We start from the raw sequence: 229,871 nt of genomic DNA on the forward strand, positions 1-229,871 counted from the left end.
CTGGAGGACCGACTGGGCGTGCTGCTGTTTGACCGGATGACCACGGGCATGGCCCTGTCACCGGCGGGCGAAATGTTTGTTGTTCTGGCACGGCGCTGGAAGGCGGACGAGAACCAGATCCTGTCGGACGTCAAGCAGATGCAAGGCGTTGACATGGGACACATTCGCATCGTTGCCATGGACAGCCTCGTCAATGGGCTAATGCCCCGCTTTCTGATGCGCATGTCCGAAAGCTATCCCCGTGTGCGCGTTGATGTCGATGTCGCCACACCGGATGGGGCTGTCGCGCTCTTGGATGAGGGGCAGTGCGATATCGTCGTGGCCTTCAACCTGCGCCCGCAACGGGACGTGCATGTCCTGTGGTCGGCGGATCTGCCGCTGTATTGCATGGTGCGACCCGATCATCCTTTGGCACGCAACGCAGAGGTTGCTTTGAAAGATGTGCGCGATCATGCAATCGTAGTGCAAAGCCGGGCCTTGCCGATCCGCCGTATCCTTGAGGCGCGCCATTCCTGGATGTTTTCAGACGGCCCACCGCCGGTTGTCACCAACTCGCTGCAATTGCTGAAACATCTGGTGGTCGCAGGCAGTCACGTCGCGCTCACGTCGGAAATGGATGCCGCGCCCGAACTTCTGGACGGGCGAATGGTCGCGATTTCCGTGACCGGCATGAACATTCCGGCGCAAAGCATCAGCATCGCGATCAATTCCCGCCGTACCCTGCCACGAATATCAAAGGGCGTCAGCGATATCCTGTCGAGCGAGGCGCAATCGCTTCTGGAGTCTGTACGTCACCAAACCGCTTTGTACGACCATGGTGGATGATTGGAGAAATTCTCTCAGATTTCAGTAAGGCACTGATTGTTTTTGCTCTTTGGATTGAATGCTGCCAAGCCGAAATTTGACTGTTCAACACCAACAAGCCCCCCCCCTACCCGCTATGGACGATGAATGCAGCGTGGCAATTTCGCTGGTCAATTCCCGTGATCGTTGCCTCGAATCGCACCTGTAGAGTGAGCAGTGCGCTGTTCCCGCCTGATCTGAAAATCCTGTTCGATATCTGAAAGGCGGATGTCCCCGAACCGGGCGAGGATAGCTTGGGTCGCGTTCTCGACTGTTTCGCGAATCGTTGCATTGACCGATCGTTCGACCAGACACTGAGGATCGGGATTGGACAGACCAAAGGCGAACAGGTCCGGCGATCCAAGGCATTGGTAGACATCGCGCAGCGTGATCTCTGACGGTGTACGCGTCAGTGTCCAGCCGCCGCCGTGGCCGCGCTCAGCGGCGACATAGCCCGCCTCGCGCAGGCCGGCCATGATCCGGCGGACCACAACCGGGTTCGTGGCCAGCATGTCGGCGATCTGTTGCGACGTCATTGGCCCGTCATGTTCGGACATGTGCAGCAGTACATGCAGCAGGCGGGACAGGCGGGTGTCTTGGCGCACGCGATCCTCCATCATTGAGACCTATTGAGGTTACATGACATTGACGGCGGCGCACAATCAAGATACTTGATATGTTACTTGAAATTCGCAGCCACACCCAAGGAGATCGGCCCATGACAACAGAAACCCCCAAACAGCACTGGGACGAGATCTATCGCACCAAAAGAGCCACCTCATCTGGCACTCCAAGTGCGGTTCTGGTGCGCGTGGCTGAGGGGCTTACCCCCGGACGGTCCCTTGATCTGGGATCGTCCAATGGTGACGATGTGATCTGGCTGGCGCAGCGAGGCTGGCGGGCGCTTGGGTTGGATATTTCCCCGGTGGCCTGCGACCGGGCCAGCGCCCGGGCCGAAACGCTGGGGCTGGGCGAACTTGCGCGATTTCAGTCCCGCGATCTGGGGCTTGGGCTGCCGGATGGTGAATTTGATCTGATCACCGCATTGTATTTTCAATCGCATGTCGATTTGCCTCGCGCCGCGATTCTGCGTGCTGCGGCAGGGCAGGTCGCGCCCGACGGTCATCTGCTGGTCGTCTCTCACGCCGCACCGCCGCCCTGGGCCACGCCGGAAATGCTGGCCAACGCCGCCCCCTTCCCGACCGTCGCCAGCGAACTGGCCGATGTCGGTGCCGAAGATGGCGCGTGGCATAAAGTGCAGGCCGAAGTCGTGACCCGCCCGGGCAAAGGCCCGGATAACGCGTCCGCCGATTTGCAGGACAACGTGATCCTGCTGCGCAAGGCGTGACCCGGTCGACATCCCGCTGCTGATTGCGGACCCGTCAGCGGCGTCTACCGCTGACGGGGTTACGATCAGGCGGCCAGTGCTTCGGCGTCGCTGCCTGCTGGCAGGTGCAAGGGGCAATCCGGATCAGTCACAGCGCGCCAAATGGCCTGTACGACATCGCCCGGTCTGGTCGGCTCTTGCGCTGCGTTCTTCTGGAAATTGCCCATCACCTCGGCAACGAACGGTTTATACGCCTCGGGTGCCGCCGGTGCATCAGCCATCAACCCCCTTGCGTTACTGCCAAACTGTGTCCCCGGTGCCTGCCCGGGCAAGACAAGCCGCGTGCGGATTCCCAGCGGCGCCAATTCCAGCGCCAAACATTCCGTATAGGCGTTCACCGCCGCCTTGCTGGCGGTATAGACCGACAGCAGCGGCAGTGGCTTCATCGTCACGCTGGACGATACGTTGACGATGACACCCGCACCCCTGTCGCGCATCTGTGGAAGGACGGCGCGGATCATCGCGAATGTGCCAAAGGTGTTGGTTTCGAACAGCCTGCGGATCGTCTCGTCCGAGGTGCCCTCGAACACCGACAGCCAGCCGACGCCGGCATTGTTCACCAGCACGTCGATCGGTCCTGCGACCTGTACCGCCGCCGCAATGCTGTCAGGGGCAGTCACATCCAATGGCAACAGGCGCAACCTGTCCGACACCGGCAACAGCGTCGGGTCAGGCCTACGCATGGTCGCCACGACGGACCACCCCCGGCCCAGAAAATCGCGCGCGGAGTCAAGGCCAAAGCCCGAGGAACATCCAGTGATTAAAACGGTCTTCATATCGGTATCTCCTGTTATTGAGCACTGTAGATGTCGACATGGCTGACTGGATTTTCTACAATCTATACTCCTATTATGTTTATCGAAAGTCTCGATATGGCCGATCCTCTGTCTGACGTGATCTCACTTCTGCGCCCGCAGGCACCGTTTTCGAAGTTAGCCGAAGCCTCTGGCCCCTTTCGTGTGCGCCGCGAGGATATGGATGCTGTGTTCTATTGCCTGTTGCTGGGCGGGCGGATCTGTCTTGAGGTGGATGGAAAGCCGCCGCTGATGCTGAACGCCGGGGATTTCGTGCTGATCCCGAATGTCTCGGCTTTTACCATCGAGAGCGTCGACCCGCCCCCGCCGCCGGGCCTGCGCAGCATCCCCGTGCCGGGCGAGGATGGCATTTTCCGGTTAGGACCGAACACTGGCCCCGCCGAGGTGCAGCAGCTTGTCGGTCATTGCCATTTTGGCAGTCCTGATGCCGCGCTTCTGACATCCCTTTTGCCCGATATGGTCGTGGTGGGCGGCGACGACCGACTGGCGGCACTGGCCACCTTGCTGCGCGATGAAGCGCGCGCAAACCGCCCCGCCCGGGATGTTATCGTCGAACATCTATTGCAGGTCCTGCTGATCGAGGCTTTTCGCGCCACCCCACCGTCCGGGGCTGCATCCGGCCTGCTACGCGGCCTCGCCGATCCACGAATCGGCCCGGTGCTGCGCGCAATGCACGCCGCGCCCCACCGTGGCTGGACCGTTCCGTCGCTTGCGATCGAAGCGGGATTGTCACGATCCGCGCTGTTCACGCGATTTGTCCGGGTCGTCGGGGAACCGCCGATAAGCTATCTGCTGACCTGGCGCATGACGTTGGCCAAAAAAATGCTGCGCTCGGGCCAGCACGGTGTAGCAGACGTTTCCAACAAGATCGGCTATGGCTCGGTTAGCGCGTTCAGTACAGCATTCACGCGCCATGTCGGCGCGTCCCCAACAGGATACATGCGAATGACCGCCGCTGAGTGATCAAACCGCACGCAGTCAGCGTAGTGGCGGACGCGCCACCCACCCAGAGCAGCGGCGCGCCCGCTTGCCAAATGGTCGTGTCGTCGATGCTGTGGCCGAAATCTCTATTGAAGGGAAGACGCGGCTCTCCTCCAGTTCCACCTGTGACCGGACAAAAGTCAGGACCCTTCAACCATTTGAGGGTCTGGATTGCCATCGTCGCATAGCGACCGGCGACCTGAGCGCCCGACACGCCCCGTGCAGCATCTGCCACGCAAACCAAAGCAATCTAGTCCCTGTTGCCTATGCCGTTACCCAAAAGGCCGGTTGCATTGCCCCCGAAACCGGCCCTAATGCGACCTGACTCTCTGACTCAAGACTGTGATCGCGGTGCTGCTCTATCGTCTACTCAATTCGATTTATGTGCTGTGGCAGATGCTGCGGCTGTTGTGGCGGCGGGATTTCACCAGCCTGATCGCCCGTTTCGGAGGAGGCCCCATCGTCGTTGGCCCCCATCTCTGGCTGCACGGCGCCTCCAACGGCGAACTGGCATCTGCCCGCCCGATCCTCACCAAACTGTCGCAGCAGCGACCCTATCTTGGCCTGCTGGTGACAACCAACACGCGCACCGGCCTGGATCTCGCGCGCAGCTGGAACATTCCGCGACTTGATGCCCGCCTGGCGCCGTTTGATCTTGGCTGGCTGGTCCGACGACTGCATCGTCGCTGGCAGGTACAGTCGCATATCGTCATGGAATCCGACCTCTGGCCGCATCGAATCCTGTCCTGCCCGGGTCCGGTTGTGGTGCTGGGCGGACGCATGACTCGGGGATCGGCACGCGGATGGGGTTGGTTCGGCCCCTTGGGCGCACGCGCGCTGGGGCGGGTAAAGTATCTTTCGGCGCAGGACGGCGGGTCCCGCGACCGGTTTCTGGCCCTGGGGCTGGCGCAATCTGCATGTGGCCCTACCGTGGATCTCAAGGCACTTTATACGCCGCCACCGGACCAGCGCCCCGATGCCACACTTCGCGACGCCTATCCGCGCGAATTAACCTGGTTTGCCGCATCCACCCATCCGGGCGAGGAGACCATCGTCATCGCAGCGCACCTGCTGGCACGAGAGGCGCGCCCCGGCCTGCGGCTGATCCTTGCCCCGCGCCATCCCGATCGCGCGGCTGAGGTCGCGCAGTTGCTACAGCATGCAGGATTACCCTATGCAACCCGCACCGGCGGAGGTCAGGCCGAGGTCCTGCTTGCCGATACAATGGGGGAAATGGCGCTGTGGTATGCGCTGGCCGGAGCCGTATTCATCGGCGGCACGCTGACGGACCGGGGGGGGCACACGCCCTATGAACCCGCAACATTCGGCGCTGCGCTGATCCACGGCGACGACGTGCGCAACTTTGCCAAAAGTTTCGCGCAACTGATCAAAGCGCAAGCCTCGGAACAGGTACATGACGCGGCGACGCTTGCTCAGGCGCTGGTACGGCTAGGAGATGTTGAAACGCAGGTTGCTCGCGGTCAGGCGGCACAGACGGCGTTGCAACAGGACACCGATCTGAACGGGCTGATGCGCGATGTGCTCTTGATTGTGGCTCCGCCCTCAGACGTACCATAGGCGATGGTCGATGTGCAGAGCAGGCTAGGCATCGATCTATGACGATCCGACTGACCCCCTCCTTGACACCAGACGGGCCGCTCAAATTCGTATGGTTCGACAGGGCGCCGCGCGTACGCAAACTATGTCCGCTGTTTTGTGCCCCGCGCGCCACGTCCCAGACCCCTGATCGCAAAGGATTCTTGAACCTCACCCGCCGGGGGCTATCTTTTGCTGGATGATGTGACAGGATGACGGGATGATCCAATACACTTTGAAATGTGCTCAGGACCACCAATTTGACAGTTGGTTCCGGTCTGCTGACGCCTTTGAGACGCTACACCGAACCGGAATGCTAGCCTGTGCCGTCTGCGGCGACGGGGACGTCAGTAAGGCGTTGATGGCTCCGCGCGTATCCCATGCGACCCAGGCACCAAAGGCGCGCCCACTTTCAGCGCCGCGCAGTGCGGCCGAACAGGCTTTGGCAGACCTTCGGGCGCATGTCGAAAAAACCTCTGACTATGTTGGCGATACATTCGCTGATGAGGCCCGCGCCATTCACGACGGCACGGCGCCCGACCGCCCGATCTGGGGTGAAGCCCGCGCAGATGAGGCCAAGAAGCTGATCGAAGATGGCGTGCCCGTCGCACCGCTGCCCTTTCGCCCGACACGAAAAACCAATTGAACGGAAAGGAGGCACCATGCAGGTGCTGATCACAGGGGCCGGACGCGGCATTGGCGCGGCGCTGGCGGCAGGTTTTGCCGCGCGCGGGGATGACGTTCTGGGCACGACACGCGATGGTGAATGGCCGCTCGAGGTAACAGATCCCGCCTCACATGCCGCGCTGGCCGCGCGTTTGGGCGACATGCCGCTCGACACGCTGATTTGCAATGCAGGTGTCTATGACGACAAACGTCAGAGTATTGAGGGCGGTTATCCGTCCGAGATGTGGGCGCACAGCTTTGCCGTCAATGTCACCGGCGTCTTTCTGGGTATTCAGGCGCTGCTGCCCAACCTGCGCCGTTCAAACGCGCCGCGTGTTGCCATCATCAGTTCTCAGATGGCCTCGTCCGAACGGGCACCGGGTGGCAGCTATATCTATCGCGCCTCCAAGGCAGCGGCACTGAATTTAGGTCGGAACCTCGCGGTGGATCTGGCGTCGGATGGAATTGCCGTAGGGATCTATCACCCCGGATGGGTTCGCACCGATATGGGCGGCTCATCTGCGGATATTTCGGTAGGCGAGGCCGCCACAGGCCTGATACAACGGATCGATGCCCTAACCCCCGCAACCACCGGTGTATTCGAGACCTGGGATGGACGTCCGCACCCGTACTGACGCGCCGCGCCGTACTTTGTCTGAGCGCTTCTGGACACCGGGCACTGATGCCTGATCCCCTCTCAAGCACGACCTCGCCCTTGCGAATTTGCGGAACGCCGCGTAAACCCTCGCTGATTCTGGCCTCCGGGAGAGTTTGATGCCCGTTCTCGTGATGAAATTTGGCGGAACCTCCGTCGCAACGCTGGACCGGATTCGGCGGGCGGCGAAACGCGTTGGCGTAGAGGTCGCCAAGGGCAATGACGTCATCGTCATCGTCAGCGCCATGTCGGGCAAGACAAATGAACTTGTTGGTTGGGTCAACGAAACATCGCCGATGTTCGACGCCCGCGAATATGACGCTGTGGTCAGTTCGGGTGAAAACGTCACCGCCGGGCTGATGGCGCTGACCTTGCAGGAAATGGATATCCCGGCGCGCAGTTGGCAAGGCTGGCAAGTGCCGGTGAAAACCACTTCGGCGCACAGTTCCGCCCGGATCGAAGAAATTCCGAGCGACAACATCATGCGCAAATTCGGTGAAGGCATGCAGGTCGCCGTGGTTGCCGGCTTTCAAGGCATCAGCCCCGAAGGTCGCATCACCACATTGGGCCGCGGCGGCAGCGATACCACAGCCGTAGCCTTTGCCGCGGCGTTCGACGCGATACGCTGTGACATCTACACCGATGTCGACGGCGTCTATACCACCGACCCGCGCGTCTGCGACAAGGCGCGCAAGCTGGACCGCATCGCCTTTGAGGAAATGCTGGAACTGGCCAGCCTGGGGGCCAAGGTGCTACAAACCCGCTCGGTCGAGCTGGCAATGCGCTACAAGGTCAAACTGCGGGTGCTGTCGAGTTTCGAGGAACAGTCGGACGATGCGGGCACGCTCGTCTGCGACGAGGAGGACATCATGGAAAGCAATGTCGTGGCCGGTGTGGCCTTTTCCCGCGAAGAGGCCAAGATGACGCTGGTCAGCGTCGCCGACCGCCCCGGCATCGCCGCCGCGATCTTTGTCCCGCTGAGCGAGGCAGGCGTGAACGTAGACATGATCGTGCAGAACATCGCCGAAGAAGGCCGCACCGACATGACCTTTTCCTGCCCGGTCGAGCAGGTCAAGCGCGCCGAAAAAGCGCTGAACGACGCCCAGACCAAAGGCAGCATCAACTTCCACGAACTGGTGGCAGATACCGCCGTCGCCAAAATCTCGGTTGTGGGGATCGGCATGCGCAGCCACACTGGCGTCGCGGCCAAGATGTTTCAGGTTCTCTCGTCAGAGGGGATCAACATTAAGGTCATTGCAACCTCAGAGATCAAGATTTCGGTGCTGATCGACCGGAAATACATGGAACTTGCAGTGCAGGCCCTGCATGATGCCTTTGAGCTTGAAAAAACGGGCTAAGGTCATTCTGGCCAGAACAGGGGAATGATGGCGGAACGTGCAGAAAGCGAAAGCCGCAAACTTCTCGGGCGGCTGCGGGACACGATGGCAGAACAGGCGGCCGGCCAGGCACGCCTGGACAAGATCACACATCTGACAGCCGATTCAATGGGCACCGAAGTGTGTTCGATCTACCTGTTTCGCGATGCCGAAACGCTGGAACTTTGCGCCACCGAAGGACTGAAAGCCGAATCCGTCCACCAGACCCGGATGAAGCTGGGCGAAGGCCTTGTTGGTCGGGTTGCCCGAGCCGGCAAGGTGATCAACGCCGCTGATGCCCCGTCCGAGCGCGGCTTTCGTTACATGCCCGAAACCGGCGAAGAGATCTATTCCAGCTTCCTCGGGGTGCCGATCCAGCGACTTGGCGAAAAGCTGGGCGTGCTGGTGGTGCAGTCCAAAGAAGCCCGCGAATTCACCTCGGACGAGGTTTATGCGCTGGAAGTGGTCGCGATGGTGCTGGCCGAGATGGCCGAGTTGGGCGCGTTTGTCGGAGAAGGCGCAGCGCTCAAGGCGCGGCACACGCAATCGGTGGTTCTGCGTGGCACCAGCGGTCAGGAGGGCACAGCCGAGGGTCATGTCTGGCTGCATGAACCCCGAGTCGTGGTCACAAATCTGGTCAGCGACGATCCCGTACGCGAACGCGAACGCCTGAACGCGGCAATCGAATCTTTGCGCATCAGCGTCGATGAGCTTTTGGCCGACGCCTCGGGCAACGCCGAGCAGGTGCAGGTGCTTCAGGCCTATCGCATGTTCGCCAATTCCAAAGGCTGGCTGCGCCGCATGGAAGAGGATATCGGCCGTGGCCTCTCTGCCGAGGCCGCCGTGGAAAAAGAGCAATCCTCGGCCCGCGCGCGTCTGGGGCAAGTCACGGACGCCTACCTGCGCGAACGGCTTCAGGATCTGGATGATCTCAGCAACCGTCTGCTGCGCAACCTGACTGGTCAGGGCAAGGAAACCGGTGCCGACATGCCCGAAGATCCGATTCTGATCGCCCGCAACATCGGTCCCGGCGAAGTTCTGGAATATGGTCGCAAGCTTAAGGGGATCGTTCTCGAAGAGGGATCGGTCGGCTCACATGCGGCGATTGTGGCGCGGGCGCTGGCAATCCCGCTGGTGATCCACACCCCCGGCGTGACAAACGAGGCGCTGAATGGTGATCTGATCATGGTGGATGGTGATCAGGGTGTGGTGCATCTGCGGCCAGACGAAACCGTTGTCAGCGCGTTCCGCGACAAAATCGCCATGCAGGCCAAAGCGATGGAGCGTTTTGCTTCGATCCGTGACGTGCCCTGCGTGGCAGCCTGCGGCACCCGGGTCCAGATGCTGATGAATGCCGGGTTGATGGCGGACTTGCCCAGCCTCGCCTCGTCCGGGGCCGAGGGAGTTGGTCTGTTTCGCACCGAATTGCAGTTCCTGATCCGCAACCAGATGCCGCGACGGACCGAACTCGCTGCGCTCTATGAAAAGGTGATGACCTCAGCCGGCGACAAACGCGTGGTGTTCCGCACGCTTGATATCGGCTCGGACAAAGTTCTGCCCTACATGAAGCCCAATGATGAGCCAAACCCAGCCTTGGGCTGGCGCGCGATCCGGGTGGGTCTGGACAAACCGGGTGTGCTGCGCATGCAGTTGCAGGCGCTGCTACGCGCGGCCAAAGGCGGGCCGCTGACGGTGATGTTCCCGTTTGTCGCGCAATTCGAAGAATACCGGCAGGCGCGAGCCGAAATGGACAAAGCACTGGAACGCGAACGTATTTTGGGTCACCCGGTCCCATCGCAACTGGACGTTGGCGCCATGCTCGAAACGCCGTCTCTGGCTTTTGCTCCGCAGAAATTCTTTGAAGAGGTCGGATTTCTGTCCATCGGCGGCAATGACCTCAAGCAGTTCTTCTTTGCCGCTGATCGCGAAAACGAGCGGGTCCGGCGACGTTACGACACCCTGAACGTGAGTTTCCTGACTTTCCTCGAAGGCATTGTGGATCGCTGCGCCGCGACCGGAACGCGGTTATCGTTCTGCGGCGAAGATGCCGGGCGCCCAATTGAGGCCGTCTGCCTTGCCGCGATCGGGCTGCGCAACTTGTCGATGCGCCCTGCCTCTATCGGGCCGGTGAAGCACCTGATGATGCGGGTCAATCTGGAAGAGGTCTACGAGGTGATCTCAGAAGCACGCGAGCGCGGCGAACAGACGGTGCGCCCGGCGGTGATGGAGCATTTGCGCGGGCGGCTCTGAGCGCGGTTTTATACGCCGTTCAGAGCGAATTCCCGAGTATAGTCGCCTCTGGCCAGCAAACGCGACTGCGCTTGATAATTTTGGTGGGACACTACCACCCCCAAATGTGTACGTCCGACCGCACTGATATTTCACGCGGTCGGACATGATCCCTTTAGGTCATCGTTGGTCAGGCCCTTCTGGCACTGCCGCCCTTGCACCGCATATTTTACGCGGCAGGAGACCCGATTCAACCCATATTCCGGGCCGAACCCTCGACTTTGCCCCGTACACTGACGCCAAAATTGCGCCCGCGATACCGGACCCTGTCCTATCCGCAGCCGCCGTCCCCAGTGTCAACCGCAGGGAATAGATACTGCGTACAACCTTTATGCTCGGTTACTGAAATCGCCTACCCCAGAAAAAACTAGGTCAGCCGCGCCAAAGCGCCGCGCAGATCCGCCACCAGTGCCTCGCGCGGGCGACCGGTTCGGTCAGACAGCCGTTTCAGACCAAAATGCACATGCGCCATTTCCTGATAATAGCTTGTGTAGGCGTAATTTGTCGCCGCTCCAGCCGCCGCTCCAATGATCGGAATTGTCTGCGTGGCGAGTTTCTGCCCCATAACTGTTGCCAGTCGCGGTGCGATCCGTGCAATCAGCCCGTGCACGGTTGTTCCCGTCAGGGTCACGCGGGCCGATAGGAATGCCATATCGGCGCCGTCGTCACCCGCCAAAGGTCCGGCAGATCCAAAGACCAGCAGACATTCCTTTTGCACGTCGCTGTCATCGGGATCAAAGCCATATTCGGCAGCGACCCCCTGAATTGCACGCAACAGCACAGTTGTCGTCACCGGCAGTTCGGCCAACGCACCAGGCAAACCTCCCGCACCGCCTGCGGCCCCCATAGCTGTGGCGAGCAAGGTGTTCAGCCATCCCTTCTGATCCGGAACCACTCCACGCGACTGCGCAGCCGCGCGCAACGCCAGCTCTAGCGCGCGGGTTGTGGCATCTTCGAGCCGGGATTTGACCTTGTCGGGCAACCGCTCCAACAAGTTCTCGGCTTGCCCGCCAACAAAATTCAGCACTTGCAACCCGACCCCACCCGCCGCGCGATGCCGACGCGCAAGGGTGTCCAGTTCGCGGTCCAGATCCATTTCTACAAGCCCGGTGCCGATCATGTGTCCCCTCCTGATGCTGATTTCTAGATGGGTTTCCCCCGCAGGAAATCAAGCAAAGCGGGTTACGGGGCCGGTGACACCCACCCACCCGCCGGGAGTCAGCTCATAGCCCAGAACCCGATCCGGGTTGGTCGGTGATGGCATCTCGACCTGTGACAACAACCTGAACCCAAAGCGCTGATAGTAGGGCAGATCACCGACCAGCAGCACCCGATCCCACTGCCGCGCCGCATCGGCCAGCGAATCGCGGATCAGCGCCCCCCCTAACCCTTCGCCCTGCGCCGTCGGATGAACCGCAACCGGCCCCAGCAGCAGCGCCGGTGCGCCGCCGACCCGTACCGGCCAGTAGCGGATCGCACCGCCAAGGATACCCTGGTCGTCGCGCGCAATCACGCTGAGTCCGGGCACAGGCGGCACGTCATCGCGCAATCGATAGGACGACAGCGCCGTGCGACCCGGTGCAAAACACAGGTCATACAGCGCCTCTACGTCCCACCAATCCTTGGCAGTTTCTTTTTTCAGCGTGAACAAGGGGCTGACCTCGTGCATTCGGGTGCAAACCGGCCTATCACGGCGACTAGTGACGCGCAAACAAAGGAATTTCCCCGATGTTCTATCGCCCCGAGGATGGCCATGGCCTGCCCCACAACCCGTTCAACGCGATCGTAACACCCCGCCCTATCGGCTGGATTTCGACGCGCGGGCGGGATGGGTCGGACAATCTGGCACCCTATTCCTTTTTCAACGCAGTGGCTTACGTGCCGCCGCAAGTCATGTTCGCCTCAACCAGCGCCAAGCCAGATCGCGACGGGACCAAGGACAGCGTCGCAAATATTCGCGAAACCGGTGTCTTTTGCGTCAACATTGTGGAATATGCGATGCGCGACGCGATGAACCAAACCTCGGGACCGTGGCCGCGCGAAACCGATGAATTCGGCGTTGCCGGGCTGGAAAAGCTCGACTGTGAAACCATCGCTTGCAGCCGCGTGGCAGGCACCCCGGCGGCGCTGGAATGCAAACTGACCCAGATCTTGCAACTGCCCGGGGAAACTAACTTCGTCGTTTTTGGCGAAGTGACGGGTGTGCATATGCGCGACGATTGCCTTGTCGATGGGCAGCTGGATGTGACGCGTTTCCAGCCATTGACCCGGCTTGGCTACCGCGATTATGCCCGCATCACCGACGTGTTCAGTCTGGCGCGGCCCGGGGAAAAATGAACGCCGGACGCCCGTCCAGCCATCGCGCGACGCCAGATGGCTGGACGGGCGCCTCGGTGCGATATACTATCGGCAGGCCCGCAATATCGCGGCCAATGATGGAGGGTGTTGTGATCGGTCTCGTCTGAATCAAAACCTGTTTTGATCCACAGACCAAGGAGGCATTCATGCATCCGTCACTGCCTGACGCGCGGCGCGCGCATCCCATCACCCTGCCCAGCGGGACACCCCATCGCGGCACGGTTTTTCTGAACAATGTGATAAATCACCCCCGGATCAGTGTAGGGGATTACAGCTATGCCTCGGACTTTGACCCACCGCCACCCGACGGCTGGGCGGCGCGTTTGGCACCCTATCAGTTTGACTTTGCGCAGGATTACCTGCGAATCGGTGCATTCTGCCAGATTGCCCACGGCGCACGCTTTGTTGGCGCATCGGCCAATCACGACACCCGCAGCCTGACCACCTTTCCATTTCCGGTTTTTGATCCATCCACCATGCTTGGCTACCAGCCCGACACCCGTGATACGATCGTCGGCAACGATGTCTGGCTGGGATACAATGCATTGATAATGGCGGGGGCGCGAATCGGTAACGGAGTCATAGTTGGCGCCGGCTCAGTGGTGCGCGGCGTGATCCCGGACTATGCAGTGGTTGCCGGGAATCCCGCCCGCGTGGTGCGAATGCGCTTTTCCGACACGGAAATCGCCACGCTGAACCAGATCGCATGGTGGAACTGGCCCGCACACAGATTGTCCGACGCCATCGCTGCGTTGCAGAGCAATGATATCGACGCATTGACGGCCCTGGCCTAACGCGATCCTCATACGGCGTAGAAACGGGGGCCACCTGTCAAAGGCGGCGCCCGCGCGTAATCAATGTCCGCCCAGAATCCCGGTACGCACGCCATAATTGACGGCCAGTGCGTAATCCGGGTCATCGTCACTGTCGATCACAAGGTGCCCGGCCTTCTTTAACAGGCGGTGGCAATCGCGCGACAGATGACGCAACTGCACCCGTTTGCCCTGCGCCTCGTATTTTGTTGCCAGTGCTTCGATCGCTTGAAGTGCAGATTGATCCACCACCCGGCTGTCGGCAAAGTCGACAATCACTGTCTGCGGATCCTCTTCGGGATTAAAGAGTTCCGAAAAACCTTCGGCCGAGCCAAAGAACAGCGGTCCCTGGATCTGATAAACCTTGGCCCCTTCAGGCGTGGCATAGGTTTTGGCGTGGATGCGGCGGGCGTTGTTCCACGCATAAGCGAGCGCCGAGACGATGACGCCGACAACCACGGCAACGGCCAGGTCTTCGAGCACAGTCACAACCGTGACCAGAAGGATCACAAAGGCATCCATTTTGGGCACCCGCGCCAGAATGGTCAGCGAATTCCACGCGAATGTACCGATCACCACCATGAACATCACGCCGACCAATGCGGCCAGCGGGATCAGTTCGATCATTGGTGAGGCGAACAAGATAAAGGTCAGCAGAAACAGTGCCGCTGCGATGCCAGCCACCCGCGTCCGGCCGCCGGATTTCACGTTGATCATCGACTGCCCGATCATCGCGCAACCGCCCATACCGCCAAAAAACCCGGTGACGGTGTTCGCGATGCCCTGCGCCACACATTCCTGCGACGCGCCACCGCGCGTACCGGTCATTTCCCCCACCAGATTCAGCGTCAGCAGCGATTCAATCAGTCCGATCGCCGCAAGGATCACCGCATATGGCAGGACAATCTGGAAGGTCTCAAAATTGAGCGGCACCGTCGGGATGTGAAACGCCGGCAGTCCGCCCTGAATCGAAGCAAGATCGCCAACGCGCGGCACGTCGATGCCAAAGCCGATCACAATAGCCGCGACGATCCCGATACCCGCCAGCGGCGCAGGCACCACGCGGGTGAATTTCGGCAACGCCCAGATGATCGCCATGGTCAGCGCCACCAGCCCGAGCATAAGGGCAAGCGGCATCCCGGACAGCCATTCACCGCCGCCAACGCCATGGCCGGTCTCGACCATCGTCCCGGGCACCTTGAACTGCGACATCTGCGCCAGAAAAATCACAATCGCCAGTCCGTTGACAAAACCCAGCATCACCGGATGCGGCACCAGTCGGATAAATTTACCCCAGCCCAGCGCCCCTGCCGAGATCTGCAACAGCCCCATCAGCACCACCGTCGCAAACAGGTATTCCACCCCATGCTGCGCCACGAGTGCCACCATGACCACCGCCAGTGCCCCCGTCGCGCCCGAGATCATCCCCGGTCGCCCGCCGATCAGCGCTGTGATCAGCCCCACCAGAAACGCCGCATACAGACCGACCAGCGGATGCACCCCCGCGACAAAGGCAAATGCCACCGCTTCGGGCACCAGCGCGAGCGCCACAGTCAAGCCCGACAGCAGTTCGATCCGCAGGCGGGCGGGTGTCAACCGTTCAGTCGGAATCAGGTTCATTTCGGGCAATGTGAGGCGTTTGGCGAAATTCGCCAGGCTGGTCTTTGGCAAGATCGAAGATCCTTTTAAGGCTTTTGCGCATTTTGGCGTTTGCACGCTGATACTGCAGCGCAGCATAAATTGCCACCCTCGCAGACAAGGACGTAGGGTTGAGCCGCGCTCATAGCAGGTTCTGCGCGAAAGGCACGGGATTCCTGTGTAGCCTATCCGTTGCGCGATGTCGCCGTTGCGCGCACGGTCGCACCAGCGTTGCGCAATGCCTGCGCGCGGGGCACATTTGCTGCAACGCAACATAGGAGAACCCGATGGCAGACACAATTTTGGGCGTGATCGGCGGGTCAGGCGTCTACGAGATCGGCGGGCTGAAAGACGCGGAATGGATCACCGTCGACAGCCCCTGGGGTGCGCCTTCGGATCAGCTTCTTACCGGGACGCTGGACGGCGTAGCGATGGTGTTTCTGCCCCGACACGGACGCGGCCATGTACACAGCCCCAGCACCGTGCCGTACCGCGCAAATATTGACGCGCTGAAACGTCTGGGGGTGACGGACGTGATCTCAGTTTCTGCATGCGGGTCTTTCCGCGAAGACATGGCGCCGGGCGATTTCGTCGTGGTGGATCAGTTCATAGATCGAACCTTTGCACGCGATAAATCCTTTTTCGGTACTGGCTGCGTGGCGCATGTGTCGGTGGCACACCCCACCTGCCCGCGACTGGGGGCCGCCTGTCGGGATGCCGGGCGTGCAGTGGGAATCACGATGCATGATGGTGGCACGTATCTGGCGATGGAGGGGCCGCAGTTTTCAACCTTGGCAGAGTCGCGCATGTACCGCGACCAATGGCGCGCCGATGTGATCGGCATGACAAACATGCCCGAAGCCAAACTCGCCCGCGAGGCCGAGCTTTGTTACGCCAGCGTCGCAATGATCACCGATTATGATTGCTGGCACCCGGATCACGACGCGGTAGAAGTCTCTGATATCATCCGGGTCCTGACCGGAAACGCAGATAAGGCCAGGAACCTTGTGCGGCGTCTGCCCGCCTTGCTTGGCGGTGATCGCGCACCCTGCCCACAAGGCTGCGACCGGGCCCTGGACCACGCGCTTATCACTCACCCCGAAGCCCGCGACATGGCATTGCTGCGGCGGCTTGATGCGGTGGCCGGTCGGGTGCTGCACGAGACGTGACCGCGTCGGCCTCAAGTCTTGACCCATCCCAAGCAGGCGCTAACGTCACTGGCGGGTCAGGGGAGTATACCATGCAGCCACCGCGCAAAGAGGTACGGGATTACATTCGCACCATTGTCGATTTCCCGCACGAGGGGATTCTCTTTCGCGATGTCACCACGCTTTTCGCGGATCCGCGCGGGTTCAGGATGGCCATTGACCAGTTGCTGACCCCCTATGCCGGGCTGCGGTTCGACAAGGTTGTGGGACTTGAGGCGCGGGGATTTATCCTTGGCGGGGCAGTCGCACATCAGCTCAGCGTGGGGTTTGTCCCGATCCGCAAAAAGGGCAAGCTGCCCGGCGCGGTAATTTCAGAGGAATACACCTTGGAATACGGGGCTGCCGTGGTCGAGATCCACGATGACGCGATCCTGCCCGGCGAGAGGGTGTTGTTGGTTGACGATCTGCTTGCCACCGGCGGCACGGCTAAGGCAGGTATCCAGCTTGTCGAACGGCTGGGCGGTGTAATTATCGGCTGCGCCTTTATCGTCGACCTGCCCGATCTGGGCGGACGCAAGCGTCTCGAGGACATGGGAATGGAGGTGCATGCGCTTTGTGCTTTTGACGGCCAGCAATCTTTGGCGCAACGCCACCCTAATGCCGACATCGCCTGCCTGAGCGCTAGGGCGCGCGGATTACATCGCGCCAGCCGTCTTCGTCCACGGCGCGCAACCGTTCAAGCGCGGCTTCTGCATCGGCGCGGATCTCGACGCGACTGGCGGCTTTGACCTCGCGGACCCCGGCGACCAGTTCATCAATCTCTGGCAGCGGCGTATTGGTGGCGACAGACAGCGCCTGCAACGCCTCAAGGATTTTTCCAAGTTGCTTGCCGTAGCTTGCAACCTCGGTTTGCACCTTTAATTCGATTTCCGGAATGCCCTTGATATCCGGTGAAAAGAAACGCGGCACGATCTCTTGTGTCACATCGCCGGAAAATGGCGCGCGAAACATTGGGGCCCAAACATCAAATGGTGTGATCATTGCAAAACTCCCTGTTCTGAATACTGGGAAGTTTCGCTGCGACGCGGCATCCTGTCAAACGCGCCCGCCATAGTTGTGCGCAGACAATCGCGCCCGATCCCGTTCGACGGGGCCAATGCCTGAAAAACAAGCACAAAATGCCGGATCAGACCTGAAACACGTCCGCCCAATCCGGATGCCGTTTGCGCTGTGCATTGACAAACGGGCAAAGCGGCACGATCCGAAATCCTTCGGCGTGAGCATCCGCGACCAGCCTTTCGACCAGCCGCAGCCCGGCCCCGGTACCACGCATCGCGTCGGGTACGCCGGTATGATCCGCGATCACCAAGGTGGGCGAGGTGATAGAGTAGGTCAGCTCGGCCTCTGCCCCGCCCTCGCGCAGGACATAACGGCCATGACTTCCATCAACCTCACGCGTGATCTCAGACAATTGTCGCCTCGGTCGCAGCGCGCAATTCCTCTTCGCTCACACCGTCGGCGCATTCGACGATTTTCAACCCGCCTTCGACCACGTCCAGCACCCCCATATTGGTGATGATCCGGTCAACGACACCCGTTCCCGTCAGTGGCAGGGTACACGCCTTGAGCACCTTGGATTCACCGTGCTTATTGGCGTGGTCCATGACCACCACGACGCGCTGCACGCCGGCCACGAGGTCCATCGCGCCGCCCATGCCTTTGACCAGCTTGCCGGGGATCATCCAGTTCGCCAGATCGCCGTTTTCCGCCACTTCCATCGCGCCAAGAATCGCCATGGCGATCTTGCCGCCACGGATCATCCCGAACGAAGTCGCAGAGTCGAAATAGGCCGTGTGCGGCAGTTCGGTGATGGTCTGTTTGCCGGCGTTGATCAGGTCAGGGTCCTCGTCGCCCTCATAGGGAAACGGCCCCATGCCGAGCATACCGTTTTCCGATTGCAGCGTCACTTCGACGCCCTCGGGGATGTAGTTCGACACCAGCGTCGGAATGCCGATGCCAAGGTTCACATACGTTCCGTCCTGCAGTTCCTGTGCCGCGCGGGCGGCCATCTGGTTGCGGTCCCAAGCCATGATTCATGCCCTCCGTTATGCCGCGGGGCGCGGGCGCGTGGTGCGCTGTTCGATGCGTTTCTCGTGATCACCCTGGATGATGCGATGCACGTAGACGCCGGGAAGGTGAATATTGTCAGGGTCGAGTTGTCCGGGTTCGACGATTTCTTCGACCTCGACGACGCAGACCTTGCCGCACATAGCGGCAGGCGGGTTGAAGTTGCGGGCCGTCTTGCGGAACAGCAGGTTGCCGGTGGTGTCGGCCTTCCACGCCTTGACGATGGACACATCGGCAAAAAGGCCGGTTTCCATGATGAACGTCTCGCCGTTGAAATCCTTGTGTTCCTTGCCATCGGCGATCTGGGTGCCGACACCAGTCTTGGTGTAAAAGCCCGGAATGCCACAGCCGCCCGCACGCATCCGTTCGGCCAGCGTGCCCTGCGGATTGAACTCCAGTTCCAGTTCGCCCCCCAGATACTGACGCATGAATTCCTTGTTCTCGCCGACATAAGACGAGATCATCTTTTTCACCTGTTTGGTCTGCAACAGTATGCCGATGCCAAAATCGTCCACGCCCGCGTTGTTCGACGCAAAGGTCAAATCCTTGGTTCCGGCCTCTTTGATCGCCTGCAACAGCAATTCCGGTATCCCGCTGAGGCCAAAGCCGCCCGCCGCGATGAACATGCCGTCGAACAGCAGGCCATCCAGGGCCTCTGCCGCCGATCCGTAGACTTTCTTCATGGAAATCTCCTGACCTGATTGCACGATTTGTGGCGCGCAGCGGGCCAAGAGTCAACGCGACCTCCCGCCGTGAGCCCCGAAAATTCTGCGCAGCAGCATTTCCGGACGCTCCGGCGGAAAGCCCATTCGTTCGACTGGTCAGCGTCAGATCATCCGCACCTGGGTTCCGATCGGCGTGATCTGGAACAGCTCCTCGATCTTCGCATTGTAAAGCCCGATACACCCATCCGAGGACGGTCGGCCAATCTTGCGCGTGTCATGGGTGCCGTGGATCAGATAGGCGGGCCAGTCCAAATACATTGCATGAGTGCCCAGCGGATTGTCCGGCCCCGGCGGCATATATTTCCAATCAGGAAAGCGTTCGCGCTGTGACTGCGTCGGCGTCCAGTCCGGTCCGACCTTCTTGCGCACAATTTTTGTATACCCGCGACGGGTCAACTCATCGGTCTTGGGCACCGAGGTCGGGTAGATGCGATAATCGCTGCCATCTGCATTCCAGTAGTGCAGCGCACGGCTGGCGGTGTCGCAAACAATCGCGCCCTTGCCCAGACTGTCAAAGTGATCGCGCCAGTCCTGGCTGACAAAACTAGAAATATTGTGACGCGCAACGCCCGAATTTGCCATGGCCCAAGCCGGGATCAGCGATGCCGCAATCCCTGTAACCAGCGTGCGACGGGTAATATTTGAGGACATTTCTATGCCTGCCTTTCTGCTCGACTTGTCAGGTCGCAGACTGGCGCGTCCAAGATCGGGAGGCCAATCACATTCCATTTCCAAAATGTGATCGGCAGAAATATCACATATCTGACGCCCTAGCCGATGTCGTCGGCACTGGGCGTCTTGTCTGATGCCTTAGGCGCCTCTGGCTTTTTGGTCGCCGTCTTTGTTGCGGCTGCCTTGGTCGCCGCAGCTTTGGTCGCGGGCTTTTTCGCAGCGGGTTTCTTGGCAGCTGGCTTTTTCGCGGCGGCCTTTTTGGCCGGTGCTTTTTTGGCCGGGGCCTTCTTGCCAGATTTACTGGCCTTTTCGGCGATCAACGCCACCGCGACCTCCATTGTCACATCTTCGGGTTGGGTGTCCTTGGGCAGGGTCGCATTGACCTTTTCCCATTTGACATAGGCCCCATAGCGCCCCTCCATGATCGAGACCGCGCCACCGTCCGGGTGATCGCCCATCTCGCGCAACGCCTTGGCCGCTGTGCCGCGCCGCCCCGGGTTGGCCCGCTTTTCGGCCAGTAACTCCACGGCCCGGTTCATGCCGATGTCAAAAACATCCGCCGGATCCTTGAGATTGGCATAAACCGGTTTGGCGTCGTCAGGCAGTTGGTGCTGGAGGTACGGGCCGAACCGGCCAAAGTTCGACCGGATTTCCCCGCCTTCGGGATGCATCCCGACGGAGCGTGGCAGCGACAACAGCGTCACCGCCTTTTCCAACGTCATCTCTTCCTTGTTCCAACCGCGCGGCAGCGACGACCGTTTGGGTTTCTTGATCTCCGGTGTGACTTCGCCGCGCTGAACATAGGGGCCGAAACGCCCCGATTTCAGCCAGATCTCGTCTCCGGCATCCTCGCCCAGCAATTTCTCCTCACCGTCTGCCCCCTCACCCGCGATAGGACGGGTATATGTGCATTCCGGGTAGTTGCCGCAGCCGACAAACCCACCAGAGCGCGAGGTTTTGAGGTGCAACTGCCCCAGCCCGCATTTCGGGCAGACCCGCGGATCAGTGCCATCCTCGCGCGGCGGATACAGCTGTGGCGCAAGGGCTGCGTCGAGCACATCCAGCACTTCGGTAATGCGCAATTCGGAAGTTTCGGAAATTGCTACCGAAAAGTCCTTCCAGAAATTGGCAAGCACGTCCTTGTAATTCGCTTCGCCTGCACTGACGTGATCCAGATCATCCTCAAGTGCAGCGGTAAAATCGTATTCAATGTAGCGCTTGAAGAAGTTCAGCAGAAAGATCGTGACGATCCGACCCTTGTCCTCGGGGAATAGACGGTTCTTGTCCTTGCGGACATATTCGCGGTCCTGAATCGTCGTGATCACTGAGGCATAGGTCGACGGACGCCCGATGCCCAGCTCTTCCATCTTTTTGACCAGCGTCGCCTCGGTATAGCGCGGCGGCGGCTGGGTGAAACTTTGCAGCGCCAGAACGGCATTGTTGGTGGACAGCACCGCAGAGGGGCTCTTGTCTTGCTCGACCACATCGTCGTCCTTGGTGGTCGCCTTAGCGAACTGTTCTTTCAGTCCGGATTTGGCAAAGGCAGCAGGCTCACCCTGGCTGATCTGTGGCAGACGGTTTTCATCCTCATCGCCGACATCGTCGCGCCCTTCCTCATAAACCTTGAGGAAACCATCGAACAGCACAACCTGCCCTGTGGCGCGCAATTCAACCTGACCGTCGCGCGATCCAATGTCGACCGTGGTGCGTTCCAGACGCGCGCTCTCCATCTGACAGGCAAGGGTCCGCTTCCAGATCAGATCATACAGCTTGCGCTGATCAGCATCCGACAGTTTCAGCGCTGCCGCATCTTTGGTCATATCGGTCGGGCGGATACATTCATGCGCTTCCTGCGCGTTCTTCGCCTTATTCTTGTAGATCCGTGGGCTGGGCGGCACATATTCGGCGCCATACCGGTCCTTGATCGCGCCGCGCGCCTCTTGAACGGCCTCGGGGGCCATGTCGATGCCATCAGTCCGCATATAGGTGATGTGCCCGGCCTCGTAGAGCCGCTGCGCAGAGCCCATGCACATCTTGGCACCCATACCGAACTTGCGGCTCGCCTCTTGCTGGAGGGTCGAGGTCATAAATGGGGCAGACGGATTGCGCGACGCCGGTTTCGCCTCGACCGACTGGACGGTCAGATCGCGCGAGGTGACGGCCTGCACAGCAATTTCCGCCTGAGTCCGGTTCGCCAGATCGTAGCGGTCCAGCTTTTTACCCGCGAGCACCGTCAGACGCGCCTCGTATTCCTGACCGCGCGGCGTGGAAAACAGTGCCTTGACCGACCAGTATTCGCGGTTGTTGAACGCTTCAATCTCCATCTCGCGCTCGACGATCAAACGCAGACAGACGGACTGCACCCGCCCTGCAGAACGCGCGCCGGGCAACTTGCGCCACAGCACCGGTGACAGATTGAAACCGACGAGATAATCCAGAGCGCGGCGGGCGAGATAAGCCTCGACCAGCGGCGCGTCGATATCGCGCGGGTTTTTCATCGCCTCGGTCACAGCGGCCTTGGTGATCGCGTTAAACGTAACGCGGCTGACGGCGGTGTCTTTCTTGATCGAGCGGCGCTTTGTCAGTGCCTCTTGCAGATGCCAACTGATCGCCTCACCCTCACGATCGGGGTCAGTTGCAAGGATCAGGGCGTTGTCCTTGGCCAGCGCGTCAGCAATCGCTTTCATGTGCTTCTTGGAGTCGTTTCCGATCTCCCAGATCATCTCGAATCCGTTTTCGGTGTCGACCGATCCGTCCTTGGGCGGCAGGTCACGGACATGCCCGTATGACGCCAGAACGGTGTAATCAGAACCCAGATACTTGTTGATAGTCTTGGCTTTGGCCGGGGATTCGACAACAACAACTGGCATGAAAATAGCACCTTTCGGGGTTTCGTCTGGCTCGCGTATGGCGTTCCGGCATGTGGGGTGCAAGGGGGAATTGTCAATGCACAAGGCCGGAACGTCTGGTGCCGCCCCCTGCGTCGGGCTAGAATCCGGGCAGATCGGAATGGGGGGCAAAATGCGAATTCTTGCGATATTTCTAGGCGCTTGGATGCCGGTCGCGGCGCTGGCGTGGACTGAACCGGCGCGCGGCACTGACTTGCGCGCAGATTTGATGGACGCGCTGCGGCCACATGCGGAATGGCAATTGGGCGCGCCGCTGGTCTTTGTTGTCCACGATCTGCGTGTCGACGGTGACGTGGGATTCGCCAGCATGTCAGCCGTGCGTCCCGGCGGAGCCGAGATTGATCTGCGGCGCACGCCTGCTTATGCGCGCGGGATGCTGGACCCCGAATATATGGACGGTGCGTCATTTCAGGTGCTCTACCGCCGGTCGGGCCGGGTCTGGGTCGCAGAGCACTGGGTATTAGGGGCGACAGACGTTTGGTGGTCCGATCCCGCGTTTTGCCCCACCTGGCGCGCGGTGATCGCCGAGGTCTGCCGCTGAGCGATCAGGTCGCGTATCTTGCATCCATTCGTAGCGCGGGCATTGTTGGGTCGCTTGGCCAATTTGCCACCTCTCGGACTGAGCGTATCAGAAACGCCCCGCTGACACCTGCCTGAATAGAGCAGGCCACTATACTCAGCATTCGGAAACGCCATGGATACAACAATCTTATGCGTAGCCGAACGGCCATCCGCCAGATCATCAAGCGGTAAAAGCGGGCGTCTGTTGCCGATTGCACAACGGACTTGCAAGATGATGGCACCCTCACTGGAACGCCCTGTCTCATCAAGCCCATCCTCAATTCACCCGGCGAGCGAGATCATACCACCTGGCTGACGCCGGATACGGCCCTCGAGTTCAAGATCAATCAGGACGGGTGAGACGTCGCGCGACGAACCTCCCACATCGCGGATCAGCTGGTCCTCGGCCAAAGGCGATGGCCCCAACCGTGCGAGGATCTGACTGTGCAGCGCGGCGGTATCGCGTAACAACCGCCGCTCTGGTCGGCTGTCCGGCACATCGCCCAGCGCCAGTTGCGGCTGAACCGGGCCGGCCACGCGCAAGCTCAGCAATTCCAGTACATCCTCGGCCCCGCGCACCAGATGCGCCCCGTCGCGGATCAACATGTTACAGCCCGACGCACGGGCGTCAAAGGGATGGCCCGGCACGGCCAGCACCTCGCGACCCTGGTCAAGTGCATAGCGCGCAGTGATAAGAGAGCCGGATTTGGCGGCCGCCTCGACCACCACCACCGCCTGCGCGAGACCCGAGATAATGCGGTTGCGCGCGGGAAAATGCCGCGCCTGCGGTTGCAAGCCTACAGGCTGTTCTGACAGACGCACACCGCCACAGGCAACGATATCCTCGCCCAGCCTGGTATTTTCGGCTGGGTAAATCAGATCGACCCCGCCGCCCATCACTGCAACAGTTCCGGTGCTTAGGGTCGCCACATGTGCCGCGGTATCGACCCCGCGCGCAAGGCCCGAGACCACTGTAATCCCAGCTTCGCCGAGTCCAGATGCTAGCGCCCGTGCCATCCGGGTCCCAAGGGACGACGCGTTGCGCGCCCCCACGAGCGCCACCATCGGTCGCGTCAAACAGGCGATATCGCCCATGACCCAGAGAATTGGCGGTGGCTGGGCGATTTCGTTCAAACCAACAGGGTAGTCAGGCTCGCCCCGACAAATCATGCGGGCGCGGGCGTTGCGTGCCGCGCGCATTTCGCCACGAACAACGCCTTCGGGGCAAATGGCATAGTCAGTGACACCCGCCGCCGCCGCCACCTGGGGCAGCGCTGTCAGCGCCGCCCGCGCCGATCCGTGATCACACAACAGGCGGTAAAAGGTGCTGACGCCGACCCGGCGAGAGCGCAAGAGACGGAGCCAATCAAACCGTTCATCTTCCGAGGTGGGTGGGAGTAGGGGGTGATTGGAAGAGTGGGTATCCTCGGTCATCCTGGCTCCGTCGCTTGCAGGGGAATCTTTAGCGCACGGGTGGTTAATGGATGGTGAAGACAACCGCCTTCCCGTTCGGAAAAACCGCCGGGGCGGGCAAAGCCCTTAGCCCTGCGCGCCGCCGACTGTCAGTCCGCCGATCATCAGGGTCGGCTGCCCCACGCCGACTGGCACCCACTGGCCCTGCTTGCCGCAATTTCCCATCCCGGGATCGAGCGCCATGTCGTTGCCCAGCGCCCGGATCTGTTTGAGCGCCGTTGCACCATCACCGATCAGGGTCGCACCCTTGACTGGCGCGCCAACTTTGCCGTTCTGGACACGATATGCCTCGGTGCAGGAGAAAACGAATTTCCCATTGGTGATATCCACCTGCCCGCCGCCAAAGCCCACGGCATAGATCCCGTCCTTGAGGTCCGCGACGATGTCCTGCGGGTCTGACGTGCCGCCCAGCATATAGGTGTTGGTCATCCGGGGCATCGGCGTATGGGCATAGGATTCGCGCCGTCCGTTGCCGGTGGGCGTCACACCCATCAACCGCGCATTCTGACGGTCCTGCATGAAGCCGACCAGAATGCCGTCCTCGATCAGTACATTCTTACCCGAAGGCGTGCCTTCGTCATCGACCGTGATCGACCCGCGTCGGTCGGGAATTGTGCCATCGTCCAGCACAGTCACACCCCGCGCGGCGACTTGTTGCCCCATCAGCCCTGCAAAGGCGGAACTGCCCTTGCGGTTGAAATCCCCTTCCAGCCCGTGGCCCACTGCCTCGTGCAGCAGTATTCCTGGCCAGCCGGGGCCAAGCACGATGTCCATGACGCCCGCAGGCGCAGGTTCGGCCCGCAGATTCACGAGCGCAACGCGCAGCGCCTCGCGCGCCTTGGACTGCCAGTCCTGCGGATCCAGCAATCCATCAAGCGTCACCCGACCGCCACCGCCGCTGGTGCCGGATTCGCGGCGGCCCTGATCTTCGACAATCACCGACACGTTGACCCGTGTCATCGGGCGCACATCCGTCACCAGCGAATCGTCGGCGCGCAGAATCGCCACCTCTTGCAGCGACGCCGCGATGGTGGCTGTGACCTGAACGACACGGCTGTCCAGGTCGCGTGCAAAGGCATCGATCTCGCGCAGCGTCTCGACTTTGACCGGAAAGGCCGCGCCCGCAATCGGATCAGCATCAGTATAAAGCGTGCGGTTGGTGCGCACGGGTGCATCGGCCAATGTGCCGCCCCCCTCACCCACCGCCAGGCGCGCGGTCTCGGACGCGCGCTTGAGCGACGATTCGCTGATTTCTGTCGAATGCGCATAGCCTGCCACCTCGCCGCGCACAGCTCGCAGTCCGAATCCCTCTGAGGCATCGTAGCTTGCGGTTTTGATGCGGCCATCGTCGAACATCAGCACTTCGGAGCGACGACGCTCTAGAAACAGCTCACCATCATCGGCACCGGAAAGCGCAGTTTGCAGTTGCGACAGCGCGCGAACGCGGTCCAGCGTGGTGTCAAAGGGGCGGAAGGGGGCATCGCTCATCTGGGGTCCTGTCTGGTCGTCCGGGGGCCAAAGGCCGGGTCCGGAGGGGCTCGTGTCACATTTTTTGGCAAAAAGTCGCATCAAGCGTCTGTTTGCCGCAAGCAACTTTCTTTATCTGTCTCTCAGAATATGGTTTTAAGCGTCAGCAACACAATGGGGTACGCCTTTCGGCCAGTTGGCCAATCGGGTATTGCCTGACGCACAACAGATCAAACGCCACAACCGACCAGGGTGAAACATGAAACTCAAAACGATGCTGACGGGCCTTCTGAGCGCCCTCGCCGCCGGACCGGCTCTCGCTCAGGACGGGCTTGAGATTATCGGCCATCCCAAGGATGGGGCGACTGGGTTCCAGCCAGCGGCAACAGAACTGGCCCGCGACATTCACTGGCTCGACGGCATGGTGAACGTGATCATGATTGCGATCGTGATTTTTGTGACCGGACTGATGATCTATTGCATCGTGCGTTATAATCAAAAATCCAACGACAAGCCCGCGTCCTTTACCCACCACACTCCGATCGAGATTGCCTGGACCATCGTGCCCATCGTGATTCTGGTATTTATCGGCGCCTTCTCTCTGCCGGTGCTGTTCAAGCAGCAGGAAATCCCGACCGCCGACATCACCATCAAGGCAACCGGCTACCAGTGGTACTGGGGCTACGAATATGTCGATCACGAATTTGCCTTTGACAGCTACATGATCGGCTCTCCTGCAACTGGCGGTGAAAACCGCATCAGCCCCGAGGTCGAGAAAATGCTGACCGAGGCTGGCTATTCCAGGGATGAATGGCTGCTGGCAACAGATACCGCAGTTGTGGTGCCGGTGAATAAGACCATCGTGATGCAGGTGACCGGCGCGGACGTGATCCACAGCTGGACCATCCCGGCATTCGGCGTCAAACAGGATGCCGTCCCCGGGCGTCTGGCCGAACTGTGGTTCAAGGCCGAAAAAGAAGGTATCTACTTTGGCCAGTGTTCGGAACTTTGCGGCCAGTCGCACGCCTTCATGCCGATTACCGTCAAGGTCGTCAGCGAAGAGGCCTATCAACAATGGCTGGAGGACGCGATCGAGGAATATGCCGGCACGCCGCTCGGCTACGACGTAGCGTCAAAATAATGCTGCGGGGGTGCCATATGCGCACCCCACCTCCCGTCCGGGTCACACCTTCGGACTTAGCACATCGGACCAAATGACATGAGCGACACCAGCATCCAGACAACAGGCTATGAGGGCGAGGCGCAGTTTGGCGATTACTTTGCCCTGCTCAAGCCGCGGGTGATGACGCTTGTGGTCTTTACCGCCCTTGTTGGACTGCTGGCCGCTCCGGTGCCGGTACATCCCTTTGTCGGTTTTTGCGCGATCTTGTTCATCGCAGTCGGTGGTGGTGCCTCGGGCGCGTTGAACATGTGGTGGGACGCGGATATCGACGCTGTGATGACGCGCACCCTTCGGCGTCCGATCCCATCGGGCAAGGTCACGGGCGACGAAGCCCTGGCCATCGGGCTGGTGCTGTCGGTATTTGCAGTTGTGTTCCTTGGGCTGGCGACCAACTGGGTTGCGGCCGGGCTGCTTGCCTTTACCATCTTCTTTTACGTGGTGGTCTACACCATGTGGCTGAAACGCTGGACGCCGCAGAACATCGTGATCGGCGGCGCGGCTGGCGCGTTTCCTCCGATGATAGGCTGGGCGGCGGCAACAGGCGGCATTTCGCCAGAATCGATTCTGATGTTCTGCCTGACCTTCATGTGGACTCCACCGCATTTCTGGGCGCTAGCCCTGTTCATGCGCAAGGATTACGACCACGCTGGTGTGCCGATGCTGACCGTGACGCATGGCCGCCGGTCAACGCGCAATCATATCCTAGTCTACACGATCCTGCTGGCTGCGTTGACCATTGTGACCGCCTTTACCGGCGTCGGCGGCCCCGTTTATCTGGCCGTGGCGCTGGTGCTGAACGCATTGTTCCTTAAGGGGGCCTATGACATCTGGCGCCGGGACGAAAACGCATCCGAGGCCGATAACTTCAAGGTTGAAAGGGCGTTCTTCAAGCTGTCGCTGCTGTATCTTTTCGCCCATTTCGGCGCGATCCTGATCGAGGCCGGGTTGACTCGCTTTGGTCTGGGCGGTTGGGGCCTTGTGGGGATCGGCGCATGAGCTTGGGCAAACAACACGAAATTCACCGCCGCCGCTTTAGCCGCAATCTGGGCGTCGGCCTGACGCTGGGGGCGTTCATGTTGGTGATCTTTGGCCTGACCATCGTCAAAGTGTCGCGCGGCGATTATGAGCCAACCCGCGCCCCCGCCGCGCAGGAGCAGAATTGATGGCAATGGACCCCAACAAGAAGACCGCTGCCACCGCCGCCGGTGTTGTGCTTCTGATGGGTGGCCTCGCCTGGGCCTCGGTGCCTTTTTACAGCTGGTTCTGCCAGGTCACCGGCTTTGGTGGTGTCACGCAAGTGGCCGAGGGAACCAGCAACACCATCCTCGATCGTGAAATAACCATCCGGTTCGACGCCACAACCGACAGCGCCATGCCGTGGGAATTCAAACCGGTGCAACGCCAGATGACGCTGCGCATCGGCGAAGATGCGCTGGCCTTTTACGAGGCTTACAACCCCACTGATCACCCCATCGCGGGGCAGGCCACCTACAACGTCGCCCCCTACGAGGCCGGCGGGTTTTTCAACAAGATCCAGTGCTTTTGCTTTACCGAGCAGGTTCTCATGCCGGGCGAACGGGTGCAGATGCCTGTGAACTTCTTTGTCGATCCCGAGATGGTCAATGACCGCGACGCGAAATATATCAACCACATCACCCTGTCCTACACCTTTTATCAGATTGATCTGCCCCAAGAGACGCAGGCCGCTCTGGACAAGGCCGAGGACAACGAGACAGACGTAAATTAAACGCCTTCCAACGAGGGAACCTTACATGGCGCACGCAAAAAATCACGACTACCATATTCTGAGTCCCTCGGTCTGGCCGCTTCTGGGCGCCGTTGGCGGCTTTGTCATGCTCTTCGGAGCGACGTTGATGTTCCACGATCATGGCCCATGGATGTTTCTGATCGGCCTGGTTGCCGTTCTATACGTCATGTTCGGCTGGTGGTCAGAAGTGGTCACCGAAAGCCACGTCGGAGATCACACGCCGGTGGTGCAGATTGGCCTGAAATATGGCTTTATCCTGTTCATCATGTCTGAGGTGATGTTCTTTTTCGCCTGGTTCTGGACCTTCTTCAAACATGCCATGTACCCGATGGGCCCGCTGAGCCCGGCAATTGATGGCGTCTGGCCACCCGCCGGTATCGAAACCTTCGACCCGTGGCACCTGCCGCTGATCAACACCCTGATCCTGCTGTGCTCGGGCGCGGCGGCGACATGGGCACACCACGCGTTGGTGCATGAAAACAACCGCGAAGACATGAAATGGGGCTTGATCCTATCGATCGCGCTGGGGATCCTGTTCACTGTGTTTCAGGTCTACGAATATGGCCACGCGGCCTTTGGCTTTTCCGGTAACATCTATGGCGCAACGTTCTTCATGGCGACCGGGTTCCACGGCGTGCATGTGGTGATCGGAACGATCTTCCTGTTTGTCTGCCTGATGCGCCTGATGGCAGGTCATTTCACCCAAACCACCCATGTCGGGTTCGAGGCAGCAGCCTGGTACTGGCACTTTGTTGATGTCGTCTGGCTGTTCCTGTTCGCAGCCGTCTATGTCTGGGGTGGCTGACTCCAGTGTTTCGCGGTTGAATCCCAACAGCGCAAACCGTTAAAGCAAGGCGCGCCATACCCGGCGCGCCTTTGGCATGATGGGGCCCCCTTGTTGAAGCGAATGATAACACCCTTGCTGTTCGGCCTGATCGGCGCGGCGATTCTCGTCGCCCTGGGCGTCTGGCAACTACAGCGACTGGAGTGGAAGCAAGGCATCCTGAACCAGATCGAAAGCCGCATCATCGGTACAGCGGCACCTCTGCCCGCACGCCCCGATTCTGCGGTCGACCGCTATCAGCCGGTCGATCTGACCGGGACGATCCTACCCGGCGAAATCCACGTCCTGGTGTCCGTCAAACAGATCGGTCCCGGCTACCGGGTGATTTCCCCGTTCGAAACCGCAGGCCGGACGCTCCTGCTGGATCGCGGGTTTATCCCGGTCGAGGATGTGGGCCTTGAACGGCGCGGCGGTCCGGCAACGGTGCGCGGAAATCTGCATTGGCCGGATGATCGCAACTCATCCACCCCCGACAACGACGTAGCAGGCAACATTTGGTTTGCCCGCGACATTGACCAGATGGCACAAGTTCTGGGAGCCGAACCGCTGCTGATCATCTCGCGCGAGGTGTCGCCCGCAGACCTTGGCGTGACGCCCTTGCCGGTGGACACCGTCGGCATTCCCAACGATCACTTGCAATACGCCATCACATGGTTCTCGCTGGCCTTGGTGTGGCTGGTGATGACCGCCGCCTATTTGCGGCGCGCACGCAAACCGGAGTAAGAGGTTCAGAGACATGAAATACATCTCGACGCGGGGCCAGGCGCCCGAACTGACCTTTGAAGAGGCAATGCTGAGCGGACTGGCGCGCGACGGCGGCCTGTATGTCCCGGAATCAGTGCCGGTGATGTCCGCCGGGGATATCCGCGCCCTGCATGGCCTGCCGTATGAAGAAGTCGCGTTTCGGGTGATGCGCCCCTTTGTCGGCGACGGTTTCACGGACGAAGTCTTTGCCGACCTGATTGCCAAGGCCTATGCCGGGTTCGGTCACGCCGCGCGCGCGCCACTGGTGCAACTGGCACCAGGGCACTTCTTGCTGGAATTGTTCCACGGCCCGACGCTGGCGTTCAAAGATTTCGCCATGCAGTTGATCGGCCAGCTGTTCGAAGAGGCGCTGACGCGGCGCGGCGAGCGTGTGACCATCGTTGGCGCAACATCTGGCGACACAGGGTCGGCGGCGATCGAAGCGTTTCGCGGCCTGGACGCAGTTGATGTCTTTATCCTTTACCCGCATGGTCGGGTGTCCGAAGTGCAGCGTCGCCAGATGACCACCCCGGTAGAATCCAACGTGCACGCTATCGCGATGGACGGGCATTTCGACGATTGTCAGGCCCGGCTCAAGGATATGTTCAACGATTTCGACTTTCGCGACGGGGTTCGGCTGGCGGGTGTGAACAGCATCAACTGGGCGCGGGTACTGGCGCAGGTAGTCTATTACTTCTCCTCCGCTGTTTCACTGGGCGCTCCGGATCGCAAAGTCAGCTTTACCGTGCCCACCGGCAATTTCGGCGACATCTTTGCCGGCTACATCGCGAAAAAGATGGGCCTGCCCATCGACCGGCTGGTGGTGGCGACGAACCAGAACGACATCCTGCACCGGTGCCTGACCTCAGGCGCGTACCAGACCGACAGCGTCACGCCGTCGATCAGCCCGTCGATGGATATTCAGGTCAGTTCGAACTTTGAACGCGCGCTGTTCGATGCCTACAATCGCGACGGCCGGGCCGTGGGCCAGTTGATGGACGAGCTGAAAACCGGCGGCTTCAAGGTCAGTCAAGGCGCCTTACAGACCTTGCGCGAACATTTCGACAGCGGCCGTGTCAGCGAGGAAGAGACGCTCGCCACCATCCACGACGCGCAGGCCAGTATGGGCGAGCTTCTGTGCCCGCATTCAGCGGTCGGCGTCCGTGTCGCCCAATTGCAGCGCGATCCGAATGTTCCAATGATCACGCTGGCCACAGCACACCCGGCAAAATTCCCCGATGCCGTGGAAAAAGCCAGCGGCATCCGCCCCCCCTTCCCCAACGCATGGCGGACCTCTATGACAGGCCGGAACGGGTGACCCGCGCCACCAACGATCTGACGGCGCTGGAAACCCTCATCAAGGAGCGCATCCCCTCGTGACTGTACAACTGGCGACACTATCCAACGGCTTTCGCATTGTGACCGAACACATGCCCGGTCTGCAATCGGCCTCTATCGGGATCTGGGTCGGGGCTGGCGGACGGCACGAGCGTGTTGAACAGAACGGGATTGCGCATTTCCTTGAACATATGGCGTTCAAAGGCACCAAGACCCGTTCCGCGCTTCAGATCGCCGAAGCAATCGAAGATGTGGGCGGCTATATCAACGCCTATACCAGCCGCGAGGTGACCGCCTATTACGTCCGCGTGCTTGAGGCGGATGTGGGCCTCGGCCTTGATGTGATCGCCGATATCCTGCGCAATCCGGTGTTTGACCCGCGCGAGATCGAAACCGAACGCCACGTGATCCTGCAAGAGATCGGCCAAGCGCTGGACACCCCCGACGACGTGATTTTTGACTGGTTGCAGGAAAAGGCGTATCCGGACCAGTCAATTGGCCGCACCATTCTTGGTGAAGCGTCGAATGTGAACGGCTTTGGCCGCGACGATCTGGCCCGGTTTGTCAAAGAGCACTACGGCCCCAACCAGATGATCCTGTCGGCGGCCGGCGCGGTCGATCACGACGCATTGGTGGCGCAAGCCGAAGCGCTGTTTGGCGACATGGCGCGGCGCGATGCAGACAATGCCGACGATGCCCGCTTTGCCGGAGGCGAAAGCCGCAACGAAAAGGCGCTGGAGCAGGCGCACTTTGCCCTTGCCTTTGAAAGCCCGGGCTACCGCGATCCGCAATTCTACACCGCTCAGGTCTATTCCATTGCGCTGGGTGGCGGTATGTCGAGCCGCCTGTTCCAGGAAGTTCGTGAAAAGCGCGGGCTGTGCTATTCGATTTTCGCCACAACCGGGGCCTATGCCGACACAGGTATGACCACGATCTATGCCGGGACCAGCGGTGCAGAGCTGGGTGAGTTGGCCCATATCACCATCGACGAGATGAAACGCGCCGCGCAAGATATGTCGCCCGAAGAAGTGGCCCGCGCCCGCGCCCAGATGAAGGCCGGACTGCTGATGGGGCTGGAAAGCCCGTCCAGCCGCGCCGAACGACTGGCCCGTATGGTGCAGATCTGGGGCTCAGTGCCACCAGTCGAAGACACCGTGGCGCGGATCGATTCCGTCACCACCGGCGATGTCAAAGCGTTTGCCGAGCATTTGGCAGGCACGGCACCGGCGGCGTTGGCGCTGTATGGTCCCGTAGCGGGTGCGCCGGGTCTGGGGGAATTGCAGGCGCGTCGGGTCGCCTGATGCTTGCACTGCGGCGCAAGTTGAGGATTGAGACGGATCGTCTGACCCTGCGTCCGCCCCAGCACACAGATTTCAACGCCTGGACCTCGCTGCGCCGGGATTCCGAGTCGTTCCTGACGCCGTGGGAACCGACCTGGGCCGATGACCACCTCAGCCGCAAGGCGTTTACCAACCGCGTCTACTGGGCCAATCGGTCGGTGGCCGCAGGCACTGCCCTGCCGTTGTTCCTGATCCGACGCGAGGATGACATGCTGCTGGGGGCGATCACGCTGGACAATATCCGCCGTGGGCCGGCCCAGGCCGGGACACTGGGATATTGGACCGGGCTGCCCTTTGTCCGCCATGGCTATATGGCCGAGGCGATTGCCGCCGTCACCCACCACGCCTTTTCCCCGCTGGATCTGAGCCGGATCGAGGCCGCCTGCCTGCCGGAAAACGTCGCCTCACGCGGGTTGCTTGAACGGTCGGGCTTTAAATACGAAGGCGTTGCCCAGAGTTATTTGCAAATCAGCGGCCGCTGGCGCACGCATGTGCTCTATGCTGCGCTGCGACTGGACCGGCGCGGGCGGACCCTCGCCGGCTAAGCGTAAGCGAGGCCATTTTAGTACACGTCGAATCCCCCCAGAGACGGTGGTGTTGCAACTTTGCCTGCATAGTGACCCACGCGATTGTGGCCAGACGGCAGGACCGGCTGCGATAAGTTTTGTCAGGAGGTGCCACTGATGAACCGATTCGCCGCTTGCCTGCTGACCCTGAGTTTGCTGAACCCTGCCGCTGTCTTCGCACAAGAGACGCGCCGCCCCAGCCATTGCATCGCCATTGCCGACGCGGCGCCGGGTCTGGAATATCTGCACAGGGCAAGCTGGCAGGAGCCCGTGCCAGACTACAGCGTGCGGATCAGCTATATCGCCCATGCGTCATTCCTGATCCAGACGCCCGGCGGATTGAATGCAGTTACGGATTTCACCGGGTTTGTCGGCAATGCGACGCTGATCCCCGATGTCGTGACGATGAATCACGCCCATGACACCCACTGGACCGCCAATCCCGATCCGGCGATTGCCCACGCCCTGCCCGGCTGGGGTCCATTTGGCGAAGGCATCGAACATCATCTCGATCTGGGTGAAATGCTGGTGCGCAACGTCTCAACCGATATCCGGTCTCAATTCGGCGGGCGCGAGGACAACGGTAATTCGATCTTTGTATTCGAGGTCGAGGGCCTGTGCATCGGTCATCTCGGCCATCTGCATCAGGAACCCAACGACCAGCAATACGCAGCGCTGGGGCGGCTGGATGTGGTGATGGTGCCCGTGGATGGCGGCTATACCATGGATGTTGCGGCGATGATCCGGGTGATTGAGCGTCTGCGCTCCAGCATCGTTATCCCGATGCATTGGTTTTCGGGCAACGCATTGGACTATTTCCTGACCGGAGTCAGCGACGTCTTTGCCATTGATCGACGCGACAGCAATTCGCTTGAGGTGTCTTTGCGTGATCTGCCGTCACGACCCACTGTGGTGGTGCTGCGCCCCGCATGGTTGCGCGATCGCGAATAGTGCGCGCCCGCATCGGAAAATGGGGCTTTTGGTTCCCCGCCGCAACGGGCTAAGTGGCGCTTGGAAAAGCAGGAGACCCAGATGCCGCTGAACCCCGCCGATGACACATTCCTCGCCACAATCACTGCTGCGTTGCCCGACGGCCGCCTGCGCCGGGCCGAACCGCGCTATCTCGAAGAACCACGCGCCCGCTGGAGGAGCATCGCCACACATGTCGCCCTGCCACACAGCGCCGATGAGGTCGCAACCATTCTGCGGCTCTGCACAGCGGCGGGGGTCGGCGTGGTGCCATATGGCGGCGGCACCGGGCTTGTCGGCGGTCAGATTGCACCTGCTGGCATGGCGGCACCGCTGATCCTGTCACTGGAAAAAATGAACAATATCCGTTCGGTTCACCCGGATGAAAATGCCTTGGTCGCCGAGGCCGGTGTCGTCCTCGCCGATGTACAGGCAGCGGCACGGGATCAGGACCGCCTGTTTCCCTTGTCGCTCGCCTCGGAAGGGTCCGCGCGGATTGGCGGTCTGCTGTCCACCAACGCGGGCGGCGTCAACGTGCTGCGCTATGGCAACGCTCGCGATCTGGTTCTGGGACTCGAAGCCGTGCTGCCGGACGGGCAGATCTGGCACGGGCTCAAACGCCTGCGCAAGGACAACACCGGATACGACCTGCGGCATCTGCTGATCGGCGCCGAAGGGACATTGGGGGTGATCACGGCGGCCAGCCTCAAACTTGCGTCGATCCCTGCCGCCACGGGGACCGCCGTGATGGTGGTCGAAAGCCCCGCCGCAGCGCTGAAACTGCTGTCGCTCGCTCGGGGGCATATCGGCGAAGCACTCTCGGCGTTTGAGATCATGAACCGCGCCGGTCTCGACTTTCTGGCTGAGATGTTACCGGACATTCGCCAACCCTTTGCCAGCCCGCCCGAATGGATGGTCCTGATCGAAGTTGGCCTGCCACAGGCCATCGACCCGGCCGAGGCGCTAGAGACGCTGTTTGCCGAAGCGCTGGATCAGGGGTTGGTCAATGACGGCGTGATCGCCCAAAGCACGACGCAGGCCCAGGCCTTTTGGGCGGTGCGCGAACAAATCCCCGAGGCCAACCGCCGCATCGGCGCGATTGCGAGCCACGACATCTCGCTTCCGCTAGGGGCTATCGCGGATTTCATCACTCGCGCGCCGGCATTGATTGCTCCGCTGGGTGATTTCAGGATCAACTGTTTTGGACATCTGGGGGACGGCAACCTGCACTACAATATTTTCCCGACCCCCGGGCGCAGCAAAGGCGACTACGATGACCAGCGCGACGGGGTCAAACACGCCCTGCATGATCTGGTCCACGACATGGGCGGGTCGGTGAGCGCCGAACACGGCATCGGGCGACTCAAGATTGACGATCTGCAACGGTACGGCGATCCGGCAAAACTCACCGCCATGCGCGCGATCAAGGCAGCGCTAGATCCTGCCGGGATCATGAATCCCGGCGCGGTTTTACCGGCAGTCTGAGACTCAAGCCCGATTAATTCTGCGAAATCCGGAACACGCAGCCGTCCGAAATCAATTGCGGCTGCGTCAGGCACAGCCCCTTGGCGGTATCAAAGGCCGACAGAACCTTGGGCACATAATCACGGGTCTCGGCATAGGGCGGAACACCATTGTTCTGCCCGATCGAGTTTTCACCCGCGTTATACCCGGCCAACACAAGGATTGGATCGCCGTCGAACTTCTGCATCAGAAAATCGAGGAACCGAACCCCGCCGCCTATGTTCTGCACCGGATCAAGGCTGTTGCTGACGCCAAAACGCTCGGCTGTGGCTGGCATCAACTGCATCAATCCCTGCGCGCCCGCCTTGCTGACCGCATCGGCCCGCCCGCCCGATTCCACCGACATCACCGCCAGCACCAGCGCAGGCGACACGCGCGTACCAATGGTGGATGTCAGGATGTCCTTGCCATGCCGACCGGCGATATCCTGAAGCGCCTGCAAACGAGGTGCAGCGACCCCCCTGCCCGTTGGCGGCGTACGCAGCTTGACCAATGCCGGTTCCAACCGTCCCGGCCCCGTCGCCCCAAGATCGGGCGAGACCACATCCCAGAACCAGCCATAGCGACCCGGACCACCTGCGCGCCCCGATGATGGCGCCGCTGGTGTTGCGGGCAATGCTGCCGGACGCGGCAAATCAGGCTGTGGCGCGATCTGCACGGTGATCCGTTTTTTGGTGCCGGGCTTTGGAACCTTTACCCGTTTGGCAGAAAATTCGGGAAACGGTGCGGGCGCTTCGGCTGTCACAGGTCCGGAAATCGCCAAGAATACAGCCAAAAAGGCCGCAACAACGCGGTTGATGTTCATTCTGCTTTGTCCTGCCTCGACTGCTTTTCCTGGAAGTGTGACACAATTCACAGTTTTCACCAAGATCGTTGCCAATTTGTGTCTGGACTGTGCCTCAAATCCCATTCTATTTCGTGCAATTTCGCAGATATAAAAAGATAATTACTTTATTTATTATAAAAATCAATAAGTTAACTCATAAATTTCAAATTCTCGGTTTCACCGCAACAAGGTGCGAATCCGGCCAAATTGCTGCCCCAATCCACAGGCAAAAACTCCTCATACCGCAACGGACAGGGTCGTGAGAGAGACGCCCAACAATGTTCGAAGCGGTGAAAGCAAAGAGCAAACAAAACTACTTACCCGGAGAAACACCATGATCAACTTCATCAAAAACTTCCGCAACGACGAAGACGGCGCCGTAACAGTTGACTGGGTCGTCCTGACCGCAGCTGTCGTCGGCCTTGCCATTGCCGCCTATACGACCATCGAAGACAACGCGACCATCCTGATCACCTCGGCCGGCGGCGCCGTGCTTGCACAAGACGATTTCTAAATCACGCTGCGGGCAACCGCAGTGATTTGGCGACCCGGGCATAGTTCAATAAGTAGCCCGGCCACGGTCTAAATTCCACAACACCCCTCGCCCGTTTTGGGCATATTTGGAGACTACCATGATCAACTTCATCAAAAACTTCCGCAACGACGAAGACGGCGCCGTAACAGTTGACTGGGTCGTTCTGACCGCAGCTGTCGTCGGCCTTGCCATTGCCGCCTACACTGTGATCGAAGACAACGCGACCATCCTGATCACCTCCGCCGGCGGTGCCGTTCTTGCCCAGGATGACTTCTAAGAAGACGCTCGTCTGAGCATTTCTCTTCAGTCGGGCGCCGATCCCAATGGCGCCCGACTCTGGAAGGCCCAGAACATACAATCAGGAGGGTTTGAGGATGCTAGAATTTCTGAGCAGGTTTGGCCAAAGCGAAGATGGCGCTGTCAGCGTCGACTGGATCGTCATCACGGCGGCTGTGGTCGGCATGTCAGCCGTCGCGTTTTTCACGGTCGAAGACGCGTCATTTGCACTAATGGATTCGGCCGGCGGCGCGGTGCTTGCCCAGGACGACTTTTAGTCACCGGATCACATTCGCTATGGTCAAAGGCTGAGCCCAGAACGGGCCCGGCCTTTGGTTCGTTTTGGGCCCCTGTTTCTCCGGCCACATTCCCTTGGCCCGCCTCCCTCACAAACTGACGTTACGTAATAGCCCATAGAGTCCAACAACAACCAAGGATTGGACCAGATTTGGACACAATCACCGGGCATCAAGAGAGAATAGCGTCGGGTTTCCATCACTGGAACCTGCGGGAACTAAGACAAAACGCGATAAGCGCGTAAAGGAGAGACAATGCGATTGGTATTTGGACTGGTGTTGCTTGCCGGCATGGCGTTGGCCGGCTTCGCGGTCTTCATGGCCAAAGACTATATCGGGAAATATCAGAACGCCCTGGAACAAGAGCGCGCCCGAGCGGTCGAAGTCGTACCGACGCAGTCGATTTACGTGGCGACGCGAATGATCGCATATGGCGAACAGATCCTGACAGATGATGTGCGACTAGCCCCCTACCCCAAAGAGCTGCTGCCGGAAGTCTTCTTTGATGAGGCGAACCCGCTGACCGATGCTGACGGTCAACTGCGCGTGGCGGTCCGTCAAATCGAAACCAACGAACCGATCATGGGCCTCAAGGTTAGCGAGCCCGGCGGCGACGCAGGTCTGACCTCGCGGTTGGAACGCGGCCAGCGCGCCTTTACCATCAAGGTAGACGTGGCAAGCGGCGTATCCGGCTTTCTGCGTCCGGGCGACCGCGTGGACGTCTATTGGACCGGCCGTATTCCCGGCAATGATCCAAACCTGCCGCAGGGCGACGTGACAAAGCTGATCCAGACCGGTGTGCAACTGATCGCGATCGACCAATCCTCGAACCCGGATGGCAATGACGCGACCATCGCCCGAACTGTGACCGTTGCCGCTCAGCCGCAGCAAGTCGCCGCACTGGCACAGGCACAATCCTCGGGCCGACTGTCGCTGTCTCTGATGAACGCCCTGGACGACACCGTGGCCGAGGCCACCGAAGTCGATCAACGGTCACTATTGGGCATCACGCGCCGTGAACAGAAGGCAGAAGTCAAAGCATTGGAGGTCTGCACCATCCGCACACGCCGCGGTGCCGAAATGGTCGAAATCCCAATTCCCTGCACAAACTAACTCATTATCAATATGTTACCTTAAGGCGTGCCAATTCGGCGCGCCTTGCCATGAGTCGGCAAAAACGACTCTGTTGCCACTTATCCACATAAGAGCGGCCAGCGAACCCATTGATTCTTGCAATAAATCCGAAACTGCCGCACAGTCCGTGGAAATGCAGACGTAAAGATCTGCGAAAGAGGCGTGATCGGAAAGGCAGGTCACATGAAATATGACACGTTTATCAAGGCAGCCCTACTCGGGCTGACCCTTAGCGTCGCCCCGGCGGTGCACACGGCACAGGCAGAGACATTGCGCGTGGTGCAATCAGGGACGGAATCATCGCTAAGTGTGCCGATGAACCGCGCTGTGGTTGTGGAAAGCGAAACGCCCTTTGCAGAACTCAGTATCGCCAACCCGGCGATTGCGGACATCTCCTCGCTATCGGATCGCACGATCTATGTTCTGGGCAAAGCGCCCGGCACAACGACGCTGACGATCCTTGACGCCAACGGCCAGCTGATCACCAATGTGGATGTCAAGGTCGCGCCGGACGTCACTGAGTTCAAAGAGCGCCTACGTCAGATCCTTCCACAGGAACGCATCGAGGTGCGGACCGCGAATGACGGGATTGTCCTGTCAGGCACGATCAGTTCAGCGCAGAAATTGCAGCGCGCCCTGGATCTGGCCGAACGCTATGCACCCGAACGGGTGTCCAACCTGATGAGCGTCGGCGGCGTGCAGCAGGTTATGCTCAAGGTTCGGTTCGCCGAAATGCAACGATCGGTCTCCAAGGCGCTACGGTCATCCGTATCGCTGGGTGGTTCACTGTTGGGCGGCGATCTGGGCGTGGCGAGCGAAACGGGCACATGGCTTGACGGGGACAACGGCTTGGGCAGTCCAGTCGCTACGACGGCCGGCACCGAAGGCGCGGTTTTGTTTGGGTTCAATTCCGGCGGACTTGAAGTTGGCATTCTGCTTGAGGCGCTCGAGTCCAAGGGCGTGGTTCGTACCCTGGCTGAACCAAACCTCACCGCCCTTTCCGGGCAAGAGGCTAAATTCCTGGCCGGTGGCGAATATCCTGTGCCAGTCTCACAGGAAGGTGGGCAAATCACCATCGAATTCAAACCTTTCGGTGTTGAATTGAATTTTATTCCGCGCGTTGTCGACGGCGACCTGATCAACCTAGAATTGACCGCTGCGGTGTCGTCAATCGACGCCAGCAACGGTATCAATCTGGAATCGCTCCGGGTCAACGGCTTCAAACGGCGCGAAACTTCGACGACAGTCGAGTTAAGAGACGGCGAAAGCTTTGCTGTGGCCGGGCTGTTGCAGGACGATTTCACCGACCTTAACGGACAAGTGCCGTGGCTGGGGGATATCCCTGTGCTTGGCGCGCTGTTCCGCAGTGCAGATTACCAGCGCGAACAGTCGGAACTTGTCATAATCGTCACGCCGCATCTTGTGACGCCCACACGTGGCGAGGCACTGGCCCTTCCGACAGACCGGATCAAGCCGCCGTCGGAAAAGGATCTCTTTCTGTTTGGCCGGGTGGCGAACGACACACGCCCGACACGCGGTGCCGCGGGAGAGGTTGCCAAACAGGATTTCAACGGGTCCTATGGCTACGTGATGGATTGATGACGATGCGGGGGCTAAAAGACATGCGGTGTGCAGTAATTTTGGGATGCATGACGGCCCTTGCAGGCTGCTCCAGCGTCGGGAACGATCCGGTGTATACAGCTTTTTACAGCGAAGCCGGATCGCTTGTCGATACGGGCAACTTTGGCAACGCCACAATGAACAACTCGATGATCATGTCGGGTGACAAGCAATATACCTACGACCTGTCGCAGCGCTTTGCCAACGAGGTGCTGTCGACGGTCAACTTTGCCTTCAACAGCGCCGATCTGGATTCCGGGGCCCGTGACACACTGCGCGAACAGGCGCATTGGATCCGGCAATTCCCCGAAGTGCGTTTCCGGGTCTATGGTCACACTGATGCCGTGGGTTCAAACGGCTATAACAAGAGCCTAGGACTGCGCCGCGCCCGCGCTGTGGTCCAATACCTTTCAACGCAAGGTATCAGCACCTCACGACTCGAGGCGGTTGTCTCTTATGGTGAAACCCAGCCGTTGATCGTGACCCAGGGCCAGGAACGCCGCAATCGGCGCACCGTGACCGAAGTGTCAGGCTTTGTCTCTGGCCATCCTTCGGTGATGGACGGAAAATATGCTCAGATCGTCTATCGCGACTATGTTCGCAGTGCCGAGGCGATCTCGGGTCTGACCGGCGTGGATGGCTCGGGCGGTGGCGCGGCGTCTGAATAATCGCCCCCACGTCTGACGGGGCCTATGCCATCCTGCGGGACCAGATGGTCCCGCAAATTCGGCACCATCGCTAGAATGCGATCATCCATAATTACCGTACAATTACGATGTTTCGGCCCTAATGTTGCCTCCTTTTCCCGCCAAATTGCCCTTGTAAGAGCCGGTGTACGCGATCTGAGTCGCCGTATCGGTTTCGGGCATTGACGGTGGGGGTCGCAAGAATTCGTACCTCCTTCTGTCCGTGGCCCCAATGAAAAGGACGCGAGGCATATGACGAGTTCAGAATCGACAGCGGCAGAAGCAGGCACGATTGTGGCATGCACAGTCAGTCGTGAAGTACAGAATTTCGACCTTTTGATTGAAGATATGGAAACCGTTCTGGGCGAAAACTGGGGCGATCTCGGGTTTGACGAAGCATTGGCATTTCTAGGCCAGCATGATGCCCAAACCCTTGAGTTTATTGCCATGGCGATCGACGAAATGGACGAAGGCGATCTGAGTCAGCTGATCCAAGTCATCCAGGCCGCCAAAGCGCGCAGCGTAAAGGTCATTCTGATCGCCGAGGATGTGACCCCTGCATCGCTACATCAACTCCTGCGCTCGGGTGCCGACGAATTTGTCCCCTACCCGCTGCCCGATGGTGAATTGCAGGCCGCCGTGATCCGGTTGCGCACCCCTCCGCCCAGCCAGTCGCTTGTGCTGGCCAAAGCCGATCCCGAAGACAACACGCGTAGTACTGGCACCGGCGTAAAACTGCGCGGTGGTGGTGACGGCGTCCTTATCGCTGTGCAGGGGCTTGCTGGCGGTACGGGCGCGACCACCATGGCCGTCAACATGGCCTGGGAACTGGCCTCGATCAAAACGGATAATCCGCCGCGGGTCTGCCTGCTGGATCTGGGACTGCAATTCGGTTCGGTTTCAACGTATCTGGACCTCCCACGCCGTGATGCGGTGCTCGAACTGCTGTCGGATATCGACTCGATGGACGGCGACAGCTTTGGCCAGGCTCTAGTGACCTTTGACGAAAAGCTTCAGGTATTGACCTCGCCTGCGGATGTGCTGCCGCTCGATATGCTGGGGCCGGATGATGTGCGCAAGCTGATCAACGTCGCCCGCGAGCATTTCGATTATGTGGTCGTGGATATGCCGCCATCCTTTGTGCAATGGTCAGACACCGTTCTGAACCTGGCGCAAGTCTATTTCGCGATGATCGAGCTTGATATGCGGTCGGCGCAGAACGTGGTGCGAATTAAACGGGCGCTGCAATCCGAAGATCTGCCATTCGAAAAGCTGCGATTTATCCTCAATCGCGCGCCCAAGTTCACCGACCTGCAAGGCAAGAGCCGGGTTAAGCGTATGGCCGAAAGTCTGGGCATATCGATTGATCTGCAATTCCCGGATGGAGGCCGCGTCGTGACGCAGGCCTGTGATCATGGCCTGCCGTTGGCCAGCCAGGCGGCCAAAAACCCGCTGCGCAAAGAAATCGCCAAACTGGCGCAATCCCTGCATCAGATCGGCCTGTCCGACGTCGAAGCCGCCTGAAGGAGCTGAGCCATGTTTTCGCGCTATAAAAAGACCGAGTCGACCCCGGCCCCAGTACACGCTCCGACCACCACGCTGGAATCGGTCGAGGCCAGCGCCATTTCCATGCGCAAGCCAATGCCCAAACGCTCGGCCGAAGTTCCCGCACAGGACAAGGACAAGAAGCGCAAGGAGCGGCTGGGCGATATCAAGCTGGAACTGCACCGCGCGTTGCTCGACAACCTGAACCTCGCCGCCCTTGATCAGGCAACCGAGCAGGATCTGCGCGACGAAATCAATTCCATCGCCACCGAGACCCTTCAGGAAAAAGGTCTGGTGCTGAACCGCGATGAACGCAAAACCCTGAATCAAGAGCTGTATGACGAGGTCAAGGGCTTGGGCCCGCTCGAAACTCTGCTTCAAGACGATACGGTATCGGATATTCTGGTCAACGGCCCGCACCAGATCTTTATCGAACGCAATGGTAAGCTGACGATATCGGACGTTGTATTCAAAGACGAAAAGCACCTGATGCGGATCATCGACAAGATCGTGTCCGCCGTCGGTCGCCGCGTCGATGAAAGCAACCCCTATGTGGACGCCCGTCTTCAGGACGGATCGCGTTTCAACGCCATGGTACCGCCGATTGCGGTGGATGGGTCGCTGGTATCGATTCGTAAGTTCAAGAAAGACAAGCTCGGCATTGACGATCTGGTCAAATTCGGCGCCTTCACCGAAGAAATGGCGGTCTATCTTCAGGCTGCCGTTGCCTGCCGTCTGAATATCATCGTTTCGGGTGGTACGGGTTCGGGTAAGACGACAACGCTGAACGCACTTTCGTCGTTTATCGACGACAGCGAACGCATTCTGACGATCGAGGATACCGCCGAACTTCAACTGCAACAGTCCCATGTCGGCCGGATGGAAAGCCGCCCCGCGAACGTCGAAGGCAAGGGCGCGGTAACGCCCCGCGACTGTCTCAAAAACGCCCTGCGGATGCGTCCCGACCGGATCATCGTCGGCGAAACGCGCGGTGAGGAAGTCATCGACATGCTTCAAGCGATGAACACGGGCCACGACGGATCAATGACCACAATCCACGCCAACTCGGCGCGCGACGGTGTTTCGCGTCTGGAAAACATGATCGCTATGGCCGGGATTGAAATGCCGCTCAAGGCGATGCGCTCGCAGATTTCGTCGGCTGTGAACCTGATCGTGCAGGCCAGCCGCCTTCAGGATGGCTCTCGTCGCATGACCTCGATCACCGAAATCACCGGGATGGAGGGCGACGTCATCTCGATGCAAGAGATTTTCCGCTACCAGCGTGTCGGGCTGACGCCCGAGAACAAGATCATCGGCCATTTCACCGCCACCGGCGTGAGGAGCCACTTTTCGGAACGGTTCAAGATGTGGGGATATGACATCCCGGCCTCGATCTACGAGCCGATGGGCAAGGGATAACAGCCATGTTGACCGCAGAACCAATTATCTACGGGCTTATTTTCCTTGGCGTTTTGGGGATGGTCAACGGCATCTATCTGGTCGTCTTTGGCAAGTCGATCAGCCTGAACAGCAAGGTCAACCGCCGTCTTCAGATGCTCGAAAAGGGCAGCCACCGCGAGGCCGTGCTGGCCACACTCCGCAAGGAGATGGACCAGCATATGAAATCGCGGTCGATTCCGCTCTATTCACTGCTGGCGGACCGGGCGCAAAAGGCGGCGATCGCATTCACGCCCAAACAACTCATCATGATGATGGTTGCCGGCGGCGTCCTTGCGTTTCTGGGCCTGACCATCGGCACCGAGGCAACGCTGCCTGTGCGGGCGGTGATGTCAGTCGTGATGGGCGTGGGCGGCATCTATATGTGGGTCAACGGCAAAGCCAAGAAACGGCTGGCGATGATCGAAGAGCAATTGCCAGACGCTGTGGAATTGATGGTGCGCAGCCTGCGCGTCGGGCATCCGTTCTCATCCGCGATCTCAATCGTGTCCAAAGAGCTCAAGGATCCGCTGGCAACCGAATTTGGCGTCATCGCGGACGAAAGCACCTATGGCCGCGATATCGGCGAAGCGCTGAAACATATGGCCGAACGCCTGGACATGCAGGATCTACGCTTTCTTGCGGTCGCCGTGGCGATTCAGCAGCAATCAGGCGGTAACCTGGCCGAGATCCTCGAAGGATTGGCCAAGGTGATCCGCGCCCGTTTCCGTCTGTTTCGCCGGGTCAAGGCAATCACCGCCGAAGCGCAATGGTCGGGCAAGTTCCTGTCAGGCTTTCCGGTCGGCGCGCTGATCGTCATCCAGGTCACCGATCCGCATTACTATGACGACGTTCTGGACCACCCCTGGTTCATCCCCGCCTGCTTTATCGTCGGTATTTTTCTTGTCGCGAACCTTCTCGTGATGCGGGTTCTGGTCAACATCAAGGTCTAAGGTCGCTCCATGGAAACTTTGAACACAATAAACGCGATCATCATCGACGTGCTCGGCCCGGCTGGCCCCCTGATCGTTGTCGGCGGGCTCGCGCTGTTGCTGATCCTCGGTGCGATTCCGCTTTTGATGACGCAAAAGCCAGATCCGCTGGACAAGCTCAAGCAGAGCACCGGCCGCGAACGCCTGGATGCCGAGACCAAGGCGGTTTTGCGTGACACCAGACGCAACGAAAAACTGAACAAATACGCGCAATTCCTCGAACCGCAGGACAAACAGGAATATTCGGCAGTCAAAATGCGGCTGCTTCAGGCCGGCTATCGGACCAAAGACGCAGTGCGGTTTTTCTATTTTGCGCAATTCGCATTGGGGATTGGCGCGCTGGTCGCCGGGGTCAGCTATTTCCTGCTGTTCATCGGCAAGGATCAGGCGACAACGCAGCAGACGCTGATGTACTGCCTCGGGCCGGGCGCTGCGGGCTATATGTTCCCGAAATACTGGATCACCCGCCGGGTCGAGGCCCGCAAAGAAGAGATCGAATCCGGTTTTCCTGACGCGCTGGACATGATGCTGGTCTGCGTCGAGGCTGGCCAGTCGATGGACCAGGCGATTGTCCGGGTCGGTGGAGAGCTGAAGGCATCTTACCCCAGCCTTGCCGATGAATTCCAGATCGTCAGCCACGAGATGAAGGCCGGCAAGGACAAGGGACTGGTTCTGGGCGACATGTCAGAGCGTTGCGGCGTGCAGGATGTGTCATCGTTTGTGACCGTTCTGAGCCAGAGCCAGACCTTTGGTACCTCGATTTCCGACGCGCTTCGGGTTTATGCCGACGAAATGCGTGACAAACGTGTCATGCGTGCCGAAGAAAAGGCAAACAAGTTGCCGACAAAGATGACTTTGACCACTATGATGCTGACGGTACCGCCGCTGCTGATCATCCTCGTGGGTCCGTCAGCGGTGGGGATCACCGAGATGGGCAATATCGGAAAGTAACCAAATGCGCCTGACCCTGTTGGGAAGCGTAATCGCTGTAATCGGATTGGCCGCCTGTTCTTCGGGCGGCTTTTCCGCGTCAAAGGCGCCAACATATGCCCCCGCCATTGATCCGAGGGCAGAGGCCGTGGACGGGCTGGTGGTTGGCCACAGATTGATGGAGGCCGGGGAGTTCGAGCTTGCGCTTGACGCGTTTACCCGCGCCGCTGGAGAACATGGCCTGACAGCGGAATTGCTGAGCGCACTGGGCAGTGCCAATCTCGCCCTTGGTCGTCTAGGTCAGTCGGAAAAGCTGCTGCGCCGCGCGGTCAAGGAGGATCCGGAATGGCCCGAGGCCTGGAACAATCTTGGTGTGGTGCTGATTGAAAAAGGCGAAACAGCCGAGGCTTCGGAAATTTTCCGCAAGGCTTACGCGCTGGATGATGGCCAAAGTGACTCAATCCGTGACAATTTGCGCTTGGCTCTCGCAAAATTGGATAATTCACTTTATGATGTTGACCAAGAACAAGAATATAAATTGGTGCGGCGCGGCAGGGGAACTTTCCTGATCAGCCCGACATCGTGATGAGGCCCGAGCAGTAAAAGGACGCAAACATGCGCCACCCCATCCTTGTTTCCCTCTGCGTGGCGGGGGTTGCCGCGCTGTCCGCCTGCGACAAATCCGGCGGTGCCGAAGCCGCGAAAGCAATGAAAAACGTCAATGTGGTGGATGAAACCAACCTCAACGACGTGATGCTGACCGTTGCTGACCCGAACGAAGCAGTGACCTATTTCCAGCGCGCCAACGCCGAAGATCCAGACCGTATCGACCTGCAGCGCGGCATCGCCCTCTCGTTGATCCGGGCCAAGCGCACAACCGAAGGCGCGCTCGCCTGGGCCAAGGTGACCGAGCATGCCGACGCCACCGATGCAGACCGGGTGGAGTTGGCGGATGCGCTGATCCGGTCCAACGAATGGCCCCGCGCCGAAGCGGTACTGAACGCGATCCCACCGACGCATGAGACCTTCAAACGCTACCGGCTCGAAGCGATGGTGGCGGATTCCAAGAAGGATTGGAAAAAGGCCGACAGTTTTTATGAGACGGCCGTTGGTCTGACAACACAGCCAGCATCGGTACTCAACAACTGGGGCTATTCCAAACTGACGCGCGGCGATTATCCTGAGGCCGAGCGCCTGTTTGTGCAGGCGATCCGACAGGACAACAACCTCTTCACCGCCAAGAACAACTTGATTCTGGCGCGTGGCGCACAGGGAAACTATGTGCTGCCGGTGATCCCGATGACCCAGATCGAGCGGGCTGAACTGCTTCACACACTGGGCTTGTCCGCGATCAAACGTGGCGATATCGAGATTGGCAAAGGCCTGTTCCGCGACGCCATCGAAACCCATCCGCAACATTTCGAGGCTGCAGTGCGCAGCCTTCAGGCGCTGGAAAGCAGCATCTGATCAAGAGGTTATCCGATGGAACTTAGCGTCTGGGCCGCGATGATCTTTGTGCCATTTGTGGTGCCGGTCTGTCTCTATGTCTGTTACACGGACATGGCCGAAATGAAGATCCGCAACCATGCGGTTCTGGCGCTGTTCGTGATTTTTGCCGTGCTTGGCCTGATCGCCTTGCCCTTGCAGGATTATCTGTGGCGCTATGCACATCTTGTCGTGATCCTGTTGCTGGGCATCGTCGCCAATGCGGCTGGGATCATGGGGGCTGGCGATTCCAAATTCGCCGCCGCGGCCGCGCCCTTCATAGCGTTGGGTGATCTGCGGGTTATGATGGCGCTGTTTGCGGCAACCCTGCTTGCTGCGTTTGTTGTCCACCGTCTGGCACGGCGCACCGCCGCCCTGCGGCGGCTGGCACCAAATTGGAAAAGCTGGACCGCTGGTGCCAAGTTTCCGATGGGACTGGCGCTTGGGGGGACGCTGGCGATTTATCTCTGCCTCGGCCTGGCATTCGGCGCCTGATCACTCATGCCCGCCTGCCCCGCAAGGGTCCAGAGCTGGCCCCGGTGTTGCCACAAATCTGGTGTTTTCTCTGCGTGAATAACCACAGGTTTGCCCGATGAACATGAGTCCCACCGCCGTCATGGCTCCGCCGCCGCCCAAGCGTCTGGAAGATCTTCAACTGCCTATGGTCATGATGCGGGACATCATGCTCAAGACCCTGTTTCGCCGAAACACCAATGTAGTGACGGAACTGGCACATGCCCTCCGCCTGCCGATCCCGATCACGCAAGAGCTGATCGACCTGGCGCGCAGTCAACTGCTGGTCGAGGCGATGGGCACGCTGAATGCAAACAGCGGCGGCGAGATGTCGTATCAGCTGACCGACGCGGGCAAGGCCCGGGCGCTCGACGCGCTGGCGCAATCCGAATATTTCGGCGCCATGCCCGTGCGGCTGTGCATCTATGCGGAACAGGTCAAACGTCAGTCGATCAAGAACATTCACATCACCCGCGACCAACTGACCAATGCCATGGGCCACCTGATCCTGCCGCCGTCGCTGTTGTCCGATCTGGGTCCGGCGGTCGGCGCCGGTCGGTCGATCCTGATGTACGGCCCGCCAGGTAACGGTAAATCCTCGATCTCGAACGGCATCCGCGATGCCATGGGCGACAAGATATATGTCCCTTGGGCCATCGAATATTCCGGCCAGGTGATCACGGTCTATGACCCGATCGTGCATTCCAAGGCCGAGCAGGATGTACAGGACCCTACCAAACTGCGTCGCACAAACCGTTTCGACAGCCGCTATGTGATGTGTCAGCGCCCCACAGTCATCACCGGGGGCGAATTGTCGCTGTCGATGCTCGATCTGGTCTACAACCCCACCGCGCGGACCTATCAGGCGCCGCTGCAACTAAAATCCACCGGCGGCATCTTTATCGTCGATGACCTTGGGCGTCAGGCCGAACCGCCGCAAAAACTGGTCAACCGCTGGATTGTCCCGCTCGAAGAGAACAAGGATATCCTGTCGCTGCAATCGGGCGAAAAATTCGAGGTGCCGTTTGACACGCTGGTGATCTTTTCCACCAACTTCCACCCGAACGAGATTTTCGACAACGCGGCCCTGCGCCGGATCTTTTTCAAGATCAAGATCGACGGGCCGGGCCAAGAGGATTTCCTCAAGATCTTTGCCATGGTGGCGCGCAAGAAAAAAATGCATCTGGACGAGGCCAGCCTGGTGCATCTGCTCAAGTCGAAATACCCCACCATCGACAACGTCTATGCAAACTATCAGCCGGTATTCCTGATTGACCAGATGATCGCGATCTGCGATTTCGAAGGCATCCCCTACAAGATGACGCCGGAACTGGTTGACCGCGCCTGGGCAAATATGTTTGTGCGCGACGAAGTGATTGTAAAATGATTGCGACGCAGGGTCGCCCCGTGCGTGGCCCTGCACCTCGAATTTTCGCTTGACGGCACCCGTCAGCTTTCGTACCCAGCCGCACGGTACGGCGCGGTAGCTCAGTTGGTTAGAGCGATCGACTCATAATCGATAGGTCGGGAGTTCAAGTCTCCCCCACGCCACCACCTTTCCTTTCCCGTTTAATCAGCTAGTTCCGATACGTCACTCTAGCGGTTTTGATAAACCTTGCCTGACACTTGCAGCGTGAACCTGCTAAGGTCCAACAAACAGGCGGTACGCCGGTTGGCGGCGCGTGACGTGCCCCTCTGGCTGGGATTCGCCGGATACGAGAGGGGACAGATGACACCGATTATTTTCCGCCGGATACGGGCAGTCTGCCCCGCACAGTTCCGCGACAGTTTGATCGCACTGCTCACCGGAGCGGCACTGGCGTTTGGCCCCCTGCCCCTTGCCGCACAGGACTCGGACAGTGGGGCCGCAAATGCCCCCCGCGTAACAGTGACCCGTGCAGTACGCGATGAAATCGTGACGACAGTGCCAGTGTCAGGGTCATTGTTGCCCCGCAACGAGATCCTGATTTACCCGCAGGTCAGCGGATTCGTCGTCGACGAAATCCTCGCCGATGTCGGCGACATCGTGGCGGCGGGGGATGTACTTGCCCGGATCAATGCGCGAACCTTGCAAGCGCAGTTGGCCCAAGCCCAGGCGGAACAGGCGCGGGCCGAGGCCGGTGTGCGTCAGGCCCAAAGCCAGATCACCTCAGCCGAGGCATCGCAGGTTCAGGCCGAAGCCGCACTGGCGCGGGCGCGCGAACTTAATCGCACCGGCACGGTCAGTGGCGCGGGACTCGAAGATGCGGTCGCCGCCGCACAGACCGCACGCGCAGCCGCAGATTCTGCCCGCGACGGGCTCGCCGTGGCGCAGGCCGCTGTGCAGCAGGCGGCCGCACAAGCATCTGTTGCGGCGCTCGATCTGGATCACGCGACCATCGTCGCTCCGACGGGCGGGCTGATTTCTGCGCGCAATGGTCAGAGCGGATCGATCACCGCCATGTCCGGCGACCCGTTCTACCGCCTGATCGACGGCGGCGTGATCGAGGTCGAGGCCGAAGTCATCGAAACCGCTCTGGGCCAGATCAGCACCGGCGACCCTGTAACGCTGAGAATCGCCGGATTGGGTGAGGTTTCGGGCACAGTGCGGCTGATCTCGCCCACCGTTGATCCGGCCACCCGACTTGGCACGATACGTATCACCACCGGGGCACAGGACGGATTGCGCGCCGGCGTTTTTGCCAGCGGAGAGGTCATCGTTGACCGCCACGAGGGGCTCAGTGTTCTGTCATCGGCGGTTCAGAACACCGGCACAGAAAGCTATGTGCTGCGGGTTCGCGACGGCCATTTGCAGCACCAGCCGGTGATTGCCGGTGTGATCTGGCAGAACCGTCGCGAAATTCTGACCGGACTGGACGAAGGCGACGACGTGGTGGCGCGGGCGGCTGGCTTCTTTGGTGATGGCGATGCGGTGATCGCTGTGCCGGGGACAGCAGAATGAATATGAGCACTTGGGCAATCCGTTCGCCGATCCCGGCGCTGGCACTGTTTCTGGTGCTCTGCGTCGTGGGCATGGTCAGTTTCTTCCGCCTGCCAGTCACACAATTCCCCAACATCGACATTCCGATCATCACCGTCCAGGTCACGCAGGCTGGTGCGGCGCCGTCCGAAATCGCGACGCAGGTCGCCAAACCGATCGAAACCGCCGTCAGCGATGTGACCGGCGTCAGCCACGTCAGCACCACCGCGTCCGAAGGGGTGGCCAGTATCACCATCGAATTCGACCTCGAGGTCGATACCGACCGCGCCCTAAACGACATCAAAGATGCGGTGACCGCCGCGCGCAGCGAATTGCCTGATGACGTGACCGAACCGCAGGTCCGGCGGCTCGACGTCACGGGTCAGGCGATCCTGACCTATGCCGTCAGCGACCCCACCGTCTCAATCGAGGCGCTGTCAGCCTTTGTCGACGATGTGGTGATCCGCGAAATCACGTCGGCCAGCGGTGTCGGCAAGGTTGACCGCATCGGCGGCGCAGACCGGGCGATTGAGGTTGAATTGGACCCCGACCGCCTGCTGTCGCTTGGCTTGACGGCCTCCGATGTCAATACGCAGATCCGGTCAGTCAACATTGATCTAGGCGGCGGCAGCGGCACGTTGGGTGGCCAGGAATATGCCATCCGCGCACTTGGGTCCGCCGCCACTCTGGCGGATCTGGCGGCAACGCCCATCATCACACCGGGCGGTGCAACTGTGCGCCTGGACCAGATTGGCACCATCCGTGATGGCACCGAGGAAATCGCCACCTTTGCCCTGCTCGACGGTCAGCCAGTGGTGGCCATCGGGATTTACCGTTCCACCGGCGCCAGCGACCTGACAGCCGGCGACCGCGCCAAGGACAAGATCGCCGAACTGACCAAGGCGTATCCAAACGCCACTTTCACAATGATCGACGACGCCACGATCTATACCGAGGGCAATTACCATTCGGCCATGGATACCCTTTACGAAGGGGCGGCTCTGGCGATTATCGTGGTATTTCTGTTTCTCAAGAACTGGCGCGCCACCATCATCACGGCGGTGGCATTGCCGCTGTCGATCATCCCGACCTTTATCGTGATGCAATATCTCGGATTTTCGCTCAACACCGTGTCGTTGCTGGGCATCACGCTGGTCACTGGCATCCTCGTTGATGACGCGATTGTCGAGATCGAAAATATCGTGCGCCATATCCAAATGGGCCGCCCCGCCTATGAGGCGTCCGAAGAGGCGGCCTCGGAAATCGGACTGACGGTCATCGCGATCAGCTTTACCATCGTGGCGGTTTTTACGCCTGTCAGCTTTATGTCCGGCATTGCGGGGCAGTATTTCAAGCAATTCGGCCTTACCGTCGCTGTTGCGGTGCTGTTTTCCCTGCTGGTTGCGCGGCTCATCACGCCGATGATGGCGGCCTATTTCCTGCGCGACGGCGCAGCAAATCCCGAGGACGAGCGTGAAGGCCTGATCCTGCGCAGCTATTTGCGGGTCCTGCGCTGGACCCTGAACAACCGGGCAGTGACGCTGATTCTGGGGCTTGCCCTCTTTGCCGGGTCGATCTTTTCCGCGACGTTGCTGCCGACCGAATTTGTACCTGCAGCGGATACCGGGCGTACGATGGTGTCGGTCGAACTGCCGCCGGGGTCAAAGCTGGCCGATACCCGCGAAGTTGGCCGCGACATCAGCGCGATTGTCGCCGAAATTCCCGAGGTCAAAAATACCTTTGTCTACACCACCGGCACAGATACCGAAGCAACCATCGTGGTGAACTTTGGTCAGCGCACCGACCGCACCCGCGGTTTCGCTGAGATCGAGCAGGATATCCGCGCCCGCCTGAGCGGTGTGCCGGATGTTCGCCTGCACGTATCGGCGCAGGGACAGCGCGATGTGTCGATCAGCGTTTTGGGTGACGGTGAACGCGCGGCCGCCGAGGCGGCGCAGGACCTTGCCCGGCAGATTGAAACCGTGCCCGGCATTGCCGCCGCTGACACTGCCGCGGCCTTGGTGCGCCCCGAAATCAGGATCACACCACGCCCGGAACTGGCGGCGGACCTTGGGGTCACGGCCTCGTCCCTCGCCACGACCGTGCGCATTGCCACCATCGGCGACAGCGGGTCCAATGTGGCAAAATTCTCGGACGGAGAGACGCAGATCCCGATTGTCGTGCGCCTCAACGAGGCGTCGCGCAGTGATCTGTTGCTGATGCAGGGACAACGCATCCCCTCGACCCGTGGCGCGCCTGTGCCGCTGCTGGCCGTCGCGGATGTCACTCTGTCGAGCGGCCCGTCAGTGATCTCCCGGTATGATCGCAAATACCGCACTCTGGTCGAGGCGGATCTGGAACCTGGCACCCCCCTGGGCCCCGCCATCGCGGCAATTGACCTGCTGCCGATTGCGCTGGACATGCCACAAGGCACTCAGATTCAGGCATCCGGTGATGCCGAGGTCATGGGCGAAATCTTTACCCAGTTCGGACTGGCCATGGGCGCGGGAATTCTGCTGGTCTACCTTGTTCTGGTGCTGCTGTTTTCCAGCTTTATTACGCCCGTCACCATCCTGCTTTCGCTGCCGCTGGCCATCGGTGGCGCGGTCTTTGCATTGTTTCTGGGCAATTATGCCATCGGATTGTCGGTGGTGATCGGTTTTCTGATGCTGATGGGGATCGTGACCAAAAACGCGATCATGCTGGTGGAATTTGCGATCAAAGGGATCGAGGACGGATTGGACCGCAATGCCGCGATGATTGAGGCCGGGGCCAAGCGGGCACGCCCCATCGTGATGACCACCGTCGCGATGACTGCCGGTATGGTGCCCTCGGCGCTGGCCATTGGCACCGGGGGCGAATTCCGCGCCCCTATGGCAATCGCGGTGATCGGCGGGCTGCTGGTGTCGACGGTGCTGTCACTGCTGTTTGTGCCGTCATTGTTCAGCGCCATCGACGGGTTGAAAACCCGCGCACGTCGCGGGCTGGTCTCAACACTGGGCGCGAATCAGCCGCGCAATGCCGACGCGACAACCACAGGGGTGCAGTAACGCTACTCCGCCGCGCTGCGGGTCAGATCCAATCCGCCGATGTGGGCGATCAGATCGACAATTTCACCGACCCCCTCGCCGTGGCGGAGCGACGCAAAGACAAAGGGACGCCCCGCCCGCATTCTGGTGGCATCCCGGTTCATCACCTCAAGCGACGCGCCGACATACGGCGCAAGGTCGGTCTTGTTGATCACAAGGATGTCCGAGCGGGTGATCGCCGGACCGCCCTTGCGCGGGATTTCTTCGCCTGCTGCGACGTCGATCACATAGATCGTTACATCTGCCAGTTCCGGGCTGAATGTCGCTGACAAATTGTCGCCGCCCGATTCGATCAGCACCAGATCAAGGTCCGGGAAATCGCGGTTCAGATCAGCGATGGCAGCCAGATTGATCGACGCGTCCTCGCGAATTGCGGTGTGCGGGCAACCGCCGGTTTCGACGCCGCGAATGCGCTCAAGCGGCAGCACCTGTAGCCGCATCAGCGCCTCGGCATCCTCCTGCGTATAGATATCGTTTGTCACCACAGCCATCGACAGATGGTCGCGCAGTGCCAGACACAGGGCCGCTGTCAGCGTCGTCTTACCCGCCCCCACCGGCCCCCCAAGGCCCAGCCGCAAAGGTCCGTTTGGCGAAGTCATTCTGTGCCCTCCATCTGGCAATTTATTTGGATCACGTGCTTCTGTGCGCCCGTCACGACCGAAATATCCGGGAATATAGCGATTCGTGCCGTTGAGAGGCGATGTCGATCAGCGGCGCGAACCCACCGATATCGTCCAGATCGGCCTCCCATGCGCGCTCGGCCAGCTCTGTGCAACAGGGCGACAGGGCCTTGACGATGCGTTGGCCGTCGGTCTGGCCAAGCGGCACCAACCGCACAGCAGCGCCGGTGAGGTTCGACACCATCGCCTGAAGATATAGTGTCAGGGCGTCTTCGGCAGGCAGCGACAGCAACGACACAGCGCACCCCACCGCCACCGGGTAGGCGTATTCAGGCAGATCAATGCCCCATACTTGCGACACCGTTTGCGCAAAGGCGGCCCCTTGCAACACGGTCTCTTGCCGCCGCTCGGCAGACGGGGCAAGTGCGCAAGCCAGATCCGCCAGTTTTTGGCTGTCAGGGCCCACCGCGGCATGGACAAACAGGACTGCATCCGACCAGCCCGCACCCTGCGTCAGCACCGTATGAATCCAGTCCTGCGCCTGCGCCGCCGTGGCAACGCGCCCGGCCTGCACCTCGGTTTCCAGCCCATGAGAATACGCAAAGGCGCCGACGGGAAACGCGGGTGAAAACAGTTGGTGCAGCGTCAGGATAGGGTCAGTTTGAGTCATGAGTGTGGTCGTGCGTATGATCATCGTCTGGCCCGTGACTGTGGTCGTGACTGTGGCCATGATCGTGCCCATGGGTGCGCCCGTGGCCATAAGCCCCGCCTTCGGGTGTGAACGTATCAAACACCTCCACGACATGCGCCCCGATCCGTTGCAGCATATCGCGAATCACGTGGTCGCGCTGGATCAGCAGACGGTCGGACAGGATCTGACAGGGGGTATGACGGTTGCCGATATGCCAGGCGATGCGCGGCAGCACGTCACCAGTCACTTCAAGCAGGGGCTCTTTGGCGGCGACGATCGCGATCTCATCGCCAGTCTCGGTCACCAGGGCACCGCCGTGATTCAAAGAGGTGGTGTGAGGCAGGTCCGCCAACAGGCTGCGCCCGTCTTCGAGCGTGACAACCTTTCGGCGCAGGAAACGCGCCTCATACTCCAATACCGCGCGGCCAATGACACGTCCGGAATGGGTGTGGTCGTGGTAGGTCCGCGCAATCAGCCCGGCCGGAGTTGTGTGAAAGGGGGCGCTCATCCGCGTCCCCTCTCGATATCAGGTGTTTCGGACCTCAGCTGAAATGCGACCGAAAGACGTGCTGCACGATGTCTTCGCGCTTGATGTTGCGGGCGGCCAGTTCCGAATCGCTCATCGCTTGCAGGGCACGAACGCCGCGCATACGGGGATGGTTTTCGGCGTAAGCGTCCAGCCAGTTGGCAAATCCCTCGGCCATGCGGGTCAGCAGGGGGGTCTTGGCGTAGGCGGCGGTGTAGTTGATGGCATGTGCCATGATATATATTCCGTTTTGACTGTTTGTTCGTTTCGTTGCACATCAAATAGGCAGAATATGAACGCGCCAAAACCCCCGAAACAGCATCCCCGTGATGCGCGCGACGCATGGCTATTTTCGCATATGAGCGCAACGAATTGAACGGGTCCACACGCTGATAAACTACGGCGTCGGCGCTACGAGTTCGGGTCATTTTCAGTCTAACTTTCGATTTTTTACTGGTATCTCAGCCATGCGACATCCGAAGCAAATCGCGCATCGGATCGGGTGCCATCAGTCCGCCCTAGAACAAGAAGTAGCGCTGCGCCATCGGCAGTTCGGTTGCCGGTTCACAAGTCAACAACTCACCATCGGCCCGCACTTCATAAGTTTCAGGATTCACGTCGATCTGCGGCAGGGCATTGTTCAGGATCAGATCCTTTTTGCCGATGCCGCGGGTGTTGCGCACGGCAATCGTCTGTTTTGCCAGTCCCAGCGTGCCCCGAATGTCATGGCTCAAAGCCGCCTCCGAGACAAAAGTCACCGCCGAATGTTCGACCGAACGGCCGTAGGCGCCCCACATCGGCCGTGTGTAGACCGGCTGCGGCGTCGGAATCGACGCGTTGGGATCGCCCATCTGCGCACAAACAATTGTGCCACCCATCAGCACCATTTCCGGTTTCACGCCAAAGAACGCCGGGCTCCACAACACCAGATCGGCGCGTTTTCCGGGCTCGATACTGCCAATCTCGTGCGCAATACCGTGGGCAATGGCCGGGTTGATGGTGTATTTTGCGATATAGCGGCGGACGCGAAAGTTGTCGTTTGCGCCGGTTTCTTCGGCCAGACGCCCGCGCTGCTTTTTCATCTTGTCGGCGGTCTGCCAGGTGCGGATGATCACTTCGCCCACACGGCCCATGGCCTGAGAATCGCTCGCGATGATCGAAAACGCGCCCATGTCGTGCAGGATATCCTCGGCTGCAATCGTCTCGCGGCGAATCCGGCTCTCGGCAAAGGCGACATCCTCGGGGATGGATTTATCGAGGTGGTGACAAACCATGAGCATGTCGAGGTGCTCTTCGAGTGTATTCACGGTGTAGGGCCGCGTTGGATTGGTCGAGGATGGCAGAACAAATTCCTCACCGCAGATCTTGATGATATCCGGCGCGTGACCGCCCCCCGCACCTTCGGTGTGAAAGGCGTGGATGGTGCGCCCCTTCATCGCCTTGACCGTGTTCTCGACAAAGCCGGATTCGTTCAGCGTGTCGGTATGGATCATCACCTGCACGTCATAATCATCCGCGACACCAAGACAGCAGTCGATGGCACCGGGGGTCGTTCCCCAATCCTCGTGCAGTTTCAGCGAACAGGCACCGCCGAGGATCTGTTCGATCAGCGCCCCGGGCAGCGACGCGTTCCCCTTGCCTGCAAAGGCCAGGTTCATCGGAAAGGCATCCGCAGCCTGCAACATCCGCCCAATGTGCCACGCCCCCGGCGTGCAGGTGGTGGCCAGGGTACCATGCGCCGGGCCAGTGCCGCCGCCCAGCATGGTGGTCATGCCGGAATGCAGTGCGTCTTCGATCTGTTGCGGGCAGATGAAATGGATGTGTGAATCAAAGCCACCCGCGGTCAGGATCTTACCCTCGCCCGCGATTACCTCGGTTCCCGGACCAACGATGATATCGACGCACGGCTGGGTGTCGGGATTGCCAGCCTTGCCGATCTTGTGAATCCGCCCGTCACGCAGGCCGACATCCGCCTTGTAGATGCCTGAATGATCGACGATCAGCGCATTCGTGATCACCGTATCAACAGCCCCGTCCGCGCGGGTGGTCTGGGCCTGCCCCATGCCGTCGCGAATGACCTTGCCACCGCCAAACTTGACCTCTTCGCCATAGGTGGTCAGGTCGCGTTCAACTTCGATAAACAGTTCAGTATCGGCAAGACGGACGCGGTCGCCGGTGGTCGGACCAAACATGGCGGCATAATCGGCGCGGGTGATGGTGGCGGGCATTGGGCTGGGTCCTCAGCTGAATTTCGGGCCGCGCTTGGCGAGGCGTTTGGAATTGCTGCGGGTTTTGGCCCGCAGGGGCCGGATGGCCGAGGCCAGAACCTGGTCTGGCCGGGCGCCCGTCATTGTTGCGTTCACAGCATTGGCGGCTGATTGCATCAAGGCGTCGGATTTTTCGTCAACCATGCGGCTATTTTCCGATTTGGTCACGTTCCACAAACCGGCCATGCCAAGCAGGCGCATGCTCACCACGGCATGGGTTTCCACGGTCAGGTAAAACATCTGTAAGGAGGCATCCCACAGGTCAATCGGTGTGGCGGGGCGGGGCATATTCAGGTCTCCGTAGGAATAAGTTCGACACGGCGGCGGCGCGCGCCGACATGACTGACACGATCTTTGGGCTGGTTGGCCATACCGACAACCAACCGTATCGCAGCGAGGATCCTGTCTGCGCCCGAATCCAGCATTGCATCATTCCGCATCACGAACGTGATCATCCCTTACTCAGCCGAAGGGGTATCAGCACCCAGTCTGTTCACCGGCACAGCAGCGGGGCGCTTGTGGCGCGGCTTGGCAGCGGCTGCGCGCGTCGCCTTGACCGGCTTCGCGTCGGTCGAGGCAGCAGGCGGCTTTTCGGGTGTGGTGGCCGACGGCGTGACCTTGACCGCAGCCGCCTTGGCCGGTGTGGTCCGACGTGCCGGTCGCGTACTGGGTTTAGCCGCAGGTTTTGCCGGTGGCTTGGGCGCCGGGGCTGCGCTCTTGGGCGCGACCGACGCAGACTCTGTTGCTGTGGTCGCAGGTTTCGTGGTTGCGCGTGACTTGGCCACAGTCCGGGGTTTCGCGGCCGCTGCGGGCTTGGCCGCGGGGCGAGGCTTGACCGCGCCCTGGGTCGTTGGCACCGCAACCTTTGCCACTGCGGGACTGTCATCAACCTTGGCAACCGGTTCCGGTTCGACGACAGATACTTCAACCTTGGCGTTTGGCTGAACCGCTGCCGCAGATTCTTTGACAACCACTACGACGCTGGCAGCCGGCGCCGATCCATATCCCATCAACCTGAACGGCTGCTTCAACGAGGCGGACCAGAACACTTGCGCCACCGCCACTTGCTGGGTCCAAATAAAACCCGAAGCGCGCAGCGCATCCGATGCAAGGGTAAGGGGTTTCAGGGTCAATGACATCTCCGTGCTCCTTGTGGATCGTATGAAAAAACTGTGCTGTGGGGCCTTGGACCGACTCATGGCGGGATCGACTCAGTAGGTTTCGGCAAAATATTGCAGATCGACAGTCCGGTTTCGCGTCTGCCGGGTCAGGCATAAATAGAAAAGCTGTGATTGCATGCTGCCGCCGCGCGCCTTGAGGCTCTCGGCCTCACAGGCCTTGTCGCGAAACGGTATCCAGGCACGCTGCGCGTCGCGCAGGATCACCGCGCCTGTCACTTCATCCGCAGCCAGCCCCTGATCCATCACCTTGGCATGGGCCATCGCCCGTTTATAGGCCGCGTTCAGATCCGCATCCGCCGCTTCGTATTCGATCGAGGCACAGGCGGTCATCTCGTATTGCGTCGTCGGACTGGCACAATTGACATCCTGCGCCGACGCGGACACGCCAAAAAGCGCGCCAACCGCCGACGCCGCGCTCAAGATGAACGACCTCCGCATCTCAAAGTGCCCCCATCACATCCTGATTAAAGCCATAGATCCGCCGCGCGCCGGAAATCGCCACCAGCGTCACGTCACGGCGCTGTCCCGGTTCGAACCGAACCGCCGTACCGGCCGCAATATCGAGCCGCATCCCCCGCGCCGCCGCGCGATCAAAATCGAGCGCCGCGTTCGCCTCGCCAAAATGGTAGTGGCTGCCGACCTGCACCGGGCGATCACCGGTATTGGCAACCATCAGTGTGATAGTCTCTCGGCCCGCATTCAGCGTCAGATCGCCTGCGGCAGGAAAAACCTCTCCGGGGATCATTTTGATGCTCGACGGTTGGCGCGGACGCGGCCCAATGCAACGCGGGCAAAGACTGCGATTACGCCAAGGGCAGCCACCACGCTCAGCCACGACGCGCCGTCATGCGGATGCAGATGCGGGCCGGAATGGGCAAAGGCGGGGCCTGCGGCGAACAGCAGGGCGGGGGTGGCGATGCGCGTCATATTTTTCGGTCCTTCTGGGTTGGCTTCGGGATCTCGCGGCTCATAGGGTCATCGGATCGGATTGTGGACGGTCACCAGTTTGGTGCCATCGGGAAAGGTCGCCTCGACCTGCACTTCGGGGATCATCTCGGCGATACCCTCCATGCATTGGGTCCGGGTGATGACCTGCGCACCGGCCTGCATCATTTCGGACACGGACCGCCCGTCGCGCGCCCCCTCGACCACGGCGTCGGTGATCAGCGCAATCGCTTCCGGGTAGTTCAGTTTGACCCCACGGGCGAGCCTGCGGCGGGCCACTTCGGCGGCCATGGCGATCAACAGCTTGTCTTTTTCACGTGGGGTCAGTTGCATGGGTCTAAAGATTCCAGGATCGGGGTAGGTCCGCGCCGCTGAGCAGACGCAGAAGGGGAACAAGGCTGCGGCGCAGCAGATATGAATCGGGGGCCAGGACGCGCATAAATAACAGATCGTCGGTGATCGCGCTGGCTCCGGCGTTAGGTGGCAGCAGTTTACGAACCGCGCTGATTTGGCGTGCGGCACCGGGCGCCGCCCAAACGACCGACGCGCAGGCCCGCGCACCATCGGCCACAAAACCACGTGTCAAATGCGCCGCAGCGTCCCCGTCGATACGCAACCGATCCGCAAAACTCAGCGCACCATCGGTGTAGACGTCGATCCGGTCGCGCAGACGCAAATCGGTCACATTCTCGCCCATCGCCTCGCGGCCAAAGATCAGCGTTTCGCAGGCCAGCACAGAGGCGTCCGCCGCCATATTGATACGAAGGCGACGATCAAGTGCGGCGCTATCGAACAGGATCGTCTCTTGCGGCAGCCAGTCAATTCGCGCCCCCGGCCCTGCCGTCAGCGTGGTGTCGATCCGCCCCGGCGCACCGGGCATGGCACGGTATATCCGCTCGGCGGCTTGCGAACTGAGGCTAAGCACCGCGCCCGCCTCTGCCTCGAACCGCGCATCAAAGATATCGCCCCCTGTCACCCCACCCGAGGTGTTGAGCCAGATCACAGGCAGCGCGGCACCACTGGGACGCGGGAACAGCAGCTTGGCCGACCCTGATTGCCGCAGGTCCGCTAACACTGTGTGCCCATCGCGCGTCCCTGCACGCAAAAGCGTTGACCCACGCGCACGCTGGGCCGGAACCTGCGTCGCCGGAGCTGGGGCCGTTTTTATGGGCACATCATACGGGATAGCCGCCTCCGTGATCTCGGATGACAGGGTTGTCTCATGACTGATGGGACAGACAAGCAGACGCGGACCACCGGGCCGGGAAGCCGCCCATCGCCAAATGCCATAGATGCATTTATAGGCGTAATTTCAGGTATGTGTTCAAAATTTAGCCGCCATAGAATCACGATTGATCCGCCTGCTTTTCCGGTGCGCGCGGCGAATACGAACAGCGGTCGGGCTTGATGTCGATCAGTGGCGTACCGTCCAGACAATCAAGCCCGCGCACCACCAGAGCCGCCCCATCTACCCGCACCAGATCCACCAGCGACGTACCAATCGGGTTTGGCCGCACCGGAGAACGCAGCGCAAATGTGCCATGCATCCGCCCGTCAGATCGTGGGTTCTGCGTCAGCAGATCGCGCCGCGATTCGTGCAACCAATACAGCACCTCGATCCGCGCAAAGCGTTCGATCCCCGTCAGCGCCGGGGCAAAGCGGCGATCCAGTTCAATGCGGCATTCCGGGCCATCCGACCGCCCCTGGCGCGGACAGTCCTCGCGGGTCAGGAACGGCGTTCGGATACGGCCAATAAACACCAGCCCCGCATCCTGTGGCAGACCGTGATCCAACACCATCTCTCCGGGTCGGATATCTTGGAAACGGATCGCCATGACAGCCCTCTTTTCGTCACTCCGAGCGTACACCATTTGCGCCGCCTTACCAGTGAAAGCCGCCCGACCTTGCCCCTTGGCAACACCCGGCATTCGGCCAAGTTCACGCTTGAAAAGCCGCGCATCGTGCACCATGGTGCGCAATAGTGGGAAATTCTGCAAAAGGGCGGAAATTTTGCAAGACTTCGGAGAGGCTGTCTCACTCGCGCTGGCGCTCGTCCTGTCAGGCGATGCGGATATGTGGGAGATTGTAGCGCTGTCGCTGCGGGTCAGCCTGACAGCGACCGCGCTGGCCTGTGCGGTTGGCCTGCCGCTGGGCGCGTTGCTGGCCGTTGCCAGATTCCGGGGACGCAATCTGGCGCTGGTGCTGGTGAATGCGCTGATGGGTCTGCCGCCGGTGGTGGTCGGGCTAATCGTCTATCTGCATCTGTCGCGGGCCGGACCGCTGGGGTTTCTGGGTCTACTCTATACGCCCGCGGCAATGATCATTGCCCAAACGATCCTGATCACACCGATCGTCACCGCCCTGTCGCGACAGGTGCTTGAGGATCTACATGACGAGTACGCCGAACAGTTCCGCTCGCTTTGCCTCAGCCGGTGGCAGAGCGTGCAGGCGCTGCTATGGGATGGACGCTATGCCCTGCTGACTGTGGGGCTGGCCGGTTTTGGTCGTGCGGTGGCCGAAGTCGGTGCGGTGATCATCGTCGGCGGCAATATCGACCATCTGACCCGAGTGATGACGACAGCGATTGCGCTGGAAACGTCGCGGGGGGATCTGGCGCTGGCGCTGGCGTTGGGGCTGATTTTGATGATCCTTGCGCTTGGGGTGAACGCGCTGGTGCATTCGGTGCGCGTCTCGGCACTCAGGCAGGCCTATGCGTGAGCTGGCCCTGCCCCACAGCGATCAGGCGCAGGCAGTACTGCCCCCCGCCCGGCTGACCGCGCGCGGGCTCACGCTCGCGTTGGGCGGCCGAACGCTGATCGACGGGCTGGATCTGGCGCTGCCGACGCGCGGCATCACTGTTGTGATGGGGCCGAATGGCGCAGGCAAAAGCCTGCTGCTGCGCCTGCTGCACGGGTTGATCGTGCCCCAGTCCGGTAGCGTTCTGTGGGATGGCGCGCCGCTTGATTCCGCCACCCGCGCCCGGCAGGCGATGGTGTTTCAAAAGCCGGTGCTGTTGCGCCGCTCGGTTGCGGCCAACGTGGATTTTGTCCTGCGCGCACGCGGGCGGCGCGACCGGGCGGCGCGCGATGCATTGCTGGCGCGGGTCGGCCTGTCGGATCATGCGGCACAACCCGCGCGGTTACTCTCGGGCGGGGAACAGCAGCGCCTTGCGCTGGCGCGCGCGCTCGCCGTCCAGCCTGAAGTTCTGTTTCTGGATGAGCCGACCGCCAGCCTTGACCCGGCCTCGGCGCTAATGATCGAAGAGATTGCCCGCAACATCCGCGATCAGGGCACCAAGCTGGTGTTTATCACCCATGACATCGGTCAGGCGCGCCGATTGGCCGATGACGTGGTCTTTGTCGCGCGGGGTCAGGCCGCAGAACACACCCCGGCACGGCAGTTTTTCGACCAACCCACCTCAGAGGCGGCGCGGGCCTACCTGGCCGGCAGGCTGGTGCTTTGACAATTCAAGCAGTTTTCCATCGGCAAGGGAGTGAACGATGATCTTTGGAACAACGAAACACGCAGCGGCGATTTTGGCGCTGCTAAGTACGGCAGCGACGGCACAAGAGTCGATCCTCGTGCAATCGACCACTTCGACCGCCAATTCCGGTCTCTATGACAGCCTGCTGCCACAGTTCAACGAGGCGACCGGAATCACCGTCAACGTGGTCGCCGTCGGCACTGGGCAGGCGATCAAGAATGCCGAAAATTGCGATGCAGATGTGCTGCTGGTCCACGCCAAAGCATCGGAAGAGGCATTTGTCAAAGCAGGCTTTGGCGTGTCGCGCGCGGATCTGATGTACAACGACTTTATCATCGTCGGACCGGCGGACGATCCGGCTGACGTGGCCGGGACGTCGGATGCCGGGGCAGCGCTGACAGCAATTGCCGACACGGGCGCGCTGTTTGCGTCACGCGGCGATGACAGTGGCACCCACAAGAAAGAGCGCGCGCTGTGGCAGGCAGCAGGCATCGACCCCACCACCGCGTCAGGTGACTGGTACCGTGAAACCGGGTCCGGTATGGGCGCCACACTGAACGCTGCCGTTGGCATGAACGCATATGCCCTGACCGACCGCGCCACCTGGATCAGCTATGAAAACAAGGCGGATTTCGAGATCTCCGTCGAAGGTGATGACACTCTGTTCAACCAATATGGTGTGATCCTTGTCGATCCAGAGCATTGTCCGAGCGTCAAGGTCGACGCGGGCCAGACCTTTATCGACTGGCTGTTGGCCGACGCTGGCCAGCAGGCGATTGCGGGTTACAAACTGAACGATCAGCAATTGTTTTTCCCCAACGCCGTGAAATGATTGCCGAAGGGTGCGCGCGGGACTTGCCGTGCGCGCCCCCGCCTGTGCATAAACGCCGTGACCATGGCAGAGACATCCGACCAAACCAGCCCCGAATTCCTCACCGTGCGTGAGTTGGCAGATCTGTTGCGCATCAAAGAGCGCAAGGTTTACGATCTCGCCTCTACCGGGGCAGTTCCCTGCTCCAAAGTCACCGGCAAACTGCTGTTTCCCGAACGCGAGGTGCGCGCCTGGATCGCGCAGGGCAGTTCCGCAACTCCGGGCCGTGCCAGCCCAAGGGCAGCGGTCTTTGTCGGCAGCCATGATCCGCTGCTGGACTGGGCGCTGCGCCAGTCGCGCTGCGGCATCGCCACCTACTTCGACGGCAGCTTCGACGGGCTTGACCGCTTTGCCGCAGGTGACGGCATGGCAACAGGTCTGCATATCCCTGGTCAGGGCGATTGGAATGTCCCCATTGTGGCAGATCGCTTTGCCGGTCAGAACGCTGTGCTGATCAGCTTTGCCAGACGTCAGCGCGGGTTGATCATTCGCCCGGATGAAACCGCGATTAGCGGCATTGCGGATCTGGCCGGGCGCCGTTTTGCGCCGCGCCAGGCCGAGTCCGGATCGCATCGCATTTTTGCCGGACTCAGCGGGCAGGCAGGACTGTCCGAGGATGCCTACACCAACACCATCCCCGCCCGCAGCGAGGCCGACGCCGCCATGGCGGTGCAGACCGGGGACGCCGACGCCGCCTTTGGGTTGCAGGCTTTGGCGCAGCTCTATGGTCTGGGCTTTGTATCGCTGATCGAGGAACGGTTCGATCTGCTGATCGACCGCAAGGCCTGGTTCGAGCCACCGATGCAACAGCTGCTGGCATTCCTGCACGACCCGGCCTTTGCGGCCCACGCGGCGGGAATGGCGGGCTATGACATCGCAGGCATCGGCACCGTGCGCTGGAATGGCTGACACCAGACAATCCGTTCACGCGCGCCCATCGCGTCCCGAATATGTCGACAAACCCCGACGCCGCGCGGATGCATCCCGCGTGCTGGCCGATCTCGACGCTGCATTCGATGCCTGCGGCTTGCGAGATGGCAGCACATTGTCGTTCCACCACCATCTGCGCAACGGCGACGCCATCCTGAATATGGTGCTGGATGCGGCAGCGCGGCGTGGATTGCGCGACCTGCATGTCGCAGCTTCGTCGATCTTTCCGGTGCATGCGCCGCTGGTGGCGCACATCCGCTCTGGCGTGGTCAGCGACCTATCAACGAGCTTTATCTCGGGCCCTGTGGGCGCGGCGATCACTGCGGGCCTGCTGCCACGTCCCGTGACCCTGACCACCCACGGGGGCCGGGCACAGGCGCTGGCATCGGGCGCGTTGCGGGTCGATGCGGCATTTGTCGCGGCACCATCCGCCGATCCGCTTGGCAATCTCTGCGGAACCCAGGGCGCGGCGGCCTTTGGCGCAATGGGCTATGCGCTTTGCGATGTGGCCCACGCAGCCCACGTTGTTGCTGTGACCGATACGCTGGCTCCCTTTCCGCTAAGCCCTGTCGATATCCCCCAGGAGCGGGTGGACCATGTGGTGGTCGTTCCCTCAATCGGCGACCCGTCAGGCATCGCATCTGGCACAACCCGGCCAGCAACCGACCCACTGCGCCTGGCCATTGGACAAAGCGCCGCTGCGGCGATTACCGCCAGCGGCCTGCTGCGCAATGGGTTTTCGTTCCAGACCGGGGCCGGGGGCATCTCGCTCGCTGCTGCCGCGCAGGTCGGCGCAGAAATGACGCGGCGCGGTATCACCGGCAGCTTTGCCTCTGGCGGCATCACCGGCTTTCACGTTAAAATGCTGCGCGGGGGCCTGTTTCGCACCCTGCTGGACGTGCAATGCTTTGATCTGGCGGCGGTCCAGTCGATCCGTGACGACCCGAGGCATCAGGCGATGTCGGCCGCCGCCTACGCCGCACCGCATCCGGGCGGCGCTGTGGTAGATCGGCTGGATGCGGTGATCCTCGGCGCGGCCGAGGTTGATCTGGATTTCAACGTCAATGTCACCACCAACGGCGCAGGGCAGATCATCGGCGGATCCGGCGGGCATGCCGATACCGCCTCGGGCGCACGGCTGACTGTGATCACCACGCAACTGACCGGCGGCGGCTACCCCAAGATCGTGCCAAAGGTGCTGCACCGCACGACGCCGGGTCACACCGTCGATCTGGTGGTGACAGAAGCCGGGATTGCCGTGAACCCCGCCCGCGCGGAACTCGCTGATCGCCTGCGCGCCGCCGGCCTGCCTTTGGTTCCGATCACGGTATTGGCTGAGCAGGCTGCCGCCACAGCAACGCACCGTCAGGCGAATCGCGGCAGTGGCCGCGACGTCGCCGTCAGCACATGGCGCGACGGCAGCGTGACCGATCGGATCCAGGCGGTCTAGCAACCCGATGTCGACGGCACGGATCAGCCACCTGGATTGGCAATTTCCCCAATTGCCCCGGAGCACATCGGAAGAAACCCGGCATTCAGACCCTACACGTCGGCGCCGCGCTGGCCTACAACTGGCCCCAGCCGCCACAAGGACCCGCCACAATGTCCCAGATTACTCCGACCACCACCCACGATGCGGACGACGATCCGCGCAACCGCGATATCCTGATCTATGTCAACGGCGCGCTAGTGCCCCGCGATCAGGCTGTGGTTTCAGTCTACGACAGCGGCTTCCTTTTGGGCGACGGCATGTGGGAAGGGATGCGCCTATATAACGGGACATGGGCCTTTTTCGACGACCACATGGATCGCTTCTTTGACGCCTGCAAAACAGTGTCGCTAGAGGTGGGAATGGATCGCGCCGGGATCCTCGACGCGCTGACGCGCACCGCACAGGCCAACGGAATGACCACGGATGTCCACTGCCGCCTGATGCTGACCCGAGGGGTCAAGGCCAAGCCGTTCCAGCACCCATCGCTGTCGCGTTCCGGCCCGACGCTGGTCATTATCATGGAGCATTCCAAACCGGTCGACCGCTTGCACAGCACCGGCATCCGGCTCGCCACCGTGCCGCAAGTGCGCGGCCTGCCGATGGCGCAGGATGCCAAGCTGAACAGCCATTCCAAACTGAACTGCGTGATCGCATGCCTGCAGGCCGAACAGGCCGGCGCGGACGAAGGCTTGATGCTCGACCCGCATGGGTTTGTGAACACCACCAACGCCTGCAACTTCTTCATAGTACGGCGTGGCCAAGTATGGACCTCGACCGGGGACTACTGCATGGCGGGCGTCACCCGCGCCAGGGTCATCGAGATCTGCCGCGCCAACGATATTCCTGTGTTCGAGAAAAACTATTCCCTGTTCGAAGCTTACGGCGCGGACGAGGCCTTTCTCACTGGCAGCTTCGGTGCCCAGACCCCGGTCGCGTCAATCGACGGCAAATCGATCGGCACCGGAACCCGCCCCATCACCGCGCGCATCCAAACGCTTTACAAGGCGCAGATCAAAGTGGACGCTGCCCGCCAGAAACAGACCGACCGATCCTAGGCATACAGCCCCGCCACCCGCGCCCGCAACTGCACCAACCCCAATACCGTGTCGATTACAGGCGTCGGAGTGTCAGTGATCCGGCCCAGCTCCTGCACCGATCCGATCAGTGCGTCGATCTCCATCGGACGCCCTGCATCAAGATCCTGCAACATCGAGGTGCGGTGCGCGCCCACCGCCGCACCGCCATCAATCCTGCGGTCAACATCAATTGGGAACTTCACGCCCAACGTCTCGGCAATCTGCTGCGCTTCCAGCATCATACACCGCGCGACACCGCGTGTATCAGGATCGGTGCAAAGCACATCCAGCGTCGCATGAGTCAGCGCCGAGATCGGATTGAACGACAGGTTTCCCCATAGCTTGACCCAGATCTCATCGCGCAAACGCGGTCGCACCGGCGCCTTCAGTCCCGCCGCACCCAGCGCCTTCGACAGCGCCAATGCCCGCTCGGATTTAGACCCGTCCGGCTCACCCAACGAAAATCGGTTGCCTTCGATATGTTTGATCACCCCCGGTTCAATCACCTCGGCCGCAGGGTAAACAACACAGCCCAGCACCCGATCCGGGCCGAACCCGTCCCATTGCGCATTGCCCGGATCGACTGTTTCCAACCGCGTTCCCTCATGCACGCCGCCAATCTTGTGAAAATACCACCAGGGCACACCATTCACGCCGCTCACAATGGTGGTTTGCGGCCCGATCAGAGGTGCCATCTTCGCAACCACTGGCGGCACCGAATGTGCCTTTAGCGTGACAATCACATAATCCTGCACCCCCAGTTCCGCCGGATTGTCCGAAGCATTGACCCGCGCCGAGGTTTCTTCGCCTTCCTCAACCAACCGCAACCCATTGGCCTGCATCGCCGCCAGATGCGGCCCCCGCGCAACCAGGCTCACATTCGCCCCGGCTTGCGCCAGCTTGACACCCAAATAGCCACCAATGGCCCCTGCGCCAAACACACAAATCTTCATATCGCCCCTCCGGCTAAGACTGAATCAGCCCTGCGCCCCTGCTTCTTCTCTTTCTAAATACGCAAAATTCCGATGCCTGCCAAACGTGGCCACGTCGAGATTAATTCAGGCGCTCGCCACCAAGCCCAGCTTTTCCGCAAGACCGATGCGCTGCATTTTACCGGTCGCGCCCTTTGGGATCTCGTCCAGAATGATGACCTTGCGCGGCACCTTGAAATCGGCCATCCGCCCGGCGGCAAATTCACGGATCTCGCGCTCGTCCACGTCAGCCCCGTCATGCAACACCACAGCGGCGGCCACCTCCTCGCCCAACTTGGGATGCGGCAGGGCAAAAGTCACCACCTGGGCGATTGCAGGATGATCAAGCAGCACGCCGTCAACCTCCAGCGGCGACACCTTTTCCCCACCCCGGTTGATGATCTCCTTGAGCCGCCCGGTCAGATGCAAAAAACCATCATCGTCAATCGCCCCCTGATCGCCGGTGCGGAACCAGCGCTGGCCTTCGACGTCAAAAAAGTTCTTGGCGTTGGCCTCTGCATTGCCTTCGTAGCCCGGCGTGACATTGGAACCCGAAATAACCACCTCGCCCGTACCGTCGATCAACCGGTTCTCGCTCTCATGCGCGACCCGCACCTTGGGACCGGAGGCCACCCCGACCGAACCGGGTTTTTGCTGTCCTAACGGGTTGCAACACATCTGATGCGCCGCCTCTGTCATGCCGTACGCCTCGATCACCGGCGCGCCGAATGTCTCGTGCAGTTGCACCATCACCTGCGCCGGCAGCGATGCCGAGGATGAACGCAGGAACCGCAGTGGCGTCGCCGCGATGACGTCCACGTTGCGCCCAGCCCGGCTCAGGATCGCCTGATGCATGGTCGGCACAGCGGTGTACCAGGTCGGCTGCGCGTCCTTCATCCAGCCAAAAAACTTCAGCGCGTCGAACCCCGGCGCACACCAGATCGACGCCCCTGCCGCAAGCGACGCAGACACCGCCGCCAACAACCCGTGAATGTGAAAGAGCGGCATCACGTTCAGACAGCGGTCCGTCGACGTCAGCGCCAGCGACGCAACAATATTATGCGCCGAAGCCGACACATTCGATTGCAGCAACGGCACGATTTTTGGCCGCGACGTGGTGCCTGACGTGTGCAGGATCAGCGCCACATCGCTGTCGCCCGGCGCGGAAATGTCGGCTGTGCGCCCTGTTGTGCGCTCCGCGCCATCCCCACTCAGGGTGAATGCGCCTGCGGCCGCGCCTGGGGCCACCTGCACCCGCAGGATCGTCAGACCCAGCCGCTGACCCGCCGCCAGCGCCGGCCCGTCATACCCTCCGGCCAGCACCAGCGCGCGGGCTTTCAGATCTTCGAGGTAAAAAACATATTCGTCTTCGCGGTAAGCCGGGTTCAGCGGCGCCGTAGTGGCCACCTGCGCGATGGTGACAAATGCGGTCGCCATCTCAGGCCCGTTGGGCAGCACGATCGCCACGCGATCCCCCCGTCCGATGCCGAAACAGTGCAGGCTCTGTGCCACATCGTTCGACAGCGCGCGCAGCCCGTCCCGGCTCAGCCAGTCGCGGCCCGGCGCTCCGATCGCAGGTCCAGCGCCATCGTGCCCCGCCAGCAAATCCTTTATACATGTCATATTCGGTCCCTCCTCTGCGGCCCCTGCCTCCTCCGACCGGAGCGACGCCGTGTTCCCTGCATCTTAGGCGCATAGTTAAGCAGCGGCCATCGAAAGAAAAGCACCGAAAGTACAGGCGCTGCCACCTGACATGATCTGGGGAATCGTAGCCGCAAATTTTATGAAAACCCTCCGAGAGTTTGTGCCACATCACAGAAGTGCACCTACGCCAAGAGTCGCGCTGATCTCGCCTCGCGATCAGAAAACCTTCATACCTTCATTCTGAATTTTCGACATTTTGCGCCACTAGAACCCGGAACGTTTTCTTGAATGACCGCGCGCAACCATCGTTTGAATCGGATACCGGCCCAAGCATAGAAATCCGACGCCAGACAAGGAATGGTGAACGGAACACATGTGTCAGACGGCAGATCTCACGCCATTCGAATACCGCATCCTCCCTTCGCGCGGCGCAAACGTCCCCCGGATTGGCAAGAAAGCTTTACCAATTAGAATTCGCTCGCTAGAAAGTGAGCACCGGGCGCGACGCGTATCGGGACAAGTTGCCGAAAAGGCAGCAGTCATCTGGGAGGATTTTATGACACACAACACTGTTTCACGCCGCAAGGCGCTGGCAGGGATCGCCGGATTTGGCGCCGCTGGCCTTGCCGCGCCACATGTCGCATCCGCTGCGGCTCATGGCACCAATTGGAAAATCCAGACGTCGCATACCGGCGGCATCGGACTTCAGACATTTAAGGACTGGTGCGCCACGATCACCGAAAAGACGGATGGCGAGCTGGCGTTTACCCCCTTTGGCGCCAACGATGTTGTCGGCGACTTCCAGTTGTATGACGCGGTCAAGAATGGCGTTCTGGATGCAGTAAACCCCTTCACCATTTACGCCCAAGGCATCATTCCTGCAGCCACATTCCTGACATCCTATCCGCTTGGCCTGCGCAACCCGCATGAATTCGATGTGTTCTATTTCGGCCTCGGCGGGCTTGAGATCGCGCGCGAACTTTATGCCGCACAAGGCATGGTCTTTGTCGGCCCGGTCCATCACGGTCCGAATATCATCCACTCCAAGGTGCCGATCCGGTCCATCGACGATTTCCGCGGCCTCAAAATGCGGATGCCCGGCGGTATGGTTGCCGAAGTGTTCAGTGAAATCGGTGCCGAGACCACGGTTCTGCCCGGTTCGGAAATTTTCCCGGCGCTGGAAAAAGGTACCATCGACGCGGCAGACTATGTCGGCCCGGCGGTGAACTACTCGCTCGGCTTCAGTCAGGTGACAAAATACATCTCGATGGGCCCTGCGGGTTTCATGTCGCTCTACCAGCCGGTGGACATCATGGACATCACCGTCGGCCAACCCTCGTGGGATGCGCTCAGCCCGGCGATGAAGCAATTCGTCGAGATGGAAACCCAGTGGTATTCCGCGCATCACCACGCCGCGATCCAAAAGGCCGACCAGGAAGCCTGGGCCAAGTTCGAGGCCGACGGCACCGAGGTCACGCGTCTGTCGCAGGACGATGTGGAACTGATGACCGAAGTGGCCGTGCCGATCTGGTTCGATTACGCCAACCGTGACCCTGACGCGGCTCGGGTGTTTAAGATCCAGCTCGACTACATGATGTCCGGCTCGCTGGGCTACGTCACTCCCGAGCAGATCGAAGGTCTGACCCTCAACCTGTGACCCAAAGCGCTGGGCCGCCGACAACAGAGGCCCGCGCCAACCGCGCGGGCCTCGAACTTGCAAACATCAACACATATGAGCGAGGGGTGACATGCCCAGTCTCGATATTTCGCTACCGCATTGGGCGTACTGGGTAGGGCTGATCGTCTTTCCGCTGGTCGCCATGGTGCTGGCACGACGTCCGCAACCGCAGCACAAGACCTATGGCCTTGGTCTGGGATATTTCATTTTGCTGACCGGCGGGATGCTGGGTCTGCACCGGTTCTACGTCAAGAACCTGCTGGGCCTGCTGTTCATCCCGGTCTTCCTAGCGATCCTGTATGCCAATGCGCAGGGTCAGGATGCGCGGTCCGCCACCTCGAATGCCAACAACATCGTGCGCCAGGCCGAACGCCTCCTTGATCGTGAACAGGACCGCGTCACCGCCGCCGAGGCCGACCTGCCTACGCTGCGGGCGGAACTGATCGCCGCGCAGGCCGAAGAGGAGGCGGGCTCTTTTGCCCTGCGCCGGGTCGAACGCAATGTGGAACGCGCCGAACAGCGCCTGAATGAGGGTCGCACCCGCATCGCCGAAGCGACGAGCGATCTTGAAACCGCCCGGCCCATCGCGCTGACCACTCTGAACGCACTGGCCTACTGGAACAATTTCGCCAAATACGCCTTCTGGGTGTTGCTGGCAGCGATGGCCATCGACGTGTTTCTACTGCCCGGACTGATCCGGCGCGCCAACGCAAACCTGCCCGCAACGCCCGCGATGTCAGAGGCCGAGATTGCGCTGAAAAAGCTTGAGGACAGCGAGCGCAAGGAAGACAGCGAATGGGTCTCGCCGGGGTGGAGCGGCTGGATCGACCGGCTATCGCTCTTTGCTGGCGAATTTGTCAGCTATTGGGCCGTGATCGCGGTGTTTGTCTACTATTTCGAGGTGATCACCCGCTACGTCTTCAACTCGCCAACCAACTGGGCGCACGAGTCGATGTACCTGATGTTCGGGATGCAATACCTGATTGCAGGATCTTACGCGATGCTGACCGAAAGCCACGTGCGGGTCGACATCTTTTATGCCCCAATGCGCAAGACGAACAAGGCATGGGTAGACTTGGCGACATCTGTGTTCTTCTTCATCTTTGCGGGAACACTATTGTGGACCTGCTACATATTTTCCTTCGATTCCATCGCGGTACCGACAGGCAACGGCGTCGTCTCTGAATGGGCGCGCGGCAATCTGAGCTTTGGCGAGATGGTGGGCAGCCTGAACCTTGCTCAATGGACCGATCCGGCGATCCGCTGGGGCGAAATCAGCTTTAACGAATGGGAGGTCCCTCTGTGGCCAATGAAATGGGTCATGGTGATCGGCGGTCTGCTGCTGGTGCTCCAGGGCATATCGAAAATCGCGCAGGATCTGCGCACCGTTCTGAAGGGGGCCTGAACCATGGGTCTTGATATCGGAATCGGGTTACTCACCCTGATCATGTTCGGCTCTTTGCTGGTGTTGCTGATGGCGGGTCTGCCGCTGGCCTTTGTCACCGGCGGACTGGCCTGCGTGTTCCTGTTTATCCTGGGCGACGAAAGGGCGCTTAATATCGTGCCCAGCCGGATCTTTCCGCTGATGACGAACTATCAGTTGTCGGCGATCCCGTTGTTCATCTTCATGGCGTCAATGTTAGAGAGGGCGGGCATCATCAACGAGATGTTCGACGTCATCTACAAGGTGCTTGGTGGCGTCAAAGGTGGGCTTGCCGCCGCAACAATCATCGCCTCGACCATCCTTGCCGCTATGGTGGGCGTGATCGGTGCTGCGGTTGTGACCATGGGCATCATCGCCCTGCCCGCGATGCTGAAACGCGGCTATGACCCCAAGATCGCGATGGGGTCTATCATGGCCGGCGGCACGCTGGGCATCCTGATCCCGCCGTCGATCCTCGCCATCATCTATGCCGTTGTGGCCGAGCAATCGGTGGGAGAGCTGTTCATCGGCGCGGTCATTCCGGGCCTGATGCTGTCGGGCATGTACATCCTGTATGTTGTGGTCCGCAGCTACATCAACCCGGACCTCGGCCCGCCGATCCCGATGGAAGAACGTATCTCGACCCGCGAAAAGATCGCGCTGATGGGCAATATGTCAGCCCCGATTGCGCTGATCGTGATTGTTCTGGGCGTGATCTTTACCGGCATCGCCACACCGGTCGAGGCGGCGGGCATCGGAACATTTGGCGCCTTCATCGTCGCCGCCATTCACCGCAAGCTGAGCTGGCACACCATCCGCGAGGCGTCGATCACCACGCTCAAGGCCTCTGCCATGGTGATCTGGATCATGTTCGGTGCGACGATCTTTGTCGGACTCTACGTGCTTGAAGGTGGGCAGCAATTTGTCCAGAACGCGCTTGAGGCCACCGGGTTCGGGCCTTGGGGCATCCTGATCATCATGATGATCGTGCTGATCGTCCTTGGCATGTTTCTGGACTGGGTTGGGATCCTGCTGCTCTGCGTTCCGATCTTTGTACCGATCGTCAAGGCGCTGGGGGCAGAGTCGTTTGGTCTGGATAGCCCGGACGATCTGGTGCTGTGGTTCGGGGTACTCTACCTCGTCAACATGCAGATGTCGTTTCTGTCGCCGCCCTTTGGCTATGCGCTGTTCTACCTGCGCGGCGTGGCGCCTGCTGAAATTCCGATGTCGGATATCTTCAAATCGGCATTGCCGTTCCTGTTCCTGCAAATCGTCGGGTTGCTGATGTGCATGTTCTTTCCGCAAATCATCACGTGGCTGCCACGGCTGGTTTACGGCTGATCTGATACATCGTTCCGGGCAATCAATGCGCCGCTCCGATCCGGGGCGGCGCTTTTTTTATCTCCCGCGTCACGCGCGCCCTGCGATGTTTCGCAACGTCGAGTGACGATAATCGGTGACAGATATGCTCTGCTCAGCCAAGATTGACGTACCGCTGACTTTGCGTGCGCAGTTTGCCATCCTGCGAGGCAGAGCGATCAGGATTGCGAAAGGCCAGACGGCGTCGCCTTGGGAGGGGCAAACATGGACACAACGATCAAGCGTGCCACTGTGGGCGCCATGCTCTGCGCCACGGTGACGGGCGCGACGGCAGAAGAGTTGAAGTTCGACAACCTCTATATCGTTGGCGACAGCCTGAGCGACGGCGGTGCCTACAGTCAGACGGTTCAGGCTGGTGGCGGCGGGTTGCTGCCCGCGATCAACTATCGCTGGCTTACCAATGCCCCCGATGGGTCGTCACGCACCTATGGTGAGGTTCTGGCGGGCGAATTAGGGCTGGATCTTCAACCAAATATCATCAGCGGCGTCCCAGCCGTCGGTCTGGCCGACGTGCTTGTGGGCGGGACCAATTACGCTCAGGGCGGTTCACGTGTCACCGATCCCGCTGGCATCGGCAACGATCTGACCATCGGCATCACCACATTGCCGATTGCGCAGCAGGTCGACCAATTGCTGACGGACAATCCGTCATTTGGCGACAATGATCTGGTCATCCTCTGGGGTGGTGCCAACGACGTGTTTGCCCAGTCGGGCGCGGTTGGTGCCGGGCTGATCACCCCGACCGATGCCGTCGTGAACATGACCCAAGCCGCAACAGAAATGGTAGCACAGATCGACCGCGTCCGCGCTGCCGGGGCCGAGACGATCATCGTCGTGACCGCCCCGGATATCGGATCGACGCCGTTCGGCCTGTCGTCTGGTGCAGCGGCGGCCGGACTGCTCACAGGGTTAAGCGATGCGTTCAATACGCAGCTTATCGCGGGTATTGGCAGTTCAGCGGTGATTGTGGATTCGCAAAAACTGCTAAGCAGGGTGCAGGCCGATCCCGTCCTCTACGGCTTTACCGCTGTGGACGCCGCGACGGTGCCCGCCTGCATTGGTCAGTCGCTTTCGTGTATTCAGGGGCTTAGCGCCAGTATCGACAGCGAAACCCGGATCTTTGCCGATGGTGTGCATCCGACCACTGCCGCACATCTGATCTTTGGTCAGGCGGCCTTTGCCGGGCTTCAGGCCGCGACTCAGACCGGCGCGATCTCGGTGTCGATCATGACCGCACTACGCCAGCAAAGCCTGTCGATCGAAAATCGGATGAACCCCACCGTACTGATCGGATATGACGAAAACGGCAACCGCGTGCGCCGCAAAGTCGGCGACATCGACGTATTCGGCAGCGTCGAATTCGGCAGTTACGAGGCTGACTCACAGCAGGTGACCCCCGGTGTGACCGGCTCTACCCAGGTGGCCAAGCTTGGCTTTGACATCGCCGTGGCCGAGAATGCGACTGTTGGCCTGGGTCTCAGCTTTGACAAGGGGCAGGTCGAATTCGACGGCGGAAGCGGTTTTGATTCAACCCTGATGGTCGGCGCGCTGTTTGGTCAGGTGGCGCTGTCCAAGGCGTTCTATCTGAACGCGGCTGTTGGCGGCGGCTCAATCTCGGTGGATGACATCGACCGCCAGTTCAATCTGGGCCCGGCGACCGAACGCTACAGCGCCAGCTCGGACGGCAGCTATCGCTTTGCCCGGATCGGGATGGGCGGGTTCCTTCCACTGGGCGATCAGGTGTTGCTGAACCCTTTTGCGCATTACACCTATGAAAAGGTGTCGATCGACGGGTTCACTGAATCACAGGGCGCGGCAAGTCTGGCGTTCGGCGACACCGAATACGAATCGCGCCGGATCACGGCTGGCGTTTCGGCGATCATCTCACCGATTGCCACTCCGGGATGGAAGTTCAACCTGCGCGGGTCGATCGAACATGATCTGAACGACGATCCGTTGTCGGTGTCACTGGGTCCGAATTCTGCGACCTTGGGCACCGTGTCAGCCCCCCGGCCTGACCGAACCTGGGGCTATCTCTCGGGTTCGGTGATAAAGGAACTCGGACCAGAGTCTTATCTCAGCTTTACCGCCTCCAGCTCTATCGGACAGGATGGCACCACCGGCTATGTCGGCGCGCTGTCGTTCAAGATGACATTCTGACCACGGCGAATAGCGGCCCGGACGTCAGACCCGGTCGATCCGCTGGAACCCATCGCGCAGCGCCTCGGACCAGGCGCTGCTCATCTTGGCAAAGGCTTCGTCCGTTGCTTCGATCCGCCGCGTCTCTGAGATTTCAAGCGCGTCTTTCTTAATAATCACCATGTCCAGCGGCATCCCGACACTCAGATTCGACCGCAGCGTCGAATCCATCGACAACAGAACCGCCTTCTGCGCCTCGGCAAGCGTGGTTTTGACCGTAATCACTCGATCCAGAATCGGCTTGCCGTACTTGTGCTCACCAATCTGAAGGTATGGCGTATCGGTGGTTGCTTCGATGAAATTGCCCTCGGGATAGACAAGGAACATTCGCATCGGGCCACCCTTGCGCTGGCCTGCGACAATCATCGACGCCGATGCGCCCTGATTCATGCCGTTCAGCTTGTTCGCGACCTCGACCGTCACGGTCGCCAGCGTATTGCCCACCACCTGCGCCACCTTGAGCATGGTCGCCGCCTTAAAGATCGACGTTTGGTCGTCCGAATCCTCATCCTCGATGGCGTCAGACAGCCGCGCCAGCGTGGTCTGTGTCACCGACAGGCTGCCCGCAGTCATGATCGCAATCACCCGATCACCGGGCGATTCGAATGTGAACATTTTGCGGTACACAGAAATGTTGTCCAAACCCGCGTTTGTCCGCGTGTCCGACAGCATCACGATGCCCTCATCCAGCAACAGTCCGACACAATAGGTCATGGCCCAAGTTCCTCTGCGACGCGATGCGCCAAAGATCCTTAGCTAGGGCCAACTTGCAGACGCTGCAATCCACCCCGTGCGTCAGACCCACCCGCCGCAGCGTCAAAACCTCACTGTTGCTGCGTTTGCGACATCACAGCCACAGTTACATCCATATGTTCTTCGACTCCGCCCTCAAGAACGCCCCGGATCGGTGCGGCGTCGAGCGCGTCAAACCCGGACCCAACCCGGATATAGCGTTCGTCCGGGCAGCATTCGTTCGCCGCGTCGAATCCAACCCAACCCAGCCCCGACACATGCAGTTCAGCCCAGGCATGGCTGGCCTCATGCGCCGATCCATCGGAACCGGAATGCAGGTAGCCAGTGACATAGCGCGCCGGGAAATCAGCCGAATGGGCTACGGCGATCAGCGCATGGGTATGATCCTGACAGACCCCTTTACCGCCCGCCAGCGCCTCGGCCGCAGTGGTGGCGGGCTCGGTCTCTCCGGGGACATAGGCGATGGCTTTGCTCACCGCGCGCGACAGCGCATGTGCCCGGGCCAGAGCGGTTTCATCCTCCATACCGTCAAGCGCGGCGGCAGACAGCGCCTGCAACGCCGCATCGGCCCGCACCATGCGCGTCGGGCGCAAATACGAACTTGGCCGCACGGTTTCACGGTGATCCCGCAACACTCCGAACTGATCGGTTGTTTCGACCTCTCCCTTGACCGTCACGGTCAGTTCAGACACCGGGCCGCGCACCGAAACGGTCTGCGTCAGGTCGCCGCCACCATCCCGAAACACCGCACCGACAATGGCGCCTTCGGTTTCGACCTCCCAGAACATGATTTGCTGGCTGGCGCTTTGCGACGGGGTCAGCCGATGCGCTTGCACCAGTGACCGCACCGGCGAATCGTAGGTGTAGCGCGTCACATGGTTGACGATCAGCCTCATAGTGGCATCCCCTCCAGATAGCTTTCCTGCACCGCAGCCGCGATATCCCCGTTGCGGAGCAGAAAGCGGGTCAGAAATTCATGCAACCCCTCGTCAAAGATCTTTTCGACCGAGGTTTCCGCCAGTTCAAACAGGAACTCGCGCGTCTTGCCTTGCGCGGGTGTGGCGCGCCCATAACAGTCTGTCAGTTTATCGAGACTGTCGCTGACCTGTTGCACCGACGATAGCAGCGACCGTGAAAACTGCCGGTTGATGATCAGGAAATCGGCGATCTTGGCCGCAGTCAGTTCGCCCGGATAGATCCAGTTGAACGACCGGTGCGCCGACATAGACCGCAGCAGCGTCACCCATTGCGACTGATCCAGACCCGAGCCGACATAGGTGACATTCGGCAGCAGCACGTAATATTTCACATCCAACAGCCGCGCGGTGTTGTCGCCGCGTTCGATCCCGAAACCGACCCCCATAAAGTGGTGCCCATCGTTGCGCAGCTGGGTTGCATCCAGCGACCCGCGGATCAGCGATGTGGCCCGCAATGTCCATTCGGTCAGATCCGTCAGCATCAGTTTACTGCGTTCGGTACGCTGGAACTGCTTGAGTTCCTGATACGCACCGTTGATCGCGTCCCACGAGGCCGAAGTCAGTGCGGTACGCACCACGCGGGCATTCTCGCGCGCCGCACTCAGGCAGGACAACACCGATGACGGATTGTCCGAGTCAAAGAACAAAAACGTCTCGATGTTGCGCTGCACCGGGTCGCCGTATTTTTCCTTGAACGCGGGCAGCGATCCGTTCGATTGCAGAATCGCCTCCCAGTCATTGCGGAATCCACCGCCGATATCGGGCAGCAGCGCGTTGCGCGCCCCGACTTCGAGCAGGCGCGAAGTGGTTTCAGCGCGCTCAATATAGCGCGCCATCCAGTACAGGTGGCTTGCGGTCCGGCTCAGCATGTCATCACTCCGCCAATACCCATGTATCTTTGACACCGCCGCCCTGGCTTGAGTTCACCACCAGCGACCCTTCGGTCAGCGCGACCCGTGTCAGACCACCGGGCACCAGTTCGATGGTTTCGCCCACCAGACAATAGGGTCGCAGATCGACGTGGCGAGGCGCAATCCCCTCTTCCACAAATGTGGGCGTTGTAGACAAAGCCAGCGTGGGCTGCGCGATGTAGTTGTCAGGGTCCTCGGTGATTTTCTGGCGGAAAATCTCGATCGTGGTCTTGTCGGCCTTGGGGCCGACCAGCATGCCGTAGCCACCGGATCCATGCACCTCTTTGACCACCAGTTCGTCCAGATGTTCGAGCACGTATTTGCAGTCATCGGTCTTGCCACATTGCCAGGTCGGCACGTTTTCCAAGATCGGTGCCTCACCCAGATAGAACCGGATCATCTCGGGGACATAGGTATAGATCGCCTTGTCGTCCGCGACACCAGCACCGGGGCACGAACAGATATTCACCCCGCCCGAGCGATAGACCGACATCAGGCCCGGCACACCCAGCATACTGTCAGGCCGGAAACACAGCGGGTCGATAAAGGCATCGTCGAGTCGGCGATAAATCACATCCACCCGCTGCGGCCCTTCGGTGGTCTTCATCCAGACATAGTCACCTTCGACGTACAAATCCTTCCCCTCGACCAGTTCGACCCCCATCAGGTCGGCCAGAAAGGAATGTTCGTAATAGGCACTGTTGAACTGACCTGGCGTCAGGATCACAACGCGCGGCTCGCCCTCGCATTTCGCCGGGGCAACCGACGCCAGCGTCTTTTTCAGTAGGCGCGCATAGCCATCCACCGGCGCGATGCGGTTTTCCACAAAGAGCTGCGGGAACATCCGCATCATGATCTCGCGATTCTGCAGCATATAGCTGACGCCAGACGGCGTGCGGCAGTTGTCCTCGAGCACATAGAACTGGTCGCGCCCGGTGCGCACCAGATCGATTCCCACGATATGACTGTAGACATTGCGCGGCGGACGGAACCCGACAACCGCCTTTTCAAAGGCTTCGTTGCGGGTCACCAGACGTTCAGGAATACGGCCCGCGCGAATGATTTCTCCTCGATCATAAACATCGGCGAGAAAGGCGTTCAGTGCCGCCGCCCGCTGACGGATGCCGCGTTCCAATTTGCGCCATTCAGTATCGGTGAACACACGCGGGAACATATCGAACGGGATCAGCCGTTCGGGATCGCCGCCTTCTCCGTAAACGGCAAAGGTGATGCCGACGCGGCGGAACAGGTTTTCCGCTTCGCTTTGCTTGAGGCTGCGCAGATCCTGAGGCATGGATTTGTGCCAACGCTCAAGGCTCTGGTAGGCGCTGCGCACCTGTGAACCATCGAGCATTTCGTTGAATGTCTTGGGGTCTGGTGTTGTCATGGGCGATCCTTCCAAGGCGAACAGACCATTCCTGCGCTGGGTTGTAAAACCGTATTGCAGTGAATGCTAACAGAGCAAAGCGTCGACGCACAGAATTTCAGCAACGCCCTTGCGTCGCGCAAGCACAGCACGAATATCTGCGGACAACGCCTTACTGCCAAACGGTTTTTCCGGCGGAAAGCAGCCATGTCCATCCAATCCTGCCTTATCTGGGGGCGATTCTGAATGCGAAAGCTAAATATCGCACAACAATATAGCGGACCCTGGGTAAGTCGCACACAAATTACGCACACTCCGACGATAAGCACCTCAAATCGTCATGCAACTGTGGCCTCCCTCCGACGCTTGCCTACTCGTTGTGCCTGTCCAAACGGACAAACACGATAGCCGGACAGCATCCGCAACTGGACGTGCCAGTGGCTGACCAGCGAAACAATAACGTTGCGGCGTGACCCAGGAGGAATCGGCACCAGGGCGTTCGCCCCGGCGCCAACCGGGCCCGCCGCGCCACCATGGGATGGATAAGATGACTTCAAGGATTTCACTGACGGGCCTCGCCACAGCCTCGCTACTGGCCTCTGGCACAGCCGTCCTGGCGCAGGACTGCCCGATCAAGGTCGGTGTGCTGCATTCACTGTCAGGTACGATGGCGATTTCGGAAACGACCCTGAAAGACACCATGCTGATGCTGATCGAAAAGCAGAACGCCGCAGGCGGCCTGCTGGGATGTCAGCTTGAGGCTGTCGTAAAGGATCCGGCGTCTGACTGGCCGCTGTTTGCCGAAAAGGCCCGTGAACTGATTTCCAACGACGGGGTCGACGTGACCTTTGGCAGCTGGACATCGTCATCCCGCAAGGCGGTGCTGCCGGTGCTCGAAGAACTGAACGCATTGTACTTCTACCCGGTACAGTACGAAGGCGAAGAAAGCTCCAAGAACGTGTTCTACACCGGCGCCGCACCGAACCAGCAGGCGATCCCGGCGGTGGATTACTTCCTCGAAGAGCTGGGCGTGGAGAAATTCGCGCTGCTCGGCACCGACTACGTCTACCCGCGCACCACCAACAACATCCTTGATTCCTACCTCAAGAGCAAAGGGATCGCCGAAGAAGACATCTTTGTGAACTACACGCCCTTTGGTCAGTCCGACTGGTCAACCATCGTGGCCGACGTCGTCGCTCTTGGCGCCGATGGTAAGCAAGTCGGTGTGATCTCGACGATCAACGGCGACGCCAACATTGGCTTTTACAAGGAACTCGCCGCCGCAAACGTCTCGGCTGACGATATTCCGGTTGTGGCCTTTTCGGTGGGCGAAGAGGAATTGTCGGGTCTCGACACCTCGAACCTCGTGGGTCACCTCGCCGCGTGGAACTATTTCATGACCGCGGAAACGCCCGCAAACGCTGAATTCATCAAGGAATGGCATGCGTTCATCGGTGACGACAGCCGCGTGACCAATGACCCGATGGAAGCGCATTACATAGGCTTCAACATGTGGGTCAAAGCGGTCGAAGCCGCCGGAACCACCGATGTCGACGCCGTACGCGAAAACATGTGGGGACTTGAGTTCCCGAACCTGACCGGCGGAACCGCCGTGATGGGCACCAACCATCACCTGTCCAAGCCGGTGCTGATCGGTGAAATCCGCGCCGACGGCCAGTTCGACATCATCTCGCAGACCGAGCCGGTCGAGGGCGATGCCTGGACCGACTTCCTGCCGGAATCGGCGGTTCTGACCTCTGACTGGAAAGAACTTGGCTGCGGCATGTACAACACCGAAAACAAGACCTGCGTTCAGTTGACCTCGAACTACTGATACGCGAATTCCGGCAGGCGCGGCTCCTCCTTTCCGCGCCTGCCGACTTGAACGAAATTCAAATCCCGGACAGGTCTGCCCATGCTTCGTGCGCTCACACTCGCCCTTGCGCTATGCCTATGCCTGCCCGCGGCACAGCTACGCGCACAAACATCGACCGACCTGCAGACAGTGCTGCAACGCCATGCCGACGAGGTGGTAAACCCGGGCCGACGCAGCGTCGATGTGGTCATAACCGATCTTGTGGCCGCAGGCCTGCCCGACACCGCCACCTTCCTTGAACGCTGGGCCGACAAGGGTGTTTATCAACGTTCGACCGATGGCCTATTCTACTACGCTACCCGCTCCGGCGACGAATTTACGATAACAGACATTTCGACCGGCGAGCCGGCGGGTTCCGCCCCCGCTGCCGAGATGACCGAGATTCGCCCCAACGGCGGCGTGCGCCGCGTGCTGGCCACCGCGCTGGTACAGTTCCAACTCTCGGATCCGGATATAGCGCGCCGCATTGCCGCGCTTGACGCGATTTCGCGCAGTCCTGCCGCAGATCAGGTCGAACCCCTGCGCTTGTCCATCGCGAACGAGCCGGACCCGGCATTGAAGCAGCGCAAGGAACGTCTGGCCGGTATGCTCGCCGCCAGCTTTGCCGATACCCCCGCAGAAAGAATCGCTGCCATTGAGAATCTGTCCGGCGCGCTGGATGTGGATGTGCGCGCGGTGATGAACCTGATCCTGACCTCATCCGCCGACGTCGCGCCCACCCTGCCAGAAGGTGCCAACATCGCCCGGACCCTGACCCCCGGTGACGATATTTCCGAGGCCGAGGCCTATGCCCGCCTTGTCGTCGCCAACCTCGCCCCCGAGGCCGCGTCGAATGATGCGATCAAGGCGGTGCTGACCGACAACATCATCGACGGCCGCGTCGGCGGTGTGCCCGTGGGTCAGTTGAACACAACGCAGGCGCGTGCCACTGCCTATGCCGCCCTGACTGCCGCCGGCACCGTGCCACCGCTGGTCACGGACGAAAGCCGCGCCGCCGCCATCGCGCAGCATGTGTTCTTTGAACAATATGCCGAACCCGATCCAGCCATCACCGACGCCGCCCGCACCGCCCTGACCGAAATCGAGGGCCGCGTGTCACGCTATCAGGTGCTTGACCTCGGGCTTGACGCGCTGTCTCTGGCCTCGATCTACTTTCTTGCCGCCATCGGCCTTGCCATCACCTTTGGGGTGATGGGGGTGATCAACATGGCGCATGGCGAATTCATCATGATGGGCGCCTATACCGGCTATGTGGTGCAGCTGTTCATCCCCGACTATACGCTGTCGCTGGTGGTCGCGCTGCCGCTGGCCTTTGCGGTCACCTTCGCCGCAGGCGTCGCGATGGAGCGACTTATAATCCGCCACCTCTACCACCGCCCGCTTGAAACCCTGCTGGCCACCTTCGGCATCTCGATCGCGCTGCAACAGCTGGCCAAGAATGTGTTTGGCACGCAGGCGCGCCCCCTGACCTCACCCGGCTGGCTGGATGGGGCATGGGTGATCAATGACGTCGTGCAAATCGCCAACATCCGCATCGCGATCTTCTTTCTGGCGCTGCTGTTCCTGGCGCTGATCCTGTTTGTGCTGAAACGCACCCGGCTTGGCCTTGAGGTCCGCGCCGTGACCCAGAACCCCGGCATGGCCGCGTCGATGGGGATCAACCCCGACCGGATCAACATGCTGACCTTTGGTCTGGGGTCTGGCATCGCCGGGATCGCCGGTGTCGCCATCGGGCTTTATGCCAAGGTGACCTCGGAAATGGGCGCTGACTACATCGTCCAAAGCTTTATGACAGTGGTCGTCGGTGGCGTCGGCAACGTTTGGGGTACGCTGGCGGGCGCCTCCCTGATTGGCGGCCTGCAAAAGGGAATCGAGTTCTTCAACCCCTCAAACACGCTGGCGGCACAGACTTACATGATCCTCTTCATCATTCTCTTCATCCAGTTCCGGCCCAAGGGCATTGTCGCCCTCAAAGGCCGCGCAGCGGGGGATTGATCCATGGTGCCCATCACCTCCGGCCTGACACCCCCCCATGCTTCTTCTCTTCCCAAATACGCCGGGGAGTGTGAGGGGCTGGCCCCTCACTCCGGCGCCCAAAATCGCGCACTGCGCCCCGCACCCGAGGACCCTGCATGAGACGATCCTTCCTGTCGCAAAACCCGTCGGTCCTGTGGTTCCTGCTGGCGCTGGCACTATTTACCCTTGGCGTCACCGTGCTGGCCGAGGCAACCGGCACCGGTGCGCTGTCCACCAGCTTTGTCAAAACGTTGGGCAAGACGCTGTGCCTTTGCCTGATCGCCATCGCCATGGATGTGGTCTGGGGCTACTGCGGGATTCTGTCGCTCGGTCACTTCGCCTTTTTCGGCATCGGCGGCTACGCCATCGGCATGTGGCTGATGTATGCGCGCACCGAAATCATCGTGACGGAATCGCTGGCCGCCGCCGCGATCCCCGCCACCCCGCAAGAGATCCATGACGCCATCGGCACACAGATCTTTGGCGTTGTCGGATCGTCCGAATTCCCCGCCCTCTGGGCCTTTGCGGACAGTTTTATCCTGCAGGTGCTGATGGTGATTCTGGTGCCCGGCCTGCTGGCGCTGGTCTTTGGCTGGCTTGCCTTCCGGTCCCGCGTCACCGGCGTTTACCTGTCGATCCTGACCCAAGCCATGACGCTGGCGCTATCACTGTATCTTTTCCAGAACGATTCAGGTCTGCGCGGCAACAACGGCATGTCGGGCCTGCAAAATATTCCCGGCTATGGCGGCGAATCTCAGGCTGTCATCTCAATCGCGTTCTTCTGGGCCTCGGCACTGGCTCTGGCGCTGGGATACGTGCTGTTCGCCTGGGTGGTGTCAGGCAAGATGGGCAGCGTGATCCGCGGCATCCGTGACAACGAATCCCGCGTGCGGTTCCTTGGCTACCATGTCGAGACGTACAAGCTGTTCGTCTTTACCCTCACTGCCATTATTTCCGGCATCGCAGGCGCGCTCTATTACCCACAGGCGGGCATCATCAACCCGGCCGAAATTGCGCCGATCGCCTCGATCTACCTTGCTGTCTGGGTCGCCATTGGCGGACGCGGCAGGCTCTACGGCGCGGTCATCGGCGCGGCCTTTGTTTCGCTGGTGTCGTCGTGGTTCACTGGCGGTGGCGCGCCCAACATCCCGCTGGGGTTCTACACCATCAACTGGACCGACTGGTGGCTGGTGCTGCTGGGCCTCAGCTTTGTCGCCATAACACTGTTCTTTCCAAAAGGGATCGGTGGCGCGTTTGATCTGCTGGTCCGCAAGGGGGGCGACAAATGAGCACCTTGCTTGAACTCTCTGGTGTTTCGGTCTCGTTTGACGGGTTCCGCGCAATCAACAATCTGTCTTTCCAGATCGGAGAGCCAGAGCTGCGCGCCATCATCGGCCCCAACGGCGCGGGCAAAACCACGTTCATGGACATCATCACAGGCAAGACCCGTCCAGACGAGGGCCGCGTGATCTTTGGCGAAAAATCCGTGTCGCTGTTGAAGATGTCGGAAAGCCAGATCGCCCGATCCGGCATCGGGCGCAAGTTCCAGAAACCCACCGTATTCGAGGCGCAGAGCGTACGCGCCAACCTCGCCATGGCGCTGAGCAATCCGCGCGGCCCATTCGATGTTCTGCTCTACACCAAGACCACGCGCGGCGCCGACAGGATCGAAGAAATCGCTGACGAGATCGGCCTGACCGACAGTTTGACCCGGCCTTCGGGCGAATTGAGCCATGGGCAAAAACAATGGCTGGAGATCGGGATGCTGCTGGCACAGGATCCGCGTTTGCTGCTCGTGGACGAACCGGCGGCAGGCATGACCCCTGCAGAGCGCGAGCACACCACCGACCTGCTGAAGCGTGCCGCCAAAACCCGCGCGGTTGTGGTCGTAGAACATGACATGGAGTTTGTGCGGCGGCTGAATTGCAAGGTTACGGTCCTGCACGAAGGGTCGGTTCTGGCCGAGGGGTCGCTGGATCACGTGACCGCGAACAAGGACGTGATTGATGTCTATCTGGGGCGTTAGCGCAGTCGACAAAGTGCGAACCGGCTTTCGGACCAACTGTGTGACCAAGGGGAATGAGCAATGCTGAAAGTGGACAACCTGACGCTGCACTATGGCCAGAGCCAGATCCTTCATGGCATTTCTCTGACGGCTGAACCGGGCAAGGTGACGGCGGTGATGGGCACCAACGGCGTGGGCAAGACCAGCCTGCTCAAGGCTATCGCCGGGCGGCATCCCTATTCCGGCGGGACAATCACGCTGGACGGTGCACCGCTGGATCATCTGACCGCGTTTCAGGCGGCACGGGCCGGAATTGCCTATGTGCCACAGGGGCGCGAGGTGTTTCCGCTGATGACCGTGATGGAAAACCTCGAGTCCGGTTTTGCCTGCCTGCCCAAATCGGAACACAAGGTCCCGGACCACATCTGGGATCTGTTCCCGATCCTCAAGGAATTCATCCATCGGCGCGGCGGCGACCTATCGGGTGGTCAGCAACAGCAACTTGCCATTGCCCGCGCGCTGATCAGCAAACCCCGCGTGTTGTTGCTGGACGAACCGACAGAAGGCATTCAGCCCAACATCATCCAGCAGATTGGTCGCGTCATCGCGCAGCTTCGCGATCAGGGCGACATGGCGATCATTTTGGTCGAGCAGTATTTCGACTTTACCTATGGGCTGGCGGACAGCTTCTTTGCCGTCAACCGGGGGGCTGTTGTGCTTGAGGGTCCGCGCGACCAGATCGACCGCGAAACGCTGCTGTCGCGCGTCTCAATCTGACATCTACAGCGCTGCCACAATGGAGAGATCGCAGCGCCCGGCCCTCTGGGCGGCTCTGGACCTGCGTGCTAAAGGCGGGGCAAAGGAGCGCCCCGATGCATCAGCCCCCCCTGCCCCTCACGCGTGATCTGGTCCTGATTGGCGGCGGACACACCCATGCCTTGGTCTTGCGCAGCTGGGGGATGAACCCGCTGCCCGGCGTGCGGGTCACGCTGATCAATCCCGCGCCGACAGCGCCCTATTCCGGGATGCTGCCCGGCCATCTCGCGGGGCATTACAGCCGCAGCGCGCTCGACATTGATCTGGTGCAATTGGCCCGCTTTGCCGGGGCGCGGATCATCGTGGGGGCTGCCCATGCGTTGGATCCGGTTGAACGGACAGTGCAAGTCGCGGGTCGCCCCACCATCAGCTATGACATCTGCTCGGTGGATGTGGGGGTCACCAGCGCGATGCCAACCCTGCCCGGTTTTGCCGAACACGCTGTCCCGGCCAAACCGCTTGGTCCGCTGGCCAGCCGCTGGGCCGAATATCTGCCCGGGGCTGGCCCGGCCTCGGTCGCGGTGATCGGCGGCGGCGTCGCGGGAGCAGAAATCGCCATGGCCATGGCCCATGCGCTGCGGCAGGCCAACCGCACCGTCGGCGTGACCCTGATCGAACAGGACCACATCCTGTCAGCCGTCAAACCGCGAACAGCGCTAAGTCTGCGCACAGCGCTGGCGGACCTTGGGGTTAAGGTTATTGAACAGGCTGTTGTCGGCCAAATTGATGCCAACGGCGTTCTGTTGCGCGATGGCCGCAGGATCGACGCGGGCTTTGTCACCGGGGCAGCGGGCGCGCAGCCCTATGACTGGATTGCGCAGACTGGCGTGAACCTGCACCAAGGATTCATCGCAGTGAACGCCCAATTGCAATCCAGCGACGCACACATCTTTGCGGTCGGCGATTGCGCCCATTTAACGGCATCCCCACGCCCCAAGGCGGGCGTGTTTGCTGTCCGCGAGGCACCGGTGCTGTTTCACAACCTGCGTGCGGCGCTAAGCGGCGGCGCAATGCGGGCCTATCGGCCCCAGCGCGACTATCTCAAGCTGATCTCGATGGGTGGCAAGTCAGCGTTGGCCGAACGGTTCGGCCTGCCCCTCTCCGGGTCAATTATGTGGCAATGGAAAAACCATATCGACCAGAAATTCATGCACAAGTTCAGCGATCTACCCCGGATGCCAACGCCGCGCCTGCCGTCTCCGCGCGCGCTGGACGTGGATGTCGCGGTAGGCCCGCGCCCCATGTGCGGTGGTTGCGGCGCAAAGGTGGGGCGCGGTGCGCTGACTGATGCGTTGGCTCGGCTTGACCCGCCCCGGCGCTCTGACATCCGCGCACTGCCCGGCGACGACGCAGCGCTGTTGCTGACCAGCGGCGCGCAACAAGTGATCAGCACCGATCATCTGCGCAGCTTTACCAATGATCCCGTCGTGATGACCCGTATTGCCGCCGTCCATGCGCTTGGGGATATCTGGGCCATGGGGGCCAGGCCACAGGCCGCGCTGGTCAGCCTGATCCTGCCACGACTGTCGGACAGTCTGACCAGACGCACCATCGAGGAAATCATGCAGACCGCGCAAACAGTCCTGCGCGACGCCGGTGCCGAAATCGTCGGCGGCCACAGCTCGGTCGGGGATGAGATGACCATCGGGTTCAGCATCACCGGGCTGTGCGACGACGCGCCGATCACCCTGCGCGGCGCACAACCCGGCGACGCGTTGATCCTGACCAAACCGCTGGGCAGCGGTGTCATCCTTGCCGCCGAAATGACACGCGAGGCCCGGGGCGATTGGGTGATTGCAGCGCTGGATCTGATGCAGCGCGGTCAGGGTAGCGCATCAAAACTGATGCGCGGCGCCCATGCGATGACTGATGTCACCGGTTTTGGACTGGCCGGGCATCTGCGCGGGATCTGCGATGCCTCGGGCGTCGGTGCTGAGATTGTGCTGCACGACGTGCCGTTGATGCCAGGCGCGTTTGAGCTGTCCGATGCCGGAATACGTTCGACCATCTTTGCGCAGAACCGTGCGGTTCTGGCGGATTTTCCCAGCGATCCGCGCCGCGACCTGCTGTTTGATCCGCAGACCGCTGGCGGATTGCTTGCCGCCGTTGCTGCGGACAAGGCCCCGGATCTGATCCGACAGTTGCAAGCGGTCGGCGACCCCGCTGCGATTATCGGCCATGTGACGGCCGCAGCCGGTCAGATCACCATCGTCTGAAGCGCACCCTCGATCCGGCCCGCCACCACGTCGAGCGAGGCGGGATCGAGCCGTTCGGTCGCAATCCGAACCGCCACACTGGGGGCCACGGCGCGCATCGACTTGTCATAGGCGGGATCGTAATGCTGGGTCACAAGCGCGGCAGTCAGGGCCGTCATGTCGCCCTGCGTGATCAGATCTGACCAATGATCCACCACGGGCCGGCCACGAAACGCCACCAGATGTTGCAAAATCTGCCGCAACCTCTCTCCGTTGGCCAGAACGTCGGCATAGGCCTCAGCCAGATAGCGCGCCCGTTCCGGCACCGGCGCAGAAACTTCGATCCAAGGGGCGGCTTTCATCGCGGCCCACAGGCTGGGCGGCAGCAGCAGCGCGCCGATTTTGCTCGATTCCGCCTCGACCACCACGGGCCGCGCGGGATCGAGCCGATGCAAAGCCTGCGCCAGCGCCGATTCAAACGCCTTTTGGCTGGGCTGGCCCCCCGGCATCCCACCCAGCAACGAACCGCGATGATGCGCCAGCCCTTCAAGATCCAGAACCTGCACGCCGCGCCGGTCAAGATGTTGCAACAGATCCGTCTTTGCGGTGCCGGTATAACCGCCAAGCTGAACCACCCGATGCGGGATTGGCGCGTCATACAGCGCCTGCGTCACCAACCGCCGATAGGTCTTGTAACCGCCGCGCAAAACATCGGCACGCCAGCCAATCTGCCCCAGCATCCACGTAAATGCGCCGGATCGCTGACCGCCGCGCCAGCAATAGACCAGCGGTCGCCAGCCGCCTTCGTGATGCGCCAGAGGCCCCTCGATATGCGCAGCAGCATTGCGGAACACCAGCGCAGCGCCCAGTTTGCGCGCCAGAAACGGGCTTTCCTGCTTATAGATCGTACCGACGCGCGCACGCTCGGCGTTATCAAGCACGGGAAGGTTGATCGCGCCAGGCACGTGATCCTCGGCGAACTCAGCGGGGCTGCGCACGTCGATTACGGTATCAAAACCATGCGCCAGCAGCTCAGAAAGATGTGTTGCGTCAACAGCCATGCCAGCCTCTACCGCACCGCGCCCGTTAGCGAAAGCGGCAAGACGCGGGCGCTTGGACTGGCATGCGGCTACGTGCGCCTGACGCACCGCGCCGCGCAGTCCCGGCACCGCCGCAACCGCAGACGTTCAGGCTGTGTGTGAACGCCATGGCGAATCCCGGCCGTGGTTTGGCCTCAGACGTCCTCAAGCCGATCGGTCGCGGGTGGCGGTGTGGCGCTGAGTGCGCTGATACGGGCGTAAAGCGCGGCGTCCAGCGCATACTCCATACCATCCAGCGACGGGGCCAATTGCGTGGCTGAGCGCGCGGACAGGATCGGCACCGGCCCCGCAGCATGCGCCGCAACCCAACTCACCGCGAGCGTGGCGGGATGTGTACCAAGTTCGGCGGCCAGTTCGGACAGGTCAGCGGCGGTCTGGTGCATGGCCTGCGGCGCATATCGCTGCGCATAGCGGCGATCCTCGGCCAGTCGCCCCGTTGCAGCACCGCCGGTATATTTACCGGTCAGCAACCCGCCACCCAGCGGTGAATAGGGCACAGCAAGGATGCCTTGGGCAGCGCACATCGGCAGGATCTCGACCTCAGCCTGACGCTTGGCAAGGTTGTACATCGGCTGGAACACGTCGATCCGTGTCTCGAACCGGGCTGCGACGGCCTGCGCTTTCATCACCTGCCAGGCCGCAAAGTTGGACACACCGATGTGACGGATCTGCCCCTTGGCCTGCAATTCTGCCAGCGTTTCAAAAGTTTCTTCGAGCGGAGTGCTGTCGTCCCAGCGGTGCAGATATAGCAGATCGACAGCATCCATGTTCAGCCGCTTCCGGCTGGTGTCAAACGTCGCTTGGATATTCTGGCGCGAAGACCCACCGGCAAATCCCGCCTTGGTGGCGATATAGACCGCATCGCGTTCATGGGCGACACATTGACCCAAGAGCGTTTCCGACGCCCCGTCGGTATAGACATAAGCCGTATCAAAATGCCGGATACCGCGCGCGCGGCAGGCGTCGTACATGGCGCGGCTGGCATCACTATCGGCGCGGCCACCGAACTGCATTGTGCCAAAGGCAAAGGCGGGGACGGTGCTGCCGTCGCGGGTTGTAAGCTGTGTCATACCGGGATGGTGCCCGTTTGAAGCGGGATTGAAAAGGTGTGAAACGCCGCGCCGGTGAATACCGGGCCTTAGAACCGATCTCGCGCGGCGTGGTCGGATGGTTCTGCCGATTTGCGGCGGATCGACCGGAGTTCCCGCTGATCCGCCATTGTTGGGCAGTCATTCCGCCGGGGCCGGTGTGACTGCACGCGTCAGGGTCTGTCGGCCTGTGTGCGTCGGTTCGTCCAGCTGCGGTTTTATGCGACGCAGCCGGAGCGCGTTGCTCAGCACAAAGACCGACGACAGGGCCATGGCACCGGCCGCCAGCACCGGCGACAGAAGTATCCCAAACGCGGGATACAGCACGCCCGCGGCCACCGGGATCAGCGCAATGTTGTAGCCAAAGGCCCAGAACAGGTTCTGGCGGATGTTGCGCATGGTCGCGCGCGACACGTGCAGCGCATTCACCACTCCGCGCAGATCCCCGGACATCAGGACCACATCGGCGGATTCGATGGCCACGTCGGTCCCGGTGCCGATGGCGATCCCCACGTCAGCCGAGGCCAGCGCCGGGGCGTCGTTGATCCCGTCGCCGACAAAAGCCACCTTGCGGCCACCTTCGCGCAGCGCGTCGAGGGCCGCGACCTTGCCGTCCGGCAGAACCCCGGCCACCACATGGTCAATACTGATCTCGGATGCAATTGCCTCGGCGGTTTCGCGTTTGTCGCCGGTGATCATCGCGACCTGCATCCCCAGCGCATGTAGTGCGGCAATGGCGGCGGCGCTGGTGGGTTTGACCGGATCTGACACACCAATCACAGCGGCGATGCGTCCGTCTATCGCTGCAAAAAGCGCCGAACGCCCGCGTTTGGCCAGCGCCGTCTCGGTCGCGGTCAATGCGCCGGGATCAATACCCTCGCGGGTCATCAGACGATCAGCACCAACCAGCACATCACGCCCCGCCACACGGGCCCGCACGCCGTAACCCGCAATCGCGGTGAAATCGCTCAGATCGTGGCGCGCGGCCCCCTCGGCGTTGGCGGCGCGCACAATCGCCTCGGCAATGGGATGTTCCGAGCGTTCCTCGACCGCCGCAACAAGGGCCAGAACCTCGGCCCGCTCAAAGCCGTCCGCCAGGATCAGGTCGGTCAGTTCCGGGCGACCCTCAGTCACCGTGCCGGTTTTGTCGAGTGCAACCACCTCGACCGCCCCCAATCCCTGCAACGCATCGCCCTTGCGGAACAACACGCCCAGCTCAGCGGCGCGCCCTGTTCCCACCATGATCGAGGTCGGCGTGGCCAGCCCCATCGCGCAGGGACAGGCGATGATCAGCACCGACACTCCGGCCACCAGCGCATAGGTCAGCGCCGGTGCGGGCGCGAGGACCAGCCAGGCCAGGACGGTCAGGGCAGCCGCCCCCATGATCGCGGGCACGAACCACAGCGTGATCTGATTCACCAGCCCCTGGATCGGCAGACGGGTGCCCTGCGCCTCTTCGACCATGCGGATGATCTGCGCCAGCGTGGTATCGCCTCCAACCCGCGTCGCGCGAAACCGAAAGCCTCCCGCCCCGTTCACCGTGCCGCCTGTCACCACCGCGCCGGGCCCCTTTGCAACTGGCAGCGGCTCGCCGGTGATCATGCTTTCATCGACGTGGCTTTCGCCGTCGATGACTTCGCCGTCCACCGCCAGCCGTTCACCAGGGCGCACGACCACGACGTCGCCGGTGCGGATGTCCACGATAGCCAGTTCAACGACCGTGTCGTCGCGCACGACGTTGGCCGTGCGCGCCTGCAACCCAAGCAAGGCCTGAATCGCCGCGCCGGTGCGCCCCTTGGCCCGCGCTTCGAGCCATCGACCGATCAGGATCAGCACGACGATGACCGCCGCCGCCTCAAAATACACCGCGCGCACAGCGTCCGGCAACAGGCCCGGCACAAAGGTGGCGATGACCGAATAGAGATAGGCTGCCCCAGTGCCGACCGCGACCAGACTGTTCATATCCGGCGCCGCCTTGAGCAGCGCGGGAATTCCCTTGGCGTAAAACATCCGGCCCGGCCCGATCAGAACCAGCGTGGTCAGGATGAACTGGATCACCCAAGAGGTCTGCGTGCCAATGACCCGGTCAATCCACATATGAAATGCGGGGATCATATGACCGCCCATCTCGAGCATAAACACCGGGAGCGCCAGCGCCGCTGCCAACACCACGGAGTTGCGCATAGTGGTGATCTCCTGCGCCTTGCGGGCGGCAGTACTGTCATCGTTCTGGACCGACGCATGGATCGAGGCGGGATAGCCCGCTTTGGTCGAGGTGTCCGCAATTTCGGTCGCGGTCAGCGTCCCTTCGACATAGCGCACCGTCGCGCGCCCGGTGGCCAGATTTACCTGCGCTTCGGTCACACCTGGCAATGCGTTCAACGCCTTTTCCACCCGCCCCACGCACGAGGCACAGGACATCTTGTTGACGTCGATAGTCGTCTCGGCCTGACGCGCAGGATAGCCAGTACGCTCAAGCGTCTCTGACAGGATGGTCGCAGTGACGGTCCCGTCATGCGTCACGCGGGCGGTTTCTGTGGCAAGGTTGACCTCGGCCTTGGTCACTCCGGGCACGGCCGTCAGGGCCTTTTCGACCCGTCCGACGCAAGAGGCGCAGGACATGCCGTCGACCCGCAGGCTCAGGGTGTTTGCGCGTGTCATGACTGTAATTCCTATCTGGTACTTCGGATACAACACACAGATAGGGATTCCAGTGACTGGAAGGTCAAGGGCCGGACAGAATTTTAGTATAAGGACGGAATTCCACCCGCTCCCTCGTCTTGGTCCGCGAACGCTGCGGTTCCACGGTTCAGCCTTGAGGTGCCGCACACCGTCGTCCCCGGCTTAGGCCGGTTTTAGGCTCGCGTGGTCATGATCGTGATCGTGCGTATGATCATGGGTGCGACCACCCCCGGGCTGTTCACCGGGATCGAGCGTACAGACCAACGCCCCCTGCCCCCAATCGATCTCGATGGTGGAATGGGCAATACCGTAGTCTGCCGCGAGCAGCGCCTTGATCGCCCCCACGACCGCGGCCGGCTCTGCGTCGGCGCGCAGTTGCACATCCATCGTCGCCGAAGGTTGCCCCGAGGTGATCGACCAAACATGGACGTGATCCACGTTCACCAGCCCCGGCACCTTTGCGATCAGATTATCCTTGAGATCCGAGACCACGACATTGCCCGGCGTCCCCTCCATCAGCACGTTGAGCGATGCCTTGAGCAGTGCCCAGGCTGACCTCAGGACAATCGCTGACAGCAGCACCGACAGGATCGGATCAATCGGGGTCCAGCCGGTAAAGTAGATCGCAACAGCAGCGACAATCGCCGCGACCGAGCCAAGCATATCCCCCATGACATGCACCATCGCGCCACGGATATTCACGTGGTCGCGGTCGCCTTTCATCAACATCCAGAACACGCCGCCATTGACCACAAGGCCCAGCACCGCAATCACCAGCATTGGACCGGCCATGACCGGCGCAGGCTCAAGCAGGCGCTGCACCGCTTCGTAGGCGATCCAGATCACCAGCAGGATCAATGTCACCGCATTGACAAACCCAGCAAGGATTTCGAACCGCATGTAACCGAATGTACGTTTGTCATCGCTTTTGCGGCGGCCAAAACGAAAGCCGGCCCAGGCCAGCGCCAGTGCCGCAGCATCGGTGAACATATGGCCCGCATCGGCAATCAGCGCCAGAGACCCCGAAAGCAGGCCACCGACCAGCTCTGCGAGCATAAACCCAAATGTGAGCACAAAACCGACCAGCACCACACGTTCGTTGGATGCGCTCACATCCGGGGCATGGCTGTGCGTTCCGTCGCCATGGTCATGATCGTGGCAGTGATCGTGGTCGTCCGACATGGGGTGTCCTTTCTGCCGCCCGTCCGGAGCGGATCGGCCTGTCTGGGTCGGCGTATCAGCAACGGGCCACGGATAGGCGGCCACGGATAACCGAATGCCCTGAAGTTAGTATAACCCGCGCGCTTTCCCAACCCGGATCGAGCCGCAGAATGTCGCAGATCACAGTCAGGCATCTACCGGAACGCCGTGGTGCTGACTATGCCCGGGACTGCACTGACACCAGTTTGTGAAACCGACCGCGACATCGGCACGGTAATGCGCCAAACCCTGTATCTGCTGTGGACCCCCGGCGTCTGACACCCTAACTTGCACCTGCAGCAACCCAAGGCGCCCCATGTCCGACTCCGTTAAATATCAGGTCCTCGCCCGCAAGTACCGCCCCGAGACGTTTACCGACCTCGTTGGTCAGGATGCCATGGTACGCACGCTAAAGAACGCCTTTCAGGCGGACCGGATCGCACAGGCGTTTATCATGACCGGCATTCGCGGCACCGGCAAAACCACCACCGCGCGGATCATCGCCAAGGGGATGAACTGTATCGGAGCGGACGGCACCAGCGGGCCGACAACCGAACCTTGCGGCACCTGCGAACATTGCAAGGCGATCATGGAAGGCCGCCATGTCGATGTGATGGAGATGGACGCCGCGTCCAACACCGGGGTCGCCAATATCCGCGAAATCATCGATTCCGTACATTACCGCACCGCCTCGGCCCGCTACAAAGTCTACATCATCGACGAAGTTCACATGTTGTCGACCGGTGCGTTCAATGCCCTGCTCAAAACACTCGAAGAGCCCCCCGCCCATGTAAAGTTCATCTTTGCCACGACCGAGATTCGCAAAGTCCCCGTCACTGTGCTGTCGCGGTGCCAGCGGTTCGATCTGCGCCGGATCGAACCCGAGGTGATGATCGCCCTGCTGCGCCGCATTGCAGCCTCGGAGCAGGCTGAAATCCATGATGACGCGCTGGCACTGATCACCCGTGCCGCCGAAGGGTCGGCGCGCGATGCGACGTCGCTGCTCGATCAGGCGATCAGTCACGGCGCGGGCGAAACCACCGCCGCGCAGGTGCGCGCCATGTTGGGGCTGGCGGATCGGGGCCGGGTTCTGGACCTGTTCGATCTGATCATGAAGGGTGACGCCGCTGGCGCACTGACCGAACTGAGCGCGCAATATGCCGAAGGTGCGGACCCGATGTCTGTCCTGCGGGATCTGGCCGAGGTGACGCACTGGATTTCGGTGGTCAAGATCACGCCCGAGGCCGCCGAGGATCCGACCATCGGGCCGGATGAACGCATTCGCGGTCAGGGAATGGCGCTGGCGCTGGGGATGCGACCGCTGACCCGGATGTGGCAAATGCTGCTCAAATCTCTGGACGAGGTGGCATCGGCCCCCAATGCGATGATGGCCGCCGAGATGGCGGTGATCCGGCTGACGCATGTCGCCGAACTGCCGTCCCCCGAGGATCTGGTGCGCAAGCTGCAGAACACGCCGCCTCTGCCTGCGGCGGCATCTTTGACCTCCTCTGCCCCTCAGCCGGGTGGCGGTGGAACTCAGGCGCGCGTGCCCGCCGTTGCGCCTGTCGCCAGAACGACCGGGTCGGGTGGTCAGGGCGGGGATCAACGGGGCAACGCGGTGCAAGCGCTGGCGGTTGATCCCGCACTGGATCGGTATCCCAGCTTTGACCATGTAGTCGAACTGATCCGCAGCAACCGCGATGGCAAACTTCTGGCCGATGTTGAAACCGACATACGGCTGGCCGCTTATCAGCCGGGGCGCATCGAATTCACCCCGACGGACCGCGCATCGGCGGATCTGGCGCAACGGCTGGGCACCGCGCTTCAGCGCTGGACCGGGAACCGCTGGGCGGTGACGCTGGTCAATGGCTGCGACGCTGCGACAATCGACGAGCGCCGCAATGCCGCCGATACGGCACTCAAGGCCGAGGCCGCCGCGCATCCGCTGGTGCAGGCCGCCCTTGCCGCCTTTCCCAAGTCGCGGATCAGCGCAGTGCGCACACCCGAAGCCCTGGCCATCGCGGTGCAGGCCGACGCCCTGCCCGAAGTCGAGGATGAATGGGACCCGTTCGAGGACGAGTGATGTTGTCCCGCCCGGCCCCGTTTTCGGACAGCCGTTGCCGCCTTGCCTCCATGGGCTGTGGCAATCGTAAATTCCCGCGTGCCTGCGCACTGATCCATCACGCCGTCCGCACCCGGCCCTTGTGACGCCCCCCTGCGGCGCGTATCTGTGACAAAACGCATCCCACTCAGGAGGTTCCGATGCTCAAAGGACTAGGCGGACTTGGTGACATGGCCAAGATGATGAAAACCGCGCAGGAAATGCAGACCAAGATGGCGCAGCTGCAAGAAGACATGCAGACCATCATGGTGACGGGCGAATCCGGTGCCGGTCTGGTCACAGCGACCTGCACCGCCAAAGGCGAGCTGAAGGGGCTGGATATCGACCCCTCGATCTTTAACAAAGACGAAAAGGAAGTGGTCGAGGATCTAATCCTCGCCGCGATCAAGGATGCGCAATCCAAGGCCGCAGACCGCGCCCAGAGCGAAATGTCCCGACTGACCGAATCGATGGGCCTGCCTGCGGACATGAAGCTGCCGTTTTGACCGCAAAACCGCAGCAGTTCCGACAAAGCGGGATTCCCGTGCCGGGCAGCCAACCCCAGCGCCCTGACAGTCGAACCTGATGTCCGACCGCACTGATATAGATGCGCTGATCGACCTGCTGGCGCGCCTGCCGGGGCTTGGCCCACGGTCGGCGCGGCGTGCGGTGCTGCATCTGATCCGCAAACGCGGCCAGTTGCTGTCGCCGTTGGCGCAACTGATGCAGACGGTTGCCACCACAGCGCGCGAATGCCTCAACTGCGGCAATATCGGCACGTCGGACATCTGTGCGATCTGCGACAATTCCAAACGCGCCAATGGTATTCTCTGCGTGGTCGAAGATGTCGCCGACCTGTGGGCGATGGAACGGTCGGGCACCTTTCGCGGGCGCTATCACGTTCTGGGTGGCACGCTGTCGGCGCTGGATGCGGTGGGGCCCGACGATCTGCGCATCCCGCGCCTTGTCACCCGGATCGCAATCGAGGAAATCTCCGAAGTTATCCTCGCTCTCAACGCGACGGTCGATGGCCAGACCACCGCGCATTATATCGCCGATCAACTCGACGGTCGCGTGACGCTTAGTTCGCTCGCTCAGGGTGTGCCGATCGGAGGCGAGCTTGACTACCTGGACGACGGCACCATCACTGCTGCGCTGAACGCCCGCAAACCACTCTGACTCAACCATACCGAGCGACCCGACTCATCCCTCAGCCCTACCAGGCTGCGCCGTGATCCATCCCGCGCCCAACTGCTAGAGGCGGAAAAATCGCCCGAATTCCGGCTGTATTCTACGCGAATCCTCCCTTTGTGACGATTTTTAATACCACTGGCCGCGACAATCACATTTTGGCTGATAGGCTGGTGTGATCGACACGGACGCACGGCATCCAATCAGGAAGGGACAGCCACATGGGATTCTTCGACTCGATCTTCAACATTATCAACGACCTGACGTGGGGGTGGGCGCTCGTGCCTTTTCTTGTCGTGCTTGGCGTGTTTTTTACCGTCGCCAGCGGCTTTGTGCAGTTCCGGTTTTTCAAACGGATGTTCAGCGTCTTGACCGGCAATGACGAAACGTCGGACCCGACCAAAATCAGCGCGCGTGAGGCGCTGTTTGTGTCGGTCGGAGGCCGTGTCGGCGGCGGCAACATCGCAGGCGTCGCCGTCGCGATCACCGCAGGTGGCCCCGGTGCCGTGTTCTGGATGTGGGCGATTGCGCTGATCGGTATGTGCTCGGCCCTGGTCGAGGCGACACTGGCCCAGCTTTACAAACGCACCTCACCCGCGGGCGATTATCGTGGCGGCCCCGCCCGCGCGATCATCCACGGGCTGGGCGAAAATTACCGCTGGCTTGCCGTGATCTATGCGGTCTGCCTGATCGCGTCCTTTGCCATCGGGTTCAACGCCTTCCAGGGCAACACGGTGGCGGGGGCCGCGCTCGATTCCCTGTCGATCCCGCGTATCTACACCGGCGCGGCGCTGGCCATCGCGACCGGTTTCATCGTCTACGGCGGCATTCACCGGATTGCCAAGGCTGCGGACATCATCATCCCGGTCATGGCCCTTGGCTATATCGGGATGGCATTGCTGATCATCCTGCTCAACATCACCGGCCTGCCCGGCGTGATCTGGGACATCGTCGCCAACGCCTTTGGCTTCCGCGAGGCGGTGGCCGGCGGCATGGGCGCTGCCATCGCCCAAGGCCTGCGCCGCGGCCTGTTCTCAAACGAGGCGGGCCTTGGATCGGCACCGAACGTCGCCGCCACAGCCTATGTCAAACACCCGGTCAGTCAGGGCATCACCCAGAGCTTTTCAGTCTTTATCGACACGATCATCATCTGCTCGTGCACCGCTTTTGTGATCCTGCTGGGGGATGTCTATGTTCCCGGCGCGGAAGGCGTGGATGGCGTGGCCCTGACCCAACAAAGCATGGTCAGCCACGTGGGGTCCTGGGCGCAATATTTCCTGACTTTGGCGATCTTCCTCTTCTCGTTCTCGTCGATCATGTACAATTACTATCTGGGCGAAAACGCGCTGAGCTTTATGACCGAAAACCCGATGGCGCTGCATATCCTGCGCATCGCAATCATCGGCATTGTGTTCCTGGGCGCTGTGGCACCGGGAGCGACGGCGGTGTTCTCGTTCTCGGATCCGATGATGGGCATTCTCGCGGTGGTCAACCTGCTGGCGCTGATGATGCTGTTCCCGACGGCGCTGCGCATCATCAACGACTTCCGTTCGCAGCTGGCCGCTGGCATCGCAAAACCGGTGTTCGATCCCAAGAAGTTTCCGGATCTAGACACCGATCATACCGCCTGGCCTGACGCGAAATAAACCACGCGCGATCGACAGAGGGTGCCTGCGGGCACCCTCACATTGCGAACGCCATTACCGCATCGCGACAGCCTGCCCCAATACTTTTATCCGGGCCGCGAACCTGTGCCTCATTCCTGACTGTGGAAGACAAATGGCTTGATTGGCTTAACGATCAAAGGCATCGTGCCCCAACGGCATCCCAGGCTGGGGAATCGCGGATTATCAGCGGTATATTGAAAAACTGTCCGTCTGGCTGAGGCCGCTATTCTGGCCTGACAACCATTTTTTTAATTCGTGAAATTTGGACCCAGCCGATAATTCATCGACAAACAAGGAATTTTGAACATGGACGATTTCTCTAGCGACGACACCACAACAGGACAACTTTCAATTGGCGGCACATCCGGGGGCGAGTTGGAAGAGATCGGTGATACCGACTGGTTTGCGATCACCCTCGAAGCGGGCATGCACTATGAGTTCAACCAGACTGGCGCATTTTCAGGCGGGGGCACACTGGACGATCCCTACCTGGAATTGTATGATAGGTCCGGTAACTTTCTAGCTGGTAACGACGACTATGATAGTCTGGATTCAAAGATTATCGGCATCCAGGCCCAGTATTCAGGAACATACTACCTGAGCGCGGGGGCCTATTCTTTCGACGATTTTGGCACATACACCGTTTCCGCCTTTGAACTTTTCGATCTCATCTCTGCAGATACGGATACTGTTGGCGAAATTGGCGTGAATGAATCGGTCGAGGGCGTGTTTGACTACGATCTTGATGACGACTGGTACGCGATAACCCTTGCGCAAGACGAAAGAATCCAAGTCACAATCGCGGATTCCGTCGACACGCCATTCGCACTATGGATCCCTCGCGTCTCGATCTATGACGCCACAGGTGCCCTGTTGACCGATAGTCCCGACTTCTACGAAAACGTCTGGGGGATCGATGAATTCCAGGCAGAGTATGACGGAACGTATTACATCGGTGCCACCGACTATGCGCTTTATCCCACGGATTACGTGCTGCAAGTTTTGTCGCTCGCCCCAATTCTGGAAACCGGCACGGAAGAGCGTGATACGCTGACCGGTGGCGCTGGCGATGATGAATTGATCGGACTGGGCCGTGCCGACCGGATCGAAGGGTATGGCGGCGACGATTTTCTAGACGGCGGCGACGGCAGCGATGAATTGCTGGGCGGCGCAGGCGACGACACCATCCTCGGCGGCGACGGCAACGACGCCATCGCAGCGTCAGACGGAAACGACAGCGTCGACGGCGGCGCGGGAAACGATATCATTGGCGGCGGGCTGGGCGATGACATCCTGCGCGGTGGAGATGGCCGTGACGGCATCAAGGCGGGCGACGGCGACGATCTTGTGATCGGCGGCGAAGGAAACGACCGTCTGGCAGGCGGCTGGGGTCATGACGTTTTGATTGGTGGCGCTGGCAACGACGACATTGGTGGCGGCGATGGACGAGATACCATTTATGCCGGTCAGGGCAACGACACTGTAGGTGGCGGGTATAGCGGCGATATCATGATCCTGGGTGCGGGCGATGACGTCGCCTATGGCGGCGAGGGCGCAGACTGGATTTCCGGCGGCACTGGCGACGATATCCTGTTCGGGGGCACCACCTACAACTATTACTACTACTATTACTCAACCAGCCCGGACGATACCCTGATCGGCGGCGCGGGGGATGACATCATGACTGGCGGCGGTGGTGCTGACAGCTTTGTGTTTGATGTGTTCAACATGGGTGAAGTCGACCAGATCACTGACTTTGCTCTGTACGAAGATAACCTCATCCTCTCCGGTATTGCAGGCGACGACCCCGAAGCGCAATTCGCCGCTCTGACGTTCAGTGACGTCGATGGCGGGACATTGATCGAATATGAGGGGCATACGATCAATCTGGACAACGTGTTGTCGGCTGATCTTGGGCTGGATCATTTCGTGTTTCTCTGACGCCCCCCCGGTTGTGCCGTCAAAGCATCGCCTTGGCCTGATGGATTGTGACAGCCTGCCCCGCCCCCCCCGGGGGCGGTTATTTTTCGTTTACCGACCGTAATTGGATGCGATACACCCTGCCCCATGACCGTTCACATCGTTGAAACCGCGCGCCTGCGCCTTGAACCCTTTGCCCCCAGCCACCGCGCCGGGCTGTGCGCAATGGATAGCGATCCGCAGCTCATGCGCTATATCGGCGACGGCCAACCCAAACCCCCCGCAGACACCGATGCCGCCATCGCGCGCGTTCAGACCCGCTGGGCAGACCTGGGCTATTCGTGGTGGAGCCTGTTTTTGCATCGCTCGAACGAGGTTATCGGCGCCGCCTGCGTGCAGAATCTGGCTAATCAACCTGACGCGCCACTGGAAATCGGTTGGCGGTTGCGCCCGGAATTTAGGGGGCAAGGCTACGCGACCGAAGCGGGGCGCGCGGCGGTCAACTTTGCCTTTGACACATTAGGGGCGCGCTATTTGATGGCAGTGGCACATCCTGAAAATTTAGCCTCGCACCGGGTGATGCAACGACTGGGCATGACCTGTCTGGGGATTCAGACCCACTATGACCAGCCCTGCACCGTCTATGAACGGCACCGGCCCACCATCTGACCCAATCGGCCGTTTCGTCCCACGCCCCATCGCGGCGCAACGTAAAGGCCCGCGCGGATCCGCACGGGCCTTGGCATCCCAAACGGGGTGGGATCAGCTCCGAGGATCGTCGCTGTCGTCTTCATCCTCGTCGTCGTCTTTTTCTGGCAGATTAAAGAAGCTGTCCGCATCGGCAAAATCCTTGTCGCTGCGCTTGTCTTCCTCATCTTCACGCGGATCGGTCAGGCTAAAGGTTTCCAGCCCCTCGATCGCCGTCGGCAGGCGCGGTTCGATGTCCATACCAAGGCTCTGCTCGGTGCTGACCAGCTTGCGACGCTCGTCATCACTCAGCACGCCGCCAGCTTTCTTCGACGCCTTCTGAACAGCGGCATCAAGCTCGGACTGCTTGCACAGCCCCAGCGCGACCGGGTCGATCGGCTGAATGTTTCCGATGTTCCAATGGGTCCGCTCGCGGATCGCCTGGATCGTCGGCTTGGTGGTACCCACCAGCTTGCTGACTTGGCCATCGGTCAGCTCCGGGTGAAACTTGACCAGCCACAGGATCGAAGCCGGGCGATCCTGCCGCTTGCTGAGCGGGGTGTAGCGCGGACCGCGCCGCTTTTCTTCGCCCACTGCTGAGGCGTTGAACTTCAGCTTCAACTTATAGAACGCCTCTTTTTCGCCCTTGTCGATCTCTGCCTGCACCAGTTGGTTGTTGGCAATCGGGTCGAAACCCTTGACGCCAACGGCCACATCACCGTCGGCAATGCCCTGCACTTCCAGCTCGTGCATGCCGGTAAAATCCGCGATCTGCTTGAAGGTCAGGGTCGTGTTGTCCACCAGCCAAACGGCGGTGGCGCGTGCCATGATCGGTAAGCCCATTCCACATCTCCTTGCGCATGTCTTCCCCGGCGCCCGGGGGTCCAAGCGGCTCTGGCGTCCAGAGCAGGTTTCCGTTGTCGGGGAACTTGGCGGCCTTATAGTCGCCCTGACCTCAAGAGGAAAGAGAAAATGCGCTGGCTGATACCGCTGCTTCTGACCGCAACCCTGGCCCGCGCCGATGGCGAAGCGGCAGGCGAATTCGACTATTACGTGTTGGCGCTTAGCTGGTCGCCCAGTTGGTGCGCACTCGAAGGGGATGCGCGCGAGTCACCGCAATGCGACCCGGCGCGTGATTTTGGCTGGGTCATGCACGGACTCTGGCCGCAGTTTCACCGCGGCTACCCATCGTATTGCCAAAGTTCCGAGGCCCCGCCATCGCGCCGCATGTCCGCCGCGATGGCCGACATCATGGGCACGTCCGGGTCGGCCTGGTATCAGTGGAAGAAACACGGGATCTGCTCGGGCCTGTCTGCCGCGAACTACTACGCCCTCGCACGCGAGGCCTATGAACGCGTCACCCGCCCCGAGGTGCTACGCCGCCTGACCAAACCCGTAACCCTGCCCGCCAAGCTGATCGAAGAGGCCTTCATCAGGGCCAACCCCGGATTGGACCCCGACATGATCACCATCACCTGTGCATCTGGCCGGATTCAAGAGGCGCGCCTGTGCCTGTCCCGCACCCTCGACCCGGTGCCCTGCGGGTCGGATGTGGTGCGCGACTGCCGGATGGACAACGCCCTGCTCGACCCCGTGCGCTGACCGACTGGGCCGAACAGGCAAATCCTGACCCTGTCCAGCGGCAACAACCGGCTGGCACAGGTGCGTGGCAGCACACCGCAACCGCCACGCGCAACATCCCTATACAGTCAGAACCGTACTGCCCGTGGTCTGACGCGCCTCTAGCGCGCGATGAGCGTCGGCGACATCGTCAAGCGCAAAGCGTTGGTCAATACGAATGTTCACCGCGCCTGACGTGACCTTGGCAAAGAGCATCGTCGCCATTTCCTGACAATTCTCGTGCCTTGCGATATGGGTAAATATCGTTGGGCGCGTGATCTTGAGCGAGCCTTTCTGCCCCAAAACCCCGATGTTCAGCGGCGGCACCGGACCAGACGCATTCCCGAACGAGATCATCATTCCCAACGGCCTGAGGCAGTCGAGCGAACCTTCGAACGTATCCTTGCCAACCGCATCCATCACCACATCGACGCCGTGGCCGTCGGTCAGGTCGCGTACCTTTTCAACCCAGTCGCCGGCGCGGTAATTGACGCAATGTGTCGCCCCGTGTTCCAGCGCCAGCGCACATTTTTCATCCGAACCGGCGGTGCCGATCAGCTTGATCCCTTCGGAACGGGCCCACTGGCAGGCAATCAACCCGACGCCGCCCGCAGCAGCATGAAACAGCACGATGTCGCCACGTTTCAGCGGGGTTGTGCGGTGAAACAGATACTGCACCGTCAGCCCTTTGAGCATCATCCCCGCACCTTCCTCGAACGAGATGTCATCGGGCAGCGGGCAGACCTGAGCAGCAGGCATCACCCGTGCCTGCGTATAGGCGCCCGGCGGCTGCGCGGCATAGGCGGCACGATCCCCGATCCTCAGATGCGTGACGCCCTCGCCCACCGCCTCGATCACGCCGGCGGCTTCCATGCCCAGCGCATGGGGCAACTGCATCGGATACAGCCCCGAGCGTTGGTAAACGTCGATAAAATTCAAACCGCAGGCAGCGTGCCGGATGCGGATTTCACCCGGAGCGGGATCCCCCACTTCGCGATCAACGATCCTGAACATTTCTGGCCCGCCATGGGCCTCGATCAGCGCGGTTCTTGCAGTCGTCATGTGACATTCCCCCCTATTAATTCTCTGGCCGCAGCGCGACTCTTGATTTGTTTTCCGCATCACTCAGAGCATGCGGTTTGAAATTTCAGCCGCCGACCCGCAACACGATTTTGCCGATATGGCCGCTCGATTCCATCCGCGTATGGGCCGCGGCGGCGGCATCCAGCGCGAATTCCTGATCCATCACCGGCGCTATTTGCCCCGTGACCAAAAGCGGCCAGACCTGACTGCGCAGATCGTCAGCGATCCCTGCCTTGGCCAGATCGCTTTGCGGACGCAGGGTGCTGCCGGTGATGGTCAACCGCCGCATCATCACATGGGCAAAGTTCAACTCGATCTTTGGACCATTGAGAAAGGCGATCTGCACCAACCGTCCGTCATCGGCCAGCGCCCGGACGTTGCGCGGCAGGTAATCGCCTCCGACCATGTCGAGGATCAGATTGGCACCGCCTTCGGCGCGCAACACGTCAACAAAATCCACGTCACGGTAGTTGACCGCCTGTTCGGCGCCCAAGTCCACGCAGACCCGGCATTTGTCAGCCGAGCCCGCCGTGGCAAACACCCGCGCACCAAAATGCCGGGCAAGCTGTATCGCCGTGGTGCCAATGCCACTGGACCCGCCATGTACAAGGAACCGCTCGCCCGCCTTGAGGCCACCGCGTAGGAACACGTTGCTCCAGACGGTAAAAAACGTCTCGGGCAGGCAAGCGGCCTGTTTGAGGCCCATGCCTTCGGGCACCGGCAGGCAATGTGCTGCGGGTGTGACCACGTAGTCCGCATATCCGCCACCGGGCAACAGGGCGCAGACCTTGTCGCCCACCGACAGATCCGTGACACCTTCGCCCAGCGCGGCCACCTCACCCGACGCTTCGAGCCCTGGCAGATCACTGGCCCCTTTTGGCGGTGCATAGCTGCCCGCACGTTGGAGAGCATCAGGGCGATTCACCCCGGCAAAGGCGACCTTTAACAGCACCTGACCATGGGCCGGACTCGGACGTGGTCGTTGCACCGGAGTCAGAACCTCGGGGCCGCCGGGTTTGCTGATTTCGACCGCGCGCATCATCTCTGTCATCTTTTTTGTCCTTATTCTGTTCCACGAACGCCTGGTCGTGACCTAGTAGCCACCGGGCACATCCCTGCGCGCCTGCGGTGCACGGACCCGCGCCAGCACACGTTCGGGTCCTGCCAATATGCGGCTCAGCAGTGGGTTGGCCCGCACCGACGCCTTGACCTTTTCGATCCGCATCACGTCATCGATCCGCCGGTCAAGGAAATCCCAGGTCGCAGACGCATCGGGCGAATCATCGCCCAGCCAGAACAAGACCGTGGCGGAATAAACGCCGCTTAGCGTCACGCGTTTGCTGTACCAGTTGAAATCGTCTGACGTATCGCCCAGCGCCGTCCAGACCGCATCTGCCGTGCCCCAGATCAGCCGCGCCCCATCCGCTGCGTAGGGTGGTAGCGCAAACAACGTCGTGCCCCGGCGCACCACCTCGCGATTTTCGGCAGCTTGAATCCGGGTGCGCACGGCCAAAGCGACTTTGTCGCGGTATTTCATCCCATCCATATCGGACGCCGCCATGCGTTCACCCATCTGGGCATCCCCCTGGCGGTGATAGGCCATGGCAAGATCAACCGCGCCGCGCGGCAACAGTGCTCGCGCCAGCACCGGGCCAACGCCGCTTTCTGCGATGGCGGCCTGAAACGATGCTTCGGACCAGCCGTCGAACGGTACATGCAGCAGCGCTGCTTCCAGCAGTCTAAGTGTTGAATCGTCCTGCATCGGACACCCCCTTTCGGTCATCTTTGGCACCCTAGACAAACTAGATCGGCTTTGCTATACGGCCAATTCCTGCAAATCCTTGCAACTCAAACTAGAAAGGTGGTGAAAACCACATGCAGGTTAGTGTTCGCGACAACAATGTCGATCAGGCCCTTCGGGCTCTGAAGAAAAAGCTACAGCGTGAAGGCGTGTTCCGCGAAATGAAGCTCAAGCAACATTTCGAGAAACCGTCCGAGAAGAAAGCCCGCGAGAAAGCCGAAGCAATTCGGCGTGCCCGCAAGCTGGCTCGCAAGAAATTGCAACGCGAAGGCATGATGTGATCTGGCGTCACACTGTTTTCTGACACTTATGAGATCGGACGACCCCCGGGCCCACGCTTCGGGGGTTTTCTTTTGCCAATACGTTTCAACCGGAGGCGAATACGCCCCCGGCTACATTTACATCCCGTCGGCCAGGATCATGTCCGCCGCCTTTTCGGCGATCATGATCGTTGGTGCATTGGTATTGCCGCTGACGATCCGTGGCATCACGCTGGCATCCACCACCCGCAACCCGTCGACCCCATTGACCCGCAACCCGCCATCAAGCGGCGCATCAGTATCAGGCCCCATGCGCACCGTACCGACCGGGTGAAAAATCGTGGTCCCCACATCGCCGGCAGCCTGCATCAGATCTGCGTCGGTTTCATAAGTCGGCCCCGGTTTCTGTTCTTCGGGCAGGTATCTCTGCATCGGGGCCTGGGCCATGATCCGTCGTGTCAGGCGAATGGCATCTACCGCCACCCTGCGGTCGCCCTCAGTGCTCAGATAGTTCGGCGCGATCTCGGGTGCGGCGCGAAAGTCCGGACTGCTCAGATGCACATGGCCGCGCGACTCGGGCCGCAGATTGCAGACGCTTGCGGTAATCGCCGGATAATTGTGCAGTGCCTCGCCAAAGGCGCCCAAGGACAGCGGCTGCACGTGATATTCCAGATCCGCCGTCTCAAGCCCGTCGCGCGAGCGTGCAAATGCCCCCAACTGGCTGGGTGCCATCGACATCGGACCAGACCGACGCAGGGCATATTCTGCCGCGATCCGCGCCTTGCCAATCCACGAATTCGCCATTGTGTTCAGTGTATGCGCCCCAGTCAGCCGCCACGAACAGCGCAGTTGCAAATGGTCCTGAAGGTTGCCCCCCACGCCCGGCATGTCGCGGCGCACCGCAATCCCATGGCGTTGCAGCAGCTCACCCGGCCCCAGCCCAGACAATTGCAGCAGATGCGGCGACCCAATGGCCCCCGCTGACAGGATCACCCCAGCGCCAGCGCGCACCTCGTGGACCAGCCCGTCACGCTCATACGCAACGCCGACGACCCGTTCACCTTCAAAGATCAGTTTGCGCACCTGCGCCTGCGTCTCAACCTTGAGCCGGTCGTTGGTGACCGTGCGCAGAAACGCCTTGGCCGTGTTCATCCGCCAACCATTGCGCTGATTGACACGAAAATAGCCAACACCTTCGTTGTCACCGGTGTTGAAATCAGTGACGGCGGGCAGACCCGCCGCCACCGCCGCATCGCGCCAATGATCCAGCACGTCCCAGCGCAGGCGCTGATTTTCGACCCGCCATTCACCGCCCACACCATGCATGTCCGACGCACCGTCAACATAGTCCTCGGATTTGATGAAATACGGCAACACATCATCCCAGGCCCAGCCGGTCAGCCCCATTTGCCGCCAGCCGTCATAGTCTGCCGCCTGCCCACGCAGATAGAGCATTCCGTTGATCGACGAACAGCCGCCCAGCACCTTACCCCGAGGATAGAGCAGCGACCGTCCGTTCAGGCCGGCCTCAGCTGCAGTGCGAAACATCCAATCCGTGCGCGGATTGCCAATGCAGTACAGATACCCCATCGGAATATGCACCCAATGATAATTGTCGCGCCCTCCCGCTTCGAGCAGCAGAACCTTGCGGCCTGCCTCGCTTAGCCGTTTGGCCAGTACGCTCCCCGCGCTGCCCGCGCCGACAATAATATGATCCCACTGCATTTTTCGTCCCCCTTGCCGGTATCTGTACCAAAGCCCCCCCCGGGTGCAAGGTCGCGTCTCAGACCGGCAGGGCGGTTGTCTTGAGCACTGTGCGCAACGCAAACGATGATTGCATCTGCGCCACCCCCGGAAGACGGGTCAGGTATTGCCGGTGGATACGGGCAAAATCCTCGGTATCTTCTGCCACAATCTTGAGCAGATAGTCCGCCGATCCCGCCATCAGATGACATTCCAGCACGTCCGGTACGCGTTTCACGGCCTTCTCAAAGGCTTCTAGTACTTCATCCGCCTGAGTCGTCAGCTTGATCTCAACAAACACCGTGGTGTGCAGATGCAGTTTGCGCGCATTCAGCAGCGCAACATAGTCGCCAATCACCCCCTCGATCTCGAGCCGCTGCACCCGCCGGTGACAGGCCGAGGCGGACAGATTCACCGACTCCGCCAGTTCGGCGTTCGACATCCGCCCGCGTTTCTGCAGGGCCCGTAGGATACGACGGTCGGTGTCGTCGAGGTCGATCTGAGAGATTCCTTCGATCAAGGACGCAATTGGCGCAGAATTCTTCGACTGTTTACGCTATCAGCAGGACTATTTCACCAAGAAATTGCGCGCCCGCTACCCCACCCTGTCAGACAGTCAACCCAAGGAGACCATAGATGAAAATCGGCTGCCCGACCGAAATCAAACCGCAAGAGTTCCGTGTCGGCATCACCCCAGCGGCGGCGCAAGAGGCCGTGGCCCACGGCCATACCGTGGTCATGCAGGTCGGCGCAGGGCTGGGATCGGGCTTTGACGATGCGGATTATCGCGCTGCAGGTGCCACGCTGGTCGATACCGCAGAGCAGGTGTTCGCGACCGCAGACATGATCGTCAAGGTCAAGGAACCGCAAGCGGTCGAACGTAAACTGCTGCGCGACGGGCAGATCCTGTTCACCTATCTGCATCTGGCGCCTGACCCCGACCAGACCCGCGACCTCATTGCGTCGGGCGCGACTTGCATCGCGTACGAGACGGTGACTGACGACCGGGGTGGCCTGCCGCTGCTGGCGCCGATGTCCGAGGTTGCTGGCCGACTGGCGCCACAGGTCGGGGCCTGGACGCTGCAAAAGGCCAATGGTGGTCGCGGTGTGCTGTTGGGCGGCGTACCCGGTGTTCTGCCTGCCAAAGTGCTGGTGATCGGCGGCGGCGTTGTCGGCACACATGCGGCACGTGTCGCTGCGGGGATGGGCGCCGATGTGACCGTTCTGGACCGATCGCTGCACCGCATGCGCTATCTCGACGATGTGTTCGGCGGCGTGTTCAAGACCGGCTATGCCAGCGCCGCCCGCACCGCCGATATGGTCGCCGAGGCGGATATGGTCATCGGCGCCGTGCTTGTCCCCGGTGCAGCCGCGCCCCGGCTGGTGACGCGGACGCAACTGTCCACCATGAAGCCCGGCGCGGCCATCGTCGATGTTGCCATCGACCAGGGCGGTTGTTTTGAAACCTCGCGCGCCACCACCCATCAGGATCCGATCTACGACGTCGACGGGATCATGCATTACTGCGTCGCCAATATGCCCGGCGCGGTGGCCCGCACGTCGACCCTCGCCCTTGGGAACGCAACCCTGCCTTTCATGCTGGCGCTGGCTGACAAGGGTTGGAAGGACGCATGCGCCGATGATCCGCACCTGCTGAACGGGTTGAATGTCCATGCAGGCAAACTGACCTATTTTGCGGTGGGCAAGGCGCTGGGGCTGGATGTGACCGCGCCGCAAGTCGCGCTCAAACTCTGAGCCACAACGACAAAAGGCCGGGCGCAAACCCGGCCTTTCGCAAATCTGTCGCGTCGTTTACTTTTTCAGGGCGTCACGGATTTCCAGCAGCACGTCCAGTTCGCTCGGACCGGCTGGGGCCTCTGGTGTGACCTCTTCTGCGGGCACAGCAGACGCTTTAATCCGGTTGACCATCTTGACCAGCATAAACACCACAAAGGCGACGATCAGAAAATTGATCACGGCCATGATGAATTTGCCAATGGCGAACACCGGGGCGCCCGCCTCGACCGCGGCGGCCAGCGATGCATACTCGCTTCCGTCCAGCGTGTAGAACCAGCCGGAAAAGTCAATGCCGCCGGTGAACAGCGCGATAAACGGGTTGATAATATCACCCACAAGCGACGTCACAATCGCAGTAAAGGCTGCGCCGATGATGATACCAACGGCCATGTCCATGACATTGCCCTTGGCGATGAAATCTTTAAATTCGTTGATCATGTGTGTCCCTACACCAATATCCTCAGAGTCGATTTTCGACGTCTATTGGTGCAGCAAAGAGCATATTCAGGATGTCTTCACAACGATTGTTCCCGGTTTGCAGAGCGGCCAACGCCGTTTCATCGTAACGTCACTTTGAATTAATCCGCTCTAGCCTGACAATTTCCCGGTCAACACGTAGCGCAGGATTTCGACCACTTGCGCCGGTTCACGCGCCACGGCGAGGGCTGCGGCATTGATCTCTTTCAGCGCGTGATCGTGGTCGGGTTGCTGCAGGATGATCAGCGATTTGCCCAGCGCGGCAGCACAGCCGGCGTCGAACGCAGCGTTCCACTGACGGTATTTCTCACCAAAGCGCACCACGACCACATCCGCATCAGCAATGCCTTTGCGGGTGCGGATGGCGTTGACCATCGCGCCCTTATGGTCATGCCAGTACTTGTCGCTTTCAGCGCCCAGGATCGCCACACCGCAATCGTCGCTGGCCCCGTGATCCGTTACCGGACTGTCAAAGGTCACGTCCAGCCCCTGCGCGCCCGCGATGATCTGTTCGCGCCAATCGGTGTGGATCTCTCCGGACAGATAAACGTTCAATCCCATGCGGCTCTCCCTCCGTGATGTGTTATGCGTCAGATAGGGGCGCATCACGCGCCCCTGTGCCTGTAAAATCTAAGTCACAACTGCGAAAGGCAAGCCCGTCAGCTGCGCAGTGTGCCGCCTGTCGCCTTGGTCACCTTATCGACGATCTTGGCCGACACCGCCTCGATATCTGCCTCTTTCAGGGTCTTTTCGACAGGTTGCAAACGCACGGTCATGGCGATGGATTTCTTGCCTTCCCCCAGCGCGCCACCGATGAATTCATCGAACACCCGAACATCGGCAATCAGCGCCTTGTCCGCGCCCGTGGCGGCATTCACCAATGTCAGCGCCTCGACATTGCTGTCGACGACAAAGGCGAAATCTCGATCAACAGGTTGCAGATCATTGAGGACAAGAGCCGAGCGCGTGGCCGTCGTCCTGCGTGGCAACGGGATCTCGGAGGGCCAGAGCGCGAAGCCCACGGCGGGCCCTTTGACATCAAGCGCTTGCAACACCTTTGGGTGCAATTCGCCGTACACGCCCAGCACCTTTTTCGGACCCAGGCAAATCATGCCATGACGCCCAGGATGCCACCAGCCCGCTGCCCCGCGCAGAATCTGCACCTTGGCCGGGGCGCCCATCGCCGCCAGAACCGCTTCGGCATCCGCCTTGACGTCATACAGGTCGACGCTGCGCGATTCGCCGTGCACATCCTTTGGACCCGTCCGGCCAATCCGCAGACCGACAACCTGCAATTTCTGCTCGCCTGGTTCACCGCCGCCAAAGGTCGCTCCGACCTCGAACAATGCCTGATCGGGGAATCCCCGCGCCTGATTTCGGGCCGCCGCCTGCAAAAGCCCAGGCAGCAGATCGGGACGCAGATGGCTCATTTCCGAGCTGATCGGATTGGCCAGCATGGTGGCGTCATCCCCACCGCCAAAGAGCGTCGCCGCCGCCTTGTCGATAAAGCTGTAAGTCACGCATTCGTTGTAGCCCAGCGCAACAGTGGTGCGCCGCGCTGACTGTTCGCGCCGTTGCAGCGGCGACAGGATCGGACGCGGCACACCGGAGTGAGTGCGCGGCAACGGCACTCCCTTGAGTTTGGTCAGGGATGCGACGCGCGCCACCTCTTCGACCAGGTCCGCCTCGCCCAGCACATCCGGGCGCCAGCTGGGCACATGTGCCATATTGCCTTCAAGCCGGAACCCCAGCGCGGTCAGCGTCTGGCGCTGCTCGGATTCCGGGATCTCCATCCCGACCAACGACACCACGCGGCGCGGATCCAGTTTATACGCGCGCGATGTGTCGGGCACCGTGCCAGCTACGACCAGCTCGGATGCTTCGCCCCCCGCGTGATCCAGGATCATCTGCGTCGCGAGTTCGATACCGTTTGGCGTAAAGGCAGGGTCGATACCACGTTCAAACCGATAGCGGGCGTCTGAATTGATCTTGAGCGCGCGACCAGTGTAGGCGGTACGGATCGTGTCGAAATAGGCCGCCTCGATGAATACATTTGTGGTCGCAGGCGTGACGCCCGTGGCCAGCCCCCCCATCACGCCGCCGATGGATTCAACGCCCGCATCATCCGAGATCAGCGTCATACCCGGATCGAACGTATACGTTTTCTCGTCCAGGCCAACCATCGTTTCGCCGCCCAGCGCACGGTGAACCCGCAGACCGCCCTGCACCTTGTCGGCGTCAAAGACGTGCAACGGCCGGTTGCGGTCATAGGTAAAGAAATTGGTCACATCGACAAGGAATGATATCGGCCGCAGACCGATGGCCCGCAGCAGGTCCTGCAACCATTCCGGACTGGGGCCATTCGTAACACCACGGATCACACGGCCATAAAACACCGGACAGGCCTCTAACGTGTCAGCGTCGATCGTTACCGAAATCGGGCAGTCAAAGCTGCCCTGAACCGGTGCGTTGCCTTTGGACTTGAGCTGCCCGATGTCCCGAGCCGCCAGATCGCGGGCGATACCGCGCACGCCCAGAGCATCGGGACGGTTGGGCGTAATCGCAATCTCGATCACCGGATCCACCTTGGCAGGCGCATTTTTGGCAAGCCAGTCGGTAAAGGTCTGGCCCACTTCGCCGGACGGCAATTCGATGATGCCATCATGCTCTTCGGACAGCTCCATCTCGCGTTCGGAACACATCATGCCGTAGCTGTCGACGCCGCGGATCTTGCCGACACCAATGGTGGTGTCGATGCCCGGCACATAGGTGCCCGGTTTCGCCACAACCACCGTGATCCCGGCGCGCGCGTTCGGCGCACCGCAGATGATCTGAAGCGTCCCGTCGTCCGTAGCCACCTGACAAACTTGCAATTTGTCCGCATCCGGGTGCTTCTCCGCCGAAAGCACCTTGCCGATGGTAAAGGATTCAAGTTTTTTCACGGGGTTCTCGACCCCTTCAACCTCGAGTCCCAGGTCGGTCAGCGTATCGGTGATCTCGTCAAGGGGGGCACTCGTTTCGAGGTGTTCCTTGAGCCAGGAAAGCGTGAATTTCATCGGTCCAGCTCGCGTTGATTACGTTTGGCCCGTCCTTAACGGATCAGGCCCGACGGGGAAAGGGCCGTCTGGTTTACCCCCGTCCGGCTGCCAACCAGTGCAACTGAGCCTTTGAAAGCAAACAGGGCGCCGTAGCGCCCTGAAAAAGCCGTGCAATCCTGTCCGGGCTAGGCTTTGCGGCGCAGCCGGGTGACACCGATGGCACCCAATCCAAGCAGCAGCAGCGGCAGACCTGCGGGCAAAGGCACCGCGCTTGGTCCGGCCACGTACGGGCTCGCATCGGCGGTGATGATCCGCAAATCGCCGACATGGGACGAACTGGATCCGCGCGATGTATCGCCGACATATCGACCGCTGTAATACCTGCCAGTTGTAAAGTCGCTGTTACGCGAACTGACTAGGTTATACCCGCCAGAGTTCGATGCACCGTCCCGCACCCTGCCATTGGTATTTTCGAAATCGACGATCAGGCCGCCACCCGCGAACGAAAACGCAGACGTGGCCACAAACTGAATGTCAAAGTTTCCCATGATCGTATCGCCCCGTGTCGATGGTGCGATGGTGCCAAGCGAGAGAAATCCGTTGCTGTCGACACGGGTCCCGCCGTTGGTCGTTGTCGCGCCAAGAGACAGTGACAGCGACAGATCATAATCGTTCACGCCCATTGTATCGAAGGCGATGATATCGCCAACGCTCAGACTGAAGGCCGCGATATCCTGATAGATGAACCCCATATGCGTACCATAGCTGTCCGGGCAGCCGAACGGGATGCAGTTGCCAGAATTCTTGGATGTCCCGTCATATGTGGCGGTTGCAGCGTGGGCCGCAGTCGCCCCGGCCATCAGGGTAAGGCTCAGCGCCAGGCGGCTAAGTGAGTTGGATATCGACATCATTCTTCTCCTTTTCGCGGCGGCTGAAGCCAGGGGGGCGGGTCAAGCTTTGAGAACGAGATCGCTCAAATTTGTGTCAATTTTAGAGCATTTGATTTGAGTATAGGACACAGTTTGTTTCCAAACGCGCGCGCAGGCGCCCATGCTCAAGGCGGGGATGCGGTCTGCTGGCTGTGTATCGCGCTGGCAATCGGGGCCACAGCGGCGCAACGATCACGACCGTTCGTGTCCCCAACTTTCTGCAGAACGTGAGGCATTATCGAGATATCCCAACGCCTTAGTGCCTGGCGTCGGAACCCTCGCTGGGTTATCAGACCGATGCGGGCCGGGCCCTGTCAGTTATCGCGACAACCCACCGTGCAGCGTCGGCACGTCGAGCGAGGCAAAGCCGTAATGCCGCAGCCAGCGCAGGTCTGAATCAAAGAACGCGCGCAGGTCGGGCATGCCGTATTTCAGCATCGCGATGCGGTCGATGCCCATGCCAAAGGCAAAACCCTGCCATTGTTCGGGATCCACTCCGGCCGCGCGCAGCACATGGGGATGCACCATCCCGGACCCCAGCACCTCGAGCCAGCCGTCGCCTTCGCCGATCCGCAATTGCCCATCGATCCACGAACACTGAATGTCAACTTCGGCCGACGGTTCGGTAAACGGGAAATGCGAGGCGCGAAACCGCGTCTTGATCCCGTCGACCTCAAAAAAGGCGGCAAAGAATTCCTCAAGCACCCATTTCAGGTTCGCCATCGAGATATCCTTGTCGATGGCCAGACCTTCGACCTGATTGAACATCGGAGTATGGGTTTGATCGTAATCGGCCCGGTAGACGCGGCCCGGGGCTATGATGCGGCAGGGTACGCCGTGCTGCTCCATATGACGGATCTGCACCGGGCTGGTGTGCGTGCGCAACACATGCGGCGGACGGTTGTCGCCCTCGGCGCGGTGCATATAGAACGTGTCCATTTCGGCCCGCGCGGGGTGGTGGCCGGGGATGTTCAGCGCGTCGAAATTGTACCAATCGGTGTCAACCTGCGGACCTTCGGCGACAGAAAAGCCCATGTCGGCAAAGATCGCGGTCACTTCCTCGGTCACCTGGCTGACAGGATGGATCGTGCCAATCGGGTGGCTGCGCCCCGGCAGCGTCACGTCCAGCCATTCGGTTCGCAGGCGTTCGTCCAAAGCAGCATCCGCCAACCCGGCTTTCTTGGCCGCGAGCGCCGAGTTGATCTCGTCCTTGAGCGCATTGAGTGCGGGACCGGCAGTCTGGCGTTCCTCGGGCGTCATGCGGCCCAGCTCGCGCATTTGCAGGCTGATTTCGCCCTTTTTGCCCACGGCGCTGACGCGCAACTCTTCCAGTGTGGATTCGGTTGCGGCCCCGGCAATCAGATCGAGGTATTTTTTGCGCAGATCGTCCATGTGCGGCCCTTTCAGATCGTTGTGCTTCCCCTAGCGCGCGGACCGGTGCAGCGCAAGCCGATGGCCCGCAATTGACCCGCCACCCGTCGGGACCCTGAACGAAAAACGCCGCCCCAAGGGGACGGCGTTTTCGATGTCGGATGATCAGCGGACCATTCAGGCGGGCAGAGCCGCCTTGGCCTGTGCCGCGATAGCATTGAACGCCTCGGGCTCGTGTACGGCGAGATCAGCCAGAACCTTGCGGTCCACTTCGATCCCGGCGAGGGCCAGACCGTTGATGAAACGCGAATATGTCAGCGTCTCGTCGAACATACGGACAGCAGCGTTGATCCGCTGGATCCACAGGGCGCGGAAGCTGCGCTTGCGGTTCTTGCGGTCACGCGTGGCGTATTGGTTTGCCTTGTCGACGGCCTGTGCGGCCACCTTGAAGGTATTCTTGCGACGACCATAATAGCCCTTGGCTTGGTCGGTAATCTTCTTGTGACGGGCGTGGGTAACAACCCCACCTTTAACTCTTGCCATGATCAGGCTCCTTCGTGCGGTAAGTGGTCAATCAGCGGTCATAGGGCATGAAGCCCTTGATGATCTTGGCATCGGGGGCCGACAGCGTGGTCGTCCCGCGTGCATCGCGGATGAACTTGGTGGTGCGCTTGATCATGCCATGCCGTTTTCCGGCCTGGCCTGCCATCACCTTTCCGGTGGCGGTCACTTTAAAGCGCTTCTTAGCGCTCGACTTGGTCTTCATCTTGGGCATTTCCGTCTCCTTGCGTTCGGGTCGGTCGTGCGCGCGACTCGGCATGCCACGTAGGCCGGACGCGCGGGAATGAGCGGGTCGTATAGGGGCGGATCATGTATGATGCAAGCGTGATCTGAATGGTCGCGGGCCAAGGCAGTGCTGTTCTGTGTCGCCAAGTTGCTGAGCCAGCTCAGGCTGAGGCATATCCAAGGCAGCACGCGGTATCACATCACCTTAGACACGCGCCGCCACGACAAGATCGCGCGACCTGCGATCAGTCCAGCAACCGCCCGACCACCCCATAAAACACATGGGGTAGCTCCGAGACCCGAAAGCCACCCGGTTTGTTCTGCATCGCATTGAGGATCAGCCCACCCGCCAACACCAGGCACAACGCCGCCACCCGTGGCGGACGCTCATCCGAATAGGCCGAAATCATCGACGGAATCGAAAACAGGCCAATCACCAGCCCAATCACAAGCGTCAAATCCGGGTCGAGCATCATCGCAGCAGCGCCTTTTGTAAGGACGCCCGGAGCTTAGCCGGGATCTGTGCTGTAGATCAAACGCTCATCACAGGGGGCCACGCGCAGAATGTTGGTCGTGCCGGTTGTGTTAAACGGCACACCGGCCGTAACCACGATCTGATCGGTGGTCGTGGCATAGCCGCCTTCGCGGGCGGCACGGGCCGCGCTGACCACCGCCTCTTTGAACCGCTCCAGAGTGCCGATCTGCACGCAGTTGGTGCCCCATGTCAGCGCCAGTCGCCGCGCAGTGGAAAGCTGCGAAGTCAGGGCAAGGATCGGAACGCGGGGCCGTTCACGCGCCACCAGAACGGCAGTCGTGCCCGACTGGGTAAAGCACACGATGGCCTTGATATCCGTGGTCTCGGCAATTTCGCGGGCCGCAGCCACAATCCCATCGGCCACCGAAGTCCGCTTGGCTGTGCGCGATGCCTCGATCACTTCGACGTAGGTTGGATCGCTTTCGACCTCCATCGCAACGTTGTGCATGGTCTGCACTGCCTCGACCGGATAGGCGCCGGCCGCGGATTCGGCCGAAAGCATGATCGCATCTGCACCCTCATAAATCGCGGTGGCAACGTCCGAGACTTCGGCGCGGGTCGGCATCGGCGATTCGATCATCGATTCAAGCATCTGAGTCGCCACGATCACCGGCTTGGCAGCAGCGCGGCACTTGCGGATCAGACGTTTCTGGATCGGCGGCACATTCTGGACAGGAAGTTCAACGCCCAGATCGCCACGGGCGACCATGATGCCGTCTGATACTTCCAGGATCGCGTCGAATGCGGTCACACCGGCAGGCTTTTCGATCTTGGACAGGATCGCGGCACGACCCTTGCACAGTTCGCGCGCCTCAAGCACATCTTCGGGGCGCTGCACAAAACTGAGCGCCAGCCAGTCAACGCCCAGCTGGCAGACAAACTCCAGATCCTTGCGATCCTTGTCCGACAGGGCGGCCAGCGGCAGCACGACATCAGGCACGTTCACACCTTTGCGGTTCGAAATCGTGCCGCCGGTGATCACGGTGCAATTGGCAAAATCAGCGCCGCAATCCTTGACCTTGAGGCGAATTTTACCATCATTGACCAGCAGGTGCGCGTCTGCCTCAAGCGCAGCAAAAATCTCGGGGTGGGGCAGGTTCACGCGGGTAACGTCGCCGTCGGCGCTGTCCAGATCCATGCGGAAATCGGCCCCCGCGACCAGCTCTTCCTCACCATTGGCAAAGACGCCGACGCGCAGTTTTGGCCCCTGAAGGTCGGCCAGAATGCCGATCGGGCTTTTCAGATCGCCTTCGATCTGACGGATAATTGCATGGCGTTCACGAATCTCATCATGGCTGCCGTGGCTCATGTTGAGCCGGAACACATCCGCCCCCGCCTCGTGCAGCTTGCGGATCATTTCGTAGTCCGAGGAGGCCGGCCCAAGCGTGGCCACGATCTTCACATTGCGCAAACGTCTCATGCATTACCGTCCCGTCTGGTTCCCTGCGCAGCATCGGGCGTACCCCGTTACCGCTAACAAATTCGATGTGTTATTGCCCATTTCCCTTTGTCGCGCAACTGCCGTATGTGATGCGCGCAGCAGATGACAGGGCCATGACATACGAACCTTATAGCATCGTGGGCGCGGCGCGAAACAGCCGTTGGCTGATCACTTGTGACCATGCGTCGAATATTGTGCCACCTGATCTGGGCGGAACGCTTGGTTTAGAGGCATCCGACATGGGCCGCCACATTGCCTATGACATCGGCGCGGACGGCGTGGTCCGCGCCTTGGCCGACGCGCTGGACTGTCCGGCAATCCTGACACGATTCTCGCGGCTTGTGATCGACCCGAACCGCGGCGAAGAAGACCCGACGCTGGTAATGCGGCTTTATGACGGGTCGATCATTCCCGGCAACCGCCATGTGGACGCCGCCGAAAAGCAGCGCAGGCTGGATGCGTATCACCGGCCTTACCACGCAGCCCTCGAACAATTGGCGGCCCGGCGCGACGACATGGTGATTGTCGCAGTGCATTCCTTTACGCCGCAGCTGCGCGGCCGCACGCCCCGCCCTTGGCATGTGGGAATTCTGCACGCCTGGGACGCGCGGCTGTCGGATCCCCTGATCGCCGCACTTGAGAATGAGCGGGACATCGTCACCGGGCGCAATGTCCCCTACCCCGGCCACCTGCCCGGCGATTCGGTCCATCGTCACGGTCTGAACCACGGGCGCCAGAACACGCTGATCGAATTGCGCAGCGATCTGATCGAAGAGCCTGCGGCACAGGCCGACTGGGGCAAAAGGCTGGCTCCGCTGCTTGAAGCCGCGCTGCAAAAGGCCGATCTGTAGTGAAACTCAAGGAGGAATGACCATGGACGACCAGACCCGGATCGAAGTTGAGGCAGCCGCCTTTCGCCGCCTGCGCCAGCACCTGATGCAGGACCGCCCCGATGCGCAGAACATCGACATGATGAACCTGGCCGGTTTTTGCCGCAACTGTCTGTCGCGCTGGTATCAAGAGGCCGCCAATGAGCGCGGCATCGAGATGACCAAGGACGAAGGCCGCGAAGCGTTTTACGGCATGACGATGGATCAATGGAAAGCGCAGCATCAGACAGATGCGGGCGCAGACAAAAAGACCGCATTCAAGACCGCCTTTGCCGAAAACGTCGGTAAACCTGACTGACTTACCGGACCTGACGAGGCCAAGGCCCAGGACAGTTCATCAAAGCTTTACACAACCCATGGGCGAATCCGTGGTAGGATAACTGCATTCAGACTGCCGTTATTTTACATTCGAGGAATTTCGCTCATGAAAATCGTCAACTGGAACATCGAATGGATGAACCGCTGGTTCACTGGCAACGCCACCCCCGAATGGGGCAGCCGTGATCTAAGCGCCGATGAGGCCCGAGAAACTGCTGGGCGCGTGGCGCGGGTGATCCGTGCACTCGACCCCGATCTGCTAACCCTGCAAGAGGGCCCCAGTGCCCGCGAAGAAATGGCGCTTTTCCTCGATTTGGTCGCGTCAGACGGCGGTCCACAGTTCGAGGTGCTGATGGGCAGCGACGGCGGGGCGCAAAAACTCTATGCCCTGCGCAAGATCGGTGGCGCCTGCGAGGGTTTTGGTCTGGCCACTGACCCGCTGAGCGAAGAGCTGCGCGATGTCTGGCTGGCGGACGTGAATGGTGATCTGCTGCTTGAGAGCTACGATTTCACCCGCGCGCCGCTTGTCATCACCGCCGATCCGGCAGCTGGTCAGCCGGTGCAGATTGTCGTTCTGCACACCAAATCGAAATACGTCCATCGCGGACAACAGCTGTTTGAAGACCCGGCCCGGCGACAGGAATTCATCGCCGACGCCATGCTCGCCCGTCGCCGCATCGCGGCCGAGGCGTTCCGCCTGCGGACCTACCTTGATGCGGTGGTCGAGGCAGACAACAACGCGCGCCTCATTGTGACCGGCGATTTCAACGACGGCCCGGGGCGCGATTTTTTCGAGCGGTCCTACCTGAGCCACAATGTCACTGACATCCTGCTGGGCAGCACGTTTTACCCCGACCTGATCTTTGCCCACGGCTTTCTGTCGCGTGTGCCAGTACCGGCGCTGTTCACAGCGCGGTTTGACGATTTCGTCGATGGAGTGAACGACCGTCCGCTGCTGCTGGACCACTTTGTCGTTTCACCCGCGCTGGCGCCCGAACTGCTGGACGGCGGCATCGCGCATGACGCGTTTGATGCAGAGACCGCCAGCATGGACGGTCCCCGTCAGGCGCGGCCCAGCGACCACCGTCCGATCTGGATCCAGCTTGGATTGCCGCTGTCGGGCTGAGCCGCCTCAGACTGCTGTCTTGCGGCTCTCTTCCAGATAAATCTCGCGCAGGCGCAGCGACCGGCGGCCCGGTGTGCCATCGCCCAGCAAAACGCCGTCAATCTCGACCACCGGCATCACAAAGGATGAGGCCGAGGTGATAAACGCCTCGTCCGCCGCCTTGGCCTCGTCGATCGAAAAGTTACGCTCTTCGACCTCCATCTGCGCCTCTTTGGCGAAACGCAGAACGGCAGCGCGGGTGATGCCATGCAGGATGTCATGGCTCAGCGCGCGGGTGATGATCTTGTTGCCTTTGACGATATAGGCGTTGTTCGATGTGCCTTCGGTCACAAAGCCGTCCTCGACCATCCAGGCGTCGTCAGCACCGGCCTTCTTCGCCATCATCTTGCCCATCGACGGATACAGCAGCTGCACCGTCTTGATGTCGCGACGGCCCCAGCGCTGATCCTCGATGCTGATGATCTTGATCCCGGTGCGCGCGGCTGGGCTGTCGGCCAATCCGGGCTTGGACTGGGTGAACAGCACAATCGTCGGCTCGGTCGTTTCGGGATCGGGGAACACAAAATCCCGGTCCCCCGGCGCGCCACGGGTGATTTGCAGATAGATCAGCCCGTCGGTGATGTCGTTCAGGCGCACCAACTCGCGGTGAATGTCCAGCAACGTATCCATATCGCAGGGCGCGCGCAGCTCCAACTCGTCCAGCGAGCGCTGCAACCGCGTCGCGTGGCCGCCAAAGTCGATCAGCTTGCCATCCAGTACCGACGTTACCTCGTACACCCCGTCAGCCATCAAAAAAGCCCGATCAAAGATCGACACCTTGGCTTGATCTTCGGGCAGGTAGTCTCCGTTCAGGTAGACGGTCCGGGTCATCTGGTCTTACTCCAACTGTGTCTGGCACCCCTTCGGGGCAAGGTCACGAAAAGAACACTATCCCCAGAGTTCAGGCTCTGGCGGGTGCACCCCTGCCGCATCAAAGCGCAAGGGACTTGGACGGTCTTCGGCCAGAAGCAGCGGCCCGTCAAGATCTGTGAACAACGCGCCCTGCGCCACAATCGTCGCAGGTGCCATGGCCAGCGACGATCCGACCATGCAGCCGACCATGACGCCAAAGCCCGCCGACAGGGCCGCATCGCGCAGCGCCAGTGCTTCGGTCAGCCCGCCGGTCTTGTCGAGCTTGATGTTCACCACGTCATATTTGCCGCCCAGATGCGCCAGGCTTGCCCGGTCATGGCAGCTTTCGTCGGCACAAACCGGAACAGGACGGGCCATGTCGGCCAGCGCCTCATCCTGATCCGCAGGCAAAGGTTGTTCGACCAGCGCCACACCCAACCGCAAAAGATGCGGAGCAAGGTCGCTGTAGACCTGAGCCGACCAACCCTCGTTGGCGTCCACTATGATGCGGGCATTCGGCGCGCCCGCGCGCACCGCCTCGAGACGTGGCATGTCGTCGGGCGTGCCCAGCTTGATCTTGAGCAGTGGGCGATAGGCGTTCTTGGCCGCCTGCGCCTGCATCGCCTCGGGGGTGTCCAGCGACAGGGTATAGGCGGTGATCTCGGGTCCCGGCGCAGCCAGTCCCGCCAGATCCCAGACCCGGCAACCTGCGCGCTTGGCCTCAAGATCCCACAGCGCGCAATCCACCGCGTTGCGCGCAGCACCAGACGGCAGAAGGCCCTGCAAGGCGGCGCGGTCGATGCCGACGGGCAGGCTGGCGATCTGCGCCGCAACCGTCTCGGGCGTTTCGCCATAGCGGGCGTAGGGCACACATTCGCCCCGCCCTGTCAGGCCGCCATCGCTGATCCGAACCGTGATCACCTGCGCTTCGGTCCGCGACCCCCGGCTGATGGTGAACACCTGCGCCAGCGGAAACACATCGCGCATCACGTCAATCTGCATTGCTCCATCCCCCAAGCTTCTTAGACGCCAGTGAAATCACAACGCCGCCAGTGCCGCCACCAGTCGCGCCGTCCCCTGACGGAACGGGTCGCAGGTGGGCAGCCCCATGCGCTCTTCTATCTCGGCCAGACATTCCGCGGCCTCTGAGTCGTTCAGATGCTGGGTGTTGACCGTCACACCAATCACCTCACACGCCGGGTTTGCCACCCGGGCCAGCGGCAGCGCCGTGTCACGCAACACCTCAAGCGTGGGCAGACCATAGCCGGGCAAGCCGCGCATATGGGTGCGGGTCGGCTCGTGGCTCAGGATCAGGGCATCGGGCTGACCACCGTGGATCAGCGCCAGTGTCACCCCCGAGAATGAGACGTGGAACAGGCTCCCCTGCCCCTCAATGACATCCCAATGATCCTCGTCGTTGTCGGGCGTCAGCCATTCCACCGATCCGGCCATGAAATCGGCGACGACTGCGTCCAGCGGGATACCGCTGCCGGTGATCAGGATGCCGGTCTGGCCTGTGGCGCGAAACGTCGACTTCATGCCTGCCGCGCGCATATCGCGGTCCAGCGCGAGTCCGGTGTACATCTTGCCGACCGAGCAATCTGTCCCCACCGCCAGCACGCGCCGACCGCGCCGCTTTTCGCCATTAGCAATCGGATAGGCCACCGAAGGTACGCGCACGTCATGCAGTGTCCGACCATTGGCGTGCGCCGCTGCAACCAGTTCGGGTTCATCGCGCAACAGGTTGTGCAATCCCGAGGCCAGATCAAACCCCGCTGCGAGTGCCTCAACCAGCACACGTTTCCAGGCCGGCGAAATCACTCCGCCACGATTCGCCACACCGATCACCAGCGTGCGTGCTCCCGCTTCGCGCGCCTCAGTCAGCGTCAAGTCGGGCAGCTTCATATCGGCTTTGCAGCCGTCCATGCGGAATTGGCCAACACTGTTTTCCGGGCGCCAATCACGGATTCCTTGCGCCACCTTGGCTGCCAGCCCGTCTGGTGCGTCGCCAAGAAACAGTAGGTACGGTGTCTCGATCATATTTGCCTCCGAATGCCAGACCAAAGCAACGTCGGCCCGTGTGTTCGGGACGTTGTATAAAATTCAAAACAGAACGGAAATGGCGTTAGGTCGATCTTTACTGATCCGGACCAGAAAAGAAGGTTCCGAGAGAGGAAAACAGGCGCTGTGAGGAAACATGCTCTACTCTGACTCCTACTACCATCTTTTTTCCGTCGTATTGGACACCGTCGGGCTGATCGCGCTTGCTACATTTGTTGTCTGGCCGCGGATCGAACGTTGGAATCCCTGGGCCTGCAGTCTGACCATGGGGGTTATTCTGGGCCTGATTTCGATGCTGCAACTGATGACGCCGATCGAACTGGCAACAGGGATCATTGTCGATTTGCGCAATCTGCCTGTGGGCATCGCCGCTGCCTTCTTTGGGCTGCGCGGTGCCGCACCCGCCATTCTAATCGCTGCGGGAACCCGTCTATGGATCGGCGGCGCGGGAACATCTGCCGGTCTCACCGCGCTGGTGATCGTTGTTGCCGCCGGTTTAACCTGGGCCTGGCTCAGCCGGAAAATCCAGGCTCGCGGTATCCTCTGGCTTCTGTTTCTGGGCGTGATTCTATCGTCGCATTTGCTGGCGGTCTTTGCACTTCCACCGGATTTTCAACGCGTTTTCCTGCTAACCTGTGCCCCGACACTGGCAGCCCTGAACGTCATCGGGGCACTAACGGCTGGTACTTTGATCGAACACCGCGTCCGTCATCTGCGTTGGATGGCCGATCGGCGCGCCTCTGAAACCATCGACGAAGACAGCGGCCTGTTGTCCCCGATTGGGTTCGCCAAGGCGGTCGAGATCCGACAAAGCGAAGCCTCCTCTCCGACCAGCGTCGGCGCGATCCAAATCCGCCTGCGCCATCTGGATTGGGTCGAGCGAACCTTTGGTGCCGCAGCCGAATCCCGCGTCGTCGCCACGATGGCACAAAGATTGTCTGGCGCATTGCGACCGGGCGATCTGGCGCTGCGACCCGAGCGGGACCTGTTTGCCATTGTTTTACCAGATATCAGTCAGAACAAGATTGCTGAAACCCGGGATCGCATCGTCGCAAGCCTGTCGTGTAAGCCCGTCGATGTCCCTGGTGTCGGACCATTGCGGGTCACGATTGAAGTCGGAACAGCCTGGCAGGACAGAACCACCGACATCCTGCCCGTTCTCGCGCATGCGCGAGACGCGCTTCAGATCACCCAATCCGGCCAATCGACGCCTGGTTTTAATCCGTCCGGAAAATCAGACTCTCTATACGATATGGCCGAAAGATTGATCGGAAACAGGTCGGGGACGCCGCAGGGCAGAAAGTCTGATCGAAATGCCACTTGAATCGGTGACGACATACTCTTATCCCTCGCGCATCTTTTGCGAAACAATATTACGTGAGGCTGCATGTCATTCCTGATCCAACCCGCCCCCGTCGCCCGTCCAAACCGCTGCCAGCTGTTTGGCCCCGGATCCCGCCCTGCGATCTTTGAAAAGATGGCCGCGAGTGCCGCGGATGTCATTAATCTGGATCTTGAGGATTCGGTTGCCCCCACCGACAAGGACAGCGCGCGGGCCAACGTGATCGCCGCCATCGGCGACATTGATTGGGGAAACAAGACTCTGAGCGTCCGTATCAACGGGCTCGACACGCCCTGGTGGTATCGCGATGTGGTGGACCTGCTCGAACAAGCGTCAGAGCGGATTGATCAGATCATGATCCCCAAAGTCGGCTGCGCCGCCGACCTGTATGCTGTCGACGCGCTGGTGACGGCGGTCGAACGCGCCAAGGGACGGCAAAAAAAGCTGGCGTTCGAGGTCATCATCGAATCCGCAGCCGGGATCAGCCACGTGGAAGAGATCGCGGCAGCCACGCCCCGCCTTCAGGCGATGAGCCTTGGGGCCGCGGACTTTGCCGCCTCCATGGGGATGGCGACCACTGGCATCGGCGGCACCCAAGAGAATTATTATATGGCTCGTGAAGGCGCCAAGCACTGGTCCGATCCCTGGCACTGGGCGCAGGCCGCGATTGTCGCCGCCTGCCGTACCCACGGGGTGTTGCCGGTCGACGGGCCGTTCGGGGATTTTTCGGATGACGACGGGTTCCGCGCTCAGGCACTGCGCTCGGCGACGCTTGGCATGGTCGGGAAATGGGCGATCCACCCCAAACAAGTCACGCTGGCGAACGAGGTCTTTACCCCCTCCGAAGCCGCCGTCACCGAGGCGCGCGAGATCCTCGCCGCGATGGAGGAAGCCAAAGCGCGCGGCGAAGGTGCCACAGTCTACAAAGGTCGGTTGGTGGATATTGCGTCGATCAAGCAGGCCGAGGTGATTGTTCGTCAATCTGAAATGATCGCCGGTTAAGATATCCCAGACCAACCAACGAACAAGACCGGGGGGGCATCTGTCCCCCTGTCCAATCAAGAACTGCCCATATGGCCTTACTTAATGGCTCTTTACCGCGCGACTGCCCGCGTGACGGCGCCGCTTATCTGCCAAAACCTCGCGCTGGGGGCGCCACGGATAAGCGGTATCATTGCGCACCGGCCCCCAATAGAGCGTTCCACCCCAGCGCCAAGGATCCAGCACCAACCCCGACTCCATCCGCCCGCCGCGACGGCTGACAATAACTGTACTGTGTTCGATGCGAAACGCGGTACGGTAGTTGGCGATGGCCCGGTGCAGATCCAAAGTAACAAAGCCTTCTTGCGCCAGGCGTTTCTCCAGGTCCTCGGCCCAATGCCAGCACAGACCACGCGGACGCGCGCCGCGATTGACCTTGGCATTATGAACAATAGGCGAGTCGGTGATCTGGTATGAGATCGCCAGTTGCCGTGGATAGCTGACAGCAATACGGGCTGCGCGACGCGCCTCTTCGGGATCGACTTTGGGTCCCAACGCCGCGATTTCGTGCGCCAACTCAGCAATCTTGATCGCGTCTGTCGGTTCATCGGTAGGCACGCCGCCGCAGGAGATCAACACCACCAGCGCCAGAAACGCCGCCATTTTACAAAGCAGTCTCAACAGGTTCGCACGCAAATTAGCTATCATCGCACCAGCGTTACCGCAGTCCAGCACCCCTGTCGAGGGAAAGGCCGCATCAGGCCCGGTCATCCTTGGGTGAGCCCATCACCACATACGATGTGATCGCATTGACCTGCGGCAGGGTGCCCAGCACTTCGGTATGGAAATGCTTGTATGCTGCAAGATCTGCCGCTTCGATCCGCAACAGATATTCCACAGCCCCGGTGATATTGTGGCATTCGCGCACCTCGGGACTGCGGGCGATGGCGCGTTCGAATGCCTGTTGTGCCGCTTTGGTGTGCTGGCTCAGTCCGACGGTGACATAGGCGACAAAACCAACTCCGGTCTTGTCGCGACTGATGACAGCGCGGTAGCCGGTAATCACCCCGGCGCGCTCGAGCGCGGTCACCCGGCGCAGGCAGGCAGAGGGTGACAGGCCAATTGCCTCGGCCAGAGCAAGATTTGATATCCGACCTTCACCGCGCAAGACACGCAATATCGCATCGTCAGTGGGATCAATATCGGTCATTAAGTGCGAATCCTTTGGGTTTGCGCCGCAGCTTGCAACCTTTCACCCTGAATTACAGTGGATAATCCCGGCATGACACCAGAGATATTTGCCGCACTGACCACCTTTGCCCTCGTGACCGTGATCACGCCAGGGCCCAATAATCTGATGCTGATGACATCCGGGGCCAATTTTGGTTTGCGCCGCAGCCTGCCGCATATGTTCGGCATCGGCCTGGGATTTCCGGCAATGGTCCTGATGGTGGGAATGGGTGTCACACGGCTATTTGACCTTTGGCCCGCCAGCTACACCGTTCTCAAGATACTGTCCGTCGCCTACATGTTATATCTGGCATGGAAGATCGCCCACGCCGCCGCGCCAAAAGACGCGCAGGCTGGTGGGCGACCGCTAAGCTTTTTGCAGGCCGCCGCGTTCCAATGGGTGAACCCAAAGGCCTGGTCGATGGCGCTGTCGGCCATCACTCTGTATGCTGCCGGTCGGGACGTTTTTGCTGTGCTCTGGGTGGCGGGGGCCTATGTGATGTGTTCAATACTATCGACAACATCCTGGACATTGCTGGGCCAACAGATGCGCAGCATCTTGCACAATCCAGCACGGTTGCGGGTCTTTAACTGGGTGATGGCGGCGGTGCTGGTGGCGTCGCTTGTCCCTGTCTTGATGCAGTGACAGCCAAGGTTGTGCTACGTCCCACGCAGCCCTAATGTGGCGGACGCTTGTCGCAAGAACTGAGGCCCAATGACCCAGACGCCGTTTTACCCTGTCGGTCAGGTCAGGCCGCTGTTTTACCTGCATATTCCCAAGACATCCGGCTCGGCCCAGAACCGCCGTTTACAGGAATTTTACCACGGTGCGGCCTGCGTCGTGCATGCAGAAAGCTGGTTTGGCGCGATCCTCGCCGGACAAAAGCCGCCGATGGCCGCAGATTGCGTGACAGGGCATATCGCCTGGCGATCCTGGCAGGCATGCGGCGCCGATCAGAGCTATACTTCGATGACCGTCCTGCGCGATCCGTGGGCGCGACTGGTGTCGCATCTGAACTGGATGGACCGGTTCAACCAGGGCGTCGATCTACAGACATTGGAACGGTTGCCGACCCGCTATCGCGACGTGGTCACAATACTGGGCGAAACCGATTTTGCCGACCGTGCCGCATTGGAGCAGATGCGCGCGGCGTTGCAGCTTGGCGCCGGGGCATCGCTGTTTGACAATCTCCAGCTGCGGATGCTTGCCGCGACTATCACGCCAAACCGGGTGACGCTGGAAGACGCAGATCACGACGCCGCGCTTGAGACCCTGCGCGGCTTTGCCCTGATCGGCTTTGCCGAGGATCAGGCGGCGCTGACGGCGGCTTTGGCGGACTGGCTGGGACGCGAGGCACCAAAACCGCAACCAGAGGCGGTCAATCCGGCCCGATCCCACCGCCTGAACACCAACAACGACATTGCGCGGCAGGTTCTGGCGCCGTGGTTTCGGCGCGACACCGCATTGATCGCCGCCGCTCGAAACCTGCCCAACGCCGTGCGCCCAGCCCCGCGCGGTTGGCTGTCACGGCTCTTTCAGCGGCTCTAAACACGATAGGTTTCGCGACACAGCCAACGCCGGGGGAGTTGCAACTGCGGCCCTGCCGCGTCATATGGGCGCAAGAGACATGAGGACAAGAGCATGACCCATTACCTCGACTTTGAGAAACCTCTGGCGGAAATCGAAGGCAAGGCCGAAGAGTTGCGTGCCATGGCGCGTGCCAACGACGAAATGGACATCGAAGCCGAAGCAGCCGCGCTTGACCGCAAGGCGGCGGATCTGCTCAAGGATCTATACAAGAAACTGACGCCCTGGCGCAAATGCCAGGTGGCGCGGCACCCTGACCGGCCACATTGCCGCGACTACATCGACGCATTGTTCACCGAATTCACTCCGCTGGCTGGCGACCGTAAATTTTCCGATGACGATGCCGTCATGGGCGGGCTTGCCCGGTTTGATGACCGCCCGGTTGTGGTGCTGGGCCATGAGAAGGGCAACGATACCCAAAGCCGGATTCAGCGCAACTTTGGCATGGCGCGCCCCGAAGGTTACCGCAAAGCGGTGCGTCTGATGGAGATGGCCGACCGGTTCGACCTGCCGGTGATCACGCTGGTCGACACCCCCGGTGCATATCCCGGCAAAGGTGCCGAAGAACGCGGCCAATCCGAGGCGATTGCCCGCGCCACCGAGAAATGCCTGCAAATTGGTGTTCCACTGGTGTCGGTGATCATCGGCGAAGGCGGGTCAGGCGGGGCTGTGGCCTTTGCCACGGCGAACCGCGTCGCGATGCTGGAACATTCGGTCTATTCGGTGATCTCGCCCGAGGGCTGCGCCTCGATCCTGTGGAAAGACGCTGAAAAGATGCGCGAAGCTGCCGAGGCGTTGCGGATGACGGCGCAGGATCTGCACAAGCTGGGTGTCGCGGACCGGATCATTTCAGAACCGCTGGGCGGCGCGCACCGCGATCCGCAAGTGACAATTGCTGCGGTCAAGGCAACATTGCTGTCGATGCTGGACGAGCTGTCCGGCAGCAAACGCAAGGCACTGGTGCAGGATCGCCGCAACAAGTTCCTTTCGATGGGCAGCAAGGGGCTGGCTGCCTGAACGCGCCATTTGCAAGGGCCGTGATATCTGGGGTTTCTCAGCCTGGCTGTTCGCGCTTGGCTGGATTGCCTTGGGGCTAGGAACTGCCGCTTTTGGTGAAGGGGTCGTGTCCGATTGACGCGCGCCATGGCAAAGGTCAGCATTTGCCCCAAACACTCCGGGCAAAAACTACGGCGCCGTCGGCAGAAATGCTCGGTTCGGGCAACGAATCCCTAGAAAAGGCAAACCGGCGACGCAGTCAGAGCCGACCGGTCCTTTGGTCGGAATCGTGGTATGTTGATCGTCGTCTGGTCGGCCTTGTTTCCTCTGGAACCGACACCTGAAAATGTGACCCCTGTGCGGCTACGGCAACGCGGGCGCTGTATGTCAGCCCGCGGGCGTCAGTCCCCCGTCAGTTCGCGACACCCCGTTTCAAGCAGCGACAGCACATGCGGCACAAATGAACGCCAGATATCCATCCTGAACGATTGATCACCGTCGCGCCAGATCAGCACGGTTGCCCCGTCAAAGAGTGTCCGCCGCCCCTGCCCTGCGCCAATTGTGTCAATGTCTCGTGGACAGCCCAGGGTCAAAAGCTCAGCGGCCCGAGGGCCGTCGATCCGGATCGTCAATTCGCGGTCGCTGATCTCGGTCAGGCTGTGTGGCGTTGTGGTATAAACCACGGCAAAGACCTGCACCAACTTTGGGGCGGCAGATTCGGGGGCGAGGATCTGCCATTCATCCGGGCCAAGGCACAGCGCCTCGACATCCCCCACATTTGCGCGAACACCAATGCGAGCGGGCAACTCCGCCCCCAAAGCGCCCGACAGCGCAGGCACCGCCATCGCGCGTGCGCGCAGTGAAAACCGTGCCACAGGCGGCAGCAGCGTCAGCTTGGCCGCAGAAGTCTCTGCCAGCACGCCGGGAACCATGTCTTGGGTCTGAACGGTCATCACATTATCTCCGGGTCAAAGCTTAAGGCGGGCGTTGTCGGGATCGTAGAACACCGGTGCCGTAACGGTCGCGGTAATGGTCCTGTCAGGCATCGGGATATACACAGTCTCGCCCATCCGGGCCTGTCCACCCTCGATCACCGCCAACGCGATGGGCCGACCCGCCGCGTCGCTGTTGTACGCCGAGGTGACATGACCCACCATCTTCATCGGCAGGGGCTGATCGGCGTCAAGTACGATTTGCGCACCTTCTTCCAGCTTCGTCACGCTGTCGTCGGTCAGCAGACCAACGAGCTGCTTGCGGCCCTCGGCCACCAGATCCGGACGGGCCAGTGCACGTTTTCCGACAAAGTCCGGCTTGGCCTTGCCGACGGCCCAGCCCGCTCCAATATCATACGGCGTCAGGGTGCCATCGGTGTCCTGGCCGATGATGATGAATCCCTTTTCGGCCCGCAGCACGTGCATCGTTTCGGTCCCATAGGGGCAGATGTCGTATTGCGCGCCGTCGGCCATCAGCCGTTCCCACAACGCGCGACCATTGCGGGCAGGCACGTTAACCTCGAACCCCAGTTCGCCGGTGAAACTGACCCGGAACAACCGCGCCGGAAACCCGGCCACAGTGCATTCCGCAATCGACATATGCGGGAACGCGGCGTCGGACAGGTCCAGCCCCTCGACCAGCGGCGCCAGCAGATTGCGCGCATTCGGGCCGTTCAGCGCGATGGTCGCCCATTGCTCGGTTGTCGAGGTCAGCCAGACGTTCAGATCCGGCCATTCCGTCTGAAGGTAATCCTCCATCATGTTCAGCACACGTGCTGCGCCGCCGGTGGTGGTGGTGACGTGAAACCGGTCGTCCGACAAGCGCCCGATCACGCCATCGTCGCGGATAAACCCGTCATCGCCCAGCAACAGACCATAGCGGGTGCGGCCCGGTGCCAGCTTGGTCCAGGGGTTGGTGTACATTCGGTTCATGAATTCAACCGCGTCGGGGCCAACCACCTCGATCTTGCCCAGGGTCGACGCGTCAAAGATACCAAGGCTCTTGCGCGTCGCAATACACTCGCGGCTGACTGCCTGCTGCATGGTTTCACCCGATTTGGGGAAATACCACGCCCGACGCCACAGGCTGACCGGCTCGAACGCCGCGCCCTGATCTGCCGCCCATCCGTCGATGGCGGTCTTGCGCGTCAGTTCGAAATGGTCGCCTTTGTGATAACCCGCAAAGGCCCCAAACGTGGTCGGTGTATAGGGTGGGCGAAAGGTGGTCAGACCGACCTGCGGCTGCGGCTTGCCCAGCGCGTCGGCGGCGATATTCAGACCGTTGATGTTGGACATCTTGCCCTGATCGGTAGCCATCCCGTTGGTGGTATAGCGTTTGACATGCTCGATCGAGCGCATGCCCTCCTTGACCGCCAGACGCAGGTCCTTGGCGGTGACGTCGTTCTGGAAATCGACAAACGCCTTGGCGCGGCCGGGGTTCAGGTCGGTTGGCAGTTCGACATGGCTCACGCCTGTGCCGGGGCGGTCATCGGTGACGCCGTAACTGTGTGCGCTCGCTTTGCGCCCCGGTTTGCGCCCCAATTCGCGCACGGCATTGGCGCCCATTTCAGCGCCGTCGTTCAGCGCCGCCTCAATACCCCAAAGGCCACGGCCTGCGCCGGCAATCTGGCAGTCCTCGGCCTTGTGATCGGGCAGGAATGTCTGACGGTCCGCATCCCATTTCAGCGTGCCGCGCGTGTGGCTGAAGAGATGCAGCGACGGCGTCCAGCCGCCCGACATCAACAGGCAGTCGCAACGCAGAGTGTGCCCGCCGCCCGCCTTGCCACCTGTGACGCTGTTCACCCGCACGGATTTCACCCGCAGCCGTCCCTTGGTTCCGGTGACCGTATGGCCCGCCAAAACGGTGATACCGCGATTTTGCGCCTCAGCCAGAAGATCGGCGCGCGGCGCATCACGGGTGTCGACAATCGCTTCGATCCCCGTGCCAGCCTCTGCCAGATCAAACGCCGCGTACCAAGCGCTGTCGTGGCAGGTCACGATCACGGCCCGGTCACCCACCCGCACGCCGTAGCGGTTCAGATACGTCTGCGCCGATCCCGCCAGCATCACGCCGGGGCGGTCGTTGCCGTCAAATACCAGTGGCTTTTCCAGCGCGCCCTGGGCCAGTATCACCTGCCCGGCACGCACCCGCCACATGCGTTCGCGCGGAATGCTCGCATCCGGCGCCTTAAGATGGTCGGTCAGTTTCTGACAAAGGCCAACCATGTTCTGGTGGTAATAGCCGATGGCGGTAGTGCGGGTCATCACCGTGACGCCCAGTCCCTCAAGTCCCGTCAGTTCTGCCGCCAGCCAGTCCCACGCGCCTTGCCCGTCGATCTGCGCCTGCGGTTCAGACAGCAGCGTGCCCCCGACTTCGGCGTTTTCGTCCACCAGCGTCACGCGCAAGCCGGATTCAGCAGCCGTACGTGCCGCCGCCAGTCCCGCCGGACCGGCACCGATCACCAGCACATCTGTGTGCAGATAGCGCGAGGCGTAGTGGTCGGGATCCTCTTCGGTCGGGCTGACACCCAGACCGGCCGCCGCGCGAATAAAGGGCTCGTACACCTTGTCCCAAAAGGATTTCGGCCACATGAACGTCTTGTAGTAGAACCCCGCCGAAAACAGCATGTAGGCAAAGTCATTCACCGCGCCGACATCGAATTTCAGGCTGGGATAGGTGTTCTGGCTGTTGGTTTTCAGGCCGTTCCAAACCTCTTGCACGGTGGCGCGGGTGTTCGGTTCGAACTGGCCTTTGCCACGGCGGGTGCCGATCAGGGCGTTCGGCTCCTCGGACCCTGCCGACACTGCGCCGCGCGGGCGGTGATATTTGAACGACCGGCCCATAAGGTGCTGACCATTCGCCAGCAGTGCCGACGCCACGGTATCCCCGCGCCGTCCCTCGATCCATTTGCCGTCAAAGGTGAATTTGACTGGCAGGCCGTGATCCACACGACCCCGCCCGGGCACGCGATACTTGCTCATTTGTCGCCTCCGGTCAGGGTTGAGAGGTCAGGGCGTGGCGCCCCCGCCTTGTACGTGGTCAAAAAGCGGTCCGATACAGTGTCCCGCACCGCGTTAAAGAACCGCCCGCAGCCATGAATATGCCGCCAGCGTTCATAATGCGGCCCTTTGACGTTTGAGCGCATGAACAGGAAATCGCGCCACTGATCGTCGGTCTGATCCGACGGATTTACCGGGCGCGCGATATGCGCTTCGCCGGCATAGGCGAATTCAAGTTCGGGAAGGGTTTCTTCGCAATAGGGGCAATGAACCAAAAGCATCGCAGGTCTCCTTAATGCGCGACGGCGGCGGCGGCCGCTTCGTCGATCAGACGGCCGGTGCGGAACCGGTCAAGCGTGAACGGCGCGTTGATGGGGTGCGGTTCGTCCTTGGCAACGGTCCAGGCCAGCACATGCGCGGCCCCTGGTGTCGCCTTGAACCCACCCGTGCCCCAACCACAGTTGACGTACAGCCCCTGCACTGGCGTCTTGCCCAGAATGGCCGATCGGTCGGGCGTTACGTCTACGATGCCGCCCCATTTGCGCAGCATCCGCATGCGATTGAACATCGGGAACACCTCGCAAATTGCAGCGACGGTGTGTTCGATCAGCGGCAGGCCGCCGCGCTGGGAATAACTGGTGTACTGGTCCGTGCCGGAACCGATCACCAACTCACCCTTGTCGGACTGGCTGATATAGGCGTGCACGGTGTTGGACATCACAACACAGGGCATGATCGGCTTAACCGGCTCGGAAACAAGCGCTTGCAATGGATAGCTTTCCAGTGGCATCCGCACCCCTGCAGTTTCCATCACAACACTGGTGTGCCCCGCCGCCGACACAGCGACCTTTTTGGCCCCGATAAAACCGCGCGCCGTCTCGACCCCGATCACGGCGCCATCCGGGCCGCGCCGGATCGCCGTCACCGGGCAGTTCTGAATGATGTCGACGCCGCGCGCCGCTGCGCCACGGGCATAGCCCCACGCCACCGCATCATGTCGCGCGGTGCCGGCGCGCATCTGCAAGGCAGCCCCCACAACCGGATACCGCGCGTCGGGCGAAATATTGAGCGGCGGGCAGAACGCCTTGGCCTCTTGCGCGCTCAGCCATTTGTTGTCGACGCCGTTCAGGCGATTGGAATGGATGTGACGCTGGAACGACTGAATATCATGCTGGTTGTGCGCCAGCATCATCACGCCGCGACGTGAAAACATAACGTTGTAGTTCAGCTCCTGGCTCAACCCCTCCCACAGATCCAGCGCATGGTCATAAAGCCGCGCACTTTCGTCGTAGAGGTAGTTCGAGCGGATGATCGTGGTGTTGCGCCCAGTGTTGCCACCGCCCAGCCAGCCCTTGTCGATCACCGCGACATTGGTGATGCCGTGCTCCTTGGCCAGATAATACGCCGCACCCAACCCGTGCCCGCCAGCACCGACGATGATGACGTCATATTCCTTCTTCGGCTGACTGTCGGGCCATTGCTCGGTCCAGTCCTTGTTGCCGGTGACGGCATTCTTGAGCAGCGAAAAAGCAGAGAATCGGGTCATGGGTCGGGCCCCCGTCAGGCTAAGGATCGTCAGTCTGTAGCAGACCAACCGGATGTGCGACTGGACCATTGCGTCACATTCGCTGTAATATTGCGTCATGAACATGCCGCACCCCACGACCACCCCGCAGGGCCGCCGCCTGAACGTAGGGTTTCTGCTGGCCGACAATTTCACCTTGTCGGCCTTTGCCAATTTTGTCGATGTCCTGCGTCTGGCGGCGGACGAGGCCGACCGATCGCGCCCGATCCACTGCAACTGGTCGGTATTGTCAGCGGATATGAACCCTGTGCGCTCCAGCTGCGGGGTCAAGGTGCAGCCCGACACGCGGCTGCGGCAGGCGGGGCAATATGATTATCTTGTCGTCGTGGGGGGGCTGATCAGCGACGCCAGCGCGCTGTCACCGGAATTGCTGGCGTTTCTCGTGGACAGGGCTGTGGCGGGTGTACCCCTGGTCGGGCTGTGCACCGGGGTTTTCCTTCTGAATCAGGCCGGGCTGCTGGATGGGTACCGCTGCTGCGTCAGTTGGTTCCACCATCAGGATTTTCTGGAACGCTTTGCCGGGATCACGCCGGTGTCAGATCAGATTTTTGTCGTGGATCGTGACCGGCTGACGTGTTCCGGTGGGCAAAGCGCCGCGCATCTGGCCGCCTATCTGGTCGAACGGCATGTCGGCCAGTCGGCGGCGACCAAGAGCCTGAGCATCATGATCATTGATCAGGCAATGGCGGGCGAGAAACCGCAACCCGGAATGCCATCAACACTTTTTGCCCGCGATCCGCTGGTCAAAAAGGCTTTGTTGCGAATGCAGCAAACCATTGAAACTCCTGAAGCGATTGATGATCTGGCTCGGGCGCTGAATGTGGGGCGGCGCAAGCTGGAACGGCATTTCCGCGACGATCTGGGCACAACGCCCGCGCGTGCCGGGCTGCGGCAGCGGCTCGACCATGCGCAGCGGCTGTTGCGGACCACGGGCCAAAGCGTCACGAGTATTGCCCATGCGGCGGGGTTTTGCGACGCCTCGCACCTGATCCGGTCATTCCGCGCCGAACTGGGCGTCACCCCGGCCACCTTTCGCGACCATCAAGCCAGCACCACACCACCCTGATCCTTAAGCGTTTTCAACACGATCTCTGATCGCACCTGAACCACTTGCGGGTGCGGCAACAGCTTTTGATGGATAAAATCGGCAAAAGCGTCGAGGTCACGTACCCGAATGTCGAGCACATAATCCGCATCTCCTGACACCGAAAAGGCCGCGCAGATCTGTGGTTGTGTTTCGACGAACCGGGCAAAGGCATCCTCTTTTTCCTGCCCATGACTCTTGAGGTTGACCCGCGTGATCGCACGCATCCCAAAGCCCAGTTTGGCCGCACTCAGACGGGCGCTGTAGCCGTCAATCACCCCGGCCTGCTCTAACGCCGCACGCCGCCGCGACACCTGTGATGCGGACAGGTTCACGATGTCGGACAGGGCGGCATTGGTCATCGCACCGTCCTTTTGCAAGGCAACAAGAATTGCGTGATCGAACGGGTCAATGCGCATCGCACGCACCTTTCTGTGATTTTATGCGTATCATACGCGAATATCTGATCAGAACCTGCGCAGATCACGCACATCATGCATGGGAACTCTGCGATTGTTAAGCCTGAAACAGGAATCAGAGGACGACCCCCATGGGACCCTTCCCGCATGATGCACCCAAGGCTACGATCAGCGACGCCAATCCGGCAGGCACCGACGGGTTTGAGTTCGTTGAATTCGCCCATCCCGAGCCGGAAAAGCTCGACCTCATCTTCCGCCAAATGGGCTATGTTCCCGTCGCGCGTCATAAGACCAAGAGCATCACGCTCTACCGACAGGGGGATATAACCTATGTCCTGAACGCCGAACCGGACACCCATGCTGCCAGCTTTGTCACCGACAAGGGCCCCTGCGCGCCCGGCATGGCGTGGCGCGTCGTGGATGCGCAGCACGCGCTGAAACGCGCTGTCGATCTGGGGGCCACGGAATACACCGGCACGGGCAAGGCGCTGGATGTGCCTGCTGTGATCGGCATCGGCGGGTCACTACTCTATTTCGTCGACACCTATGGGGCGGGCGGCAGTTGCTATGAGGCAGAGTACAACTGGCTGGGCGACCGCGACCCCAAGCCCGAGGGGTTCGGGTTCTACTACCTAGATCACCTGACGCACAACGTGATCCGCGGCAACATGGACACTTGGTACAGCTTTTACGCCAAAACCTTTTATTTCCGTGAAATCCGGTTCTTTGACATCAAAGGCAAGCAAACCGGCCTGACCAGTCGCGCGCTCACCTCGCCCGATGGCAAGATCCGTATCCCGATCAACGAAAGCGCCGACGCCAACAGCCAGATCGAGGAATATCTGAGGGAATACAAAGGAGAAGGCATTCAGCACATCGCCGTCGCTTCCGAGGATATCTATGCCAGCACCGACCGGATCGCCGATGCCGGGATGGCATTCATGCCAGGCCCGCCGAGTACTTATTACGAGATGAGCCATAGGCGCGTCACCGGACACACTGAACCACTGGATCGGATGCAGAAGCGCGGCATCCTGATTGATGGAGAAGGTGTGGTGGGCGGTGGCGAAACCCGGATCCTGTTGCAGATCTTTTCAAAAACCGTGATCGGCCCGATCTTTTTCGAGTTCATTCAGCGCAAGGGCGATGACGGTTTTGGCGAAGGCAACTTCAAGGCGCTCTTTGAGTCGATCGAAGAGGATCAGATCCGGCGTGGTGTCCTGAGCGACGTCACCTCCGAATGACCACAAAACCCGGGGCGGTTCGCCGTTCCGGGGATTGAATTTCGGGAACGCAGCATGGCCTGGACCGACTTTTCTTCTGCGCCGCCTGTGGGCACCGTCATCTGCCGCAGCGACGATCTGAACGGCGTCATCACGCTGATGGTGACAAGCGATGCGGGCAACCTGCCGCTGCTAGTCCTGCGCACCTCCGGCGGTATCCGTGCCTACGTGAATGCCTGCCCGCATCAATATCTGCCGCTGGACTATCGCGGCCCGCAGATCCTGTCGGCTGACGGGACACAGCTGATGTGTACAGCCCATGGCGCGCGGTTTGACGCCAAGACTGGACAGGTGCACGAAGGGGCGGATTGCGGGCTCGACCGAGTTCCGGTGATCGAACGCGGTGGTCAGTTGATTGTCGGGCCATAAATGGCGCCGTGTCTGCGGCGTTGACCCGCGACATCGAATCTATTATTCGAACTTTGGAACGTTCCATATTCTAACGGAACGCAGGTCACGCAAAGACTGGAACGCCGCAATGGACCCAAAAATCCCGCAAAACATCCTTGATGCGCTGACGGATGTCGAGATGCCCCGCCTGCCCCCGGAACGGAACCTCACCGAAACGGTGTCCGTCGGCGGCCTCACGATCCCGGTTTACCGCAGCGGCTGCGTCGTTGTCGGCAGCGGCGCGGCGGGTCTGCGGGCGGCTGTCGAATTGAAACGCCGGGGCGGTGATGTTGCCATTGTCAGCCAGAGCGCCTGGGGCGGCACCTCGGCGTGTTCAGGATCCGACAAGCAGACGTTGCACACCGCCAATACGGCCGATCAGGGTGACAATTACCGCGCCATGGCCCGCGCCCTGCGTGCCGGCGGCGCGATGGACGAAGATACCGCCTATATCGAGGCGGTGGGTTCGGGCCGATCCATGGCGTCGCTCCAGTTTCTTGGATTGTCACTGCCGCAGGACAGGCTGGGCGGCACGCTGCGCTACAAGACCGACCATGACGAAGTGGGGCGCGCGACAAGCTGCGGACCGCGGACCTCCCGACTGATGGTCAAGGTACTGGCGCAAGAGGCGCTGCGCCTGGACATCCCGTTTTTCAACAAGATGACAGTGGTTCGGCTTTTGACCGACGGCGCGGATGGCGACCGCAGGGCGCGCGGCCTGATCGCGATCCGCCCCAAGGACCGGACCACGGACAATCCCCACGGCCTTGTCCTTGTCCAATGTGCTTCGATTGTTCTGGCCGCTGGCGGTCCGGGGGAACTGTACCGCGATAGCGTCTTTCCCAACGGCTGCTTTGGATCGCTCGGGCTGGCGTTAGAGGCCGGGGTAGAACTGGTCAACCTGACTGAAAACCAGTTCGGTATCGGGACGCGGCGCGAGGGGTTTCCGTGGAACCTGTCGGGCACCTATGTGCAGACCATCCCCTATATCTATTCGGTCGATGCCAACGGGACCGAACATAACTTTCTGGCCAGCTACTACCGCACGACACAAGAACTGGCATCGAATGTGTTCCGCAAGGGCTACCAATGGCCATTCCACGCCACCCGGATGCTGGATTTCCAATCGAGCCTCGTCGACCTGGCAATTTACCGCGAAGGTGAAGCAGGTCGCCGCGTCTATATGGATTTCAACCGCAACCCCCTGCCGGTGCCGGGAGATTTGGCGTTCAGCCTCGACCGGCTGGACGATGATGTTCGCGATTATCTACGATCTGCGGGTGCAGATCACGAGTTGCCGATTGACCGACTGCGGCACATGAACCCGCTCGCGATTGAACTCTACCGTCGGTACAAAGTGGATATCGCAACCGAACCGCTGGAATTTGCCGTCAACCACCAGCACATGAACGGCGGGATTGCGGTGGATATCTGGGGCCGCAGCAACGTGCCCGGCATTTACGCGATTGGCGAGGCTGCTGGCACCCATGGCGTAACGCGTCCCGGTGGGTCTGCGCTGAACGCGGGTCAAGTGTTCGGAACACGTGTGGCCGAGGCTATCAGCGCCAGCGGCGTCGCCAGCGTTGCGCCCGCCTCTGGATCTGAGGATGTCGCCGAGCGCGCCGTGACCGCCATCCATGCCGTGTTGCAACCGGACAGCCCGCTGGCGATCAAACCTCTGCGTGACGTCGTGCAGTCCAGGATGAGCGACAAGGCCGGTATTCTCTGCCGTCCCAAAGACGTCGCGCAGGCGCACGGCGACGCAACCGCACTGAATGCCAAGATCCGCGCCAATGGCATCGCCTTGGGGCGCGCGAGCGAAGCCACGCGCGCCTTGCAATGGCAGCAGATGGCGCTGGCGTCCGAGGCGGTGCTGGGGGCGTTGGACGTCTATGTCCAAAACGGCGGCGGTAGTCGTGGCGCACGGGCCATTTGCGATCCTGGCGGCGGCTCGCTGCCACAGGCAGTAGGCGGGCCGCTGGAAGAGTACCGTTTTCGTACGGAACGACCCGAACATCAGTCAGAACAGATCGTCGTCCGGCTGGAGCGCGGTTCGCTGACCTATGCCATCCGCCAAAACCGGGCGCTGGACGCAACAGCCAGAACGTTCTTTGAACGCGACTGGCCGGATTGGCTGACCGGGCAGATTTACGAGACGGTCGGGACCGAAACCCGGCTACGCTGAACAGCGCGCCGAATTGGCAAGCGATGTTCAGGACAGAGCCGCGCCAGCCCGCGTTACACCGGCCTGGCCGCGCTCGACTGGCGAATCGACAGGCTGACGGCGGTGCGGGTTTCGGGTGGCGGCGTCTTGCCCTCTTCGAGCCAGGCCAGCAGCGTCTCTGCCGCCCGCGCCCCGAATCCCGCGATATCGCAATGGACCGAGGACAACGCCGGATAGGCATCCGCCGCTTCTTCGATATCGTCGAAACCGACGATGCGAAAATCGGCGCCCACCTGACGCCCGATTTCGTGAAACCCCGACACCATTCCCAGCGCGACAAGATCGTTAAAGCAGACCGCAGCGTCGACCTCGGGGTGTTCGGTGCTCAGCCTGCGGGCCGCATCACGGCCAAAGTCACGGCTGGCCCGTCCGCTCAGCACCAGCGGCTGTTGCCCGGCGTGGCGCATAATTTCGAAATACCCCGCCATACGTTCCTGCGACACCGCCCGACCATCGAGTCCACCAACAAAGGCAATGCGGCGCGCGCCTGCGTCCACCAGATGCCTTGTCGCCTCGCGGCTGCCCGACAGGTAGTCAGGGGCCGCAAACGGAAACAGGTCAAGCCGGTCATCGACGCGCCGCAGCATCTGCATCGCCGGGATGCCAGCCCGCGCGATGGCGTCAAAAGTCGCGCTGTCGTCGCCGTAAACCGGACACAGGATAAAGGCGGACACGCCATGTTCGATCATCGCCGCGACAACCTGATCCTGATGCGTCGGCGATTCATCGGTGTTGGCGACAACCGCGCAATACCCGCGCATCGACAGCGCCATCTGTAGCGACGTGGCAAATTCAGTAAAGAACGGGTTGCGCAGATCGTTGATGACCAGCCCGATCAGCCCAGCATTCGACATCCGCATATTCGCGGCGGCCCGATTGTAAATATAGCCAATTTCGGCAATCGCGGCCTGCACCCGTTCGCGGGTTTCCTTGCGCACCAGCGGGCTTTTCTGCAGAACAAGGCTGACCGTGGATTTTGACACCCCCGCCTTGTTGGCCACATCAATGATTGTCGGTCGGCGTTCCACGGTCATGTCCATATCCTACACCAACAGCGTCCAGAGTTGTCCGGTTCTCAGCTCGCCGGTTCGCTCACGGGAAGATCAAAGCATAATATGCCGTCTTTGCCACCCTCGGCATGGGCGCTCAGACGCGCGCCAAGCCGCTGATGGTCCGGGTTCTGCTGATAGGCTTCCAGCGCGTCCCAACTGGCGAAATCGGCGACAAAGCCGTGCATATAGCCGCGCTCCATCTTTTCGGGGCTTTCGCTGCGTCCCGAGGTGATCGACAGCAGGCCGGGGATCTTGCCCTCGATCTCGTGCAGTTCGCGCCAAAGGTCGGAAACCTGCGCCGCGTCGACATCAGGGCGAAAGCGGATCAATACGATGTGACGGATCATGTCAGCATTCCTTTATCTGTTATCGGTACGGATCATGTCCGCCGCCTTTTCGCCGATCATCATGGCGACGGCGTTGGTGTTGGAAGAAATCACGTTCGGCATGATGGAATTGTCGACCACGCGCAGCCCCTCGATGCCGTTGAGCCGCAGGCGGATGTCGACAACCGCCTCTGGGTCTGGCCCCATGCGACAGGTGCCCGCGCAATGATGCGAGGTTTTGGAATGTTCGCAGATAAAGTCGAAATACGCGTCGTCCGTCTTCACGTCCGGCCCCGGCAGCTGCTCACGACGGATAAACGGCTTGAGCGCGTCCTGCGACAGGATGTCCTGAGTGAGCTTCAGGCCACGGATCGACAGTTCGCGATCCCGCGGGTCAGACAGGTAATTGGGGTCGATCAGCGGGGCATCCGCCGGGTCGTCGCTCTGCAATCGGACGGTTCCGCGCGAACGTGGGCGCAGGTAGCAGGAATTCAGCGTCACGCCGCCATTAGGCATCGCCGCCACCCCCTTTTCAATGCCGGTACCGAGGCCAAGATGGAATTGAATATCAGGGGAGCGCGCAGTTTCATCCGCGTACCAGAAACCGCCGGTTTCAAACAGGCTGGACGCCACCGGACCGCGTTTGGTCAGCAGGTATTGCAGTCCCGCATAGGCGGACCACAGCGGCTTGGCAAACCGGTCATAGGTGTGCGGGCCCGAAACTTCGCATATACAGTAGAGATCGAGGTGATCCTGAAGGTTTGCCCCCACCCCGGGCTGATCCTGCACCACCGGGATGCCCAGCGCCGTCAGGTGATCCGCCGGGCCGATGCCCGACAGTTGCAGCAGGCGGGGCGATCCGATGGCACCCGACGACAACAGCACTTCGCTATCCGCGAAGATCTGTTCCCCATCCGTCATCTCGACACCGGTGGCGCGGCCCCGACTGACCATGATCCGGCGCACCTGGGCACTGGTTCTGACGGTCAGGTTGCGGCGCGCCCGGTGCGGTGTGACAAAGGCCATCGCCGCCGAAGACCGCCGTGCGTCACGCTGGGTCAACTGATAATAGCAGGCCCCGTCTTGCCGCGCCCCGTTAACATCACTGTTGCGCGGGATGCCCACCGCTGCGGCGGCATCAAAATAAGCCTCGCAGATCGGCAACGGAGCACGCGGCTGCGACACCCCCAGCGGGCCACGCCTGCCATGATAGCGGTCGCCAAAGGTATCGTTATATTCAGACTTGCGGAAATAGGGCAGCACGTCCTCGTAGCCCCAGCCTTCACAGCCCTTTTGCCGCCACTCATCATAGTCGAGCGGGTTGCCGCGCGTGTAAACCTGCGCGTTGATCGCCGAGCCGCCGCCGATCACTTTGGCCTGCGTGTAGTTGAACACGCGGTTCTTCATGTGTTTTTGTGGCACCGACGACCAGCCCCAGCTGCCCATCCCTTTGGTCATCTTCGCAAAGCCTGCGGGCAGATGATAGAACGGGTTCCAGTCCCGCCCCCCGGCCTCGAGCAAAAGAACCCGGGTTTCTGGATTTTCGGACAGGCGCCCGGCGAGGACACACCCCGCACTTCCGCCCCCGATGATGATGAAATCGTATCCGCTGCTCATTAAATTTTCCTGTTACTTGTCCAGGCGCTGACGGGCATATCGCGCCTGCGTCAACCCCCGATTTCGCGTGATATGGTGTGGGCCGTGCGCAGCGCCAATGCCGCCACCGTCAGCGCCGGGTTCACAGCCGCAGACGTCGGCAGCACCCCCGCGTCCGCGACAAATAGATTGGGATGGTCCCAGGACCGACAGTCAGGGTCGACGACCGACTGCGCCGCGTCGGTGCCCATCCGCAGCGTACCGCATTGATGCGATGGCACCCGCCCGTCAAAAAGCCGCGACAATGTGACCGGAAAGCCCGCCGCGCGCATCGTCGCCCTGGTCCTTTTCACCAGTTTGCGGTGCGCGTCCATGTTCGACCGTCGCCACATCAGTTGCACCTGCCCGCCATTCAGCACGACCCGGCTTTGCGGATCGGGCAAATCTTCGGAAATCATATAAAGATCGACGGCGTGACCAGAGATGTAGCGCGCTGCAGCCATTGGCAACCTCGGTGCCTGAATTTTCAAGATGTCCGGCGTCAGCCGTCCCAGCAATTGCACATTGCCCAGAGGCGCACCGCCCTGCCCGTCAGACAGATACCAGTCGTTGATTCCAAAGGTCTTTTGATAGATCGAATCATTGCGAAATCGCGGATCAATCGCGATCAGCGCGCTCGCGTTGTGGTTCATGAAACAGCGCCCGACCTGATCGGCACTGTTCGCCACGCCTGACCGCAGCAGCAGCGCCGCTGACTGCACCGCGCCGGCACAGACCGCGACCATGCCGGGGTGCAGGCGGACCTCTGCCCCGGCCTGCTGATAGACGACCTCGGTGATGCGTCGGTTGTCGGGCCCGGTGCGCAGCTCGGTGACTTGGGCGTCCGTGATCAGCGTCACGTTGTCATGGCGCAGTGCCTCGGCCAAACCGCAGGTTTCGGCGTCCATCTTGCCGCAGCGGGTGTCGGGATAGCCGTCCCAACCATCCGCGCCGCCCGCCAGCCAGCGGTCAATATCCATACCCAGCGGAAGGGTGAAGGGCGTCACGCCTGTTGCCGCAATCCGTGCGCGCACCTGCGCAATAGCGGCTTCCTCGGGGATTGGCGGATGCGGATATGGCCCGCTATGCGCAGGCTCTGTCCCGTCCGAGGACACATCGCCGCGCACCTGATACAGCTGTTCGGCCTTGTCGTACCACGGCGCGATGTCTTCGTAGCCAAAGGGCCAGGCGGGGGACAGACCGCCCGCGTGCTCCATCTCGGCGAAATCCTCGGCCCGGTAGCGGATCAGGACTGCGCCGTAGAGTTTGGAATTGCCGCCGACATTGTAGTAATTGCCCGGCTCAAACGGCCTTCCGCCAGCATCGAGCCAGGTCTCTTTCGACCGAAAGGCCGAATTGGTGTAGATCCGCCAAGGATCGCGCGCCGGCGCGTCGTCAGGGATCTGCCGCCCCCGTTCAAGGATGACAATCCGCGCGCCAGATGGTGCGAGACCGGCGGCAAGCGTCGCGCCCCCCATGCCGCTGCCAACTATGACGATATCCGGCGACGTGGTCATGGTTCAGGCCAGCCTCTGCTCGCTCTTGGGATCAAAGGCCACGGCCTTATCCATGTTGATGGCGAAGGGAAAGCGCTCGCCTGCCTTAACCTGCACATCGGCCCGGAAACGCCCGGTCACGTCCTTGCCGCCCATGTTGCTGACCACAAATGTGTCGGACCCGGCGGGTTCAGTCAGCTCGACCATCGCCTCGACCACATGCACTGCGTTGGAATTGCGGTCGGCGCCGTCACGATCGGTGATCGCCTCGGGTCGGATGCCAAGGATGATGTCGCGCCCCTCCTGCCCGGCCAGCCGTTCCGCCGGGAACGGGAGCGTCGCGCTGGAGCCATCGGCCAGCGCGAACTCGGCCGCCGGTGCGCCGTCTTTCGACACCACCCGCGCCGGGAAAAGGTTCATCGACGGTGACCCCATAAAACCCGCGACGAACATGTTCGCCGGGTTGTCATAGATCTCTTTCGGGGTGCCCAACTGCTGCACATGACCGCCGAACATCACCGCGATCCGGGTCGACAGCGTCAACGCCTCGATCTGGTCATGGGTGACGTAAACGATGGTGGTGCCCAGCTTTTGGTGCAGTTTCTTGATCTCGGTGCGCATATCAACGCGCAGCTTGGCATCAAGGTTTGACAGCGGTTCATCGAACAGGAACACGTCCGGGTCACGGGTCAGCGCCCGGCCCATGGCGACACGCTGACGCTGCCCACCCGACAACTGACCCGGCTTGCGATCCAGCAGCGGACTGATCTGCAACAGGTCCGCGACCTTGGCGATCTTTTCCTCGCGCTCGGGTTTGGGGACGTTGTGCATCTCCATCCCGAACGAGATGTTCCCGCGCACCGTCATGTTGGGGTAAAGCGCGTAGGACTGGAACACCATCGCGATGTTGCGATCCGCCGGTTTGACTCCAATCATGCTGCGCCCCTTGATCGCGATGTCGCCGGTTGTGATCTCTTCCAGCCCCGCGATCATGTTCAGCAGCGTGGACTTGCCACAGCCCGACGGGCCGACGAGGACAAGGAACTCACCCTCTTCGATCGAGATGTCGGTTTCGTGCAGAACCTTGACCGCGCCATAGGACTTGGTCGCCTGTTTGATGTCGAGAAATCCCATGGGTTTATCCTTTCACGGAGCCGGCCATCAGACCGCGGACGAAATAACGCCCCGCGACGATGTAAACGAGCAGGGTTGGCAGCGCGGCCATGATCGCACCGGCAAAATGGACATTGTATTCTTTGACGCCCGTCGATGACTGGACGAGGTTATTGAGCGCAACAGTCATCGGCTGGCTGTCAAAATCCGAGAATGAGGCCCCAAACAGGAAGTCATTCCAGATGTTGGTGAACAGCCAGATCACGCAGACCACGGCGATGGGGCCGGAACTGGGCAACAGGATGCGCCAAAAGATAGTAAAGAACCCCGCTCCGTCGATCTGCGCCGCCCGCACCAGTTCGGTCGGGAACGCCGCATAATAGTTGCGGAAATAGAGCGTGGCAAAACCGATGCCGTAAACCATGTGGACAAAGACCAGACCGGACACGCTGCCTGCCAGTCCCATCAGACCCAGCATCCGCGCCATCGGGATCAGCACCATCTGGAACGGAATAAAGCAACCGAACAGCAGCAGCCCAAAGATCAGCGTTGCGCCGCGAAACGGCCATTTCGTCAGGACATAGCCGTTCAGCGCGCCCAGTATCGTCGTGATGGCCACGGCGGGCACCACCATGATGAGCGAGTTGATGAAATAAGGCTTGAGGCCCGTCGCCTCGACCCCGACCTGCGCAGTCGACCAGGCGCTGCCCCATGGGGCCAGCGTCCACTGATCCGGCAGCGACATCATCCCGCCCGACGTGATCTCGGACAGGGGTTTCAGCGAATTGACCACCATCACATAAAGCGGCAGCAGGTAATAGACGCAGAACAGGCCAAGGATGACATAGAGCAGGACGCGGGACAGACGAATGCCGGTGCCGCCTGTCGCGGTGTGTGTTGCGGGACCATTCATCACTTCTTCTCCCGAAGTTCGGACCACAGGTACGGCACGATAATCGCGGCAATGGTCATCAGCATGATCACCGCCGACGACGCACCGATCCCCATCTGGTTGCGTGTGAAGGTATAGGAATACATGAAGGTCGCCGGCACTTCGGTCGCCGTTCCCGGCCCGCCATTGGTCAGCGCGATCACAAGGTCATAAGATTTGATCGCCATATGGGCGAGCACAACAAAGGCCGACATAAAGGCCGGGCGCAGTTGCGGAATGACGATCCGGCGATACAGCGCAAACGTTGATGCGCCGTCGATCTGCGCTGCCTTCAGCATTTCACCATCAATGCCGCGCAGCCCGGCCAGAAACATCGCCATGACAAAGCCACTGGTCTGCCAGACCGCCGCGATGACGATGGTGTAGATCGCAAAGTCACTGTCCTTGATCCAGCCGAACTTGAAACTGTCCCAGCCCCAGCTGTGCATCACCGATTCCAGGCCGATGCCGGGGTCGAGGAACCATTTCCATGCCACGCCAGTCACGATAAAGCTCAGCGCCATCGGATATAGATAGATCGTGCGGATAAACCCTTCGGCACGGATCTTCTGATCAAGCAGGATCGCGAGAAGCAGGCCCAGCACCGAACAGATCGCGATGTAAAGCACACCAAAGATCATCAGGTTGTTGACCGCCGTATCCCAGGCCCGGATGCGGAACAGGTTTTCGTAATTCTTCCAGCCGACCAGATTGAACGACGGCAGAATGCGGCTGTCAGTAAAGCTGAGGTAAAAAGTGAACAGGATGAACCCGTAGACAAAGATCGCCACCAGCACGATCGAGGGGCTCAGCACCAGTAGGGGCAAGGCATTTCTTAGCCGGTCGACGAAACCGGTCTGGCCTGCCGTCTGTGTATCGGACATTTCGGGATCTCCTGGGCGGGGGGTAGGAAGCGGCGGTTCCGCCGCTTCCCGAGTGGTCGATCACATGTTGATCTGGACCGCAGTCACCAGTTCCTGCACAGCGGTTTCGCTGTCGAATTCACCGTTGAAATGGGCGGTGATGACGTCATACATCGCGTTTTTCACAGCTGCCGGGTTGGCGTGACCATGCGCGAAAGAGCCGAAGAGGTTGTTACTCTTGTCGGCGGCCTTGAACTCTTCGTAGCCCTGCTGACCGCAGGCATCGAGTTCGCTGGCATCCAGATCGGTCCGTGCGGGAACCGAGCCCTTGACCTTGTTAAAGGCAATCTGGAACGCCGGGCTCATGATCGCCTCGGCCAGCGCTTTTTGCTCTGTGCTGACTTCGTCACCCTGCTTGAACATGGCAAACTGGTCTGAGTTGAACAGAACCTGATCCTGCGTGCCGGGGAAACGGTAGCAAAGGAAATCCTCGCCCGGGGTCTGCCCGGCATTGAGGAATTCGCCTTTGGCCCAGTCGCCCATCAGCTGGAACGCCGCTTCGTCGTTGATCACCATCGCCGTGGCGAGGTTCCAGTCACGACCCGAGAAGTTGTCGTCGACAAAGCTGCGCAGCGTCGCCATGCGATCGAACGCCTCTTTCATCGTGTCCGAACCCAGCGCTTCTTCATCAAGGTCGATGAACGCTTTCTGATAGAACTCGGGACCACCAGTCGTCAGGGCCACAGCGTCAAAGATGGTGGCGTCCTGCCATGCCTGACCGCCATGGGCGAGTGCGACGTATCCGGCATCCTTGGCCGCCTGAAGCGCTGCGACGAATTCGTCCCAGTTGGTCGGCTGAGCGATGCCCAGTTCGTCCATGATCGACTTGTCTGCCCAAACCCAGTTGGTCGAGTGCACGTTGACCGGAGCGGCAACCCATTTACCCTCGTAGGTCGAGAATTTCTGCAGCGCCGACGGCACCACTTCGTTCCAGCCATTGGCCTCAGCCAGCGCATTCAGGTTGGCCAGCGCGCCTTCCTTGGCCCAGTCGGTGATGTCAAAGCCAAGCATCTGCACGGCCGTCGGCGGGTTGCCCGAGGTGACGCGCGCGCGCAGCACCGTCATTGCCTGCGTACCGCCGCCACCGGCCACCGGCATGTCCTGCCAGCCAATACCCTGACCGCCGAGATCGTCCTTGAGCACGTTGAGTGCGGCAGCTTCGCCACCCGCAGTCCACCAATGCAGGACTTCGACATCCTCGGCCTGTGCCAGGTTTGCAGTGCACAGTGCGGCCACGGCCGTCATCGTTGCTGTAAATTTACGCATGAGGTTCCTCCCTATAAGCGCAGTATCGTTTTTTGTCGGCGATTAGATCGCCTTGGTCTCTATCCATGGCGTACGGCTACGTCCGATCCGCATTGTCACGGTCTTTGTCTCGAGAAATTCCTCGAGTCCGTAGCGGCCAAGTTCCCTCCCCTGTCCGCTTTCCTTGACGCCGCCAAACGGCATTTCCGCAAATCCGTCCATCCAGGTGTTGGTCCAGACCGTTCCGGCCTGCGCACGACGCGCAAATTCCAGACAGGTATGAATGTTTTCGCTCCAGACCCCGGCAGACAGACCATAGGCCGCATCGTTGGTCAGGGCCACGGCATCGTCAAGGTTCTTAAAGGTCAAAACCACCAAAACCGGGCCAAAAACTTCGTCTCTGGCGATTGGCATGTTTGCGGTAACATCTGAAATCACGGTTGGCTGGTAAAATTCGCCGCTCAGGCCGGGAATCGCAATCGCCGCACCACCCAACCGGACCTGCGCACCGGCCTTTGCCGCAGCCTGAACATAGGCGTCGATCTTGGCCTGATGTTGCGGCGAAATGATCGCGCCGACCTTGGTCGCGGGGTTCAGCGGATCGCCAAACGGCACTTCACGCGAGAGGGCCACAATGCGGGCGATCACCTCTTCTGCGATATCTTCGTGCACGATGATGCGACTGCCGGAATTGCAGCATTCACCGGCGTTGAAATAGATGCCAAAGACGATGGCGTCTATGGCGCTGTCCAGATCGGCATCGGGGAAAATCACCTGCGGGTTCTTGCCACCCAACTCAAGCGACACTTTTTTGAGCGTATCACCCGCCGCCTTGACGATGGCCTTGCCCACGCCGGTAGATCCCGTGAACGTCACCATATCGACGCGCGGATCGGTCGTCATGGCAGTGCCGACCGGGTCGCCATAGCCAAGCACAATATTGGCGACGCCAAACGGCAGGCCTGCCTCGATCAGCAATTCACCCAGAATAACAGTCGTTGCAGGGGTCATCTCGGACGGTTTGATCACGACCGTGCAACCAGCGGCGAGGGCAAAAGGCAGTTTCTGGCTGACGATCAGGAACGGGAAATTCCACGGCGTGATGATAGACACAACGCCAATCGGCTCTTTCAGCACCACACCCAGCATGTCCGGGCCCAGCGAATTATGGCTTTCCCCATGCATGGTGCGTGCCAGAGATGCTGCAAAGCGCCACAGATCGGCGGCCCCCTCAATCTCGGCCATGGCCTGACTGATGGGCTTGCCGGATTCCAGTGTCTCGGCGGTGGCGATCCGCACACGTTCGCGGTCGATCAGATCCGCCACACGCAGCAACAGCGTTGCGCGATCTTTGCCGGACGAAAACGCCCAGTCACCCTGATCAAAGGCAGCGCGGGCGGCGGTGATGGCTGCATCGGTATCAGCGGCCCCGCCCTTGGCGGCGATGGTCACGCAGGTTCCATGCGCGGGCGAGCATCGTTCGAACGTCGCGCCGTCGGCGCTGTCGAGCCACTGACCGCCAATCAGATGGCGGGCACGAAACGGTTCAGACGGCAACGCGTCAGACGCATATTTGCTCAGGATCGTCAGGTCGGTCATCTCAGGCCCCTGTAAAGTTCGGTTTGCGTTTTTCGCGAAAGGCGGTCACGCCTTCGTCACGGTCGGCAGTGGCCCCCGCCATGCCGGCGCCCAGCGCCTCGATCATTGCGCCGCGATCCTCGTCGACTGCGGCGTGGATCATGTATTTCGCCACTTCAACCGCACGCGGTGACGTGGTTGTTAGCTTCTCAGCGATCTCGAACGCGGTTGTGCGGGCGTCCTGTGACACCTCGGCGGCAAAGCCCAGCGCATGTGCCCGCTCGGCTGTGATCCGGCGGCCAAACAGCGCCATTTCCTTGACCACGGGTTCGCCCAGAAGGCGCAACAGCCGCTGCGTGCCGGACCAGCCGGGGACGATGCCGACACCCGCCTCGGGCAGGGCCAGCGTTGCCTTGGGCGCCATCACGCGGATGTCACAGGTTGCGGCAAATTCCAGACCACCGCCAAAGGCATGCGCTTCGATGGCGGCAATGGTCGGTTTGGACAGCCGCGCCAGCCGGTCAAAGATACGGTGCCCGTCACGCACCCAATGGCGGGCAAATTCGCCGGGCGACAGCTCACCCCATTCGCTAATGTCCGCCCCTGAACAAAAGGCGCGCGACGGCGCGGCTGTCACGACAACAGCGCGAATGTCCGAATCGCGCTCCAGATCCGCGCAGCAATCTTCAAGAGAGAGCAACATCTTGACAGTGAAGGCATTAAGCTTGGCCGGGTTATCCAGTCGCACTTCGGCAATTGGACCACTCAGGATCAGTTGTACGTCGCTCATAGCGCCATCTCCATCGGGGACATGCGCAACAGTGACTTGGACATCATTACCGCATCATCGGCGATCTGCACCCGCCCCTGCGACGATCCGACGATGTCGCGCTGAGCGTCAATGCCCGGCATGATTTCAGTCGCGACAAGGCCGCTGTCTGTCAGCCGGATCACACAACGTTCGGTGACATAAAGGATGTCTTGCCCGGTTTCCCGCGCACGCCGTCCGGAAAAGGTCACATGTTCGACCGCTTCCACCATCTTGGTGAATTTGCCCGGTTTGGTGACGATCAACGCGTCGTCAGTCAGCTCCAGCTCGGCCCCGGCCTCGAATAGACCTGAAAACACGATCTTTTTGGCATGGGCGGTGATGTCCACAAACCCGCCGCAACCGGCTGTCAGATAGGGCTTCTTGCCCAATTTTGAGACGTTGACGTTGCCCGCAAGGTCGACCTCAAGGAACGACAGGAACGACACGTCAAAGCCGCCGCCCTGAAAATACATGAACTGCTGCGGCGACGGCATGTAGGCGTCAGCGTTTGAGGCGCAGCCAAAGGCAAAGTCCAGCAGCGGCATGCCGCCGGTAGCACCCTGTTCGATCGCCCAGGTCACCGCCTGCGGATGCCCGGCCTCAAGCAAGATACGTGGCACAAGCGCCGAGACGCCAAAACCCAGGTTCGCAGTCTGACCACGGCACAATTCCATCGCAGCACGGCGCGCCACCACTTTCTCGATGTTGTGCGGGGCAGTGTTAAAGCTTGACCATGGGCGCATGATTTCGCCCGAGATGGCAGGATCATAGTCGGTTTCGGTGGTTTGGCGCTGTTCGGAGTCGACCACGATCAGATCCACCAGATGCCCCGGCACCCGCACGTCATGCGGCCGCAGCGACCCAGCGGCCGTGACACGTTTGACCTGTGCGATCACCAGACCGCCATGGTTTCGCACAGCAATGGCCTGCTCCAAACCGCCCAGATAAGCGCCTTCGTGTTCGTAGGTCAGGTTACCGCGCTCGTCCGCCGTGGTCGCGCGAATGATCGCCACATTCGGCACGATGTTTGGGAAATGCAGCCAAGTCTCGCCGCCGAATTCGATCCGACTCACTATCGGGCGGGACGCTGCGGCGTCGTTCATCGCACAGCCCTGCCGTTTCGGGTCGACAAAGGTATCAAGGCCGACCTTGGTCATCACACCTGGACGGCGCGCGGCCACATCGCTGTGCATATCAAACATGATGCCCGACGGCACGTTGTAGGCCGCAACCCGGTTTTCGACCAGCATCTGCCAGATTGCCGGCATGGGCAGCGACGACGGGCCTGACGGGTAAGACCCCGCGAGGATGGTCGACAGCAGGCCGTCCTTGGCGATGTGGTCGATACCCTTGATCCCGTACATATCGCCCGCCGCAATCGGATGTAGCGTTGTCAGATTGCGCGGATGCCCCTCGGCATCGAACCGCGCACCGATGGCAGCAAGCATCATGTCGGGACACCCAAGCCCCGAGGAGGACGACACCGTGACAACCGCATTGTCTGAAATCCGACGCGCGGCGTCGCTGGCAGTTGTGACCTTGGACGTCATCTCAGACCCCGCCGTAGTCGACGCGGACCGCGGCACCGCTATCGGCGGCGGCCTTGATCGCCAGCGCGACGGCCAGCGATTTCACCCCGTCCATGCCATCCGCCGACGGGCGCCCCTCGCCCCGGATCGCGTCATCCATCAGTGACATCGAGCGAACGTACAGATCATGCGTGTCGAACGTCACCTCATGACGACCCTGTGCGTCCTCAACCCAGACCTCGCCCACTGGCTGCTGGGTCATCACGTTGCGGGCATAAATCGACCCGTCAGTGCCATGAAATTCGATCCCGGTGGCGGCAAAGCGATGGGTAAAGCTTTCGTGGGCCTGCACCATAACACCTGACGGCATTTTCCAGACTGACATCACGCTGTCTTCGACCCCCCGCCCCAAACCCGAGGCGGCAGATTGCGCTACAACCTCGACCGGGTCTTCGCCCAGATGAAATCGGACGGTGTCGGCATCATGCACGGCGATGTCAGGAATGACGCCGCCACCCGCCGCCGGGTTGTCGATCCGCCAGCCGCGCAGCTGTTCGGGCAGGCTGACGGCGTGAAAGACGCGCGCACTCAGAACCGTACCAATTCGCCCCGAACGGATCAGATCGCGGATCGCAAGATGCGAGCCGGCATTGCGCAGATGGTGGTTGGTGGCAAAGATCACCCTCTTGTCCCGCGCGGCCTGCACCATTTCGACAGCTTCCTCTAGGGTCATGGCCAGTGGCTTTTCGCACAGCACATGTTTGCCCGCCGCGATGGCCGCCAATGCCTGAGCGTGGTGTTTTTCATTGGTGGTCGAGATGTAGACAGCATCAACGTCAGATTGCGCCAGAAGGGCATCCAGATCGGTAAAGCTGCTGGCAATGTCGTTGTCTTGCGCAAAAACCGCGCCACGCGCGCTGTCAGAGCTGAGCACCGACGTGACCTTCCAGCCGCTTTGCGCCCGCAAAGCAGCAATCATATGCCCCGCAGCTATCCTGCTCGCCCCGATTAACCCCCAATGCATCGAATCCCCCCTGCCAATTTGGATCGTTCCTATTCATTTATGGAACGATCCAAAAAAGGTCAACAAAATAGATCACTAAATTGTCTTCCCGCAAAGTCGCCCCCCCCCTAGACCGCCAACCCCTATCTGGCTGGCGCGCATTTGCCTTTGTTCTGCCACCGCCCGGGTCTGGCACATCCACGCCGCAAGCGACGTTAAACACCAAGGTTGAGCCACGAACACCCGGGCCGTTCTGCGTGATCCGCGATTTACGCCACGTCACGAATCTGGAAGACGCCTTGAAAATAACGCAATTTCACGCCACATGCGGCCATCAAGTGGTCATATATGCCCGTGCCCAAAGGAACTTGCCCTAATGTTTACCCGTTGCCTTTATTCCAGTGTCGCAGTCCTCATGCTCGGCTCTTCCGCCTCTGCCGCGACGCTTGACGCCCAGTCGCTGATGCAGAGCCTCAATGTCATCGTTCTGGGTGATATGGATCTCAGAAACACTGACCACGTCGAGGGGACTGTCTATGTCGGCGGCAACCTGAACTCGGGCGCGCTCACCACTGGATCGCCAACCTACACAAATATTTCGATCAACACAGATGGCATGGCCAATGCTGTTGTGGGTGATGTCGAAGGTGCCGTGATTGTCGGTGGCGCCGTGTCCGGCAACTTCCAAAGCGCCACCAAGGGTGACGTGGTCGTTGGCTCCAGCTTTTCCGGCACGCAGGGTGGCAGCGGTTCGCTGACACAGAATGTCGGCACGGATGTCGCCGGTGGTGTCGCGGTTTCCGACATGACGCAAACATTCGAAAATCTGTCCAGCTCTCTGGCCGGGTTAACCACCACAGTCGGCGCGTCGTTTGACACCACGCAGAACTTCAAGACGTTCACCAGCGGCACCGGCGGCGATGACGGCATCGCCGCAATCAACCTAAGCTATTCCGACGCGATCTCGATGTTTTCGGCGTCGGAACAGCTGCGCTTCGATCTCAGCAGCAGCATCTCGTCGCTGATCATCAACGTTGCCGGTGATGATTTTGCGTCGGCTGGCTACTGGGACGGCGTGAACAACGTCTGGAACCCGGGGACCATCGTGGGCGCCCAGGTCAATGACAACCAGCCCAAAGTCCTGTTCAATTTTTTCCAGGCGACCGAGCTTGTTCTGGGGTCTAACTGGAACGCATCCTTGCTGGCACCAAGCGCGCTGCTGACCTCCTCGGGGGGCGGCACCAACGGGACAGTTGTCGCGGGCGATCTGATCCTCGGGGGCGAGATTCGGCCTTACAACGACAGCTACCTGTTTAGCGGTACGCTGCCTGCATCCTCAGAGACGATCTCGGCGGTGCCGGTACCGGCGGGTCTGCCGCTAGTCCTGTCCGGCCTGTTTGCGCTGTTCTTTGCCCGTCGGCAGCGCCGCAAGGCCGCCTGAACCGACGCACGCCCGTCCTGTGACAATGTGATCGACGAGGCCGGGATATGATCCCGGCCTTTTTTGCATTCGATCCCCAACAACCGCCGCCCGGATCCCGCAGGCTTTCGTTGTGGCATCAATCACAAGAGCGCAGTAAACGGGGCCAAACAGTCGCAACATTTTCCAGAAAGGGCGCCCATGACAACGGATCTTCTTGATGGTCTCGCACGCGCGTTGATCCAGGCACATCAGAGCGGAACACGTGTGCAATCACCGCCCTGCGTCGGAACGCTGGCCGATGCACTGACAGTGCAAGCGCAGGTACAGCGGGCGCTTGGCCCGGTAGGCGGCTTCAAAGTGGGGCCGCGTCCCGAAGGCCCCCCCGCCATGGCGCCGATCCGCGCCGATCAAGTGCGGGCATCCGGGGCAGCCGTTCCGGTACGCGACCGGCTGGGTATCGAGCTTGAAATCGGGTTCGAATTGCTGACGCCGCCGGTTTCCGGCATGGCCAAGCACCCACAGACCCATTTCCGCCCCCGCATCGTCATCGAACTGGTGGACACCCGGCTGGACGTTGCGTCGGCGCAGGACCCGTTCATGAAGCTCGCGGATATGCAGATCAACGCCGGGCTGATCCTTGGCCCTGCGCTGATGGACTGGGACGGGCGGGATATCGGCCCGGTCGACGCCCGACTTCAGGTCGGTGATACCCTGGTGCAGGATGGCTCGACCCACGTGCCGGGGGGAACCGCGCTCAGCAATCTTTGGCTGTTGTGCGACAACATCGGCGATCATTGCGGCGGTCTGGCGCAAGGGCAGACGGTCATCACCGGGTCCTTGACGGGGTTACACTACTTTGCTGCCGGTCAGGGTGTGCGGGGCCAGATCGCAGGCTTTGGCGACATCAGCTGCGATTTGGTCTGAGACGTCGCGCAAGCAGACGCGCCGCTTCGGGGATCGGCGCGATGATCTCGCAGGGGGGTGCCACGTCGCGCAATCGTTCGGCGGCTTGTCCCAGCGGCCCGCCTCCGATGATCACCGCCTCGGCCCCCGCCGCGTGGGCCCGCGTTATCGCGACCAGCAGCGCGGCATCCAGCGCCTCGGGGTCCGCACCCAGTTCATGCGGATCGCCCGATGTGAGGAACGTGCCCAAGTAATCACCGCCGGGCGCCGAGTCGCGCATCAGCGCATCGATGCTGGCGACAAGCGTCGGCGTATGTGTCGCCACCGCATAGCGTCGCCCGCCACGCGACGCCGCCAAGGCTGCAGACTGACCGATTCCAACAACCGGCACCCCCAGCCGCGCCGCCAGTGCCGCGCGGCCCGGATCGCCAAAGGCCGAAACGATCACGCCATCAGTGTCCGCCGGTATTTCTGCCGCAGCCACCAGCGTAGCCGAAGCATCGAGCGCGGCGATAGACGTCAGTAACGCGGATCCCGACGGCGCCGTCCATCCAGTCACCCCCGGCAGCACCTGCCGGGCAATGGCCACCATCGCATTGGTGGTAGCGGTCGAACTATTGGGATTCATCAACAGGATATTCGCCATGTCTTGGCTCACAAATTCGGTCAGCGCAGCTCGACCGTCGCCTCGACCTCGACCAATGCATTGGCTGGCAGCGCGGCGACATTGACCGCCGTGCGCACGTGCCGACCCGCATCCCCCCAAAGGTCGATAAACAACCGAGAGGCCCCATTGACGATCATCGGACCGTCCGGATAGCCGGGGTCACTGGCCACAAACCCGCCCAGCCGCACAATCTGCGACACCGCTGATAGCGATCCGGCCACCGCCTTGATCGAATAGAGCAGATTTAACGCACACATCTGCGCCGCCGCCTGCCCGGTGGTTATGTCAAAGCCCGCGCCGACGGGGCCAAAGTATTTTGGCACCCCCTCCCATTCGCAGATCTGCCCGGACAGGAACAACAGGTTACCGGTGATCTTTCCCGGCAAAAACAGTGCCCGAGACGGCGCCGATGGCGGCAGTTCCAGACCCAATTCAGCAAGGCGCGCTTCAATCAGACAGCTCATTCAGGTGTCCCCAGTCCCAGAGTGATAGCAAGCGAAATCAGCGACAAATCCGAACCGCGCGGCCCGATCAGCGACAGCCCATAAGGTGCGCCGTCCACCGTTCCTGCCGGAAACGCCACCTGCGGCAGTTTTGCAAGGCCCGCAACGCAGAGCAGCCGCATCGCGTCATGACGATAGGCGTCGAACACCTCGGTCGGGGCGTCCAGGCGAAATGGGGCACCCGGCACGATAGGGGCCAGCAACACACCACCCTGCCCCAGCAGCCCCTCCATATGGGCAACAAAGCCGAGCCTCGCGGTTTCCGCCTGCGCGATTTGCTCATCGCTCAACGCCTCGGCAGCGGCGGCGCGCTGGTCGATCCCGCGCACCAGCGGCATACCCGAGGCGCGAATCCACGGCACGATAGCCGATTTTGCATCCCCACCCATCGACGTCAGGAATGCCGTATACGCCGCCTCAACCCCGTCTGGATAAACGGCAACGTCACACGCGTCGATATCGCCGAACACGGCGTCCCAGATGGCCAATGCCTCGGGCGGCAGCTGTGCCAACATGTCGCCGGGTCGCAGCATCTGCGGCGCCGCAGGCAGTGGGGCGGTATCCGCCTCCAGCAACACCTGCGCTGTGCGCAGCAGGGTGTCGCCATCGCGGGCAAAGACCCCGCAAGTGTCATAGCTGGGGGCCAACGGTTGCACCCGGTCCAGTGACACGCGACCATGCGTCGGACGCAAGCCCCAGGTACCACAGAAACTGGCCGGGGCGCGCACTGATCCACCGGTGTCCGATCCGATGGCGATATCGGCCAGCCCACCCGCCACCGCCACCGCAGATCCCGAAGATGATCCGCCGGGAATACGGTCCGGGGCGGCAGGATTCACTGGCGTGCCGAAATGCGCGTTCATGCCGTACATTGACCAGGCGAGCTCGTCTGTGTGTGTCTTGCCGACAAAGCGCGCCCCCGCATCCAACAGGCGCTGCACCGCAGGGGCCGTGACCGTCGCCACCGGGCTGGCCGCAAGGCGCGTGGGGCACCCCGATCCGGTCCGGTAACCCGCAACGTCATAGATATCCTTGACCGCCAGCGTCAGCCCGGCCAGCGGGCCATTTGGGGCGGCGGCCACCGGGACGGGTTCATACGGCATGAAGCAGTGATAAGGGTCTTTGTCGATCAGCATGGCGTACTCCACCACCATCGGTGCATTCGCATGGATGCAGGCGACACGACGGCGGTCGTTGGGGATATGGACGGGGGGCAGCGCGGCACGACACGCCAGTTCCGCCAGCGGACAGCGCGGCGCAAAGGAACAGGCATCAGGCCGGGTATCCAGCGCAGGCGGGGCACCCGGAATCGCGTTCAGCCGCGATCCGCGCGCCGCGTCATGCAGGTTCGCCGCCAGCAAGCCACGTGTGTAGGGATGGCGGGGATCTTTGATGATCTCGCGCGTTGTGCCCTCTTCAACGATCTGGCCTGCGTACATCACCGCGATGCGTTCGGACACTTCGACCGCCACGCCGATGTCATGGGTGACAAAGATCACGCCCATGCCGAATTCCCGCTGCAAGTCACGCAGCAGCAGCAGGATCTGAATTTGCACGGTGGCATCCAGTGCCGTTGTCGGCTCGTCCGCCAGCAACAGGCGCGGGCGACAGGCCAGCGCCAGCGCGATCATCACCCGTTGCAGCATCCCGCCCGACAGCTCGTGCGGGTAATTGCGCAGCCGTCGTTCGGGCGACGGAATACGCACCCGACGCAGCATATCGAGCGCGGTCGACATCGCCTCTTCGCGGCGCACACCCTTGTGGCGCATCACCGCCTCGGCGATTTGTGCGCCAACGGTATAGACCGGATCCAGCGCCAGACCGGGTTCCTGGAACACCATTGACACTTCTTCGCCGCGATAGGATTGCAGCGCCTTGCCCGACAGGGTCAGGACATCAACGCCATTCACTTCGATCTCGCCCTCAATCTGCGTCCGCTTGGGCGGCAGCAGGCGTAGCAAGGTCTTTAAAGTCACCGACTTGCCCGATCCGCTTTCGCCCAGCAGTGCCAGCGTCTCGCCCTGCTTCAGGGTCAGCGTCAGGTCGTTGATTGCATGGATGGTTCGCGCGCCGGAAAATCGCACATTCAGGTTGCGGATATCCACCAGATTTTCGCTCATGCCTGTGCCCCCAAACCCGCCTTGGGATGACCCGAGGATGTATCGTGCAAATGGCACGCCGCGAGGTGCCCCGGGCTGTTCAAAACCGGCCCAAGCGTCGGCACCTTGACCTTGCACACCGGATGGGCAAAACGGCAGCGCGTGTGAAACCGGCACCCCTTGGGCGGGTTGATCGGGTTGGGCGGATCGCCGGCCAGCGGCGGTTCCTTGGTACGGTTGTCGGGGTCCATCGACGGCATGGCCGAAAACAGCGACCGCGTGTAGGGATGCGCCTGGCGGGCCCAGATCGCATCAACCGGCGCGACTTCGACCACTTCGCCCAGATACATCACCAGAATCCGGTCCGAGATATAGCGCACCACGTTCAGATCGTGACTGATAAAGATGTAGGTCAGTCCGAATTCCTGCCGCAAATCGTCCAGCAGGTTCAGCACTTGCGCTTCGACCGATTTGTCGAGTGCCGAGACAGCTTCGTCCAGCACCACAAGGCGCGGCGACATCGCCAGCGCGCGGGCAATGTTGATGCGCTGGCGCTGACCGCCCGACACCTCGTGCGGGTATCGTTGCGCAAAGCGGTCGGGGGCAAGACCCACCCGCTCCATCAGGCTGCGGGCACGGCCGACGGGATCGGACAGCCCCTGAATGCGGGCGCCAAAGGCAATGGATTCCTCAATCGTCAGACGCGGATTGAGCGAGGCATAGCTGTCCTGAAACACCATCTGCACACCGCGGCGCAAATCGCGCAGACTAAGCGTGCCGCCCAGATCCTGACCATCATAGATGATCTCGCCCTTGTCCTTATCGATCAGACCGATCATCAGCCGCGCCGTCGTCGACTTGCCACAGCCGGATTCACCGACGATGCCCAGTGTTTCGCCCTTCTTGACCTCGAACGACACACCGTCGACGGCCTGCACCATGGCGCGCGTGCCGCCCAGAATGCCGCCGCGCACCGGGAAATATTTTTGCAGGTTGCGCACGATCAGCAGCGGCTGGGCCGGGCCACCCTTGTCAGCAGGGGTATCGGGCAGAGTATTAGTCGCGGACATTCATCGCACTCCTCACGCCATCGCTCAGCAGATTGAGGCAAAGCGAGGTGACAAAGATCATCAGCCCCGGCAGCGCCGAGAGCCATGGGTTCACATAGATCGCCGACCGCAGGGTGTTCAGCATCAGGCCCCATTCCGGTTCCGGCGGGCGCACACCGATTCCAAGGAACGAAAGACCTGCGGCCAGGATCATGCAGACTGAGGTCAGCGAGGTGGCATAGACAAAGATCGGCGACAGCACGTTGCCGATCACATGCACGCGGATCACCGTCAGCGCATTGGCGCCGGACGCCCGCGCCGCGTCGATGTAATCCAGCCCGCGCACGCCCGAGGTCACCGCCTCGGACACACGGGTGATCGGCGGGATAAACACGATGGTCAGCGACACGAGGGAGTTGACGATCCCCGCCCCCAGCGCGCCCGATATCGCGATGGCCAGCAGAACCGACGGAAAGGCAAAGAACACATCGACCGTGCGCATGATGATTGTGTTAAGCAACCCGCCGGCGTAGCCCGCGACGATCCCCAGCGTACCACCGATAAAGAACGCCAGCACCACCGGTGTCAGGCCGATGAACAGCGTCAGCCGCCCGCCATAGATCAGACGGGTGAACATGTCGCGGCCCTGCTCGTCCGTGCCCAGAATGTGCCCCGGCGTTCCGATAGGTTTCAGCCGCGCGATCATCGAACCCTTGTAGGGGTCCGATAAGCCCAGCCAGGGCGCAAACACCGCCGACAGGATCAGCAGCAGGATGACGCTCAGGCAAATCAGCGTGACCGGGTCGCGCAGCAGTCGCGCGCCGACGCCGGACCAGTAACCTTGGCCTGCGCCCGTGGCAGGGCCCGCGGCGATGTCGGTATCCAGAACCGCCATGGCTCAGCTCCTCTTGATTCGTGGGTCGATTGCGGCCTGCGCCACATCGACAATCAGGTTCATCGCCACAAAGAACAGTGCCAGCACCAGGATGGTGCCCTGCAACAGCGGCAGATCGCGCTGAAAGATTGCGTTGGACAGCAGGAACCCGGAACCGGGCCAGTTGAACACCGTCTCGATCAGGATCGACCCGCCCAGAAGATAGCCCAGTTGCAGCCCCATGACCGACAGTGCTGTTGCGGCGGCATTGCGCGCCACATGGCGCAGCACATCACCCCGGCTCATGCCCTTGGCATAAAGCGCGAGGACAAAATCCATCGTCAGCAGGTCGCCCGCCAGTGCCCGCACAGTGCGCGCGACAATGCCGATGGGCACCACGGCCAACGTCACGGCTGGCAGCACCAGATGGCGCATGTGCAGCCAGTCCCAGGACCAGTCCTGCGACCCACCAGGACCTGCACCCATCGACGGCAGCCAGCCCAGATTGACGGAAAAGATGATGACCAGAACGATGCCCAGCCAGTAGTTCGGCACCGACACCCCCGCGATGGACAGCGCCGTTACCGCACGGTCAATCAGCGTGTCGCGGAAATATCCCGCCAGAAACCCCAGAAAGATGCCGATGGGAAAGGCGATGACCGCAGCGCTTACCGCCAGCAGCAGCGAATTCTGCACCGCGCCGAACACCTCGCCTGCGACGGGGCGACCGGTCGCGATGGATTTGCCCATATCCCCTTGCACAAGGTTGGAAATCCAGATCGCGTATTGCACCGGTAGCGGCTTATCCAGGCCATAGACCGCGCGCATGGCGGCCTGCTCATCCGCCGTCGCATCGACCGGCATGATCGCGGTCAGCGGGTCGCCGGGCGCAATCTGGACCAGCATGAAACAGATCACCGACACGCCAAAGGCGACGGGCAGCACCAGTATCAGACGCCGCAAGAAATAGATGAACACCTGGGGGACTCCTTGGAAAAATTGTCCCCCGCCGCAGGATTATGCGCGGCGGGGGACAGGGTCAGATCATTCCATCGTGATCGACGAGAAGTTCTGATACCAGTTCTGCGCCTGGACAAAGCCTTTGACCTTTGGGCTCATTGCGCGGGGTGCCACATCATGCGTCACCATCAGGAACAGCGCTTCGTTCACGAATTTTTCGTGGGTCTTGCGCAGCACCGCGTCCTGTTCTTCGGCATCAAAGGTGGTCTTGATTTCATCGAACAGCGCCTGCATCTCGGGATCGCAATAGTGGCCCCAGTTGGTGCCGTTCGGCGCAATCAAATCACACGACAAGTGGCGGATCAGACCAGTGAACGGATCCTGGATGAAGTAGGTGAAGTTGATCGACTGGCTACCCTCGACGGCCGTATCCTCGGCACCGGCACGCCACAGGTTGATCATCTGGTTCCACTCAACAACCATGAACTCGACCTCGATGCCGACTTCGGCAAGGCTCTGCTGGAGGTATTCGTTCATCGGCAGTGGCAGCATCTGACCTGATCCCGACGGCGAGATGAGCGCTTTGACCTTCAGCGGGTTCTCAGTGCTGTAACCGGCTTCGGCCAGCAGCGCCTGGGCGGCCTCGGGGTCGTACTTGACCTCGAAAGTTGGCTCACCGAACCACTGCGACGACGGCGGCAGGAAACCTTTGGCAGGCACCATCAGGCCACCCAGCAGGGCGCTCATGCCCTCGCGATCGATTGCGAGGTTGGCCGCTTTGCGCACCCGGATATCGTTCCAGGGCGAACCCTCAAGACGCGACAGGTGCCAGGTCCAGTTGTGCGGATAGGCGTTGGACGAGATGACAAAACCGTTGCCGGTCATCGCCGGAATGGTGTCGGGCGCAGGTGCCTCGATCCAGTCGACCTGACCGGACATAAGGGCAGCAGCGCGGGCGTTCGGTTCGGGCAGCGGGATCAGCACCATCTTGTCAAGTTTGGGGATACGCGTGTCATCCCAGTAGTCGGGGTTTGGTACCATTTCGGCCCGTTCGCGCGGCACAAAAGCCTCAAGCTTCCAGGGGCCGGTGCCCGATGGGCTGGCCGCGACCTTTTCCCAATCCTTGTCCATCGCTTCCCAGTTCGCCTTGGACGACATCAGGATCCAGGCCAGCTGATAGGGCAGCGTCGCGTCCGGCGTCTTGGTCACAATTTCCAGCGTGTAATCGTCGATGACGCTATAGCTCGCCACGGCCGGGATACGCGATTTGCCCTGGGCAGACTGCCGGGAATCATACTGTTCCGAAGAATCGACCAGAAGTTTATCAAGGTTCCAGACCACAACTTCGGCGGTGAACGGGCTGCCATCGTGAAAGGTCACGCCCTCGCGCAGTTTAAAGGTCCATTTGGTTTTATCATCGGCATCCACGGCCCATTCGGTCGCCAGACCGGGGATCAGGACCGACGGTTTATCCGCGCTGGTCAGGTCCCATTCGATCAGCGAATCGTAGACCGTGTAGCCCATGAACCGCATGCCTTCGCCGCCCTGATCCGTCTGACCCGTGGTCAGTGGAATGTCGGCGGCGGTCATGCCCACGCGCAACGTGCCTTGTGCCGCCGCAGTCTGTGCGCAGACCAAGCCCGCTGCCAGAACAATCGCGGCGAACCTCCCTTTAAAGTGTCTCATCATCTCGCTCCGTGTTGTTGCAGGGCAGTTCTGAGTCGCCCCTTGCGCCAAAACCCTGCGCGACACGGAAATTCATTCCTCTACCAATGAGTTCGATCCAGCCAAATTGCGCGGCTCGCTCCGGACGGATGTTTAATTTATGTGCACACTTAACGCGTGTGATTAAATCGCAATCACCTTCCCAAGAGTGTCGCGCGTAATTACCGCGCGACCTCAATCACTTTTGCGCTGTCAGTCGTGTGTAAACCTCGGGGCGGCGATGTTTGGCGAAATCAAAAATATTGGCCCTGATCTCAGCACAGCGGTCGAGGTCGCAATCAGCAATGATGACCTCATCCTCCAGCGTCTTGGCCTGAACGACTATTTCGCCGGTCGGGGCGACGATGGCCGATCCACCGATCAGCTCACAGCCTTCCTCGACTCCGGCCTTGGCGACGCCGACCACCCACATGCCGTTGGCATACGCGCCGGCCTGAAGGCTCAGATGGTTGTGAAAATCCTGTAGGTGGTCATGTTCCGGCGCGGGCGGGTAATGCCGGGGCGTATTGTAACCGATCAACGCCATTTCCGCCCCGTCCAGCGCCAGTTCGCGATACGTTTCCGGCCAGCGGCGATCATTGCAGATCGCCTGCCCCAGTCGACCGCCCAGCGCATCCACTGCGGCAAAGCCATGCGGGCTGGGGTCAAAATACCGCTTTTCCAGATGCTGAAACGGTCGCCAGGCTTCGTGTTCGGCGTGACCCGGCAGATGCACCTTGTGATAGCGATCGACAATCTGCCCTGTGGCATCGACCAGAATGGCCGTATTGTAATGCCGCAGGATGCCGTCCTGCTCGACCAGCTCGGCATAGCCGAACGAAAAGGCGATTCCCATCGCGCGGGCGCGCTCGAACAGCGGTTGCGTTGCGGCGTTCGGCATCGCGCGCTCGAACCAGGTATCAACCTGCGCGGGATCGTCTATATACCAGCGCGGGAAAAAGCTGGTGAGTGCCAATTCAGGGAACACCACCAAATTTGCGCCCTGCTCAGCCGCCTGTTCGAGCAGTGCAACCATACGTGCCACCGCCGACGCGCGCGGCTCGTCCCGTGCGATGGGACCCATCTGCGCGGCGGCGGTGCGGATGCTACGTGTCATGTCCATCCTCCCGCTGTCTGCGGCTGGTGGAAGTGCTGAAACGTGCAGGCATGAAACCTCTTTTGACTGGTTTTGACGGGGATGCATTCGCTGCAATGACATAAACCTGTTTGCGCAAAGCGGCCAAGCAGCGCGCGCACAACACTGGCGCTTTCGTCACCGCCGCAGCCCGAACGGCTGTTTCTTGCGGCAGCGCGGCGTAGGAGAGGCTTGATTTATACCCGCTTTGCGGGAATCATATCGCCAGTTGCACGTATTTGTCTGCAACACACAGATTTTTGCACAAACCATTTTGGATCGCTGCCATGTCGCTGGAAATTCTCAGAACTGCCGAATCCTTTGCCGCGTCAGAGCCGGAACCGGGCCTGCCGAACAACCGCCTGCGGATCACACTGGAATACGCCACCCCACCTGACCTGCTGGCGCAACGCGCCCGGATCGAAGAGCTGCTGGGCGGACCGAACTTTGACCTCAAGCCGCTGGACGATCAATTGCCGGAATTTCTGGTGCTCCAGTTTCCCGGGGTCGAACGGCGTATGGCGCCCCAGACACTGTTTGCTGCGGCAGATGCACTGGTTGTGGCGCTGGATCTGGTATCGGCTGTGCCGGATATCGCGGCGACGTTTGTGGTGGCGCCGGATGATCCCTCGCGCGCCGAAGGTGTTGGCGATGCCATTCTCAACACCACATGCTGGGTGGCCGAGGACACGTCGCTAGCGCCGGATTGGGCGGTCGCAATCGTCAACGCCCCGCAAGTCTGGGCGCAAGGGATCACCGGCAAGGGAGTCACCGTCGCGCAACCGGACAGCGGCGTCGCCGATCACGCCGAATTGGCAGGCGCTCTGGATCTGAGCCGCGCCTTCAACACATTGAACGGCAGCACCGACCCCACCGATCCGTTGTCGTCAGGCATGACCAATCCCGGCCACGGCACCGCAACCGCAAGCAATGTGGCGAGCCGCGGCGCGGGCAAGGTATTTGGCACGGCCCCCGGCGCAAAGGTGGTGCCGATCCGGTGCCTGAACAGTGTCGTCCTTGGGCTTGATCCGACGCCGGTAGCGCAGGCGATCCTGCATGCAGTGCGGATCGACGCTGATGTGATTTCCATGTCTCTGGGCGGCGGGTTGCATTCGCCGGTGATGGCTGCGGCCCTGAAACGTGCGGCAAAAGCCGGGATCATTGTCGTGTCCGCAGCGGGAAATTGCGTGCAACCGATTGTCGTCTATCCAGCACGCGACCCCAACGTGATCGCCATGGCCGGCACCAACGTTCACGACAAACCGTGGAAAGGCACCAGCCGCGGACGCAAGGTCGACATGGCCGCCCCGGCGGAAAACGTGCCGGTTGCCCGCCGCACGCCCGGCGACGGCGGCGCGCACCGGGTCAAACCCAGTCAGGGCACGTCATTTGCCACGGCGCTGACGGCGGGGGTTGCGGCGCTTTGGGTGCAGAAATGGGGCCGTGCGAAACTGCGGTCCGAAGCTGCACGCCTGTCGCTGTCCGTGACCGGCCTGTTTCGTATCGCGCTCCGGCTGACAGCGCGGACTCCTGCCAACTGGCCGCGTGGCATGGGGGCAGGCATCGTCGATGCCGCGGCCTTGGTTGGCCTTGATCCCGCACATATCCAGCGTCCCGGCGGCAGTGGGCCGTCCTCTCTGGAAACAGCGGGACCATTGGTCGCGGCGCTGGACGACAGCTTTGATGGGATCGAGGCAGGCGATGACGACTGGCCCCGGATCGGAGCCGAAACCATCTATCTTTTGAACGATGCCTGGGTCCGCACCCACCGTGTCGACGCATTGCCACTGGAAAGCGCGACCCGCCCCGCCCCCAGCCCCGGCACAAAGGCACGACTCCCCGCGCAAGTCGAGGCGGCACTGAACCAGCACCAGTCCGGTCCGCTGATGCAGCCCCCCATCGCCGCCCCCGCGCCTGCACAGCCGGATTATGCCCGCTATCTGGCCGCCGGCCGGATGGGCACCGCCGAATCCAGCGCGACCTTGACCCCCGAGGCGGCGCGCGGCCGTCTGATGTCTGAACCCGGTCAGGCATTGTCGAGCCGGGTTGGTGACATCCTCTCGAAAATGCAAAAACGTGGCGAGGGCGACCGCAACGCCCAGGCCGAGGTCGTCCAGCAAGCCCAAGAGGTGATCCGCATGGTCGCCGAAGACCGCATACCCGAGATTGACGGCCCGCATCGCGCAACGCTTGAGGCGTTGGTGCGGCTGACCGATCGCCCGGCCTATCGCATCGTGAACGGCACCATCGACGAAGACGATCCGCTTTATGGTGAATGGGGTGGGTTCCTGTCGCTGTCGGTTGATTTGCCGCACTGGGCCCGGTCTGTCGGGCGCATCGACCTGAACGGCGTGCATGTCGGGACCGGCTTTCTGATCGGTGGCAACCGGGTGATGACCAACCGCCACGTACTCGAAGCCGTCGCGGACGAGATTATTGGCCCCAATGGCAGTGCCTGGGATTTCGGCAGGGGTCGCGTCACAATTGATTTCTCGGATACGGCGGACGGGGTGACGGTATCGGACCTCAATGGGGTCGCGATCACCGGGCCAGTGCCGGTCAGTCATTCGGTGGATTTCGCCAATCTCGATATGGCCGTGCTGAACATCGTCGCAGGTGGCCCGGATCTGCCGCCACCGCTGGATCTGCGCGGCGAACTGCGCGGCGACATCGACCTTGCGGTGATAGGCTATCCGGCACGGCACGGCAGTGCCGCCTACATCAATCCCGCGACCGGACGCCCCGATGTCGAGATCGGCCAGCGCCTGCGCGCAATCTTTGGCACCGATTTTGGCCGCAAATACGTCGCTCCGGGGCGCGTGATCCAACAACCCGGCACCTTGCCGGGGGATCGAAACGACTGGGTGTTTTCGCATGATTGCACGACGCTGGGCGGCAATTCCGGGTCGATGATCGTGCAGTTCGCCGCGTCGCCAGGCGTGGCCGGACTGCATTTCAGCGGTGCGACCCTCTATGCCAACCACGCCCATGCGCTGGGGGCCGTGAATGCGGCGCCGTCCGGGCCAATCCCCGGGGCCACCTGGATCTGAGGCTGTCATGGGCGAGGTATCGCGCACGCAGATCGGACGCATCGCAAGCGGGCTGAAGGTGTCGCGCGATGTGTTCGCGCGGGCCTATGATGACGTCGCCTTTGCCTATGGCGGAGATGAATTCAAGGTCGTCGCCCAGATCGCCAACGCGGCCAAACCGCTGCCAGCCGGGGCGGACCGCGACCGGCGTGATTTTCGCGCGGCGATGGTGGCCGCAAATGAATCCGACTGGCTGGCCGATTTCATCTTTGAAAAGTTCGCCGATCTGGCGGCGGCAAGCCACGTGGCCATCCGGCCCGAACTGCAATCCATCGCGCAACGCAAACAAAGGTTTCAGGACGCAGCGGTGATTTCCTCGGGATCGCTGGCGGCGATGCGGCGCGGCTGCATGGTGCTGTCCCGCACCACCCTTAGGGATGGCACAATCGAGGATACGCCACTGGGGTCAGGCTTTTTGATCGGGCCGCATCTGATCCTGACCAACTATCACGTGGTCCGCAGTTTTTTGAACCCGGACGGCACCCCGCTGAAGGACGGACCACAGCCCGCAGTGGCGTTTGACATCCATCACGGCCCGCGCCGAATTGTCGAGCCGCGCAGTTATAGGGTGATGACCGACGGCATCGGCTGGCTGCTGGGCAAGAGCATGTCGCTCCCCGAAGATCAGGCGGAAAGTCAGGCGGCCCTGCTGCAACATCTCGACTATGCCATCCTGCGCCTTGACGGGCGGCCCGGCGACGCACGCGGCTGGTACGATCTGGCGCGGGTGCCCGACCTGCCGGATTTTGACACGCCGATGCAGGTCTGGCAGTTCCCGCGCGGCCAGCCGATGAAATCGGTGACCAACAACCGCGCCCGTCCCCCCGATGCCCTGGCCTTTCCCGACGCAGGAGGCGGCCAGAACCATGCCCGCGTCTACTATTTCGCCAATGCGCTGGATGGGTCGTCTGGTGGGCTGGTTCTGCGCGATTCGATGGAGCCGGTGGCGCTGCACGACGCCGGGTTCCACCCCGAGGCCCCGGCCGGCGCGCGGGTCAACCGGGGCGTGCCCCTGCGCCGGATCGCAGACGACGCCCTGACCATGATCAATCAGGACATCGAATCAATGCCGCGCCGCGTTGGCTGGCATGTGCGGCGCAACCTGCCGATCCTTGGCCGTCATCAGCTTCAGGATATGATCTCGCGCGCGGCACTTGGGCCGGTTCGTATCCTTACCGTCCTGACCCGGCCTGATGCCCAGATGCGGCGCCTGTCGCGGATCGGACGCAGCTATACCCGCGAAATCCTAGAAAGCTGCCTGCCCCCCGACCGCCACCATGTGGTGGTGATCGAGGCGTCGCTGATCGACCCCGACCCGTTCCTGACCGCAAGCCGGATCGTGTCGGCCATCGACCCGGAGCGGGTGGCGGGCCTGCCCGGTGCCTCGGGCGAAACGACGCTGGATGCGGATGCCGCGGGCCTGCTACTGGATCGCACGGTGGATGCGCTCAAAGAGGCGGCGCCGGGCAAGGTGGTGTGGCTGATGATTGACGATATTGATGCGCACGAGATCGGCACACAATGGCCATCGTCCAGCTTTCTGGTCAGCCTCTATCTGCGCGTCGCCCGCGAACCCCGCCTGCGAGTGGTTCTGGTTGGGCTGCCGAAACGGCTTGATGCGCTGATGGGTCTGGGAAGCGCCGTACTGATGGAGGAAGATTTGCAAGCGGCCCCTGCCCCGGCCGATCTGCGCGACTGGCTCGAAGCGCATCTGACCAAAGGCATGCCACCAGATGAGTTTGCACCGCGGCTGTCGGTGATGTTGAATTCATTGGCTGGTCATGCGGCTGGCAACACCGTGACACCCAGCGCCCCCACGCCGACCGCCGACGGTCACGGCGTGATCGAAGCGCTGAACGAGCTGCTTTCGGTCCATGCGCTTGGGGCGTTTCGTTCCCGCAGGGGATCAGCCGGCGGGATCGAAGGGGGATCGACATGACCACATTCGCGCAACGCGTGATTGACCACGCCGCTTTGTCCGGCGCCTTTGCCCCATCGCGGTTCCTCTATCCGGATACCAAGCCGGATGATCCGCCGACCAAAGCCCAGATCGCGCACCAACAGCGACTGGAACATCAGGCCCTCGCCGCGCTGGCCCCCCTGTGCGAAGAGGTGCTGCACGACGAAAAGATCCTGTGGCGCATGCACAATGCCGACAGGGTGCGGGTGCTGCGGTTGCTTGCCAAACGCCCGGACGACATGGGCAGGCTGTTGCGGCGGCGCGGGCCACTCAAGGCCGATATTTTTGCTCAGGTGCTGCGCGATTGCCTGACAGGTTCTGTCCCTCGGGATAAAACGCTCAGGCTTGGCCCTGATCAGACCGGCGCACACGCTGTACGCGAAGCAATCGCCGCGGCGAGCTTTGCCGCGAGCGTACTCGACGGAACGCAACAAAAGATAGCGCGGCAGTTTGAAATAACCCTGCGCGAGCGCTCTACTATCGAGGCGGACCACGCCCGACGTCGGCAGATCCTGCCCGACGACCTATGCGGTCGCGAGGCAGAGCGTATGGCGGTCCTGCGGTTTCTGGACGGTGGCACCATCCTGCCGCCAATTATGCCGACCGATGCCGATCCCCCGCATCCGGTGCGATCCCTGCTGGTCACCGGATCGCCCGGCATGGGGAAATCTGCCTTTCTCGCCGATCTGTTCACTCGGGTTGAGGCGCTGCCGACACGGCCACTTTTGATCCGCTTCGACTTTGACCAGATGACGCTGGCCCATGGCGGCCCGATCGCCTGGACCGAAGAGATCACCCGCCAGATTGGCACCCAGCTCCCTACCCTTGCCGGGCATTTACGCGCGATGCGCCAGGAACAGGCCCTGTTGCGCCGCGAAACCGACCGTGACAGCGCCCTGAGTTTTGCTGAAACCATGTTGTCGCAGACCCAGACCATCCTGTGGTCACTGCCTGAAGGCGCGCCGCGGCCAATGATTGTCGTGCTCGACACGGTCGAAGAAATCACAGCCCAAGACAACCGCGACCTCTTTGTTACGCTGCCCAACAGTACGTTGTTTCACCAGCTGATCGGGTGGGTACATCGGCTGGGCATGCTGAACCGTTCGGGACCAGTCACATTGATCTGCTCGGGCCGCACCGGCCCGCCGACACATACCGATGCGCCGAAAGAGACGCCGGACGCTGACGCTGACCCCGCTCGCCCCAGGAAGCCGACGGGGTTTGCCATTTGGTTCGACGCACATCTGGCTTTGCCCGAACTTGACCAGGCCGCATCGGTCGCGCTTTTGGGGCAGCGCGCACCGGACCTGAGCCACGATTTGCGCGCTGACCTGGCGGCCAAACTCGGGGGACATCCACTGATCTTGCTGTTGGTAAGCAAGCATCTGAATGCCATGGACCCGCCCGAGCGGGCCGAATTGATTGCGGAACTGGACACCGGCGGGATGCGTGGCCGCGATGTCGAGGCGATGATCCGCACCCTCTACAGCCGCTTTCTGGCCCGGATGCGGGTTCGCCACCTGCCCGACGGGATGAGCGACGACGATATCCGCGCCCTCGCCCATCCCGGCCTGCTGCTGCGCGAAGTGACGGTGGACATGCTGCGCGATGTGATCGCACCGGCGGTCGGTGTCGATCTGAGCCCGCCGGGACGCGCGCAGGCAGCCTTTGACGCGCTGCGACAGCAGGTCTGGCTGGTCGACAGCCCTGGCGATGGGACAATGATCACCCACCGTCCCGATGTGCGACGGGTGATGTTGCCGATGATGCTGGCCTCGGGTGATCCGACGATTATGCGGGTACTCGACGCCGCCACGCAGCACTACGAAACCACCGGTGACTTAACGCGGGCCGGCTATCTGCACCTGCTGCAAGGCAAGACAGAATTCCTGTACAGCCAGCCCGATCTGGCCCGTGCCATCGTGGCGTATGTCGGCGCGGACGAGGTGGCGCGGATGGAGGATGGCCCCCGCGCAGCGCTCAAGGTCCACTCTGCCGATGCCAGCGCCCTGAGCGACGCCGAATTCAGAACCCTGCCCGAGGATCTGCAATTCTCGGTTCGCCTCGAAGCGGAAAGCAAATCGATCCGCCAGACCGGCATGCGCAGCGCGTTCGCGCCGGATGGACCTGCTTCGGGCCGTGACATACCCGGCGGCGGCGACCTGTTCGCGCTGGATGCAACATTCGACGACAGCGCCCAGTCCGCCGCCGCGCCGTCCCCCATCGCGGCGTGGGCCAAAGGGGTCGTGTCACGCGATGCATTGGAAATGATCACCGACCCTCAGCTGCAACAGGTGGTCGGGAACGCCTTTATCGAGGCGGATTTTGCCACCGTGTCGCGTGTCGGCTGGGACGTTCTGGCGAGCCTGCCAAACTGGCCCGACATCGGGCGCCCGCTGCGCTTTGATGTGCCGTTCCACGAAACATGGCTGTGGCGGCTGACCTTGGCCGGTCAGATCGTGACCCCGCCCGGGTGGCAAGAAATTGACCTGCTTCGGCACATGGCCACACAGGATTATACCGAGGCGTTAAAGGGGACACGGATCTATTCGCCGGATGCGCTGTTCTTTGACCTCGACATGCTGTGCCGGCCACTGGCACCGCGCCGCACTCTGTATGATCCGGATGCTGGATCGCTGGGGGTCGAGCGCTACAGCGATGTTGTCGTCAACCTGCGTATGCAGCGAATGCTGGGCCAGTCGCCGATGTTTCGACATGTGGTTCGCGCGGCATCGCAACAAACCAGGGTCGAGCTGTCCTCGGCCTCGCAGCCCTATCTGTCGCATACGTTCCTGGAGCTGGTGCGCGACGGCGCCGGGCAGGTCCTGCTGCACGACGATGGCAAGAAAAGCGGTCGGCGGATTGATTTGATCCGAAGCCTCGTCAGCATCGCCGGGGACCCGGATCGCGTCAACGCGGATGATCTGTTCGAAATGTATCGAACAGCGACGCTCTCTGATGGCGGGCTGGTGGCGGCAATGGTGTCCCCTGACCCGGCCCCGGACGATCCTGAGTTCAGAAACCTAATCGCGCGTGGTCAGACCCCTGAACTACACGAGGTCGTCACGGCCGCCATTCTGACCGAACCCGAGACGACCGTGGTGCCAGAGCTGGAACGGATCGCGGGCCGGGTCAGGTTCTGGCCTGACTTTGGCAATTCGATGATCGCGACCTTGCAGAAAAGTGGCGCCAACCGCCGCGATCTGCACGACACCGTACTTGAACTGGTGCGGATCATCGACCTGTGTGGCCAGTTGCCCAGCCTCGTGCGAAACCTTGACGACGCCGGGCCGTCGCGGCGCTTGCCGGATCTGGTCAGGCTGTTTAACGCGCTCGACCGTCGCTGGAGCTGGCCGTCCTAGCCTCGTTCGGTCAGCGCAGGGGCCTGTTGCAAATGCTCCATCCCCCAAAGGTCCTGATCCACGATCCGAACGAACTGCCGCAGCGGCGACACCATGCCCGCAGGCGGGATCAGAGCAGAGCGGGCTGTCGCCAGACTGCGGTCATGGCCCAGCATTAAAAAGGACCAAATTCAGCCAGGCACCGCCGCGATAACCGCCTTGCCAGAGACTGCCGGGAAGCACGGCGACTTAGCCCTCCGATTCCGGGGTTTTGTCGAGGATCTTCATGTATCGCGCCAGACCAGAGACGATGTGCATCTGTGCTGCAGCGCGGGCCGCTTCGACATCGCCATTGGTCACGGCGGCACTGATGACCTGATGTTCGGCGATTGAGCGCGCGATATTGCTGGCGATCGACAGACCACGGCGGCGAAACAGGTGCATTTCCCGCACGAGGTTGTCATAAATCGTCTTGGCCTTGGGGTTGCCAGCCGCCCCCAACAGCATGTCATGAAATTCGATATTCAGCTTGTAATAAAGCTCGGTATCGTTGCGGCCGTGCGCCTCTTGCATCTGATCCAGATTGTTTTGCAACTGCGCAGGCAGTCCGGTTTCGATCCCTTCGGCGACACGCTGCGCAGACGAAGAGCACGCCATTGCAAAGATAGCACCGCGCAGATCGTAAAGGTTGCGCACCTCGGCGACAGTTGTCTCGTGGACGAACGCGCCGCGATTGGCAATCAGGTCAATCAGACCGGAATCGACCAGTGACCGGATTGCCTCGCGAACTGTGCCCCGACTGACGCCCATTGCGTTCGACAACGCCAGTTCGTTCAGCTTTTCCCCGGCCACAAGGTCGCCGTCCACGAGCATCCGCTCGATCTCGTTGCGGACCTCTCCGGCCAGCGTCGCCCGCCGCGGCCCTATCAGTTTTGCGCTCATCGTCATGGTTTCACTTGATCCGTTATCGCCATTTTTTTGTCAACAATTAACATTCTTATTGTCATCCTCACAGCTATGACCTACACCAAATCAAGCAGTCCATCCACAAGGAGGCCGCATGGCACAGCCTGCACAATACGCGTCAGATGGTCACGAAAAAGACGAAACAGGGGCCAGCGCAGCGCTCAGAGGATTGCGCGTGCTGGATTTGACCCGCGTGCGGTCGGGACCGACCTGCGTGCGGCAACTGGCCGACTGGGGCGCAGACGTCATCAAGATCGAGGCCCCGGTGGACACCGCGCAGTTTGGCGGGCCACGGTCTGGTCCGGATTTCCAGAACCTGCACCGCAACAAACGCAGCCTGTCGCTGGATCTGAAATCCGCCGAAGGATTGGCCGCTTTTCGCAAATTGGCAGACACCGCTGACATCATCGTCGAAAACTTTCGCCCCGGTGTGAAAAAGCGGCTGGGCATCGACTATGACACCCTATCACTAAGCAATGCCGGGCTGATCTATGCCTCGATCTCGGGATTTGGGCAGGACGGACCTCTGGCGGATCGACCGGGCTTTGACCAAATTGCGCAGGGCATGGGTGGGTTGATGTCGATCACCGGCGCGCCGGGCAACGGGCCGATGCGTGTGGGCATTCCGATGGCGGACCTATGTGCGGGCTTGTTTGCCGCGCAGGGCATCCTGATCGCGCTGTTTGAACGCGCCACCTCGGGGCGGGGCCAATGGGTTCAGACGTCACTGCTGCAGGCGCAGGTGTTCATGCTCGATTTTCAGGCGGCACGGTTCCTGATGGACGGTGATGTGCCGAAACAGGCGGGCAACAACCACCCGACGTCGATCCCGACCGGCGTGTTCAAGACCAGTGATGGCCATATGAATATTGCGGTGACGGGCAACAACATCTGGTCGCGCTTCGCGGCAGTCATGGGGCGCGACGACTGGCTGACCGACGACCGCTATGCCACCGCGCCAGCGCGCTCGGAACACCGTGACGCACTGGGCGCCGAGATCGAGGCGATCACCGCGACCGACACAACCGAGGCGTGGATCACTGTTTTCACTGACGCGGGCATTCCCGCTGGTGAGATCAATGATATTGGTCAGGTCTTTGCCAATCCGCAGGTACAACATCTGGGTTTGGCCCAGCCTGTCACCAGTCAGGAACGCGGCGACACGCAGCTTGTTGGTCAGCCCATCCTGATGAGCCGCACCCCCAGCCGCATCGCAACACCCCCGCCCCTGCTGGGGCAGCATTCAGCCGAAATCCTGACCGAGCTTGGCTATAGCGGTGCCGATATCGCCGCGATGAAAAGCTCGGGCGCAATCTAACCAAACGGACGGACCCATGACCGACAAGATCATCACCGAACAGTCGGGCGAGATTGCCCGCATCATTTTCAACCAGCCGGAAAAGCGCAACGCAGTGTCGCTGGAGATGTGGGAAGCCGTCGAAGCGGCAGCCACCAAATTCGCCGCTGATCCGACGGTTCGCATCCTCATCCTGTCGGGTGCGGGCGGCAAGGCATTTGTATCCGGCGCCGATATTTCGAAATTCGAGACCGAGCGCGCCAGCGCCGAAGGTGTGGCGCATTACAACGCGGCAACCAAACGCGTCTATGACCTGATCGAAGCCTTCCCCAAGCCGACGATTGCCCAAATTGACGGCTTTTGCATCGGCGGTGGTGTGGCACTCTCACTGAGTTGCGATCTGCGCATCTGCGGTGAGAAGTCGCAGTTTGCCATTCCGGCCGCGAAACTTGGCCTCGGGTATGGCTTTCCGGGCATCAACCGGCTGGTTAACGTGGTTGGCCCATCCTTTGCCAAGGAAATATTCTTTACCGCCCGCCGGTTCGATGCCGAAGAGGCGCGCACGATGGGTCTTGTCAATCGGGTGGTTGCGGACGACAAGGTAGCCGAAGTTGCCGAAGAGACCGCGCTGATGATTGCCGCCAATGCCCCGATGACCGTTGGTTCCGTGAAATATATCGTCGGCGAGACCGTCAAGCCCGAGAGCGAGCGTGATCTCGCCGAATGTGAGGCCCGCGTGATCGCCTGCTTCGAAAGCAAGGATTACATCGAAGGGCGCCGCGCCTTTCTGGAAAAGCGTAAACCCGAGTTCATAGGCGAATAATGACTGACACCGCCCCCCGACGGATCGACACTGACGCTGCGCGCGCCCATTTCGAGGGCGCGCTGGAGCAGCACGAACAGGCGTTTGAAACGTTCTTTTTCGCGCGATTTCTGGGGCTAAGCTTTGACTATCTGCCCCATGACGCAGCAAATGCCGACAAAGAGGTCTGCCGCCTGACATTCGAGATGTCGGATATGCTCAGAAACCCTCAGGGGGTGCTTCATGGTGGTGCCATGGCCTCGGCTATGGATATTTCGATGGGGCATCTGGTCAACAAGGTGGCGGGCCCCGGCGCAACGATCGAAATGAAGGTGCAATACATGCGCCCCGTGACCAGTGGGCCAGTGACCTGCGAAGGCAGCTTTGTCCGGCGCGGGCGGTCTATTGCCTTTATGGAAAGCCGCCTGAGCGGCCCCGACGGCAAGCTGGCCGCGCTGGCCACCGCCACCTGGAAAATGCCCTGACATCAGTATTTTAGGAGTATCGAGATGCTGACCTCCAAACCCGGCCTCATGGATGAGGTACGCGCAAGATTTGCCCATGTGGACCAGTGCCCGTTCGACGGGCCGCGGATCTTTTTTGAAAACGCGGGTGGGGCGCTGACCCTGAACTCGGTTGTTGAGACCTCGGCCAAGATGGCCGCGATTCCAGACAATCAGGGCCGCGACAACCCTGCCGCCCATGCGCTGGTCGCGATGATCGACAAAGCCAAGGCTGACATGCGCATCCTGTTCAACGCACCGGACGGGCAGTTCTTTGTCGGAGAAAGCGGCACCGAGCTGCTGTTCCGGCTGATCCGTACCGCCACTGTGGCCACCCCTGCGGGCCGGGTTCTGGGCAGCACGCTGGAACATCCCGCGTCGCGCAGTGCCGCACATAAATGGGCCGAGATTGCAGGCAAGACACATGTGCTGGTGGCGCATAACGCTAACACCGCATCAGTCGACGTTGCAGATTACGCACCTGAACTGACGGCGGACACACAGGTCGCCACGATCCTGCACACCTCGCCCGTCAGCGGTATGGGGGTGGACGTCGCCGCCATTGCCAAGTCGATCCGCGCGGTGGCGCCCGATTGCTTTATCATCGTGGATGGCATCCAGCACGCGGCGCACGGCCAGCTTGATATCGCGAGCTACGGCATCGACGGCTATGTCGTGTCGCCTTACAAGGTGTTCTCGCGCCATGGCTACGGGGTCGCCTGGGTGTCGGACCGGTTGGCGGCGCTGCCACATGAACATTTGCTAAACGCGCCCGGCGAGCCGTGGGAAATGGGAACGCGCGACACCGGGTCCTATGCCACCTTCTCGGACGTGGTGGCGTATTTCGAATGGCTGGGCGGAAAGTTCACCGATGATACCGACCGCCGCGCCCGGATCGTCGCCGCAGGCAAGGCGATCCATGCGCATGAAAAGGCCCTGACTGACGCCATGTTGCACGGCACCGGCAACCTCAAGGGGCTGGCCGACATGCCCTCTGTCACCGTCGTTGGCGGTATCGACAATCCGCGTCGCGAAGGTCTGGTGTCGTTGTCCGTCACCGGTCTGCCCGCGCCCGAAGTGGTGACCCGGCTGCGCGAAAAGGGTATTCGAACCCACACGCGCAAGGCCGATCACTACTCCAGCAATATCTTAGATCCCATCGGGCTGGAAACCTGCGTGCGGGTGTCGATGTGCCACTACAATACCGAAGCCGAGGTGGCGCAATTCCTCGAGGTGATGCGCGACATCACCCAACAGGCCACCTGATCCCGGTAACTATTCGCCCGCCAGCTTGCGCAAGTCGGCAAGCAGGGCGGGCGGCAACAACAGCCCGTCGCGCCGCGCAACCGTAAGCGCGCGGATCGCTCGGGCGCCGGGCATCCGGGGGGGAGTGACCGGATCAATCGGCGCGGTCTGCGTGATCACTTGCGCGGCCCCCGCCATCCTGTCCGACAGGGCGTCGGCCGGTAGCAGACGTGCGGTGTCGATCAACAGGATCATATGGCCAATGTTCTGCACCACATCCGGCGCGGTGATTGAATTGGGAATAGCCGACAGCATCGACGCCCCCGACAATCCGCCAGCCAGCAGATCAAGGCAAAGCGCAAGGTTGGCGCCCTTGTCACCACCAATGGCACGCATCAATCCCTGCGCCGCCACCAGTGGATCGCGTGTTGGGTAGCCCTGCGCGTCGGTGGCCCAATCGTCTGGTATCTCACGACCCGCCTCAGCCGCCGCACGCACACGCGACCGCGCAACAACGGACAGCGCCATGTCCAGCAGCACAGATGTGCCACCCGGATTCGGCAGACCGATCCCCAGTGGATTATTCCCGATCTGCGGGGCACGACCACCGGCAGGCGCAATCATCGGTGACGTATTCGAGGTCATGAGGCAGGCAAACCCGGCCTCTGCCGCGATCCAGAGATAGGGCGCCAGCGCCCCCAGATGATTGCTGCCCCGACAAAAGGCGATTCCGATGCCAGCCTGGCGCGCGGCGTCCATTGCCTGATCCAGCGCGTACCGTGCAACGGCGGGACCCAGGCCGTTCTGACCGTCCACATGCCGCATCGCCAGGGCTGGAGCACGCGCCTGTATCACCGCCGCTGGGTCAATCCCACCCGCAGCAATTCTGTCGGCGTAAAACGGCACCCGCTTTAACCCATGGGTGCCGATGCCCATCATCTCGGCCAGTGTCAGGATTTCGGCGGTATCTGAGGCGGCACGGCCTGCAACCCCCGCCCGCACAAACACCTGGGTTGCAAGCCTGAGGGCCGTGGCCTCATCTATGTGCATGATCCGTCAGCTCCCCGCCTTTTCAGCTGCGTCCGCAGATTTTCCAAACTGGCTTAACAGTGGCAACAGCATCACCAGCGCCACCGTGATACCAATGATCCAGAGCGACGCCGGACGTTCCACAAAGATCATGAACGATCCGCGTGAGATTGTCAGCGTCTGACGCAAGGCTTCTTCGGCCAGCGGTCCAAGGACAAGCGCCAGCACCAGCGCCGCCGGAGAAAAGCCGTAGAGCCGCATAAAGAACCCCGCCGTACCCGCCGCGAACATCAAATAGGTTTCGATGAACGACGCGTGGACGCTGAAGGTGCCCAAAGTGCAGATCACCACAACTGCCGGTCCCAGAATCCGATACGGCACCTTGATCAACTGCACGAACAGTGGGATCGCAAAGATGCTGATCGCCAGCAGCGCCATATTGCCCAGATACATCGACGCGATCAGACCCCACGCCAGCTCGGGGTTTTGCTCCATGAACAATGGTCCCGGACGCAGGCCCCACAACAGGAACGCCGCCAGCAGGACGGCCGTGGATGCAGACCCCGGAATGCCCAGTGTCAGCAGCGGGATCATCGCCCCGGACGATGCTGCGTTATTCGCAGTTTCCGGCGCGACCAGTCCCGCCATCTCGCCCTTGCCGAACCGTTCCGGATGACGCGAGAGCGAGCGTTCCGTCGAATAGGCCATAAGCGATGCAATTGTCGCACCAGCCCCCGGGATCACCCCCACCACAAAGCCAAGGATTGATCCGCGCACCATCGTCCACCGGGTCGAGATCCAGTCGTCAGCCGTCGGCCAGAACCGGCTTTCCTTGTCATATTGCACGATACCGCCAGTGCCGGTTCGGTGCAGCCCGATGAAAAAGGCATAAAACAGTTCGCCCAACCCAAACAGGCCAATGGCGATTGGGATAAAATAGATACCGCCGATCAATTCCGCCGACCCAAAGGTGTATCGCCCCTGCCCGGTTTCCAGATCGACACCAACAGTGCCCAGCGCAAAGCCGATCAACGCCGAAATCACGCCCAGCCTCCAGCTGGTGCCGATCATCACGATCAGCGTCAACATCCCCATGAACGCCAGCAGGAAATATTCGGGTGGACCGAAACTGCGCGACACCTGCGAAAACAGCGGTGCGAGGATAGTAATCAGCAGCACGCCCACCGTCCCACCGACAAACGACGCCGCCGCCTGCATCACCAGCGCCGGACCCGCCCGACCCTGTTTGGCCAGCGGAAAGCCGTCAAAGGTGCTGGCCACGGTCGCGCTTTCGCCCGGCGTGTTCAGCAGGATCGACGTGATCGTGCCGCCATACATCGCGCCATAGTAGATCGCGGCCAGCATCATGATGGCGCCAATCGGATCCATGCCGAACGTCACCGGCAGCAAAATCGCCAGCCCGGCTGACGGCCCAAACCCCGGAATGACGCCAACGATCATGCCCACCATGGCACCGACCAGCAGATACACCAGATTAATCGGCGTGATCGCGACAGAAAACCCCATCAGCAGATCGGCGAAAATATCCATTCAGTTCCTCCAGTCGACACGCCGTTCATGGGCCGCGCCGAGGGTCTAGGTTTTCATATCGGCAGGTCGAACAATGCCGGCGGCATGCTGGCATTCAGTATCTTGTCAAACAGCAGATAGACCGCAACGGGCAGCACCAGCGATAGAACCGCGTTCTGCACATGCCGCCCCCGGTTCAGGATCGACAGCATGATCACCAGATAGATAAACGTCGCGACAAAGCCGCCAAAGAGCCGCAGCAGCACAGCATAAAGCACCGCCACCACAATCAGGATCACGACGTCGCGCCAACTGCCGAACTGTTCCTCGTCGGCGCGCGCCTCGCGCAGCGCGTCAACCAGGCACCAGATGGTGATTGTGACCATCGAAAGCCCGATGATCCTGGGAAAGAACCCCGGCCCCAAACGCCCCGAGCGCGTCAGAAAGCTCAGATCGGTAAAGGCGATATAGGTGTAAAAGACGCCGCCGGCGAGTACGGCAAGCAGAAAGGCGATGCGCATGAGCGTGAGATCCCGCTGAAAACAGGGCCGACTGCGAGAGACGTTCGCAATCGACCCCGGATTGTTCTGATGATGTCAGTCGATGGCGCCGACAGAGCGCAGCACTTCTTCGAACCCGGTCTTGGTATTGGTAAGGAAGGTCCGGAAATCCTCGCCATAGATCACCGTCGGGGTCAGGGTGTTGCTGTTGATGTATTCGCCCCATTCAGGCGTATCGACCACCTTCTTCATCGTGGCGATCCACCAGTCCTGCACCTCGGTCGGAGCGTCCGGCGCCAGGATCAGACCGCGCGGCATCGACACACCGATATCATAGCCCAGGTCGCCCATCGTCGGCACCCCCTTGAGGGCGGCTGGCAGCGACTGACCCGAATAGACCAGCGGACGCAGATCGCCCGAATCGATCAGGCCTAGGATCTCGCCCGGGTTACCAACCATCGCATCGAGCGATTCTGACAACAGCGCAGTGGTCTGATCCGACATTGAATTGAACGAGACATAGTCAAATTCGAACCCTGCGCGCTTGGCAAACAAAGTCGGCACGATAAAGTCCACATTGACGGTGCCGGTGCCGCCAATCGCCATCGGCTGTTCCTTGGCCGCGGCGATAAACTCCTGAATGTTCTGGTATTCAGACGATCCATTGACCACCAGAACCAGATCGTCGGTCGCCAACAACGCAACCGGGGTGAAATCCGCAGGCTGCCACGGTGTATCCGCCTGCAACGGCGTGGTCACAAAGCTGCCCGACGTAGTCGAGATTGCATATGGATCGCCGGACTGACCGAACAGATGCCCCCAGCCGACAGCGCCCGAACCACCTGCACGGTTCTCGGCACGAATATCGCCGGGATAAAGGTCATATTTGGCCAGGATATCAATGATGGTGCGGGCCATGATGTCGTTGCCGCCACCGGGGCCAAAGGCGATAGTCCAGTCCAGCGTTTCGTCCGCAGACGGGTAAACTTGGGCATTTGCAACCGGTGCAAATGCCAGCGGCGCAACAATGGCTGCCGCAAGCGATGTGGCGCGCAGCCACGATCCGCTGAAATTCAGAGTGATAGTCATGGTGTCCTCCCTTTTTTGGTCGTCTTATCTGCGGAACGCCCCCTCCTCAGGTCGGGAACCGCAAACAACGACAGGGTTTTCCCTGTCGATTTCCAGTGTTCAGAGCGTCGCCTGAAGTCGGGCCTTTCCATTCATGTGATGTTGCGCGCCGTGGCGACGTGCGGCCTCAGTATCGCCGCTCTCGATGGCGGCGACGATCAGGTCATGTTCGGTGTTCGACTGAATCAGCGACGCCGCGCCGCTAAGCACCCGCAGTCGCATCAGCTGCACTTCTTTGCCAAGAGAGGTATACAGCGTCTTGGCCCGGCCCGCGCCGGACGCAGCCGCAATACTGTCATGGAATGCCAGATTCAGCTGAAAATAGAGCGCCTCGTCGCCGGTACCGATTGCCACGTTCATCTGATCAACAAAACTGCGCAGCCCGGCGGATGTCGTTGCATCGCTCCGTTCAGCGGCCAGCGCGCAGAGATAGCCCGCCATCATCGCCCGCAGATCATACAGTTCGAGTGCATCCTCGATCGACAGCTTGCGAACAAAGACGCCCTGATTGGCAACCGTGGTCACCAACCCTTCCTTTTCCAGCGACCGCGCCGCTTCGCGCACCGGGCCACGACTGACGCCAAGCTGTTCGGCAAGGATATTCTCGTTCAGCCGCTCGCCTGCTTCGACCTCGCCGTTCAGGATCATGCGCTCCAATTCGTCGCGGATCTCCATCACCAGCGGGCGTTGTCGCCGCAGGGCCAGGGCCTCTTTCATGTTCAGACGTGCTTCCATAGTGGCATGACACAGTTAGAATTGTAGATTGTCAACAATATTCTGTTGATTGACAAATAACCCAAGGCTAAAGAATGTCTGCGTCACCAGCCGACCCGGCACCGCTTGCGCATGACGCGGGGCACGTGCGGCAAGTGGCGCGAAAATCAGGTAAAACGGGGAATTCGACCAAATGACCGACCAAATACTTTTGGGAAAGACGGCGTTCGTCACAGGCTCTGGCCAGAATATCGGTCGGGCGGTTGCGGTCCATCTTGGACAAATGGGGTGCAACGTCGTGATCAACGGCGCAACCAACGAGGCAGCCTGCCGCGAAACAGCAGAGCTGGTTCAGCAGGCGGGCGGGCAGACGCTGGTCCTCATGGGGGATGTCGGGCGGGCGGATGTACTGGCAGGGATGACCGGCGCGGCATTGGAGCAGTTTGGCTGCGTCGATATTCTGATCAACAACGCGGCGCGGCGCCCACACAAACCGTTTCTCGAAATGTCTGATGACGACTGGCACGCCGTGGTCGACACCGCGCTGACCGCTGCCTTTCGCACCAGCCGCGCGTTTCTGCCCGGAATGGTCGACAAGGGTTGGGGGCGGATCGTCAACTTTGCCGGGATGAAGGCAATCCGGGGCTATTTCGAAGGCGCGCCCATTTCGGCGGCCAAGCATGGCGTCTGGGGCCTGACCAAGGCGCTGTCGCAAGAATTCGCGCCCAAGGGGATCACCGTCAATGCCGTCTCTCCGGGTCAGATCCGCAAGGATACTGAGTCCGAAGACGACCCCCGGCGCGCCGCCGCCATCCCAACGGGTTTCATGGGTGTTTCAGACGACATCGCCGCCATGGTCGCTTTTCTGGCAAGCCCACAGGCCAGGTTCGTCTCCGGGCAGATGATCGCCGTGAATGGCGGTCAAGAGACCTGAGACAACCAACCAAATCTGCGCCGCCTGTGAGCGTTCTGATCCACGGGCCGTATCATTCTGACAGCGGGCAGGCCCGATGAAAAAAGGGCCCTGACGGATTATCCCCGTCAAGGCCCCTCCCCCACCGTTCACGAGTTCATGCGACAGCATGATCACCAATTTCGATAAACCTCAGAGGATAGTGGCCCAATCTTCGAGCTGCCCGTCATCCTCATCAAATTCGCCTTGCAGATGGATGATCTGATCGTCCCCAAGCATAAGCGTCGTCAGCGGGTTTTCGCCGTCATCGCTCTGGGTCACACGCACGTCTGCTAAATCGAAATCAACGCCCCCATCGATCGCAATGGTGTCGCGACCCGGCGTAAAATCCGTGATCGTCGTCTCGAAATTTTCCTCGGTCGAAAATCGAAAGGTATCGAAGCCATAACCTCCGGTCACCTCGTTGGTGCCCGCTCCGGGCAAAAGTATATCGCCGTTCTGCCCGCCCAGCAGGGTGTCGTCGCCGTCGTCGCCCAGCAGGATATCCGCTCCTTTTCCGCCTTTCAGGTAGTCATTGCCGCCCTCGCCGAACAGCCGGTCATTACCGCTGCCGCCCTTGAGAGTGTCATCGCCTATGCGGCCCCGCAGATCGTCGTCGCCAGCGTTGCCGACCACCGAATCGTCACCTCTGCCACCGTTGAGCGTGTCTGCCCCCTGCGTGCCGATCAGAGTGTCGTCGCCTTTGTGCCCCTTGATGTGATGCTGCCACGGCTTGAGTGCGATGTATTCGTCCAGGTCAACCTCGCGGGTCGTGGTGGGCACAGGCGCTTCGTCAACGTCATCCTCTGCGGAATCGGCAAGTGCCTCTTGTTGCGCGGGCAACACCGGCGTTTGCGATTGCTCCACTATGCCGGTGTATTCCTGAAACGCCTCGGTCGGTGCGATGCCGGTGATGACCACCTGCATGATCTCTCCGGGCTCCAGCCGCACTGTCAAAAAGCCATTATCGTGCACATCTTCGGGGTTCTCCTCGCGCAGCACAGCGGTCGAACTGTTGCTGCCTGCTGCTTCGCCGTCGGCAACACCCAGCACCTGCACAGACATTGAATCAAAGCCGGTGATAAGGTTGGCAAGGTCGATTTCGGTTTCCTCGGTCTCGCTTGCTGTAGAGGCCAGGAAAAACACCAGTTCGCCGTTGCCGTGAAATGCATGAACGTCAAGATCGCCCAAATCCGCCTCGGTCGCGTCCGAAGCCGGATCAAGGTCCAGCATCGTCTTGCCTGGGATCGTGTCGCTCATCAGGCGAAACATCACGCCTGGCGCTGTCAGCGCAGTGTGGCTGAACCCCATGCTCAGAGAATTGTCCGAATTCTGCAAAAGCGGCCAGGCGTATGCGGCATCAACGCCGCTCGCGACGAATTCCTCGACCATATTTAACATCTCGTGCGCCTGAAAAAGGCCATAATCTTCGTCACGCTCAAATGCCGCAGAGGAGCCAGACTGATTCCACTCGGTCACATAAATGTCTAAATCTTCATATTCTTCGCCCCAGGTGCCGTTTATAATATCCAGTTGATATCCGCGTTGACCCGAAACGGCTGGCTCTTTTGAATAGGTATGGGAAACAATTCCGTCGATGTGATCAATTTCACCATCTTCAAAGCTGCTCATGATAATTTCGTTTGAAATCACCGACCAATTCGGCTGACCATTGCCGCGGATAATGTCGCTATCCAGGTCGAGGTCGTATTTTTCATTCAAATCTGCCACGACATCAGCAGCGTCCCAATCCGCGTAATGTTCGTTCAACGATGCGTAATCAAAATCTGTCCCCATCTGGATGACCACATCCACGTCGCCGGTTGCAGCGCCAATGGTGTCTGAGACGAGGCGCAGTTCGTCGTCGATCACTGCCGACATCTCGGCCGAAAGACGGCCGTACTCCATCGAGTTCATGCGACCGGAACCCCAGTATTCATTGCCAATTTCGAAGGCCGCAACCTCGGCCTCTCCATAGACGCCGGTCACAACATCATGGACAAAATCGCGCAGCTCTTCCTCATCAAAGCCCGGCAGGCGGTCGCCGTTGGCGTCAACCTGACTGGACAACATGGTCCGTGTCGGAAGCACGATGGTCACACTGGCGCCGACCTCATCCGCCATCTGCATAAAATCAGACAGCGGAATAAAGCTCTGCTCAAGCCCGTTTTCATTTCCCACAACAATTGTGGCGTCCGGGTTCGCTATATCAAAATACTCTTCTGTCAGAGAACCACCAGGATAACGCATAGACGTTACACCAAGATCCGTTACCAGATCCGAATAAGAGCCTTCGCCTTCAGTGTAACCGCGAGGCGCAAGGATATTCCCACCAAAGATGCCATTGGTCGCCTGATCCCCTACAATTCCGGAAACTTCTATCGTTGGCATCTCTCACTCCTGAAACAATCAAGTGAGAGTTTTTTAGGATTCCAGGGGTTCTGGCGTTAGGTCTTCAGGCGGATATCAAATTGCAACAGAAGACGAAATTCTATCCAGCCGTATAGGGTCGGTTCCAAACGGCGCGGTTTAACAATGGGTTCTGTCGCAAAAGTTGCGAAACTGCGCTGCAACCTCTGTCAGCTGACCGGCTGCGCGTCGTCCTTGAGCAGGTCGCGCAATTGCCGCCGCCGCGAGATCCCCAGTTTCGCGTACCCCCGCTTGCGGTAAGTCGCGACGGTGGACGGCCGCAGGCTGAGGGACGAGGCGAGCTCGGCCTCGCTGCTACCGACTCCCAGCTCGGCAAGGATCTGCGCCTCTCTTGTGCTGAGTTCGGGCGACAGGCGACGCAAACGGTCGGCCAGGCCGGATTGCGACGGCAGGGCGGCCGCGTCTGACAGCGCGTGGTGCCGTGCCAGCGCCGCGATCAGAATCGGGGCAGTGACGCAGACCTGATCAATGGCATCGCCGGAAAACGGTGTACGGTCGCGCATACGGTAAGCGTTGATCGTATAGCTGGTCGGCCCCTGGCCCAGCATGATCGACAGACGATCACCGACTTCGCCAGCACCATAACATTCCAGGCGGTATTCCAGATCCCGAATCGACCGGCTGGCCCGCCGCGCCACCAGCACGCTGCCATGGGCCCGCCCCAGATTGGCCTGGGTTGCGGTGTCGCGGTTCCAGTAGACATTGGCGTAGCGCAGCGACGCCACATGCGCGAATACCGAATGCCGTGCATCGCGGCTTTCGGCGACGATCAGAGTGGGGGTGTCCCCATGGGCAAAGGCCGAACACATGTCGGCGTCCAGTTCCTCGGACAGCACACGCATCAGCGCGACCCCAAAGCCATCCATCGCGATCGCTGCCACAAGGCGCGACAGGTTTTCAGAGCCGGTCATGCAGCGGTCCTTCTTGTCCCTGTTTTTCGATGACACCACCCCAATGTGGGTCGCCTATATCTGGCCCCACACACGAACTGCGAACGCGAGGAGGACCCATGTCGCTGAAACCGAAACTGCCGAATGTCAAAGGCCTGTATCACTATTCCTTTCCCTGCCGGGATGCCGAAGAAACCCGCGCCTTTTACGAGGATATCCTGGGTTTGCCGCTGGTCGCCTGCATGCAGTCCGACCGGGTGCCCAGCACCGGCGAATATGGCCCTTATGTGCATTTCTTTCATGAAATGGGCGACGGGTCGTATTTTGCCTTCTTCGATCTGGGCAGGAACGACATGCCGGAACCGTCGCCCAACACGCCGGACTGGGTAATGCACTTTGCGGTCGAAGTGGACACCGTCGCGGATGTTCTGACCTACAAGGCGCGTCTGAACGAGTGTGGTGTCGAGACGACGGATATCGTCGATCACGGCTTCATCAACTCGATCTACTTCTTCGATCCCAACGGCCTGCGGCTCGAGATCACCGCGCGGGTCGATAAACCCGGCGAGATCGAGCAGATGGCCCGCGAGGCCCATCAGGGGCTGAAGAAATGGCAGGAAAAGAAGGCCGGGCTGATCGCTGACCGCGCCAAGATCGCCGAACCAACCTGACGTCAGCCTTGATCGGCCGACCCGCGCCGACCGGAAAAGCCCCGCTGCGACACAGCGGGGCTTTTTGTCAGATATGTCAGACGCCCAAAGCATCCGAAAACAGGGTCATGGTCCGGGCCCAGGCCAGGTTGGCGCTGCCCTCATCATAGCTGGCGCGGGCGTCGCAGTTGAACCCGTGGCCCGCGTCATAAAGGTGGATACCCAGTTCGGGGCGGCGTTCGCGTATTGTCTCGACATTCTCCATCGAGATCGAATGATCCTCGCGGCCGAAATGCAGCATGGTCGGGCAACGCGGCATCTTGTCGGCGACGGGGGCGATCTGGCCACCGTAATAACTGACGGCAGCACTGATCCCGTCAAGTCGGGCAGCGGACTGGAACGCCAGCGACCCGCCAAGGCAGAACCCGACCACGCCCACCTTCAGACCCTGCGCCGCAAGGTGCGCGCGCGCGGCATCGACATCCGCCAGCGCATTGTCCCAGTTGAAATCCTTGAGGAACGGTCGCGCGGCGTCGACATCCTCGGGGGAATAGCCGCTTTCGAACCCGGGCTGCACCCGGTCGAACAGCGCTGGCGCTACAGCGACATAACCCGCAGCCGCAAAGCGGTCGGCAACGCTGCGAATATGCGGGTTCACGCCGAAAATTTCCTGTAGCACGATGACGCCCGCGCGCGCGCCTTGGGCAGTGGCCTCATAGGCGCCGGGGGCAAAGCCGTCCTTGGCGCTTAGCTGAATATGTTGTCCCATTGCTGGTCCGTTCCTTTCTTGTGGTTTGGATCATTGCAGGCCTCACTTGATGGTGGCGCCCAGTGTCTCGCTCATGGCGCGGCTGACGCGCTTCATCACGGTGGCAATTCCACCGTCCGGTCCCAGATCTGCCGCGTTGCTTAGGCCAAGCGCGGTGATCGCAGCGCAGATCGTGTTGTCGCTGTCAAAGACCGGGCAGGACAGGCCGAAAAACCCCGAATGGATCTGGTTGTGGGTGGCCGCCACCCCCAACTCACGGATACCGTCCAACTCCTTGCGGGTCTGCGCCAGCAACCCGGGGCGGGCCGCGTCTTCGATCTGGGCGATGGCGATCCATTCGCGTTCCTTGAGATGCGCCATAAAGGTGCGCCCGGTGGCGGTCGACATCAGCGGCAACACATAGCCGACCCGCACAGAAAGCGGCACAGGCAGTTCGCTGTCCAGCCGGAACACAATCGTCGCACCACGATTACCCCAGACCGATAACGAGATCGAGGTACTGGTTTCCTCAAGCGCCTGCGGCAGCATTTCGCGCCCCAGATCAACCACATTCAACTGGTTGATCGCCGCCAGCCCAAGCTGCAGCGCGGTCGGTCCAAGGCCGTAATGCGACGTCGCCCCATCCTGCACGACAAGTCCGAGCCGCTGAAAGCTCACAAGATACAGATGCGCCTTGGACGGAGCCATGCCCGCCCGTTCAGCGAGCGTCTTGAGTGGCAGCTTGCCGTGTACCGCCGACAGACGACGGATCAGTTCAAAGCCGACCTCGACCGACTGGATTCCCCTTCGCTGATCTTTTTGATCAGGGCTCTTAGCGTCTTGCATGTTCACCGTCCTGATTGCTCTTGACCTATACTAAATTTTTCATCATTCTACAACTGAATTTGACGAAAGTGAATCTCTCATCACCGCATGAAGGTTTTACACGTCGCGGGAGGAACGATGAATTCTATAGATAGACGCGAAGCGGGCCTGAATGAAAAGGCCTGCGATCTGAGAACTTTTCTGCAACAGCTCCGCATGTCGGGCGAAATCAAAGAGTTCTTGGACCCGGTCGAGCTGGGCGATGTTGCCGCGGAATTTGAGGCGACTGACAAGGCCGTGATGTTTCATGCCGCCGGGGGCGTCGGCGGACGTCTGGTCGGAAACGTGGCCGGTAGCCGCGGCCGGCTGGCACTCGCCTTTGGTACCGATGCTGCGGGGTTGCTGAACGAGGTGATGGGTCGGCTCGCCAAACCGCAGGTCAGCCACGAGGTCGCAGGTGAACAGGCCCCGGCGCAAGAGGTTGTATTGACCGGCGAAGAGGCGGATTTTTCGGTGCTGCCCGTCCATCTGCAACATGGCATGGACGGTGGGCCCTATATCTCGTCCTCAATGGATATTGTCGTCGATCCACGCAACGGCCTGTCCAATGTCGGCATCCGTCGCCTGATGGTGCGTGGCCGTCGCGAGGCCGGTGTCGATCTGGTGGCGCCAAGCGACCTCAAGGCGATCTACGAACATTTTGTCGCGCAGAAACAGCACATGCCAGTCGCCTTTGTGGTCGGCTCGCACCCGATCGACCATGTTGCCGCAACGATGCGGATTCCGGTGGACGAGGTCGGCCTGATGGCATCGCTGCGCGGCGCGCCGATGCCGGTGGTGAAATGCGTCACCAACGATCTGATGGTGCCCGCCGATGCGGAATATGTCCTCGAAGGATATCTGGATTGCGCCGGTCATGTCGAAGCCGAAGGCCCCTATGGCGAATTCCTTGGCTATTACGGCGGGGTTAAGCAGAACCCGGTCTTCCACCTGACCGCGATCACCCATCGCCGCGACCCGATCTTCCAGACCTCGACCATCGCGGGGCCGAACCTGGGCCAGACCGACAGCGCCCAGCTGATCGCGCTGCGCACCGAGGTCACGATCTGGCGCGCACTGGAAACCGCTGTACGCGAGCCGCTGAACGTCCACGCCACCACCGCGTCGGGCGGCATGTTCAACCTTCGCGTGTCAATGCGCCAGCGCGTCCCCGGCGAAGCGCGCAACGCCATCGCCGCCTGTTTCGGGTCGCTGGCCAACGTCAAACATGTGTTCGTCTTCGATCCTGACATCGACATCTTTTCGGACCGTCAATGCGACTGGGCGCTGGCCACACGGCTTCAGGCCGACCGTGACATCATCATCCAGTCGGGGATGCGCACGCTGCCGCTCGACCCCTCTTTGGCAGGGGCACGGGTCGGGTCCAAGGCCGGGTTCGACTGCACCATGCCGATCGAGGTGGCCCGCACGCTTGAGGCCCGCGTGCCGCTGCCGCCGGTCTTTGGCCCGTCCTCGGCCGCGTCGGTAGAAGAGGCTCTGGCCGAGGGTGCCAAGACCTATGGCGAATTGATGAGCGCAATCGGCACCAAGGACGGCCGCGAAATCTTTGCCGTCTTCGATATGCTGCGCGCGGCGGGACGGCTGGACCGGGATGCGGATGGCCGCTGGTGCCTGTCGGGGTCCGGGGGGGCGGCGTAAATGTCGCCGCGCGACGTCTCTGCCCGCGACGCTGACGCCGGTCGTCCCTGGATCGGTCGCGCATTGCCCCGCTTCGAGGACAAGCGCCTGCTGGCCGGCAAGGGCCGGTATACCGACGATTTTCACCTGCCGAACGAGGCGATCGGGATCTTTGTCCGCTCGCCCTATGCCGCTGCACAAATCCTGTCGATCGACACCGGCGATGCCGCCGCGATGCCCGGTGTTCTGGCGGTCATCACCGGCCAGGATTATCTGGACGAAGGCGGCCAGCCGCTGCGCCATTTCGCCGATCCGGCCGATGCCCGCGACCATACCCGGCGGGCCCTGGGTGGTGATGACGGCAACCATGTGATCGACCTTGGCCATCTGCCGATGCCGGTCGACCGGGTCCGGTATCCCGGCGAACCGGTGGCGTTGGTGGTGGCCGAAACGCTGCATCAGGCGCTTGACGCCGCCGAGGCTGTGGCGGTGGACTACGAGGAAACCGGTTTTGTCGTCTCAGCCGAGGCGGCGCTGGAACCCGGCGCGCCGCTGGTCGACCCGCAGATCCCCGGCAACTGCGCCGTGCGCGCGGAATTCGGTGACCGCGCTGCTGCCGAGGCCGCGATTGCAGCCGCGCCTTGCGTGATTGAGCAGCGTTTTCCCAATCAGCGGATCGTCAATGCGCAGATGGAGCCACGGTCGGTCGTGGTGGAATATGACGCCGCCAGCGACCTGCTGCACATGATCGCGGGCAGTCAGGGCGCGGTGCGCCAGCGTGACACACTCGCCGCCGCCCTCGGATTGGAGCGGGACCGGGTCGAGGTGACATGCCCCGACACCGGCGGCGGCTTTGGCCCGCGCACCAACCTGTCGTCGGAACAGCCGATCCTTGCCATTGCCGCGCGGCGGCTCGGGCGTCCGGTGCGCTGGACCTCGACCCGGTCGGAAAGCTTTCTGACCGATTTCGGTGGCCGCGATCTGATTTATAGCGCCCGGATGGGGCTGGACAGCGATGGCCGCATTCTGGGCTACTCGTGCGAGATGACCGGCAATGTCGGTGCCTATACGGTGGCTTTTGTGCCGATGGCCAACAGCTTTCGCGTGATGACCACGGTCTACCACGTGCCAGCCGCCGGGGTCCGCATCCGCGGGGCGATGACCAACACCGTGCCGACCGCACCCTATCGCGGCGCCGGTCGGCCCGAAGCGACCTACACGATGGAACGTATGCTGGATCTTGCCGCGCGCAAGCTGGGACTGGACCGGCTTGAGATCCGGCGCCGCAATCTGGTGCCAAGAGCGGCGCTGCCCTATACCACGGCCATGGGCCTGACCTATGACAGCGGCGATTTTGCAGCCAATATGGCACAGGTTCAGGAACTGGCAGATATAGCTGGTTTTGACGCCCGCCACACTGATGCTGCCCAACGTGGCAAACTGGCCGGGATCGCGCTGGCCAATTATATCGAAAGCCCGGTCGGCATCCCGCACGAACGTATCGACACCACGGTGCTGCCTGACGGCGTGGTCGAGGTGGTCACCGGAACGCAATCAACTGGACAGGGGCACGAGACCAGCTTTGCCCAAGTGATGGCTGACCGGCTGGGCGTGACGCCGTACCAGGTGCGGCTGATCTCGGGCGATACCCGGCGGGTTGTGTCGGGGGGCGGGTCACATTCCGACCGCTCGATGCGGCTGGGTGGGGCGTTGATGGTGGAAACCTCGGCGCGGATTGTTGAGCGCGCCCGCGCCATCGCGGCGCATGTCCATGACGCGGCAGAGGCCGCAGTTCAGTGGGACGGCGCGCTGATCCGGATCGACGGGCGCAACGAGGCGCTGAGCCTGTTTGACGTGGCAAGGCTGACCGAGACAGCGGATCTGCCGGATGATCTGGCCGGACCGCTGACCGCCAGCGCCAGCTTTACCGGGCGGATGCCGGCCTATCCCACGGGATCGGCGGTGTGCGAGGTCGAGGTAGATCCGGAAACCGGGCAGGTCGCGATCACGCGCTACACCTCGATCGACGACGTCGGCCAGCCGATCAACCCGCTGATCCTGCACGGTCAGGTCCATGGCGGCATCGTTCAAGGCACGGGCCAAGCACTGTCCGAGGCGGCGTTCACCGATCCCGACACCGGGCAAGTGCTGACCGGCAGCTTCATGGATTACGGCATGACCCGCGCCGCCGACATGCCAAGCTTTGCGGTCGATATGGTCGAAGACCCGACCGCAGGCAATCCGCTGCGCGTCAAGGGCGGCGGCGAAAGCGGGATCACCCCGGCGCTGGCCACCACAATGAACGCGATCATCGACGCGCTGACGCCGCTCGGGGTGACGCATCTGGACATGCCCGCAACGCCGGGACGGGTCTGGGAGGCCATTCAGGCCGCCGCAGGCAAGAGAGGGGAGCAGACATGACCAAAGAGACAGGTGCAACAGAAACTGGCGACATCCGCATCACGCTGGCCGACGATGGCGGTCTTGAGATCGTGATCGACCGACCGGACGCGGGCAATGCACTGACCGCCGCGATGACCGATGCACTGGCCGATGCCATCGCCGCGCCCCCCGACGGCGCGAAGTTTATCGTGCTACAGGGCGCAGGCGCGGATTTCTGCGCTGGCCGCGTGTCACCGATGCCAAAGGATGCCGGACCAAAGACACCCGAGCAGATCCGGAGCCGCGTCGCGGATCCGGTGCTGGACTTTTACGACACTGTGCGCCGCACGCCGCTGCCGGTCATCGCCGCAGTGCGCGGGCGCGCCCATGGGGTCGGCTGCGCGCTGGCCGGGCTGGCCGACATCGTGCTGGCGGATGACAGCGCGGATTTCCGCATCCCCGAAATGGCCCGAGATATTCCGCCGCTACTGGTCGGCGCGGCGTTGGCCGGTCGGCTGCCGCGCGCGGCGCTGGCACGTCTGATCTATGGCCGCGAGAGCATCGACGCCGCGACGGCGTTGCAAATGGGTCTGGCTTGCGAAATCTGCACGGCCGCCGGGATGGAGGCCAGCCTGCAAACTTGGCGCGCCCGGCTGGCTGACAACAGTCCGACGGTGCTGGCCACTGTAAAACGCTTTTTGAACCTCGTGCCCGAAACCGGGTTTGCGGGACTGCGCGAATACGCCGCCGTCGCCAATTCGGCCGCCGTGTCCGAGCGGTTCATCGTACCGAAAGGGTGACGGAACATGTCCGACAATACCTCAAAATGGCGTGATCTGCACGGCGCCGAGAAAATACTGGGGCTGGGGGCGCTTTTGCTGCCCGTGCTGCTCGCATCGCTCTGGGCGGTCGAGGTACAGCGCTGGATCGGCGTGCTGATCTACAAGGAACAGTTTTTGGGGCTGATGCTGGCGTCGGGTCTGACAGCGGTGTTCGTCAACATCCGCGCCCGGCGCAGCGAAAACGGCGCTCGCGTGCCGTGGTACGACTGGATACTGGTCGCGATATCGCTGGCCGGAACGCTCTATGTCGTGATCAACTATCACTGGCTGATCTACGAGATGTCGGGGCTGGAGCCGCTGCGCATCGCTTTGGGCGCGTTGCTGATCCTCGCGATATTCGAGGCAGTACGGCGGCTGATCGGCTGGACCCTGATCATCGTGGCGGTGTTCTTTCTGCTGTATGCGCGCTTTGGCGGGATGATGCCCGGGATCTTTGCCGTGCCGTCGTCCAGCTGGGAACGGATCGTGATCTATTCCTACCTCGACACCACGGCGCTGTTCGGCCTGCCGCTGGACGTGGCGGCCAATACCATCGTCACCTTCATCCTGTTTGGGGCGATGCTGCGGATAACCAAGGGTGACACTTTTATCACCGATCTCGCGCTGTGCATGATGGGCAAGTATCGCGGTGGCCCGGCCAAGGTATCGGTCGCCGCCTCAACGCTGTTCGGTACGGTGTCGGGCAGTGCGGTGTCGAACGTCGCAGTGGTTGGCCCGATTTCGATCCCGATGATGGAAAAATCCGGCTACCCCCGCGAACAGGCCGCCGCGATTGAGGCGGTGTCGTCCACCGGCGGGCAGATCATGCCGCCGGTGATGGGGATCACCGCGTTCCTGATGGCGGATTTCCTGTCGGTGCCCTACAGCGACGTGGTTCTGGCGGCATTGCTGCCTGCGCTGCTCTATTACGTCGCGGTCTTTGTTCAGGTCGACCTTGAGGCGGGCAAGCGCGGATTGCGTGGCATCTCCGTGGCCGACCTGCCGCGGTTTGTTGCAACGCTCAAACGGGGGTTCGGTTTTATCGTGCCGCTGGGCGTGTTGATCTATGGCGTGATGTTCGCCTTTTGGGCACCAGGCAAGGCCGGACTGGCTGCTGCTGCGGCGGCGCTTCTGGTCGGGATGATCGACCCACGGGCGCGGCCCAACCGGGCCGAAATCTTTGGCGCGTTGGTCGATACCGGACGGACCGTCACCAGCATTCTGATCCTGACAGCGATTGCCGGTCTGGTGATCGGGGCGCTGCAGCTGGCTGGGCTGGCCTATTCGATGTCGTCAATCCTGCTGGCGCTGGCGGGCAACAGCGTGCTGCTGATCCTGCTGATGACAGCGGTGATCTGCGTGGTGCTGGGCATGGCCCTGCCGACGGCGGTGATCTACACCATGCTTGCGGTGCTGGTGGCACCCGCGCTGGTCGATCTGGGCGTCGACCGGATGGCGGCGCATCTGTTCATCTTTTACATGGGCATGTTGTCGATGATCACGCCGCCGGTTTGTTTCGCCTCGTTCACTGCGGCGGCAATCGCCGGCGCGAACTTTTGGAAAACCGCCATCGTCGGAATGCGCTACGGCGTCGCCGCCTATCTGCTGCCCTTTGTCTTTCCGTTCTCGATGGGCCTGCTGATGGAGGGCACGTTCCTTGAGATCGCCTGGGCCGTGGCGTCGGCGGTGCTGGGGCTGACGGCGATTTCGGCAGGGCTGGTCGGCTATCTCTTTCGCCCGCTGAACCCGGTGTTCCGGGTGGCACTGATCGGGGCTGGCTTTGTCGGGATGATGTCACCTTTTGGCAGCCAGCTGGGCGAGATGATGAACCTGGGCGGTCTGGCGGTCTGCGTGCTGATCGCGCTGGTCGAATGGTTCGCCGTCGCGCGCCTGCGCAGCACCCCCAACCGGGCCTGAGCCGCGATCCGGCGAGCCCCGCATACCAATGCCCCGCCCTGATCGGGGTCAACACAGTCGCGCGGCCCAAGGAGAGGGCCGCCCGACACGACGAACAACTGGGAGGTTACAACAGATGAAACTTGCAAGAATTACCATTCTCGCCGCGACAGTCGGCCTGACGCTGGGCACTGCCGCCGTGCAGGCGCAGACCATCGCGATGGCAACGGACAAACAGGGCACGACGTTCAACACCGTCGGCTCGGGCGTGGCCAAGGTGGTCAGCCAGAACAGCGGGCTGAACGTCATCGTGCGACCCTATGCCGGACCCGCCGCCTGGGCGCCAATCGTAAACAACGGCGAAGTGCCGTTCGGCATGATGTCGGCCAACAGCGCCTTTCAGGCGTTCAGCGGCGAAAACGAGGCCGGCAAGGCCTATCGCGACCTGCGCGTGATCCGGGCCGGCGGTGCCAGCCTGATGCTGGGCTTTGCGGTGCGGGCCGATGGCCCGATCAAGAGCTATGCCGATCTCAAGGGCGCGCGCGTGTCGTCGGATTTCGGCGGTCACCTGTCGATCAACAACTCGCTGACTGCTTCGCTCAAGGTGGCGGGCTACACTTGGGATGACGTGACCGAAGTACCGGTGTCCGGGGCCAACGACGGACTGGATGCGCTGGTCGCGGATCGGCTCGATGCCACCTGGGCGTCGGTCGGCCAGCCGCGCGCACGCGAAGCGGACACTCAGATCGGCGTGCGCTATTTGTCGGTGCCCGAAACTGGCGAAGAGGCGGCGATCTATCAGGAAATTGTCTTTCCCGGGGCCCGGATGGCCGTGGCGCAAGACGGCGTCGCACCGGGCATCGTCGGGCCGACCCGGCTGTTGTCGTATGACAGCTACCTGGTCTCGGCCAGCGCGGCTTCGGACCAGATGGTGACCGATATGTTGCAGGCGCTGTGGGACCATTCCGACGACCTGTTCGACGTGCATCCGTCGATGCGCGGCTTCACCAATGACAACGCAGTGACCAATGCGCCGGTGATGCCGTACCATCCCGCTGCGGTCGCGTTCTACAAGTCCAAGGGCGTCTGGACCGACGAGGATCAGGCCCGCCAGGACAAGCTGCTGGCCGCCGCCGCCAGCTGATCGCATGGGGCCGGGGCGCGTAGCGTCACCGGCCCTTTTTCATTTTCGGGCGTGCGGGGATGCATCGCACCCGGTCCCGACCTTGCCATAACAGAAAGCAGATGGAATGACCGAAGAAACCCTGTGGCAGCGCCGCGCCTGTGTCGTGACCTACACCGAAGCGACCAAGGCGACCGAGGTTTACGGCTTTGCCGGCAATTCCGGCAAGGTCAATCTCGAAGGCCAGCTGCTGGCCGGGGATATGCCCTCGGACACGGTGTTCATCTTCATGCATCCGACATCGACCCTGCAACTGCTGCCGATGCCGATGGCACTGGCGGATTCCGGGGTGCACGTTCTTTGCGCCGCCAGCCGGTATGCCCGCAATGACACCGCGCTGATCATGGAAAAGGTGGTGCTGGATCTGGGCGCCTGGATACGCCACGCACGCGATGTGATGGGCTATGCCAGGGTGGTGCTGGTTGGCTGGTCCGGCGGCGGATCGCTGTCGCTGTTCTATCAGGCACAGGCCGAGGCGCCGACCATCACCCACACCCCCGCAGGCGACCCGGTCGACCTGACCACCGCCGGGCTGATCCCGGCAGACGGGGTGATCTTCATCGCCGCCCATCTCAGCCGTGCCGAGACCATGACTGAATGGCTCGACCCGTCGGTGCGGGACGAGATGAACCCGGACGACCGCGATCTCGAACTGGACATCTACAGCCCTGACTGCCCCAACAAACCACCGTTTTCGCCCGAATTCATCGCCCGTTTCCGCGATGCACAGCGCGCCCGCAACCGACGCATCACCAAAGCGGCGCAGGACATGCTGGCCGACCTCAAGGCCCGCGGCGGAGACGAGGTCGAGCGGCCCTTTATCACCCACCGCACCATGTGCGACGTGCGCTGGCTGGACCCTGCCATCGACCCGAACGGGCGCAAGCCCGGCTGGTGCTATATGGGTGTGCCGCAAACGGTCAATGTCGGCCCGGTGGGTCTGGGCCGGTTCGCGACGCTGCGCTCCTGGCTCAGCCAGTGGGCCTATGATCTATCCAACGCGCGCGGTCCGCTGAACGCGGCGCGAATCCGGCGCACGCCGGTGTTGCAGATCGTCAATCAGGCTGATGACGCTGTCCCTGCCAGCCACAACCCGGCGATCCGTGACGCGCTAGCCACCGCAGACAAGACCTATGTCGAGATCGACGGGGCCACGCATTATTACCTCGGCCAGCCCGAGCTGCTGGCGCGCTGCGTGGCCGAAGTTCTGGACTGGTCGCGAACGCGGGATCTGCTGACATAAGTCAGCCGATCAACCACCGACCGATAACGCTGCAAAGCCCGCTGTCACCCGAGCAAAACCATTTCCTGATTTAACATGCACCGCCCCACCCTCTCGCGGATCTCTGCGAGTTCGCGACTTGGCCCAGTGTCAGCAGTGTGGAGATATCGTTGAAAAAGTCGAAGGCTGAATGGTTTTGATGAGATTTCGGAACAGACCGAATACCATCCCGATTCACCCTGGCACCGGTACTGGCACCAATTTGGCCAGTTTCCGGAGGTTCCGGGCGGTTGCTGCAAGTTGAAATTGTTCGGTTGCGCCTTTGGGTCCGCGAGCCGCATCATTCGCAGGCCGATGTAGCGTTTGAGATGAGCAAACAGCATCTCGACCTTTCGCCTTTGCATGAACGAAGTCATGTAGGCGTCGGTTTTGCGAATGTCGCGAGCGACGTCTCTTGCCGCCTCGTGGATGGATCTCAGCACTTTTCTGGCAGGCTGTGTGGGGCAACATTGCGCCTTGAGCAGGCAGGCATCAACGCCAAAGCTGTGACCCCCAACAAGTCCTTCATCCATGCAGCGCTGCAAGACCGTCTCAAACAGATGCCGGAACAGGCCGCTTTCGCGGAAACGGCCGTGGCGGTTCTTGGCGAACGTTGAATGGTCCGGAACAGGGTCAGCCAGATCGAGCCTGCAGAACCATCTATAGGCCAGGTTGACGTGAACCTCCTGGCACAGCCGCCGCTCGGACCTGATCCCCTGGCAGTAGCCAAGCGAAAGCATCCGGATCATCAGTTCGGGGTCAATCGAAGGACGGCCATGTGAACTGTAAAACGGGGCCAGAAGCGACCGCACACCTTTCAGATCCAAGAAGCGACCAATCCCACGCACCGGGTGATCCTGCGGCACAAACCCATCTATGGAGAACTCGTAAAACAGCGCGCCCTGCGCCACTTGCCTCGGTCCCATCATCGCCACGCCCTCAACTCTCAAAAAGAGTGAATCAGCACATCGAAATCCAATCAACAGACTTTTTCAACAGTATCCGGACTTTACTGCCGTTCGATACGAGCGTCTAAATGCGAACATGTATCCCCATGGGAACCGGACTTACAACGGGGTCTCGTTGCGGAGTTGAATGTCTATGTTAAAGCGCCAGGAATTCGATTTTCGTCAGGCACAGGCTACTTTCGACCTAATTTGGATGTTGCAGTCACTTGAGGACGCGCGCTTGGTGCGCGCAGGAGGCGAGGCATTTCCTGCGGTTGTCCGCAACCAATCGTGTCGCTTTGAGAGTGACTTCGATTCAACATGCTTTGGAACGCTTGTATCCAAGGCCGTGGACGCGGGCGAGGATGCGAACATTGCGGTCGCAATGATCGTTGCCAATGATCGTTGCCAATGATCTTCAGAGGGGTCACTGGTGGGGCGATGCAAAGGAAATGGCGAATTTTGCGGTGGAGCCTCTGCGCCGGGGGCAAAACAGGTTGCGCTCTGCAATTTTACGGGGCCTCGATAAGCTGGAAGACCTCTCTTCTCAGCACGAACCAGCAGAGTATCTTTTGCCCGATGTAAGCCGATTGACGCGATCTGCCGATCTGATCCTGCCCAAGCTCTGTGCCATTGCGCGCACCATGGATTTGCCAACACGCAAGTCTGTTGCTGCGGCGGATTATGGCGATAGAACCGGGCGGCAACTTGAGGCGCTTGAAACGGTACTTGCAGATGATACTTGCTTATTCCCAATAGACGATTCGTGGTATCCAAGCGAGGTCGTAGAACTCGTCTCGTATGAGCAAAACGCTCCGGGATTTGTTCCCTGCACGGCGCTTCTTATCGCCAATGCCATTCAGGGAAGAGACAACGCTGGTTGGTTCGAATTTAGGTGGCGCAGACTTGCCGCAGAATACAACATACTACCGAAAAGCACGCGAGATCCTTTTCTTGCGGGGCTTCGCTACCTGTACGAAACTGGCGAAGACTTTGTGTTTGATAACGATCACAGGAATAGAGATCCAGTTCTCGCACCAGAGGGTATGATTGATTTTGTAGAGTTCACAGAAGACAGTGTTTGAGGTTTCAGCGCCTGAGATTCTGAAAACCGAGCAATCGTGCAAGGTGCGGCATTTGTCACTTTCGGCTCAAAGCGGTCATTTCGTAGGTTTCCTCACCAGAGTGCCCGATTGTCGTGACTTCTGGTGAGGAGTTTGGCACCTTCGCGCTTTGTCGTTTGCCCTCGGTCGGGTCAGGCGGTCTGAAGCGTCGCCTTGGGCGTCAGTGGCACAGTGTTGGCGTCATATTCGAACAGCCAGTCATAGCGGACCCGTACCTTTTCCGGCGCCCATTCGCGTTCCACATATTCGGCCGCCTGAATCGGATCGGCCAACGCACGGTTGTGGAACCGGTCAAGGTTGGCGTTCGAGCCGTTGACAATCGCTGTTGTACGTTCGATGCGCAGGTCTTCGTAAGTGCTGAGCGCCTTTTGCGGGTCATCGCCAAAGGCTTCGATGCAGCGGGCCAGCACCACGCCATCCTCGATCGCCATGATCGCGCCCTGCGCCAGGAACGGCAGCGTCGGGTGGCAGGCGTCGCCCATCAATGTGACGCGACCGTCGGTCCAGTTGGTCAGCGGCGCGCGCCCGACCAGCGCCCAGCGATACGGCGTGTCGAGGTTGCGCACCACCTCCTGCACCAGCGGGTGCCAGGCCTGGAAATCGGCCAACGCTTCGTCGACCGTGCCGGCCTCGGACCAGCTTTCGCGGGTCCATTCCGGGTTTTCGACCAAACCAACAAAGTTCAGGTAATCGCCAGAACAGATCGGATAGGTGATCACATGACCGCCCGGACCGATCCAGTTGGTGCCGACGGGGCGGCGCAATTCCTCGGGGAGCGCATCCATCGGCACCAGACCGCGCCAGGCCATCAGCCCTGTAAACTGCGCCTTGGGGCTGTCGGAAATCTGTTCGCGCAACACTGAATGCACGCCGTCGGCACCGATCAGAATGGTGCCGGTTGCGTCGGGTTGACCGTCGATGTGCAGCGTCACGGCGCCCGCGCCCTGCGTATAGCCGGTGACACGCGCACCGGTGTGAATCGCACCCGGCTTGAGCGCCTCGACCGCATTCATCAGCACCGTATGAAGCTGGCCCCGATGCACCATCCAGTAGGGCGCGTCGAACCGACGGATCGAATCTTCGCCGAGGTTAAAAAGCTTCCAAGTCTGGCCAGTGTTCCAAATCCGCACCTCTTTGCCCGCCGCCAGGCTGACGATCGGCAACAGCGCCTCTTCGAGCCCCAGTTCGATCAGCAGCCGGGTGCCATTCGCGGCCATCTGAATCCCGGCGCCAAGTTCCTTCAACTCGGCGGCCTGTTCGTACACATCGACGTCGATGCCCCGCCGCAGTAGGGCGAGCGCTGCGGTCAGCCCGCCAATTCCGGCCCCTGCGATGATAACATGCTGCTCTTTCTCCACGCCGAAACTCCCTGTGCGTACAGTTTTCTGACGCAGGCCGGACATTGCCGACCCGCCAAGATTATTCTACATATAAAAATGAAATTTGCTATTGTCAAATATACGCATCATTTAATCTGGACGCGTGCGGCGGCACGTGCGATGCCTAAAAAACCCGAACAAGGAGCGCCACGTGCCAGCGGACAAACGGATTATCGTCGGAATTACCGGAGCTTCGGGCGTGATTTACGGCGTACGCTGCCTACAGATGCTACGCGAGATCGAGGGGGTCGAGACGCACGCGGTGATCTCGCCCGCAGCGTTCCTGACGGCACAGACCGAAATCGACATGACCTCGCAAGAACTGCGCGCGCTGCCTGACGTGCTGCATTCGTTCCGCGACATCGGCGCCTCGATTGCGTCGGGGTCGTTCCGCACCGAGGGGATGCTGGTCGCGCCCTGTTCGGTCAAGACGCTGTCGGGCATCGCCAATTGTTATGCCGACCAGCTGCTGGTGCGGGCGGCGGATGTCTGCCTCAAGGAGCGTCGTCGGCTGGTCCTGATGCTGCGTGAAACGCCGTTGCATGCCGGACACATCGCGCTGATGTCGACCGTCACGCAGGCCGGAGCGATCATCATGCCGCCGGTGCCTGCATTTTACAGCCGTCCGGCGTCTCTGGACGAGATGGTGAGCCATACCGTCGGACGGGCGCTGGACCTCTTCGACATCGACACCGGCGCGGTCAAACGCTGGAAGGACGCTCAGGCAGATTAGCGCGGCACCGCATGTCGCATCGTCATGCGGGACATATATTTCGCATCCATTGATCGGAGACCTCATGGACCTGTGGACCTTTGCCATCGAAACCTACGGTCAGGACGGCATCAGCGCCGATTGCCTGCGGGTGCAGGACACGCTGGACATCGATGTGCCGCTGTTGCTCTGGGCGGCATGGGCTGCCGTGTCGGGCCATGTGGTCGATGCTGCCACGCTCAACGCGGCTGACGCGTTGGCATCCCCGTGGCGGGATCAGGTGGTCAGACCGCTGCGTGCGGTGCGACGGCAGCTGAAACAGGGGCCAGCCCCCGCCCCCTGCCCCGTGACCGAAGCGTTGCGCGACAAGGTCAAGGCGGCAGAACTATCGGCGGAAAAGATCCAGCTGGATACCTTGGCAACCCTGACATTGCGACCGGGGGTCGCTGACCCGATAACAGCGCTGCGGCGGACCGCCGACCGTTTTGCCTCCCGCGATCTGACCCCCGACGAAGACGCCATCCTCGCGCGTCTGGCAGCAGCCGCGGAACGGGTGCTACCACCGGCCTAGGCGCCCGGGACTGTGCGGGCCGGATACAGCTTCGGCTCGTCCGATGTCGGGGCAGACTGGTCAGGCGACGCGGTTCACGGCGTCAAAGAATGTCGTTGTGTGCAATATTTACCTTTTAATCGGTTTGATCACCGGGCAACGGGCGCTCTGCCGGCCAAATTTGTTCTCTGTTTACCGGATCAATTCCCGTATCGGGTTCTCAGAATTCTATATGTACACTCATGTCTCAACTTTTGCCCACGGCGTATCCGACGCCGGAACTCAGCGGATCTCGTTGATATAGCAGTGATCTTCGGTCAGTGCCGTGTGCTGAATCGCCACCAACGGGCGGTTCATCGAATCATAGGACACAGCGTCGATGTCCAGCACCGCGCGAACGCCTGCGTCAGGCAAATGCAGCAACTGCAAATCCTCGGATGTCGCCAAACGCGCGGCGAGACGCTCTCGCACTGCGGCGATGCGCAAGCCATGGTTCTCTAGCAGCCATTTGTACAACAGCGCCGGCACCTCCTCGATCTGAGACGGGAAATCTGGCGCATGTGCGAGCGGTAAAGTCACGCGATCCACCATGACGATCCGCCCGTCATGCATGCGCTGGCGACGCATAAACGCGACCGGCGCACCTTGCCGCAGCTCCAGCCGCTCGACCTCGGCAGGGGTGGCAGCGCGGTGGCAAACATCAATCATCCGGGTGTCCGACGTCACCAACCCGCCATCATTGGAATGCAATCGATAGTAGCGATAGAATTGCGACATCGTGTGGTTCGGCGTCCGTCCGGTCACGACGGTGCCGGTCTTGCGACGGCGCATGATCACGCCCTGATGGGTCAGATCCGTCATAGCGCGGCGGATTGTGCCATATGACACACCAAATTGCCGGGCGAGTTCGGTCTCTGGCGGCAGCACATGGCCCTCACCCCAGGTACCCAGAATGATCCGGCGCAGGATGCGTTCCTTGACCTGTTCATGCAACGGCGCCCTCACAAGGTCATTTGTCAGCCCGTCACCGTCTATTTGGTCAGTGTCTATTTGATCATCGGCAGGCGTCTCTCTGTCCGTCATAGGGGTCTCCGTTCACAACTCGCCCGATATTTAACCTGAAATCACACTTGCGTTGTGACGTCTATCTGTATTTCTATATAGATATGAGAAAACAAGAATCAGATACAATGTTCGATGACCTCCCTGCTCCTGATGTTCAGAGCATGATGGCGGCGCTCTCTCGATTGGTCGCCTGCGCCACACCGATGCCGCCTGGTGACGGGTATGGTGCCTTCGCCGATCTGATCGAAACTCAGTTTGCCACGTTTGGCGGCACCGCCACACGCGTCGAAGTACCGACCGACCTTTGGCACGGCCCCGGCCTGTCCGGCGCGCGGATAAATCTGCTGCTCACGCCCGATCTGCCCGGTACAAAGGGGCTCCCCGAGGCGCTTATCTATTTTCATACCGATACCGCACCTGCGGGCGACGGATGGTCGGTGCCGCCGTTCACTGTGACCAACCGGAATGGCAAGCTGCTTGGCCGCGGCACTGCCGACATGAAGGGCACAATCGTCGCAGTGCATGATGCGCTGACCAGGTTGTCACACAGCGGCGCGGGCAACATGGTTTACCGGCCGGTGCTGGCCTTTTGCACCGACGAAGAGGGTGGCCGCTATCCCGGCATTCGCCATTTGGCCGAAACCACCCGACTGCCGGACGTGCTGCTTAACCTCAACGGCTCTGCCGAGCCGCGCATCTGGGCCGGGTGTGTTGGATCCTATGACATTACCGTCACGATAACTGGCCTTGCCAGCCATTCGGGCGAACCGCAGCGCGGCGTCAATGCCGCCGAGATCGCCTTGCCGGTAATGTTATCGCTCCAAGATCTCAAGTACGAGGTGGAGCTGCGCGAAACCGCCCTCCCCGCGCCTCCTTGGGTGGACGGGCCTCTACGGGCCCGGTTGAACATCACCGCAATCCATGCGGGCGACAAGGGGTCTGCCATTCCCGGAGCGTGCCAGTTCACTATCAATCGCCGCTATACCGCCGAAGAGGACGAGGCTGCAGTGCTGCAAGAAATCCGCGCCACCATCGCCGCGCAACTGGACACCAGCGCCGCGCTTGACTGGCAAATGCAGGTCACTGGGCACTTGCCGCCGGTGTCCGACCCGGATGGCTCCGCCACTGGTCGGTGGACGCGCGCCCGCGCCCGCGCCTTTGACCTGCCAGAGTCCGCCTTCACGCGCTACGGCTCGGGCACCTCGTCAGACTTTGGTTGGGTGCAAAAGGCCGGGTTGCGTCACATGCTGCTGGGCGGGCTTTCGAGGCCAGATCGCAACGTGCACGCCGCCGACGAATTCACCACGGTCCAGGACCTGTGCGAACTTTCCGACGCCATCGCATATTTTCTGGCCGATATTCCCTGACCCCACCACCCCGCGCAAAGACGGGGCCTACACCAGCAGAAGGAACCTACCATGACATCTCATCTCAATCGCCGCGGCTTTTTGAAAGCCGGTGCCGCCGGGGTTACTCTGGCTACCATGCCTGGCCTCGTGCAAATGGCACAGGCGCAAAACATTCAGCCCGGCGGCACATTGCGCCTGGCGCTGAACATCACGCCGTCGGTCCTGAACCCGATGCTGTCCCGGCTGAATTCTGAATACCTACTGGGCGAGCTGTTGTATTCCGGCCTGACCATGCTTGCGGCTGATATGTCAGCCCAACCTGACCTTGCGACGGAATGGAGCGCCAATGACGACGCCACAGAGTGGCATTTCGTATTGCGCGAGAACGCCGTGTTCTCAAACGGCGCGCCGGTGACCTCGGCTGATGTCGTCGCGACCTTTGCCAAGCTGCTTGATCCTGAAACAGCCGCGCCCGGCAGCCGCAACCTTGGCCCGATCGCCGAAGTGGTCGCGGATGGCGACTTTGCCGTGATCATCCGCACATCCTCGCCCTATGCCGATCTGCCGGTCGCGTTGACCTACCCGACCGCCAAGGTGCTGCCGGCCTCAGTCATCGAGGGCGATTTCGACAGCCTGATGCAGACCCCGCTTGGCTCTGGCCCGTTCCGTCTGGCAGAGTATCGCCCGGATGACGTCGCGATTGTCGAAAGGAACCCCGACTATTTCATCGACGGTCAGCCCTATCTTGATCGGGTCGAGGTCAAGACATTTCCAGATGCCGCGGGCGGCGCCGCCGCACTGCTGGCCGGCGAGGTCGATATCCTGACCGAGATCCAGCCGACCGACTATGCCCGCATCGCCGAAAGTGACGGCGTGACCGGCCTGCGCACACCGTCCGGCCGGTTCCTTGACGTTGTGATGGATTGCACCGTCGAACCATTCAACAACCCAAAGGTCCGCGAGGCGCTGTCCTACTGTGTTGACCGCGAGGCGATGGTGGAACTGGTGGCCGAAGGCTATGGCACCCCCGGAAACGACACCCCGGTCAACTCGGCCTATCGCTATAATTCCGAGGCTCCGCTCAGGAGCTACGATCCCGAAAAAGCCAAGGCGCTGCTGGCCGAAGCAGGCTATCCCGACGGGATCGAAATCGAGCTGATTGCATCAACCAAGCCGGGCTACCGGTCAGCGATGGCCGTGGTCCTGCGCGAAATGGCGCAACCCGGCGGCTTTGACATCGCGGTGCAGACGATGGATCATCCGACCTATCTGGATCAGGTCTGGAAAAAGGGCAAATTCTACGTCGGCTTTTACAACATGCAGCCGACCGAGGGCACCATCTTTAACCTGCTGTTCACCTCGCAAGCCAGCTGGAACGAAACCCGCTGGAACAATGCCGACTTCGACGCGCTTGTCCTTGAGGCCGATCAGACCACAGACGAATCCACGCGCGCCGATCTTTATGCACAGGCGCAAAAGCTGATGCGTGACGAGGTTCCCGCGCTTGTTCCGTGCTTCTTTGATCTGCTTGGCGCGCGCGCTGACTATGTCGAAAACTACGTGCAGAACCCGCGCGGCGCGAATTATGCCCTACATACCGTTGGACTGGCCGCAGACGCGCCCACCCGCTGATCCGTCACAGCCGAAGCGGCGGTGATCCCCTCCCTGCCGCCGCTTCGCACATCTTCGCTCTCACCGCCTGACAAGGAGACCCCATGTCAGCCACCTTCCTTTTGCGCCGTCTCGCCTATCTGGCCCTGACTGCGTTGCTGGTCTCGCTTATCATCTTCGGCGTCACACAACTTTTGCCCGCCAATGCCGCGACGATGATCCTGGGCGAATACGCCACGGACGCGGCGCTGGCCGCGCTGAATGCGCAACTTGGGCTGAACGATCCGGCCCTTGTGCAGTACGCCCGCTGGCTGGGCGGTGTGCTGCAGGGCGATTTTGGCACGTCGCTGCGGACAGGTCAGCCGGTGGGGCCGACTGTCATGGCAGCTTTTGGTCGCTCGGCCATCCTAGCTGCGATGTCGCTGCTGCTGGTCTGTGTCATCGCCATTCCGCTGGGGGTCATCGCAGGCACCCGCCGGGGCCGCTGGCCCGATCTGGGGTTGTCTATGATCAGCTATCTTGGCGTCTCGCTACCCGAATTTGTGCTTGCAACATTGCTGCTTGCCTGGCTTGCCGGACCGGCGGTCGGGCTGTTCCCGGCATCGGGCTACACGCCGTTTTCGCAGGACTTTGCGGATGCCCTGCACCACATCGCCCTGCCGGTGATCACACTGGCCATTATTCTGATCGCGCACATCAGCCGCATGGTCCGGTCCGAAATGGTCGACACCTTGCAAAGCGATTTTGTCCGCGCTGCCCGTTTGCGCGGATTGTCGCGGCGGCAGGTGGTGTATCGCCATGCCCTGCGCAACTCCATGCTGCCTGCAATCACCGTTATCGCGCTGGATGTGGGGTATCTGATCGGCGGCGTCATCGTGGTCGAAGAGGTGTTTGCCTTTCCCGGCATCGGTCGCCAGCTGATCCTTGCCATTCAGAACAGGGATCTGCCGATGTTGCAGGCCGGTGCGCTTGTCATGGCGCTGACCTATGCGCTGGCCAATCTTCTGGCCGACCTCGCCTATGCCGCGCTCGACAAGAGGATTCAGTTCGAATGAAGACGTTTTTCGCCCTCATCCGCAATCCGCAGGGTGCGCTTGGCACCGCGATTGTCACATTGCTACTAACCGTGGCCATTCTGGGTCCGACCATCGCACCGAATGACCCCGAGACGTTCCACTTTGGCGCGCGCTTTGCCGCGCCGTCAGCCGAATTTCCGTTCGGCACTGACTGGTACGGGCGCGATCTGTTCTCGCGGATCCTAGTCGGTGCGCGGTCTACCGTTCTGCTGGCCATCCTCGCCACTCTGATCGGCACTGTATCTGGCGCCATCATCGGTGTGCTGTCAGGGTATCTTGGCGGGTGGGCAGACGAGGTGATCATGCGTGTGATTGACGCCATCATGGCGATCCCATCGCTGCTGTTTGCTTTGATGATCCTTGCTGCTCTTGGCTCGTCGGCATTGAACGCGGTGCTGGCGATCGGTATCGCCTTTGCCCCCGGCATGGCGCGCATCGCCCGATCAGTCACGCTTCAGGTCCGGGTGCTGGACTATGTCGCGGCGGCACAGGCCCGCGGCGAAAAGCTGGGCTGGATTGTCCTGGCCGAGGTTCTGCCCAATACCATCGCCCCGGTTATCGTCGAATCGACGATCCGCGTGGCCTTTGCCATCATGACGCTTGCAACCTTGTCATTCCTGGGTCTTGGCGCACAGCCCCCGTCACCGGAATGGGGCCTGATGATCGCCGAGGCGCGTGACCACCTGTTCCGCAGCCCTTGGCCCATCATTGCACCCGGCGCCGCCATCGCGCTGGTGGCCATCGGGTTCAACCTGCTGGGCGACGGATTGCGCGACGTTCTCAACCCCAAAACCGCGGAATGACCATGACAGACACACTGACCATCCGCGACTATGCCCTGTGGTACACCACGCCGTCTGGTCCCGTCCGTATCCTGGACGATATTTCGCTGCGCATCGGCCGGGGCGAGGTTCTGGGTCTTGTCGGCGAAAGTGGCTCGGCTAAATCCTCGCTGGCCAATGCGATCATCCGCGACCTGCCTGGCGTGGTACACGCCGAACATGGCGCGATCCTGCTGGGAGATCAGGACATCACCACGTTGGGTGGGGCCGCCCTGGAACAGCTGCGCGGGCGGCGTATCGCCATGGTGTTTCAGAATGCCGCAACCACGCTGGACCCGGTGCAAACGCTGGGCAACCACCTGATCGAGACATTGGAACGCCACACCACGCTGCGTGGCAACGCCGCGACCAAGCGTGCGCTAGAGCTTATCGATATGGTCGGCCTGCCAGATCCGCAGGCCATGCTAAATCGTTTTCCGCACGAGGTGTCGGGCGGTGAAAAACAGCGTGTCGTGCTCGCTCTGGCCTTTGCCTGCGAACCCGAACTGATCTTGTTCGACGAACCCACCTCGGCGCTGGATGCCACCACGGCGGCCACCCTGCTGGATCTGTTCCGGGATCTGCAGGCCCGCACCGGGGTTTCTGCGCTGTTCATCAGTCACGATCTGGGCACCGTGACGGATATCGCCCACCGTGTCGCGGTGATCTATGGCGGGCGGATCGTCGAAGAAGGCGAGGTTTCGACGCTCTTTGCCAACCCACAGCATCCCTACACTCAGGCGCTGATGGCAAGCCTGCCACGCCCCTCAGACGGGCGCACGGGGCGCGGTCTTGCTGGTACTGCCGCGCTGCCGGCACCACGGCGCGGACAGATGCCGCCCTGCATCTTTTCCTGCTCTTGCCCGCATCACGACGCGGCCATCTGCGACGTTGCCCCGGTCCGTCTCAGCGATACCTGCGACCGCCGCGTTGCCTGTGCCCGCGTCGCCCAAGGCGAGGTTCTGCACACACCTGAAGCGCCGACACCACCACCGTCACCGCGTGGCGATATCGCCCTGCTCGATGTTGAGGCGCTGAGCGTCAGCTATGGCAAGCAAAGGTTCACCGACACCCTGCGGGGCAGAATCAGCCCGCGCGTCCGCGCCGTCAGCAACGTGTCCTTCAGGGTGCGGCGCGGCGAGACTCTGGCCTTGGTGGGCGAATCGGGGTGCGGAAAATCTTCGTTGGCCCGGGCGCTGTCCGGCCTGCGGATCCATGAAGGTGCCACACGGCTGGACAATCAGCCAATCAAACCAAACAGCCCCGCATGGCGCGCGCGGGTTCAGACCATCTTTCAGAACCCTGACAGTTCGCTCAATCCGCGCCATTCCATCGCCACGATCCTGAAACGACCGCTCAAGCTGTTTCGAACGGACCTGGCGCCAAAGGATCGCGCGGCCGAGGTCGGGCGCCTGCTGGAACGGGTGCGTCTGCCCGCAGATTACGCCGAACGGTATCCTCACCAGCTGTCCGGTGGTGAAAAACAGCGCGTGGCCATTGCCCGCGCGCTCGCCGCCCGGCCCGATGTCATCATCTGCGATGAGATCACGTCGGGGCTGGATGCCGCGGTTCAGGCCGCGATCACCCGATTGCTGCGGGACATTCAGGCCGAAAGTGGCGCAGCGTTGCTGTTCATCACCCATGATCTGGGCATCCTGCGCCACGTCGCCGACCGCGTGGCGGTGATGTACCTGGGCGAGATGGTCGAACTGGGCGAGGTCGCCGCGCTGGATGCCGCGCCATGGCACCCCTATACCGAGGCGCTGCTGTCTTCGTCACATTCCGTTGACCCCGACAGCGAAACCCGCCGCATTCGTCTAACCGGTAACCTGCCCCGACGCACCGAAGATTTGCCCGGCTGCCCCTTTGCCTCGCGCTGTCCGCGCCATCTGGGCGCAATTTGCGACAGCCAGCCACCGCCCCGGCGCAGACCCACGCCGGATCACGAAATTCTATGCCACATCGACGACAGCACGCTTGCCACAATGCCGCCAATCTGGCGTTTTTCCGAAGAACTGGAGACCCTGCAATGACGCCCGAAGACCTTATCGCATCCGTCGACCAAGAGGCCTGCATCGCGCGCCTCAAGGACATGGTGCAGCACAAGAGCTACTCTGAAACCGAAGGCGAACGGGCGTTGGCCGCGCATATGGCCGATATCCTGCGCGAAATCGGGCTGGACGCTGAATTGCAACCGGTCGAAGGCGAGCGGGTCAATGCCATTGGTCGGCTAAAGGGCACAGCGAACGGCAAAAGCATCCTGTTCAACGGCCACCTCGACACCAACCCGGTGACCACCGGGTGGACCGTCGATCCCTGGGGCGGCGTCGTGGACAATGAGTTTATTTACGGCATCGGCGTCTCGAACATGAAGGCGGGCGACGCGGCCTATTTGTGTGCTGTGGAAACCATCCTCAAGGCCGGGCTGCGGCCCAAAGGCGACGTGATCCTGTCGTTTGTGGTCGGAGAGTTGCAAGGCGGGATCGGCACGGTTCGGATGCTGGAACAGGGCGTCACCGCAGATTACTTCGTCAACTCGGAACCCACCGACATCGCTGCGATGACGCTGCACGCAGGTGCGTTTTCGTTTCAGATCGACCTGACAGGCAGCACCCGACATCTGTCCAAGCGTGAACAGGCCTGCGATGCATTGGCCGCCGCCGCCGCATTGGTGCCGCGCATCAACAACCTGACCTTCACCGGCGCCAAAACCGACGATCACCGCAAGGTCAATCGCGGTCATGTCGGTGTGCTGCGCGCCGGACTGGGCGACGGTTTCGAGGAATGGCGCCCGCCGCAAGTGGCCGATCGCGCCAAGATCCTGGGCACCTGCCGCTATGCCCCGTCGCAAACCGTGGAAAGCGTCATGGACGACATGCGCATCCTGCTGCGCGCGTTGGAGCTGGAATATCCCGGTCTGAAATGGACGGTTGGCAGCTATGATCAGCGCAAGGGCAAACCGCAAATGCCCCCGTTTGAAGTGGCCCGCGACGCGACCATCGTGCAAGCGGTGAACAAGGCGTATGAAACCGTGCGTGGCGCCCCCCAGCCAACCGGGCCGATTGCGCCCTCGTGTTTTTATGGAACCGACGCCGCCCACCTCGCTGCGGCGGGCATCGAGGGCGTGGTCTGCGGACCGGGTGGCGAGTTCAACACCATGCCGGACGAACGCGTGCGCCTGACCCAGTTCATCGACTGTGTAAAAGTCTATATCCTGACCATCGCCGAAATCTGCGGGCTGGAAGACGCATGACTATTCCTGCGCTTTTTGCTGCCCGCGTCGAAACCCTGCGCAACCAGATGCGCGCGGCAGGGGCCGAGGTGTTCCTGTGCGATCATGGCGAAATGCTGCACTGGCTTTCAGGCTATACAGTGTCCGAAACGTTCTATCGCTGCGTGATCCTGCCGCTAGACAGCGATCCGGTATGGGTGCTGCGCGCGATTGACGAGGTGCCCTGCCGCGCCGCCACCTGGGTGCCCAACGTCATGGGATACCCCGATGATGCCGATGCCCACGCTGTTGTAGCGGACGTCCTGCGCCGCTTTTCTCCGACTGTGATCGGTGCCGATTTCACGTCATACGGCTTTACCGCCTACACCCGCGACCGTCTAACCGACCTGTTGCCGGATGCGCGGTTCGTGAACCTTCACCAGGTATCCAACCGAATCCGCGCGGTGCTGGAACCCCAAGAGATTGCGAAAACTGCCGCTGCCGCACAGATCGCCGATGCAGCAATGGCTGCGATCGTTGCAGATCTTGCGCCAGGCATGCGCCCACGGGATGCCGCTGCCATCGCGGCGCAGCACTACCTGACCCATGGCGCAGACGATTACTGGGTCGGACCGATATCGGTGTCCCGCCGGGCGCATGACAGCGGGCATGGCATGGGGTTTCTTCATGCCACCCTTGCCGACGATCGGCTGGCCAAAGGCGACATCCTGCATGTCGAACTTGTGCCTCGCGTGTCCTACTATTCTGCCCGCTTCATGCGGTCGATCTCGATCGGAGCGCCGGGCGACGCGCAAGTCGCAACAATGGCCCGTTTGGCTGACCTTCAAGACCGCCAGTTCGCCGCGATCCACCCCGGAGCGGAGGCCGCACATGTCGACGCGATCTTACGCGATGCCATGCTCTCAGAGGGATTGCGCGACAGCTATCCGAACATTACCGGCTATCAGCTTGGCCTCTATGCCAAGACACCCCGCTCGTCTGAGACAACGCTAAGCTTGCATCCCGGCGCCGACTGGACATTCGAGGAAGGGCAGGTTTTCCATCTATACACCACCGCTCGCGGCCTCGCTCTGTCCGAAACGGTTACGATCACCAAGGACGGCTGCCAACGCCTGACATCCACGCCGCGACGCATCCTCGAAGCGGGCGAGCAGTTAAATGGCGGATAATTGACGGCTTGACGTCTCGATATTCCAGATTTTCGCGTTCGACGTGTTCGACATTTGACCATGGGGTCGGCAGGTCGACGGTGCTGCTGAAACCATTGACGGACCCGATTGCACATGCACACATTGGCCAATATTGCACCGCTACTGACCTGAGTGGCTGTGGCGAATGCCAACGTGGATGTGTCCGGCTAACGTCGCAGATGTGCCGCGACTTCCCGTCTCAGCCAGATTGGCAGTTCCACCGCAATTGCCCCACCACCGCGCTGAGAACTCACCACCCCCACGACCTGCCAGGCGCCGTCTTTGTTTTCGCGCAGCACTGGCCCCCCGGAATTGCCATTGATCACCGGGCACCCGACATACACCAATCCAACCGCAAATTGTGTCGCAGCGCAGTTGAAATCACCGCTCAGCAGATGAGGGGTTTTGCGGTGGTAGCCGATCAGAGCGACCTCTGTTCCGTGCAAACCGCCCTCTTCGACCCGACCCAGCGGAATCGGAGTGACGTCATCTATCGGACTGTCCAGCACAACCAAAGCCACATCGTTGCGCGGGTGATGAGTGCCGTCCAAAGCATACGCGGGATGGCGCATTTCGCGTTTTGAATCGCGTGCAGCGATATAGTCTCCGCGCGACCAGCCGGCAACGAACACACGCCCGGAGTGCCCCGTTTCAGCAACGCAATGGGCTGCGGTGACAATCAGGTTCGGCGCAATCAGCGTTGCCGTGCACCCCTGCTGGGTGCGAAACCCCCCATGTCCAAGCCGCCCGATTGCGGGAAATTGCGCGGCAATCTCATCGGCCAGTGGCGGTAACGCCTCGATTTCAGCGGCAACAGGCAATGTGGCGGAGCCCATCCCAATCAGGATCGACCCGACGATCTGACAAAGGCTGTGACGCTGCATCTTGCGGCCTGTTCGGTTGCTCTGATGGAAAACCGGCACGGGCTGCCGACACGGGCTGGTGGTTGGGTAGTAGTAGGTCAGTTTGAGACGCAAAAGGCGGATGCCCGCGTGTGGACGATATCAGCGGCTCTGTCTTTCAAATCACACTTTCCTTACATCATTTTGCCCGAAATTGCATGTATTCCCTCCAGAGAGCCCCAGTTGGGATGGCTGCTGTCAAACCCAAATAGCCTGACCGGACGCGCAATCAAGGTCGGCAAACGGCACGGTCCGGCCCGACAGCCGATTGACACAATGGTCACACCCGGCCATGAGCATCGCAAGCGCCCTAAAAAAGAGGCGAAAACCCGCACGGCCTTTGATACGGTCGACGAAAAGAAAAATGCAGAGGCACGCATGAGCAGCAGACCCCAGATGGACGACACCCTGCGCGACACGATTATCTCGCGTCCCGATGTTATCCTGGAAGATCAGGATTTGATGCGGGCGCTGATCGCCGCCAACGAACGTTCGATGGGCGGCAATATCGTCGACCTGCGCGGCATCGCGATGGAACGCCTCGAAGCGCGGCTGGACCGGCTTGAGGACACGCATCGGTCGGTCATTGCCGCAGCCTATGAAAATCTCGCGGGGACCAATCAGATTCATCGCGCCATTCTGCGAATGCTTGATCCCGTGGAATTCGAACCGTTCTTGCATAATCTTGGCAGCGAAGTGGCCGAAATCCTGCGGGTCGATTCGGTTCGTCTGGTGCTGGAAACCGTGCAGAAATACGAAGATCCGGCAGTTCAGCGGCTTGGCGACGTGCTGTCAGTGGCCGAAACCGGGTTTACCGACACCTATATCAACAGCCCGCGCCACGGACCGCTGCGTCAGGTTACACTGCGCCAGGTGCAGCACGGCGACGCCCGCATCTATGGCGACAAAGCCGACGAGATTCGATCCGAAGCTTTGCTGCGGCTCGACTTTGGCCTTGGTCGTCTGCCGGGCCTTCTGGTACTGGGGGCAGAGGATCCGCACCAGTTTACGCCGCAGCAAGGCACTGATTTGTTGACATTTTTCGCCGGAGTGTTCGAACGGGCGATGCGCCGCTGGCTGGCATGACACTCGCCATCTCACCTCAGGCGCGCGACGCGCTCGAGGGGTGGCTTGCCTCTGCGCGTGCCCTCAAGGGGTCCGCCGAAAACACACTGACGGCCTATCGCACCGATGTGCTGGATTTTATTGCCTTCATGACGATGCATCACGGCGGCGCGCAAGGATTGGGCCCGTTGTCGCGCCTTTCGGTTACCGACATGCGCGCCTGGATGGCACATTTGCGCGGGGGCGGCGCCAGTTCCCGATCAATGGCGCGCAAGCTTTCGGCGGTGAAAACCTTTTACCGCTGGCTCGCCGCGCGCGAAGGGTTTGAACCAACCGCCGTGCTGACCACCCGGTCGCCGAAATTTCAAAAGAAACTGCCGCGCCCGCTGACAGAAGACGCCGCCCGCGCGATGATCGACACCGTGGCACTGCAGTCGCAGACCGACTGGATCGGACTGCGTGACACCGCAGTAATCACTCTGCTTTATGGCTGCGGACTGCGGATTTCCGAAGCATTGGGCATGCGCGGGCGCGACTTGCCCCTGACCGAGACGATGCGCATCATCGGCAAGGGCGGCAAGGAACGCGTCGTGCCGGTGCTACCGGTCGCGCGCACGGCTGTCAGCCGCTACCTTGCTGCCTGTCCCTGGCCGGTTGAGGCCGACACACCGATCTTTCGCGGCGCGCGCGGTGGTGCGCTGAACCCGCGGCTGATCCAGAAGGTGACGGAACAGGCGCGAATGCAGCTTGGCCTGCCCGCAACCGCAACGCCACATGCCATGCGCCACAGCTTTGCCACGCATCTGCTTGAGGCGGGGGGCGATCTGCGCGCAATTCAGGAACTGCTGGGACATGCGTCGCTGTCGACAACACAAGCATATACATCGGTGGACACGCTGCACCTGATGAAGGTTTATGCCGCCACCCACCCCAAGGCGGGCTGAACCGATGCACCCCAATCCGGTCTTTCATTCGGCCGACCACGCCAAAGATATCGCCGTTGCGCGCCAGCGCGGTTTTGGCATGCTGGCGCTCAGTGCCCAGGGCGCGCCGCTGCTGTCTCATATCCCATTCCTCTTGTCCGAAGATGGTCGCGAGGCGGATCTGCATCTGGTTCGATCAAACCCGATTGCCCGCCTCAAAGGTCCGCAACCGGCGCGGCTGGCGGTGACTGGGCCTGACAGCTACATTTCACCGGACTGGTATGGGTTGGACGATCAGGTGCCAACATGGAATTATGTCGCGATCCAGCTGACCGGCACATTGGAGCCGCTGCCCGACACCGCGATGCGCGACATGCTTGACCGTCAGTCGGCGGCGTACGAGGCGCGGCTTGCCCCGAAACCCGCCTGGACTACGTCCAAAATGACGCCCGAGGCGCTGAGCCGCCTGATGCGGATGATCCTGCCGTTTCGCCTGCACGTGGCCGATATTTCCGCCACTTGGAAACTGGGTCAGAACAAACCCGACGCGGCGCGCCACAGTGCCGCCGACGGCGCGCAAAATGCCGGACTGGGCAACGACACGCCGACCCTCGCGGCGCTGATGCGCGAACCGCCAAAGCTCTAGGCTGTGGTACTATCCGTGCCCCCTTTCCTTTGTCCTGTCGCTGTCGCACTCTGCCGCCAGAACCACCCGCATCGCTGCACGACAAAGGAATACTGTCTATGAAACTGCTCAAATCCGGCGCGTCGCCATTTGTCCGCAAGGTCATGATCACTCTGCACGAAACCGGCCAGCTTGGTGACGTGGAACTGGTGGATGTCGCGGCATCCCCGATGATCCCCGACGCCACGCTGGTCACCGCCAACCCCGTCGGCAAGATCCCGGCGCTGACGCGCGAAGATGGCCCGACGCTGTATGACAGCCGGGTGATCTGCCGCTATCTGGACCACCGCGCCAGCGCCGGTCTGTACCCCGAAAACCGCATTTGGGAGGTTCTCACACTCGAAGCCACGGCGGACGGCATCATGGATGCTGCTGTGCTGATGGTTTACGAGGCGCGGTTCAAACCCGAGGCTCAGCAATCACCCGAGTGGATCGAAGCGCAATGGACGAAAGTGGCTCGTGCTCTGGACGCGCTTGGGTCCCGCTGGATGAGCCATCTGCACGGCCCACTCGACATCAGCCATATCGGCATCGCCGCCGCGCTGTCCTATCTGGATTTCCGGCACGGCGCACGAGACTGGCGTGCAGGCCGCGACGCTTTGGCCGCATGGCACAAGGGATTCGCGCAGCGCCCGTCGATGATTGCGACGCAGCCCCCGGCCTGAAGGCGGCCACCACGGCCGGCCCCATCGCAGGGCCGGTCACCGGCTAAAAGTTCAGAATTTCAGCGACAGACCAAAGTTAAGCGCATTGGTCTTGATATCAGAATTGAACGAGCCGCCACCGTCAAGATCGGCCTCGTTGCTGGAATAGACAAACTGATATTCCCCAAACACCGCAAACCGTTCGTTCAGATCATAGCTCGCCCCGGCGATCAGCCGCACGGCGGGGCCGGTGACCTGATAGCCAAAGGTCTTGTCGCCCGCGGCCGTCTCGATATCCACATGGGGAATCGCCAGGCCCAGACCGCCGCCGACATAGGGCGTCAGACCCTTCCATTGGTCCGGCCAGCGCCGCAGCGCATTGAGTGTGACGATATTTAACCCGTCGGTCAGCTCAAGCCGGTCGAATCCCAGCGCGGCGCGCTCATCGTCCGGGGCGTAAACCTTGGTATGGGTGAATTCCAGGCCGAAACCGAATCGCTCGTTGCGCCACCAGGTGCCGCGCACACCGTAATAGGGCGGCATCTCGAATGAGCGCCCTTCCCAGCCGATCAGTGCGTCATAATCGCCGCCACCGGGATAATCGCCCGAAATACGGCTATGCGGCGCTGTTTGCCAGCCGGTATAGACAGACACTTCCATGTCCTGCGCCACGGCCGGAGCCGCCAAATAGCCACAAATCACAGCCAACGCTACAACTTTGGCCTGCAAACCGTGTCTCATGTCTCACCTGTACTTACGTGTCATCCCACCGCACACATATAGCCCCCTTGGGCGTCTCGCAACCGCGACACATCGGCCCTTTTGCCGAACACGCAGTTTTGATTCTGGACGCACCCCCACTAGCCAGTTAAATACCCGCCGGTAAGGCTGTGGTATCCCCATGGCATATCTTTTTGACTCGGCTGCGAAATGCCGCCCAGGAATGGAGTAAACCTCGTGTCACACGCAGACGATCACGCAGGCACCCGCAGGGACTTTCTCTACTATGCGACTGCCGGAGCCGGAGCCGTCACCGCCGGTGCAGCCATCTGGCCTCTGGTCAACCAGATGAACCCATCCGCCGACGTGCGCGCCCTGTCGTCGATCCGTGTCGATATCGGCGGCGTCATCGAGGGCACACAGCTCACGGTCAAGTGGCTGGGCAAACCGGTATTCATCCGTCACCGCACCGAAACCGAGATTGAAGAAGGCAAGGCTGTGCCGCTGTCCGATCTGATCGACACCAACGCGCGCAACGCCAATATCGCCGACAGCGCCGATGCGACGGATGCGAACCGCGCTATGGACGGTCAGGAAAAATGGCTGGTGATGATGGGGGTCTGCACCCACTTGGGCTGTGTGCCGCTGGGTGACGGTGCCGGCGACTATGATGGCTGGTTCTGCCCCTGCCACGGGTCGCACTACGACACCGCCGGGCGTATCCGCCAGGGACCGGCCCCACAAAACCTGCACGTTCCCCCCGCTGCCTTTGACGGCGAAACAACAATCGTTCTCGGATAAGGGAGAGAGAGATGGCTGGAATTCCTCACGACCATTACGAACCGAAATCCGGGCCCGAGAAGTGGCTTCACAGCCGCCTGCCCGTTCTCGGCGTACTTTATGACACGATCATGATCCCCACACCCAAGAACCTGAACTGGATGTGGATCTGGGGCATCGTGCTGACCTTTACGCTGGTGTTGCAAATCGCCACCGGCATCACCCTGGTGATGCATTACACGCCTGACGCCGATCTGGCCTTTGCCAGTGTTGAGCACATCATGCGCGATGTGAACGGCGGCTGGGCCCTGCGCTACATGCACGCCAACGGCGCATCGCTGTTCTTTGTCGCGGTCTACGCCCACCTGTTCCGCGGTCTTTACTATGGTTCGTACAAGGAACCGCGCGAGATCACATGGATCATCGGTATCCTGATCTACCTGCTGATGATGGGCACTGCCTTTATGGGCTATGTTCTGCCCTGGGGTCAGATGTCGTTCTGGGGTGCCACGGTCATCACCGGCCTCTTTGGTGCGATCCCGCTGATCGGTGAGCCAATCCAGACCTGGCTGCTGGGTGGACCGGCGGTGGACAATGCCACGCTGACGCGCTTTTTCTCGCTGCACTATCTGTTCCCGTTTGTGATTGCGGGTCTGGTGATCGTGCATATCTGGGCCTTCCACACGACGGGCAACAACAACCCCACGGGTGTTGAGGTGCGTCGCGGATCCAAGGCCGAGGCCGAGAAAGACACCCTGCCGTTCTGGCCCTACTTCGTGATGAAAGACCTTTTCGCGCTGGCAGTTATCCTGACAATCTACTTTGCCATCGTCGGCTTCATGCCGAACTTCCTTGGCCACCCCGACAACTATATCGAGGCGAATCCGCTGGCGACGCCAGCGCATATCGTGCCGGAATGGTACTTCCTGCCGTTCTACGCCATCCTGCGCGCCTTTACCGCTGACGTCTGGGTGGTTCAGATCGCATCCTTCGTGACTGCGGGTATCGTTGACGCCAAATTCTTTGGAGTTCTGGCGATGTTCGGCGCAATCGCCGTGATGGCGCTGGCCCCCTGGCTAGACACGTCTTCGGTGCGTTCGGGCCGGTATCGCCCGATGTTCAAATGGTGGTTCGCGCTGCTGGTGGTGGACTTCATTGTCCTGATGTGGGTCGGCGCCATGCCGGCGGAAGAGCCATATAAGTCGATCTCGCTGATCGCTGCGGCCTACTGGTTCGGCTATTTCCTGATCATCCTGCCGCTGCTGGGTGTAATCGAAAAACCGACAGCTCAGCCCGCCACCATCGAGGATGACTTTGCCAGCCAGTACGGCAAATCCTCCGACGCCGAAGGTGGAGCCACCGCCTCCACTCCGGCCGAGTAAGACAAGAAGGATCTGAACCCATGTTCAAGAAACTCGCTCTCGCGGCCCCTCTGGCCCTGGCCCTGATGTCCGGTGGCGCATTTGCCGCCGGCGACGAGGCCCATGTCGAGGATTTTGCCTTCTCGTTTGAGGGCCCCTTTGGCAGCTATGATCAGGCACAGCTGCAGCGCGGCCTGCAAATCTATACCGAGGTTTGCGCGGCCTGCCACGGGCTACGGTATGTCCCGCTGCGGACCCTGTCTGCCGAAGACGGTCCGGGCATTCCCGAAGATCAGGTTCGCGCCTATGCGGATCAGAATATCCAGGTGTTCGACGCCGAGCTGGACGATTTCCGCGCCGCCAAGCCGGCCGACAATTTCCCGCACAACACCGCTGCGAACGCGCCGGACCTGTCGCTGATGGCCAAAAGCCGCGCGGGTTTTCACGGCCCCTACGGCACCGGTATCAACCAGCTACTTAAGGGGATCGGCGGACCGGAATACATTGCTTCGCTACTCAACGGGTATACCGGTGAGACCAAAGAGCAGGCTGGTTCTGTGTTCTACGAAAATCACGCCTTCCCGGGGGGCTGGATCTCAATGCCGCCGCCGCTGCTGGGTGATGATGTAGAATATGCCGACGGGCATTCGACCGATCTGCACCATGAGGCAATGGATGTCGCCGCGTTCCTGATGTGGACCGCAGAGCCCAAGATGATGGCCCGCAAACAGGCCGGTTTTGCCGGTGTGTTGTTCCTGACGGTGCTGTCGGTGCTGCTGTACCTGACGAACAAGCGTATCTGGGCAGGTGTCAAAAACAAAAAGGTCGCCTGAGCCGTCGGCTCACCACCTCCCTTTTTAATGCGATCTTCATCCAAGGCCCCGCCCCAACCGGCGGGGCCTTTTGCTATGCTACACTTGTGATTGATAGGACAGGCGACCCCGTGTCCCGACTGGCGCATCAGTTATCCCACTGTCAGTTTCCGACAGAAACGTCGCAGTCAGCCCAGACGCGACTTTCGGCCCTGCCTATTCCCTAAGCAAAACCGGAAAGAGCCGATATGTTTGAACGCCGCATTCCCGAATGGTTGCGCCATGCGCCTGCCCCCTCGGTCCAGGGTTTTGCCATCCTGGCCGCATGCGAGGCGGTGGCGCGCGGCATGCTGATTTCGGTCTTTCCGGTCGCGCTCTATAATGCGCTCCAGGATGCCGCGCTTGTGTCGCAAATCTACTTTCTTGTGGGTCTTGCCTCGCTCAGTGCGGGTCTACTGGTGCCTTGGATCAACCGCGTTGTGCCGCGCCGCTGGATCTACAGCCTTGGTGCCGCGCTGTTTGTCATCGGATCAGCGCTGGCCGCCTCCGGCCACCCGAGCGCGCTGATCGCCGGTCTGGCCTGCACGACCTTGTCCACGGTCGTCACCTTTGTCTGTTTCAACGCCTACGTCCTCGATTACATCGACAAGATCGAATTGGGTCGGTGCGAAACACTGCGGCTGTTTTATTCTGCCCTGGGCTGGACGGTTGGCCCGGCTGCGGGCGTCACCCTGATGGCGCTGGCACCGCAGGCCCCTTTTGCCATAGCTGGAACCGCGTCAGCCGCAATGCTTGTGACCTTTCTGTACATGCGGCTGGGCAACGGTCGCCTGATCACACGGGCACGCCGCCCGGCGACCAACCCGCTGACCTTTCTTGGACGGTTTTTTGTCCAGCCGCGACTGGTGGCGGGCTGGCTCTTTGCGGTGATCCGATCCTGCGGCTGGTGGGCCTATGTGGTTTATCTGCCGATCTATGCGCTGGGGGCCGGGTTGCCCGAGACCATTGGCGGTGTGATGCTGTCGACAACCAACGCCACGCTGTTTATCACCCCGCTGATGCTGCGTTACATGCGCGCCACCTCGGTTCGGCACACGGTACGGGTCGGCTTTGCCGCCACAGCTATGGCCTTTGTTGCGGCGTCGCTGCTGTCACCCTGGCCATGGGCCGCAGTTGCAATGTTGTACTGCGGTTCGGTCTTTTTGATTCTTCTGGACGTCAGCGCGGGATTGCCCTTTCTCATGGCGGTCAAACCCTCTGAGCGCACGGAAATGTCGGCGGTCTACGCCAGTTATCGCGATGTGTCGGGCATCCTCACGCCCGGTGCAGCGTGGCTGGTGCTGCTGGCCGCCCCGGTCTGGGGCATTTTTGCCGCAACGGGTGCCGCCCTTGGCATCGCATTCGGCATCGCGGCCAGCTTGCATCCCCGTCTTGGTCAGGCGCGACTGTTGCCTGAGGTGGCCGCCCCGGCGCAATAGGACGAAACCGCAAAACCGCTTGAGACCGCCCCGCCGCTGTCCTAGGACAGGAACAAACACCGGGACCTTGCTGACATGAGCCTTAACACCTTCGGCCACCTTTTCCGCGTCACCACCTGGGGCGAAAGCCACGGCCCCGCGCTTGGCGCGACGGTTGACGGCTGCCCGCCAGGGGTGGCCGTGTCCGAAGAGGCGCTGCAGCACTGGCTTGACCTGCGCAAACCCGGCACCAGCAAATATACCACCCAACGGCGCGAACCCGATCAGGTCCGCATTCTGTCAGGCACCTATGAAGGACAGACCACCGGCACCCCGATCCAGCTGATGATCGAAAACACTGATCAACGATCCAAGGATTACGGTGATATCGCCGAAAAGTTCCGGCCCGGACACGCCGACATCACCTATTGGCAGAAATACGGCATCCGCGATCCGCGCGGTGGTGGCCGGTCGTCGGCGCGTGAAACCGCCGCCCGTGTGGCCGCCGGCGGTATCGCCCGCGCCGCCCTTGCAACCCTTGTCCCGACGCTGGAAATCCACGGATACATGACGCAGATGGGCCCACACGGCATCATCGGCGACCGCGATATGACCCAGATCGACCAGAACCCGTTCTGGGTGCCGTCAGCCAAGACCGCCGAGACCTGGGCCACCTATCTCGATGATCTGCGCAAATCCGGCAACTCTGTCGGTGCGATCATCGAAGTCACCGCGCGTCACGCCCCCGCAGGCCTTGGCGCACCGGTCTACGCCAAGCTCGACACCGACCTTGCTGCCGCAATGATGTCGATCAACGCAGTCAAAGGCGTCGAAATCGGCGAAGGCATGGCCGCCGCGATGCTGACAGGTGAAGAAAACGCTGATGAAATCTTTCTCGGGAATGACGGCAAGCCGGTCTACAGCTCGAACCACGCCGGTGGCATCCTTGGCGGCATCTCGACCGGGCAGGACATCGTCGTGCGCTTTGCGGTCAAACCCACCTCGTCGATCCTGAAACCGCGCCAGACAATCACTCGGTCCGGTCAACCAGCCGAGATCATCACAAAAGGCCGCCACGACCCCTGCGTCGGCATCCGCGCGGTCCCCGTGGGCGAGGCGATGATGGCATGTGTCCTGCTCGACCACATTCTGTTGCACCGCGCCCAAGTGGGTGGCGAAGTGGGAACAACGCGCGGTCAGATCGGTTAAACCTCGGGCTTGCTACAACACGCGGTGACCGTCAGCGTCAGGCGGCGCGCTGACGCGACAGTTGTACCGCCAGGATTCCCAGCGCGATCACCACAACGCCGATCACATCCCAGATCCCCAACGCCTCGCCCAGCAGCGCGGCGGCAATGGCGACGCCGAAGAACGGATTGAGGAAATGGAACGTTGCCGCCTTGACCGCGCCGATGCGCTCGACCAGCAGGAACCAGATCAATGTCGCGGCAACACCGGGGATCAGCGTCGTGTACCAGAATGCGATGATCAGCGACCAGGACCACTGCACCTCAAAGCTTTCGAACGCCAGTGCAGGCACCACCAGCGCCCCCGCCCCGACAAGCATCTGCAACCCGACGATCATCATCACATTTCCACCACCTGACGTCGCGCCCCGCATGCTAAGTGTCGCCGCCGCCAGCGAGACACCGCCCAGAATGCACAGTGTCAAACCGTACAGATCCACTCCGCCGCGCAGTCGTGCGCCCATGATAAGCACAACGCCCAGCACCCCGATAAGCAGCCCAACGATGCCCAGCGCGCCCATCCGGTCACGAAAGATCACCCAGCCCGCCAGCGCCACCATCAGCGGCATGGTCGAGGCGATGATTGCCGCCAACGACGCCTGGACCGTCTGCATCGCAATAAAATTCATACCCAGATAAAGCGCGTTCTGGCAAATCCCGAACACCACGACTGATCGCCACTGGCGCCGGGTCAAATGCCAGCTTTGTCCCATCGCTCGGGCAATCGCCACCGCGATCAGCCCCGAAACCAGAAACCGCAGACCCAGTGACTGCAGCGGCGGGGCGGCGGCCACGATAATCCGCGCCGATGTAAAGGCCGAGGACCACATTGCCGCAAAGACCAGCCCCATCGCAATCGCACGCAGATCCATCTTTGTCCCCTTGGATTATCTGCGCGCACCTGACCCTTAACGCCCTCCGGCGTCAAGCGGTCGCGGGTGAAGGCCATCATAGCACGCGCTGGCATGACCGCGTGCAGACAAGACGGGGTCAACCTGTCCCGGTCAAAGGTCTGCTGGCCCGCGCCGATCCGCAGACGACAGTCAGAACGCGAAAAGGCCCCGCCTGACGAACAGACGGGGCAAGTCAGCGCCCCAGCATGAGGCGGGGCGCCGGCGGTGACTGGTTGTTCGT

The 229,871-nt window shown here is 61.1% G+C and carries 208 protein-coding genes, 1 tRNA gene and 4 pseudogenes (1 of these 213 running past the window's edge); 114 read left to right on the top strand and 99 right to left on the bottom strand.

What is annotated here, in order from left to right; translation table 11 throughout:
- Window positions 1-825, top strand: partial view of a LysR family transcriptional regulator gene (locus tag IMCC21224_RS15515; RefSeq protein ID WP_047996108.1) — the 3' portion only. The gene continues 126 nt to the left of window position 1, outside the view; the window shows 825 of its 951 coding nt (coding positions 127-951); its start codon lies beyond the left edge, outside the window; its stop codon occupies window positions 823-825.
- 149 nt (window positions 826-974) lie between these two features.
- Here IMCC21224_RS15515 and IMCC21224_RS15520 read toward each other — a convergent pair whose 3' ends face one another.
- Window positions 975-1,448, bottom strand: a complete 474-nt coding sequence (locus IMCC21224_RS15520) for an Rrf2 family transcriptional regulator (RefSeq protein WP_047997184.1) — start codon at window positions 1,446-1,448, stop codon at window positions 975-977.
- Window positions 1,449-1,561: 113 nt separating this feature from the next.
- Here IMCC21224_RS15520 and IMCC21224_RS15525 point away from each other — a divergent pair, with 113 nt between their 5' ends.
- The gene (locus IMCC21224_RS15525) at window positions 1,562-2,191 is read left to right on the top strand and encodes a bifunctional 2-polyprenyl-6-hydroxyphenol methylase/3-demethylubiquinol 3-O-methyltransferase UbiG (RefSeq protein ID WP_047996109.1); all 630 of its coding nucleotides are present in this window, start codon (window positions 1,562-1,564) and stop codon (window positions 2,189-2,191) included.
- A gap of 65 nt (window positions 2,192-2,256) precedes the next feature.
- On the opposite strand, the gene IMCC21224_RS15530 is transcribed toward IMCC21224_RS15525, so the two are convergent.
- The gene (locus IMCC21224_RS15530; RefSeq protein ID WP_047996110.1) at window positions 2,257-3,006 is read right to left on the bottom strand and encodes an SDR family oxidoreductase; all 750 of its coding nucleotides are present in this window, start codon (window positions 3,004-3,006) and stop codon (window positions 2,257-2,259) included.
- Between the two features lie 96 nt (window positions 3,007-3,102).
- On the opposite strand from IMCC21224_RS15530, the gene IMCC21224_RS15535 reads away from it, so the two are divergent.
- The 6 genes from IMCC21224_RS15535 (at window position 3,103) to ptsP (ending at window position 10,569) form a co-directional block, all read left to right on the top strand.
- Entirely contained in the window at window positions 3,103-4,008 is a 906-nt protein-coding gene (locus tag IMCC21224_RS15535) for an AraC family transcriptional regulator (RefSeq protein WP_047997185.1), read from the top strand.
- Window positions 4,009-4,377: 369 nt separating this feature from the next.
- The gene (locus tag IMCC21224_RS15540; protein WP_047997186.1) at window positions 4,378-5,604 is read left to right on the top strand and encodes a 3-deoxy-D-manno-octulosonic acid transferase; all 1,227 of its coding nucleotides are present in this window, start codon (window positions 4,378-4,380) and stop codon (window positions 5,602-5,604) included.
- Window positions 5,605-5,842: 238 nt separating this feature from the next.
- The gene (locus IMCC21224_RS15545) at window positions 5,843-6,268 is read left to right on the top strand and encodes a DUF1178 family protein (RefSeq protein WP_047996111.1); all 426 of its coding nucleotides are present in this window, start codon (window positions 5,843-5,845) and stop codon (window positions 6,266-6,268) included.
- Window positions 6,269-6,284: 16 nt separating this feature from the next.
- Window positions 6,285-6,923 (top strand): SDR family NAD(P)-dependent oxidoreductase, encoded by a 639-nt coding sequence (locus tag IMCC21224_RS15550; RefSeq protein ID WP_047996112.1) that lies wholly within the window; start codon window positions 6,285-6,287, stop codon window positions 6,921-6,923.
- Window positions 6,924-7,062: 139 nt separating this feature from the next.
- Window positions 7,063-8,301, top strand: a complete 1,239-nt coding sequence (locus tag IMCC21224_RS15555) for an aspartate kinase (RefSeq protein WP_047996113.1) — start codon at window positions 7,063-7,065, stop codon at window positions 8,299-8,301.
- A 27-nt stretch (window positions 8,302-8,328) separates the two neighbouring features.
- Entirely contained in the window at window positions 8,329-10,569 is a 2,241-nt protein-coding gene (gene ptsP, locus IMCC21224_RS15560; RefSeq protein ID WP_047997187.1) for a phosphoenolpyruvate--protein phosphotransferase, read from the top strand.
- A gap of 406 nt (window positions 10,570-10,975) precedes the next feature.
- Here ptsP and IMCC21224_RS15565 read toward each other — a convergent pair whose 3' ends face one another.
- Both IMCC21224_RS15565 and IMCC21224_RS15570 read right to left on the bottom strand, forming a co-directional pair.
- Entirely contained in the window at window positions 10,976-11,728 is a 753-nt protein-coding gene (locus IMCC21224_RS15565) for an EcsC family protein (RefSeq protein ID WP_047996114.1), read from the bottom strand.
- Between the two features lie 48 nt (window positions 11,729-11,776).
- Window positions 11,777-12,259: a GNAT family N-acetyltransferase gene (locus IMCC21224_RS15570; protein WP_231582100.1), complete on the bottom strand. Its 483-nt coding sequence runs from the start codon at window positions 12,257-12,259 to the stop codon at window positions 11,777-11,779.
- Between the two features lie 77 nt (window positions 12,260-12,336).
- Between IMCC21224_RS15570 and IMCC21224_RS15575 the strand changes: the two genes are divergently transcribed.
- Both IMCC21224_RS15575 and IMCC21224_RS15580 read left to right on the top strand, forming a co-directional pair.
- The gene (locus tag IMCC21224_RS15575; RefSeq protein ID WP_047996116.1) at window positions 12,337-12,945 is read left to right on the top strand and encodes a flavin reductase family protein; all 609 of its coding nucleotides are present in this window, start codon (window positions 12,337-12,339) and stop codon (window positions 12,943-12,945) included.
- Window positions 12,946-13,112: 167 nt separating this feature from the next.
- Window positions 13,113-13,760, top strand: coding sequence for a CatB-related O-acetyltransferase (locus IMCC21224_RS15580; protein ID WP_047996117.1), 648 nt, complete (start codon window positions 13,113-13,115; stop codon window positions 13,758-13,760).
- Window positions 13,761-13,820: 60 nt separating this feature from the next.
- On the opposite strand, the gene IMCC21224_RS15585 is transcribed toward IMCC21224_RS15580, so the two are convergent.
- Window positions 13,821-15,398: a SulP family inorganic anion transporter gene (locus tag IMCC21224_RS15585; protein WP_369796046.1), complete on the bottom strand. Its 1,578-nt coding sequence runs from the start codon at window positions 15,396-15,398 to the stop codon at window positions 13,821-13,823.
- A 305-nt stretch (window positions 15,399-15,703) separates the two neighbouring features.
- On the opposite strand from IMCC21224_RS15585, the gene IMCC21224_RS15590 reads away from it, so the two are divergent.
- Window positions 15,704-16,585 (top strand): S-methyl-5'-thioadenosine phosphorylase, encoded by an 882-nt coding sequence (locus IMCC21224_RS15590; RefSeq protein WP_047996119.1) that lies wholly within the window; start codon window positions 15,704-15,706, stop codon window positions 16,583-16,585.
- A gap of 71 nt (window positions 16,586-16,656) precedes the next feature.
- Window positions 16,657-17,193: pseudogene (locus IMCC21224_RS27210) on the top strand (adenine phosphoribosyltransferase); the annotation flags it as partial.
- A gap of 52 nt (window positions 17,194-17,245) precedes the next feature.
- On the opposite strand, the gene IMCC21224_RS26590 reads toward IMCC21224_RS27210, so the two are convergent.
- From IMCC21224_RS26590 to topA, 6 genes are all read right to left on the bottom strand, one after another.
- On the bottom strand, window positions 17,246-17,605 hold the full coding sequence (locus tag IMCC21224_RS26590) for a hypothetical protein (RefSeq protein ID WP_053079003.1): 360 nt from the start codon (window positions 17,603-17,605) through the stop codon (window positions 17,246-17,248).
- 145 nt (window positions 17,606-17,750) lie between these two features.
- Complete coding sequence (locus IMCC21224_RS15605) at window positions 17,751-18,035, bottom strand: GNAT family N-acetyltransferase (RefSeq protein WP_047996121.1); 285 nt, start codon at window positions 18,033-18,035, stop codon at window positions 17,751-17,753.
- Window positions 18,028-18,654 carry a 3-oxoacid CoA-transferase subunit B gene (locus IMCC21224_RS15610; RefSeq protein WP_047996122.1) on the bottom strand — a complete coding sequence of 209 codons (627 nt, stop codon included), beginning with the start codon at window positions 18,652-18,654 and terminating at the stop codon, window positions 18,028-18,030. The genes IMCC21224_RS15605 and IMCC21224_RS15610 overlap by 8 nt, the downstream gene beginning before the upstream one ends.
- 15 nt (window positions 18,655-18,669) lie before the next feature.
- Entirely contained in the window at window positions 18,670-19,374 is a 705-nt protein-coding gene (locus tag IMCC21224_RS15615; protein ID WP_047996123.1) for a CoA transferase subunit A, read from the bottom strand.
- Between the two features lie 144 nt (window positions 19,375-19,518).
- Window positions 19,519-20,067: a L,D-transpeptidase gene (locus IMCC21224_RS15620; protein ID WP_047996124.1), complete on the bottom strand. Its 549-nt coding sequence runs from the start codon at window positions 20,065-20,067 to the stop codon at window positions 19,519-19,521.
- Between the two features lie 119 nt (window positions 20,068-20,186).
- On the bottom strand, window positions 20,187-22,958 hold the full coding sequence (gene topA, locus IMCC21224_RS15625; protein ID WP_047996125.1) for a type I DNA topoisomerase: 2,772 nt from the start codon (window positions 22,956-22,958) through the stop codon (window positions 20,187-20,189).
- 76 nt (window positions 22,959-23,034) lie between these two features.
- On the opposite strand from topA, the gene IMCC21224_RS15630 reads away from it, so the two are divergent.
- The gene (locus IMCC21224_RS15630) at window positions 23,035-23,538 is read left to right on the top strand and encodes a hypothetical protein (protein ID WP_156178305.1); all 504 of its coding nucleotides are present in this window, start codon (window positions 23,035-23,037) and stop codon (window positions 23,536-23,538) included.
- A 302-nt stretch (window positions 23,539-23,840) separates the two neighbouring features.
- Here IMCC21224_RS15630 and dprA read toward each other — a convergent pair whose 3' ends face one another.
- Together dprA and tldD are read right to left on the bottom strand one after the other, a co-directional pair.
- Entirely contained in the window at window positions 23,841-24,992 is a 1,152-nt protein-coding gene (gene dprA, locus IMCC21224_RS15635) for a DNA-processing protein DprA (protein ID WP_047996126.1), read from the bottom strand.
- A 105-nt stretch (window positions 24,993-25,097) separates the two neighbouring features.
- Window positions 25,098-26,519 (bottom strand): metalloprotease TldD, encoded by a 1,422-nt coding sequence (gene tldD / locus IMCC21224_RS15640; protein ID WP_047996127.1) that lies wholly within the window; start codon window positions 26,517-26,519, stop codon window positions 25,098-25,100.
- 238 nt (window positions 26,520-26,757) lie between these two features.
- Here tldD and coxB point away from each other — a divergent pair, with 238 nt between their 5' ends.
- From coxB to IMCC21224_RS15690, 11 genes and pseudogenes are all read left to right on the top strand, one after another.
- A complete protein-coding gene (gene coxB / locus IMCC21224_RS15645; protein WP_047996128.1) occupies window positions 26,758-27,639 on the top strand; it encodes a cytochrome c oxidase subunit II in 882 nt (293 codons plus the stop codon).
- Between the two features lie 78 nt (window positions 27,640-27,717).
- Entirely contained in the window at window positions 27,718-28,677 is a 960-nt protein-coding gene (gene cyoE / locus IMCC21224_RS15650) for a heme o synthase (protein ID WP_047996129.1), read from the top strand.
- Window positions 28,674-28,844 (top strand): hypothetical protein, encoded by a 171-nt coding sequence (locus tag IMCC21224_RS28230; RefSeq protein WP_197089212.1) that lies wholly within the window; start codon window positions 28,674-28,676, stop codon window positions 28,842-28,844. The genes cyoE and IMCC21224_RS28230 overlap by 4 nt, the downstream gene beginning before the upstream one ends.
- The gene (locus IMCC21224_RS15655; protein ID WP_047996130.1) at window positions 28,844-29,428 is read left to right on the top strand and encodes a cytochrome c oxidase assembly protein; all 585 of its coding nucleotides are present in this window, start codon (window positions 28,844-28,846) and stop codon (window positions 29,426-29,428) included. The genes IMCC21224_RS28230 and IMCC21224_RS15655 overlap by 1 nt, the downstream gene beginning before the upstream one ends.
- A gap of 25 nt (window positions 29,429-29,453) precedes the next feature.
- Complete coding sequence (locus IMCC21224_RS15660; RefSeq protein WP_047996131.1) at window positions 29,454-30,254, top strand: cytochrome c oxidase subunit 3; 801 nt, start codon at window positions 29,454-29,456, stop codon at window positions 30,252-30,254.
- A gap of 93 nt (window positions 30,255-30,347) precedes the next feature.
- Window positions 30,348-31,016 carry an SURF1 family protein gene (locus IMCC21224_RS15665; RefSeq protein ID WP_047997190.1) on the top strand — a complete coding sequence of 223 codons (669 nt, stop codon included), beginning with the start codon at window positions 30,348-30,350 and terminating at the stop codon, window positions 31,014-31,016.
- Window positions 31,017-31,029: 13 nt separating this feature from the next.
- Window positions 31,030-32,417: pseudogene (gene thrC / locus IMCC21224_RS15670) on the top strand (threonine synthase).
- Window positions 32,414-33,676 carry a pitrilysin family protein gene (locus tag IMCC21224_RS15675; protein WP_047996132.1) on the top strand — a complete coding sequence of 421 codons (1,263 nt, stop codon included), beginning with the start codon at window positions 32,414-32,416 and terminating at the stop codon, window positions 33,674-33,676. Before thrC ends, IMCC21224_RS15675 begins: the two are co-directional and overlap by 4 nt.
- Window positions 33,676-34,260 (top strand): GNAT family N-acetyltransferase, encoded by a 585-nt coding sequence (locus IMCC21224_RS15680; protein ID WP_047996133.1) that lies wholly within the window; start codon window positions 33,676-33,678, stop codon window positions 34,258-34,260. Before IMCC21224_RS15675 ends, IMCC21224_RS15680 begins: the two co-directional genes overlap by 1 nt.
- A gap of 138 nt (window positions 34,261-34,398) precedes the next feature.
- Window positions 34,399-35,232 (top strand): MBL fold metallo-hydrolase, encoded by an 834-nt coding sequence (locus IMCC21224_RS15685; RefSeq protein WP_047996134.1) that lies wholly within the window; start codon window positions 34,399-34,401, stop codon window positions 35,230-35,232.
- A gap of 81 nt (window positions 35,233-35,313) precedes the next feature.
- Window positions 35,314-36,735: an FAD-binding oxidoreductase gene (locus tag IMCC21224_RS15690; protein ID WP_047996135.1), complete on the top strand. Its 1,422-nt coding sequence runs from the start codon at window positions 35,314-35,316 to the stop codon at window positions 36,733-36,735.
- A 13-nt stretch (window positions 36,736-36,748) separates the two neighbouring features.
- Here IMCC21224_RS15690 and IMCC21224_RS15695 read toward each other — a convergent pair whose 3' ends face one another.
- Window positions 36,749-37,579, bottom strand: a complete 831-nt coding sequence (locus IMCC21224_RS15695) for a lytic transglycosylase domain-containing protein (RefSeq protein ID WP_047996136.1) — start codon at window positions 37,577-37,579, stop codon at window positions 36,749-36,751.
- A gap of 355 nt (window positions 37,580-37,934) precedes the next feature.
- Here IMCC21224_RS15695 and IMCC21224_RS15700 point away from each other — a divergent pair, with 355 nt between their 5' ends.
- The 17 genes from IMCC21224_RS15700 to IMCC21224_RS15780 all read left to right on the top strand — a co-directional run bounded on the left by IMCC21224_RS15700 (window position 37,935) and on the right by IMCC21224_RS15780 (window position 55,058).
- Window positions 37,935-38,114 (top strand): Flp family type IVb pilin, encoded by a 180-nt coding sequence (locus IMCC21224_RS15700; RefSeq protein ID WP_047996137.1) that lies wholly within the window; start codon window positions 37,935-37,937, stop codon window positions 38,112-38,114.
- 118 nt (window positions 38,115-38,232) lie between these two features.
- Entirely contained in the window at window positions 38,233-38,412 is a 180-nt protein-coding gene (locus IMCC21224_RS15705) for a Flp family type IVb pilin (protein WP_047996138.1), read from the top strand.
- Window positions 38,413-38,509: 97 nt separating this feature from the next.
- Window positions 38,510-38,689 carry a hypothetical protein gene (locus IMCC21224_RS15710; RefSeq protein WP_047996139.1) on the top strand — a complete coding sequence of 60 codons (180 nt, stop codon included), beginning with the start codon at window positions 38,510-38,512 and terminating at the stop codon, window positions 38,687-38,689.
- 273 nt (window positions 38,690-38,962) lie between these two features.
- On the top strand, window positions 38,963-39,820 hold the full coding sequence (cpaB, locus tag IMCC21224_RS15715) for a Flp pilus assembly protein CpaB (RefSeq protein WP_047996140.1): 858 nt from the start codon (window positions 38,963-38,965) through the stop codon (window positions 39,818-39,820).
- A gap of 204 nt (window positions 39,821-40,024) precedes the next feature.
- The gene (locus IMCC21224_RS15720) at window positions 40,025-41,440 is read left to right on the top strand and encodes a type II and III secretion system protein family protein (protein ID WP_047996141.1); all 1,416 of its coding nucleotides are present in this window, start codon (window positions 40,025-40,027) and stop codon (window positions 41,438-41,440) included.
- A 23-nt stretch (window positions 41,441-41,463) separates the two neighbouring features.
- Entirely contained in the window at window positions 41,464-42,129 is a 666-nt protein-coding gene (locus IMCC21224_RS15725; RefSeq protein ID WP_082135331.1) for an OmpA family protein, read from the top strand.
- 270 nt (window positions 42,130-42,399) lie between these two features.
- On the top strand, window positions 42,400-43,671 hold the full coding sequence (locus tag IMCC21224_RS15730) for an AAA family ATPase (RefSeq protein ID WP_047996142.1): 1,272 nt from the start codon (window positions 42,400-42,402) through the stop codon (window positions 43,669-43,671).
- Window positions 43,672-43,683: 12 nt separating this feature from the next.
- Entirely contained in the window at window positions 43,684-45,111 is a 1,428-nt protein-coding gene (locus IMCC21224_RS15735; protein WP_047996143.1) for a CpaF family protein, read from the top strand.
- A gap of 5 nt (window positions 45,112-45,116) precedes the next feature.
- A complete protein-coding gene (locus IMCC21224_RS15740) occupies window positions 45,117-46,082 on the top strand; it encodes a type II secretion system F family protein (protein ID WP_047996144.1) in 966 nt (321 codons plus the stop codon).
- 9 nt (window positions 46,083-46,091) lie between these two features.
- Window positions 46,092-47,072, top strand: a complete 981-nt coding sequence (locus tag IMCC21224_RS15745) for a type II secretion system F family protein (RefSeq protein ID WP_047996145.1) — start codon at window positions 46,092-46,094, stop codon at window positions 47,070-47,072.
- 4 nt (window positions 47,073-47,076) lie between these two features.
- A complete protein-coding gene (locus IMCC21224_RS15750) occupies window positions 47,077-47,637 on the top strand; it encodes a tetratricopeptide repeat protein (RefSeq protein ID WP_047996146.1) in 561 nt (186 codons plus the stop codon).
- Window positions 47,638-47,666: 29 nt separating this feature from the next.
- On the top strand, window positions 47,667-48,518 hold the full coding sequence (locus IMCC21224_RS15755; protein ID WP_047996147.1) for a lipopolysaccharide assembly protein LapB: 852 nt from the start codon (window positions 47,667-47,669) through the stop codon (window positions 48,516-48,518).
- A 15-nt stretch (window positions 48,519-48,533) separates the two neighbouring features.
- A complete protein-coding gene (locus IMCC21224_RS15760) occupies window positions 48,534-49,031 on the top strand; it encodes a prepilin peptidase (protein ID WP_047996148.1) in 498 nt (165 codons plus the stop codon).
- Window positions 49,032-49,128: 97 nt separating this feature from the next.
- Window positions 49,129-50,436: an ATPase gene (locus IMCC21224_RS15765; RefSeq protein WP_047996149.1), complete on the top strand. Its 1,308-nt coding sequence runs from the start codon at window positions 49,129-49,131 to the stop codon at window positions 50,434-50,436.
- Between the two features lie 90 nt (window positions 50,437-50,526).
- Window positions 50,527-50,603: transfer RNA gene (locus IMCC21224_RS15770), tRNA-Met, on the top strand.
- Window positions 50,604-50,778: 175 nt separating this feature from the next.
- Window positions 50,779-51,990 carry an efflux RND transporter periplasmic adaptor subunit gene (locus IMCC21224_RS15775; RefSeq protein WP_197089213.1) on the top strand — a complete coding sequence of 404 codons (1,212 nt, stop codon included), beginning with the start codon at window positions 50,779-50,781 and terminating at the stop codon, window positions 51,988-51,990.
- Between the two features lie 2 nt (window positions 51,991-51,992).
- Window positions 51,993-55,058 carry an efflux RND transporter permease subunit gene (locus IMCC21224_RS15780; protein WP_231582102.1) on the top strand — a complete coding sequence of 1,022 codons (3,066 nt, stop codon included), beginning with the start codon at window positions 51,993-51,995 and terminating at the stop codon, window positions 55,056-55,058.
- A gap of 2 nt (window positions 55,059-55,060) precedes the next feature.
- Here the strand turns inward: IMCC21224_RS15780 and ureG are convergent, their stop codons facing one another.
- The 13 genes from ureG to tsaA all read right to left on the bottom strand — a co-directional run bounded on the left by ureG (window position 55,061) and on the right by tsaA (window position 63,162).
- Window positions 55,061-55,696, bottom strand: a complete 636-nt coding sequence (ureG, locus tag IMCC21224_RS15785) for an urease accessory protein UreG (RefSeq protein ID WP_047996151.1) — start codon at window positions 55,694-55,696, stop codon at window positions 55,061-55,063.
- A gap of 52 nt (window positions 55,697-55,748) precedes the next feature.
- Window positions 55,749-56,387 (bottom strand): urease accessory protein UreF, encoded by a 639-nt coding sequence (locus tag IMCC21224_RS15790; protein WP_047996152.1) that lies wholly within the window; start codon window positions 56,385-56,387, stop codon window positions 55,749-55,751.
- Entirely contained in the window at window positions 56,374-56,916 is a 543-nt protein-coding gene (locus IMCC21224_RS15795) for an urease accessory protein UreE (protein ID WP_082135237.1), read from the bottom strand. Before IMCC21224_RS15795 ends, IMCC21224_RS15790 begins: the two co-directional genes overlap by 14 nt.
- Before the next feature lie 34 nt (window positions 56,917-56,950).
- Entirely contained in the window at window positions 56,951-57,169 is a 219-nt protein-coding gene (locus tag IMCC21224_RS15800) for a hypothetical protein (protein ID WP_047996153.1), read from the bottom strand.
- 283 nt (window positions 57,170-57,452) lie between these two features.
- On the bottom strand, window positions 57,453-59,162 hold the full coding sequence (ureC, locus tag IMCC21224_RS15805; protein WP_047996154.1) for an urease subunit alpha: 1,710 nt from the start codon (window positions 59,160-59,162) through the stop codon (window positions 57,453-57,455).
- Window positions 59,163-59,174: 12 nt separating this feature from the next.
- Complete coding sequence (locus IMCC21224_RS15810; protein WP_053079004.1) at window positions 59,175-59,489, bottom strand: hypothetical protein; 315 nt, start codon at window positions 59,487-59,489, stop codon at window positions 59,175-59,177.
- Between the two features lie 170 nt (window positions 59,490-59,659).
- Window positions 59,660-60,340 (bottom strand): hypothetical protein, encoded by a 681-nt coding sequence (locus IMCC21224_RS26595; RefSeq protein ID WP_053079005.1) that lies wholly within the window; start codon window positions 60,338-60,340, stop codon window positions 59,660-59,662.
- 72 nt (window positions 60,341-60,412) lie between these two features.
- A complete protein-coding gene (locus tag IMCC21224_RS15820; protein ID WP_231582103.1) occupies window positions 60,413-60,802 on the bottom strand; it encodes a lysozyme inhibitor LprI family protein in 390 nt (129 codons plus the stop codon).
- 19 nt (window positions 60,803-60,821) lie between these two features.
- On the bottom strand, window positions 60,822-61,127 hold the full coding sequence (locus IMCC21224_RS15825; RefSeq protein ID WP_047996156.1) for an urease subunit beta: 306 nt from the start codon (window positions 61,125-61,127) through the stop codon (window positions 60,822-60,824).
- On the bottom strand, window positions 61,124-61,309 hold the full coding sequence (locus IMCC21224_RS15830) for a hypothetical protein (protein ID WP_047996157.1): 186 nt from the start codon (window positions 61,307-61,309) through the stop codon (window positions 61,124-61,126). The genes IMCC21224_RS15825 and IMCC21224_RS15830 overlap by 4 nt, the downstream gene beginning before the upstream one ends.
- Before the next feature lie 48 nt (window positions 61,310-61,357).
- Window positions 61,358-61,660, bottom strand: coding sequence for an urease subunit gamma (locus tag IMCC21224_RS15835; RefSeq protein ID WP_047996158.1), 303 nt, complete (start codon window positions 61,658-61,660; stop codon window positions 61,358-61,360).
- A 4-nt stretch (window positions 61,661-61,664) separates the two neighbouring features.
- A complete protein-coding gene (locus tag IMCC21224_RS15840; RefSeq protein WP_231582104.1) occupies window positions 61,665-62,402 on the bottom strand; it encodes an urease accessory protein UreD in 738 nt (245 codons plus the stop codon).
- 271 nt (window positions 62,403-62,673) lie between these two features.
- Entirely contained in the window at window positions 62,674-63,162 is a 489-nt protein-coding gene (gene tsaA, locus IMCC21224_RS15845) for a tRNA (N6-threonylcarbamoyladenosine(37)-N6)-methyltransferase TrmO (RefSeq protein ID WP_047996160.1), read from the bottom strand.
- 175 nt (window positions 63,163-63,337) lie between these two features.
- Here tsaA and IMCC21224_RS15850 point away from each other — a divergent pair, with 175 nt between their 5' ends.
- The 6 genes from IMCC21224_RS15850 to IMCC21224_RS15875 all read left to right on the top strand — a co-directional run bounded on the left by IMCC21224_RS15850 (window position 63,338) and on the right by IMCC21224_RS15875 (window position 69,159).
- Window positions 63,338-64,045: an ABC transporter permease gene (locus IMCC21224_RS15850; protein ID WP_047996161.1), complete on the top strand. Its 708-nt coding sequence runs from the start codon at window positions 63,338-63,340 to the stop codon at window positions 64,043-64,045.
- A 145-nt stretch (window positions 64,046-64,190) separates the two neighbouring features.
- Window positions 64,191-64,790: an ATP-binding cassette domain-containing protein gene (locus tag IMCC21224_RS15855; RefSeq protein ID WP_369796047.1), complete on the top strand. Its 600-nt coding sequence runs from the start codon at window positions 64,191-64,193 to the stop codon at window positions 64,788-64,790.
- A 37-nt stretch (window positions 64,791-64,827) separates the two neighbouring features.
- The gene (locus IMCC21224_RS15860; RefSeq protein WP_047996162.1) at window positions 64,828-65,643 is read left to right on the top strand and encodes a substrate-binding domain-containing protein; all 816 of its coding nucleotides are present in this window, start codon (window positions 64,828-64,830) and stop codon (window positions 65,641-65,643) included.
- Between the two features lie 63 nt (window positions 65,644-65,706).
- Entirely contained in the window at window positions 65,707-66,591 is an 885-nt protein-coding gene (locus IMCC21224_RS15865; RefSeq protein WP_047996163.1) for a helix-turn-helix transcriptional regulator, read from the top strand.
- Window positions 66,584-68,062, top strand: coding sequence for a citrate lyase subunit alpha (locus IMCC21224_RS15870; RefSeq protein WP_156178307.1), 1,479 nt, complete (start codon window positions 66,584-66,586; stop codon window positions 68,060-68,062). The genes IMCC21224_RS15865 and IMCC21224_RS15870 overlap by 8 nt, the downstream gene beginning before the upstream one ends.
- Window positions 68,063-68,214: 152 nt before the next feature.
- On the top strand, window positions 68,215-69,159 hold the full coding sequence (locus IMCC21224_RS15875) for an aminotransferase class IV (RefSeq protein ID WP_047996165.1): 945 nt from the start codon (window positions 68,215-68,217) through the stop codon (window positions 69,157-69,159).
- Here the strand turns inward: IMCC21224_RS15875 and IMCC21224_RS15880 are convergent.
- Window positions 69,156-70,133 carry a 2-dehydropantoate 2-reductase gene (locus tag IMCC21224_RS15880; RefSeq protein WP_047996166.1) on the bottom strand — a complete coding sequence of 326 codons (978 nt, stop codon included), beginning with the start codon at window positions 70,131-70,133 and terminating at the stop codon, window positions 69,156-69,158. The two genes, IMCC21224_RS15875 and IMCC21224_RS15880, sit on opposite strands and share 4 nt — an antisense overlap.
- Before the next feature lie 105 nt (window positions 70,134-70,238).
- A complete protein-coding gene (locus IMCC21224_RS15885) occupies window positions 70,239-71,774 on the bottom strand; it encodes an acyl--CoA ligase (protein WP_047996167.1) in 1,536 nt (511 codons plus the stop codon).
- 577 nt (window positions 71,775-72,351) lie between these two features.
- Here IMCC21224_RS15885 and dctP point away from each other — a divergent pair.
- From dctP to IMCC21224_RS15905, 4 genes are all read left to right on the top strand, one after another.
- Window positions 72,352-73,452 carry a TRAP transporter substrate-binding protein DctP gene (dctP, locus tag IMCC21224_RS15890; RefSeq protein WP_047996168.1) on the top strand — a complete coding sequence of 367 codons (1,101 nt, stop codon included), beginning with the start codon at window positions 72,352-72,354 and terminating at the stop codon, window positions 73,450-73,452.
- Window positions 73,453-73,543: 91 nt separating this feature from the next.
- Window positions 73,544-74,878, top strand: coding sequence for a TRAP transporter small permease subunit (locus IMCC21224_RS15895; RefSeq protein WP_047996169.1), 1,335 nt, complete (start codon window positions 73,544-73,546; stop codon window positions 74,876-74,878).
- Window positions 74,879-74,881: 3 nt separating this feature from the next.
- Entirely contained in the window at window positions 74,882-76,237 is a 1,356-nt protein-coding gene (locus tag IMCC21224_RS15900) for a TRAP transporter large permease subunit (RefSeq protein ID WP_047996170.1), read from the top strand.
- Between the two features lie 243 nt (window positions 76,238-76,480).
- Window positions 76,481-78,436 (top strand): autotransporter domain-containing protein, encoded by a 1,956-nt coding sequence (locus IMCC21224_RS15905; protein ID WP_047996171.1) that lies wholly within the window; start codon window positions 76,481-76,483, stop codon window positions 78,434-78,436.
- Between the two features lie 24 nt (window positions 78,437-78,460).
- On the opposite strand, the gene IMCC21224_RS15910 is transcribed toward IMCC21224_RS15905, so the two are convergent.
- The 4 genes from IMCC21224_RS15910 to IMCC21224_RS15925 all read right to left on the bottom strand — a co-directional run bounded on the left by IMCC21224_RS15910 (window position 78,461) and on the right by IMCC21224_RS15925 (window position 82,503).
- On the bottom strand, window positions 78,461-79,189 hold the full coding sequence (locus IMCC21224_RS15910; RefSeq protein WP_047996172.1) for a peptidase: 729 nt from the start codon (window positions 79,187-79,189) through the stop codon (window positions 78,461-78,463).
- Between the two features lie 110 nt (window positions 79,190-79,299).
- Complete coding sequence (locus tag IMCC21224_RS15915; RefSeq protein WP_047996173.1) at window positions 79,300-80,124, bottom strand: transglutaminase family protein; 825 nt, start codon at window positions 80,122-80,124, stop codon at window positions 79,300-79,302.
- Entirely contained in the window at window positions 80,121-81,074 is a 954-nt protein-coding gene (locus IMCC21224_RS15920) for an alpha-E domain-containing protein (protein WP_047996174.1), read from the bottom strand. Before IMCC21224_RS15920 ends, IMCC21224_RS15915 begins: the two co-directional genes overlap by 4 nt.
- 4 nt (window positions 81,075-81,078) lie before the next feature.
- Entirely contained in the window at window positions 81,079-82,503 is a 1,425-nt protein-coding gene (locus IMCC21224_RS15925) for a circularly permuted type 2 ATP-grasp protein (RefSeq protein WP_047996175.1), read from the bottom strand.
- Between the two features lie 526 nt (window positions 82,504-83,029).
- On the opposite strand from IMCC21224_RS15925, the gene urtA reads away from it, so the two are divergent.
- From urtA to selD, 6 genes are all read left to right on the top strand, one after another.
- Entirely contained in the window at window positions 83,030-84,316 is a 1,287-nt protein-coding gene (urtA, locus tag IMCC21224_RS15930) for an urea ABC transporter substrate-binding protein (protein WP_047997197.1), read from the top strand.
- A gap of 81 nt (window positions 84,317-84,397) precedes the next feature.
- Window positions 84,398-86,353 carry an urea ABC transporter permease subunit UrtB gene (urtB, locus tag IMCC21224_RS15935; protein ID WP_047996176.1) on the top strand — a complete coding sequence of 652 codons (1,956 nt, stop codon included), beginning with the start codon at window positions 84,398-84,400 and terminating at the stop codon, window positions 86,351-86,353.
- A gap of 137 nt (window positions 86,354-86,490) precedes the next feature.
- Window positions 86,491-87,663: an urea ABC transporter permease subunit UrtC gene (gene urtC / locus IMCC21224_RS15940; RefSeq protein ID WP_047996177.1), complete on the top strand. Its 1,173-nt coding sequence runs from the start codon at window positions 86,491-86,493 to the stop codon at window positions 87,661-87,663.
- Entirely contained in the window at window positions 87,660-88,400 is a 741-nt protein-coding gene (urtD, locus tag IMCC21224_RS15945; RefSeq protein ID WP_047996178.1) for an urea ABC transporter ATP-binding protein UrtD, read from the top strand. Before urtC ends, urtD begins: the two co-directional genes overlap by 4 nt.
- A gap of 60 nt (window positions 88,401-88,460) precedes the next feature.
- Window positions 88,461-89,156 (top strand): urea ABC transporter ATP-binding subunit UrtE, encoded by a 696-nt coding sequence (gene urtE, locus IMCC21224_RS15950; RefSeq protein WP_047996179.1) that lies wholly within the window; start codon window positions 88,461-88,463, stop codon window positions 89,154-89,156.
- A 95-nt stretch (window positions 89,157-89,251) separates the two neighbouring features.
- Complete coding sequence (selD, locus tag IMCC21224_RS15955; RefSeq protein WP_047996180.1) at window positions 89,252-91,411, top strand: selenide, water dikinase SelD; 2,160 nt, start codon at window positions 89,252-89,254, stop codon at window positions 91,409-91,411.
- Here the strand turns inward: selD and mnmH are convergent.
- From mnmH to IMCC21224_RS15975, 4 genes are all read right to left on the bottom strand, one after another.
- Window positions 91,393-92,451: a tRNA 2-selenouridine(34) synthase MnmH gene (gene mnmH, locus IMCC21224_RS15960; RefSeq protein ID WP_047996181.1), complete on the bottom strand. Its 1,059-nt coding sequence runs from the start codon at window positions 92,449-92,451 to the stop codon at window positions 91,393-91,395. The two genes, selD and mnmH, sit on opposite strands and share 19 nt — an antisense overlap.
- 173 nt (window positions 92,452-92,624) lie before the next feature.
- The gene (locus IMCC21224_RS15965) at window positions 92,625-93,560 is read right to left on the bottom strand and encodes an aldo/keto reductase (RefSeq protein WP_047996182.1); all 936 of its coding nucleotides are present in this window, start codon (window positions 93,558-93,560) and stop codon (window positions 92,625-92,627) included.
- 159 nt (window positions 93,561-93,719) lie between these two features.
- Window positions 93,720-96,239, bottom strand: coding sequence for a heavy metal translocating P-type ATPase (locus IMCC21224_RS15970; RefSeq protein ID WP_047996183.1), 2,520 nt, complete (start codon window positions 96,237-96,239; stop codon window positions 93,720-93,722).
- A 183-nt stretch (window positions 96,240-96,422) separates the two neighbouring features.
- Window positions 96,423-97,442 carry a cation diffusion facilitator family transporter gene (locus IMCC21224_RS15975; protein ID WP_047996184.1) on the bottom strand — a complete coding sequence of 340 codons (1,020 nt, stop codon included), beginning with the start codon at window positions 97,440-97,442 and terminating at the stop codon, window positions 96,423-96,425.
- A gap of 334 nt (window positions 97,443-97,776) precedes the next feature.
- Between IMCC21224_RS15975 and IMCC21224_RS15980 the strand changes: the two genes are divergently transcribed.
- The 6 genes from IMCC21224_RS15980 to IMCC21224_RS16005 all read left to right on the top strand — a co-directional run bounded on the left by IMCC21224_RS15980 (window position 97,777) and on the right by IMCC21224_RS16005 (window position 105,008).
- Entirely contained in the window at window positions 97,777-99,543 is a 1,767-nt protein-coding gene (locus IMCC21224_RS15980; protein WP_047996185.1) for a DNA polymerase III subunit gamma/tau, read from the top strand.
- A gap of 179 nt (window positions 99,544-99,722) precedes the next feature.
- Window positions 99,723-100,067 (top strand): YbaB/EbfC family nucleoid-associated protein, encoded by a 345-nt coding sequence (locus tag IMCC21224_RS15985; protein ID WP_047996186.1) that lies wholly within the window; start codon window positions 99,723-99,725, stop codon window positions 100,065-100,067.
- Between the two features lie 79 nt (window positions 100,068-100,146).
- Complete coding sequence (gene recR / locus IMCC21224_RS15990) at window positions 100,147-100,740, top strand: recombination mediator RecR (RefSeq protein ID WP_047996187.1); 594 nt, start codon at window positions 100,147-100,149, stop codon at window positions 100,738-100,740.
- A 233-nt stretch (window positions 100,741-100,973) separates the two neighbouring features.
- Complete coding sequence (locus IMCC21224_RS15995; RefSeq protein ID WP_047996188.1) at window positions 100,974-102,398, top strand: sodium:alanine symporter family protein; 1,425 nt, start codon at window positions 100,974-100,976, stop codon at window positions 102,396-102,398.
- Between the two features lie 327 nt (window positions 102,399-102,725).
- On the top strand, window positions 102,726-104,360 hold the full coding sequence (locus IMCC21224_RS26600; RefSeq protein WP_053079006.1) for a calcium-binding protein: 1,635 nt from the start codon (window positions 102,726-102,728) through the stop codon (window positions 104,358-104,360).
- A 126-nt stretch (window positions 104,361-104,486) separates the two neighbouring features.
- Window positions 104,487-105,008 carry a GNAT family N-acetyltransferase gene (locus tag IMCC21224_RS16005; RefSeq protein WP_047996189.1) on the top strand — a complete coding sequence of 174 codons (522 nt, stop codon included), beginning with the start codon at window positions 104,487-104,489 and terminating at the stop codon, window positions 105,006-105,008.
- A 93-nt stretch (window positions 105,009-105,101) separates the two neighbouring features.
- Here the strand turns inward: IMCC21224_RS16005 and IMCC21224_RS16010 are convergent, their stop codons facing one another.
- On the bottom strand, window positions 105,102-105,869 hold the full coding sequence (locus IMCC21224_RS16010; RefSeq protein ID WP_047996190.1) for a DUF1013 domain-containing protein: 768 nt from the start codon (window positions 105,867-105,869) through the stop codon (window positions 105,102-105,104).
- 129 nt (window positions 105,870-105,998) lie between these two features.
- Here IMCC21224_RS16010 and IMCC21224_RS16015 point away from each other — a divergent pair, with 129 nt between their 5' ends.
- Complete coding sequence (locus IMCC21224_RS16015) at window positions 105,999-106,628, top strand: ribonuclease T2 (RefSeq protein WP_047996191.1); 630 nt, start codon at window positions 105,999-106,001, stop codon at window positions 106,626-106,628.
- A gap of 99 nt (window positions 106,629-106,727) precedes the next feature.
- On the opposite strand, the gene IMCC21224_RS16020 is transcribed toward IMCC21224_RS16015, so the two are convergent.
- From IMCC21224_RS16020 to IMCC21224_RS16030, 3 genes are all read right to left on the bottom strand, one after another.
- Entirely contained in the window at window positions 106,728-107,708 is a 981-nt protein-coding gene (locus IMCC21224_RS16020) for a quinone oxidoreductase (RefSeq protein WP_047996192.1), read from the bottom strand.
- Between the two features lie 85 nt (window positions 107,709-107,793).
- A complete protein-coding gene (locus IMCC21224_RS16025) occupies window positions 107,794-108,780 on the bottom strand; it encodes an NAD(P)H-quinone oxidoreductase (RefSeq protein WP_047996193.1) in 987 nt (328 codons plus the stop codon).
- Window positions 108,781-108,822: 42 nt separating this feature from the next.
- Entirely contained in the window at window positions 108,823-109,491 is a 669-nt protein-coding gene (locus tag IMCC21224_RS16030; RefSeq protein ID WP_047996194.1) for a COQ9 family protein, read from the bottom strand.
- A gap of 113 nt (window positions 109,492-109,604) precedes the next feature.
- Between IMCC21224_RS16030 and rpsU the strand changes: the two genes are divergently transcribed.
- Window positions 109,605-109,811: a 30S ribosomal protein S21 gene (gene rpsU, locus IMCC21224_RS16035; protein WP_025051451.1), complete on the top strand. Its 207-nt coding sequence runs from the start codon at window positions 109,605-109,607 to the stop codon at window positions 109,809-109,811.
- Between the two features lie 117 nt (window positions 109,812-109,928).
- Here rpsU and IMCC21224_RS16040 read toward each other — a convergent pair whose 3' ends face one another.
- Window positions 109,929-111,515, bottom strand: a complete 1,587-nt coding sequence (locus IMCC21224_RS16040; protein ID WP_047996195.1) for a GMC family oxidoreductase — start codon at window positions 111,513-111,515, stop codon at window positions 109,929-109,931.
- Between the two features lie 58 nt (window positions 111,516-111,573).
- Window positions 111,574-112,032, bottom strand: a complete 459-nt coding sequence (locus IMCC21224_RS16045) for an Lrp/AsnC family transcriptional regulator (RefSeq protein ID WP_047997199.1) — start codon at window positions 112,030-112,032, stop codon at window positions 111,574-111,576.
- A 137-nt stretch (window positions 112,033-112,169) separates the two neighbouring features.
- On the opposite strand from IMCC21224_RS16045, the gene ald reads away from it, so the two are divergent.
- Window positions 112,170-113,288, top strand: coding sequence for an alanine dehydrogenase (gene ald / locus IMCC21224_RS16050; RefSeq protein WP_047996196.1), 1,119 nt, complete (start codon window positions 112,170-112,172; stop codon window positions 113,286-113,288).
- Between the two features lie 57 nt (window positions 113,289-113,345).
- On the opposite strand, the gene mscL is transcribed toward ald, so the two are convergent.
- The 9 genes from mscL to pyk all read right to left on the bottom strand — a co-directional run bounded on the left by mscL (window position 113,346) and on the right by pyk (window position 121,886).
- A complete protein-coding gene (gene mscL / locus IMCC21224_RS16055; protein ID WP_047996197.1) occupies window positions 113,346-113,768 on the bottom strand; it encodes a large conductance mechanosensitive channel protein MscL in 423 nt (140 codons plus the stop codon).
- A gap of 150 nt (window positions 113,769-113,918) precedes the next feature.
- The gene (locus IMCC21224_RS16060; protein WP_047996198.1) at window positions 113,919-114,368 is read right to left on the bottom strand and encodes a YtoQ family protein; all 450 of its coding nucleotides are present in this window, start codon (window positions 114,366-114,368) and stop codon (window positions 113,919-113,921) included.
- Window positions 114,369-114,466: 98 nt separating this feature from the next.
- Window positions 114,467-116,863, bottom strand: a complete 2,397-nt coding sequence (gene pheT / locus IMCC21224_RS16065) for a phenylalanine--tRNA ligase subunit beta (RefSeq protein WP_047996199.1) — start codon at window positions 116,861-116,863, stop codon at window positions 114,467-114,469.
- A gap of 167 nt (window positions 116,864-117,030) precedes the next feature.
- Window positions 117,031-117,753 (bottom strand): hypothetical protein, encoded by a 723-nt coding sequence (locus IMCC21224_RS16070; protein ID WP_047996200.1) that lies wholly within the window; start codon window positions 117,751-117,753, stop codon window positions 117,031-117,033.
- 339 nt (window positions 117,754-118,092) lie between these two features.
- The gene (gene pheS / locus IMCC21224_RS16075) at window positions 118,093-119,166 is read right to left on the bottom strand and encodes a phenylalanine--tRNA ligase subunit alpha (protein ID WP_047996201.1); all 1,074 of its coding nucleotides are present in this window, start codon (window positions 119,164-119,166) and stop codon (window positions 118,093-118,095) included.
- 156 nt (window positions 119,167-119,322) lie between these two features.
- A complete protein-coding gene (rplT, locus tag IMCC21224_RS16080; RefSeq protein ID WP_047996202.1) occupies window positions 119,323-119,688 on the bottom strand; it encodes a 50S ribosomal protein L20 in 366 nt (121 codons plus the stop codon).
- Window positions 119,689-119,719: 31 nt separating this feature from the next.
- A complete protein-coding gene (gene rpmI, locus IMCC21224_RS16085) occupies window positions 119,720-119,920 on the bottom strand; it encodes a 50S ribosomal protein L35 (RefSeq protein WP_047996203.1) in 201 nt (66 codons plus the stop codon).
- Between the two features lie 256 nt (window positions 119,921-120,176).
- Window positions 120,177-120,407 carry a hypothetical protein gene (locus IMCC21224_RS16090; protein WP_231582105.1) on the bottom strand — a complete coding sequence of 77 codons (231 nt, stop codon included), beginning with the start codon at window positions 120,405-120,407 and terminating at the stop codon, window positions 120,177-120,179.
- Window positions 120,408-120,440: 33 nt separating this feature from the next.
- Window positions 120,441-121,886 (bottom strand): pyruvate kinase, encoded by a 1,446-nt coding sequence (gene pyk, locus IMCC21224_RS16095; RefSeq protein ID WP_047996204.1) that lies wholly within the window; start codon window positions 121,884-121,886, stop codon window positions 120,441-120,443.
- Window positions 121,887-122,020: 134 nt separating this feature from the next.
- Here pyk and IMCC21224_RS16100 point away from each other — a divergent pair, with 134 nt between their 5' ends.
- The 3 genes from IMCC21224_RS16100 (at window position 122,021) to IMCC21224_RS16110 (ending at window position 124,241) form a co-directional block, all read left to right on the top strand.
- Entirely contained in the window at window positions 122,021-122,758 is a 738-nt protein-coding gene (locus IMCC21224_RS16100; RefSeq protein WP_047996205.1) for an N-formylglutamate amidohydrolase, read from the top strand.
- A 22-nt stretch (window positions 122,759-122,780) separates the two neighbouring features.
- The gene (locus tag IMCC21224_RS16105) at window positions 122,781-123,095 is read left to right on the top strand and encodes a DUF1244 domain-containing protein (protein ID WP_047996206.1); all 315 of its coding nucleotides are present in this window, start codon (window positions 122,781-122,783) and stop codon (window positions 123,093-123,095) included.
- 126 nt (window positions 123,096-123,221) lie between these two features.
- Window positions 123,222-124,241 (top strand): endonuclease/exonuclease/phosphatase family protein, encoded by a 1,020-nt coding sequence (locus tag IMCC21224_RS16110; RefSeq protein WP_047996207.1) that lies wholly within the window; start codon window positions 123,222-123,224, stop codon window positions 124,239-124,241.
- 6 nt (window positions 124,242-124,247) lie between these two features.
- Here the strand turns inward: IMCC21224_RS16110 and IMCC21224_RS16115 are convergent, their stop codons facing one another.
- From IMCC21224_RS16115 to dgcN, 3 genes are read right to left on the bottom strand one after another with little or no spacing between them, the layout of a single operon-like run.
- Window positions 124,248-125,111 carry a D-amino-acid transaminase gene (locus tag IMCC21224_RS16115; RefSeq protein WP_047996208.1) on the bottom strand — a complete coding sequence of 288 codons (864 nt, stop codon included), beginning with the start codon at window positions 125,109-125,111 and terminating at the stop codon, window positions 124,248-124,250.
- A 57-nt stretch (window positions 125,112-125,168) separates the two neighbouring features.
- Window positions 125,169-126,134 carry an N-acetyl-D-Glu racemase DgcA gene (gene dgcA, locus IMCC21224_RS16120; protein ID WP_047996209.1) on the bottom strand — a complete coding sequence of 322 codons (966 nt, stop codon included), beginning with the start codon at window positions 126,132-126,134 and terminating at the stop codon, window positions 125,169-125,171.
- A gap of 36 nt (window positions 126,135-126,170) precedes the next feature.
- A complete protein-coding gene (gene dgcN / locus IMCC21224_RS16125; protein WP_047996210.1) occupies window positions 126,171-127,172 on the bottom strand; it encodes an N-acetyltransferase DgcN in 1,002 nt (333 codons plus the stop codon).
- Between the two features lie 157 nt (window positions 127,173-127,329).
- Between dgcN and IMCC21224_RS16130 the strand changes: the two genes are divergently transcribed.
- Together IMCC21224_RS16130 and IMCC21224_RS16135 are read left to right on the top strand one after the other, a co-directional pair.
- Window positions 127,330-128,517, top strand: a complete 1,188-nt coding sequence (locus tag IMCC21224_RS16130) for a LytS/YhcK type 5TM receptor domain-containing protein (protein ID WP_047996211.1) — start codon at window positions 127,330-127,332, stop codon at window positions 128,515-128,517.
- Window positions 128,518-128,580: 63 nt separating this feature from the next.
- On the top strand, window positions 128,581-129,537 hold the full coding sequence (locus IMCC21224_RS16135) for an L-malyl-CoA/beta-methylmalyl-CoA lyase (RefSeq protein WP_047996212.1): 957 nt from the start codon (window positions 128,581-128,583) through the stop codon (window positions 129,535-129,537).
- An 81-nt stretch (window positions 129,538-129,618) separates the two neighbouring features.
- Here IMCC21224_RS16135 and IMCC21224_RS16140 read toward each other — a convergent pair whose 3' ends face one another.
- Both IMCC21224_RS16140 and IMCC21224_RS16145 read right to left on the bottom strand, forming a co-directional pair.
- A complete protein-coding gene (locus tag IMCC21224_RS16140; protein WP_231582106.1) occupies window positions 129,619-130,197 on the bottom strand; it encodes a hypothetical protein in 579 nt (192 codons plus the stop codon).
- Window positions 130,198-130,273: 76 nt separating this feature from the next.
- Entirely contained in the window at window positions 130,274-130,726 is a 453-nt protein-coding gene (locus IMCC21224_RS16145) for an Lrp/AsnC family transcriptional regulator (RefSeq protein ID WP_047996213.1), read from the bottom strand.
- Window positions 130,727-130,798: 72 nt separating this feature from the next.
- On the opposite strand from IMCC21224_RS16145, the gene IMCC21224_RS16150 reads away from it, so the two are divergent.
- The 3 genes from IMCC21224_RS16150 to IMCC21224_RS16160 all read left to right on the top strand — a co-directional run bounded on the left by IMCC21224_RS16150 (window position 130,799) and on the right by IMCC21224_RS16160 (window position 133,351).
- On the top strand, window positions 130,799-131,392 hold the full coding sequence (locus tag IMCC21224_RS16150) for a LysE family translocator (RefSeq protein WP_047996214.1): 594 nt from the start codon (window positions 130,799-130,801) through the stop codon (window positions 131,390-131,392).
- A 69-nt stretch (window positions 131,393-131,461) separates the two neighbouring features.
- Window positions 131,462-132,295: a sulfotransferase family 2 domain-containing protein gene (locus IMCC21224_RS16155; protein WP_047996215.1), complete on the top strand. Its 834-nt coding sequence runs from the start codon at window positions 131,462-131,464 to the stop codon at window positions 132,293-132,295.
- Window positions 132,296-132,388: 93 nt separating this feature from the next.
- On the top strand, window positions 132,389-133,351 hold the full coding sequence (locus IMCC21224_RS16160) for an acetyl-CoA carboxylase carboxyltransferase subunit alpha (RefSeq protein WP_047996216.1): 963 nt from the start codon (window positions 132,389-132,391) through the stop codon (window positions 133,349-133,351).
- Window positions 133,352-133,731: 380 nt separating this feature from the next.
- Here IMCC21224_RS16160 and IMCC21224_RS16165 read toward each other — a convergent pair whose 3' ends face one another.
- From IMCC21224_RS16165 to IMCC21224_RS16180, 4 genes are read right to left on the bottom strand one after another with little or no spacing between them, the layout of a single operon-like run.
- Window positions 133,732-134,283, bottom strand: a complete 552-nt coding sequence (locus tag IMCC21224_RS16165; protein WP_047996217.1) for a sarcosine oxidase subunit gamma — start codon at window positions 134,281-134,283, stop codon at window positions 133,732-133,734.
- 15 nt (window positions 134,284-134,298) lie between these two features.
- Window positions 134,299-137,304 carry a sarcosine oxidase subunit alpha gene (locus tag IMCC21224_RS16170; protein WP_047996218.1) on the bottom strand — a complete coding sequence of 1,002 codons (3,006 nt, stop codon included), beginning with the start codon at window positions 137,302-137,304 and terminating at the stop codon, window positions 134,299-134,301.
- Window positions 137,301-137,603 carry a sarcosine oxidase subunit delta gene (locus tag IMCC21224_RS16175; RefSeq protein WP_047996219.1) on the bottom strand — a complete coding sequence of 101 codons (303 nt, stop codon included), beginning with the start codon at window positions 137,601-137,603 and terminating at the stop codon, window positions 137,301-137,303. The genes IMCC21224_RS16170 and IMCC21224_RS16175 overlap by 4 nt, the downstream gene beginning before the upstream one ends.
- An 11-nt stretch (window positions 137,604-137,614) precedes the next feature.
- Window positions 137,615-138,868: a sarcosine oxidase subunit beta family protein gene (locus IMCC21224_RS16180; protein WP_047996220.1), complete on the bottom strand. Its 1,254-nt coding sequence runs from the start codon at window positions 138,866-138,868 to the stop codon at window positions 137,615-137,617.
- Between the two features lie 103 nt (window positions 138,869-138,971).
- On the opposite strand from IMCC21224_RS16180, the gene IMCC21224_RS16185 reads away from it, so the two are divergent.
- Entirely contained in the window at window positions 138,972-139,973 is a 1,002-nt protein-coding gene (locus IMCC21224_RS16185) for a GlxA family transcriptional regulator (protein ID WP_156178308.1), read from the top strand.
- Here the strand turns inward: IMCC21224_RS16185 and IMCC21224_RS16190 are convergent.
- Window positions 139,949-140,410 (bottom strand): Lrp/AsnC family transcriptional regulator, encoded by a 462-nt coding sequence (locus tag IMCC21224_RS16190; RefSeq protein WP_047996222.1) that lies wholly within the window; start codon window positions 140,408-140,410, stop codon window positions 139,949-139,951. The genes IMCC21224_RS16185 and IMCC21224_RS16190 overlap by 25 nt on opposite strands.
- A gap of 131 nt (window positions 140,411-140,541) precedes the next feature.
- Between IMCC21224_RS16190 and hppD the strand changes: the two genes are divergently transcribed.
- The 3 genes from hppD to IMCC21224_RS16205 all read left to right on the top strand — a co-directional run bounded on the left by hppD (window position 140,542) and on the right by IMCC21224_RS16205 (window position 144,268).
- Window positions 140,542-141,654 (top strand): 4-hydroxyphenylpyruvate dioxygenase, encoded by a 1,113-nt coding sequence (gene hppD / locus IMCC21224_RS16195; protein ID WP_047996223.1) that lies wholly within the window; start codon window positions 140,542-140,544, stop codon window positions 141,652-141,654.
- A gap of 54 nt (window positions 141,655-141,708) precedes the next feature.
- Window positions 141,709-142,062, top strand: coding sequence for a Rieske 2Fe-2S domain-containing protein (locus tag IMCC21224_RS16200; protein ID WP_047996224.1), 354 nt, complete (start codon window positions 141,709-141,711; stop codon window positions 142,060-142,062).
- A 109-nt stretch (window positions 142,063-142,171) separates the two neighbouring features.
- On the top strand, window positions 142,172-144,268 hold the full coding sequence (locus IMCC21224_RS16205; RefSeq protein ID WP_047996225.1) for an FAD-binding protein: 2,097 nt from the start codon (window positions 142,172-142,174) through the stop codon (window positions 144,266-144,268).
- A gap of 53 nt (window positions 144,269-144,321) precedes the next feature.
- Here IMCC21224_RS16205 and IMCC21224_RS16210 read toward each other — a convergent pair whose 3' ends face one another.
- The 12 genes from IMCC21224_RS16210 to IMCC21224_RS16265 are packed head-to-tail and all read right to left on the bottom strand — an operon-like array spanning window position 144,322 to window position 157,970.
- Window positions 144,322-145,341 (bottom strand): LacI family DNA-binding transcriptional regulator, encoded by a 1,020-nt coding sequence (locus IMCC21224_RS16210; protein ID WP_047997202.1) that lies wholly within the window; start codon window positions 145,339-145,341, stop codon window positions 144,322-144,324.
- Window positions 145,342-145,382: 41 nt separating this feature from the next.
- On the bottom strand, window positions 145,383-145,706 hold the full coding sequence (locus IMCC21224_RS16215; RefSeq protein WP_047996226.1) for a Dabb family protein: 324 nt from the start codon (window positions 145,704-145,706) through the stop codon (window positions 145,383-145,385).
- Window positions 145,707-145,718: 12 nt separating this feature from the next.
- Window positions 145,719-147,302: a GMC family oxidoreductase gene (locus IMCC21224_RS16220; RefSeq protein ID WP_047996227.1), complete on the bottom strand. Its 1,584-nt coding sequence runs from the start codon at window positions 147,300-147,302 to the stop codon at window positions 145,719-145,721.
- A gap of 50 nt (window positions 147,303-147,352) precedes the next feature.
- Window positions 147,353-148,837, bottom strand: a complete 1,485-nt coding sequence (locus IMCC21224_RS16225; protein WP_047996228.1) for a GMC family oxidoreductase — start codon at window positions 148,835-148,837, stop codon at window positions 147,353-147,355.
- 3 nt (window positions 148,838-148,840) lie between these two features.
- Window positions 148,841-149,950 (bottom strand): ABC transporter ATP-binding protein, encoded by a 1,110-nt coding sequence (locus IMCC21224_RS16230; protein ID WP_047996229.1) that lies wholly within the window; start codon window positions 149,948-149,950, stop codon window positions 148,841-148,843.
- 4 nt (window positions 149,951-149,954) lie between these two features.
- A complete protein-coding gene (locus IMCC21224_RS16235; protein WP_047996230.1) occupies window positions 149,955-150,842 on the bottom strand; it encodes a carbohydrate ABC transporter permease in 888 nt (295 codons plus the stop codon).
- Window positions 150,842-151,744: a carbohydrate ABC transporter permease gene (locus tag IMCC21224_RS16240; protein WP_047996231.1), complete on the bottom strand. Its 903-nt coding sequence runs from the start codon at window positions 151,742-151,744 to the stop codon at window positions 150,842-150,844. Before IMCC21224_RS16240 ends, IMCC21224_RS16235 begins: the two co-directional genes overlap by 1 nt.
- Before the next feature lie 60 nt (window positions 151,745-151,804).
- Window positions 151,805-153,049: an ABC transporter substrate-binding protein gene (locus tag IMCC21224_RS16245; protein WP_047996232.1), complete on the bottom strand. Its 1,245-nt coding sequence runs from the start codon at window positions 153,047-153,049 to the stop codon at window positions 151,805-151,807.
- Window positions 153,050-153,091: 42 nt separating this feature from the next.
- Window positions 153,092-154,627, bottom strand: a complete 1,536-nt coding sequence (locus tag IMCC21224_RS16250; RefSeq protein ID WP_082135240.1) for an aldehyde dehydrogenase family protein — start codon at window positions 154,625-154,627, stop codon at window positions 153,092-153,094.
- 1 nt (window position 154,628) lies between these two features.
- Entirely contained in the window at window positions 154,629-155,396 is a 768-nt protein-coding gene (locus tag IMCC21224_RS16255; protein WP_047996233.1) for an enoyl-CoA hydratase/isomerase family protein, read from the bottom strand.
- Window positions 155,393-156,967: an acyl CoA:acetate/3-ketoacid CoA transferase gene (locus IMCC21224_RS16260; RefSeq protein WP_047996234.1), complete on the bottom strand. Its 1,575-nt coding sequence runs from the start codon at window positions 156,965-156,967 to the stop codon at window positions 155,393-155,395. The genes IMCC21224_RS16255 and IMCC21224_RS16260 overlap by 4 nt, the downstream gene beginning before the upstream one ends.
- 1 nt (window position 156,968) lies before the next feature.
- On the bottom strand, window positions 156,969-157,970 hold the full coding sequence (locus IMCC21224_RS16265; RefSeq protein ID WP_047996235.1) for a Gfo/Idh/MocA family protein: 1,002 nt from the start codon (window positions 157,968-157,970) through the stop codon (window positions 156,969-156,971).
- 355 nt (window positions 157,971-158,325) lie between these two features.
- On the opposite strand from IMCC21224_RS16265, the gene IMCC21224_RS16270 reads away from it, so the two are divergent.
- Window positions 158,326-159,390, top strand: coding sequence for a collagen-binding domain-containing protein (locus IMCC21224_RS16270; protein WP_047996236.1), 1,065 nt, complete (start codon window positions 158,326-158,328; stop codon window positions 159,388-159,390).
- Between the two features lie 180 nt (window positions 159,391-159,570).
- Window positions 159,571-160,296: a hydratase gene (locus IMCC21224_RS16275; RefSeq protein ID WP_047996237.1), complete on the top strand. Its 726-nt coding sequence runs from the start codon at window positions 159,571-159,573 to the stop codon at window positions 160,294-160,296.
- On the opposite strand, the gene IMCC21224_RS16280 is transcribed toward IMCC21224_RS16275, so the two are convergent.
- The 8 genes from IMCC21224_RS16280 to IMCC21224_RS16320 form a co-directional block, all read right to left on the bottom strand.
- A complete protein-coding gene (locus IMCC21224_RS16280; RefSeq protein WP_047996238.1) occupies window positions 160,277-160,921 on the bottom strand; it encodes an aspartate/glutamate racemase family protein in 645 nt (214 codons plus the stop codon). The two genes, IMCC21224_RS16275 and IMCC21224_RS16280, sit on opposite strands and share 20 nt — an antisense overlap.
- A 20-nt stretch (window positions 160,922-160,941) precedes the next feature.
- A complete protein-coding gene (locus IMCC21224_RS16285; RefSeq protein WP_047996239.1) occupies window positions 160,942-161,406 on the bottom strand; it encodes a RidA family protein in 465 nt (154 codons plus the stop codon).
- On the bottom strand, window positions 161,403-163,565 hold the full coding sequence (locus IMCC21224_RS28555; RefSeq protein ID WP_231582107.1) for an amidase: 2,163 nt from the start codon (window positions 163,563-163,565) through the stop codon (window positions 161,403-161,405). Before IMCC21224_RS28555 ends, IMCC21224_RS16285 begins: the two co-directional genes overlap by 4 nt.
- Window positions 163,562-164,614, bottom strand: a complete 1,053-nt coding sequence (locus IMCC21224_RS16300; protein WP_047996240.1) for an ABC transporter ATP-binding protein — start codon at window positions 164,612-164,614, stop codon at window positions 163,562-163,564. Before IMCC21224_RS16300 ends, IMCC21224_RS28555 begins: the two co-directional genes overlap by 4 nt.
- Complete coding sequence (locus IMCC21224_RS16305) at window positions 164,601-165,488, bottom strand: ABC transporter permease (protein ID WP_047996241.1); 888 nt, start codon at window positions 165,486-165,488, stop codon at window positions 164,601-164,603. Before IMCC21224_RS16305 ends, IMCC21224_RS16300 begins: the two co-directional genes overlap by 14 nt.
- A 3-nt stretch (window positions 165,489-165,491) precedes the next feature.
- Window positions 165,492-166,445 (bottom strand): ABC transporter permease, encoded by a 954-nt coding sequence (locus IMCC21224_RS16310; protein WP_047996242.1) that lies wholly within the window; start codon window positions 166,443-166,445, stop codon window positions 165,492-165,494.
- A 66-nt stretch (window positions 166,446-166,511) separates the two neighbouring features.
- Window positions 166,512-168,113: an ABC transporter substrate-binding protein gene (locus tag IMCC21224_RS16315; RefSeq protein WP_156178309.1), complete on the bottom strand. Its 1,602-nt coding sequence runs from the start codon at window positions 168,111-168,113 to the stop codon at window positions 166,512-166,514.
- Window positions 168,114-168,330: 217 nt separating this feature from the next.
- Window positions 168,331-169,248, bottom strand: a complete 918-nt coding sequence (locus IMCC21224_RS16320; protein ID WP_047997206.1) for an N-carbamoyl-D-amino-acid hydrolase — start codon at window positions 169,246-169,248, stop codon at window positions 168,331-168,333.
- Window positions 169,249-169,553: 305 nt separating this feature from the next.
- Between IMCC21224_RS16320 and IMCC21224_RS26605 the strand changes: the two genes are divergently transcribed.
- The 3 genes from IMCC21224_RS26605 to IMCC21224_RS16335 are packed head-to-tail and all read left to right on the top strand — an operon-like array spanning window position 169,554 to window position 177,677.
- On the top strand, window positions 169,554-172,316 hold the full coding sequence (locus IMCC21224_RS26605; RefSeq protein WP_053079007.1) for a S8 family serine peptidase: 2,763 nt from the start codon (window positions 169,554-169,556) through the stop codon (window positions 172,314-172,316).
- 7 nt (window positions 172,317-172,323) lie between these two features.
- Window positions 172,324-174,294 (top strand): serine protease, encoded by a 1,971-nt coding sequence (locus tag IMCC21224_RS16330; RefSeq protein ID WP_047996244.1) that lies wholly within the window; start codon window positions 172,324-172,326, stop codon window positions 174,292-174,294.
- On the top strand, window positions 174,291-177,677 hold the full coding sequence (locus IMCC21224_RS16335; protein ID WP_047996245.1) for an ATP-binding protein: 3,387 nt from the start codon (window positions 174,291-174,293) through the stop codon (window positions 177,675-177,677). The genes IMCC21224_RS16330 and IMCC21224_RS16335 overlap by 4 nt, the downstream gene beginning before the upstream one ends.
- On the opposite strand, the gene IMCC21224_RS27900 is transcribed toward IMCC21224_RS16335, so the two are convergent.
- Together IMCC21224_RS27900 and IMCC21224_RS16340 are read right to left on the bottom strand one after the other, a co-directional pair.
- Entirely contained in the window at window positions 177,674-177,832 is a 159-nt protein-coding gene (locus IMCC21224_RS27900) for a hypothetical protein (protein ID WP_156178310.1), read from the bottom strand. The two genes, IMCC21224_RS16335 and IMCC21224_RS27900, sit on opposite strands and share 4 nt — an antisense overlap.
- Window positions 177,833-177,905: 73 nt before the next feature.
- Window positions 177,906-178,598 (bottom strand): GntR family transcriptional regulator, encoded by a 693-nt coding sequence (locus IMCC21224_RS16340; RefSeq protein ID WP_231582108.1) that lies wholly within the window; start codon window positions 178,596-178,598, stop codon window positions 177,906-177,908.
- A gap of 118 nt (window positions 178,599-178,716) precedes the next feature.
- Between IMCC21224_RS16340 and IMCC21224_RS16345 the strand changes: the two genes are divergently transcribed.
- The 4 genes and pseudogenes from IMCC21224_RS16345 (at window position 178,717) to IMCC21224_RS16360 (ending at window position 182,490) form a co-directional block, all read left to right on the top strand.
- The gene (locus IMCC21224_RS16345) at window positions 178,717-179,940 is read left to right on the top strand and encodes a CaiB/BaiF CoA-transferase family protein (protein ID WP_047996247.1); all 1,224 of its coding nucleotides are present in this window, start codon (window positions 178,717-178,719) and stop codon (window positions 179,938-179,940) included.
- 13 nt (window positions 179,941-179,953) lie between these two features.
- Window positions 179,954-180,742: pseudogene (locus tag IMCC21224_RS16350) on the top strand (enoyl-CoA hydratase); the annotation flags it as partial.
- Window positions 180,742-181,206, top strand: coding sequence for a PaaI family thioesterase (locus tag IMCC21224_RS16355; protein WP_053079008.1), 465 nt, complete (start codon window positions 180,742-180,744; stop codon window positions 181,204-181,206). The pseudogene IMCC21224_RS16350 and the gene IMCC21224_RS16355, both read left to right, overlap by 1 nt.
- A 24-nt stretch (window positions 181,207-181,230) precedes the next feature.
- Window positions 181,231-182,490, top strand: a complete 1,260-nt coding sequence (locus tag IMCC21224_RS16360) for an aminotransferase class V-fold PLP-dependent enzyme (RefSeq protein ID WP_047996249.1) — start codon at window positions 181,231-181,233, stop codon at window positions 182,488-182,490.
- A gap of 9 nt (window positions 182,491-182,499) precedes the next feature.
- Here IMCC21224_RS16360 and IMCC21224_RS16365 read toward each other — a convergent pair whose 3' ends face one another.
- The 5 genes from IMCC21224_RS16365 to IMCC21224_RS16385 all read right to left on the bottom strand — a co-directional run bounded on the left by IMCC21224_RS16365 (window position 182,500) and on the right by IMCC21224_RS16385 (window position 187,373).
- A complete protein-coding gene (locus tag IMCC21224_RS16365; RefSeq protein ID WP_047996250.1) occupies window positions 182,500-183,519 on the bottom strand; it encodes an Ldh family oxidoreductase in 1,020 nt (339 codons plus the stop codon).
- 6 nt (window positions 183,520-183,525) lie between these two features.
- A complete protein-coding gene (locus IMCC21224_RS16370; RefSeq protein WP_047996251.1) occupies window positions 183,526-185,049 on the bottom strand; it encodes a tripartite tricarboxylate transporter permease in 1,524 nt (507 codons plus the stop codon).
- Between the two features lie 53 nt (window positions 185,050-185,102).
- The gene (locus IMCC21224_RS16375) at window positions 185,103-185,549 is read right to left on the bottom strand and encodes a tripartite tricarboxylate transporter TctB family protein (RefSeq protein ID WP_047996252.1); all 447 of its coding nucleotides are present in this window, start codon (window positions 185,547-185,549) and stop codon (window positions 185,103-185,105) included.
- A gap of 75 nt (window positions 185,550-185,624) precedes the next feature.
- A complete protein-coding gene (locus IMCC21224_RS16380) occupies window positions 185,625-186,617 on the bottom strand; it encodes a tripartite tricarboxylate transporter substrate binding protein (protein ID WP_053079009.1) in 993 nt (330 codons plus the stop codon).
- Window positions 186,618-186,716: 99 nt separating this feature from the next.
- The gene (locus tag IMCC21224_RS16385) at window positions 186,717-187,373 is read right to left on the bottom strand and encodes a GntR family transcriptional regulator (RefSeq protein WP_047996253.1); all 657 of its coding nucleotides are present in this window, start codon (window positions 187,371-187,373) and stop codon (window positions 186,717-186,719) included.
- 190 nt (window positions 187,374-187,563) lie between these two features.
- Between IMCC21224_RS16385 and IMCC21224_RS16390 the strand changes: the two genes are divergently transcribed.
- Window positions 187,564-188,304 (top strand): SDR family NAD(P)-dependent oxidoreductase, encoded by a 741-nt coding sequence (locus tag IMCC21224_RS16390; protein ID WP_047996254.1) that lies wholly within the window; start codon window positions 187,564-187,566, stop codon window positions 188,302-188,304.
- A gap of 171 nt (window positions 188,305-188,475) precedes the next feature.
- Here the strand turns inward: IMCC21224_RS16390 and IMCC21224_RS16400 are convergent, their stop codons facing one another.
- Both IMCC21224_RS16400 and IMCC21224_RS16405 read right to left on the bottom strand, forming a co-directional pair.
- Window positions 188,476-190,713: a calcium-binding protein gene (locus IMCC21224_RS16400; protein WP_053079010.1), complete on the bottom strand. Its 2,238-nt coding sequence runs from the start codon at window positions 190,711-190,713 to the stop codon at window positions 188,476-188,478.
- Window positions 190,714-190,901: 188 nt separating this feature from the next.
- A complete protein-coding gene (locus tag IMCC21224_RS16405) occupies window positions 190,902-191,663 on the bottom strand; it encodes a helix-turn-helix transcriptional regulator (protein ID WP_047996255.1) in 762 nt (253 codons plus the stop codon).
- Between the two features lie 98 nt (window positions 191,664-191,761).
- Here IMCC21224_RS16405 and IMCC21224_RS16410 point away from each other — a divergent pair, with 98 nt between their 5' ends.
- A complete protein-coding gene (locus IMCC21224_RS16410) occupies window positions 191,762-192,313 on the top strand; it encodes a VOC family protein (RefSeq protein ID WP_047996256.1) in 552 nt (183 codons plus the stop codon).
- A 76-nt stretch (window positions 192,314-192,389) separates the two neighbouring features.
- On the opposite strand, the gene IMCC21224_RS16415 is transcribed toward IMCC21224_RS16410, so the two are convergent.
- A complete protein-coding gene (locus tag IMCC21224_RS16415) occupies window positions 192,390-193,061 on the bottom strand; it encodes a dienelactone hydrolase family protein (protein ID WP_047996257.1) in 672 nt (223 codons plus the stop codon).
- A 42-nt stretch (window positions 193,062-193,103) separates the two neighbouring features.
- Entirely contained in the window at window positions 193,104-193,886 is a 783-nt protein-coding gene (locus tag IMCC21224_RS16420) for an IclR family transcriptional regulator (protein WP_047996258.1), read from the bottom strand.
- A gap of 117 nt (window positions 193,887-194,003) precedes the next feature.
- On the opposite strand from IMCC21224_RS16420, the gene IMCC21224_RS16425 reads away from it, so the two are divergent.
- From IMCC21224_RS16425 to IMCC21224_RS16450, 6 genes are all read left to right on the top strand, one after another.
- Complete coding sequence (locus IMCC21224_RS16425) at window positions 194,004-195,563, top strand: UbiD family decarboxylase (RefSeq protein ID WP_047996259.1); 1,560 nt, start codon at window positions 194,004-194,006, stop codon at window positions 195,561-195,563.
- On the top strand, window positions 195,564-197,963 hold the full coding sequence (locus tag IMCC21224_RS16430; RefSeq protein WP_047996260.1) for a xanthine dehydrogenase family protein molybdopterin-binding subunit: 2,400 nt from the start codon (window positions 195,564-195,566) through the stop codon (window positions 197,961-197,963).
- Window positions 197,960-198,724, top strand: a complete 765-nt coding sequence (locus IMCC21224_RS16435; protein WP_053079011.1) for an enoyl-CoA hydratase/isomerase family protein — start codon at window positions 197,960-197,962, stop codon at window positions 198,722-198,724. The genes IMCC21224_RS16430 and IMCC21224_RS16435 overlap by 4 nt, the downstream gene beginning before the upstream one ends.
- Before the next feature lie 6 nt (window positions 198,725-198,730).
- Entirely contained in the window at window positions 198,731-200,662 is a 1,932-nt protein-coding gene (locus tag IMCC21224_RS16440) for a TRAP transporter fused permease subunit (RefSeq protein WP_047996261.1), read from the top strand.
- 115 nt (window positions 200,663-200,777) lie between these two features.
- Window positions 200,778-201,785, top strand: coding sequence for a TAXI family TRAP transporter solute-binding subunit (locus tag IMCC21224_RS16445; RefSeq protein ID WP_047996262.1), 1,008 nt, complete (start codon window positions 200,778-200,780; stop codon window positions 201,783-201,785).
- A gap of 106 nt (window positions 201,786-201,891) precedes the next feature.
- Complete coding sequence (locus IMCC21224_RS16450; RefSeq protein WP_047996263.1) at window positions 201,892-203,067, top strand: alpha/beta hydrolase; 1,176 nt, start codon at window positions 201,892-201,894, stop codon at window positions 203,065-203,067.
- Between the two features lie 213 nt (window positions 203,068-203,280).
- Here IMCC21224_RS16450 and IMCC21224_RS26610 read toward each other — a convergent pair.
- Window positions 203,281-204,014 (bottom strand): annotated as a pseudogene (locus tag IMCC21224_RS26610) (transposase).
- A gap of 416 nt (window positions 204,015-204,430) precedes the next feature.
- Here IMCC21224_RS26610 and IMCC21224_RS16465 point away from each other — a divergent pair.
- Complete coding sequence (locus IMCC21224_RS16465) at window positions 204,431-205,117, top strand: hypothetical protein (RefSeq protein WP_047996265.1); 687 nt, start codon at window positions 204,431-204,433, stop codon at window positions 205,115-205,117.
- A gap of 170 nt (window positions 205,118-205,287) precedes the next feature.
- Here the strand turns inward: IMCC21224_RS16465 and IMCC21224_RS16470 are convergent, their stop codons facing one another.
- Window positions 205,288-206,514 carry an FAD-dependent monooxygenase gene (locus IMCC21224_RS16470; protein ID WP_047996266.1) on the bottom strand — a complete coding sequence of 409 codons (1,227 nt, stop codon included), beginning with the start codon at window positions 206,512-206,514 and terminating at the stop codon, window positions 205,288-205,290.
- Window positions 206,515-206,686: 172 nt separating this feature from the next.
- On the opposite strand from IMCC21224_RS16470, the gene IMCC21224_RS16475 reads away from it, so the two are divergent.
- The gene (locus tag IMCC21224_RS16475; RefSeq protein WP_047996267.1) at window positions 206,687-207,268 is read left to right on the top strand and encodes a UbiX family flavin prenyltransferase; all 582 of its coding nucleotides are present in this window, start codon (window positions 206,687-206,689) and stop codon (window positions 207,266-207,268) included.
- 64 nt (window positions 207,269-207,332) lie between these two features.
- Complete coding sequence (locus IMCC21224_RS16480; protein WP_047996268.1) at window positions 207,333-207,818, top strand: TIGR02444 family protein; 486 nt, start codon at window positions 207,333-207,335, stop codon at window positions 207,816-207,818.
- A gap of 261 nt (window positions 207,819-208,079) precedes the next feature.
- Here IMCC21224_RS16480 and IMCC21224_RS16485 read toward each other — a convergent pair whose 3' ends face one another.
- Window positions 208,080-208,880, bottom strand: a complete 801-nt coding sequence (locus IMCC21224_RS16485) for a GntR family transcriptional regulator (RefSeq protein ID WP_053079013.1) — start codon at window positions 208,878-208,880, stop codon at window positions 208,080-208,082.
- A 107-nt stretch (window positions 208,881-208,987) separates the two neighbouring features.
- Between IMCC21224_RS16485 and IMCC21224_RS16490 the strand changes: the two genes are divergently transcribed.
- From IMCC21224_RS16490 to IMCC21224_RS16520, 7 genes are all read left to right on the top strand, one after another.
- On the top strand, window positions 208,988-210,229 hold the full coding sequence (locus tag IMCC21224_RS16490) for a M20 family metallopeptidase (RefSeq protein ID WP_047996269.1): 1,242 nt from the start codon (window positions 208,988-208,990) through the stop codon (window positions 210,227-210,229).
- 51 nt (window positions 210,230-210,280) lie between these two features.
- Complete coding sequence (locus IMCC21224_RS16495) at window positions 210,281-211,843, top strand: ABC transporter substrate-binding protein (protein WP_047996270.1); 1,563 nt, start codon at window positions 210,281-210,283, stop codon at window positions 211,841-211,843.
- Between the two features lie 83 nt (window positions 211,844-211,926).
- Window positions 211,927-212,877, top strand: coding sequence for an ABC transporter permease (locus IMCC21224_RS16500; protein ID WP_047996271.1), 951 nt, complete (start codon window positions 211,927-211,929; stop codon window positions 212,875-212,877).
- Window positions 212,874-213,701 carry an ABC transporter permease gene (locus IMCC21224_RS16505; RefSeq protein WP_047996272.1) on the top strand — a complete coding sequence of 276 codons (828 nt, stop codon included), beginning with the start codon at window positions 212,874-212,876 and terminating at the stop codon, window positions 213,699-213,701. Before IMCC21224_RS16500 ends, IMCC21224_RS16505 begins: the two co-directional genes overlap by 4 nt.
- Window positions 213,702-213,703: 2 nt before the next feature.
- The gene (locus IMCC21224_RS16510; protein ID WP_197089215.1) at window positions 213,704-215,752 is read left to right on the top strand and encodes an ABC transporter ATP-binding protein; all 2,049 of its coding nucleotides are present in this window, start codon (window positions 213,704-213,706) and stop codon (window positions 215,750-215,752) included.
- Window positions 215,749-216,972, top strand: coding sequence for a M20 family metallopeptidase (locus tag IMCC21224_RS16515; protein WP_047996274.1), 1,224 nt, complete (start codon window positions 215,749-215,751; stop codon window positions 216,970-216,972). Before IMCC21224_RS16510 ends, IMCC21224_RS16515 begins: the two co-directional genes overlap by 4 nt.
- Window positions 216,969-218,120 carry a Xaa-Pro peptidase family protein gene (locus tag IMCC21224_RS16520; protein ID WP_047996275.1) on the top strand — a complete coding sequence of 384 codons (1,152 nt, stop codon included), beginning with the start codon at window positions 216,969-216,971 and terminating at the stop codon, window positions 218,118-218,120. The genes IMCC21224_RS16515 and IMCC21224_RS16520 overlap by 4 nt, the downstream gene beginning before the upstream one ends.
- Window positions 218,121-218,308: 188 nt before the next feature.
- Here the strand turns inward: IMCC21224_RS16520 and IMCC21224_RS16525 are convergent, their stop codons facing one another.
- Complete coding sequence (locus IMCC21224_RS16525) at window positions 218,309-219,025, bottom strand: serine protease (RefSeq protein ID WP_047996276.1); 717 nt, start codon at window positions 219,023-219,025, stop codon at window positions 218,309-218,311.
- A 396-nt stretch (window positions 219,026-219,421) separates the two neighbouring features.
- Here IMCC21224_RS16525 and IMCC21224_RS16530 point away from each other — a divergent pair, with 396 nt between their 5' ends.
- The 4 genes from IMCC21224_RS16530 (at window position 219,422) to IMCC21224_RS16545 (ending at window position 222,381) form a co-directional block, all read left to right on the top strand.
- A complete protein-coding gene (locus IMCC21224_RS16530; RefSeq protein ID WP_047997215.1) occupies window positions 219,422-220,129 on the top strand; it encodes a DUF484 family protein in 708 nt (235 codons plus the stop codon).
- A complete protein-coding gene (locus IMCC21224_RS16535) occupies window positions 220,126-221,052 on the top strand; it encodes a tyrosine recombinase XerC (RefSeq protein WP_047996277.1) in 927 nt (308 codons plus the stop codon). The genes IMCC21224_RS16530 and IMCC21224_RS16535 overlap by 4 nt, the downstream gene beginning before the upstream one ends.
- Before the next feature lie 4 nt (window positions 221,053-221,056).
- Window positions 221,057-221,677 (top strand): FMN-binding negative transcriptional regulator, encoded by a 621-nt coding sequence (locus IMCC21224_RS16540; RefSeq protein ID WP_047996278.1) that lies wholly within the window; start codon window positions 221,057-221,059, stop codon window positions 221,675-221,677.
- A gap of 98 nt (window positions 221,678-221,775) precedes the next feature.
- Entirely contained in the window at window positions 221,776-222,381 is a 606-nt protein-coding gene (locus tag IMCC21224_RS16545; protein WP_047996279.1) for a glutathione S-transferase, read from the top strand.
- Between the two features lie 51 nt (window positions 222,382-222,432).
- Here the strand turns inward: IMCC21224_RS16545 and IMCC21224_RS16550 are convergent, their stop codons facing one another.
- A complete protein-coding gene (locus IMCC21224_RS16550) occupies window positions 222,433-223,101 on the bottom strand; it encodes an outer membrane protein (RefSeq protein WP_047996280.1) in 669 nt (222 codons plus the stop codon).
- A gap of 216 nt (window positions 223,102-223,317) precedes the next feature.
- Between IMCC21224_RS16550 and petA the strand changes: the two genes are divergently transcribed.
- From petA to aroC, 5 genes are all read left to right on the top strand, one after another.
- The gene (gene petA, locus IMCC21224_RS16555) at window positions 223,318-223,881 is read left to right on the top strand and encodes a ubiquinol-cytochrome c reductase iron-sulfur subunit (protein ID WP_047996281.1); all 564 of its coding nucleotides are present in this window, start codon (window positions 223,318-223,320) and stop codon (window positions 223,879-223,881) included.
- 11 nt (window positions 223,882-223,892) lie between these two features.
- Window positions 223,893-225,242, top strand: a complete 1,350-nt coding sequence (locus tag IMCC21224_RS16560) for a cytochrome b N-terminal domain-containing protein (RefSeq protein WP_047996282.1) — start codon at window positions 223,893-223,895, stop codon at window positions 225,240-225,242.
- Window positions 225,243-225,262: 20 nt separating this feature from the next.
- On the top strand, window positions 225,263-226,054 hold the full coding sequence (locus tag IMCC21224_RS16565) for a cytochrome c1 (RefSeq protein ID WP_047996283.1): 792 nt from the start codon (window positions 225,263-225,265) through the stop codon (window positions 226,052-226,054).
- Window positions 226,055-226,281: 227 nt separating this feature from the next.
- Window positions 226,282-227,511 carry an MFS transporter gene (locus IMCC21224_RS16570; RefSeq protein WP_047996284.1) on the top strand — a complete coding sequence of 410 codons (1,230 nt, stop codon included), beginning with the start codon at window positions 226,282-226,284 and terminating at the stop codon, window positions 227,509-227,511.
- Between the two features lie 75 nt (window positions 227,512-227,586).
- Window positions 227,587-228,699, top strand: coding sequence for a chorismate synthase (gene aroC / locus IMCC21224_RS16575; protein ID WP_047996285.1), 1,113 nt, complete (start codon window positions 227,587-227,589; stop codon window positions 228,697-228,699).
- 37 nt (window positions 228,700-228,736) lie between these two features.
- Here aroC and IMCC21224_RS16580 read toward each other — a convergent pair whose 3' ends face one another.
- Complete coding sequence (locus tag IMCC21224_RS16580) at window positions 228,737-229,609, bottom strand: DMT family transporter (protein WP_047996286.1); 873 nt, start codon at window positions 229,607-229,609, stop codon at window positions 228,737-228,739.
- Window positions 229,610-229,871 lie beyond the last annotated feature (262 nt).

It is taken from the genome of Puniceibacterium sp. IMCC21224 (assembly GCF_001038505.1).
Taxonomy (GTDB): Bacteria; Pseudomonadota; Alphaproteobacteria; order Rhodobacterales; family Rhodobacteraceae; genus Puniceibacterium.

What these genes read in the sequence shown, in the direction of transcription:
- IMCC21224_RS16260 (WP_047996234.1), bottom strand. Translation starts at nt 156,967, where the DNA reads ATGACGTCCAAGGTCACAACTGCCAGCGACGCCGCGCGTCGGATTTCA.
- IMCC21224_RS16025 (WP_047996193.1), bottom strand. Translation starts at nt 108,780, where the DNA reads ATGACAGAGATGATGCGCGCGGTCGAAATCAGCAAACCCGGCGGCCCC.
- IMCC21224_RS16265 (WP_047996235.1), bottom strand. Translation starts at nt 157,970, where the DNA reads ATGCATTGGGGGTTAATCGGGGCGAGCAGGATAGCTGCGGGGCATATG.
- IMCC21224_RS15585 (WP_369796046.1), bottom strand. Translation starts at nt 15,398, where the DNA reads ATGAACCTGATTCCGACTGAACGGTTGACACCCGCCCGCCTGCGGATC.
- IMCC21224_RS15700 (WP_047996137.1), top strand. Translation starts at nt 37,935, where the DNA reads ATGATCAACTTCATCAAAAACTTCCGCAACGACGAAGACGGCGCCGTA.
- IMCC21224_RS16210 (WP_047997202.1), bottom strand. Translation starts at nt 145,341, where the DNA reads ATGACCGTGGAACGCCGACCGACAATCATTGATGTGGCCAACAAGGCG.
- IMCC21224_RS16060 (WP_047996198.1), bottom strand. Translation starts at nt 114,368, where the DNA reads ATGGGATTGAACGTTTATCTGTCCGGAGAGATCCACACCGATTGGCGC.
- IMCC21224_RS15885 (WP_047996167.1), bottom strand. Translation starts at nt 71,774, where the DNA reads ATGACATGTATAAAGGATTTGCTGGCGGGGCACGATGGCGCTGGACCT.
- aroC (WP_047996285.1), top strand. Translation starts at nt 227,587, where the DNA reads ATGAGCCTTAACACCTTCGGCCACCTTTTCCGCGTCACCACCTGGGGC.
- IMCC21224_RS16305 (WP_047996241.1), bottom strand. Translation starts at nt 165,488, where the DNA reads ATGGCGGTTCTGGATACCGACATCGCCGCGGGCCCTGCCACGGGCGCA.
- IMCC21224_RS15655 (WP_047996130.1), top strand. Translation starts at nt 28,844, where the DNA reads ATGGCAATGGACCCCAACAAGAAGACCGCTGCCACCGCCGCCGGTGTT.
- IMCC21224_RS15835 (WP_047996158.1), bottom strand. Translation starts at nt 61,660, where the DNA reads ATGCAACTGACCCCACGTGAAAAAGACAAGCTGTTGATCGCCATGGCC.
- IMCC21224_RS16230 (WP_047996229.1), bottom strand. Translation starts at nt 149,950, where the DNA reads ATGGGATTTCTCGACATCAAACAGGCGACCAAGTCCTATGGCGCGGTC.
- IMCC21224_RS16335 (WP_047996245.1), top strand. Translation starts at nt 174,291, where the DNA reads ATGACCACATTCGCGCAACGCGTGATTGACCACGCCGCTTTGTCCGGC.
- IMCC21224_RS15965 (WP_047996182.1), bottom strand. Translation starts at nt 93,560, where the DNA reads ATGACACAGCTTACAACCCGCGACGGCAGCACCGTCCCCGCCTTTGCC.
- IMCC21224_RS15580 (WP_047996117.1), top strand. Translation starts at nt 13,113, where the DNA reads ATGCATCCGTCACTGCCTGACGCGCGGCGCGCGCATCCCATCACCCTG.
- IMCC21224_RS16300 (WP_047996240.1), bottom strand. Translation starts at nt 164,614, where the DNA reads ATGTCCGCGACTAATACTCTGCCCGATACCCCTGCTGACAAGGGTGGC.
- IMCC21224_RS15895 (WP_047996169.1), top strand. Translation starts at nt 73,544, where the DNA reads ATGCCCAGTCTCGATATTTCGCTACCGCATTGGGCGTACTGGGTAGGG.
- tsaA (WP_047996160.1), bottom strand. Translation starts at nt 63,162, where the DNA reads ATGGCGATCCGTTTCCAAGATATCCGACCCGGAGAGATGGTGTTGGAT.
- IMCC21224_RS16500 (WP_047996271.1), top strand. Translation starts at nt 211,927, where the DNA reads ATGTCAGCCACCTTCCTTTTGCGCCGTCTCGCCTATCTGGCCCTGACT.
- IMCC21224_RS16150 (WP_047996214.1), top strand. Translation starts at nt 130,799, where the DNA reads ATGACACCAGAGATATTTGCCGCACTGACCACCTTTGCCCTCGTGACC.
- IMCC21224_RS15630 (WP_156178305.1), top strand. Translation starts at nt 23,035, where the DNA reads ATGCACAAGGCCGGAACGTCTGGTGCCGCCCCCTGCGTCGGGCTAGAA.
- IMCC21224_RS16415 (WP_047996257.1), bottom strand. Translation starts at nt 193,061, where the DNA reads ATGGGACAACATATTCAGCTAAGCGCCAAGGACGGCTTTGCCCCCGGC.
- IMCC21224_RS16480 (WP_047996268.1), top strand. Translation starts at nt 207,333, where the DNA reads ATGGACCTGTGGACCTTTGCCATCGAAACCTACGGTCAGGACGGCATC.
- selD (WP_047996180.1), top strand. Translation starts at nt 89,252, where the DNA reads ATGCATCAGCCCCCCCTGCCCCTCACGCGTGATCTGGTCCTGATTGGC.
- IMCC21224_RS15620 (WP_047996124.1), bottom strand. Translation starts at nt 20,067, where the DNA reads ATGTCCTCAAATATTACCCGTCGCACGCTGGTTACAGGGATTGCGGCA.
- IMCC21224_RS16225 (WP_047996228.1), bottom strand. Translation starts at nt 148,837, where the DNA reads ATGACCACGTCGCCGGATATCGTCATAGTTGGCAGCGGCATGGGGGGC.
- IMCC21224_RS16430 (WP_047996260.1), top strand. Translation starts at nt 195,564, where the DNA reads ATGTCGCCGCGCGACGTCTCTGCCCGCGACGCTGACGCCGGTCGTCCC.
- IMCC21224_RS16580 (WP_047996286.1), bottom strand. Translation starts at nt 229,609, where the DNA reads ATGGATCTGCGTGCGATTGCGATGGGGCTGGTCTTTGCGGCAATGTGG.
- IMCC21224_RS15800 (WP_047996153.1), bottom strand. Translation starts at nt 57,169, where the DNA reads ATGGCACATGCCATCAACTACACCGCCGCCTACGCCAAGACCCCCCTG.
- ureG (WP_047996151.1), bottom strand. Translation starts at nt 55,696, where the DNA reads ATGACTTCGCCAAACGGACCTTTGCGGCTGGGCCTTGGGGGGCCGGTG.
- urtD (WP_047996178.1), top strand. Translation starts at nt 87,660, where the DNA reads ATGAGCACCTTGCTTGAACTCTCTGGTGTTTCGGTCTCGTTTGACGGG.
- IMCC21224_RS16420 (WP_047996258.1), bottom strand. Translation starts at nt 193,886, where the DNA reads ATGCAAGACGCTAAGAGCCCTGATCAAAAAGATCAGCGAAGGGGAATC.
- IMCC21224_RS16525 (WP_047996276.1), bottom strand. Translation starts at nt 219,025, where the DNA reads ATGCAGCGTCACAGCCTTTGTCAGATCGTCGGGTCGATCCTGATTGGG.
- IMCC21224_RS16240 (WP_047996231.1), bottom strand. Translation starts at nt 151,744, where the DNA reads ATGTCCGATACACAGACGGCAGGCCAGACCGGTTTCGTCGACCGGCTA.
- IMCC21224_RS27900 (WP_156178310.1), bottom strand. Translation starts at nt 177,832, where the DNA reads ATGCTGGGCCATGACCGCAGTCTGGCGACAGCCCGCTCTGCTCTGATC.
- rpmI (WP_047996203.1), bottom strand. Translation starts at nt 119,920, where the DNA reads ATGCCCAAGATGAAGACCAAGTCGAGCGCTAAGAAGCGCTTTAAAGTG.
- IMCC21224_RS15855 (WP_369796047.1), top strand. Translation starts at nt 64,191, where the DNA reads ATGGGGCCGAATGGCGCAGGCAAAAGCCTGCTGCTGCGCCTGCTGCAC.
- IMCC21224_RS28230 (WP_197089212.1), top strand. Translation starts at nt 28,674, where the DNA reads ATGAGCTTGGGCAAACAACACGAAATTCACCGCCGCCGCTTTAGCCGC.
- IMCC21224_RS16180 (WP_047996220.1), bottom strand. Translation starts at nt 138,868, where the DNA reads ATGACCCGATTCTCTGCTTTTTCGCTGCTCAAGAATGCCGTCACCGGC.
- IMCC21224_RS15870 (WP_156178307.1), top strand. Translation starts at nt 66,584, where the DNA reads ATGGCTGACACCAGACAATCCGTTCACGCGCGCCCATCGCGTCCCGAA.
- IMCC21224_RS15905 (WP_047996171.1), top strand. Translation starts at nt 76,481, where the DNA reads ATGGACACAACGATCAAGCGTGCCACTGTGGGCGCCATGCTCTGCGCC.
- IMCC21224_RS15795 (WP_082135237.1), bottom strand. Translation starts at nt 56,916, where the DNA reads ATGAGCGCCCCCTTTCACACAACTCCGGCCGGGCTGATTGCGCGGACC.
- IMCC21224_RS16390 (WP_047996254.1), top strand. Translation starts at nt 187,564, where the DNA reads ATGACCGACCAAATACTTTTGGGAAAGACGGCGTTCGTCACAGGCTCT.
- IMCC21224_RS15980 (WP_047996185.1), top strand. Translation starts at nt 97,777, where the DNA reads ATGTCCGACTCCGTTAAATATCAGGTCCTCGCCCGCAAGTACCGCCCC.
- urtE (WP_047996179.1), top strand. Translation starts at nt 88,461, where the DNA reads ATGCTGAAAGTGGACAACCTGACGCTGCACTATGGCCAGAGCCAGATC.
- ald (WP_047996196.1), top strand. Translation starts at nt 112,170, where the DNA reads ATGAAAATCGGCTGCCCGACCGAAATCAAACCGCAAGAGTTCCGTGTC.
- IMCC21224_RS16405 (WP_047996255.1), bottom strand. Translation starts at nt 191,663, where the DNA reads ATGACCGGCTCTGAAAACCTGTCGCGCCTTGTGGCAGCGATCGCGATG.
- IMCC21224_RS15920 (WP_047996174.1), bottom strand. Translation starts at nt 81,074, where the DNA reads ATGCTGAGCCGGACCGCAAGCCACCTGTACTGGATGGCGCGCTATATT.
- IMCC21224_RS16020 (WP_047996192.1), bottom strand. Translation starts at nt 107,708, where the DNA reads ATGACGACTGCAAGAACCGCGCTGATCGAGGCCCATGGCGGGCCAGAA.
- IMCC21224_RS16040 (WP_047996195.1), bottom strand. Translation starts at nt 111,515, where the DNA reads ATGCAGTGGGATCATATTATTGTCGGCGCGGGCAGCGCGGGGAGCGTA.
- topA (WP_047996125.1), bottom strand. Translation starts at nt 22,958, where the DNA reads ATGCCAGTTGTTGTTGTCGAATCCCCGGCCAAAGCCAAGACTATCAAC.
- IMCC21224_RS16010 (WP_047996190.1), bottom strand. Translation starts at nt 105,869, where the DNA reads ATGGGCTTACCGATCATGGCACGCGCCACCGCCGTTTGGCTGGTGGAC.
- dctP (WP_047996168.1), top strand. Translation starts at nt 72,352, where the DNA reads ATGACACACAACACTGTTTCACGCCGCAAGGCGCTGGCAGGGATCGCC.
- IMCC21224_RS16495 (WP_047996270.1), top strand. Translation starts at nt 210,281, where the DNA reads ATGACATCTCATCTCAATCGCCGCGGCTTTTTGAAAGCCGGTGCCGCC.
- IMCC21224_RS16285 (WP_047996239.1), bottom strand. Translation starts at nt 161,406, where the DNA reads ATGAGCTGTCTGATTGAAGCGCGCCTTGCTGAATTGGGTCTGGAACTG.
- IMCC21224_RS16545 (WP_047996279.1), top strand. Translation starts at nt 221,776, where the DNA reads ATGAAACTGCTCAAATCCGGCGCGTCGCCATTTGTCCGCAAGGTCATG.
- IMCC21224_RS15530 (WP_047996110.1), bottom strand. Translation starts at nt 3,006, where the DNA reads ATGAAGACCGTTTTAATCACTGGATGTTCCTCGGGCTTTGGCCTTGAC.
- IMCC21224_RS16340 (WP_231582108.1), bottom strand. Translation starts at nt 178,598, where the DNA reads ATGAGCGCAAAACTGATAGGGCCGCGGCGGGCGACGCTGGCCGGAGAG.
- IMCC21224_RS16220 (WP_047996227.1), bottom strand. Translation starts at nt 147,302, where the DNA reads ATGAGCAGCGGATACGATTTCATCATCATCGGGGGCGGAAGTGCGGGG.
- IMCC21224_RS15775 (WP_197089213.1), top strand. Translation starts at nt 50,779, where the DNA reads ATGACACCGATTATTTTCCGCCGGATACGGGCAGTCTGCCCCGCACAG.
- IMCC21224_RS16570 (WP_047996284.1), top strand. Translation starts at nt 226,282, where the DNA reads ATGTTTGAACGCCGCATTCCCGAATGGTTGCGCCATGCGCCTGCCCCC.
- IMCC21224_RS16505 (WP_047996272.1), top strand. Translation starts at nt 212,874, where the DNA reads ATGAAGACGTTTTTCGCCCTCATCCGCAATCCGCAGGGTGCGCTTGGC.
- urtB (WP_047996176.1), top strand. Translation starts at nt 84,398, where the DNA reads ATGCTTCGTGCGCTCACACTCGCCCTTGCGCTATGCCTATGCCTGCCC.
- cpaB (WP_047996140.1), top strand. Translation starts at nt 38,963, where the DNA reads ATGCGATTGGTATTTGGACTGGTGTTGCTTGCCGGCATGGCGTTGGCC.
- IMCC21224_RS15610 (WP_047996122.1), bottom strand. Translation starts at nt 18,654, where the DNA reads ATGGCTTGGGACCGCAACCAGATGGCCGCCCGCGCGGCACAGGAACTG.
- IMCC21224_RS16445 (WP_047996262.1), top strand. Translation starts at nt 200,778, where the DNA reads ATGAAACTTGCAAGAATTACCATTCTCGCCGCGACAGTCGGCCTGACG.
- rpsU (WP_025051451.1), top strand. Translation starts at nt 109,605, where the DNA reads ATGCAGGTTAGTGTTCGCGACAACAATGTCGATCAGGCCCTTCGGGCT.
- IMCC21224_RS15790 (WP_047996152.1), bottom strand. Translation starts at nt 56,387, where the DNA reads ATGACTCAAACTGACCCTATCCTGACGCTGCACCAACTGTTTTCACCC.
- dprA (WP_047996126.1), bottom strand. Translation starts at nt 24,992, where the DNA reads ATGACCGAGGATACCCACTCTTCCAATCACCCCCTACTCCCACCCACC.
- IMCC21224_RS16345 (WP_047996247.1), top strand. Translation starts at nt 178,717, where the DNA reads ATGGCACAGCCTGCACAATACGCGTCAGATGGTCACGAAAAAGACGAA.
- IMCC21224_RS15590 (WP_047996119.1), top strand. Translation starts at nt 15,704, where the DNA reads ATGGCAGACACAATTTTGGGCGTGATCGGCGGGTCAGGCGTCTACGAG.
- IMCC21224_RS16370 (WP_047996251.1), bottom strand. Translation starts at nt 185,049, where the DNA reads ATGGATATTTTCGCCGATCTGCTGATGGGGTTTTCTGTCGCGATCACG.
- IMCC21224_RS16410 (WP_047996256.1), top strand. Translation starts at nt 191,762, where the DNA reads ATGTCGCTGAAACCGAAACTGCCGAATGTCAAAGGCCTGTATCACTAT.
- IMCC21224_RS16360 (WP_047996249.1), top strand. Translation starts at nt 181,231, where the DNA reads ATGCTGACCTCCAAACCCGGCCTCATGGATGAGGTACGCGCAAGATTT.
- IMCC21224_RS15550 (WP_047996112.1), top strand. Translation starts at nt 6,285, where the DNA reads ATGCAGGTGCTGATCACAGGGGCCGGACGCGGCATTGGCGCGGCGCTG.
- cyoE (WP_047996129.1), top strand. Translation starts at nt 27,718, where the DNA reads ATGAGCGACACCAGCATCCAGACAACAGGCTATGAGGGCGAGGCGCAG.
- IMCC21224_RS16330 (WP_047996244.1), top strand. Translation starts at nt 172,324, where the DNA reads ATGGGCGAGGTATCGCGCACGCAGATCGGACGCATCGCAAGCGGGCTG.
- IMCC21224_RS16355 (WP_053079008.1), top strand. Translation starts at nt 180,742, where the DNA reads ATGACTGACACCGCCCCCCGACGGATCGACACTGACGCTGCGCGCGCC.
- dgcA (WP_047996209.1), bottom strand. Translation starts at nt 126,134, where the DNA reads ATGCAGATTGACGTGATGCGCGATGTGTTTCCGCTGGCGCAGGTGTTC.
- IMCC21224_RS26595 (WP_053079005.1), bottom strand. Translation starts at nt 60,340, where the DNA reads ATGTCATTGACCCTGAAACCCCTTACCCTTGCATCGGATGCGCTGCGC.
- IMCC21224_RS16365 (WP_047996250.1), bottom strand. Translation starts at nt 183,519, where the DNA reads ATGCACATAGATGAGGCCACGGCCCTCAGGCTTGCAACCCAGGTGTTT.
- IMCC21224_RS16320 (WP_047997206.1), bottom strand. Translation starts at nt 169,248, where the DNA reads ATGACACGTAGCATCCGCACCGCCGCCGCGCAGATGGGTCCCATCGCA.
- IMCC21224_RS16185 (WP_156178308.1), top strand. Translation starts at nt 138,972, where the DNA reads ATGCCGCACCCCACGACCACCCCGCAGGGCCGCCGCCTGAACGTAGGG.
- IMCC21224_RS15535 (WP_047997185.1), top strand. Translation starts at nt 3,103, where the DNA reads ATGGCCGATCCTCTGTCTGACGTGATCTCACTTCTGCGCCCGCAGGCA.
- IMCC21224_RS16235 (WP_047996230.1), bottom strand. Translation starts at nt 150,842, where the DNA reads ATGAATGGTCCCGCAACACACACCGCGACAGGCGGCACCGGCATTCGT.
- IMCC21224_RS16145 (WP_047996213.1), bottom strand. Translation starts at nt 130,726, where the DNA reads ATGACCGATATTGATCCCACTGACGATGCGATATTGCGTGTCTTGCGC.
- IMCC21224_RS16255 (WP_047996233.1), bottom strand. Translation starts at nt 155,396, where the DNA reads ATGAGCGACGTACAACTGATCCTGAGTGGTCCAATTGCCGAAGTGCGA.
- pyk (WP_047996204.1), bottom strand. Translation starts at nt 121,886, where the DNA reads ATGAGACGTTTGCGCAATGTGAAGATCGTGGCCACGCTTGGGCCGGCC.
- mnmH (WP_047996181.1), bottom strand. Translation starts at nt 92,451, where the DNA reads ATGGCTGTTGACGCAACACATCTTTCTGAGCTGCTGGCGCATGGTTTT.
- IMCC21224_RS15690 (WP_047996135.1), top strand. Translation starts at nt 35,314, where the DNA reads ATGCCGCTGAACCCCGCCGATGACACATTCCTCGCCACAATCACTGCT.
- IMCC21224_RS15760 (WP_047996148.1), top strand. Translation starts at nt 48,534, where the DNA reads ATGGAACTTAGCGTCTGGGCCGCGATGATCTTTGTGCCATTTGTGGTG.
- coxB (WP_047996128.1), top strand. Translation starts at nt 26,758, where the DNA reads ATGAAACTCAAAACGATGCTGACGGGCCTTCTGAGCGCCCTCGCCGCC.
- IMCC21224_RS16005 (WP_047996189.1), top strand. Translation starts at nt 104,487, where the DNA reads ATGACCGTTCACATCGTTGAAACCGCGCGCCTGCGCCTTGAACCCTTT.
- mscL (WP_047996197.1), bottom strand. Translation starts at nt 113,768, where the DNA reads ATGATCAACGAATTTAAAGATTTCATCGCCAAGGGCAATGTCATGGAC.
- IMCC21224_RS15725 (WP_082135331.1), top strand. Translation starts at nt 41,464, where the DNA reads ATGCGGTGTGCAGTAATTTTGGGATGCATGACGGCCCTTGCAGGCTGC.
- IMCC21224_RS16205 (WP_047996225.1), top strand. Translation starts at nt 142,172, where the DNA reads ATGGACCCAAAAATCCCGCAAAACATCCTTGATGCGCTGACGGATGTC.
- IMCC21224_RS15765 (WP_047996149.1), top strand. Translation starts at nt 49,129, where the DNA reads ATGAACATGAGTCCCACCGCCGTCATGGCTCCGCCGCCGCCCAAGCGT.
- IMCC21224_RS15565 (WP_047996114.1), bottom strand. Translation starts at nt 11,728, where the DNA reads ATGATCGGCACCGGGCTTGTAGAAATGGATCTGGACCGCGAACTGGAC.
- IMCC21224_RS16090 (WP_231582105.1), bottom strand. Translation starts at nt 120,407, where the DNA reads ATGATGCTCGACCCGGATTTGACGCTTGTGATTGGGCTGGTGATTGGC.
- IMCC21224_RS15975 (WP_047996184.1), bottom strand. Translation starts at nt 97,442, where the DNA reads ATGTCGGACGACCACGATCACTGCCACGATCATGACCATGGCGACGGA.
- IMCC21224_RS16435 (WP_053079011.1), top strand. Translation starts at nt 197,960, where the DNA reads ATGACCAAAGAGACAGGTGCAACAGAAACTGGCGACATCCGCATCACG.
- rplT (WP_047996202.1), bottom strand. Translation starts at nt 119,688, where the DNA reads ATGGCAAGAGTTAAAGGTGGGGTTGTTACCCACGCCCGTCACAAGAAG.
- ptsP (WP_047997187.1), top strand. Translation starts at nt 8,329, where the DNA reads ATGGCGGAACGTGCAGAAAGCGAAAGCCGCAAACTTCTCGGGCGGCTG.
- IMCC21224_RS16250 (WP_082135240.1), bottom strand. Translation starts at nt 154,627, where the DNA reads ATGACCGACCTGACGATCCTGAGCAAATATGCGTCTGACGCGTTGCCG.
- IMCC21224_RS16280 (WP_047996238.1), bottom strand. Translation starts at nt 160,921, where the DNA reads ATGGCGAATATCCTGTTGATGAATCCCAATAGTTCGACCGCTACCACC.
- urtC (WP_047996177.1), top strand. Translation starts at nt 86,491, where the DNA reads ATGAGACGATCCTTCCTGTCGCAAAACCCGTCGGTCCTGTGGTTCCTG.
- IMCC21224_RS16170 (WP_047996218.1), bottom strand. Translation starts at nt 137,304, where the DNA reads ATGAGCAAGTATCGCGTGCCCGGGCGGGGTCGTGTGGATCACGGCCTG.
- IMCC21224_RS28555 (WP_231582107.1), bottom strand. Translation starts at nt 163,565, where the DNA reads ATGAGCGAAAATCTGGTGGATATCCGCAACCTGAATGTGCGATTTTCC.
- IMCC21224_RS16275 (WP_047996237.1), top strand. Translation starts at nt 159,571, where the DNA reads ATGACAACGGATCTTCTTGATGGTCTCGCACGCGCGTTGATCCAGGCA.
- IMCC21224_RS15575 (WP_047996116.1), top strand. Translation starts at nt 12,337, where the DNA reads ATGTTCTATCGCCCCGAGGATGGCCATGGCCTGCCCCACAACCCGTTC.
- IMCC21224_RS16105 (WP_047996206.1), top strand. Translation starts at nt 122,781, where the DNA reads ATGGACGACCAGACCCGGATCGAAGTTGAGGCAGCCGCCTTTCGCCGC.
- IMCC21224_RS15750 (WP_047996146.1), top strand. Translation starts at nt 47,077, where the DNA reads ATGCGCCTGACCCTGTTGGGAAGCGTAATCGCTGTAATCGGATTGGCC.
- IMCC21224_RS16385 (WP_047996253.1), bottom strand. Translation starts at nt 187,373, where the DNA reads ATGAAAGAGGCCCTGGCCCTGCGGCGACAACGCCCGCTGGTGATGGAG.
- IMCC21224_RS16215 (WP_047996226.1), bottom strand. Translation starts at nt 145,706, where the DNA reads ATGATCCGTCACATCGTATTGATCCGCTTTCGCCCTGATGTCGACGCG.
- IMCC21224_RS16070 (WP_047996200.1), bottom strand. Translation starts at nt 117,753, where the DNA reads ATGTCGATATCCAACTCACTTAGCCGCCTGGCGCTGAGCCTTACCCTG.
- ureC (WP_047996154.1), bottom strand. Translation starts at nt 59,162, where the DNA reads ATGCCCGCCACCATCACCCGCGCCGATTATGCCGCCATGTTTGGTCCG.
- pheS (WP_047996201.1), bottom strand. Translation starts at nt 119,166, where the DNA reads ATGGACGATCTGCGCAAAAAATACCTCGATCTGATTGCCGGGGCCGCA.
- IMCC21224_RS15660 (WP_047996131.1), top strand. Translation starts at nt 29,454, where the DNA reads ATGGCGCACGCAAAAAATCACGACTACCATATTCTGAGTCCCTCGGTC.
- IMCC21224_RS15970 (WP_047996183.1), bottom strand. Translation starts at nt 96,239, where the DNA reads ATGACACGCGCAAACACCCTGAGCCTGCGGGTCGACGGCATGTCCTGC.
- IMCC21224_RS15810 (WP_053079004.1), bottom strand. Translation starts at nt 59,489, where the DNA reads ATGCCCCGCCCCGCCACACCGATTGACCTGTGGGATGCCTCCTTACAG.
- IMCC21224_RS16375 (WP_047996252.1), bottom strand. Translation starts at nt 185,549, where the DNA reads ATGCGCATCGCCTTTCTGCTTGCCGTACTCGCCGGCGGCGTCTTTTAC.
- IMCC21224_RS15695 (WP_047996136.1), bottom strand. Translation starts at nt 37,579, where the DNA reads ATGAACATCAACCGCGTTGTTGCGGCCTTTTTGGCTGTATTCTTGGCG.
- IMCC21224_RS16130 (WP_047996211.1), top strand. Translation starts at nt 127,330, where the DNA reads ATGCTCTACTCTGACTCCTACTACCATCTTTTTTCCGTCGTATTGGAC.
- IMCC21224_RS16400 (WP_053079010.1), bottom strand. Translation starts at nt 190,713, where the DNA reads ATGCCAACGATAGAAGTTTCCGGAATTGTAGGGGATCAGGCGACCAAT.
- IMCC21224_RS15720 (WP_047996141.1), top strand. Translation starts at nt 40,025, where the DNA reads ATGAAATATGACACGTTTATCAAGGCAGCCCTACTCGGGCTGACCCTT.
- IMCC21224_RS16450 (WP_047996263.1), top strand. Translation starts at nt 201,892, where the DNA reads ATGACCGAAGAAACCCTGTGGCAGCGCCGCGCCTGTGTCGTGACCTAC.
- IMCC21224_RS15925 (WP_047996175.1), bottom strand. Translation starts at nt 82,503, where the DNA reads ATGACAACACCAGACCCCAAGACATTCAACGAAATGCTCGATGGTTCA.
- IMCC21224_RS16030 (WP_047996194.1), bottom strand. Translation starts at nt 109,491, where the DNA reads ATGCAGGACGATTCAACACTTAGACTGCTGGAAGCAGCGCTGCTGCAT.
- urtA (WP_047997197.1), top strand. Translation starts at nt 83,030, where the DNA reads ATGACTTCAAGGATTTCACTGACGGGCCTCGCCACAGCCTCGCTACTG.
- IMCC21224_RS16565 (WP_047996283.1), top strand. Translation starts at nt 225,263, where the DNA reads ATGTTCAAGAAACTCGCTCTCGCGGCCCCTCTGGCCCTGGCCCTGATG.
- IMCC21224_RS26605 (WP_053079007.1), top strand. Translation starts at nt 169,554, where the DNA reads ATGTCGCTGGAAATTCTCAGAACTGCCGAATCCTTTGCCGCGTCAGAG.
- IMCC21224_RS16200 (WP_047996224.1), top strand. Translation starts at nt 141,709, where the DNA reads ATGGCCTGGACCGACTTTTCTTCTGCGCCGCCTGTGGGCACCGTCATC.
- IMCC21224_RS15730 (WP_047996142.1), top strand. Translation starts at nt 42,400, where the DNA reads ATGACGAGTTCAGAATCGACAGCGGCAGAAGCAGGCACGATTGTGGCA.
- IMCC21224_RS15875 (WP_047996165.1), top strand. Translation starts at nt 68,215, where the DNA reads ATGTCCCAGATTACTCCGACCACCACCCACGATGCGGACGACGATCCG.
- IMCC21224_RS15780 (WP_231582102.1), top strand. Translation starts at nt 51,993, where the DNA reads ATGAGCACTTGGGCAATCCGTTCGCCGATCCCGGCGCTGGCACTGTTT.
- IMCC21224_RS15710 (WP_047996139.1), top strand. Translation starts at nt 38,510, where the DNA reads ATGCTAGAATTTCTGAGCAGGTTTGGCCAAAGCGAAGATGGCGCTGTC.
- IMCC21224_RS15555 (WP_047996113.1), top strand. Translation starts at nt 7,063, where the DNA reads ATGCCCGTTCTCGTGATGAAATTTGGCGGAACCTCCGTCGCAACGCTG.
- IMCC21224_RS16380 (WP_053079009.1), bottom strand. Translation starts at nt 186,617, where the DNA reads ATGACTATCACTCTGAATTTCAGCGGATCGTGGCTGCGCGCCACATCG.
- IMCC21224_RS15985 (WP_047996186.1), top strand. Translation starts at nt 99,723, where the DNA reads ATGCTCAAAGGACTAGGCGGACTTGGTGACATGGCCAAGATGATGAAA.
- IMCC21224_RS15865 (WP_047996163.1), top strand. Translation starts at nt 65,707, where the DNA reads ATGGCAGAGACATCCGACCAAACCAGCCCCGAATTCCTCACCGTGCGT.
- IMCC21224_RS15745 (WP_047996145.1), top strand. Translation starts at nt 46,092, where the DNA reads ATGGAAACTTTGAACACAATAAACGCGATCATCATCGACGTGCTCGGC.
- IMCC21224_RS16165 (WP_047996217.1), bottom strand. Translation starts at nt 134,283, where the DNA reads ATGACCGTTCAGACCCAAGACATGGTTCCCGGCGTGCTGGCAGAGACT.
- IMCC21224_RS16535 (WP_047996277.1), top strand. Translation starts at nt 220,126, where the DNA reads ATGACACTCGCCATCTCACCTCAGGCGCGCGACGCGCTCGAGGGGTGG.
- IMCC21224_RS16245 (WP_047996232.1), bottom strand. Translation starts at nt 153,049, where the DNA reads ATGCGTAAATTTACAGCAACGATGACGGCCGTGGCCGCACTGTGCACT.
- IMCC21224_RS16510 (WP_197089215.1), top strand. Translation starts at nt 213,704, where the DNA reads ATGACAGACACACTGACCATCCGCGACTATGCCCTGTGGTACACCACG.
- IMCC21224_RS15735 (WP_047996143.1), top strand. Translation starts at nt 43,684, where the DNA reads ATGTTTTCGCGCTATAAAAAGACCGAGTCGACCCCGGCCCCAGTACAC.
- IMCC21224_RS16110 (WP_047996207.1), top strand. Translation starts at nt 123,222, where the DNA reads ATGAAAATCGTCAACTGGAACATCGAATGGATGAACCGCTGGTTCACT.
- IMCC21224_RS16490 (WP_047996269.1), top strand. Translation starts at nt 208,988, where the DNA reads ATGTTCGATGACCTCCCTGCTCCTGATGTTCAGAGCATGATGGCGGCG.
- IMCC21224_RS16440 (WP_047996261.1), top strand. Translation starts at nt 198,731, where the DNA reads ATGTCCGACAATACCTCAAAATGGCGTGATCTGCACGGCGCCGAGAAA.
- IMCC21224_RS16315 (WP_156178309.1), bottom strand. Translation starts at nt 168,113, where the DNA reads ATGAGACACTTTAAAGGGAGGTTCGCCGCGATTGTTCTGGCAGCGGGC.
- IMCC21224_RS15880 (WP_047996166.1), bottom strand. Translation starts at nt 70,133, where the DNA reads ATGAAGATTTGTGTGTTTGGCGCAGGGGCCATTGGTGGCTATTTGGGT.
- IMCC21224_RS26590 (WP_053079003.1), bottom strand. Translation starts at nt 17,605, where the DNA reads ATGATCACACCATTTGATGTTTGGGCCCCAATGTTTCGCGCGCCATTT.
- IMCC21224_RS16135 (WP_047996212.1), top strand. Translation starts at nt 128,581, where the DNA reads ATGTCATTCCTGATCCAACCCGCCCCCGTCGCCCGTCCAAACCGCTGC.
- IMCC21224_RS15545 (WP_047996111.1), top strand. Translation starts at nt 5,843, where the DNA reads ATGATCCAATACACTTTGAAATGTGCTCAGGACCACCAATTTGACAGT.
- hppD (WP_047996223.1), top strand. Translation starts at nt 140,542, where the DNA reads ATGGGACCCTTCCCGCATGATGCACCCAAGGCTACGATCAGCGACGCC.
- IMCC21224_RS15830 (WP_047996157.1), bottom strand. Translation starts at nt 61,309, where the DNA reads ATGACGCGCATCGCCACCCCCGCCCTGCTGTTCGCCGCAGGCCCCGCC.
- IMCC21224_RS26600 (WP_053079006.1), top strand. Translation starts at nt 102,726, where the DNA reads ATGGACGATTTCTCTAGCGACGACACCACAACAGGACAACTTTCAATT.
- IMCC21224_RS15900 (WP_047996170.1), top strand. Translation starts at nt 74,882, where the DNA reads ATGGGTCTTGATATCGGAATCGGGTTACTCACCCTGATCATGTTCGGC.
- IMCC21224_RS15860 (WP_047996162.1), top strand. Translation starts at nt 64,828, where the DNA reads ATGATCTTTGGAACAACGAAACACGCAGCGGCGATTTTGGCGCTGCTA.
- dgcN (WP_047996210.1), bottom strand. Translation starts at nt 127,172, where the DNA reads ATGATCGAGACACCGTACCTACTGTTTCTTGGCGACGCACCAGACGGG.
- pheT (WP_047996199.1), bottom strand. Translation starts at nt 116,863, where the DNA reads ATGAAATTCACGCTTTCCTGGCTCAAGGAACACCTCGAAACGAGTGCC.
- tldD (WP_047996127.1), bottom strand. Translation starts at nt 26,519, where the DNA reads ATGAGCGATGCCCCCTTCCGCCCCTTTGACACCACGCTGGACCGCGTT.
- IMCC21224_RS16160 (WP_047996216.1), top strand. Translation starts at nt 132,389, where the DNA reads ATGACCCATTACCTCGACTTTGAGAAACCTCTGGCGGAAATCGAAGGC.
- IMCC21224_RS15740 (WP_047996144.1), top strand. Translation starts at nt 45,117, where the DNA reads ATGTTGACCGCAGAACCAATTATCTACGGGCTTATTTTCCTTGGCGTT.
- recR (WP_047996187.1), top strand. Translation starts at nt 100,147, where the DNA reads ATGTCCGACCGCACTGATATAGATGCGCTGATCGACCTGCTGGCGCGC.
- IMCC21224_RS16550 (WP_047996280.1), bottom strand. Translation starts at nt 223,101, where the DNA reads ATGAGACACGGTTTGCAGGCCAAAGTTGTAGCGTTGGCTGTGATTTGT.
- IMCC21224_RS16100 (WP_047996205.1), top strand. Translation starts at nt 122,021, where the DNA reads ATGACATACGAACCTTATAGCATCGTGGGCGCGGCGCGAAACAGCCGT.
- IMCC21224_RS15685 (WP_047996134.1), top strand. Translation starts at nt 34,399, where the DNA reads ATGAACCGATTCGCCGCTTGCCTGCTGACCCTGAGTTTGCTGAACCCT.
- IMCC21224_RS15995 (WP_047996188.1), top strand. Translation starts at nt 100,974, where the DNA reads ATGGGATTCTTCGACTCGATCTTCAACATTATCAACGACCTGACGTGG.
- IMCC21224_RS15910 (WP_047996172.1), bottom strand. Translation starts at nt 79,189, where the DNA reads ATGACCTATTGTGTCGGACTGTTGCTGGATGAGGGCATCGTGATGCTG.
- IMCC21224_RS16465 (WP_047996265.1), top strand. Translation starts at nt 204,431, where the DNA reads ATGATCGTTGCCAATGATCTTCAGAGGGGTCACTGGTGGGGCGATGCA.
- IMCC21224_RS16540 (WP_047996278.1), top strand. Translation starts at nt 221,057, where the DNA reads ATGCACCCCAATCCGGTCTTTCATTCGGCCGACCACGCCAAAGATATC.
- IMCC21224_RS15525 (WP_047996109.1), top strand. Translation starts at nt 1,562, where the DNA reads ATGACAACAGAAACCCCCAAACAGCACTGGGACGAGATCTATCGCACC.
- IMCC21224_RS15825 (WP_047996156.1), bottom strand. Translation starts at nt 61,127, where the DNA reads ATGATCCCCGGAGAGGTTTTTCCTGCCGCAGGCGATCTGACGCTGAAT.
- IMCC21224_RS16270 (WP_047996236.1), top strand. Translation starts at nt 158,326, where the DNA reads ATGTTTACCCGTTGCCTTTATTCCAGTGTCGCAGTCCTCATGCTCGGC.
- IMCC21224_RS16520 (WP_047996275.1), top strand. Translation starts at nt 216,969, where the DNA reads ATGACTATTCCTGCGCTTTTTGCTGCCCGCGTCGAAACCCTGCGCAAC.
- IMCC21224_RS15755 (WP_047996147.1), top strand. Translation starts at nt 47,667, where the DNA reads ATGCGCCACCCCATCCTTGTTTCCCTCTGCGTGGCGGGGGTTGCCGCG.
- IMCC21224_RS15705 (WP_047996138.1), top strand. Translation starts at nt 38,233, where the DNA reads ATGATCAACTTCATCAAAAACTTCCGCAACGACGAAGACGGCGCCGTA.
- IMCC21224_RS15615 (WP_047996123.1), bottom strand. Translation starts at nt 19,374, where the DNA reads ATGAAGAAAGTCTACGGATCGGCGGCAGAGGCCCTGGATGGCCTGCTG.
- IMCC21224_RS15680 (WP_047996133.1), top strand. Translation starts at nt 33,676, where the DNA reads ATGCTTGCACTGCGGCGCAAGTTGAGGATTGAGACGGATCGTCTGACC.
- IMCC21224_RS16115 (WP_047996208.1), bottom strand. Translation starts at nt 125,111, where the DNA reads ATGACCCGGACCGTCTACCTGAACGGAGACTACCTGCCCGAAGATCAA.
- IMCC21224_RS16190 (WP_047996222.1), bottom strand. Translation starts at nt 140,410, where the DNA reads ATGCGCATTGACCCGTTCGATCACGCAATTCTTGTTGCCTTGCAAAAG.
- IMCC21224_RS16155 (WP_047996215.1), top strand. Translation starts at nt 131,462, where the DNA reads ATGACCCAGACGCCGTTTTACCCTGTCGGTCAGGTCAGGCCGCTGTTT.
- IMCC21224_RS16175 (WP_047996219.1), bottom strand. Translation starts at nt 137,603, where the DNA reads ATGCTTTTGGTTCATTGCCCCTATTGCGAAGAAACCCTTCCCGAACTT.
- IMCC21224_RS16530 (WP_047997215.1), top strand. Translation starts at nt 219,422, where the DNA reads ATGAGCAGCAGACCCCAGATGGACGACACCCTGCGCGACACGATTATC.
- IMCC21224_RS16485 (WP_053079013.1), bottom strand. Translation starts at nt 208,880, where the DNA reads ATGACGGACAGAGAGACGCCTGCCGATGATCAAATAGACACTGACCAA.
- IMCC21224_RS16425 (WP_047996259.1), top strand. Translation starts at nt 194,004, where the DNA reads ATGAATTCTATAGATAGACGCGAAGCGGGCCTGAATGAAAAGGCCTGC.
- IMCC21224_RS16560 (WP_047996282.1), top strand. Translation starts at nt 223,893, where the DNA reads ATGGCTGGAATTCCTCACGACCATTACGAACCGAAATCCGGGCCCGAG.
- IMCC21224_RS16515 (WP_047996274.1), top strand. Translation starts at nt 215,749, where the DNA reads ATGACGCCCGAAGACCTTATCGCATCCGTCGACCAAGAGGCCTGCATC.
- IMCC21224_RS16015 (WP_047996191.1), top strand. Translation starts at nt 105,999, where the DNA reads ATGCGCTGGCTGATACCGCTGCTTCTGACCGCAACCCTGGCCCGCGCC.
- IMCC21224_RS15915 (WP_047996173.1), bottom strand. Translation starts at nt 80,124, where the DNA reads ATGAGGCTGATCGTCAACCATGTGACGCGCTACACCTACGATTCGCCG.